The organism is Streptomyces boetiae (assembly GCF_031845405.1).
GTDB classification, from domain to species: Bacteria; Actinomycetota; Actinomycetes; order Streptomycetales; family Streptomycetaceae; genus Streptomyces; species Streptomyces boetiae.
Genome location: NZ_JAVREN010000009.1, coordinates 1 through 176,389, shown reverse-complemented (window position 1 = coordinate 176,389; position 176,389 = coordinate 1). Strand labels below are relative to the sequence as shown.

General features: G+C 74.1%; 160 protein-coding genes, 3 tRNA genes and 5 pseudogenes. 77 read left to right on the top strand and 91 right to left on the bottom strand.

The window, feature by feature from the left end:
• A pseudogene (locus RM780_RS09275) lies at positions 1-629 on the top strand (hypothetical protein); the annotation flags it as partial.
• Between the two features lie 9 nt (positions 630-638).
• The gene (locus tag RM780_RS09270; RefSeq protein WP_311630088.1) at positions 639-1,415 is read left to right on the top strand and encodes an alpha/beta hydrolase family protein; all 777 of its coding nucleotides are present in this window, start codon (positions 639-641) and stop codon (positions 1,413-1,415) included.
• Between the two features lie 28 nt (positions 1,416-1,443).
• Here RM780_RS09270 and RM780_RS09265 read toward each other — a convergent pair whose 3' ends face one another.
• Genes RM780_RS09265 through RM780_RS09250 form a run of 4 tightly spaced genes read right to left on the bottom strand, consistent with a single transcriptional unit; the run spans position 1,444 to position 5,477 of the window.
• Positions 1,444-2,316, bottom strand: a complete 873-nt coding sequence (locus tag RM780_RS09265; RefSeq protein WP_311630087.1) for a tryptophan 2,3-dioxygenase family protein — start codon at positions 2,314-2,316, stop codon at positions 1,444-1,446.
• Positions 2,309-3,262, bottom strand: coding sequence for a diiron oxygenase (locus tag RM780_RS09260; RefSeq protein ID WP_311630086.1), 954 nt, complete (start codon positions 3,260-3,262; stop codon positions 2,309-2,311). Before RM780_RS09260 ends, RM780_RS09265 begins: the two co-directional genes overlap by 8 nt.
• Entirely contained in the window at positions 3,259-4,605 is a 1,347-nt protein-coding gene (locus RM780_RS09255; protein WP_311630085.1) for an aminotransferase class I/II-fold pyridoxal phosphate-dependent enzyme, read from the bottom strand. The genes RM780_RS09260 and RM780_RS09255 overlap by 4 nt, the downstream gene beginning before the upstream one ends.
• The gene (locus tag RM780_RS09250) at positions 4,602-5,477 is read right to left on the bottom strand and encodes an SDR family NAD(P)-dependent oxidoreductase (protein WP_311630084.1); all 876 of its coding nucleotides are present in this window, start codon (positions 5,475-5,477) and stop codon (positions 4,602-4,604) included. The genes RM780_RS09255 and RM780_RS09250 overlap by 4 nt, the downstream gene beginning before the upstream one ends.
• Before the next feature lie 172 nt (positions 5,478-5,649).
• Here RM780_RS09250 and RM780_RS09245 point away from each other — a divergent pair, with 172 nt between their 5' ends.
• The 3 genes from RM780_RS09245 (at position 5,650) to RM780_RS09235 (ending at position 7,419) form a co-directional block, all read left to right on the top strand.
• Positions 5,650-6,015: a PH domain-containing protein gene (locus tag RM780_RS09245; protein ID WP_311630083.1), complete on the top strand. Its 366-nt coding sequence runs from the start codon at positions 5,650-5,652 to the stop codon at positions 6,013-6,015.
• A gap of 188 nt (positions 6,016-6,203) precedes the next feature.
• Positions 6,204-6,812 (top strand): ClpP family protease, encoded by a 609-nt coding sequence (locus RM780_RS09240; protein ID WP_311630082.1) that lies wholly within the window; start codon positions 6,204-6,206, stop codon positions 6,810-6,812.
• 1 nt (position 6,813) lies between these two features.
• Positions 6,814-7,419 (top strand): ClpP family protease, encoded by a 606-nt coding sequence (locus RM780_RS09235; RefSeq protein ID WP_311630081.1) that lies wholly within the window; start codon positions 6,814-6,816, stop codon positions 7,417-7,419.
• A gap of 89 nt (positions 7,420-7,508) precedes the next feature.
• On the opposite strand, the gene RM780_RS09230 is transcribed toward RM780_RS09235, so the two are convergent.
• A complete protein-coding gene (locus RM780_RS09230; protein WP_311630080.1) occupies positions 7,509-7,937 on the bottom strand; it encodes a helix-turn-helix domain-containing protein in 429 nt (142 codons plus the stop codon).
• Positions 7,938-8,044: 107 nt separating this feature from the next.
• On the opposite strand from RM780_RS09230, the pseudogene RM780_RS09225 reads away from it, so the two are divergent.
• From RM780_RS09225 to RM780_RS09210, 4 genes and pseudogenes are all read left to right on the top strand, one after another.
• A pseudogene (locus tag RM780_RS09225) lies at positions 8,045-9,947 on the top strand (NAD-binding protein).
• A 10-nt stretch (positions 9,948-9,957) separates the two neighbouring features.
• Positions 9,958-10,443, top strand: coding sequence for a hypothetical protein (locus RM780_RS09220; protein WP_311630078.1), 486 nt, complete (start codon positions 9,958-9,960; stop codon positions 10,441-10,443).
• Positions 10,444-10,638: 195 nt separating this feature from the next.
• The gene (locus RM780_RS09215; protein WP_311630077.1) at positions 10,639-11,607 is read left to right on the top strand and encodes a glycosyltransferase family 2 protein; all 969 of its coding nucleotides are present in this window, start codon (positions 10,639-10,641) and stop codon (positions 11,605-11,607) included.
• A 2-nt stretch (positions 11,608-11,609) separates the two neighbouring features.
• Positions 11,610-13,115 carry a polysialyltransferase family glycosyltransferase gene (locus RM780_RS09210; RefSeq protein WP_311630076.1) on the top strand — a complete coding sequence of 502 codons (1,506 nt, stop codon included), beginning with the start codon at positions 11,610-11,612 and terminating at the stop codon, positions 13,113-13,115.
• Between the two features lie 79 nt (positions 13,116-13,194).
• On the opposite strand, the gene RM780_RS09205 is transcribed toward RM780_RS09210, so the two are convergent.
• Positions 13,195-14,406 carry an acyltransferase gene (locus RM780_RS09205; RefSeq protein WP_311630075.1) on the bottom strand — a complete coding sequence of 404 codons (1,212 nt, stop codon included), beginning with the start codon at positions 14,404-14,406 and terminating at the stop codon, positions 13,195-13,197.
• Between the two features lie 304 nt (positions 14,407-14,710).
• Positions 14,711-15,418 carry a SanA/YdcF family protein gene (locus tag RM780_RS09200; RefSeq protein WP_311630074.1) on the bottom strand — a complete coding sequence of 236 codons (708 nt, stop codon included), beginning with the start codon at positions 15,416-15,418 and terminating at the stop codon, positions 14,711-14,713.
• 233 nt (positions 15,419-15,651) lie between these two features.
• On the opposite strand from RM780_RS09200, the gene RM780_RS09195 reads away from it, so the two are divergent.
• From RM780_RS09195 to RM780_RS09185, 3 genes are all read left to right on the top strand, one after another.
• Positions 15,652-16,743 carry a L,D-transpeptidase family protein gene (locus RM780_RS09195; RefSeq protein WP_311630073.1) on the top strand — a complete coding sequence of 364 codons (1,092 nt, stop codon included), beginning with the start codon at positions 15,652-15,654 and terminating at the stop codon, positions 16,741-16,743.
• 160 nt (positions 16,744-16,903) lie between these two features.
• Entirely contained in the window at positions 16,904-17,902 is a 999-nt protein-coding gene (locus tag RM780_RS09190; RefSeq protein WP_311630072.1) for a ketopantoate reductase family protein, read from the top strand.
• Between the two features lie 73 nt (positions 17,903-17,975).
• The gene (locus RM780_RS09185; RefSeq protein WP_311630071.1) at positions 17,976-18,236 is read left to right on the top strand and encodes a DUF2277 domain-containing protein; all 261 of its coding nucleotides are present in this window, start codon (positions 17,976-17,978) and stop codon (positions 18,234-18,236) included.
• Here the strand turns inward: RM780_RS09185 and RM780_RS09180 are convergent.
• Entirely contained in the window at positions 18,209-18,748 is a 540-nt protein-coding gene (locus RM780_RS09180; protein WP_311630070.1) for a GNAT family N-acetyltransferase, read from the bottom strand. The two genes, RM780_RS09185 and RM780_RS09180, sit on opposite strands and share 28 nt — an antisense overlap.
• Positions 18,749-18,901: 153 nt before the next feature.
• Between RM780_RS09180 and RM780_RS09175 the strand changes: the two genes are divergently transcribed.
• Positions 18,902-22,273 (top strand): ATP-binding protein, encoded by a 3,372-nt coding sequence (locus RM780_RS09175; RefSeq protein WP_311630069.1) that lies wholly within the window; start codon positions 18,902-18,904, stop codon positions 22,271-22,273.
• Here RM780_RS09175 and RM780_RS09170 read toward each other — a convergent pair.
• The 4 genes from RM780_RS09170 to RM780_RS09155 all read right to left on the bottom strand — a co-directional run bounded on the left by RM780_RS09170 (position 22,258) and on the right by RM780_RS09155 (position 25,934).
• Entirely contained in the window at positions 22,258-23,145 is an 888-nt protein-coding gene (locus tag RM780_RS09170) for an ABC transporter permease (protein WP_311630068.1), read from the bottom strand. The two genes, RM780_RS09175 and RM780_RS09170, sit on opposite strands and share 16 nt — an antisense overlap.
• Positions 23,142-24,143, bottom strand: coding sequence for an ATP-binding cassette domain-containing protein (locus RM780_RS09165; RefSeq protein WP_311630067.1), 1,002 nt, complete (start codon positions 24,141-24,143; stop codon positions 23,142-23,144). The genes RM780_RS09170 and RM780_RS09165 overlap by 4 nt, the downstream gene beginning before the upstream one ends.
• A 136-nt stretch (positions 24,144-24,279) precedes the next feature.
• The gene (locus RM780_RS09160) at positions 24,280-24,846 is read right to left on the bottom strand and encodes an NADPH-dependent FMN reductase (protein WP_311630066.1); all 567 of its coding nucleotides are present in this window, start codon (positions 24,844-24,846) and stop codon (positions 24,280-24,282) included.
• Positions 24,847-25,154: 308 nt separating this feature from the next.
• Positions 25,155-25,934, bottom strand: a complete 780-nt coding sequence (locus RM780_RS09155; protein WP_311630065.1) for a class I SAM-dependent methyltransferase — start codon at positions 25,932-25,934, stop codon at positions 25,155-25,157.
• A 190-nt stretch (positions 25,935-26,124) separates the two neighbouring features.
• Between RM780_RS09155 and RM780_RS09150 the strand changes: the two genes are divergently transcribed.
• The 3 genes from RM780_RS09150 (at position 26,125) to RM780_RS09140 (ending at position 29,862) form a co-directional block, all read left to right on the top strand.
• A complete protein-coding gene (locus RM780_RS09150; protein ID WP_311630064.1) occupies positions 26,125-28,377 on the top strand; it encodes a heavy metal translocating P-type ATPase in 2,253 nt (750 codons plus the stop codon).
• A gap of 237 nt (positions 28,378-28,614) precedes the next feature.
• Positions 28,615-29,154 carry a tellurite resistance TerB family protein gene (locus RM780_RS09145; protein ID WP_311630063.1) on the top strand — a complete coding sequence of 180 codons (540 nt, stop codon included), beginning with the start codon at positions 28,615-28,617 and terminating at the stop codon, positions 29,152-29,154.
• Between the two features lie 156 nt (positions 29,155-29,310).
• The gene (locus RM780_RS09140) at positions 29,311-29,862 is read left to right on the top strand and encodes an SgcJ/EcaC family oxidoreductase (protein WP_311630062.1); all 552 of its coding nucleotides are present in this window, start codon (positions 29,311-29,313) and stop codon (positions 29,860-29,862) included.
• Between the two features lie 27 nt (positions 29,863-29,889).
• Here the strand turns inward: RM780_RS09140 and aspS are convergent, their stop codons facing one another.
• The 3 genes from aspS to RM780_RS09125 all read right to left on the bottom strand — a co-directional run bounded on the left by aspS (position 29,890) and on the right by RM780_RS09125 (position 33,308).
• Positions 29,890-31,662: an aspartate--tRNA ligase gene (aspS, locus tag RM780_RS09135; RefSeq protein WP_311630061.1), complete on the bottom strand. Its 1,773-nt coding sequence runs from the start codon at positions 31,660-31,662 to the stop codon at positions 29,890-29,892.
• A 61-nt stretch (positions 31,663-31,723) separates the two neighbouring features.
• A complete protein-coding gene (locus RM780_RS09130) occupies positions 31,724-32,704 on the bottom strand; it encodes a pirin family protein (protein WP_311630060.1) in 981 nt (326 codons plus the stop codon).
• A gap of 130 nt (positions 32,705-32,834) precedes the next feature.
• Entirely contained in the window at positions 32,835-33,308 is a 474-nt protein-coding gene (locus tag RM780_RS09125) for an SseB family protein (protein ID WP_311630059.1), read from the bottom strand.
• A 132-nt stretch (positions 33,309-33,440) separates the two neighbouring features.
• Between RM780_RS09125 and RM780_RS09120 the strand changes: the two genes are divergently transcribed.
• Complete coding sequence (locus RM780_RS09120; protein WP_311630058.1) at positions 33,441-35,267, top strand: acyl-CoA dehydrogenase; 1,827 nt, start codon at positions 33,441-33,443, stop codon at positions 35,265-35,267.
• An 86-nt stretch (positions 35,268-35,353) separates the two neighbouring features.
• Here the strand turns inward: RM780_RS09120 and RM780_RS09115 are convergent, their stop codons facing one another.
• Complete coding sequence (locus RM780_RS09115; RefSeq protein WP_311630057.1) at positions 35,354-35,623, bottom strand: DUF1905 domain-containing protein; 270 nt, start codon at positions 35,621-35,623, stop codon at positions 35,354-35,356.
• A 367-nt stretch (positions 35,624-35,990) separates the two neighbouring features.
• Between RM780_RS09115 and RM780_RS09110 the strand changes: the two genes are divergently transcribed.
• The 4 genes from RM780_RS09110 to RM780_RS09095 all read left to right on the top strand — a co-directional run bounded on the left by RM780_RS09110 (position 35,991) and on the right by RM780_RS09095 (position 41,420).
• On the top strand, positions 35,991-37,298 hold the full coding sequence (locus tag RM780_RS09110) for a M18 family aminopeptidase (protein WP_311630056.1): 1,308 nt from the start codon (positions 35,991-35,993) through the stop codon (positions 37,296-37,298).
• A 269-nt stretch (positions 37,299-37,567) separates the two neighbouring features.
• Positions 37,568-38,389 carry a maleylpyruvate isomerase family mycothiol-dependent enzyme gene (locus RM780_RS09105; protein WP_311630055.1) on the top strand — a complete coding sequence of 274 codons (822 nt, stop codon included), beginning with the start codon at positions 37,568-37,570 and terminating at the stop codon, positions 38,387-38,389.
• A 352-nt stretch (positions 38,390-38,741) separates the two neighbouring features.
• On the top strand, positions 38,742-40,265 hold the full coding sequence (locus tag RM780_RS09100) for a protein kinase domain-containing protein (protein ID WP_449657197.1): 1,524 nt from the start codon (positions 38,742-38,744) through the stop codon (positions 40,263-40,265).
• Positions 40,266-40,379: 114 nt separating this feature from the next.
• A complete protein-coding gene (locus RM780_RS09095; protein WP_311630054.1) occupies positions 40,380-41,420 on the top strand; it encodes a phosphotransferase in 1,041 nt (346 codons plus the stop codon).
• A 13-nt stretch (positions 41,421-41,433) separates the two neighbouring features.
• On the opposite strand, the gene RM780_RS09090 is transcribed toward RM780_RS09095, so the two are convergent.
• On the bottom strand, positions 41,434-42,111 hold the full coding sequence (locus RM780_RS09090) for a response regulator transcription factor (protein WP_311630053.1): 678 nt from the start codon (positions 42,109-42,111) through the stop codon (positions 41,434-41,436).
• A 361-nt stretch (positions 42,112-42,472) separates the two neighbouring features.
• Here RM780_RS09090 and pdhA point away from each other — a divergent pair, with 361 nt between their 5' ends.
• From pdhA to RM780_RS09075, 3 genes are all read left to right on the top strand, one after another.
• Positions 42,473-43,807, top strand: a complete 1,335-nt coding sequence (gene pdhA, locus RM780_RS09085; protein WP_311630052.1) for a pyruvate dehydrogenase (acetyl-transferring) E1 component subunit alpha — start codon at positions 42,473-42,475, stop codon at positions 43,805-43,807.
• 76 nt (positions 43,808-43,883) lie between these two features.
• Positions 43,884-44,849 (top strand): alpha-ketoacid dehydrogenase subunit beta, encoded by a 966-nt coding sequence (locus tag RM780_RS09080; protein ID WP_311630095.1) that lies wholly within the window; start codon positions 43,884-43,886, stop codon positions 44,847-44,849.
• Positions 44,850-44,873: 24 nt separating this feature from the next.
• A complete protein-coding gene (locus RM780_RS09075) occupies positions 44,874-46,733 on the top strand; it encodes a dihydrolipoamide acetyltransferase family protein (RefSeq protein ID WP_311630051.1) in 1,860 nt (619 codons plus the stop codon).
• A 113-nt stretch (positions 46,734-46,846) separates the two neighbouring features.
• Here the strand turns inward: RM780_RS09075 and RM780_RS09070 are convergent, their stop codons facing one another.
• The 7 genes from RM780_RS09070 to RM780_RS09040 form a co-directional block, all read right to left on the bottom strand.
• A complete protein-coding gene (locus RM780_RS09070) occupies positions 46,847-47,419 on the bottom strand; it encodes a bacterial proteasome activator family protein (RefSeq protein ID WP_311630050.1) in 573 nt (190 codons plus the stop codon).
• 21 nt (positions 47,420-47,440) lie between these two features.
• On the bottom strand, positions 47,441-50,287 hold the full coding sequence (locus RM780_RS09065; protein WP_311630049.1) for an FtsX-like permease family protein: 2,847 nt from the start codon (positions 50,285-50,287) through the stop codon (positions 47,441-47,443).
• Positions 50,288-50,372: 85 nt separating this feature from the next.
• Positions 50,373-51,140: an ABC transporter ATP-binding protein gene (locus RM780_RS09060; protein WP_311630048.1), complete on the bottom strand. Its 768-nt coding sequence runs from the start codon at positions 51,138-51,140 to the stop codon at positions 50,373-50,375.
• Positions 51,137-51,778, bottom strand: a complete 642-nt coding sequence (locus RM780_RS09055) for a PadR family transcriptional regulator (RefSeq protein WP_311630047.1) — start codon at positions 51,776-51,778, stop codon at positions 51,137-51,139. Before RM780_RS09055 ends, RM780_RS09060 begins: the two co-directional genes overlap by 4 nt.
• A 552-nt stretch (positions 51,779-52,330) precedes the next feature.
• The gene (locus RM780_RS09050; protein ID WP_311630046.1) at positions 52,331-52,576 is read right to left on the bottom strand and encodes a hypothetical protein; all 246 of its coding nucleotides are present in this window, start codon (positions 52,574-52,576) and stop codon (positions 52,331-52,333) included.
• 82 nt (positions 52,577-52,658) lie between these two features.
• A complete protein-coding gene (locus RM780_RS09045) occupies positions 52,659-53,621 on the bottom strand; it encodes an NAD(P)H-quinone oxidoreductase (protein WP_311630045.1) in 963 nt (320 codons plus the stop codon).
• 17 nt (positions 53,622-53,638) lie between these two features.
• Positions 53,639-53,953, bottom strand: a complete 315-nt coding sequence (locus tag RM780_RS09040) for a hypothetical protein (RefSeq protein WP_311630044.1) — start codon at positions 53,951-53,953, stop codon at positions 53,639-53,641.
• 215 nt (positions 53,954-54,168) lie between these two features.
• Here RM780_RS09040 and RM780_RS09035 point away from each other — a divergent pair, with 215 nt between their 5' ends.
• Both RM780_RS09035 and RM780_RS09030 read left to right on the top strand, forming a co-directional pair.
• Positions 54,169-54,990 carry a helix-turn-helix domain-containing protein gene (locus RM780_RS09035; protein WP_311630043.1) on the top strand — a complete coding sequence of 274 codons (822 nt, stop codon included), beginning with the start codon at positions 54,169-54,171 and terminating at the stop codon, positions 54,988-54,990.
• Positions 54,990-55,214 carry a DUF397 domain-containing protein gene (locus RM780_RS09030; RefSeq protein WP_311630042.1) on the top strand — a complete coding sequence of 75 codons (225 nt, stop codon included), beginning with the start codon at positions 54,990-54,992 and terminating at the stop codon, positions 55,212-55,214. The genes RM780_RS09035 and RM780_RS09030 overlap by 1 nt, the downstream gene beginning before the upstream one ends.
• 100 nt (positions 55,215-55,314) lie before the next feature.
• Here RM780_RS09030 and RM780_RS09025 read toward each other — a convergent pair whose 3' ends face one another.
• From RM780_RS09025 to RM780_RS09015, 3 genes are read right to left on the bottom strand one after another with little or no spacing between them, the layout of a single operon-like run.
• Positions 55,315-55,611, bottom strand: a complete 297-nt coding sequence (locus RM780_RS09025; protein WP_311630041.1) for a TFIIB-type zinc ribbon-containing protein — start codon at positions 55,609-55,611, stop codon at positions 55,315-55,317.
• Positions 55,612-55,647: 36 nt separating this feature from the next.
• Positions 55,648-56,715, bottom strand: a complete 1,068-nt coding sequence (locus RM780_RS09020; protein WP_394812922.1) for a phosphotransferase family protein — start codon at positions 56,713-56,715, stop codon at positions 55,648-55,650.
• Positions 56,712-57,536: a TetR/AcrR family transcriptional regulator gene (locus RM780_RS09015; RefSeq protein WP_311630040.1), complete on the bottom strand. Its 825-nt coding sequence runs from the start codon at positions 57,534-57,536 to the stop codon at positions 56,712-56,714. The genes RM780_RS09020 and RM780_RS09015 overlap by 4 nt, the downstream gene beginning before the upstream one ends.
• Before the next feature lie 40 nt (positions 57,537-57,576).
• Between RM780_RS09015 and RM780_RS09010 the strand changes: the two genes are divergently transcribed.
• Positions 57,577-58,470, top strand: a complete 894-nt coding sequence (locus RM780_RS09010) for an NAD(P)H-binding protein (protein ID WP_311630038.1) — start codon at positions 57,577-57,579, stop codon at positions 58,468-58,470.
• A 33-nt stretch (positions 58,471-58,503) separates the two neighbouring features.
• Here the strand turns inward: RM780_RS09010 and RM780_RS09005 are convergent, their stop codons facing one another.
• The 7 genes from RM780_RS09005 to RM780_RS08975 all read right to left on the bottom strand — a co-directional run bounded on the left by RM780_RS09005 (position 58,504) and on the right by RM780_RS08975 (position 65,907).
• Positions 58,504-59,625, bottom strand: a complete 1,122-nt coding sequence (locus tag RM780_RS09005; protein ID WP_311630037.1) for a potassium channel family protein — start codon at positions 59,623-59,625, stop codon at positions 58,504-58,506.
• A 27-nt stretch (positions 59,626-59,652) separates the two neighbouring features.
• The gene (locus tag RM780_RS09000) at positions 59,653-61,068 is read right to left on the bottom strand and encodes a molybdopterin molybdotransferase MoeA (RefSeq protein ID WP_311630036.1); all 1,416 of its coding nucleotides are present in this window, start codon (positions 61,066-61,068) and stop codon (positions 59,653-59,655) included.
• Positions 61,065-62,018: an NTP transferase domain-containing protein gene (locus RM780_RS08995; protein WP_311630035.1), complete on the bottom strand. Its 954-nt coding sequence runs from the start codon at positions 62,016-62,018 to the stop codon at positions 61,065-61,067. The genes RM780_RS09000 and RM780_RS08995 overlap by 4 nt, the downstream gene beginning before the upstream one ends.
• Positions 62,019-62,368: 350 nt before the next feature.
• Entirely contained in the window at positions 62,369-62,581 is a 213-nt protein-coding gene (locus RM780_RS08990) for a hypothetical protein (RefSeq protein ID WP_311630034.1), read from the bottom strand.
• Positions 62,582-62,777: 196 nt separating this feature from the next.
• The gene (locus RM780_RS08985) at positions 62,778-63,593 is read right to left on the bottom strand and encodes a TrmH family RNA methyltransferase (RefSeq protein ID WP_394812921.1); all 816 of its coding nucleotides are present in this window, start codon (positions 63,591-63,593) and stop codon (positions 62,778-62,780) included.
• Positions 63,594-63,601: 8 nt separating this feature from the next.
• Positions 63,602-64,948: an HTTM domain-containing protein gene (locus RM780_RS08980; protein WP_311630033.1), complete on the bottom strand. Its 1,347-nt coding sequence runs from the start codon at positions 64,946-64,948 to the stop codon at positions 63,602-63,604.
• Positions 64,945-65,907, bottom strand: coding sequence for a DUF5819 family protein (locus RM780_RS08975; protein ID WP_311630032.1), 963 nt, complete (start codon positions 65,905-65,907; stop codon positions 64,945-64,947). Before RM780_RS08975 ends, RM780_RS08980 begins: the two co-directional genes overlap by 4 nt.
• A 187-nt stretch (positions 65,908-66,094) precedes the next feature.
• Here RM780_RS08975 and RM780_RS08970 point away from each other — a divergent pair, with 187 nt between their 5' ends.
• The gene (locus RM780_RS08970; protein ID WP_311630031.1) at positions 66,095-67,243 is read left to right on the top strand and encodes an aminotransferase class I/II-fold pyridoxal phosphate-dependent enzyme; all 1,149 of its coding nucleotides are present in this window, start codon (positions 66,095-66,097) and stop codon (positions 67,241-67,243) included.
• Between the two features lies 1 nt (position 67,244).
• Here the strand turns inward: RM780_RS08970 and RM780_RS08965 are convergent.
• From RM780_RS08965 to RM780_RS08950, 4 genes and pseudogenes are all read right to left on the bottom strand, one after another.
• Positions 67,245-67,931 (bottom strand): annotated as a pseudogene (locus tag RM780_RS08965) (IS110 family transposase); the annotation flags it as partial.
• A 331-nt stretch (positions 67,932-68,262) separates the two neighbouring features.
• Positions 68,263-68,601 carry a rhodanese-like domain-containing protein gene (locus RM780_RS08960; protein WP_311630030.1) on the bottom strand — a complete coding sequence of 113 codons (339 nt, stop codon included), beginning with the start codon at positions 68,599-68,601 and terminating at the stop codon, positions 68,263-68,265.
• Between the two features lie 21 nt (positions 68,602-68,622).
• The gene (locus RM780_RS08955; RefSeq protein ID WP_311630029.1) at positions 68,623-69,462 is read right to left on the bottom strand and encodes a J domain-containing protein; all 840 of its coding nucleotides are present in this window, start codon (positions 69,460-69,462) and stop codon (positions 68,623-68,625) included.
• A 140-nt stretch (positions 69,463-69,602) separates the two neighbouring features.
• Positions 69,603-69,995 (bottom strand): annotated as a pseudogene (locus RM780_RS08950) (winged helix-turn-helix transcriptional regulator); the annotation flags it as partial.
• 116 nt (positions 69,996-70,111) lie between these two features.
• Here RM780_RS08950 and RM780_RS08945 point away from each other — a divergent pair.
• Entirely contained in the window at positions 70,112-70,765 is a 654-nt protein-coding gene (locus RM780_RS08945; RefSeq protein ID WP_311630028.1) for an FMN-dependent NADH-azoreductase, read from the top strand.
• Between the two features lie 68 nt (positions 70,766-70,833).
• Here RM780_RS08945 and RM780_RS08940 read toward each other — a convergent pair whose 3' ends face one another.
• Both RM780_RS08940 and RM780_RS08935 read right to left on the bottom strand, forming a co-directional pair.
• Positions 70,834-72,186 carry an NAD(P)-binding domain-containing protein gene (locus RM780_RS08940; RefSeq protein ID WP_311630027.1) on the bottom strand — a complete coding sequence of 451 codons (1,353 nt, stop codon included), beginning with the start codon at positions 72,184-72,186 and terminating at the stop codon, positions 70,834-70,836.
• Positions 72,179-73,546: an ATP-grasp domain-containing protein gene (locus RM780_RS08935; protein WP_311630026.1), complete on the bottom strand. Its 1,368-nt coding sequence runs from the start codon at positions 73,544-73,546 to the stop codon at positions 72,179-72,181. Before RM780_RS08935 ends, RM780_RS08940 begins: the two co-directional genes overlap by 8 nt.
• A gap of 120 nt (positions 73,547-73,666) precedes the next feature.
• Here RM780_RS08935 and RM780_RS08930 point away from each other — a divergent pair, with 120 nt between their 5' ends.
• Both RM780_RS08930 and RM780_RS08925 read left to right on the top strand, forming a co-directional pair.
• Positions 73,667-74,797 carry a glycoside hydrolase family 26 protein gene (locus RM780_RS08930; protein WP_311630025.1) on the top strand — a complete coding sequence of 377 codons (1,131 nt, stop codon included), beginning with the start codon at positions 73,667-73,669 and terminating at the stop codon, positions 74,795-74,797.
• Positions 74,794-75,402, top strand: a complete 609-nt coding sequence (locus RM780_RS08925; RefSeq protein WP_311630024.1) for a TIGR03086 family metal-binding protein — start codon at positions 74,794-74,796, stop codon at positions 75,400-75,402. The genes RM780_RS08930 and RM780_RS08925 overlap by 4 nt, the downstream gene beginning before the upstream one ends.
• Positions 75,403-75,515: 113 nt before the next feature.
• Here RM780_RS08925 and thiC read toward each other — a convergent pair whose 3' ends face one another.
• A complete protein-coding gene (thiC, locus tag RM780_RS08920) occupies positions 75,516-77,177 on the bottom strand; it encodes a phosphomethylpyrimidine synthase ThiC (protein ID WP_311630023.1) in 1,662 nt (553 codons plus the stop codon).
• A gap of 195 nt (positions 77,178-77,372) precedes the next feature.
• Between thiC and RM780_RS08915 the strand changes: the two genes are divergently transcribed.
• The gene (locus tag RM780_RS08915; protein ID WP_311630022.1) at positions 77,373-78,677 is read left to right on the top strand and encodes a YibE/F family protein; all 1,305 of its coding nucleotides are present in this window, start codon (positions 77,373-77,375) and stop codon (positions 78,675-78,677) included.
• Here the strand turns inward: RM780_RS08915 and RM780_RS08910 are convergent.
• Both RM780_RS08910 and RM780_RS08905 read right to left on the bottom strand, forming a co-directional pair.
• The gene (locus RM780_RS08910) at positions 78,640-78,855 is read right to left on the bottom strand and encodes a DUF5326 family protein (protein ID WP_311630021.1); all 216 of its coding nucleotides are present in this window, start codon (positions 78,853-78,855) and stop codon (positions 78,640-78,642) included. The genes RM780_RS08915 and RM780_RS08910 overlap by 38 nt on opposite strands.
• 172 nt (positions 78,856-79,027) lie before the next feature.
• A complete protein-coding gene (locus RM780_RS08905) occupies positions 79,028-79,345 on the bottom strand; it encodes a cupin domain-containing protein (RefSeq protein ID WP_311630020.1) in 318 nt (105 codons plus the stop codon).
• A 78-nt stretch (positions 79,346-79,423) separates the two neighbouring features.
• Between RM780_RS08905 and RM780_RS08900 the strand changes: the two genes are divergently transcribed.
• The 4 genes from RM780_RS08900 to RM780_RS08885 are packed head-to-tail and all read left to right on the top strand — an operon-like array spanning position 79,424 to position 82,157.
• The gene (locus RM780_RS08900; protein WP_311630018.1) at positions 79,424-79,795 is read left to right on the top strand and encodes a phage holin family protein; all 372 of its coding nucleotides are present in this window, start codon (positions 79,424-79,426) and stop codon (positions 79,793-79,795) included.
• Positions 79,788-80,306: a low molecular weight protein-tyrosine-phosphatase gene (locus RM780_RS08895; protein WP_311630017.1), complete on the top strand. Its 519-nt coding sequence runs from the start codon at positions 79,788-79,790 to the stop codon at positions 80,304-80,306. Before RM780_RS08900 ends, RM780_RS08895 begins: the two co-directional genes overlap by 8 nt.
• A gap of 34 nt (positions 80,307-80,340) precedes the next feature.
• Positions 80,341-81,597 carry a cystathionine gamma-lyase gene (locus RM780_RS08890; protein WP_311630016.1) on the top strand — a complete coding sequence of 419 codons (1,257 nt, stop codon included), beginning with the start codon at positions 80,341-80,343 and terminating at the stop codon, positions 81,595-81,597.
• Positions 81,598-81,641: 44 nt separating this feature from the next.
• Positions 81,642-82,157 (top strand): NUDIX hydrolase, encoded by a 516-nt coding sequence (locus RM780_RS08885; RefSeq protein ID WP_311630015.1) that lies wholly within the window; start codon positions 81,642-81,644, stop codon positions 82,155-82,157.
• 114 nt (positions 82,158-82,271) lie between these two features.
• Here RM780_RS08885 and RM780_RS08880 read toward each other — a convergent pair whose 3' ends face one another.
• Together RM780_RS08880 and RM780_RS08875 are read right to left on the bottom strand one after the other, a co-directional pair.
• Positions 82,272-83,105, bottom strand: a complete 834-nt coding sequence (locus RM780_RS08880; protein ID WP_311630014.1) for a pyridoxamine 5'-phosphate oxidase family protein — start codon at positions 83,103-83,105, stop codon at positions 82,272-82,274.
• A gap of 142 nt (positions 83,106-83,247) precedes the next feature.
• Complete coding sequence (locus tag RM780_RS08875; RefSeq protein WP_311630013.1) at positions 83,248-84,591, bottom strand: globin domain-containing protein; 1,344 nt, start codon at positions 84,589-84,591, stop codon at positions 83,248-83,250.
• A 254-nt stretch (positions 84,592-84,845) separates the two neighbouring features.
• Here RM780_RS08875 and RM780_RS08870 point away from each other — a divergent pair, with 254 nt between their 5' ends.
• Complete coding sequence (locus RM780_RS08870) at positions 84,846-85,184, top strand: GNAT family N-acetyltransferase (RefSeq protein ID WP_311630092.1); 339 nt, start codon at positions 84,846-84,848, stop codon at positions 85,182-85,184.
• A gap of 82 nt (positions 85,185-85,266) precedes the next feature.
• On the opposite strand, the gene RM780_RS08865 is transcribed toward RM780_RS08870, so the two are convergent.
• On the bottom strand, positions 85,267-86,664 hold the full coding sequence (locus tag RM780_RS08865) for a serine hydrolase domain-containing protein (protein ID WP_311630012.1): 1,398 nt from the start codon (positions 86,662-86,664) through the stop codon (positions 85,267-85,269).
• Positions 86,665-86,799: 135 nt separating this feature from the next.
• On the opposite strand from RM780_RS08865, the gene RM780_RS08860 reads away from it, so the two are divergent.
• Together RM780_RS08860 and RM780_RS08855 are read left to right on the top strand one after the other, a co-directional pair.
• Positions 86,800-87,369: a DUF2269 domain-containing protein gene (locus RM780_RS08860; protein ID WP_311630011.1), complete on the top strand. Its 570-nt coding sequence runs from the start codon at positions 86,800-86,802 to the stop codon at positions 87,367-87,369.
• 5 nt (positions 87,370-87,374) lie between these two features.
• Positions 87,375-88,259 carry a GNAT family N-acetyltransferase gene (locus RM780_RS08855; RefSeq protein ID WP_311630010.1) on the top strand — a complete coding sequence of 295 codons (885 nt, stop codon included), beginning with the start codon at positions 87,375-87,377 and terminating at the stop codon, positions 88,257-88,259.
• Positions 88,260-88,278: 19 nt separating this feature from the next.
• Here the strand turns inward: RM780_RS08855 and RM780_RS08850 are convergent, their stop codons facing one another.
• The gene (locus RM780_RS08850) at positions 88,279-88,794 is read right to left on the bottom strand and encodes a MarR family winged helix-turn-helix transcriptional regulator (protein ID WP_311630009.1); all 516 of its coding nucleotides are present in this window, start codon (positions 88,792-88,794) and stop codon (positions 88,279-88,281) included.
• A 101-nt stretch (positions 88,795-88,895) separates the two neighbouring features.
• On the opposite strand from RM780_RS08850, the gene RM780_RS08845 reads away from it, so the two are divergent.
• The gene (locus RM780_RS08845) at positions 88,896-89,276 is read left to right on the top strand and encodes a cupin domain-containing protein (protein WP_311630008.1); all 381 of its coding nucleotides are present in this window, start codon (positions 88,896-88,898) and stop codon (positions 89,274-89,276) included.
• A 17-nt stretch (positions 89,277-89,293) separates the two neighbouring features.
• Here RM780_RS08845 and RM780_RS08840 read toward each other — a convergent pair whose 3' ends face one another.
• On the bottom strand, positions 89,294-90,544 hold the full coding sequence (locus tag RM780_RS08840; protein ID WP_311630007.1) for an MFS transporter: 1,251 nt from the start codon (positions 90,542-90,544) through the stop codon (positions 89,294-89,296).
• Positions 90,545-90,702: 158 nt separating this feature from the next.
• Here RM780_RS08840 and RM780_RS08835 point away from each other — a divergent pair, with 158 nt between their 5' ends.
• Entirely contained in the window at positions 90,703-91,140 is a 438-nt protein-coding gene (locus tag RM780_RS08835; protein WP_311630006.1) for a MarR family winged helix-turn-helix transcriptional regulator, read from the top strand.
• Positions 91,141-91,244: 104 nt separating this feature from the next.
• Positions 91,245-91,646: a VOC family protein gene (locus RM780_RS08830; protein WP_311630005.1), complete on the top strand. Its 402-nt coding sequence runs from the start codon at positions 91,245-91,247 to the stop codon at positions 91,644-91,646.
• Here the strand turns inward: RM780_RS08830 and RM780_RS08825 are convergent.
• Positions 91,630-92,271, bottom strand: coding sequence for a helix-turn-helix domain-containing protein (locus tag RM780_RS08825; protein WP_394812924.1), 642 nt, complete (start codon positions 92,269-92,271; stop codon positions 91,630-91,632). The two genes, RM780_RS08830 and RM780_RS08825, sit on opposite strands and share 17 nt — an antisense overlap.
• 43 nt (positions 92,272-92,314) lie before the next feature.
• Positions 92,315-96,067: a replicative DNA helicase gene (locus RM780_RS08820; RefSeq protein WP_394812923.1), complete on the bottom strand. Its 3,753-nt coding sequence runs from the start codon at positions 96,065-96,067 to the stop codon at positions 92,315-92,317.
• Positions 96,068-96,654: 587 nt separating this feature from the next.
• Between RM780_RS08820 and RM780_RS08815 the strand changes: the two genes are divergently transcribed.
• On the top strand, positions 96,655-98,016 hold the full coding sequence (locus RM780_RS08815; RefSeq protein ID WP_311630002.1) for an MATE family efflux transporter: 1,362 nt from the start codon (positions 96,655-96,657) through the stop codon (positions 98,014-98,016).
• Positions 98,017-98,045: 29 nt separating this feature from the next.
• Here the strand turns inward: RM780_RS08815 and rplI are convergent, their stop codons facing one another.
• The 4 genes from rplI to rpsF all read right to left on the bottom strand — a co-directional run bounded on the left by rplI (position 98,046) and on the right by rpsF (position 99,788).
• Positions 98,046-98,495: a 50S ribosomal protein L9 gene (gene rplI / locus RM780_RS08810; protein ID WP_311630001.1), complete on the bottom strand. Its 450-nt coding sequence runs from the start codon at positions 98,493-98,495 to the stop codon at positions 98,046-98,048.
• 31 nt (positions 98,496-98,526) lie between these two features.
• On the bottom strand, positions 98,527-98,763 hold the full coding sequence (gene rpsR, locus RM780_RS08805) for a 30S ribosomal protein S18 (RefSeq protein WP_241059930.1): 237 nt from the start codon (positions 98,761-98,763) through the stop codon (positions 98,527-98,529).
• Positions 98,764-98,814: 51 nt separating this feature from the next.
• On the bottom strand, positions 98,815-99,393 hold the full coding sequence (locus tag RM780_RS08800) for a single-stranded DNA-binding protein (RefSeq protein ID WP_311630000.1): 579 nt from the start codon (positions 99,391-99,393) through the stop codon (positions 98,815-98,817).
• Between the two features lie 104 nt (positions 99,394-99,497).
• Positions 99,498-99,788, bottom strand: a complete 291-nt coding sequence (rpsF, locus tag RM780_RS08795) for a 30S ribosomal protein S6 (RefSeq protein ID WP_311629999.1) — start codon at positions 99,786-99,788, stop codon at positions 99,498-99,500.
• 212 nt (positions 99,789-100,000) lie between these two features.
• Here rpsF and RM780_RS08790 point away from each other — a divergent pair, with 212 nt between their 5' ends.
• From RM780_RS08790 to RM780_RS08780, 3 genes are all read left to right on the top strand, one after another.
• On the top strand, positions 100,001-100,306 hold the full coding sequence (locus RM780_RS08790) for a hypothetical protein (protein ID WP_311629998.1): 306 nt from the start codon (positions 100,001-100,003) through the stop codon (positions 100,304-100,306).
• Positions 100,307-100,417: 111 nt separating this feature from the next.
• Positions 100,418-101,536, top strand: a complete 1,119-nt coding sequence (locus tag RM780_RS08785) for a lipid II:glycine glycyltransferase FemX (protein WP_311629997.1) — start codon at positions 100,418-100,420, stop codon at positions 101,534-101,536.
• A gap of 59 nt (positions 101,537-101,595) precedes the next feature.
• Entirely contained in the window at positions 101,596-102,633 is a 1,038-nt protein-coding gene (locus RM780_RS08780) for an alanine racemase (RefSeq protein WP_311629996.1), read from the top strand.
• Between the two features lie 413 nt (positions 102,634-103,046).
• On the opposite strand, the gene RM780_RS08775 is transcribed toward RM780_RS08780, so the two are convergent.
• A complete protein-coding gene (locus tag RM780_RS08775; protein WP_311629995.1) occupies positions 103,047-104,129 on the bottom strand; it encodes an inositol-3-phosphate synthase in 1,083 nt (360 codons plus the stop codon).
• A gap of 79 nt (positions 104,130-104,208) precedes the next feature.
• The gene (locus RM780_RS08770) at positions 104,209-104,847 is read right to left on the bottom strand and encodes a PadR family transcriptional regulator (protein WP_311629994.1); all 639 of its coding nucleotides are present in this window, start codon (positions 104,845-104,847) and stop codon (positions 104,209-104,211) included.
• A gap of 371 nt (positions 104,848-105,218) precedes the next feature.
• Between RM780_RS08770 and RM780_RS08765 the strand changes: the two genes are divergently transcribed.
• The 3 genes from RM780_RS08765 (at position 105,219) to RM780_RS08755 (ending at position 110,921) form a co-directional block, all read left to right on the top strand.
• A complete protein-coding gene (locus RM780_RS08765; RefSeq protein WP_311629993.1) occupies positions 105,219-107,966 on the top strand; it encodes a transglycosylase domain-containing protein in 2,748 nt (915 codons plus the stop codon).
• Positions 107,967-108,088: 122 nt separating this feature from the next.
• Entirely contained in the window at positions 108,089-109,585 is a 1,497-nt protein-coding gene (locus RM780_RS08760) for a glycosyltransferase family 87 protein (RefSeq protein WP_311629992.1), read from the top strand.
• A complete protein-coding gene (locus tag RM780_RS08755; RefSeq protein ID WP_311629991.1) occupies positions 109,575-110,921 on the top strand; it encodes an MFS transporter in 1,347 nt (448 codons plus the stop codon). The genes RM780_RS08760 and RM780_RS08755 overlap by 11 nt, the downstream gene beginning before the upstream one ends.
• Here the strand turns inward: RM780_RS08755 and RM780_RS08750 are convergent.
• Positions 110,893-112,389, bottom strand: a complete 1,497-nt coding sequence (locus tag RM780_RS08750) for a CCA tRNA nucleotidyltransferase (protein ID WP_311629990.1) — start codon at positions 112,387-112,389, stop codon at positions 110,893-110,895. The two genes, RM780_RS08755 and RM780_RS08750, sit on opposite strands and share 29 nt — an antisense overlap.
• A 176-nt stretch (positions 112,390-112,565) precedes the next feature.
• Between RM780_RS08750 and RM780_RS08745 the strand changes: the two genes are divergently transcribed.
• The 7 genes from RM780_RS08745 to trxA all read left to right on the top strand — a co-directional run bounded on the left by RM780_RS08745 (position 112,566) and on the right by trxA (position 122,338).
• The gene (locus RM780_RS08745) at positions 112,566-114,866 is read left to right on the top strand and encodes a DUF6049 family protein (protein WP_311629989.1); all 2,301 of its coding nucleotides are present in this window, start codon (positions 112,566-112,568) and stop codon (positions 114,864-114,866) included.
• 52 nt (positions 114,867-114,918) lie between these two features.
• Positions 114,919-117,459, top strand: a complete 2,541-nt coding sequence (gene murJ, locus RM780_RS08740; protein ID WP_311629988.1) for a murein biosynthesis integral membrane protein MurJ — start codon at positions 114,919-114,921, stop codon at positions 117,457-117,459.
• 162 nt (positions 117,460-117,621) lie between these two features.
• A complete protein-coding gene (locus RM780_RS08735; protein ID WP_311629987.1) occupies positions 117,622-119,259 on the top strand; it encodes a protein kinase family protein in 1,638 nt (545 codons plus the stop codon).
• 66 nt (positions 119,260-119,325) lie between these two features.
• Positions 119,326-120,006, top strand: a complete 681-nt coding sequence (gene sigM, locus RM780_RS08730) for an RNA polymerase sigma factor SigM (RefSeq protein ID WP_311629986.1) — start codon at positions 119,326-119,328, stop codon at positions 120,004-120,006.
• Positions 120,003-120,878, top strand: a complete 876-nt coding sequence (locus RM780_RS08725) for an anti-sigma factor family protein (protein ID WP_311629985.1) — start codon at positions 120,003-120,005, stop codon at positions 120,876-120,878. The genes sigM and RM780_RS08725 overlap by 4 nt, the downstream gene beginning before the upstream one ends.
• A 104-nt stretch (positions 120,879-120,982) precedes the next feature.
• Positions 120,983-121,951, top strand: a complete 969-nt coding sequence (trxB, locus tag RM780_RS08720; protein WP_311629984.1) for a thioredoxin-disulfide reductase — start codon at positions 120,983-120,985, stop codon at positions 121,949-121,951.
• Between the two features lie 57 nt (positions 121,952-122,008).
• Positions 122,009-122,338 carry a thioredoxin gene (trxA, locus tag RM780_RS08715; protein WP_311629983.1) on the top strand — a complete coding sequence of 110 codons (330 nt, stop codon included), beginning with the start codon at positions 122,009-122,011 and terminating at the stop codon, positions 122,336-122,338.
• Positions 122,339-122,449: 111 nt separating this feature from the next.
• On the opposite strand, the gene RM780_RS08710 is transcribed toward trxA, so the two are convergent.
• The 8 genes from RM780_RS08710 to rpmH form a co-directional block, all read right to left on the bottom strand.
• Positions 122,450-123,550: a ParB/RepB/Spo0J family partition protein gene (locus tag RM780_RS08710; RefSeq protein ID WP_311629982.1), complete on the bottom strand. Its 1,101-nt coding sequence runs from the start codon at positions 123,548-123,550 to the stop codon at positions 122,450-122,452.
• Positions 123,547-124,584 carry a ParA family protein gene (locus RM780_RS08705; protein ID WP_311629981.1) on the bottom strand — a complete coding sequence of 346 codons (1,038 nt, stop codon included), beginning with the start codon at positions 124,582-124,584 and terminating at the stop codon, positions 123,547-123,549. Before RM780_RS08705 ends, RM780_RS08710 begins: the two co-directional genes overlap by 4 nt.
• Before the next feature lie 281 nt (positions 124,585-124,865).
• Positions 124,866-125,600 (bottom strand): 16S rRNA (guanine(527)-N(7))-methyltransferase RsmG, encoded by a 735-nt coding sequence (gene rsmG, locus RM780_RS08700; RefSeq protein WP_311629980.1) that lies wholly within the window; start codon positions 125,598-125,600, stop codon positions 124,866-124,868.
• On the bottom strand, positions 125,597-126,103 hold the full coding sequence (locus RM780_RS08695; protein ID WP_311629979.1) for a Jag family protein: 507 nt from the start codon (positions 126,101-126,103) through the stop codon (positions 125,597-125,599). Before RM780_RS08695 ends, rsmG begins: the two co-directional genes overlap by 4 nt.
• A gap of 23 nt (positions 126,104-126,126) precedes the next feature.
• Positions 126,127-127,266 (bottom strand): membrane protein insertase YidC, encoded by a 1,140-nt coding sequence (gene yidC / locus RM780_RS08690; protein ID WP_311630091.1) that lies wholly within the window; start codon positions 127,264-127,266, stop codon positions 126,127-126,129.
• A gap of 12 nt (positions 127,267-127,278) precedes the next feature.
• Entirely contained in the window at positions 127,279-127,587 is a 309-nt protein-coding gene (gene yidD / locus RM780_RS08685; RefSeq protein WP_311629978.1) for a membrane protein insertion efficiency factor YidD, read from the bottom strand.
• Complete coding sequence (gene rnpA / locus RM780_RS08680; RefSeq protein WP_311629977.1) at positions 127,584-127,952, bottom strand: ribonuclease P protein component; 369 nt, start codon at positions 127,950-127,952, stop codon at positions 127,584-127,586. Before rnpA ends, yidD begins: the two co-directional genes overlap by 4 nt.
• Positions 127,953-127,987: 35 nt before the next feature.
• The gene (gene rpmH, locus RM780_RS08675; protein ID WP_016472057.1) at positions 127,988-128,125 is read right to left on the bottom strand and encodes a 50S ribosomal protein L34; all 138 of its coding nucleotides are present in this window, start codon (positions 128,123-128,125) and stop codon (positions 127,988-127,990) included.
• Positions 128,126-128,667: 542 nt separating this feature from the next.
• Between rpmH and dnaA the strand changes: the two are divergent.
• The 9 genes and pseudogenes from dnaA to RM780_RS08630 all read left to right on the top strand — a co-directional run.
• Positions 128,668-130,212, top strand: a pseudogene (gene dnaA, locus RM780_RS08670) (chromosomal replication initiator protein DnaA); the annotation flags it as partial.
• 806 nt (positions 130,213-131,018) lie between these two features.
• Complete coding sequence (dnaN, locus tag RM780_RS08665; protein WP_311629975.1) at positions 131,019-132,149, top strand: DNA polymerase III subunit beta; 1,131 nt, start codon at positions 131,019-131,021, stop codon at positions 132,147-132,149.
• Positions 132,150-132,367: 218 nt separating this feature from the next.
• The gene (gene gnd, locus RM780_RS08660) at positions 132,368-133,246 is read left to right on the top strand and encodes a phosphogluconate dehydrogenase (NAD(+)-dependent, decarboxylating) (protein WP_311629974.1); all 879 of its coding nucleotides are present in this window, start codon (positions 132,368-132,370) and stop codon (positions 133,244-133,246) included.
• Between the two features lie 9 nt (positions 133,247-133,255).
• Positions 133,256-134,464 (top strand): DNA replication/repair protein RecF, encoded by a 1,209-nt coding sequence (recF, locus tag RM780_RS08655; RefSeq protein WP_311629973.1) that lies wholly within the window; start codon positions 133,256-133,258, stop codon positions 134,462-134,464.
• Positions 134,465-134,552: 88 nt separating this feature from the next.
• Entirely contained in the window at positions 134,553-135,050 is a 498-nt protein-coding gene (locus RM780_RS08650) for a DUF721 domain-containing protein (protein ID WP_311630090.1), read from the top strand.
• A 285-nt stretch (positions 135,051-135,335) separates the two neighbouring features.
• On the top strand, positions 135,336-137,393 hold the full coding sequence (gene gyrB, locus RM780_RS08645; protein WP_311629972.1) for a DNA topoisomerase (ATP-hydrolyzing) subunit B: 2,058 nt from the start codon (positions 135,336-135,338) through the stop codon (positions 137,391-137,393).
• A gap of 114 nt (positions 137,394-137,507) precedes the next feature.
• Entirely contained in the window at positions 137,508-140,153 is a 2,646-nt protein-coding gene (gene gyrA / locus RM780_RS08640) for a DNA gyrase subunit A (protein WP_311629971.1), read from the top strand.
• A gap of 225 nt (positions 140,154-140,378) precedes the next feature.
• Positions 140,379-141,017, top strand: coding sequence for a DUF3566 domain-containing protein (locus tag RM780_RS08635; RefSeq protein ID WP_311629970.1), 639 nt, complete (start codon positions 140,379-140,381; stop codon positions 141,015-141,017).
• 82 nt (positions 141,018-141,099) lie between these two features.
• Positions 141,100-141,176: transfer RNA gene (locus tag RM780_RS08630), tRNA-Ile, on the top strand.
• A 55-nt stretch (positions 141,177-141,231) separates the two neighbouring features.
• Here the strand turns inward: RM780_RS08630 and RM780_RS08625 are convergent.
• From RM780_RS08625 to RM780_RS08575, 11 genes are all read right to left on the bottom strand, one after another.
• Positions 141,232-142,392 carry a tyrosine-type recombinase/integrase gene (locus RM780_RS08625; protein WP_311629969.1) on the bottom strand — a complete coding sequence of 387 codons (1,161 nt, stop codon included), beginning with the start codon at positions 142,390-142,392 and terminating at the stop codon, positions 141,232-141,234.
• The gene (locus tag RM780_RS08620) at positions 142,393-142,590 is read right to left on the bottom strand and encodes a helix-turn-helix domain-containing protein (RefSeq protein ID WP_311629968.1); all 198 of its coding nucleotides are present in this window, start codon (positions 142,588-142,590) and stop codon (positions 142,393-142,395) included.
• Positions 142,591-142,749: 159 nt separating this feature from the next.
• On the bottom strand, positions 142,750-143,985 hold the full coding sequence (locus tag RM780_RS08615; protein ID WP_311629967.1) for a DUF3631 domain-containing protein: 1,236 nt from the start codon (positions 143,983-143,985) through the stop codon (positions 142,750-142,752).
• Positions 143,982-144,872, bottom strand: coding sequence for a bifunctional DNA primase/polymerase (locus RM780_RS08610; RefSeq protein ID WP_311629966.1), 891 nt, complete (start codon positions 144,870-144,872; stop codon positions 143,982-143,984). The genes RM780_RS08615 and RM780_RS08610 overlap by 4 nt, the downstream gene beginning before the upstream one ends.
• Positions 144,873-144,961: 89 nt before the next feature.
• Positions 144,962-145,426 carry a hypothetical protein gene (locus RM780_RS08605; RefSeq protein WP_311629965.1) on the bottom strand — a complete coding sequence of 155 codons (465 nt, stop codon included), beginning with the start codon at positions 145,424-145,426 and terminating at the stop codon, positions 144,962-144,964.
• Between the two features lie 206 nt (positions 145,427-145,632).
• Positions 145,633-147,741: an ATP-binding protein gene (locus tag RM780_RS08600; protein WP_311629964.1), complete on the bottom strand. Its 2,109-nt coding sequence runs from the start codon at positions 147,739-147,741 to the stop codon at positions 145,633-145,635.
• Positions 147,742-147,866: 125 nt separating this feature from the next.
• Positions 147,867-148,196: an RRQRL motif-containing zinc-binding protein gene (locus RM780_RS08595; protein ID WP_311629963.1), complete on the bottom strand. Its 330-nt coding sequence runs from the start codon at positions 148,194-148,196 to the stop codon at positions 147,867-147,869.
• The gene (locus tag RM780_RS08590; RefSeq protein ID WP_311629962.1) at positions 148,193-148,870 is read right to left on the bottom strand and encodes a DNA methylase; all 678 of its coding nucleotides are present in this window, start codon (positions 148,868-148,870) and stop codon (positions 148,193-148,195) included. Before RM780_RS08590 ends, RM780_RS08595 begins: the two co-directional genes overlap by 4 nt.
• 62 nt (positions 148,871-148,932) lie before the next feature.
• Entirely contained in the window at positions 148,933-149,769 is an 837-nt protein-coding gene (locus RM780_RS08585; protein ID WP_311630089.1) for a protein spdB, read from the bottom strand.
• 53 nt (positions 149,770-149,822) lie between these two features.
• Entirely contained in the window at positions 149,823-150,296 is a 474-nt protein-coding gene (locus RM780_RS08580) for a Pycsar system effector family protein (protein WP_311629961.1), read from the bottom strand.
• Positions 150,293-150,556, bottom strand: a complete 264-nt coding sequence (locus RM780_RS08575; RefSeq protein WP_311629960.1) for a DUF6284 family protein — start codon at positions 150,554-150,556, stop codon at positions 150,293-150,295. Before RM780_RS08575 ends, RM780_RS08580 begins: the two co-directional genes overlap by 4 nt.
• Positions 150,557-151,128: 572 nt before the next feature.
• Between RM780_RS08575 and RM780_RS08570 the strand changes: the two genes are divergently transcribed.
• From RM780_RS08570 to RM780_RS08560, 3 genes are all read left to right on the top strand, one after another.
• The gene (locus RM780_RS08570; RefSeq protein ID WP_311629959.1) at positions 151,129-151,971 is read left to right on the top strand and encodes a GntR family transcriptional regulator; all 843 of its coding nucleotides are present in this window, start codon (positions 151,129-151,131) and stop codon (positions 151,969-151,971) included.
• Positions 151,968-152,663, top strand: coding sequence for an HAD family hydrolase (locus RM780_RS08565; RefSeq protein ID WP_311629958.1), 696 nt, complete (start codon positions 151,968-151,970; stop codon positions 152,661-152,663). Before RM780_RS08570 ends, RM780_RS08565 begins: the two co-directional genes overlap by 4 nt.
• A 297-nt stretch (positions 152,664-152,960) precedes the next feature.
• On the top strand, positions 152,961-153,098 hold the full coding sequence (locus RM780_RS08560) for a DLW-39 family protein (protein WP_311629957.1): 138 nt from the start codon (positions 152,961-152,963) through the stop codon (positions 153,096-153,098).
• Positions 153,099-153,213: 115 nt separating this feature from the next.
• Here RM780_RS08560 and RM780_RS08555 read toward each other — a convergent pair whose 3' ends face one another.
• A complete protein-coding gene (locus tag RM780_RS08555) occupies positions 153,214-153,774 on the bottom strand; it encodes a helix-turn-helix domain-containing protein (protein ID WP_311629956.1) in 561 nt (186 codons plus the stop codon).
• 143 nt (positions 153,775-153,917) lie between these two features.
• Here RM780_RS08555 and RM780_RS08550 point away from each other — a divergent pair.
• The 3 genes from RM780_RS08550 to RM780_RS08540 all read left to right on the top strand — a co-directional run bounded on the left by RM780_RS08550 (position 153,918) and on the right by RM780_RS08540 (position 156,945).
• Positions 153,918-153,990 (top strand) — tRNA-Ala (locus RM780_RS08550).
• Between the two features lie 126 nt (positions 153,991-154,116).
• Positions 154,117-155,928, top strand: coding sequence for a serine/threonine-protein kinase (locus RM780_RS08545; RefSeq protein ID WP_311629955.1), 1,812 nt, complete (start codon positions 154,117-154,119; stop codon positions 155,926-155,928).
• 240 nt (positions 155,929-156,168) lie between these two features.
• Positions 156,169-156,945 (top strand): FHA domain-containing protein, encoded by a 777-nt coding sequence (locus tag RM780_RS08540; protein ID WP_311629953.1) that lies wholly within the window; start codon positions 156,169-156,171, stop codon positions 156,943-156,945.
• A gap of 7 nt (positions 156,946-156,952) precedes the next feature.
• On the opposite strand, the gene RM780_RS08535 is transcribed toward RM780_RS08540, so the two are convergent.
• The 6 genes from RM780_RS08535 to RM780_RS08510 form a co-directional block, all read right to left on the bottom strand.
• Entirely contained in the window at positions 156,953-157,489 is a 537-nt protein-coding gene (locus tag RM780_RS08535) for a hypothetical protein (RefSeq protein WP_311629952.1), read from the bottom strand.
• A 107-nt stretch (positions 157,490-157,596) separates the two neighbouring features.
• Complete coding sequence (locus RM780_RS08530; protein WP_311629951.1) at positions 157,597-158,673, bottom strand: patatin-like phospholipase family protein; 1,077 nt, start codon at positions 158,671-158,673, stop codon at positions 157,597-157,599.
• 106 nt (positions 158,674-158,779) lie between these two features.
• Positions 158,780-159,580 carry a class E sortase gene (locus RM780_RS08525; protein WP_311629950.1) on the bottom strand — a complete coding sequence of 267 codons (801 nt, stop codon included), beginning with the start codon at positions 159,578-159,580 and terminating at the stop codon, positions 158,780-158,782.
• Positions 159,564-161,480 carry a class E sortase gene (locus RM780_RS08520; RefSeq protein WP_311629949.1) on the bottom strand — a complete coding sequence of 639 codons (1,917 nt, stop codon included), beginning with the start codon at positions 161,478-161,480 and terminating at the stop codon, positions 159,564-159,566. Before RM780_RS08520 ends, RM780_RS08525 begins: the two co-directional genes overlap by 17 nt.
• Positions 161,477-162,133, bottom strand: a complete 657-nt coding sequence (locus RM780_RS08515; RefSeq protein ID WP_311629948.1) for an aminodeoxychorismate/anthranilate synthase component II — start codon at positions 162,131-162,133, stop codon at positions 161,477-161,479. Before RM780_RS08515 ends, RM780_RS08520 begins: the two co-directional genes overlap by 4 nt.
• Positions 162,130-162,309: a hypothetical protein gene (locus tag RM780_RS08510; protein ID WP_311629947.1), complete on the bottom strand. Its 180-nt coding sequence runs from the start codon at positions 162,307-162,309 to the stop codon at positions 162,130-162,132. Before RM780_RS08510 ends, RM780_RS08515 begins: the two co-directional genes overlap by 4 nt.
• Before the next feature lie 193 nt (positions 162,310-162,502).
• On the opposite strand from RM780_RS08510, the gene crgA reads away from it, so the two are divergent.
• The gene (gene crgA / locus RM780_RS08505; protein ID WP_311629946.1) at positions 162,503-162,763 is read left to right on the top strand and encodes a cell division protein CrgA; all 261 of its coding nucleotides are present in this window, start codon (positions 162,503-162,505) and stop codon (positions 162,761-162,763) included.
• 287 nt (positions 162,764-163,050) lie between these two features.
• Here the strand turns inward: crgA and RM780_RS08500 are convergent, their stop codons facing one another.
• Positions 163,051-163,941 carry a rhomboid family intramembrane serine protease gene (locus RM780_RS08500; protein ID WP_311629945.1) on the bottom strand — a complete coding sequence of 297 codons (891 nt, stop codon included), beginning with the start codon at positions 163,939-163,941 and terminating at the stop codon, positions 163,051-163,053.
• Positions 163,942-164,059: 118 nt separating this feature from the next.
• Complete coding sequence (locus RM780_RS08495) at positions 164,060-164,593, bottom strand: peptidylprolyl isomerase (RefSeq protein ID WP_311629944.1); 534 nt, start codon at positions 164,591-164,593, stop codon at positions 164,060-164,062.
• 223 nt (positions 164,594-164,816) lie between these two features.
• On the opposite strand from RM780_RS08495, the gene RM780_RS08490 reads away from it, so the two are divergent.
• Positions 164,817-165,296: a DUF5324 family protein gene (locus tag RM780_RS08490; RefSeq protein ID WP_311629943.1), complete on the top strand. Its 480-nt coding sequence runs from the start codon at positions 164,817-164,819 to the stop codon at positions 165,294-165,296.
• Between the two features lie 264 nt (positions 165,297-165,560).
• On the opposite strand, the gene pknB is transcribed toward RM780_RS08490, so the two are convergent.
• The 6 genes from pknB to RM780_RS08460 form a co-directional block, all read right to left on the bottom strand.
• Positions 165,561-167,606 carry a Stk1 family PASTA domain-containing Ser/Thr kinase gene (gene pknB, locus RM780_RS08485; protein ID WP_311629942.1) on the bottom strand — a complete coding sequence of 682 codons (2,046 nt, stop codon included), beginning with the start codon at positions 167,604-167,606 and terminating at the stop codon, positions 165,561-165,563.
• A 271-nt stretch (positions 167,607-167,877) separates the two neighbouring features.
• Positions 167,878-169,344, bottom strand: a complete 1,467-nt coding sequence (locus tag RM780_RS08480; protein ID WP_311629941.1) for a peptidoglycan D,D-transpeptidase FtsI family protein — start codon at positions 169,342-169,344, stop codon at positions 167,878-167,880.
• Positions 169,341-170,735 carry an FtsW/RodA/SpoVE family cell cycle protein gene (locus RM780_RS08475; protein WP_311629940.1) on the bottom strand — a complete coding sequence of 465 codons (1,395 nt, stop codon included), beginning with the start codon at positions 170,733-170,735 and terminating at the stop codon, positions 169,341-169,343. The genes RM780_RS08480 and RM780_RS08475 overlap by 4 nt, the downstream gene beginning before the upstream one ends.
• A 7-nt stretch (positions 170,736-170,742) precedes the next feature.
• Positions 170,743-172,221: a protein phosphatase 2C domain-containing protein gene (locus RM780_RS08470; protein ID WP_311629939.1), complete on the bottom strand. Its 1,479-nt coding sequence runs from the start codon at positions 172,219-172,221 to the stop codon at positions 170,743-170,745.
• 39 nt (positions 172,222-172,260) lie between these two features.
• Positions 172,261-172,755, bottom strand: a complete 495-nt coding sequence (locus RM780_RS08465) for an FHA domain-containing protein FhaB/FipA (protein WP_311629938.1) — start codon at positions 172,753-172,755, stop codon at positions 172,261-172,263.
• A 10-nt stretch (positions 172,756-172,765) separates the two neighbouring features.
• A complete protein-coding gene (locus tag RM780_RS08460) occupies positions 172,766-173,593 on the bottom strand; it encodes a DUF3662 and FHA domain-containing protein (RefSeq protein WP_311629937.1) in 828 nt (275 codons plus the stop codon).
• A 315-nt stretch (positions 173,594-173,908) separates the two neighbouring features.
• Here RM780_RS08460 and RM780_RS08455 point away from each other — a divergent pair.
• From RM780_RS08455 to RM780_RS08440, 4 genes are all read left to right on the top strand, one after another.
• Positions 173,909-173,995 (top strand) — tRNA-Leu (locus RM780_RS08455).
• An 84-nt stretch (positions 173,996-174,079) separates the two neighbouring features.
• A complete protein-coding gene (locus RM780_RS08450) occupies positions 174,080-174,814 on the top strand; it encodes a vWA domain-containing protein (RefSeq protein ID WP_311629936.1) in 735 nt (244 codons plus the stop codon).
• Positions 174,815-174,962: 148 nt separating this feature from the next.
• Entirely contained in the window at positions 174,963-176,186 is a 1,224-nt protein-coding gene (locus RM780_RS08445; protein WP_311629935.1) for a glycosyltransferase, read from the top strand.
• Positions 176,183-176,389 (top strand): hypothetical protein (locus RM780_RS08440; RefSeq protein ID WP_311629934.1); only part of this gene is annotated, 207 nt, incomplete at its 3' end. The genes RM780_RS08445 and RM780_RS08440, both read left to right, overlap by 4 nt.

Sequence of the window (176,389 nt, the reverse complement as noted above, 5' to 3'; positions counted from 1 at the left end):
AGTTGGAGCCCCCGCTGCGCGAGCTGGCGGTGGCCACGCTGCTGGCCGCGCACGACGCGGAGGAGGCGGAACGCGCCCGGGTGCGCGGCTTCCGGAACGTCCTGGCCGTCGCGGTGCTGGCGACGGCGGTGATCGCGGCGGGGATGGTGCTGTGGGGGTACGCCAGCCCCTCCGGGCTGCCGCCGCACCTGTGCGCGGACGGCCGGTGCCCCTCCGGGGGGAGGCCGGACGGGTCCGACGTGCTGCTGGTGGCCACGCTGGGGCTGGCCGCCGCCGCGCTCGCCGGGGCCGCGTCCCTGCGCTCGGTGGGGGCGGCGTCCGCGCCCTACGCGGTGCCGCTCGCGCTGGTGCTGCTGCGGCTGCCGGTGGGCGCGCTGACCGCGCTGCTCGGAGTCTGCCTGCTGAACGGGCAGTTCGTCCCCGGGCTGACCAGCCTGGACAGCGGGGCCCAAGTCGTCGCCTGGGCCATCGCGTTCGGCTTCCTCCAGGAGTCGGTGACGCGGATGGTGGACCGGCAGGGCGGCCTGGTGCTGGCCGGGGGCGGAGGCGGCGGGGGTGGAACGGCCATGGCGGGCAAGGGCGTTGGGACCGGGGGCGAACGCGGGACGGGAGGGCGGCGGCGTCAGTAGGATCGCCGGGTGGTCGAGGATCGTTCCGTTCTGACGCGTGAGACCCCGCCGCCGCCGCTGACGGTGCGGTACGGGGAGGGCCCGGACCGGGTCGCGGACGCGTGGCCGGGGGGCGCGGCGGCGGCCGGGCGGCCGTTGCTGGTGCTGATCCACGGCGGGTTCTGGCGGCCGGAGTACGACCGCACCCACACGCGGCCGATGGCGCGGGCGCTGGCCGGGGACGGGTGGTCGGTGGCCTCGCTGGAGTACCGGCGAGTGCCGGGCGACCCGGGGGCCACGGGCGAGGACGTGCGGGCGGCGCTGGCGGCCGTTCCCGGGGAGCTGGCGGCGCGCGGGGCGGCGAGCGACGGGTCGATGGTGCTCGTCGGGCACTCGGCGGGCGGGCACCTGGCCCTGTGGGCTGCGGCCGTGGCGCCGGCTCCCGGCCTGAGGGGAACGCTGGGCCTGGCGCCGGTGGCGGACCTGCGGCTCGGCCACCGGCTGGGGCTGGACGGGGGCGCGGTCCGGGACTTCCTGGGCGGCGAGCCGGGGGCCGGTGGAGAGGGCGCGGACGCCTGGGACCCGGCACGGCTGGCGGCGCCCGGCGCGCCGGTGGTGCTGGTGCACGGGATGGAGGACATCCGCGTGCCCCTGGGGCTGTCGGACGCCTACGCGCGGGCGCACCCGGGCGCCCGGGTCGTCCCGGTCCCGGGCGTGGGGCACTTCGAGCTGATCGACCCGCTCAGCGCGGCGTGGCCGGAGGTGACCGGGGCGCTGGCCGGGCTGGCGGGCGAGGCGGGGCGTTAGACGGCCCCGGCCCCGGCGGCCCCGGGGGTCAGCCCGCGTCGGCGAGGAGCCCGGGGTCTCCGGCCTCCCACAGCTCGGGGAAGAAGCGCCGGTGCACGCCGGCGCGCAGGTAGGCCGCGCCGGAGGTGCCGCCGGTGCCGGGGCGGGCGCCGATCTGGCGCTCCACGAGCACCGTGTGGGCGGCGCGCCACTCGGACCAGATGGCGTCGTGGTCGAGGAGGGCCCCGACCAGTTCGGCCAGGTCCGCGGGCTCCTCGGGGCCGGCGGCCAGGCCGGCGAGGGCGGCGAGGCGGGCGGCGTGGCTGCCGGTGTCGTAGCCGGCCTTGGCGAGCACGGCCAACAGGCCGTCCCACAGGCTGGGTTCGGACTGGCGACGGCGCAGCGCCGCGCGTTCGACCTCGGTGAGGCCCTCGGGCGGGGGCGCGCTGCGGGCCCAGTCGGCGCCCGAGAGGGCTTCGATCTCCCGGAATTGGGCCGACTGGGCGCCGCTCGCGGTGCCGAGGCGGGCGCGGAAGAGGTGGAACTCGCGCGGGGACATGGCCCGCAGCGGCTGGAGGCTGGTCACCAGCGTCCGGTCGATGACCAGGCAGCGGGCGAGCCGCAGCCGCGCGAGCCGGGGCTGGCCGTCGACCAACAGGTCCCGGGCGGCTGTCAGTTCGGCGAGCAACTGGGCGAACCACAGCTCCTGCACCTGGTGCACGGTGACGAAGAGCTGCTCGCCGAGGCTGGCGGGCACGGGCGCGGCCGGCGGCTGCCGGAGCGAGAGTAAGGCGGGGACCTGGAGGTAACGCGCGTAGGTGGTCGTCGGGACCGGGGCGGGCGCCTGGGTGGGTGCGGGCGCCTGGGCCGGGGCGGCGGTCGGAGCGGCTGTCGCCGCGGTGGTGGTGGTGTGGTCAGTCATCGGTGTCCTCCGGCTCCTTGAGTCCGTGTGCTGCGAACGCTTCGGCGGCGCCGGGGAGTTCGAACGCCCCGGCCTGGGCGCACAGGCGGACGGTCGCCCGGGAGACGGTCTGGATGCGGGCGGTGACGGCGCTCCCGGCGTAGCAGTCGGCGAGGACGGCCCGCGTCTGCTCCTCGGTGAGTCCGGCCAGGCGCAGGGAGGTGCGGACCGGGCCGAGGTCCCAGTCGAGCGCGGCGCGGATGAGGGCGGGCATCGCGCGGGCGGCGGCGATCCGGCGGGGGCGGTCGAGGCGGGCCCACAGCTGGAGGAAGAAGGCCGAGAAGAAGCGGTGGTGGCGGCCCTCGTCGCGGGCGTGGTCGCGCATCAGGTCGCGGACGGTGCTGACCACGGCCGGGTCCTGGGGGACCTCGTTGAGCACGGCCGTGATCAGCGTCTCGAAGACGACGGCCTGCAACTGCCCTGCGAGCAGTGGGTCTTCCGGCAGCAGGGCGCGGCCGGTCTCGCGCAGCGCGGTGACGAAGCCGCCGTAGTCGAGGGCGGGGACCGGGATGCCGGTGACGGCGGCGATCTGGTCGGCGAGGTCGAGGCTGTAGAGGGCGTGGTAGCCCTCGTCGCAGTAGACCTTGAAGGCGTCCATCCGCAGGGCGGTGGGGAAGTCCATGCCCGCGCGGCCGTTGGCGACGGGCTCGGCGGCGCCGTTGACCACCCGGGTCTCCAGGTGGGTGGTCGCATGCAGGAATTGGTAGAGATGCCGCATGGTCAGCTCGCGTCTCCTGGCGGGTGGGAGGGCGCGCGTCAGGGGGTGGTCGAGGTGCGGGACCAGGGCCTCGGGAAAGAAGACGCGCCCCGCCTCCTCCTCTTCGTGGAAGACGCGCCGCACGCCGCCGCGGACGCCCGCGGCCTCGTACCAGCGGTCCAGCGGGCCGGGTGCCGGGGTGGTGGTCACGGGCGGCCTCCGTTCGGGGGGAGGTCTGCGGGGGCGGGGGTGGCCGGGACGTGCGCGAGTGCGGGCCCCGGCGGTCCGTCGGCGGGGCGGCCCAGCAGGCCGGCGACGCGGCGCACCGCCTCGGCCACGAGCGGCGCGTCGAGCGTGTGGCACAGGCGGAACCACCCGGGCTCCGGCGCCCGGAAGGCCCCGCCGGGCAGGATGCTGACCCGCGCGGTGTCGAACAACGCCCGCCGCAGGCGTTCCTCGGCGGCGAACCCCTCGTCGGGGCCCGGGGAGCCGGGCCCTCGCAGCCAGGCCCGCAGGTCCAGCCACACGGAGAACCCGGCCTCGGCCGGCACGTACGGCAGCCCGTGCGCGTCCAGCAGCCCGGCGGTGTGCCGGTAGCTGGCGGCGAGCCGGCGGCGGCCCTCGGCCAGGAACCCTTCCACCCAGGCCGGTTCGGCCAGCAGCCGGGCGAACAGGTCCTGCGTGGCGGTGGAGACGGGGGCGAAGTAGGCCAACGCCCGGGTGGCGGCGAGGACATGGGGGTTGCGGGTGTGCAGGACGCCCGTCTTCAGGCCCGGGAGGGCGAAGTCCTTGGCGAATCCCCAGACCAGGTGCGTGCGTTCGGCCCAGTCGGGATTCACCGCCGGGTCCAGTGCGCTGGTGAAGGGGCGTTCGCCGAAGACCGCGTGCGCGTAGATCTCGTCGGAGATCAGGTCGACGTCGTACTGGCGTGCCACGCGCAGGAGTTCGGCGAGAACACCGGGCGGGTGGACCTCACCCACGGGGTTGGAGGGGGAGGAGAGGGCCACGGCGCGGACCGTGATGCCCGCGCGGCGGGCGGCGTCCAGCGCGTCGGCCACGGCAGCGGCGGTGAGGCGGAAGCCGGTGGCGGCGGGGAGCGGGGCGGGAAGGAGGCGGGCGCCGGAACGGCCGCCCAGGTCGGTGTCGAACGCCCCGTAGTAGGGGGCCGGGACGACGATCGCCTCGCCCGGGTCGCACAGCGCGGTGGCGAGGGCGTCCAGCGCGCCGGTGGCGCCGCTGATGACGACGAGGTGGCCGGGGTCGAGAGGGGTGCGGCAGGTGGCGGAGAGCAGGGCGGCTATGCGCTCGCGCAGGACGGGCGTCCCGTGGAGGGGGGCGTAGCGCGCGACGTCCTCCGTCCAGGCCGTGAAGGCGCCTAACTCCCCGAGCCTGGCCCGGAGTACGTCCCACAGCAGGCGGTTCTCGGCGGTGCCGAGGTTGAGGTAGCCGCCGGGGCGCTCGCGCGGGTCGTAGGGCTCGGCCTCGGCGCGGAAGTGCGCGTCGGCTATGGCGGGCGTATCGGCGACCAGGCGGGCCGACTGGCGGGAGATCATCTTCGCTCCGCGGGGGCGGTGGGGTGAACGGCGGTGGCGACGGCGGGCGTCGGGGCGGCTGCGGCTTCCGACGCGGGCGGGGCGGGCGGCGCGGTGAGCAGACCGGGGTGCACCCCCAGCCCCATCGAGGCGTCGATGACCGCCCCGTGCAGCGCGGCGGAGTGCTCCCCCGCCAGCCACCACACCAGTTCGGCGATCTCGGACGGCTCGATCAGCCGCCCCTTCGGCAGGCGGGCGGTGAACTCCGCGCGCTCGGCGGGCCCCAGGCGCCCCAGCGTGCTCGCCTCGAACATCGCGGTCTCGACCGCGCCGGGGCAGACCGCGAAGACGTGCACCGGCGCGTGCGCCAGCTCGGCGGCCAGGTGACGCGTGTAGTACGTGAGCGCGGCCTTGCTCATGCCGTCGGCCGGGTGGAACCCGGGGAACTGGCCGATGCCGCCGCCCACGCTGGAGACGTTGACGATCCGGCCGTGGCCGCGTTCGAGCATCCCGGGCAGCACCTGCTCGGTCAGCCACAGCGGGCCCACGGCGTTGATCCTGAAAAACGCGGCGGCGCGGGTGTGTTCGGGCCCCGGCGCGTAGCGTTCGACCGTCTTCGAGCCGACGGCCGCGTTGTTCACGAGCACGTCCACGGGGCCCGGGAGCCGCTCGGCCAGCCGCTGGTGGTCCTCCCACTCGCCCTGGTCGAAGGGGAACGCGGCCACCGCCGCCGGCCCCTCGCGTTCCAGCCGCCCGGCCAGCGCCTCGGCCTCCGCGCGCCGGCTGCGGTAGGTGAACCACACCTCCCAGCCCTCCTCGCGCGCGAACCGCTCCACGCACGCGCGGCCGATCCCGGCCGAACCCCCGGTGATGAGCACGCTTCGCCTCGGCATGGGCCTCCCCCGTGACTGGACTCCGGCGCAACATAGGCGCAGCGCGGCGCGGGGCGCAAGGTGCTTCGGCTTCAGAAGACGAAGGCAACCATCGATGATGCTCCCGGCGTTCCAGTGGGCAGAAGGTGCACGACGGGTGACCCCCCGGGGACGGACGAGGATCGGAGACGCCATGGCGCTGTTCGGCAACGCCCACACCATCGACCCGGCCGCCGCGCAGCAGGAGTACGCGCGGCTGCTGGGCCACGGCGAGCAGGTGCAGGCGGCCTTCCTGCTGATCCGCGACGCCATCCTCTTCACGGACCGGCGGCTGATCCTGGTCGACAAGCAGGGCATCACCGGCCGCAAGATCGAGTACCACTCGGTCCCCTACCGCAGCATCACGCACTTCGCGGTCGAGACCTCGGGCACCTTCGACCTCGACGCCGAGCTCAAGATCTGGATCTCGGGCACCCCGGCCCCGATCGAGAAGACCTTCACGAAGGGCGTCGACATCTACGAGGTCCAGGCCATTCTGACCCAGTACGTGGCGCGCTAGGCGGGAGCGCTCAACGCCGCCGCCCCCCACGCCCCTCCAGGGCCGGCCCCTCAGCGGGCCGGCCCTTCGCTCTGCCGTCGGCGAATCTGCCGGGGGCCGAGGGAGGGGGCGGTCGGGGGGTGCGGTGGTGAGACTCGGGAGGAAGGCAGCCCGTTGGGGGCTGTCGGTGGGGAGTTGGGAGGAGCGGGATGAGGACGGCGGACTCGTGGGCGACGCGGCTGGATGATCATCTGGCGACGGAGTTGCTGAAGCAGCGGATCGTCGTGCTGGGGACCGAGGTGGAGGACGCCTCGGCGAACCGTGTGTGCGCGCAGTTGCTGCTGCTGTCGGCGGAGGACCCGAAGGCGGACATCGCCCTGTACATCAACAGCCCGGGCGGGTCCATCACGGCCGGGCTGGCGATCTACGACACGATGCGGCTGATCCCGAACGACGTGGCCACGCTGGCCGTCGGATTCGCCGCCAGCATGGGCCAGTTCCTGCTGTCGGTCGGCACGCCCGGGAAGCGGTACGCGCTGCCGAACGCGCGGATCATGATGCACCAGCCCTCGGGCGGGATCGGCGGGACCACGGCGGACATCGCGATCCAGGCGGAGAACCTGGAGTTTATCAAGCGGGCCGTCGAGCGGATCACCGCCGAGCACACCGGCCAGGACCCGGAGACGATCGCCCGCGACGGGGACCGCGACCGCTGGTTCACGGCCGAGGAGGCGAAGGAGTACGGGATCGTGGATCACGTGGTGCGGTCGCTGGAGGACGTGCGGCCGGCCGGGGCGACGCGGCGGATGGGGTTCTGAGATGGGGCAGTACACGATCCCGACCGTCGTGGAGCGCACGGCGCGCGGGGAGCGGGCGTTCGACATCTACAGCCAGCTGCTGAACGAGCGGGTGATCTTCCTCGGGACCGAGATCGACGACGGGGTGGCGAACGTCGTCATCGCGCAGCTCCTGCACCTGGAATCGTCCAACCCGGACGCGGAGATCGCGATCTACATCAACTCCCCCGGCGGCTCGTACACCTCGCTGATGGCGATCTACGACACGATGTCGTTCGTCCGCTCGCCCGTCTCGACGATCTGCGTCGGGCAGGCGGCCTCGACGGCGGCCGTGCTGCTGGCCGGCGGGGACCCGGGGCGGCGGCTGGTGCTGGAGCACGCCCGGGTGCTGCTGGGGCAGCCGGCGAGCGGCGGGGCGCGCGGGACGGTGACGGACCTGGCGCTGCAGGCCAAGGAGATGCTGCGCATCCGCGCGCAGGTGGAGGAGGTTCTGGCCCGGCACACGCCGCACGACGCGGCGCGGCTGCGGGCGGACATGGACCGGGACCGGGTGTTCACGGCGCGGGAGGCCGTGGACTACGGGCTGGCGGACCAGGTGATCACCCGGCGGGTGCCGGCGGCGGCCTGAGGGCCGGGGGGCGGCCGGGGCCGGGGGCGTGCGCTTCCGGCCCCGGCCGGCCGCCGGGGCCGTTCGCGGGGCAACGGCCGCCGCGGGCGTTACGCGGCCAGGAGCAGCGCGTCCGTGGTGCCCGAGGGGGGCGTGGCCCGGCGGCGGGGGGTGGAGAGGTCGGAGTGGACCCGCTCCAGCAGGTCGGCCAGGCGCAGGCCGAGGGCGCGGGCGGCGGCGGCCAGGACCTCGGAGGACGCCTCCTTGCGGCCCCGCTCCACCTCGGAGAGATAGGGCATGGAGATCCGGGCGGCCTCGGCCACGTCCTTCAACGTCCGCCGCTGCGCGAGTCGTTCGCGGCGCAGCACGTCGCCGACGAGGTCGCGCCACAGCGGCTCGCGGGGCGCCGGGGCCGGGGCGGGCGCGGGGCCGGTCCCGGGCGGGGCGTGGGGCGCCGGGACCCGGCGCAGCGGGATGACGCGGGCCCCGGCCTCCTGGGGGCCGGTCCGCGCCGGGCGGTTCTGCGCGTGGTCGGTCATTCCCCCAGCGTAGGAGCGGGCCGCGCGGCCGGGGACGGGCGGGCGCTCCGCCCTCCGCGAAATCGCCGCAAGGCCGTGTGGCACAGTGCCCGTGGGAGGTCGGTCCGGTGATTGTGTGCGGGGACGACGCGCTGGCGACGCGGCTGGCGGCGGAGTTGCACGGGGTGTACCGGCAGCGGGTGACGCTGGTGGTGCCGCCGGCGGCGGGGGACGAGGACGGCGCGGCCGGGGGCCGGGGCCGGGTGCGGGCGGGCGCGGGGGCGTTATGGGGCCGGATCGGGCGGATCTCCGCGGCTATCGGGCGGCCGGCGCCGGGCGAGCCGCTGCCGCCGGAGCCGCCCGACCCCTACGCCAGCGGCGAAGTGCTGCTCCCGGTGCGGGAGATCGCGGCGCCGGAGGCCACCGAGGAGGTGCTGCGGGAGGCGGGCGCGGAGCGGGCCGGTGCGCTGGCGCTGGTGTACGAGGACGACGAGGCCAACATCCGGGGCGCGTTGGCGGCCCGGCGCCTCAACCCCCGCCTGCGGCTGGTGATCCGGCTCTACAACCGCAAGCTGGGCGAGCACCTGGCCCAGCTCCTCGACCTGGCCGCGGGCGGCCCGGCGGGCGAGACCACCGTGCTCTCGGACGCGGACACGGCCGCGCCCGCGCTGGCGGCCACGGCGGTGGCCGGGACGAGCAAGGTGGTGGAGGCGGACGGGCTGTTGCTGCGCGCGGTGGAGCGGGCGCCCGCCGACGACGGACGGATCGCCGAAGGCGGCCTGTGCACGCTGGCGTTGCTTTCTTCCACGGTCAACGACCCGGCGGGCACGGAAGGTTCGGACCACAGCGGGCCGCAGGGACCGCAGCTGCTGCCGGACGACGAGACCGTCAAGTCGGCGGCGGGGCGCGGCGCGATGGTGCTGGAGGCGGTCACGCACAGCGGGCCGCGGCGGGTGGGGCGGGCGGCGCCGCTGGGGCGGCTGTTCTCGCGGCAGCTGCGATGGGCGGTCGCGGGCGTGGCGGCGGCAGTGTGCGCGCTGGCGGTGGCGCTGTGGTGGGCCACGGGTGACCAGCCGTTGCACGCCGCGTACCTGACGCTGCTCGACCTGTTCGGGATAGGGGATCCGGCGGTGGGAGAGCCGCTGTCGCGGCAGGTGCTGCAGCTGCTCTCCGGCCTGGCGGGCCTGGCGCTGCTGCCGATCCTGGTGGCCGCGGCGCTGGAGGCGCTGGGGGCGTTCCGCGGCTCGGCGGCGCTGCGCCGGCCGCCGCGGGGGCTGTCGGGGCACGTGGTGCTGCTGGGCCTTGGCAAGATCGGCACGCGCGTCCTGGCGCGGCTGCGGGAGCTGGGCATCCCGGTGGTGTGCGTGGAGGAGGACGTGCAGGCGCGGGGTGTTCCGCTGGCGAGGCGGCTGCGGGTGCCGGTGGTGCTGGGGGACGTGACGCAGGAGGGGGTGCTGGAGGCGGCGAAGATCCACCGGGCGCGGGCCCTGCTCGCGGTGACCAGCTCGGACTCCACCAACCTGGAGGCGGCGCTGTACGCCCGCACGGTGAAGCCCGAACTCCGCGTCTCGCTGCGGCTGTTCGACGACGACTTCGCGACGGCGGTGTACCGCACGCTGCGGGCTGCGCACCCGGAGGCGCTGACGCGCTCGCGCAGCGTGTCCTCGCTGGCGGCGCCCGCGTTCGCCGGGGCCATGATGGGCCGTCAGATCATCGGGGCGCTGCCGGTGGAACGCAAGGTGCTGCTGTTCGCGGCGCTGGAGGCGGCGGGTCGGCCGGAGCTGGAGGGGCGCACGGTGGCGGAGGCGCACCGGCCGGGCGCGTGGCGGGTGCTGGCCATGACGATCGCGGGCGGGACCACGGTGTGGGAGCCGCACCCGGGCTACGTCCTGCGCCCGGCGGACCGGGTGGTGCTCGCGGCGACGCGGCGGGGGCTGGCCCAGCTGTTGCGGTAGGCGTGCCCACGCGCGCCGGCGGGGCACAGGCGCGCGGCCGGCCGTTCCGGAGGCGGCCCCGGCGCGCCGGGCGTAGCGTGAAAGACATGAACGCGACCAGGTCAGGAGCCGGGGGCATGCTGCGGGGGGCCGCGGCCGGCGCCGCCGGGACGACGGCGCTGAACGCCGTCACCTACCTCGACATGGCGCTGCGCGGCAGGCCGGCCAGCTCCACCCCGGAGGAGACCGTGGAGCGGCTGACCGAGGTGGCGGGCGTTCCCGTGCCGGGTGGCTCGGGCCCCGACGGGACGCGGGCGCACCGGGTCTCCGCGCTGGGCGCCCTCACGGGCATGGCCACAGGCGTGGCGGTCGGCGCGGCGCTGGGCGCGGTGGCGGGCGCGGCCGGGCGGCGGCCGGGGCTGCTGGGCGGCGGGCTCGCGGCGGCGCTGGTCGCGATGGCCGGGAGCAGCGGGCCGATGGCCGCGCTGGGGGTGACCGACCCGCGCACCTGGAGCCGGGCGGACTGGGTCAGCGACGCCGTGCCGCACGCCGCGTACGGCGCGGTCACGGCCTGGGTCCTGCGGCGGCTCTGAGGCGGGTCCGCGGCGGGCCCCCGGGGCGCGGAGGCGCCCCGGGACGGTAGCGTCGCGCGTGGCTCAGGGGGCGGAAGACCAGGCGATAACCGAGCGTACGGTCAGCGTTTACCGTCTGGTCACTTGCGCGTATCCTGAGTCGCCGCTCGCGTGTTTACCGTCGCGACTGATCTCCTCACTGCCCCTGGAAGCCTGGTGCCAAAGCTCTCCGTCATCGTCGCCTGCCACAACGTGCAGGACTTCGTCCCGACCACGTTGCGCAGCCTTGCCAGGAACGCCGGCCCCGAGATCGAGTTCATCCTCGTCGACGACCGGTCCACCGACGCCACCGGGGAGATCCTGGGCCGCGCGGAGGGCGAGATCCCCCGCACCAGAGTCATCCGGCACGACACCAACCAGGGCATCTCCCGCGCGCGCAACACCGGCATCGAGGCCGCCAGGGGCGACTACCTCACCTTCCTGGACGGGGACGACTGGTACGCGCCCGGTTACCTGACGGAGCTGGTCGCCGCCGCCGAGCGCCTGGGCTGCGACTACGTGCGCACCGACCACGTGCAGTCCAACGCCCGGCGCCGCACCATCGCCCGCGCCCCCTCGCCGCTGCGGGACGCGGTGATGAGCCCGCGCGAGGCCATCGCCCCGGCCGACCGCAAGACGATGGTCGACTACCCCTTCGTCTGGGCGGGGGTCTACCGGCGTGAGCTGTTCGACGAGGGGCTGCGCTTCGTGCCGGACCTGCGCACGGCGGAGGACCGGGTCTTCTGCTGGCAGCTCGCGCTGCGCGCCAGGACGTTCGCCACGGTCGGGCTCCTCGGCGTCTTCTACCGCCGCGGCGTGACCACCTCGCTGACGCAGATAAAGGACGACCGGCAGCTGGACTTCATCCCGGCTCACGACCTGATCCTGAAGGAGGTCGAGGAGGACGCCGAGTCCGAGCGCTTCCTCCCCAAGATCGTGCGGACCTACTGCGCCATGATCGCGTTCCACGCCGCCAACGCCGGACGCTACGAGGCGGACGCCGCGCGGCGCCTGCGGCAGGAGTCGTCCGCCGCGCTGCGGCGCTTCCCGCCGCAGCTGCTGGAGCGGACCCTGGAGGCGATGGGGGAGGACCGCGAGAGAGTGCTGCGCCGGCTGCTCGGGCGCGTGCGGAAGGCGGTGGCCTGAGCATGGGCGGCACGGGTGGCACTGTCCTCAGCGGCGGCACGGCCGGCCTGGGCGGCACGGCCCGCGCGGGCGAGCGGACGCAGATCTTCGAGGTGTCGACGCTCTACGGGGCGGCGACGCTGGCCGCGGCGCTGGACGCCGGGCAGTTCGGGGCGCGCGGCGAGGCCCGCCGCGCCCTGCTGCTGTCGAACAACGCGGCGGTCCCCGAGACGGCCGCCTCGCTCCGGGAGATGACGGGCTGGGCGCGGATCGCCGCCCGCTTCGACGTCGTTCTGGACTGGAACGACACCATCTACCCGCACCACCCGAGCGACTGGGGCCCGTCCGACCGGGACTCGCCGGTGTGGGAGCGGTTGCTGCGGCACTCCTGGGGCCTGGGCGACGGGCCGGTGGAGCTGATCCTGGAGTCGGTGCACGCCCGGCCGGCCGCCGCGCTCGCCTCCGTCTTCGCCAACGCCGCGATCACCGTGTACGCGGACGGGCTGATGAGCTACGGGCCGACCCGCGACCGCCTGCCGCAGGACACGGCGATCCGCATCCGGCGGCTGCTGCACCTCGACCTGGTGCCGGGGCTGCGCCCGCTGCTGCTCGGGGAGCACGGCGTGGAGCCCGAGGTGGTGCCGGACGCGGCCTTCCGCGCCGTGCTGGACGAGATCAGCGGGCAGCAGGAGCGGCGGCCGGACGCGGCGGACGTGGTCTCGCCCCCGGACGGCGCCAAGGGCACGGACGGCGGGGAGGCCGGCGAGGCCGGGGAGGGCCAACGGCCGGGGGCAACGTCCTCGGTGGCCGTGATCCTCGGGCAGTACCTGGCCGCGCTGGAGATCCTCACCCCCCGCGAGGAGGAGGCGCTGCACGAGCGGATGCTGCGCGGCGCGGCGGCGGCCGGCTTCCGGGCGGTGATCTTCAAGCCGCACCCGACGGCCCCGGCCCAGTACTCGAAGGCGCTGGAGAAGGCCGCGGCGGACGTCGGAGTGCGGCTGACCGTGCTGGACACGCCGATGCTGGCCGAGACCGTCTTCGACCACTACCGGCCGGGCCTGGTCGTGGGCTGCTTCTCGACGGCGATGTTCACCGCCGCCGCGTACTACGGGCTGCCGATCGCGCGGGTGGGCACCGGCCTGCTGCTGGAGCGCATCACCCCGTACCAGAACAGCAACCGCGTGCCGCTGACCATCGTGGACGCGCTGGTGCCGGACCTGGAGGCGGGCGCCGCCGGGGAGGTCGTCACCGAGCGGCCGGACGCGGCCGAGGCGATCGGGCCGCTGGTGCGCACGGTCGGCTTCTGCATGCAGTCCAAGGTGAACCCGGAGCTGCGCGCGGAGGCCGAGGCGTGGCTGGACGCGGAGCTGAACGAGCACACCTGGCGTTACTTCAAGCGGGCCCGGCTCACCGCGCTGGCGCTGCCGGGCGGCTTCGCCTCGGGCCTGGCCCGCCAGCTCCCGGGCGGGGGTCGCGCGCTGCGCATCGCCCGCCGCGTGCGGCGCGCCACGCTCCGGAACAAGACCTAGGACGGGACCCGGGGGCCAACGTGCCGCGCGCCCCGGGGGGGGGCCCGGGGCGCGCGGCGGTGGTGCGGGAGCGGGAGGGTCAGCCGAGCCAGCGGCGCAGGCCCAGCTTCCCCCAGGCGAGGCTGGCGGCGTAGGCCAGGACGACGGTCAGCGCTCCCATGGACAGGAGCGTGCCCAGGGTGACGAATGCCCCGGCGTCCTCGGAGATGGCGCGCGTGACCAGCTCCTCCACGAACAGAATGTGCACCATGTACGCGCCCATCGCGGCGTTGGCGTACCGCGCCAGGGCGGGCCGCCACCGCTCCGGGACGCGGACGCGGGCGACCAGCACCAGCAGGCTGAGCGTGGAGAGGGCCACGAACGGGTGCGCGTTGGGGATCACGTAGTGGACCTGGGTGTCCCACCAGACGATGCCCGCCACGGAGAGCACGAAGACCGGCCCCGCCAGCCGCAGGACGAGGGGCGGCATCCGGCGCGGGTGGGCCAGGACGAGCGCGCCGCCGATGGCGTAGATCACGGAGTACGTCCCGAAGCCCCAGCCGACGGGCGGCGGGTTCCAGCCGGTGATCTCGCCGGCGGTGGCCAGCAGGTGCGGCAGGCCGGCGAGCACGAGCAGCGCGACGCCCAGGCTCCAGGGGCGCTGGTTGCCGCGCATCAGGACGACGAAGCCCAGGGCCATGACGATGGGGATGTACGCGTACATGAACCACAGGTGGTACGCGGGCTGGACCGAGCCGAAGATGCCGTCCACGGCGAGGTCGGTCATGGGCGCGTCGTTCCGGTCGCGCAGCCAGGCCCAGGCGAGGTAGGCGCCGGTCCAGACGAACAGGGGCGTGCCGTTGCGCACGACGCGCTGCCACATCCGGGAGGAGTCCCGGGGCGGGGCGCCCATCAGCACGGCCCATCCGGCTATGGCGAAGAACACGGGGACCGCGAAGGCGAGGGCCGCGTCGCCGATGTGGCCGATCCAGTAGGCGGAGGGGCCGTTCTCCTCGCGCCGGTCGACGGCGGCGATGAAGGAGGCCGAGACGTGCGAGACGATCACCGCGCAGGAGGCGAGCAGCCGCAGCAGGTCGACGTCGTAGCGGCGCTCGTGCTCCGGCGCGGAGCGCGGCACGGGCAGCGGCGTCAGCAGGTCGCCGTCGGTGGGCGGCGGCGCCCCGCGCGGGGCGCTCGCGGGCGCGGGCTCCGGAACGGCCGGCGCGCCGGCGGACTCGGGCCCCGCGGCTCCGGAGGCGGGGGCCGTGCCGGGCGGCGGGGTGGCTGCTGGTGGTGCGGTCTCCGGGGACATGGGATCCGATCGCGATGGTGCGGCTGGGACGGCGGGGACGCCACGGCGGGTGGCGCCGTCGCCGGACCCGGCGGGGCGGCTCCGGAATCCTCGCTCGTGCACTACTAGCTCATCCCGGATAACGCCTCACCGATGGGAGGTGAGCGTGCGGTGAACGAGGATAGTCACCCGAATGGCTGCCCGGTGCCGGGCGGACGAATCCGGCACCGGGGGCGCGGAGCGCGCCCGCGGCGCGCGGGGGCGCGCGCCCGGCGCGGGGACGGGCGGTGCCCGGCGCTCCCGGTCCGGGCCCCTCCGCCCGGCCTCAGCGGGCCGAGAGGATCTCGTCGAGGCTGGTCTCGCGCGGCCCCGCCACGGCGGGGGGCGGGGTGAAACGGGCCTGGTAGGCGGCGGTGAACGCGCCGGCCATCTCGCGCAGCCCGCTGAAGATCTCCAGGCCGCTGACCCGCTCGCCCACGCCGACGCCCCACGCCTCGATGCCCGCCGCCTCGCACAGCGCGAGGGCGCGGCGGATGTGGAAGTCCTGGGAGACCAGCAGCGCGCGCTCGACGCCGAAGACGGAGTGGGCGCGGGCGCAGGAGTTCCACGTGTTGAAGCCGGCGTAGTCCTCGACGATCAGGTCGGCGGGGACGCCGCGCTCGGTGGCGAGGTAGGCGGACATGGCGTCGGGCTCGTTGTACTGCGGGGTGCTGTTGTCGCCGGTGACGAGGACGGCCTCCACGCGGCCGGCGTGGTACAGCTCGGCGGCGGCGTCGAGGCGGTGGGCGAGCCACTGCGTGGGCTCGCCGTCCGGGCGCAGGCCGGCTCCGAAGACGACGGCGACGGGGGCGCGCGGGGTGTCGCCCACGGCCCGCACCCGGTCGTCGGCGGTGAGGTGGACCCAGGCGGAGGGGAGGGTGGCGAGGACGGCCAGCACCATGAACGCCTGCAAAGCACGGCGCTTGCCGCGGACCGTACGGGGAAAACGCGGGCGGAAACGGCCGGGGCGGCGCTGCGGGCGTGCGTCGGTCACGTCTCTCACACGTTCGGGGCGGCGGGCGAGTTCCCTGCCCGGACACCCGTCCGTGTGACACATCCGGAAAACGTCCGAAAAGCGGCGGAACCCGTGCAGTCGGGCGGCGTAAGACAGTTCGGGGTCGGAATCGTGGCTCCTTCGTTATGGCGAACGGCGCAACATACCGCCGGGTTCGCGCATCTTTAGCAATGAGGTCCCAAAGAGGTCTGTTAGCTCCAGGGGGAAGTCTGATGCGCTCCGCGCTACGCCGGTTCCGGCGATGTGCCCTGTCCGCCGCCGCCGGCACCGCCGTCGCCGCGATCGTGCTCACCGGTTGTTCGGGAGAAGGCCAGGCGGCCTCCGACGGCCCGACCGACGAGGCGTCACAGGAGGAGTCCGGCGCCCCGGAGGACGGCGAGGGCGAAGGTGAGGGTGAGGGCGAGGAGGAGGAGCCCGCCGAGCAGGTGGTCTTCGACTACGGCGACGAGTCCGACGACGTGCGGGAGTTGCAGGCCCGGCTGGCCCAGCTCGAGCACTTCGCCGCCCAGCCCACGGGGTACTACGGGGACGTGACCCTGGGCGCGGTCTCGGAGTACCAGCGCGCCTCGGGCATCGAAGTCTCGGGCACGGTCTTCGAGGGCACCTGGGAGGCGCTGACCTCCGAGACCGAGGAGCCCAGCCAGGAGGAGCTGTTCCCCCCGGAGCCCGTCTTCGACTACGGGGACAACTCCGACGAGGTCCGCGAGCTCCAGGCCCGCCTGCGCCAGCTCGACCACTTCGACGAGAACCCCACGGGCTACTACGGCGACGTGACCACCGCCGCCGTGACGGCGTACCAGAACGCCTCCGGCATCGAGGCCACCGGCACCGTGTTCCAGCCGATGTGGGACGCGCTGCGGGCCGAGACCGAGACGCCCACCCAGGAGGAGATGTTCCCGCCGGTCGAGGTGCCCGACGTGGCCCCGGCCCAGGACCTGGACGAGCGGTGCCTCGAGGGCCGCGTGCTGTGCATCTCCAAGACCAGCCGCACGCTGTCCTGGGTAATCGACGGCGAGGTGCAGATGACCGTGGACGTGCGGTTCGGCGCCGAGGAGACGCCCACCCGCGAGGGTGAGTTCGAGGTTTACTGGAAGTCGCGCAACCACCACTCCACGCTGTACGACTCGCCGATGCCCTACGCGATGTTCTTCGACGGCGGCCAGGCGGTGCACTTCTCCCAGGACTTCGCCGCCAACGGCTACAACGGCGCCTCCCACGGCTGCGTCAACGTCCGGGACGAGGCCGCGATAGCGCAGCTCTTCGACGAGGTGAACGAGGGCGACCGGGTCATCGTCTACTGGTGACCGGCCCCCGGCCCCGGCCGGCTGACGGGACGTGACGCGCGGGCCGCCGGGGCCTCTTCCCCGGCGGCCCGCGCGTCTTTTCCGCCACGGGAATCGCGCCGCCCCGGGAATCCGCGTCCCGCCAGGGCCGGACGGGTGAGGTCCGGGCGACAATGGCCCCATGCGTTACATCATCATCGGCGCGGGAGCGGTCGGCGGGGCGATCGGCGGGCGGCTGCACGCGGCCGGACACGACGTGGTGCTGGTGGCGCGCGGGGCGCACGCCGCCGCGGTGCGCGAGGAGGGCCTGCGTCTGCGGACCCCGGACGAGTCGCTGACGCTGCGGGGCATCCCCGTCGCGGAGGGCCCCGAAGCGGTTCAGCTGCGCCGCGACGACGTGCTGCTGCTCGCGGTCAAGACGCAGGACTCGGTGGCGGCGCTGGACGCGTGGGCGGGGCGGCCCGTGGCGCGCGGCGGGACGGCCGGGGAGGTGCTGCCGGTGTTCTGCGCGCAGAACGGGGTGGCCAACGAGGAGCTGGCCCTGCGCCGCTTCCGGCAGGTGTACGGCATGTGCGTGTGGCTGCCCGCCCAGTACCTGGAGCCGGGGGTGATCACGGCCGGCGGCTCGCCGCTGACCGGCATGCTGATCACCGGCGGGTACCCCGGCGGCTCGGACACCACGGCGCGGCGGGTGGCGGCGGACCTGGAGAAGTCGCAGTTCCTGGCCCCGGTGACCCGCGAGGTGATGCGCTGGAAGTACGCCAAGCTGCTGACGAACCTGGTCAACGCCCTGGAGGCGCTGTGCGGCCCGGTGCGCGGCGAGCCGCTGGCCGGGGTCGGGGCGCGCGCCCGGGAGGAGGGCGTCGCGGCGCTGGCGGCGGCCGGCATCCCGCACGCGACGCCGGAGGAGGAGGCCGAGCTGCGCGGGGACCGGGTGCGGCTGCTGCCCGTGGCGGGCGTGGAGCGCGGCGGCGGCTCCTCCTGGCAGAGCCTGCGCCGCGGCGCGGGCTCCATCGAGGCGGACTACCTCAACGGCGAGATCGTCCTCCTCGGCCGCAGGCACGGCGTTCCCACCCCGGTCAACGAGCTGCTCCAGCGCCACGCCAACGACTTCGCCCACCGCGGCCGCCCCCCGGGCTCCCTCCCCGTGGCGGAGCTCCTGGGCGCGCTGAACCCCTGAGGCACGGTCCCGGCTGCCCCGCCCGCCCCGGAAACCCCGGCCGGAACCGCGGGCGGCGCGGGACACTGGGGGTATGTGCCGATCGATCAAGACGCTGCGCGCGCCCGTCACACCCGAGGTCACGGATGCGGATATCCGGGCGGCGGCCCTTCAGTACGTCCGGAAGGTCAGCGGGTTCCGGGCACCCGCGGCCCACAACCGGGAGGTGTTCGACGAGGCGGTGGAGGCCGTCGCGGCGGCCACCCAGCACCTGCTGGACCACCTCCAGGTCCGGGGCGGCGGCGGGCAGGCCCGGGGCGGGGCGGCTCAGAGCTCGTCGAACGGCGCGGCGTAGCGGAACGGGCCGCGCGCCGCCGGGTCGTACGCGCTCAGCGGGCGCGCCTGGAAGTAGTCCCCCCACGCCGGGTCGGGCGACTCGACGCCGTGCGCCGCGGCCGGGCGGAAGCCGAAGCGGCCGTAGAAGCGGGGCTCGCCGAGCAGCACGACCAGCGGCTCCCCCAGCGCGTCGGCCGCGCCGAGCACCGCGTGCATCAGCGCCTGCCCCACCCCACGCCCCTGGCGGTCCGGGGCGACGCTGATCGGGCCCAGGCCCAGGGCGGGCGCTGACCCGGCGGTGCCCCGGGTGCAGACGACGTGGCCGACGACCGCGCCCCCGCCGTCCGGGCCGGGGTCCACATCCGGGTCCACGGCGACCAGGGAGAGGGCGGGCAGCCAGCCCTCGCAGGCGCGCAGGGCGGCCAGCAGGCCGGGCTCCACGGGCTCGCCGCCGCCCGGCCGGGCGAAGGCCGCCGCGGTGACGGCCTGGACCCGGGGTACGTCGGCGCCGGTCTCACGTCGGATGATCATCTGCCCAGTCTCGGCGCGGCCCTTGAGGCCCGCAACGCGATAACGACCGGCCCGGAGCGGCTCCCGGCGCTGTGTCATCCTCGTACCACACCCACCCCAACGGCAGACCCAAGCAGACCCAAGCAGACCCAGCGGAAGAAGCAGAAGGCACAGGTGTTCGAGGACCTGATCGGGCGGGATCACGCCGCCGGCGTCCTGCGCGCCGAGATCGAACGCGCCGTGGCCAGCCACGGCGGCCTGGTGCTGATCGCGGGCGAGCCGGGGATCGGGAAGACGACGCTGGTCACCCGCGCGGCCGGGGAGGCCGCCGGCCGGGGCGCGCTGGTGGTGGGCGGCACCTGCTGGGACACGGGCGAGGCGGGCAACGCCCCCGGGTACTGGCCGTGGGTACAGGTGCTGCGGGCGCTGCGCCGCTCGGCCACGGACGAGGAGTGGGCCGCGGCCCTGGGGGAGCCCTCCGGCGCCCCGGGGGCCGGGCGCGCGGCGGCGGGCGGCGAACTGGCCGCCCTGCTCGGCGAGGCGGGCGCGGAGCGGGCCGGGGCGCCCGAGGAGGACGACGGCGGCTTCGAGCTGTACGACGCGGTGACCAGCGCGCTGGTGGCCGTCTCGCAGCGGCGGCCGGTGATGGTCGTCCTGGACGACCTGCACTGGGCGGACCCGGCCAGCCTGCGGATGCTGCGGTTCGTGGCCCGGCACACCTGGTTCGAGCGGCTGCTGCTGGTGGGGACCTACCGCGACGCCGAGGTCGAGACGGACGGGCACCCGCTGCGCCCGCTGATGATGCCGCTGGTCGCCAAGGCCACCACGCTCACCCTCACCGGCCTGGACCGGGGGGAGGTGGGCGCGCTGATCGAGCGGACGGCGGGCCGCGCGCCGGACGCGGGCCTGCTGGCCGAGGTGCACCGGCGCACCGGCGGCAACCCCTTCTTCGTGGAGCAGACGGCGCGGCTGTGGCACGGCGGGGGCGCGCCCGGCGCGATCCCGCCGGGCGTGCGGGACGCGGTGCGCCGGCGGCTGGCGCTGCTGCCGGAGCGCGTGGTGCGGCTGCTGACGGAGGCGGCCGTGCTGGGGCGGGAGTTCCACCGGCGGGTGCTCAGCGCGGCGGTGGGCGTGCCGCCCGCGGAGGCCGACCGGCTGCTGGAGGGGGCGGTGGCGGCCCGGCTGGTCCTCCAGCGCGGCGGCGGGCGCTTCGCGTTCGCCCACGACCTGGTGCGCGAGACGCTGTACGACGGGCTTCCGCCGGAGGAACGCCGGCGGCTGCACGCCGCCGTCCTGCGCGGCGTGGAGGGCGGAAACGAGGAGGGGCACGAGCGGCGCGCGGGCCACGGCGCGGGCGGCTCCGAGGAGGACGGGCGGCTGCCCCCGGCCGAACTGGCGCGGCACGCGCACCTGGCGGGTGAGGCCGTGGAGCCGGGGCGCGCGGTGGACCTGCTGCGGGCGGCGGCCTCGAACGCCAGCGGCAGGCTCGCGTTCGAGGAGGCGGTCGGGCACCTGCGGCGGGCCTACGAGCTGGCCGCGCGGGTGGACGACCGCCGCCGGGTGGTCGTCGGCCTCGACTACGCGAGCGAGCTGGCCCTCACCGGCGGGCCCCGGGCCGGGGCGCGGCTCCTGCGGGAGGTGGCGGCCCTCGCGCGGGCCTCGCAGGACCCGCAGCTGCTGGCCCGCGTGGCGCTCTCGCTGCACCGGCCCGCGGCGCCGCTGATGCGCCGCCACCTGGGGACGCTGCCGGCCGAGCTGCTCGCGGAGGCGCACCACCGGCTCGGGGCGGGACCCGCCGACGACGGCGCCCCGCCGCCGGTGGACCCCGGGGACCGGGAGGCGCTGGACCGGCTCGCCCGCGAACTGGCCGTGCGCACCGCCGTGCTGGCCCGCCGCGGGCAGGACGACGACGCCCTGGCGTTCAGCCTGTGGGCCCGGCACGACGTGCTGTGGGGGCCGGGCACGGCCGCCGAGCGCGAGGCCCTGACGGACGAGCTGCTCACTCTGGCCCAGCGCGCGGCCGACCCGGACCTGGAACACTTCGCGGCCTCGCTGCGCTGGGTGGCGCTGATCGAGCAGGGGGACCCGCGCTACCTGCGGCAGCTGGCCGAGTTCACCGAGGGCGTCGAGCGCTCCGGGCTGCCGCGCTACCAGCTGTCCTCGGCCGTGGACGAGTGCATCGTGGCCATCGCCCAGGGGCGCTTCGGCGACGCGGCGGAGCGGCTGGCGTTCCTGGAGGGGATGAACCAGGAGCACGAACACGACCAGTACTGGGACGAGTTCGCCCACCACCTGCGCTGGTCGCTGCTGCTCGCGCGGGGCCGCTTCGCCGAGGTGGACGCCCTCCAGCGGTCGCTGCGCGGGCCGTTGCACCCCTACCCCGAGCTGCTGGAGGGCATCACGGCGGCGCAGCGCGGGGACGCCGCGGCGGTGCTGCGGGCGCTGGAGGCCGCCGCCGGGCGGCACTACCCCTCCCACGTGCAGTCGATGTGGCTGCGCTTCCAGGCCCAGGCCGCGGCGCTGACCGGCGACCGGGAGCTGGGCGCGCGGGCCCGGGAGGCCCTGGCGCCGCACGCCGACCAGTGGGCGGTGTCGATGTTCGGCTTCGAGATCAGCGGTCCGGTGGCGCTGTGGCTGGGGGCGCTGGACGCGGCGGAGGAGCGGTGGGACGCGGCCGTTGACGGCTTCACGCGAGCCGCGCGGTCGGCGGACCGGCTGCGGGCCCGCCCCTGGGCGGCCGAGGCCCGAGCCCGGCTGGCCGAGGCGCTGCTCTCCCGCGGCGCGCCCGGCGACGGGGAGGCCGCCGCGGTGCTGCTGGAGGAGGTGTCCGAGGAGGCGGAGCGGCTGGGCCTGGCCCACCTGACCGCCCGCCTGGAGGCCGCCCGCGCCCGAACGGCCGGGGGCGGAAGAAGCGTTGATCAGGGTGCCGGGGCCACGGCGGGAGAACGCCCGCGGCCGGCGCCCGGCGGGGAGGGCGCGCCGCCGGCCGGGGCCGGGGAGGCGGGCGGGGAGTTCCGCTTCGACGGCGCCGTGTGGACGCTGTCCTACGCGGGCCGGACCGTGCACATGCCCGACGCCAAGGGCCTGCGGGACCTGCGGGAGCTGATCGCGAATCCGGGGACGGAGATCCCGGCGGCGCGGCTGCTCAGCCCCGGCGCCGGGGAGGCCGCCCGCCCGGCGGGGAGCGACCCGGTGCTGGACGAGGAGGCCAAGGCCAGGTACCGGCGGCACCTGACCGCGCTGGACGAGGAGATCGACCGGGCCGCCGCCCTGGGGGACGACGAGCGGGCGGCCGGCCTGGACCGGGAGCGGGCCGCGCTGCTGGAGGAGCTGCGTGCCGCCGCCGGTCTGGCCGGCCGCACCCGGCGGCTGGGCGACGAGGCGGAGCGGGCCCGGAAGACGGTGACCGCCCGTATCCGGGACACCCTCCGCCGCCTGGGGGAACGCCACCCCGAACTCGCCGCCCACCTGCGGGAGTCCGTCACCACCGGGACCCTGTGCGCCTACCGGCCGGGCCCCGGCGAAGAGGCTCACTTCCGGTTGTAGATCCGCATCGTCAGGGTGCCGAAGACGGCGATCAGGACCGCGCCTGCCACCAGCGTCCAGACGATCTCGCCGCCGTCCGTGCGCCCGTCCATCATCGAGCGGGCCGCGGCCACCACGTGGGCGACGGGGTTGACGTCCACGAAGCCCTGGAGCCAGCCCGGCATGGTCTCCGGCTCGACCATGACGTTGCTCAGGAAGGTCATCGGGAAGAGGACCATCATGCTGACGCCCATCACCGACTTCTCCGTGCGCAGGAAGAGGCCGAACATCGTCCATATCCAGGAGAAGGCGAAAGAGAAGGCGACCAGCAGCAGGATCGCCCCGGCCACGCCCACGACGCCGCCGTCCGGCCGGTATCCCAGGATCAGGCCGACGGCCAGGATGACCACCGAGGCCACGGTGTACCGGAACATGTCGCCCAGCAGGTACCCCACCATGGCGGCCGGGCGCCAGATCGGGAGGGTCCGGAAGCGGTCGAAGACGCCCTTCTGGATGTCGTTGCTGACCGCGACGCCGGTGTACATCGTCGTCATGACGACGCTCATCACCATGATGCCGGGCAGCAGGTACTGGAGGTACTCCGTGGTCGACCCGGCCAGCGCCCCTCCGAAGAGGTAGGTGAACATCAGCGTCATCATGATCGGAAAGGCCGTCACGTCGAACAGCTGCTCGGGGACGTGCTTGATCTTCAGCATGGCCCGCCAGCCGAAGGTCACGGAGGCGGAGAGGGCGCTCGGGCGCCTGGGCCGCGCCCCCGGCGCGAGCACCGCCTCCAGGGTCTCGGCCGTCGGGACGTAGACGTCCTCGGGGGCGTCCTTGCCCTGGGCCTCCTTGGTGAGGGTCGTGCTCTCGGGGTTGGTCGCGGTGGTCATGCCAGGGCCTCCTGCTTCGCTTCGTTCGTGGCGGTCTTTTCGGTGAGGGCGAGGAAGACCTCGTCCAGGCTGGGCTGGCCCAGGGAGAAGTCGTCCACGGTGATCCCGGCCCTGGTCAGCTCGGCGAGGGCGCGGGAGGCCATCTCGGCCGGGCCGTCCTCGCTGCCGTCGGGCAGGAGCCGCGCGGTGAGCGCGACGGGCTCGGGGTCCAGTTGCACGTGGGTGCGGAAGACCTGGGCCAGCAGGTGCCGGGCGTCCTCGCGCCGGTGGGCGTCGCGCAGCCGGATGTGGACCGAGCCGGAGCCGACGGAGGACTTCAGCTGGCCGGGGGTGCCCTCGGCGATGACCTTGCCGGTGTCGATCACGGCGATCCGGCCGGCGAGCTGGTCGGCCTCCTCCAGGTACTGGGTGGTCAGCAGGACGGTGGTGCCCTGGGCGACCACGGCCCGCACGATGTCCCAGACCTGGTTCCGGCTGCGGGGGTCGAGCCCGGTGGTGGGCTCGTCCAGGAAGAGGAGGTCGGGGACGTTGAGGATGCTCGCGGCTATGTCGAGGCGGCGGCGCATGCCGCCCGAGTAGTTCTTCGCCTGGCGGTCGGCCGCCGCCGTGAGGCCGAAGGCCTCCAGCAGCTGCTCCGCCCTGGCCCGCGCGGCGGGTTTGCGGTGGCCGAGCAGCCGGGCGAGGAGGATGAGGTTCTCCGCGCCGGTGAGGTCCTCGTCCACCGAGGCGTACTGGCCGGTCAGGCTGACCCGGCTGCGGACGGCGTCGGCCTCCCGGACGATGTCGTGCCCGAAGACGCGGGCCTCGCCGCCGTCGGGGCGCAGCAGGGTCGCGAGCATCTTGACGGTGGTGGTCTTGCCCGCGCCGTTGGGGCCGAGCACGCCGTAGACGGTGCCGGCGGGGACGCGCAGGTCCACGCCGTCCACGGCGCGGTTCTCCCCGAAGACCTTGACGAGCCCGCTGGTCTCGATCGCCGGCTCGCCGATGCGCTCACTCATGTCGTTCCTTCCGTGCTGGGGTCTGGTGGTCGGTGCTGGGTCGGTACTGGGTCGGTGGCCGGTGGCGGCCGGATCGGCGCCGCCTCGCGGGCGGTCGAAGGGGTAGACCGGGGGCGCGCCCGGAACTCATCGGTGGTCATGCGATGTACGGCCTCCGGGCTCGGGCCTCGCGCAGGGCCAGGCCCCACCAGGCGAGTTCGTCGAGCATCGCGGTGGCGGCGCGCTGCTGCGGTTCGGTGCCCAGGCCGCCCTCGTCCAGCAGGTCCAGGGCGACGCCGTCCCGGACGGTGACGGTGTGCAGCTCGGTGAAGACGCAGCGCAGGGCCTCCACGGCGTGGATGCCGAGGGAGTGGCTGCCGTAGGAGACGAAGCCCACCGGCTTGGCGCGCCACTCGTCGTAGGCGTAGTCGATGGCCTGCTTCAGCGAGGCGGGGAAGCTGCGGTTGTACTCGGGGGTGACGACGACGTACGCCTCGGCGCGCTCCACGGCGCCGGAGAACCGCCGCATCTGGGGGGTGGCCCGGTCGGGGAAGCGGTCGGGGAAGGCGTAGTCCAGCAGGTCGAGGACATCGAGGTCGATGTCCTGGCGGCGCCGGGCGTGCTCCACGAACCACCCGGCGATGGCCTCGCCGGCCCGGCCCTGGCGGGTGCTCCCGATGATGACGGCAACGCGCAGCGGCCCGCTCCCCGTCTGTCCACCCACGGCGCCCGCCTCCCGTCTCGTTCCCTCGCTGCCTTCACCCGGTAGGCGCGAGACGGGGACTGGCACCCGCGAGACGGGATCCAGCGGGCCGCTGGATGCGCGCTGCCGCATCCAGCGGGAGGCCGGGGCGGGGTCCGGGCCCCGGGCAGGATGAGGCGGGCCGGGGCGGACGCGCGGGGGGCTCGGGCGGGAACGCGGCGGTGGCCCCGGGCGACGGAGCGGGCTCGGCCCGGCCCACCGCCCGAGGGGCGGCGAGCCCGGGCGGAGGCGGGGCTTCGGCGCCCGGTGGACGAGCCGCGGCCCGGGGGTCAGGCCGGGGTGAGGCGGATTTTGGACTGGCCGTGGGGGAGGGATTCCCAGTCGGTCATGAACGTGCCGTGGAGGCCGTGACGGTCGGCCGCCGTGAGGAGGGTCTCGGTGCGGTAGTAGAAGTCCTCGCGCAGGACGTGGTGTTCGCGGCCCTCGGTGCGGTCGAAGGTGAAGTCGAAGAAGCCGCCGGGGGCGAGGATGCGGCCGACGTGGGCGAAGCACTCCTCGATCACGTGCAGCGGCGAGTGCGAGAAGACGCTGTGGGCGTGGACCACGTCGAAGTGCCGGTCGGGCAGGAAGTCGAAGGTGAGGTCCCGGGTCAGCGTGAGGTGGGGAAGCTTGGCCTGGAGCCCGTAGGCGGTGAGGGTCCGCTTCGCGCTGATCAGGATGTCCGGGGAGATGTCGATGCCGTAGTAGTGGCAGGGCTCCAGGTAGTCGATGAAGCGCCAGCCGGCGCGGAGGTTGCCGCAGCCGATGTCCAGCAGGCGGTGCCCCGGCTCCAGGCCGTGGCCCTTGAGGTAGTCGAACTGCATCGCGCCCAGGGCGAGCCAGCGCTCCTGGCTGCGGCTGCCCACCGCGGCGGCCGGGTCCCGGGCGGTGTCCGAGGCCATCACCGCGCGGTAGTACGCCACGTGGTCGCGGTGCACCAGGCGCAGCCAGGCGTCGCGGGCGGTGCGGCGCAGGTGCGGTGCGACCTTGGCGGGATGGCGGGCGGCGTAGCGGATCTTGTGGATCAGGCTGGCCCGATTCACGGACAGTTTGCGGTGGTTGCTGTGCATGGGCGGCAGCCTGACGCACGGGCCCGGCCGTGCCCGGGAGGCGCGCAGCGGGGGCGGCCAAGGTCGCCACGCCCCGGTGACCGCCGCATCGCGCCGGTTGACGCGCCTTGCCGATCGATACCCCTAGGGGGTATACAGGAGGCGGAGGGCAATACCTCCCGCGGGTATCCTGGCCGCAAGGAGCTGAGAGATGACAGTCACCACATCCGCCCCAACCGAGGTCGAGCTGGCGATCGGCGGGATGACCTGCGCCTCCTGCGCCGCCCGGATCGAGAAGAAGCTCAACCGCATGGAGGGCGTCTCCGCCACGGTCAACTACGCCACCGAGAAGGCCCGGGTCTCCTTCGCCGAAGGTGTGACCGTGGACGACCTCGTCGCCACCGTCGAGGCCACCGGCTACACCGCCGCCCCGCCCGCTCCCCCGGCCGGGGACGGCGCGGAGGGCGCGGCGCGGGCCCCGGACGAGACGGAGGAGCTGCGCCACCGCCTGGCCGTCACCGTGGCCCTCGCCCTGCCCGTGATCGTGCTGGCCATGGTCCCGGCCTGGCAGTTCGACTCCTGGCAGTGGCTCTCCCTGACCCTGGCCGCGCCCGCCGTGATCTGGGGCGGCGCGCCCTTCCACCGGGCCGCCTGGACCAACGCCCGGCACGGCGCCGCCACCATGGACACCCTCGTCTCCATGGGCACCCTCGCCGCGCTGGCCTGGTCCGGCTGGGCGCTCTTCTTCGGCGACGCGGGCGTCCCCGGCATGACCCACCCCTTCGAGCTGACCATCGAGCGCAGCGGCGGCACCGACGCCATCTACCTGGAGGCCGCCGCCGGGGTCACGGCCTTCCTGCTGGCCGGCCGGTACTTCGAGGCCCGCGCCAAGCGGCGGGCCGGAGCCGCGCTGCGGGCCCTGCTGGAGCTGGGGGCCAAGGAGGTCACCGTCCTGCGCGACGGGCGCGAGGAGCGCGTGCCGATCGCCCGGCTGGCGGTCGGGGACCGCTTCCTGGTCCGCCCCGGCGAGAAGATCGCCACCGACGGCACCGTCGTCGAGGGCACCTCGGCCATAGACGCCTCGATGCTCACGGGCGAGTCGGTGCCCGTGGAGGTGGGGCCCGGCGACGCCGTCACCGGCGCCACGCTCAACGCCGGAGGCCGCCTGGTCGTGGAGGCCACCCGCGTCGGCGCCGACACCCAGCTGGCACGGATGGCGAAGCTGGTGGAGGACGCGCAGAGCGGCAAGGCCTCGGCGCAGCGCCTGGCCGACCGGATCTCGGCCGTCTTCGTGCCCGTGGTCATCGCGCTGGCGGTCGGCACGCTCGGCTTCTGGCTGGGCAACGGCGCGGGCCTGACCGCCGCCTTCACCGCGGGCGTCGCCGTGCTGATCATCGCCTGCCCGTGCGCCCTGGGCCTGGCCACCCCCACCGCCCTGCTGGTGGGCACCGGCCGCGGCGCGCAGCTGGGCATCCTGATCAAGGGCCCCGAGGTCCTGGAGAACACCCGCCGCGTGGACACCGTCGTCCTGGACAAGACCGGCACCGTGACCACCGGCCGGATGAGCCTGGTCGGCCTGGCCGTCGCGCCGGGCGAGGACGAGGAGGAGGCGCTGCGCCTGGCGGGCGCCCTGGAGCACGCCTCGGAGCACCCCATCGCGCGGGCCGTGGCCGAGGCCGCCGCCGAGCGGACGGGGCCGCTGCCGGCCCCGGAGGGCTTCGAGAACGTCCCGGGCCGGGGCGTGCAGGGCGTGGTGGAAGGGCACGCGGTGCTGGTGGGCCGCGAGCGGCTGCTCGCCGACTGGGCGCTGGAGCTGCCCGAGGAGCTGGCCGCGGCCAAGGCCGCCGCCGAGGAGGCCGGGCGGACGGCCGTGGCCGTCGCCTGGGACGGGCGGGCGCGGGCGGTCCTGGAGGTCGCCGACGCGGTGAAGGAGACCAGCGCCGAGGCGATCCGGCGGCTGCGCGACCTGGGCCTGACGCCGATCCTGCTCACCGGGGACAACGCCGCGGTGGCCCGCGCGGTGGCCGCCGAGGCGGGCATCGACCCGGAGCTGGTCATCGCCGAGGTGCTGCCCGAGGAGAAGGTCGACGCGGTCCGGCGGCTCCAGGCGGAGGGCCGCACGGTGGCCATGGTGGGCGACGGGGTCAACGACGCCGCCGCGCTGGCCACGGCGGACCTGGGCCTGGCCATGGGCACGGGCACGGACGCGGCGATCGAGGCCGGCGACCTGACGCTGGTGCGGGGGGACCTGCGGGCCGCGGCCGACGCCATCCGGCTCTCCCGGCGGACCCTGCGCACGATCCAGGGCAACCTCTTCTGGGCCTTCGGCTACAACGCCGCCGCGCTGCCGCTGGCCGCGGCGGGCCTGCTGAACCCGATGCTGGCGGGCGCGGCGATGGCGTTCTCCTCCGTCTCGGTGGTCGCCAACAGCCTCCGCCTGCGGACCTTCCGCTCCGCAGCCTGACGGCCGCCGCCGGCCCCGGCCCTCCGGCCGGGGCCGGCGGACGAGGGCAGAGGCGGGGGTGACGTAGCGCATCGGGGGCCTCCTGTCCGTGGGGTGTGCCACCATGGGCGATGACCGACAGTGACGATGCTGACACGCGCCACTGACAACGGACGGAACGGGCGGGGGGCCGGGGGCGTTCTCGGAGTGGTACGACGGGGAAGACGCGAAGCACGCGAAAGACGGAGGTTGGCGGACATGCCGATGTGGGACCGGATCAAGGACCAGGCCAAGGCGCGGGTGAGCCAGCGCTCGCCCGGCGGGAGCGGCACGAGCAGGAGCGGTGGCGCGAGCGGGGGCAAGGCGCAACTGGTGAGCGCCCTCAAGGCGCAGCTCGCCTCGGTGAAGACGGAGCTGAAGAGCGGCGCCTTCCGGGACGCCAGCATGGCGGTGTGCGCGCTGGTGGCCGCCGCCGACGGCACGGTCGACGCCGCCGAGCGGCAGCGCGTGGAGTCGCTGATCGTGGGGAACGAGGTGCTGCAGAACTTCCCGGCCGACTCCCTGCGGCAGATCTTCAATAAGCACGTGGACCAGCTGGTGTCGAACTTCTCCTACGGCAAGAACGCCGTGCTCCAGGAGGTCGCGAAGGTGCAGAAGAAGCCGACGGAGGCCCGCGCCGTGATCCAGACCGGCATCGTCATCGCCGGCGCGGACGGGTACTTCGCGCAGGCCGAGGCGCAGGTGCTGCGCGAGGTCTGCTTCGCCCTGGGGGTCCCGCCCGCCGAGTTCGAGCTCTGAGGCCCCGGGGCCGCGGCCCGCGCACGCCCCCAAAACGCCTTTGGTGAGGCGGAGTTGACCCTTCCGTTGACGGGTTGACAGATTTCTTGCCCGGGCCCGTCCCCGGCTTTGCCCGGGCTTGCGCCACGGTTGACCGGCGCGCAGGAGGGTTGCGGCATGCGCATTCACCTCAAGGGCCGCGGCCCCCGTGCCGCGGCGGCCCTCGCCGTCGCCGGCCTGCTGACCCTCGCCGCCTCCGCCGACGTCACCGCCGCCGGCGCGACCCCGGAGGCGGGGCCCGCCGCCGCCAGACCACAGGCTCAGGCGCACCGCGCCCCGACCAGAGCCGAGATACAGGCCCTCTTCGAGGACTGGAACGCGGCCCTGGCCACCGGGGACCCCGAGGCCGTCGCCGACCTCTACGCCCCGGACGCGGCGCTGGAGCCGACGCTCTCCAACGTCATCCGCACCGACCGCGCGGGCATCGTCGACTACTTCGAGCACTTCCTGGCCCAGTCCCCCAGCGGCGAGATCGACCAGTCCTACGTCGAGATCCTGGGCCACGACGCCGCCGTGGACTCCGGCGCGTACACCTTCCACCTCACCGACCCGGCCACCGGCCAGGCCCGGGACGTGGCGGCCCGCTACACGTTCGTCTACGAGCGCGACCGCCACACCGGCGAGTGGCTGATCGTGGACCACCACTCCTCGGCGATGCCCGAGGGCTGACCGGCCCGGAAAGCCGGGAGAAACGGTCTACTGCGGAGGCTTCCGCAGGCTGATGTGCAGCTCCCTCAGCCTGGCCTCGTCCACCGGGCTGGGGGCGCCCATCAGCAGGTCCTGGGCGTTGCCGTTGAGCGGGAAGGCAATCGTCTCGCGGATGTTCGGCTCGTCCGCCAGCAGCATCACGATCCGGTCGATGCCCGGCGCGATCCCGCCGTGCGGCGGGGCGCCGAAGCGGAAGGCCCGCAGCATCCCGCCGAATTCGCGCTCCACGTCCTCGCGGCTGTACCCGGCGATGGCGAAGGCCTTGTACATGATCTCGGGCTCGTGGTTCCGGATCGCGCCCGAGGACAGCTCCACGCCGTTGCACACGATGTCGTACTGCCAGGCCAGGACGTCCAGCGGGTCCTTGCCCTCCAGCGCGGCCAGCCCGCCCTGCGGCATCGAGAAGGGGTTGTGCGAGAACTCGATCGCGCCGGTCTCCTCGTCGCGCTCGAACATCGGGAAGTCCACGATCCAGCAGAAGCGGAAGACGTTCTCCTCGAAGTGCCCGGCCCGGCGCGCGGCCTCCACCCGCACCGCGCCCATGATCCGGGAGACCTCCTCGAACGTTCCCGCGCCGAAGAAGACGGCCGTGCCGGGCCCGGCGTTCAGCCGCCCCAGCAGCGCCTCGGCATCCTGCTCGGTGAGGAACTTGGCGATCGGCCCGGTCAGCGTCCCGTCCTCGCCGACCCGCACCCAGGCCAGGCCCGCGGCGCCCTGGGCCACCGCGAACTCCCCGAGCTGGTCGAAGAAGCGGCGCGGCTGCCCGGCGGTGTCCGGAACGGCCAGGGCGCGCACGTGCTTGCCCGCGAACGCCTTGAAGCCGGAGCCGGCGAAGACGTCCGAGACGTCCGTCAGCTCCAGGCGCGCCCGCAGGTCCGGCTTGTCCGAGCCGTACTTCAGCAGCGCCTCGCGGAAGGGGATGCGCGGGAACGGCGAGGTGACCGGCCGCCCGCCGCCGAACTCCTCGAACAGCTCGGTCATCACCTTCTCGATGACGCGGAAGACGTCCTCCTGCTCGACGAAGCTCATCTCCATGTCGAGCTGGTAGAACTCGCCCGGCGAGCGGTCGGCGCGCGCGTCCTCGTCGCGGAAGCAGGGCGCGATCTGGAAGTACCGGTCGAAGCCGGCGATCATCAGCAGCTGCTTGAACTGCTGCGGCGCCTGCGGCAGCGCGTAGAACTTCCCCGCGTGCAGCCGCGAGGGCACCAGGAAGTCCCGGGCGCCCTCGGGCGAGGTGGCCGAGAGGATCGGGGTGGCCAGCTCGGTGAAGCCCTGGGCGGTCATCTTGCCGCGGATGGCGCTGATGACGGACGAGCGCAGCATGATGTTGCGGTGCATCCGCTCCCGGCGCAGGTCGAGGAAGCGGTACTCCAGGCGGCGCTCCTCGTTGACCCCGTCCTCGGCGTTGATCGTGAAGGGAATCTGGTCAGCGGCGCCCAGGATCTCGACGTCGCTCACCTCGATCTCGATCTCGCCGGTGGGCAGTTCGGGGTTGACGTTCTCCGCGCCGCGGCCCACGACCCGCCCGTCCACCCGGACGACGGTCTCCTTGGGCAACGACCCCAGCCGCTCGTTCACCGCCTGCGCGCCGGGCGCCTCGGGGCGGACGACGAGCTGCACGATGCCGTAGTGGTCACGCAGGTCGACGAAGAGGATGCCGCCCAGGTTCCGGCGATTGTGCAGCCAGCCCGACAGCCTGACATCCGTGCCGATGTCCGCGGAGCGCAGCTCGCCGCAGGTGTGGGACCGGTACCGGTGCATCGTTGTTCGTCCAAGTCGTCGTCGGCCGGGAGGGGCGGAACGCCGGGCGCCCCGCGGTGTCTCAGCGTACCGCCGCGTCCCCGTCCTCCCGCCGCGCGGCCGGGATGCGGCCCAGGCGCCCGGCCTTGAAGTCCTCGAAGGCCTGCGCCAGCTCGGCGTGCGTGTTCATCACGAACGGCCCGTAGTGCGCGACCGGCTCGCGGATCGGCAGGCCGCCGAGCAGCACGATCTCCAGGGACGGGGTGTGCGCGTCCTGCCGCTCGTCGGCCCGGACGGTGACCGTGTCCCCCGCGCCGAAGACGGCCGTCTGCCCGAGGGCGACCGGGCGCTCCTCCGCGCCCGCGCTGCCGCGTCCGGCGAGGACGTAGCCCAGGGCGTTGAACTCGGGCCGCCAGGGCAGGCTGACCCGCGCGCCCGGGGCGACGGTGGCGTGGACGAGGGTGATGGGCGTGTGGGTGATCCCGGGGCCCTCGTGCCCGGCCAGCTCGCCGGCGATCAGCCGCAGGACGGCGCCGCCGTCGGGCGTGGTCAGCAGGCGGACGTTGCCGCCTCCGATGTCCTGGTACCGGGGGGCGGTCATCTTGTCGGCGGACGGGAGGTTCACCCACAGCTGGATGCCGTGGAAGAGGCCGCCGGAGGCGACCAGCGACTCCGGCGGGGCCTCGATGTGCAGCAGGCCGGACCCGGCGGTCATCCACTGGGTGTCGCCGTCGTTGATCACCCCCCCGCCGCCCTCGGAGTCCTGGTGCACGAAGGTGCCGTCGAGCAGGTAGGTCACGGTCTCGAAGCCGCGGTGGGGATGCCAGGGGGTGCCCTTGGGCTCGCCCGGCGCGTACTCCACCTCACCCATCTGGTCCATCATGATGAACGGGTCCAGGTGCCGGTGGTGGATGCCCGCGAACGCCCGGCGCACCGGGAAGCCCTCCCCCTCGAAGCCGCTGGGGGCGGTGGTCACGGCCCGCACGGGGCGGGGAACGGCCGGGGCCTCGGGGGAGGGGACGCGGGGCAGGGTCAGGGGGTTCTCGACGGTGATGGCGGGCATCGTGGCCTCCTCGGGGCGGTCCGCGGCGGGTGCCGCCAGGATAGTTGAACGATGAACAACTGTCGTCGCGACTCTCTTCCCGTCGGCGCCTCCCGCCGGACGCGGACCCGGATCGTCCCGCCGGGCCGGGTCAGCCGTACATCCGCCGCATCGTGTAGTCGACCATCTCCTCCACCGACTTCGCGTCCAGCACGATCCGGTGCTCGCCCTCGAGATCCAGCGCGAAGCCGTACCCCGAGGGCAGCAGGTCGAGCACCTCGCCGCCGGTGACGGTGAAGTAGCGCGACTCCTTCCCGGCGTAGCGGCGCAGCTCCTTGAGGGAGGTGAAAAGCGGGATCACCGGCTGCTGGGTGTTGTGCAGCGCCAGGAAGCCGGGATTCTCGCCGCGGGGGCAGTAGATCTTGGCCCCCAGGAAGATGTCGTGGAATTCCTCGCTGGACATCGCGCCGGAGGTGTACGCCCTCAGCGCGTCGGTGAGCGAGGGGGGCGCGGGCGGCGCCGCGGGCGCCGCCGCCTGCTGCTGCGGCTGCTCCGGGTAGAGCTGCTGGCCCTGAGCGCCGTAGGGCTGCTGGCCCGGGTATCCGGACTGGTCGTAGCCGTACATGTGAGAAAGAGTACTGACCCCCTTCGGGGGAGATGCCCGACGAACGCTTGCGCCTTATTACCCGCGGGTAGCATCATGGGTGCTACCAGTCGGTACCCGCGTCTCAATCTACGGAGCAACGGAGTCGTCGCCATGGGGCACTACAAGTCGAATCTCCGCGACATCGAGTTCAACCTGTTCGAGGTCCTTGGCCGCGACACCGTCTACGGCACCGGGCCGTTCGCGGAGACGGACAGCGACACCGCCAAGACCATGCTCGCGGAGATGGTCAGGCTGGCCGAGAACGAGCTGGCCGAGTCGTACACCGAGTCCGACCGGAACCCCCCGGTCTTCGACCCCGAGACGAACACCGCGCCCCTGCCCGCAGCGTTCAAGAAGAGCTACGAGGCCTACATGAAGGCCGAGTGGTGGCGCCTGAGCATCGGCGAGGAGCTGGGCGGCGTGAACGCCCCGCGCTCCCTGGTGTGGGCCATGGCCGAGAACGTCCTGGGCTCCAACCCGGCCGTCCACATGTACTCCTGCGGCCCGACCTTCGGCCGCGTGCTCTACGACGAGGGCACCGAGGAGCAGCGCAAGATCGCCCAGCTCCTGGTCGACAAGCAGTGGAGCGCCACCATGGTCCTCACCGAGCCGGACGCCGGCTCCGACGTGGGCGCCGGGCGCACCAAGGCCGTCAAGCAGGAGGACGGCAGCTGGCACATCGAGGGCGTCAAGCGCTTCATCACCTCCGGCGAGAACGACCTCGCGGACAACATCATCCACTTCACGCTCGCCCGCCCCGAGGGCCACGGCCCGGGCACCAAGGGCCTGTCGCTCTTCATCGTGCCGAAGTACGACTTCGACTGGGAGACCGGCGAGCTGGGCGAGCGCAACGGCGTCTACGCCACCAACGTCGAGCACAAGATGGGCCTGAAGGTCTCCAACACCTGCGAGATGACCTTCGGCGCCAACCACCCCGCCAAGGGCTGGCTGCTGGGCGAGAAGCACGACGGCATCCGCCAGATGTTCAAGATCATCGAGTTCGCGCGGATGATGGTCGGCACGAAGGCCATCGCCACCCTCTCCACCGGCTACCTCAACGCCCTGGAGTACGCCCGCGAGCGCGTGCAGGGCGCGGACCTGACCCAGTTCATGGACAAGCAGGCCCCGCGCGTCACCATCACGCACCACCCCGACGTGCGCCGCTCGCTGATGACGCAGAAGGCGTACGCCGAGGGCATGCGCACCCTGGCCCTCTACACGGCCACCGTCCAGGACGACATCCAGGTCGCGGAGGCCGCCGGCGAGGACACCTCCACGCTGAACGCCCTGAACGACCTGCTGCTGCCGATCGTCAAGGGCTACGGCTCGGAGAAGTCCTACGAGCAGCTCGCCCAGTCCCTCCAGACCCTGGGCGGCTCCGGGTACCTCCAGGAGTACCCGATCGAGCAGTACATCCGGGACGCCAAGATCGACACCCTCTACGAGGGCACCACGGCGATCCAGGGCCAGGACTTCTTCTTCCGCAAGATCGTGCGCAACGAGGGCAAGGCCCTCTCCGCGCTGGCCGAGGAGATCAAGAAGTTCCTCGCCGAGGCCCCCGGCGGCGAGGAGCTGGCCGGCGCCCGCGAGCACCTCACCGCCGCCCTGGGCGAGCTGGAGGCCACGGTCGGCGTGCTGCTGACGTACCTGGCGGGCACCGAGAAGGACGTGAAGTCCCTCTACAAGGTCGGCCTCAACACCACCGAGTTCCTGCTCGCCTCCGGCGACGTGGTGGTCGGCTACCTCCTGCTGCGCGGCGCGGCCGTGGCCGCCGCCAAGCTGCCGGACGCCTCCGCCAAGGACCGGCCGTTCTACCAGGGCAAGATCGCCGCCGCGAAGCACTTCGCGGCCACGGTGCTGCCCGGCGTCGCCCTCGCGAAGACCATCGCGGAGGCCACGGACCTTTCCCTCATGGATCTGGACGAAGCGGCCTTCTGACACCCACGCCCCGGCCCCTTCACGGATCCCCCCGGGCCCCGGTCCCCGCCCATGGGACCGGGGCCCGGGCCCGTTCCGGGCCGCCGTCAGGCCGTCAGGCGCTCCTCCAGGCGGACGGTGACCGTGTCGCCCTCCTGTTTGCCGATGGCGCGGCGGGTGGCCGCCTTCACCGGGAGCTTGTGGGTGCCGTCGCCCAGGGCCATGAAGGCGCTCCGGAAGGGGTGGCCGTCGATCGTGCCGCGGACCTTCACCAGGCCGCGGGTGCCGAAGAACTCGGCCGACTCGGGCCACACCACGTACGTCCAGCCGCCCTTTTCCGGGCTCTTCCGCAGGGTCGCGGTGAACTGCTTGTCCATTCCTGCCTCCGCTCGCTCGGCGTTCACCGGATAGGACCGGGGCACGCGGCAGAACTCATCGCTCCGGCCGGAAGTCCGCGGTGCCCCTCAGTCCTCCGGCTCGGACGCCGCCGTGCCCTCCTCCTCCGCCGTCTCCTCGGCGGACTCGGCGCCGCGCTCCGGGCGGCACCGGACGGGGTCGCGGAGTTCGGTGCAGGGGCGGTGGCCCTCGGCGCGGATGATGTCGCGGCCGACCTGGTTGGTGAGGTAGCGCAGGATTCACCGCCCGTTGGGCCGCCCGTCGCCCCGGCAGCCCGGGCACCCCGCCCCTGCGGGGCTCCCGCCCGGCCAGGGGCGTCCGGCCCGATCGGTCCTTATGCTGATCCCCATGACTGCGCGCGCACCCGCCTTCGATCGGGCCCACACCGACGACCTGATGGCGTTCCTCGCGGCCTCCCCCTCCCCCTACCACGCGGTGGCGAACGCGGCGGCGCGGCTGGAGAAGGCCGGGTTCCGGCAGGCCGAGGAGACGGCGGCCTGGGACGGCGCGGCGGGCGGGCGTTACGTGCTGCGCGGGGGGGCGCTCATCGCCTGGTACGTGCCGGAGCACGCGACGGCGGCCACCCCGTTCCGCGTGATCGGGGCGCACACCGACTCGCCGAACCTGCGCGTCAAGCCGGTCCCCGACACCGGGCGGCACGGCTGGAAGCAGATCGCCGTCGAAATCTACGGCGGCACGCTGCTGAACACCTGGCTCGACCGCGACCTCGGCCTCTCCGGGCGGCTGAGCCTGCGCGACGGCCGCTCGGTGCTGGTCGACGTCGACCGCCCGCTGCTGCGCGTCCCCCAGCTCGCGATCCACCTCGACCGCGGGGTCAACGACGGGCTGAAGCTGGACCGCCAGCAGCACATGACCCCGCTGTGGGGCATCGGCACCCCCCGCGAGGGCGAGCTGATCGCGTTCCTGGCCGCCGAGGCGGGCCTGGCGCCCGGGGAGGTCGCCGGCTTCGACCTGATGGCGCACAGCGTCGAGCCGCCCGCCTACCTCGGCCGCGACCGCGAGCTGCTGGCCGGCCCCCGGATGGACAACCTCCTGTCCGTGCACGCCGCCACGGCCGCCCTGGCCGCCGTCTCCGCCCACGGCGCGGGCCTGTCGTTCATCCCCGTGCTCGCGGCGTTCGACCACGAGGAGAACGGCAGCACCTCCGACACCGGCGCCGAGGGCCCCCTGCTCGGGACCGTGCTGAAACGATCCGTGCACGCGCGCGGCGGCGGCTACGAGGAGCGCGCCCGCGCCCTGGCCGGCTCCCTGTGCCTCTCCTCCGACACCGGGCACGCCGTCCACCCCAACTACGCGGAGCGGCACGACCCCACGCACCACCCCATGGCCGGCGGCGGCCCCCTCCTGAAGGTGAACGTCAATCAGCGCTACGCCACGGACGGGGCGGGCCGCGCGGGCTTCACCGCCGCCTGCGAGCGCGCCGGGGTGCCCTGGCAGAGCTTCGTCTCGCACAACGCCATGCCCTGCGGCACGACCATCGGCCCGATCACCGCGGCCCGCCACGGCATCGCCACCGTGGACGTGGGCGCGGCCATCCTCTCCATGCACTCCGCCCGCGAGCTGTGCGCCGTGGCCGACCCCTACCTGCTGGCCAACGCCATGACGGCCTTCCTCGACCCGTCCTGGCGGGCCTGACGGCGGACGGACGACGGCCTGACGGCGGCCGGCGGACCGGCGACGGACCGGCGGCGACCCGGCGACGGGCCGTCAGAGAACCCCCGAAACCCGGGCGTCACGGCGGCGACATGGGCAGGTCGCGCGAGCGGGAGCGGTGCTCTCCCGAGGTTCTCCACCGGCAGGGGAGGGCCCTAGGATTCGTCACCAGAAACATTCACCCGCCGCGCCGGCCCGGCGTACGGTGTGAACTTCCAAGCCAGCAGCGCCGAACCGCCACGAGGGGTCCCGTGACCGTGCAGAGCCTTCAGCCGTCCATCGACGCCTGGACCCAGTCCATCGAGGCGATATCCGAGCTCGTCTCCTCCCTCGTGGACGGCGAGTGGAACCGCCCCACGGAGTGCCCCGGCTGGTCCGTGCGCGACGTGGTCTCCCACGTGATCGGCGGCGAGTGCGAGGCGCTGGGCGACCCGCGGCCGATCCACACCCTCCCCCGCGACCTCTACCACGTCACCGACGAGACCACCCGCTACCTGGAGGTCCAGGTGGACGTGCGCCGGCACCACACCGGCCCCGAGATGACCAGCGAGCTGGAGTACACGATCATCCGCCGCTCCCGGCAGCTGCGGAACGAGCGCCGCAAGCCCGAGGACGTGATCAGCTACCCGCTGTACGGCAAGACGACGCTGGCCGATTTCCTGCAGGCGCGCGTCTTCGACGTGTGGACCCACGAGCAGGACGTGCGCCGGGCCCTGCGCCGCCCCGGCAACCTCGACTCCCCCGCCGCCCACATCGCCCGGGACGTGCTGCTGACGCGGCTGGCCAAGGTCATCGCGGAGGACGCGGGCGCCCCGCGCAGGTCGGCGTTCGTCTTCGACGTGCACGGTCCTGTGGAGTTCCTGCGCACGGTCCGGGTGAACGACGAGGGCCAGGGCTCGGTGGACAGCAGCCCGTCGCTGGGGCCGCTCGTCACCTTCACGCTGGACTGGGAGACCTTCGCGCGGCTGGTCAGCGGCCGGGTGCGCGGGCGCCGCGTCGCGGACCGCCTCAAGATCGAGGGCGACGCGGACGTGGCCGAGCGCATCATCACCAGCTTCCCCCTGGCCCACTGACCGGTGCGCCCGGGGGCCGGGCGCACCGAGGACACGGGGAACACCGGGGACGCCGGGAAGCCGCGCCCGCGTAGACACGCCTGCCCCTGGCGTTGCGCTACGCGCGTAGCACCATCGCTGAACGCCTGCGGATCGGCCGGGGAACGGCCGTGGAACACCCCCGCGTCTCCCGTCCTCCCGCCCCGCGCCCCGGCGGGACCCCGCGCGGCCCGTGCGCGTCGGCCGCGCGTGTGCGGCGGGTGTGTGCGCGGTGGGCGCGTGTGTGCAGGTCCCCGCCGTGACCCAACTTGTCAGCGCGGGCCCGGAGCGGGTTTGATGACCGGGGGACAGGGCCGAACAGGGCGAGGAGTCGATGGCACAGGAGCAAGGCGCGGGGGGCTCCGGCGCGGACGAGCCCGAAGCGCCCGACTCGGCCTCGCTGTGGGGCAACAATGGCCTCGTCGGCGAGGGGCGTTACCGCCTGGTGAGCCGGCTGGGCCGGGGCGGCATGGCGGAGGTCTTCGCCGCCGAGGACGTGCGCCTCGGGCGCGCGGTCGCGGTGAAGCTGCTGCGCTCGGACCTCGCCGAGGACCCGGTGTCCAAGGCCCGCTTCACGCGCGAGGCGCAGTCCGTGGCCGGGCTGAACCACCACGCCGTCGTCGCGGTCTACGACTCCGGCGAGGAGCGGGTCGGCCCCAAGCTGGTGCCGTACATCGTGATGGAGCTGATCCACGGCCGCACGATCCGCGAGCTGCTGAGCGAGTCCGACGCGCCGCCCGCCGAGCAGGCCCTGACGATCGTCTCCGGCGTGCTGGAGGCCCTGGCCTACAGCCACCAGCACGGCATCGTGCACCGCGACATCAAGCCGGCCAACGTCATCATCACCGACACCGGCAGCGTCAAGGTGATGGACTTCGGCATCGCCCGCGCCCTGCACGGCGCGGCCCAGACCATGACCCAGACCGGCATGGTGATGGGCACGCCGCAGTACCTCTCCCCCGAGCAGGCGCTGGGCAAGGCCGTGGACACCCGCTCCGACCTGTACGCGGTGGGCTGCCTGCTGTTCGAGCTGCTGACCCGCCGCCCGCCCTTCGTGGGCGAGACCCCGCTGGCCGTGGTCTACCAGCACGTGCAGGACCAGCCGCGGCTGCCCTCGGAGCTGTCGGAGAACGCCCCGCCCGAGCTGGACGGCCTGGTCATGCGGTCGCTGGCGAAGGACCCGGACGACCGGTTCCAGACGGCTGAGGAGATGCGCGGCGTCGTGCAGTACGCGCTGCGGATGCTCCAGGAGCACGGCCCCCGCACCGGCGGCCTGTGGAACACCGGCGCCATCGCCGGCGGCCCGACCCCGCCGATGGGCACCCCGGCCGGGGGCGCGCCCACCGGCCGCCACCCCGGCGCGGACACGCCGACCGGGCAGTACGCGGCCCCGCTGCTGCTGGGCGACCCCAGCGGCGGCGGCGACGGGTACGACGGCTACGACGGCCGGGGCGGGCCCGGGGGCAACGGCCGTCGCGGGCGTCTCATACTGGTCGCCCTGCTGGCGCTGGTGGCCATCGGCACCGGGGTGCTGATCGCGGCCAACCTCGGCGGCGGGGAGGACCCGGGCGGCTCGCCCGGCGAGACGGACACCTCGACCACGGGCAGCACGCAGGACGACGAGACGGCGGACGAGAGCCCGAGCACCGGGGACGAGGAGTCGGCGGACCCGACCGAGGACGACTACGTCCCGCCGACGCAGGACTACCCCACCGAGACCGGGGACGAGACGCCCAGCGCCACCCCCACGGACCCGACGACCGAGCCCGAGACGCCGACCCCGACGGAGCCGACGCCGAGCGAGCCGACGGACACGGGAGGAACCGCCGGACACCGGGGGCACCGACGAGGGTGCTGACGGAGGCGCCGACGAGGGCACCGACCAGGGGGGAGCGATCGGGGATCCCGGGGGCGGCCCCGGCGGCGAGGAGGCCGGAGGCGCCCTGGAAGGTGCCAGCGACCCGAACGGCCAATGAAGGCCGACACGCAGGCCCGGCTCCCCGAGCGCACCCTGACCCACCTGCTGGAACGCTATGGCGCGGGCGAGCCCGTGGCCTGCGAGCGCGTCGCCGAGGGCCTGCTGAACCGCGGCTACCGGCTGGCGACCACCCGCGGGCACTTCTTCCTCAAGCACCACCTCGGCGGGGACCCGGAGACGGTCATATCCCTGGTCAGGCAGCACCGCGCGACCGCGGCCCTGGCCACGCTCGGCCTGCCCGTGGCGCCCCCGCTGGCGGACCGCGACGGCCGCACCGTGGTCGTTCACGGGCACCGCAGGTACGCGCTGCACCCGTGGGTGGAGGGCAGGCACCGGGACGGGCGGGAGCTGAGCCCCGCCCAGAGCCGCCGGCTCGGCGCGCTGCTGGGGGGCGTCCACCGGGCGCTGGAGCACGTCATAGCACGCTCGCCACTGCGGCGGTCCCCGGCGGGGGAGTCCGCCGCGCCCGCCGACACCCAGGCGCTGATCGACCAGTTGCTGGCGCGGGTGCGGGGGAGGGCGCGGCGCACCGGCTTCGACGAGCTGGCCGAGCACCGGCTGCTGGAGCGCCGGTCGATGCTGCGCGCCCACGCGCACCTGCGGCCCGGCAGGGCCGAGGTCCCGGCCGAGGGGTGGGTGCACGGGGACTTCCACCCGCTGAACCTGCTCTACCGGGCCGAGGGGCCCGTGGAGCCGGTGGCCATCGTGGACTGGGACCGCCTGGGGGTGCGACCGCGCGCGGAGGAGGCGGTGCGGGCCGCGGCGATCTTCTACCTGCGCCCGGACGGCAGCCTGGAGCTGCCGAAGGTCCGGGCCTACGCCCGCGCCTACCGCGCCGCGGGCGGCGCCTCCCCGGCCGAACTCGCCGCCGCCGTGCGGCGGGTGTGGTGGGAGCGGCTGAACGACTTCTGGATGCTGCGCTGGCACTACGAGCGCGACGACCACCGCGCGGACCCCCAGTTCCCGGCCGCCGCGGCCCTGGTGGTGTGGTGGACCCGCAACGCCCGCGCCGTGCGCGACGCCTTCTGCGACTGAGGCCGCGGCCGGCTCAGCGGCGCTGTTCGGCCTGGCGGCGGGCCACGTACGCGGCGGCCTGGGAGCGGCGTTCCATGCCGAGCTTGGAGAGCAGGCTGGAGACGTAGTTCTTGATGGTCTTCTCGGCCAGGTGCAGCTCCTCGCCGATGGCGCGGTTGGTCAGGCCGTCGCCGATCAGGTCCAGGATGCGGCGCTCCTGGTCGGTGAGCCGCTCCAGCCGGTCGTCCTCCGCCGCCGCGCCCTCCCCGGGCGCGCCGCCGCCGCGCAGCCGGGCCAGGACCCGCAGGGTGGCGTCGGGGTCGAGCAGGGACTTGCCCGCGGCCACGTCGCGGACGGCGCTCAGCAGCTCCGTTCCCCTGATGGCCTTGAGGACGTAGCCGGAGGCGCCCGCCATGATCGCCTCGAACAGCGCCTCGTCGTCGGCGTAGCTGGTGAGCATGAGGCACTTGACGTGCTCGTCGCGGGAGCGGACCTCGCGGCAGACCTCCACGCCGCTGCCGTCCGGGAGGCGCACGTCGAGCACGGCGACGTCGGGGCGGGCGGCCGGGATCCGGGCCATGGCCTCGGCCGCGGTGCCGGCCTCGCCGATCACCTCGATGTCGGGTTCCATCGCGAGGAGGTCGTGCACGCCGCGCCGGACGACCTCGTGGTCGTCCAGAAGAAAGACGGTAATTTTTCCGTTTTCTGGCACATTGAGCAGTGTCGCACAGGACGTCCGGGCCCGCGTCCCGCCGGATTCCCTTCCCGCGGGCCCGCCTGGCGCGTTAACGTGCAGGTGTCCTCCCGCCCTGTCAGGCTGGGCCCAGTGCCGTCACCCCGCACCGGGAAGTACTTGGATTTCCAGGTAAATCCGCAGGTCAGGGGCGCTTTCGTAGCTTGTGGACCCACTGGATACCGTGCTCTCATGGGGCCGGAGAACGGGACACGACCGGGACACACATCCGCTCGGTTCCGTCCGCGCCGCACATCACCCCCCGTGCGCCGTACGGGACCGGGCTGGCCGTTCCGGCCGCCCGGCAGACCCCGGGGGCCGGACCGACGGAGGAGCACGAGTGACCGTGGATAGCACAGCAGCGCGCGGCACCCCCCGCCGCAGCACCACCCGGAGCACCGGCACGAGCGACAGGACGGCCGCGGCGGCGAAGCCCGCCCGGACCGCGAAGAAGGCCGCGGCGGCGGAGGGCGCGAAGCCCGCCCGGAAGACGGCCGCGAGGGGCGCGGGGAAGACGGCCGCGAAGACGGCCGCGAAGACGGCGGGGAAGGCCGCGGCGAGGCCCGCGGGAGGCGTACGCCCGGCCGCGGCCGGCGGCGGGGCTCCCGAGATGGTGCAGCTGCTCACCCCCGAGGGCGAGCGCGTCACCCACCCGGACTACGCCCTCGAGACCACCCCCGAGCAGCTGCGCGGCCTGTACCGCGACATGGTGCTCACCCGGCGCTTCGACGCCGAGGCCACCGCCCTCCAGCGCCAGGGCGAGCTGGGCCTGTGGCCCTCGCTGCTGGGCCAGGAGGCCGCGCAGATCGGCTCCGGCCGGGCCCTGCGCGACGACGACTACGTCTTCCCGACCTACCGCGAGCACGGCGTGGCCTGGTGCCGCGGCGTGGACCCGACGATCCTGCTGGGGATGTACCGGGGCGTCAACCACGGCGGCTGGGACCCGAATTCGAACAACTTCCACCTCTACACGATCGTCATCGGCTCCCAGACCCTGCACGCGGCCGGGTACGCAATGGGCGTGGCCAAGGACGGCTCGGACGCCGCCGTGATGGCGTACTTCGGGGACGGGGCCTCCAGCCAGGGCGACGTCGCCGAGGCGTTCACGTTCGCCGCCGTCTACCAGGCGCCGGTGGTCTTCTTCTGCCAGAACAACCAGTGGGCGATCTCCGAGCCCACCGAGCGCCAGAGCCGGGTGCCGCTCTACCAGCGGGCCAGCGGCTACGGCTTCCCCGGGGTCCGGGTGGACGGCAACGACGTCCTGGCGGTCCTCGCGGTCACCCGCGCCGCCGCCGAGCACGCCCGCACCGGGCAGGGGCCGACGCTGGTGGAGGCGTACACCTACCGGATGGGCGCGCACACCACCTCCGACGACCCGACGCGCTACCGGCGGGACGAGGATCTGGAGATCTGGGAGGCGCGCGACCCGATCCTGCGGCTGCGGCGCCTGATGGAGCGTGAGGGCGCGGCGGACGAGGGGTACTTCGCGGAGCTTGAGGCCGAGAGCGACGCGCTGGCCCGGCGGGTGCGCGAGGTCATCCGGTCGATGCCCGACCCCGACCCGATGGCGATGTTCGAGCACACCTACGCCGACGGCCACGCGCTGGTCGACGAGGAGCGGGCCCAGTACGCGGCGTACCTCGCGTCCTTCGCCGACCACGAGGGGAGCAACTGACATGGCCGCGGAGACCGTGGAGACGGCGGCGAGAGAGACGGCCGGGCCCGCGTCCGGGAGCCGGGCCGGGGAGCGGATGGCCGTGGCGCGGGCGCTGAACGCGGCGCTGCGCGGAGCGTTGGACAGCGACCCCAAGGTCCTGGTGATGGGCGAGGACGTCGGCAAGCTGGGCGGCGTCTTCCGCGTCACGGACGGGCTGCAGAAGGACTTCGGCGAGGACCGGGTGATCGACACCCCGCTCGCGGAGTCGGGGATCATCGGGACGGCGATCGGGCTGGCGTTGCGCGGGTACCGGCCGGTGGCCGAGATCCAGTTCGACGGGTTCGTCTTCCCCGGGTACGACCAGATCGTCACGCAGCTCGCGAAGATGCACGCCCGCTCGCTGGGCACGGTGAAGCTGCCGGTCGTCGTGCGCATCCCCTACGGGGGCGGCATCGGCGCGGTGGAGCACCACAGCGAGTCGCCGGAGTCGCTGTTCGCGCACGTGGCGGGGCTGAAGGTCGTCTCCCCCTCGACGGCGGGCGACGCGTACTGGATGCTGCGCCAGGCGATCGAGTGCGACGACCCGGTGATCTTCTTCGAGCCGAAGGCCCGGTACTGGGACAAGGGCGAGGTGGACCCGGAGGGCATTCCGGGGCCGCTGCACGCCGCGAAGGTCATCCGGCCGGGGACGGACCTGACGGTGGTCGCGTACGGGCCGACCGTCAAGACGGCGCTGGCCGCGGCCGTGGCCGCTGAGGACGACGGGGTCTCGCTGGAGGTGATCGACCTGCGGTCGGTCTCGCCGCTCGACTTCGACACCGTGCAGGCCTCGGTCGAGCGGACCGGGCGGCTGGTCGTCGTGCACGAGGCGCCGGTCTTCTTCGGCGCGGGGGCCGAGCTGGCGGCGCGGATCACAGAGCGGTGCTTCTACCACCTCCAGGCGCCGGTGCTGCGGGTCGGGGGCTTCCACGCGCCCTATCCGCCGGCGCGGATCGAGGAGGAGTACCTTCCGGGTCTGGACCGGGTGCTGGACAGCGTCGACCGCGCCTTGGCGTACTGACGTGTTGTGGCGAGAGGGAGAGTCATGACCATGACCACACAGCGCTACCGCGAGTTCAGGATGCCGGACGTGGGGGAGGGCCTCACGGAGGCCGAGATCCTGAAGTGGCTGGTGCGGCCGGGTGACGCCGTCTCCGACGGCCAGGTGGTGGTGGAGGTCGAGACGGCGAAGGCCGCGGTCGAGCTGCCGATCCCCTACGACGGCCTGGTGCGCGAGCTGCTCTTCGAGGAGGGCGCCACGGTCGACGTGGGCACGCCGATCATCACCATCGACACGGCGCCCTCCGCGGGCGGCGAGGCCCCCGCGGACTCGGACTCCGGCGACGGGCCTGCGGCCCGCCAGCCCGTTCTGGTCGGCTACGGCGTCTCCCCGCAGCAGACGCGCCGCCGCCCGCGGAAGTCGCCCCCGGGCGCGCCCGCCGACGGCGGCCCTGCGGCCGGGGCCGGATCCCCGGCCCAGCCCGGCTCGCCCGCCGGGGCGGGTGCCCCTGGCGGGGCGGCGCCTGAGGCGAACGCCGGTGCCGCGGGCCCCGGCCGCGCTGCGCAGACCGGCGCGGACGCTGCGCCTGGCGGCGGCCTTCCGGCGGGCTCGCCCTCCGGGGCAAGCGCCCCGCCTCCGGCGAACGCCGGCCCGGGGTCCGGGGCCCCGGGCCCCGGCTACGCCGCGCAGACCGGCGCGGGCGTCGGCGGGGCCGGCCATGGCGCGGCACGTGCCGTGCCTGGCGGCGCGGCCCTCGGTACCGGGCCGGGTGCGAACGCCCCGGGCGACGCGCCGGCGGTGGGTTCGCCCGCTGTCGGGTACGGCCCCGCGCAGGCGGGCGCTCCGGCGGCCGGGGCGGGCCTTGCCCCGGCGGGTGGCCGTGCCGGGGTCGGGAACGGCTCCGCCGTGCAGGCGGGCGTTCCCGGGGTGGCCGGGCGGAACGGCGCGGCCGTGCGTGGAGGCGGGGCCGTGTTGGCCAAGCCGCCCGTGCGGAAGATGGCCAAGGATCTGGGGATCGATCTGGCGACCGTGGCTCCGACCGGAGCCGGGGGCATCGTGACCCGCGAGGACGTGCAGGCCGCCGCCGAGGCGCGGGCCGCCGCCACGGACGTTCCCCCAGCGCCGCAGGTGACGCAGGCCCCCGCCACGGACGTTCCCCCCGTGGCCCCTGCGCCGCAGGCAATGGCGCCGCAGGCAACCGTCCCCGGGGAGCGGCGGGAGCCGGTGAAGGGGGTGCGGAAGGCGACCGCGCAGGCGATGGTGGAGAGTGCGTTCACCGCGCCGCACGTCACCGAGTTCGTCACCGTGGACGTCACCCGCACCGTGCGCCTGGTCGAGCGGCTGCGGAAGGACCCGGACCTGGCCGGGCTCCGCGTCAACCCGCTGCTGATCGTCGCCCGCGCGCTGCTGATCGCGATCCGCCGCAATCCCGGGGTCAACGCCGCCTGGGACGAGGAGAACCAGGAGATCGTCCACAAGGACTACATCAACCTGGGGATCGCCGCGGCCACCCCCCGCGGCCTGATCGTGCCGAACATCAAGGACGCCGGCTCCAAGTCCCTGCCCGAGCTGTCCCGCGCGCTGGCCGACCTGGTCGCCACCGCCAAGGAGGGCAGGACCTCGCTGGCCGACATGCGCGGCGGCACGGTGACCATCACCAACATCGGCGTCTTCGGCATCGACGCCGGCACCCCCATCCTCACCCCCGGGGAGTCGGCCATCCTCGCCTTCGGCGCGATCCGCGAGCAGCCCTGGGTGCACAAGGGCAAGGTCGTGCCCCGGCACGTCACCACCCTCGCCCTCTCCTTCGACCATCGCCTGGTCGACGGGGAGCTGGGCTCCCGCGTGCTCCGGGACGTCGCCGACATCCTGGAACGCCCCCGGCGCCTCCTCACCTGGGGCTGAACGACCGGCTGAACGACCGGCCCAGCGCCGGCCGGCGCGAACGCGAGCCGCCCCCGGCCCCGCCACACGAGGCGGGACCGGGGGCGGCCGTTCGTCCGAAGGAGTAGCCGGAATCAGAGGTAGGGCCCCGAGCGCGCGCCGCCGCGCTTCTCCCCGGGCTCCCCTTCCCCGTCGTCCGGCGGGATCGCGCCGGGCGGCAGGGCCCGCCGCATCTGCTCCAGCTGGGCCCGCGCCGCCATCTGCTGGGCGAACAGCGCCGTCTGGATGCCGTGGAAGAGGCCCTCCAGCCAGCCGACCAGCTGGGCCTGCGCGATCCGCAGCTCCGCGTCGGTCGGCACGGTGCCCTCCGTGAACGGCAGCGAGAGGCGGCTCAGTTCGGCCACCAGCTCCGGCGCCAGGCCCTCCTCCAGCTCCTTGACCGAGCTGGCGTGGATCTCCTTCAGCCGGGCGCGGCTCGCCTCGTCCAGCGGGGCGGCCTTCACCTCCTCCAGGAGCTGCTTGATCATGCTGCCGATCCGCATGACCTTCGCCGGCTGCTCCACCATCTCGGTCACGGGCATCTCGGCGGGCCCCTCGCCGCCCTCCCCGTCCCCCCGGGGCGAGGCGTGGCCGATAGCCATCCCGTCCGGCCCCACGACCAGGATCTGGGAGTTCTCCTGCGGTGGTTCGTTCCTCGGCTGAGTCATACCCCCATCATGCAACGGCCGTCACCCCGCCCGCCGCGCGAGGTGGATGCGGGAGCGGGTCAGCAGGGCCGCGACCAGGCAGGCGACCAGCGGAACCACCACCAGGAGCTGGAGGAAGGTGCCCCAGGGCAGCTCGATGAACAGCGCGGGGCGCGCCCCGTCCGCCCAGCCCTGCGCGACTCCCTGCTCCCAGAACGCCACGTCCGAGCGGTGGTCGGCCAGCCGCAGCCCGAGCGCGGGGATCAGGCCCGAGGCCGCGCCCAGCAGCACGCCCATCGCCGCGATCACCCCGCACTGGAGGCCGGAGAGGGTGCGCCGCACCCGGGGCGTGGCCCCCACCGCCGCGAGGGTGGCGAGGTCGGCCTCGGAGTCGGCCTGCGCCAGCCCGGTGGCGATCCCGGCCGCGCCGAGGGTGATGATCATCGCCGCGACGGAGAGGATCAGCAGCGCGGCGGTCGGGTCGCCGTCGTAGCCGTCCTCCACATAGAGGGAGGGCGGCGTCCCCAGGGCGGCCAGGCCGGCCTCCAGACGCTGCTGCTCCTCGCCCGTGGGCACGCGCTCGGTGGAGTAGTAGACCGTCGTGGGGATGACGGTCAGGCCGGCGTCCCGCGCGGCCTCCGGGGAGATCAGCGGCGGCAGGCCGTAGCTCTCGCCCTCGGCGCGGTGGGCCGGGAAGGCGGCGGTGACGTCCGGCTCCTCGGCGATCTCGCCGTCCTCGCCGTACTCGGGGGCGCCCTCCCACACCCGGGTGGTCACGGTGCCCTCCGCGTCCGTCCAGCGGTCGGAGAAGACGACGGCCTCGCCGGCCTCCAGGGCCGCGGCGGCCTCCCGCACCTCGTTCTCCGGAACGCCGAGCACCCGCAGCAGCTCGGGCCCGCCCACGGCCATGCCCGAGCCGCTGGAGAAGCCGCCCTCGGCCTCGCAGCGCCAGTCCTGGCCGTACTCCAGCCGCTGGGCCTCGGTCAGGTTCTCGGAGCCGGGCGCGTAGAGGGGGCAGACGTGTCGCTCGGGGACGACGACCTCGGCCACCCCGCAGTCCTCGCCCGAGAACACGTCGCAGTCCCGGGCGGGAACGACCTCCCCGCGGTCCGCGCGCTCCGCGACGGGGAGCTGCCGCTCGGCCAGCGCGGCGGCCCGGTCCAGCGCCGCGCGGTCCTGCTCCTCCCAGGCGGTGAGCGAGACGGCGCCCTCCGGCAGCATGGCCTCGTACCGGGCGCGCTGCTCGGCGTCGTCGCTGATCATGTACGTGGCCACGGCGACGGTGCCCGCGACGGCCGCGAGCACGGCGGCGACGGCCGGGGCCGTTCGCCCGCGGTTCCGCGCGGCGTCGCGCAGGGCCAGCCGCCCGGACAGGGGCAGCCGGCGGCCGAGCCGTCCGAAGAGGCCGACCAGGACGGGCGTCATCGCGACCAGGCCCAGCTCGGCCAGGACCGCGCCGACGGCCACCACGGTCGTTCCGTCGAACAGCGCGGCCCCGGCCGTGGCCAGCGCCGCCCCCAGGACGAGGGCCACCGCGCCGGTGACGGGCAGCGCGCGGTTGGCGCGGCGGGTGCCGCGGCGGCCGGTCAGGGACTCCAGCACGGGCGAGCGGGCGGCGTTCAGCGCGGGGACGAGGGCGGCCAGCAGGCCGACCAGCACGGCGAGCCCGGCGATCGCGGCCTGCTCGGCGAGCCGCAGGTCCCAGGCGCCGAAGCGGCTGCCCGCCTGGCGTTCGATGAGCGGGTGGGCGGCCAGCGTGAGCAGCAGGCCGCCGGCCACGCCGACGACGGCGGCGACGGCGCCGAGCACGACGCCGCTGGCGAGCATCACGGCGCGCAGGTGGCGGCGGTCACCGCCGTTGGCGCCCATCAGGCCGAGCTGGCGGCGGGAGCGGCGGGCGCCGACGGCGAACGCGGGCCCGGCCAGCAGGCAGATCTCCAGGATGATCAGCGAGACGACGGTGACCGCGGCGGCCACCACGCGGCCGTCCACCGCGCTGCTCGCGTACGACCGGTCGCCCTCGGCGTACAGCGGGACCTCGGAGTCGGGCGGCGGGTTCGCCACGACCGCCTTGGACTCGGCGGTGAGGCCCTGCTCGTTGGCGGCGACCACCATCTCCCAGGTGACGGCCCCGCCCGCCCGCGCCGGCACGTCCGCGAGGAGGGCGGTCCCGCCGAGGTAGGCGGACCTGCGCTCCTCGGGCAGCGCGGCGAGCAGGGAGCCGGGGAGTCCGGTGACCTCGGTGGCGTCCAGGGAGCCGGGCAGCTCGTAGGCGCCGACGATGCGGAAGGTCCGGTCCCCGTCCCGCAGGCGCAGCTCGGAGCCGACGTGCAGGCCGCTCTCGTCCAGGAAGGACTCGGTGGCCATCACCTCGGCCGGGTCCTCGGGGTAGTGGCCGCGCAGCAGCGTGATCATGCCCTCAGTGACGGGGCCGGCCTCGACCTCGCGCAGAACGCCGGACATCAGGCCGGAGCGGGTGTGGACGACGGCCTCGGTGGACTCGTCGGAGTACACCTCGGTGCCGGGCGGCAGGAGCGCGCGCAGCCGTTCGGCGACCTCGCCGGGGGTCGTGGGCCGCGCGTCGGGGAGGCCCTCCGTCTCCGGGTCGACGTACAGCACCTCGTCGGCCTCGGGCGACTGGAGCACGGGCGTGCCGTCGGTCTCGACGCGGAAGCGCGCCTCGGCCCGGCCCATCTCGCGGGTGAGCTGCTCCTGCGGGGACAGCTCGCTGCTGCGCAGCGCCAGGTCGGCGGCGCTGACGCCCAGGATGGGCAGCGCGATCATGGCCACGACCAGGGCGCTGCGGCCCTTGGCACGCACCGCCTCGCGGCGGGCTATGCGCAACGCCAGGCGCCAGGTGGTCAGCCTGCCGCCGCGGGCTCCGCTCACTGTGCCTCCCTGGTCGCTTCTCCGCCCGCGCGGCACAGCGCGGCTCTCGTCGTCGGCTGCGGCCCGGCAGCCGCACGTGCGACGCTCATGAGGTGACCTCGCCGGTCAGCAGCGACTCGGGGTCGGCGGCGACGGACTGGTCGACGACGGTGCCGTCCCGCAGGAAGACCACCCGGTCCGCCCAGGCCGCGTACCGCGGCTCGTGGGTCACGAGCACAACCGCCGCCCCCTCGTCGCAGCGCTTGCGCAGCAGGGCCAGGACGGCCTCGCCGGTCTCGGAGTCCAGCGCCCCCGTCGGCTCGTCGGCCAGCACGAGGCGGCGTTCGCCGACCAGGGCGCGGGCGATGGCCACCCGCTGCTGCTGGCCGCCGGACATCTCGTCGGGGAAGCGGTCCACGAGCTGCGGCAGGCCGATCTCCTCCAGCGCGGCCAGCGCCTCGCGGCGGGCCCGGCGCGCGGGGACGCCGTCCAGCTCGCGGGGCAGTGCGATGTTCTCGGCGGCGGTGAGGGCGGGGATGAGGTTGTAGTCCTGGAAGACGTAGCCGACGCTGGTACGGCGGACCTTGGCCAGCCGGGCGCGGCTGAGGCGGCCCAGGTCCTGGCCCTCGACGAGCACCTGGCCGCCGCTGGCCCTGTCCAGCCCTCCGGCCAGGGTCAGCAGCGTGGACTTCCCGGAGCCGGAGGGGCCCATCACGGCGACGAACTCCCCCGTGTGGACGGTCAGATCGACCCCGCGCAGGGCCTGCACGGCGGCCACGCCCGCGGCGTACACCCGCGTCAGGCCGACCAGGCGCAGGACGGGCTCGCGGGCGGCGGCGACGGCCTGGGCCGGGGACGCCTCGGTGGTGGTCACGACGCGGCTCCCCTCTCGGCGAAGCTGTCCCGGCTCTCCTGGGCCTCCGCGGGAACGGCCCGGGTGGCGGCCGTCGGCGCCGCGGCCCGGCGTTCGGCGGCGAGGCGCACGAGGCGGGCCTCGCAGTGGTCGAGCCAGCGGGCCTCGGCCTCGGCGTGGAAGATCAACTGCTCCAGCACGAGCAGCCAGGCGATGTCCTGGCCCGCGTCCCCGCCCGGCTCCTGGGCGGCGGCCAGCGCGCGGGCCTTGAGCCGGGTGTAGTCCTGCATGACCTTCAGCGTGTGGCGGCGCTGGCCCTGGATGATGCCGCGCACGTCCACGCCGGGGCTGCCGACGGCCATCGCGAGCTTGATGGCCAGCTCGTCCCGCGACGGCTGCGACCGGTCCACGGGCCGGGCGAACCACGCCCCCAGCTCCCGCCGCCCGGCCTCCGTGATCGCGTACAGCTGCTGCTTGGCGTCCCCGCCCCCCTCGGGCCCGATCAGCCCGTCCCGCTCCAGACGCCCCAGCGTCGTGTACACCTGCCCGATGTTCAGCGGCCAGGTAGCTCCCGTGCGCGACTCGAACTCGGCACGAAGCTGCGAGCCGTACCGCGGCCCGCTCTCCAGCAGGGCCAGTAGCCCGTAACGGATCGACATACCGAGTATGTATACCCAGTATGCTTCTGCGGGGCAAGCCCGCTCGGGGCCGACCGCGGGGCGGGGACCACGGCGGGGGGCCGACCGCCGGACCGGAGACGGGACTTGCCGCGGGAGCCGCGCCTTGCGTTCCCGGGACCGGGACCGAAGCGGCGGCCGGAAGGACGCGAGGGGATCCGTCACCGAAGGACGGGGAGGCAGCCGGCCGACACGATGGGGGCACCCGTCGGCCGGGCGCCCCCGAGGGCCGGCCCGGAGACGGCCGTCGGGCGGACGCGGCCCGGGCCCGAGACCGCACCGGGAGCCGGGACCGGCCCACCGCGAGGCACCGCCGGGCGACGTACCGCGACGCGGCGGGCCGCGGGATCCCGCGCTCCAGCGCCCGCGCGCCGAGCACCGGCCGGCCGTACGCACCGCGGAGCGATTCCCGACCGGCCGGAGGCCGGAAGGCCCTGCGGGCGGCGCCGGGCGTGCGCGCTCGGCGGGGCGACGACGGACCGGCGGGGAGGGCGTCATCCGCGCGCGGCGGGGGCAGGGGCAGCGCGGGAAGCGCTATGCGCGGCGGAGGCGGTAGCCGAGGGTGCCGAGGCCGAGGCCGAGGCAGGTGAGGCCGGCGCCGAGGGGGAGGACCGGGAGGATCTGGCCGGTCGGCTGGGCGGCGTGCGCCGGCCTGCGGGGGGCGGGCTCCGAGCGCTCCGCCGGGCGCGGCTCGTCGTTCGCGACGGCGGCGGCCACGGAGGGCACGAGCACGGCCATCAGGGCCGCCGCGGCGAGCACCACTCCCACCCACACCCGCACTGGTCCGCCCCTTCGCACGTTCCGATGACTGTTATCAGCATCACATGAGCGGAGGAATCGGGCATCTCGGGACAGGGGGACGTCAGCGAGTGAGGACGATCTTTCCCACGTGGTCGCTCGCCTCCATCACGCGGTGCGCCTCGGCCGCCTCGGCCATCGGGACCCGGCGGTCCACCACGGCCCGCACCGACCCCCCGGCCAGCAGCGGCCAGACGTGCTTGCCGACCTCCCCGACGATCTCGGCCTTCTGCTCCGCGGGGCGGGCCCGCAGCGAGGCCGCCGTGACCGAGGCCCGCTTGGCCAGCAGCGCCCGCAGGTCCAGCTCCGCCCGCACCCCGCCCTGGAAGCCGATGATCACCAGCCGCCCGCCCGTGGCCAGCGCCCTGACGTTGCCCGCCAGGTACTTCGCGCCGATGATGTCCAGGATCACGTCGGCCCGCCCCGCCAGCTCCTCGGCGAAGTCCCGCTCGCGGTAGTTGATCAGGACGTCCGCGCCCAGCTCGCGGCAGCGCTCCAGCTTCGCGGCGCTGCCCGCCGTCACCGCCACCCGCGCCCCGGCCGCCTTCGCGAGCTGGATGGCCAGCGTCCCGATGCCGCTGCCGCCGCCGTGCACCAGCAGCGTCTCCCCCGCCTTCAGCCCGGCCATCATGAAGACCGTGGACCAGACGGTGGCGGCCACCTCGGGCAGGGCCCCGGCCGTCGTCAGGTCCACCCCCGCCGGCGGCGGCAGCACCTGCCCGGCGGGCACGGCGACCAGCTCGGCGTACCCGCCGCCCGAGAGCAGCGCGCAGACCTCGTCGCCCGGCCGCCAGTCCGTCACGCCCTCGCCGACCGCCGCCACCCGGCCCGCGCACTCCAGGCCGGGGTAGGGCGAGGCGCCCGGCGGCGGGTCGTAGAAGCCCTGCCGCTGGAGCACGTCCGCGCGGTTGACCCCGCTCGCGGCCACCTCGATCAGCACCTCGCCCGGCCCCGCCACCGCGTCGGGCACCTCCGCCCACACCAGCGCCTCGGGGCCGCCCGGTTCAGGAATCGTGATCGCATGCATGCACCGGACGCTACCCGTCAGAGGTAGATCTGGCGCCCGCAGCCCCGGCAGAACGTTTCTCTGTCCCGCGTCTCCAGCTCCCGGTGGTCGCACCGGTACGGCGCGGCCAGCTCCTCCAGGTCCCGGCGGCGCTCCTCCTCCCGCGCCAGCAGCATCAGTTCGGCGATGCACCGGCCGCAGGCGTACAGGTCGCCCTCCGCGACCGGCGTGCGCAGCGGGCCGATCCACAGCACCCTGACGTTCTCCCGGCGGCAGTAGAGCCAGCAGCGCCCGGTGACCCAGTCGCTCGCGCTGGGGGCGCGCAGACCGATCTGCACCGCGACCCCGCTCATGCCGCAGCCCCCTCCTGTGTGTGACGGCTCGTACTGAGAACCGCACGCCCTCCGCCGCGCTGCCCGCTGCCAGCCATGTGACCACTCCGTCCGACATGGGTACTTACCTTGCGTACTCCCACCATCACCCTCCGGGAACCCGAATGACAGGCTTTCGGGGTTTCCAGCCGGTCCGGAAAGTCAGAACTTCAGAAAGTCAGAAAGAAGACAGACAGGTGAACGTGTGTCCCGGCAGTGAATCCACCGACGGCTACGCCTATTTCGGCCTGGAGGTCAAAGAGGCGCGGCTGCACGCCAAGCTCACCCAGAAGGAACTCGCCGACGAGACGCACTATCAGCCCCCCTACATCAGCAAGGTGGAGAACGGCCTGCTGCTGGCGAGCGAGCAATTCGCCGTCGCCTGCGACCGCGTGTTCAACACCTCGGGTTTCTTCGCGCGCATGCGCGAGCGGATCTCCCGCCACGAACACCCGTCCTGGTTCGAGCCCTACGTGAAGTGGGAAGTGCAGGCCGAGACGATCCTCAACTACAGCGCAAACCTGGTCGCGGGCGTTCTCCAGACCGAGCGCTACGCCTACGCGATCTACCGCCACGCGCACCCCACCGCCTCCGAGCAGTGGGTGAAACGCAAGGTGGAGGCCCGGCTGCGGCGCCACGAGATCCTGGAGCGCCCCAACCCGCCACTCCTCTGGGTGATTCTGGACGAGTGCTGCCTGCGCCGCGTCATCGGCGGCCGGGAGGTCATGCGCGAGCAACTGGGGCGCCTGCTCTCCGAGGCGGAGTCCCCGCAGGTCACCGTTCAGGTGCTGCCGTTTTCCGCGGGAGCCCCGCCGGCCACCGAGAGCTTCATTCTCCTGACCTTCGCGGAGGAGGCGGGAGTGCTCTACGAGGAGTCCTGGACCGGCGGCCGTGTGATTGACTCTGCCGCGCAAGTGGCGGAGGCGTCAGCGGCCTACGATCGACTGCGGGCTGACGCCATGTCACCCGGCGATTCGCTGGCCCTCATCAAAAAGGTGATGTTGGAGGAGTACTCCTGATGAAGAGCACGATCGACCTCTCCGCGGCAGCGTGGGTCAAGTCCAGCTACTGCAGCGGAAACGGCGGCGAGTGCGTGGAATTCGCGCCGGGCGTCGCCGCGGCGTCCGGGGTCGTCCCCGTCCGCGACTCGAAGGACCTGCGCGGCCCGGTGCTCGCCTTCGCCGCCGGCGGCTGGGCCGGCTTCGTCTCCGCCCTCGCGGCGGGGGAGCTGGCCGCCCGCTAGGTCCGCGGCCGTCCGCGCCGCGGACCCTCGGAGGACAACGGTGCCCCGCCGCCCGACCGGGCGGCGGGGCACCGTCACGTCGTCGGGAGTCTCAGGGGGATCAGGAGGAGAAGAACAGGCCGGAGAGGCCGCCCTTGCGGCGGTGGTGGTAGTGGCCGCCGTGTCCGTGCTGGGGGGCGCCCCAGGCGGGTCCCTGCTGGTAGGGCTGCGCGGGCGGCGGAGGCGGCGGCGGGGCCTGGGGGGCGGCGGCCTGGGGCGACCACTGCGCCTCAAGCTGCGTGATGTGCTCCAGCTCGCCGTAGTCGAGGAAGATCCCCCGGCAGCCGCTGCACTGCTCGATCTGGACCCCGCTCCGGGTGTACGTGTGCATCGGGGCGCGGCACTTCGGACATTGCATGCTCGGCTCCATCGTTGATGTGGTGGCGTTCTCACCCTACGACAGGGCGGCGATCCGCAGGCAGGACTCCAGCAGAGCCAGATCCTGCTCCCCGGGCGGGCGGCCGTCGCGGGCGGAGCGGACGAGCGCGAGGGCCGCGTACTGCGCGGTGAGCGCGCGGGCCGGGCCGTCGAGCCAGGCCCACGGGTCCCCGGCGGGGCCGCCGCCCGCGGCCCGGTAGGCGCCCAGCAGCCGCTCCCAGTCGGCGCCGGGCAGCAGCCCGGCGGCGTACCAGGCGGCGGGCCGGGCCAGGTCCCAGGCGGGGTCGCCCACGCCCAGGTCGTCCACGTCGATCAGCCGCCAGTCCCCCTCGGGCGCGGGGTGCCGCACGAGCTGCCCGAGGTGGAAGTCCCCGTGGCAGAGGGCGCCGCCGGGTGCCTCCGGCAGAACGTCCGGGCTGGGGCCGGCGCTGTCCCCGGCCCGGTCCCCGGACCCGGCGTCGGCGGCGGCCTCCGGCAGAACGTCCGGCCGTTCCCCGGACCCCGGCTCGGCGGCCGGGGCGCCGGACGCCGCGGCAGCGCGTGCCTGCCCGGTCGCGGAGGCGGCGACGGTGGTGGCCAGGATCTGTTCCGCGGCCTCGCGGGCCTTCGCGTGGGCGGGGTCGGTGGGGGCGCGGCGGAGGCGGGCGAGGGCGCGCGCGGCGCGGGCGGGGGCACCGGCGGGGGGGCGGGGGCCGAGGGCGGCGAGGTCCGTGGCGTGGAGGCGGGCCAGCAGCGTTCCGGCCGCCTCCCACGGGACGGCGGCCGGGTCGACGGGCGCGCCGTAGGGCCAGCGGGTGACCGGGCGCCCGTCCGGGAGCCGGTCGGGGCGGGCGGGGCGCAGCGGGGGCAGCAGCACGTCCGCGAGCGCGGGCGAGGCGGCGGCCCGCAGCCGGGCGGCCAGCGTCCCAAGGTCCGTCCCGGCCGGGTGCGCCTTGGCCACGGCCTCCCCGACCCGCACCACGGTCACCTCTCCCCGGTCCGCCAGCACTTCCGGCTGCCCCGGCGGCAGCGACCGCGCCAGCGCGACGGGGGCGGAGGGGGCGTTGCCGGAACCGGGGGCGCTGCCCGCGTCCGGGGCGTTCACCGGCTTCCGCCGGGCCCGGCGGGTCCGGCGGGTCCGGCGGGTCCGGCCGCGGAGCGGCGCACGCACGCCTCGATGCCGTCGAGGAGCAGGCCGAGGCCGTGGCACAGCACGGCCGCGCGGGCCTCGGGGGCCTCCCGGTCGAGGCCGCCCGCGCGCCACAGCGCGGCCACGGCCGGGTACCGGGCCTCGTCGAAGTGGTCGCGCCAGAACGCCTGTCGCGCGGCCCACCACGCGTCCTCGGTCTGGCCGCTCTCCCGCTCGGCCTGCCCGGCCGCGGCCTCGGCCGCCGCCGTCGCGCCGACGAACGCGGCGACCGCCCCGGCCGTCGGCGAGACCCGGTCCGGCGGCAGGCCGATCCCGGCGAAGGCGGCGATCAGGAACTCCTCCTCCGCGAACGTGCCCGGCCCCAGCGGTGGCCGCACCGTGGAGACCTGGCCGAGCCAGGGGTGGCGGCGGTGCACCGCGCGCGTGCGCTCGGCGTACAGCTCGACCCGCGCGCGCCAGCCCTCGGGGGCCGGGTCGCCCGGCCCGGGGAGGGCGCGTTCGGCGAGCACCGCGTCGACCATCAGATCCAGCAGCTCGGCCTTGCCGGGGATGTGCGTGTAGAGGGACATGGTCCCGGCGCCCAGCTCCTCGGCGACCCGCTCCATCGACATGGCGGCCAGGCCGTCCCGGTCGGCGACCGCGACGGCCGCGGCCACGATCTGGTCCACCGCGAACCGGGGCCTGCGCCCCCGCGCCGGGCGGGCGGGGGCGGCGGCGCGGTGGCGCCAGAGCAGGTCGAGGGTCCGGGCCGGGTCGCCGGCGCCGCTGCGTTCCATGGCTTGATTCTATTTTCCCGTATGGCATACGGTAATAAGCATGCGCGTACTCATCACAGGAGCGACAGGACACGTGGGACGCCTGGTGGCCGCGGGAGCCGTGGCCGCCGGGGCACAGGTGCGGGCGCTGACCCGCGACCCCGGAGCCGCTGCGGCGCTGCTGCCGCCGGAGGCCGAGCGGGTGGCGGGCGACCTGCGCCGGCCCGAGGGACTGGCGGCGGCGCTGCGCGGGGTGGAGGCGCTGTACCTCTTCGCGGTCCCCGAGACGGCGGCCGAGGTGGTGGACGCGGCGAAACGCGCGGGCGTGCGCCGGGTCGTCACCCTCTCCTCGGGGGCGGTCACCTTCGGGATCGACACGACCTACCACCTGCCGGTGGAGCGGGCCGTGGAGGCCTCGGGGCTGGCGTGGACGCACGTGCGTCCCGGGGAGTTCATGCTGAACCGGCTCTGGACCTGGGGCCCGTCGATCCGCGCGGAGCGGACGGTGCGGGACCCCACGCCCGACGCGGCCTGGGCCCCGGTGCACGAGCGGGACATCGCGGAGGTCGCGCTGGCCGCGCTGCTGGAGGAAGGGCACGAGGGCGCCGCGTACACGCTCAACGGCCCCGGGACCCTCAGCCGCAGGGCCCAGGCGGAGGCCATCGGCGCGGCGCTGGGCGAGGAGGTCCGCTTCGAGCGGGTCACGCCCGAGCAGGCCCGCGAGGAGTACCGGGCGCTGGGCGGCTTCGCCGCGGAGCACGCCGACCTCCTGCTCGGCTTCCGCGACTACGACGGCTCCCCCGCCGACCCCTCCGAGTCCTCGGACTCCTCCGACCCCTCCGCCCAGGACGACCAGCCCTTCGGCGGCCCCCTCCCCACGGCGGCCGACGTCCTGCACCGCCCCGCCCGGACGTTCGCCCAGTGGGCCCACGACCACGCGGAGGACTTCCGCTAGCCCCCGCGGGCGGCCGAGGCCCCCCGGGGAAGGTCAACGGCGGGGAATGCGCCAGGTGCCCGGACCCCGGTCGGGGGGCTTGGGGGCGGGAGTGGCGGCCGTTTCCTCGGCGACGCGCTGGATGACGACGAGGCGGTCGGTGAGTTCGAGGCGGGCCGCGGCCGGGTCGTCGAAGGGGATCAGGCGGTGGCCGCGTATCACCGAGACGACCAGGTCCTCGCACTCCCGCGGCGAACGCCCGGCCTCGGCCCGGGTCACGGGCCGCTCCCGCAGCGACAGCCCCTGGCCGTGCTGGATCAGGTCCTCCATCACCGCGCCGCTGCTCGGGCTGATCATCGAGAGCCCGAGCAGCCGCCCCACCGCGCTCGCGCTGGTGATCACCGAGTCGGCGCCGGACTGCCGCAGCAGCGGGACGTTCTCCTCCTCCCGGACCGAGGCCACGATCCTGACCTTCTTGCTCAACTGCCGGACGGTCAACGCCACCAGCACGGCCGTGTCGTCCCGCTGGGTGGAGATGACCACCTGCCGGGCGCGGTCCGCGCGGGCGCGGACCAGGACGCCGCTGCGGGTGGCGTCGCCGATGACCCCGGCGTAGCCCTCGGCGCCCGCCTGCTCGACGACGGCGGCGCTGGGGTCGACGATGACGATGCGGTCCCGGTCCAGGCCGGCGCTGATCAGCGTCTCGGCCGCCGATCTGCCCTTGGTGCCGAAGCCGACGATGACGGTGTGGTCGCGCACGTTCTTCCTCCAGCGGGCCAGGCGCCACTCGATCCGGGTGCGTTCGGTCAGCACCTCCAGCGTGGTGCCGACCAGGATGATCAGGAACAGGACCCGTAGCGGCGTGATCAGGAAGGTGGTGATCATCCGCGCGCCGTCCGAGGCGGGCACCACGTCGCCGTAGCCGGTGGTGGAGAGCGAGACGGTGACGTAGTAGAGGACGTCCCCGAAGTCCACGTGGCCGTCGTGGTTGTCGGTGTACCCGCCGCGGTCCGCCCACACCAGCAGGACGGCCAGGCCGAGAACGCCCGTGGCCAGGGCGATGCGCTGGATCACCTGGGCGAGCGGGCCGGCCGTGCGGCGGGGGAGCTGGATGCCGTGCGACTGCTCGTCGGGGCGGGAGCGGCCGGGGCGGGGGCGGGGCGCGGGGAGTCTCATCGGGGCGGTGCGGCGGGGAAGGCCCGCTCAGGCGAGCGGGAGGTCGAGGAGGCGGACGCGGTCGCCGGAGGCGGCGCCCCCGGGCGGGATGACGGCCAGGGCCGAGGCGGCGGCGATGCCGCGCAGCATGGCGGGCCCGGCGTAGCTCAGCGGGCGGGCGCGGCCCGGCTCGGGGCAGGCGACCGGGACCAGCCGGGTGTCGCGGGGGTGGCCGCGGACCTCCTCGGTCAGCCGGGCCGGACGGGGCTCGGGCAGCGGCCGGTCCGCCAGGGCGTTCAGCAGCGGCGCGGCCAGCGTGAGCAGGCCGGAGACGGCGGCCAGGGGGTTGCCGGGGAGGCCCACCAGGGGCGTTCCGCCGGGGAGTTCGGCCAGCAGCATGGGGTGCCCGGGGCGGACGGCGACGCCGCTGACCAGGAGCTGGGCGCCCAGGCGCTCCAGGACGCCGCGCAGGTGGTCCACGGGCCCGGCGGCGGTGGAGCCGGTGGTGACGACGAGGTCGGCGCGGCTGCCGGCGACGGCCTCGTGCAGCGCGTCGGCGTCGTCGCCGATCCGGCGGGTGACGAGGACCTGCGCTCCGAGGGCGGTCAGCCAGGGGCCGGTCATGGGGCCGAGGGCGTCGCGGACGCGGCCGTCGTGCGGCAGGCCGCGGAAGAGCAGCTCGTCGCCGAGGATCAGCACCTCGGCGCGGGGCCGGGGGCGGACGGCTAGCTGGTCGTACCCGGCCGCGGCGGCCAGGCCGAGGGCGGCGGGGGTGAGGGCCGAGCGGGCGGGCAGCAGTTCGGCGCCGGTGCGGCACTCCTGGCCGCGCGGGCGGATGTCGGCCCCGGGCTGCGGGGTGGGGCCGCGCAGCTCGCCGTCCGCGGCCGTGCCGTGTTCGCTGCGCAGGACGGCGGTGGCGCCGTGGGGGAGCCGGGCGCCGGTGGCGATGGGAACGGCCTCCCCGTCCGTGAGCGGGGCGGAGGGCGGGGCGCTCCCGGCCAGCAGGCCGGGCCCGGGGGCCAGGCGCCAGGGGCCGGGGCCCGCCACGGCCCAGCCGTCCATGGCCGAGGTGTCGAACGCCGGCAGGTCGGTGAGCGCGGTCAGCGGCGCGGCCAGGGTGTGGCCGAGGGCCAGGTCGAGCGGGAGGCGGCGGGGCGGCAGCGGGCGGACGGCGCGGTGGGCGGTGGCCCGGGCGGTGTCCCAGCCGGGGGTGACCAGGCCGCCGTGGTCCTCGGGAGGCGGGGTGCGGCGCGGGCGGGCGAGGCCGGGCTCGCCGGGGGCCTGGGCGGGCGCCTCGGGGTCCTGACCGGGCGCGGCGCCGGGCGCGGGCGGTGCCGCGGGGGCGTGCGCGGGTGAACGCCCGGGGGCGGGCCGTCCCGGGGCCGAACGCCCGGGGGCGGCCGGGCCGGGCGGGTGCGGGCCGTTGGCCAGCGCGAGGGCGTCCTCGAACGCGTCGCCGCTCACGGGCGCGGCTCCCCGGGCCCCGCGCCGCCGGGCTCGGGCGCGCCGCCGCGCGGCAGGCCCCCGGGCCGCCCGGCGGGAGGCGCGCCCTCGGCGGCCTCCTCGCGCCAGCTCTCGGCCAGGGCCGAGACCTTGCGGGCGGCGTCGGCCGGGACGATGCCGTGCAGGGCCGCGGCGTAGCCGATGAGGAAGGTGGTCAGCGGCGCGGCCGGGCGGGCCACGCCGTGCGCGGCGTCGCGGGCGGCGTCGAGCAGCGCGGCGGTGTCCACGTCGGGATCGATGCCCAGTTCGGCCTTGACGGCGGCCAGCCATTCGTCCAGCACGGTCCCATCGTCCCTGATGCGGGCGCGGGCCGTGGCGATGTCCCCCCAGGTGTCGCAGTCGGGCCCGGCGGCCACCTCGACGCGGCGCAGCGCGAGGCCGCCCAGGACCAGCCGCAGCGGCAGCCCGGCCAGGGTGCCGTACTCGGCGGTGAGCAGGGCGAGTTCGCGGCGCAGCGGCTCGGTGCGGTAGACGGCGGTCAGGGGCTGGTCGCGGCCCTCGGCGTCGTGCGGGACGGCCGCGTCCGCGTCCGGGGGCAGCGCGGCGAGCAGCTCGCGCAGCGTCCCGGCGGCCAGGAACGGCTGGTCGGCGGCGAGCACCGCGACCACGGGCCGGACCACCTGGCGCAGCCCGGCGTCCAGAGCGGCCAGCGGGCCACCGCCCGGCGGGTCCTCGCGCGCCCAGCGGACCGGGTGAACGGTGGGGCGGCGCGGGCCGACCACGACGGGCGCGACGGCGCCCGCGCCGGCGCAGGCGGCGAGGACCCGGTCGAGCAGGGTCCGGCCGCCGACGCGGACGGCGGGCTTGTCCGCGCCGCCGAGCCGGCGGGCGGCGCCGCCGGCCAGCACGACGGCGTCCAGGGGCACGCCGGGAGGTGTCGGGCGTTCGAGCGGTGCCGGTGCCAGGGGCATGTGCGGCACGCTACCGCGCCCGGTGCCCGGACGGCAGGCGGTCTCCGGACGAGTGAGGCCCACAGGTGACCAACGGGGGGCGGGTGGAGGGGGAACGGGAGGCGCGCGGTGTGGCGTGCGGTCGCGGCGCGCACAGGCGGCACACGCCCCACACCGCCCCCCGCTCCGGTCGGCGTATCTTCACGCGGGCGGCAGGGCGTGCGGGCGCCGGGCCGGGGCAACTTTCCCCCGGGCGCGACGCCTTGCGGCGGCGGGGGCCGGACACCGCGGCGGGCGGGGCGGACGTTCCACGTGAAACGTCCCGGGCCGCGGGGCCGCCGTCCCGGCCGGTCCGCTCCGGGCCGACCGCCTCAGGCCGGGCGCCAGAAGCGCCACGTGGCGTCCAGCACGTCGGCGTTGCGCTGCTCGAACTCCGTGGCGGCGCGCACCAGCTCGCGGGGGCAGTCCCACGGGCGGCCCGCGCTCAGCGGGCGCAGCCGCAGGCGGGGTCCCGCCCGCCCGACGACGCGGCCCACCCGGCCGCTCCGCAGGTCCACCACGCACGCCCCGTCTGCCCAGGACATCGCGGCTCCCTTGTGTCCGTACGTCATCCTCGTGCGGGTCCACTGTGCGCGCGTTCCGTATCGGCGAGTTACGAGTTTCCGCCGCTTTGCGCAACAGAAAACTCCTTCGGGGGACGCCCGCCGGGTGAGACCTGCGCAGTCGTTCGAGGGGTGGCCGTGCGCTCCCGCGCGGGCCGGGCCCGGCGGCGGAGAGGCGTCAGCGGCGGGCGTCCTGAGGCGTGGCGAGCCAGTGGTAGAGGGCCATGGCCACGCTGGTGGCGAGGTTGTAGCTGGAGACGCCGGGGCGCATCGGGAGCGCGAGCAGGACGTCGGCGCGCGCCCGCAGCGCGGCGGACAGCCCCGAGCGTTCCGAGCCGAACGCCAGCAGCGCGCCGGGCGCGAGCGAAGCGGCCCGCAGGTCGGTGCCCTCCGGGTCGAGCGCGTACAGCGGGCGGCCGGGCGGCAGCGCGTCGAGGCCGGGGAGGCGGCTGACGGGCGTGGCCCAGTGCAGTCCGGCGGCGGCGCGCAGGACGGCGGGGTGCCAGGGGTCGGTGGTGCCGGTGGTGAGGATCCCGGCGGCCCCGGCCCCGGCGGCGACCCGGACGACGGCGCCGAGGTTGCCCAGGTGGCGCGGATCCTCCAGCAGCACGACGGGCGCGGGGGAGTCCGGCTCCGGGGCGCGCGGCGCGGGCGCGGCCAGGGCGGCGACGCCCGTGGGGTGCGGGCGGGGCACCAGCTCGCGCAGCGTCGCGGCGGAGACCGGGGTGAGCAGGCGGGCCAGCGGCCCGAGCAGGTCGGGGGCCAGGTCCCGCGCGAGCGCCAGCGCGGCCCCGGGGCCGTCCGCGGGCCCGCGGGAGGCCGGGGGAGCGGCGACGGCCAGGTGCACCGCGGCGCCGAAGCGCAGGGCGTGCTTCAGCGCGTGGAAGCCGTCGAGCAGCACCGCGCCGCCCTCCCCCGCCAGCGCGCGCCAGGTCTCCCGGAGGCGCGCCTCGTCCCCGTCCCCCGGGGGGCTCCCGGCCTCCGGGCAGGTCACTTCTCGGGTCACTTCTCGGCCCAGGCCGGCGGCCGTCCGCCGGTGGACGCCGCCGCGGGGGCCGGGCCCGCCTGCGCGGGCACGGCCGCCGCACCGGGGGCGTTCCGGCGCAGCCTCCGGCGGACGGGCTCGGTGGCGCGCTGGGAGCGCGAGCCGAGCCAGAGCAGGAAGGCGGTGGGCAGGAAGACGCTGTCCATGGCGATCATGGCCATGGAGAAGAACGGCAGGCCGAGCAGCACGGCGATGCCGATGTGCTCGCCCATCAGCAGGACGATCAGGACGTTCTTGGCGCGGCGGTTGAGCAGCGTGAAGGGGAAGGCGACCTGCATGAAGACGGTGCCGTAGGTGAGGGCGGTGACGATCAGCCCGCTGCCGGTGAGGATGCCGCTCAGCTCGGGCCAGGCGTTGAAGTAGTCCAGCTCCATCGGGTAGTAGGAGGCGGTGCCGTCCTGCCAGCGGGAGCCCTGGATCTTGTACCAGCCGGCCGTCGAGTAGATGATGCAGACCTCGGCCATGATCACCAGCAGGGCGGCGTTGTGCGTCAGGTTGCCGAGGATGTCGGCGACGATCCGCGGCTCGCCGGGCGCGTGCCGCCGCACCAGCCACCAGAAGCCGTGCACCAGCCACATCCCGGCGAAGAAGGCCGCCCACACCGGGCTGTCCAGCTTCCCCGTCAGCAGGGCGGCGAGGAGCAGCGCGCCGAGCACGGCCCACAGCGCGATGCCGACGGGGTCGTCGGTGGGGTGCCGCCCGGCCTGGGCGCGGCGGGCCCGGCGGCGGGCGTCCAGGGACCAGACCTGGCCGCAGCGGGTGAGGACCAGGTAGAGCGCCATCAGCTTGATGACGTTGTCCCCGCCGTCGCCCATGAAGACGCTGCGGTTCTGGAGGGACAGCACGCCGATCATGAACAGCATCGAGGAGGCGCGGGTGCGCCAGCCCAGCAGCAGCGCGACGCAGGCGGCCATCGTGAGGTGGTAGATCAGCTCGAACCACGGCAGCGCGTCGGACCACAGCAGGATCGTGAAGGCGCCGTTGCTGTCCACGAAGCGGGTGGCGAGGTCGTAGCCCCAGGGGCTGTCGGGGCCGTAGAGCTCGTGCCGGTGCGGCCACTCGCGGACCAGGAAGACCAGCACGGTGACGGCGAAGCCGATGCGGACCACGGCGGTCTGGTGGGCGCCCAGAGCGCGGCGGGTGATGTGGCCGATGCCGCGCAGCAGGGCGGCGTCGAAGCGCTCGCCGAGGTTGCGGAACGGCGAGGGCGGGGGCGCGTCGCCCGGGCGCGGGGCGGTGCGCTGCGGGGCGCCGGCCTGCGGGGCCTGCTGCCCCGAGGGGCGCGGGGCCGGGATCCGGGTCACTTCTCCCCCTCCTCGGCGGCGTCCTCGGCGGCGCTCCCGTCGGCGGCCTCGCCGTCCTCGCCGCGGTCGGTCCCGTCCTGCGCGAGCGTCCCGCGCGGCAGGTCCTCGGTGGTCACGACCCACCAGTTCAGCTCGTCGTACTGCGGCGAGGTGTCGAAGTCCTCGGGCCGCCAGGACGGGGCGGGCACCCGCGTGATCACCGACCTCAGCTGCACGCGTTCCACCGCGTCCAGGTCGTAGCCGCGCTCGCCGAGGCGCAGCAGCGCGATCCGGTGCACGTAGGCGGCCGAGACCTCGCCGCGCAGGCCGATGGGGTCGCCGTCCTCGTCGTGCGAGCCGCTGTAGAAGTCCCAGGCGCGGCGCAGGGTGTTCTGCGCGCTGTGGCTGGGGAGCGGGGTGTGCTGGATCTCCTCGACGTCCATCGCGGTCAGGTCGATCCAGTCGGTGACCCGGCGGACGCCGTCGCCGCCGCGTATCTCCGCGCGGACGTGGACGGCCTCGTTGCGCTGCACGGGGTTCGGGGCGAACAGCCTCCAGTTCTGCTCGAACTCCGGGTAGACGTAGCCGCGGACCGTCTCCTCGTACTCCTCGCTGATGTCGTTGGAGGGCGCGACGAAGAGGAAGACCATCGCCAGGTGCCAGAGGGTGAAGCCGCCCAGGGCGGTCAGCGCGGTGCCGACGATCAGGCGGGCGGGGACGGAGAGCGCGGTCAGGCGCACGGTCTCGGTGTCGGCGTGGGCCAGGTCCTCCGCGCCCTCACCGACAGCGGGTGCAACGGCCGCGGCGGGCGTGGTCGGCGCGGCCGGGGCCGGGTCCGCGGCGGGCGCGGCGGCCTCCTCGGGAGCGCCCGGGGGGCCCGGGGCCTCGCCCGCGGGGTCCGGGGGTGAGGCGTGGGCGTGCTCGGGTCCGGCCTTCTCCGGCCCGTCCGCCTCGGACGGGCCCGGATCGGATGGCAGCATGCTCGGTCCGCTCCCCCAGGGTTCGTCGCGCGGCTCCGCGCGACCGACGCTTGACCCGAGCACCGTACCTGCCCGGCGCCCGCGGTGACACGCCGGTGCGCGGCGGGACGTTTCGCCGCCTCCCGCGGGAACCGCCCGCGCGCCGCCCCGCCTACCCCCGCCGCGCGGGCCGTGGGAATGTTGCCGCATGAGCCGCGCGAGCAGCGAGACCTCGATCTTCACGGAGATGACCGAGCTGGCCCGGCGCACCGGCGCCGTCAACCTCGGCCAGGGCGTTCCCGACCTGGACTCGCCCCCGGCCCTGCTGGCCGGCGTCTCGGCGGCGGTGCTGGCGGGCCGCAACCAGTACCCGCCCGCGGCCGGCCACCCCGCGCTGCGCGCCGCCGTGGCCGCGCACCAGCGGGCGCACTACGGCCTGGACTTCGCGCCTGAGGCCGAGGTGCTGGTGACCACGGGCGCGACGGAGGCGCTGGCCGCGGCCTGCCTGGCGCTGACCGGCCCCGGCGACGAGATCCTCACCCTCGACCCGGCCTACGACGCCTACCCCGCCGACGCCCGGCTCAGCGGCGCCCGCCTCGTCTCCGTCCCCCTGACCCTGGACGGCGACGGCTTCGCGCTGGACGCGGACGCCCTGGCGGCGGCGGTCACCCCCCGCACCCGCCTGCTCCTGCTGAACTCCCCGCACAACCCGGCCGGAAAAGTCCTCGACGACGCCGAGCTGGCCGCCGTCGCGGAGCTGTGCCGCGAGCGCGACCTGACGGTGGTCACCGACGAGGTCTACGAGCACCTGGTCTACGACGGCCGGCACCGGCCGATCGCCACGCTGCCCGGCATGCGGGAGCGGACGCTGACGATCTCCTCGGCCGGGAAGACATTCAACGTCACCGGCTGGAAGGTGGGCTGGATCACCGGCCCGGCGCGGCTGGTGGCGGCCGTGGCCTCGGTCAAGCAGTGGCTGACGTACGCCTCGGGCACGCCGTACCAGGAGGCCATCGCGCTGATGCTGGGCGAGGTCGGCCCGTGGGCGGCGGGGCTGCGCGCGACGCTGCGGGCGCACCGGGACCTGCTGACGGCCGGGCTGGCGGAGGCCGGCCTGCGCCCGCTGCGCGCGGAGGCCGGGTACTTCGTGCAGGCGGACATCCGGGGCTGGGGCGCGGCGGACGGGCTGCGCTTCTGCCGCGAGCTGCCGGAGCGGGCCGGGGTGGTCGCGATCCCGACCTCGGCCTTCCGGCAGGGCGAGGACCCGGCGCCGTGGCTGGTGCGCTTCTCCTTCTGCCGCCGGGCCGAGCCCCTGCGCGAGGCGGTGGAACGCCTGGCCAAGGCGGCTTCCCAATGACGTCGCCGACGACGGCGGTGTGCTGCCGCCCGGCCGCTTCCACCGCGGCCTCGGCCAGGGTGTCGGCGCCGCGGACCTTGCGGTTGCGCAGCCAGTCGGCCAGGCGGTTGGTCCCGGTGCGGCGGATCGCTGCCGGGGCCTGGTAGCCCGTCAGCAGGACCAGCGGGCCGGCTTTGGTGACGTCCAGAGCGCGTTCGAGGGCGGGGAACATGCTGGTCGGCGTCGAGCGGAGTCGGTTGACCGTCCGGGTGCGGTTGGCGACCAGGTCGATGCGGTGGCCGGTCAGCAGCCTCAGCTCGATGGTCGTCTCGTCGCCGGGGCGGATGGGTTGCAGGTCCTTGCGCACGCGGGCCTGGTCGGCGACCACACGGGCGTCGCGGGCGTCGGTCTTGCCCTCGCCCCGGCAGGCGTCACTCGCTCGGTTGACCACTCGTCCGGGGACGTAGAGGAGTTCCTGGCCATGGTTGACCAGCAGAGCGATCAGCAGACCCGGCTCACCGCCGGTCATGTCGATGGCCCAGGTGGCTTTGTCATCAGCGGCCAGGGCGAGCACATCGCCCAGGAGCTGGAGCAGCTCGGGCTCGTCGTTGGCCACGCGGCGGGACAACAGCATGTCGCCCTCGGCGTCGACGACCAGGCAGTGGTGGTGGGTCTTGCCGCTGTCGACCCCGGCCCATATCCGGCTCATCGTGCTCCCGTCGCCCGCTCGTGCAGTGCGTACCACGGACGACCTCGCCGGCATTGCTCTACGCAGCGACCTTCTCGCACTTCCCAATCGGCGGCCGAGTCGTCGGGGGGAGCCGGGCGGCCAAGCCACCTGAGCCACGAACGGCAGCGCCGTGAAAGCCACACCCGACTCCCCAGGGTGAGCCAACCCTACGAATGGCCCGCTCAGCCCGGACAGAAAGGTAGAGCGCCGTGAACGCGCGTGCCGTCGGCCGCGGCGCGCCGTGAACGCCCGGACGGGCGCCCGCCCCGGACGTTGCCCCTCGGAGCGGGCGGCCGTTCGCGGGGAGCCGTCAGAGGACGAACGGCTGCTGCCCGGCGTCGCTGACCAGGGGGCGGCCGGCAGCCTCCCAGGCGTGCAGGCCACCGTCGACGTTGGCCGCGTCCAGGCCCTGCTGCACCAGATACGCGGTGACCTGTGCGGACCGGCCGCCCACCTTGCACAGGACGTACAGCCGCCCCTCACCGGCGTGCTCGGTGATCTCGGGAAGCCGCTCGACCACCTCCCCGATCGGGATGTGCAGCGCGCCCTCGGCGTGCCCGGCAGCCCATTCGGCGGGCTCGCGGACGTCGAGCAGCGGCGCGCCCGCGGGCACGGTGTCGGCCGTGACGGTCGGCAGTGCGAAGCTCATGACCCCGACCCTACTCCCGCGTCACCGCGGGCCCGGAGCCGCGCCTCCGCCGCCCAGCAGGGCGGCCAGCTCGGCCTCCCGGGCGGCGATCCGCTCACGCAGGCCGAGGGCGATCTCGGTGAGCATGGCGTCCGGGTCCTCCCCCGCCATCCGCAGCATCGAGCCGATCGCGCTGCCCTCAAGCGCGGCGGCGGCGTCCGCCAGCAGTTCCTTGCGCCGGGCCAGCCACTCCAGGCGGGCGGCCAGCTCCTCCCCGCGGGTCAGCTCGTCCGGCGGCTCGGGCGGGTGGCCGCCGGTGCGCTCCCACTCCTCGGCCAGGGCGCGCAGCGCCTCGGCATCGCCGTGGGCGTACGCCTGGTTCACGCGGACGAGGAAGGCGTCGCGGCGATCGCGCTCGGCCGGGTCGGCGGCCAGGTCGGGGTGGCAGGTGCGGACCAGCTCGCGGTAGACCGCTCGGGCCTCCTCGCCGGGCCGCACGCGGGGCGGGGGCTGCACGGCCTGCCCGGTGAGCATGGCGTAGCCCTCGGGCGAGTGGCCCTCGGAGTCGAGCCAGCCGTGGAACAGCTCGGACACGCGCGGCATGGGGGCGATCGCGGCCCGGGCCTCGGCCGCGCGGGCCACGTCGGCGGGGTCGCCGGTGCGGGCGGCCACCGCCTCGGCGACGCGGGCGTCCAGCTCCTCCAGGCGGGCGTAGAGGGGGCCGAGGCGCTGCTCGTGCAGCCGGGAGAAGTTCTCCACCTCGATCCGGAAGGTCTCCACGGCGATCTCGAACTCGATCAGCGCCGTCTCGGCGGCCCGCACCGCCTGCTCAAGCCGCCGCGTCGCGTCCCGCGCCCGGTCGTCGTCCGTCGTCTCGGTCACCGGGACAGCGTAGGGCCCGCGCGGGCTGCGTCCGGGGCGTTCCCGGCGGAGGCGGGCCCGGCGGGGGCCGTGCCGGGGGGCTCGGCGGGGGCAACGCCCTCGGCCGGGGCGCTCCCGTCCGCGGCCGTCGGCGGAACCTGGGGGCAGGAACCCTTGGCGCCCTCCAGGTGGGCCTCGGCCCAGCGCGTCAGCTCGATGAGGGCGGTGCGCAGCTCCTCGCCGGCGGTGGTCAGCCGGTAGCTGACGCGCAGCGGCGGGCCGCCGTGGACCTCGCGGCTGACCAGGCCCTCGGCGGCCAGCTCGCTCAGGCGGTCGGAGAGCATGCGCTCGCTGATGCCGGGAACGGCCCGCTTCAGCTCGGTGAAGTGCCCCGGACCGCCCATCAGCGCGGCGATGACCAGGCCGGTCCAGCGCTTGCCCAGCAGCCCGAAGACTCTCTGGACGGCGGAAGCGGGCTCGCTGCACAGCCGCCCGGCTTCCTGGCAGTCGGCGGACGGAACGGTTGTGTCCTGGTTCTGCCGCGCTCCGCTCATGTGTCCACCTTATCCGATCCTTATCGAAAGGTAGCTGGTGCAGAAAAGTAAGTCAGTGTGGTATCACTATCTACGAACGTCCTTGCAGCCGATTATCCGCACACAGGAGGACCACCATGGCCACGCTGCTGCACATCGACTCCTCGCTGAACGGCGACGCCTCGGTCTCGCGCGAGGTCACCCGCACCTTCCGCGAGGCCTGGGAGGAACTGCACCCGGGCGGCACGGTGATCTACCGGGATCTCGCCGCGGACCCGCTGCCGCACCTCTCCGGCCTGGCCTACCACGCGCAGTCCGTGCCGGACGCGGAGCAGACCCCGGAGCAGCGGGCGGCCTTCGCCCCGCGCCTTGAGGTGGCCGCCGAGGTGGAGCGCGCCGACGCGGTGCTGATCGGCGCCCCGCTGTACAACTTCTCGCTGCCCTCCACGCTGAAGACCTGGCTGGACTACCTGATCATGGTCGGCCGCAACGCCTACGTGGAGAACTCCCCGCTGGCCGGCAAGCGGGTCACCGTGGTCACCAGCCGCGGCGGCTCGTACGCCAAGGGCACCCCGCAGGAGGGCAACGACTACCTCCACCCGTACCTGGAGTACCTGCTGGGCGGGGCGCTGGGCATGTCGGTGGAGTTCATCGTCCCCGAGCTGACCCTGGCCCGGATCGTCCCGGCCATGTCGGGGCTCATCGAGCAGGCGGACGCCTCCCGCGCCCAGGCGCACGAGGACGCCAGGTCCCGCGCGAAGGCGCTGCTCGCGGAGCTGGGCGCGGCCTGAGGCCGAGCCCGTCTCCGTCCCCGGTCCCGCCACGGCGCGGCGCGGGCGGGGCCACGCCGTGGCGGCCGTTACGAGTCCACCGCGTGCGCCCGGGGCGCGGAGCCGGCCGGACGCGCCGGGCGGGCCGGGCGGGCCGCCCCCGCCGGACGCGGGGCCGGGGACGGCAGCGGGGCGCGCTGCACTGGCGCGGGGCGGGCGCCGGGGGGCATCCGCAGGCGTCGGCGCAGCCCGCGCACCAGGCGTTCGGCCGTGAACCCGGCCCCGTGCACGAACCGCATCGCCGGCCCGAAGCAGGGCGCGGAGGGCAGCCCGGCCAGGTAGAGCCCCGGCCAAGAGGACTCGAAGCTCGCGGAGAGCAGCGGCGCCCCGGTCCCCGGCACCGTGCGCAGCCCCGCCGTCAGCGCCGGGCCCAGCAGCCCGGCCAGCCGCTCCAGGTCCGGAACGAACCCGGTGGCCGCGATCACGTGGTCCGCCTCGATCACCGCGCCGCGCCCGCCCCCGGCCGTCTCGAACTGCAGCCGCGCCCGCCCGTCCCGGGTCGGCCCGGCCGAGAGCAGCCGGTGCCCCAGCCGCACCGGCACGACGCCCTCCACCCGCTCCCGCAGCCACCACGCGCCGGCCGGGCCGAGGGCGTTCGAGGCGATGTGCGCCCGCGCCCCGGGCGGCAGCCGCCGCACCGCCGCCGGCAGCTCCGACCACACCCAGCTCGGCCAGCCCCGGCCCAGCGCGCTGACGGGCGCGTGCAGCGTGGCGGCGCGCGTCCAGGCGTTGCGGGGCAGAGGGCGCGGCGGGGTGTTCCACCGCAGGGACCCGGCACGGGCCAGGAGGACGGGCCGCGCCCCGCCCTCGGCCAGCAGAGCGGCCGTTTCCAGCGCGGCCTGCCCCGCGCCGAGCACGGCCACGTCGCGGTCCTCGAACGGCGCCAGGTCGCCGTGGGCGCTGCTGTGCCCCGCGAGCCCGGCCTCGCACAGCTCCGCGAGCTGCCGGGGCACGTGGACGAACGGCAGCACGCCGACCGCCAGCGCGACGTTCCGCGCCCGCACGGGGTCGCCCGCCCCGGCGCGCACCAGGAAGCCGTCCGGCTGGCGCACCACCGTGGTGACCTCGCGCTCCTCCACCGGCACCGGCAGTTGCCCGGCGAACCACAGGCCGTAGGCGGTGAAGGTCTCGATGGGCAGGGGTCTGCCGTGGGCGGCGCTCAGGCCCCGCGCGGCGCAGTAGGCGGCCAGCGTGCCGGCGCCCTCCGGGTCCGAGAGGTCGGAGGCCCACGGCTCGGACTTCAGGAACATCCCCGAAGGCATGTGGTCCCGCCAGGAGGCCATCGGGCGGCCGAACACCCGCACGTCCAGCCCCGCCGCGACGGCGTGCGCCGCGATCGACAGCCCGTAGGGGCCGGCTCCCACCACGACCAGGTCATGCATCACGCGTCATCCTTCTTCTTCTCTCGGGTCTTCCCTCTGGGGGTCTGTCGGTCCTCGCGTGCTCCGTCCCGCCCGCTCCCCCGGCCCCGCCGCCGCCCCGCAGCTCCCGCGCCCGCCGGAGGCAGCCGCGCGCCATGGCGAGGAACGGCCGCGGGTCGTCCGCCGCGAACCAGGCCCACTCCACCTCCCGGCCCGGCCCCCGCGAACGGCCGCCGCCGCTGTCGTTGGCGCCGCCCGTCCCGCCGCCGTCCCCGTCCAGGGGCGGGTCCGCGGGGAAGCGCGGGCGCGGCGGCCCGCCCCGCGCCCGGGTCAGCGCGGCCAGCAGCCGGTAGTTCTCGGCGACGAAGACCCGCGGGGCGCTCGGCGGGCTGGCCGCCACCGCCCGCCCGGTCAGGTCCAGGTGGAGCGCGCGGACCACGTCCAGGCCCTCGGCGTCGGTGAGCAGCCGGAACTGCGCGCCCGGGCGCGGGTTGAAGTCGAGAAGGTGGTAGGCGCCGGTCGCCGCGTCCCGGCGGAAGTCCAGGTCGAGCACGCCCCGGTAGGCGAGGCGCTCGGCCAGCAGCAGCGCGGACCGGGTGACCTCGGGGTTCGGCAGGCGGCGGCCCACCGCCGTCAGGCCCGAACCGGCAGGCCAGGACACGTCCTTGCGCCCGGTGCCGCCCAGCAGGCAGGTGCCGCCCGCGCCGAAGCACCCGTGGAAGAACCAGTCGGCGCCCGGCCCCCCGGGCACCAGCCGCTGGAGCAGCAGGCGGCTGCCGGCGCGCGGCGTCTGCTCGTACAGCCGCCCGGCCTGGTCGGCGGTGGTCACCAGCGTGGTGCTGCGCAGCGGGCCGCCGGGCGGCAGGAGCCAGGGGCGGCTCCACTTGGCGATGACCGGCAGGCCCAGGGCGCGGGCCGCGGCGGCGGCCTGCGCGGGCCCCTCGGGGACCACGGTGGGCGGGTGGGGGAGGCTCAGCTCGGCGCACAGGGCGGCCAGCGCGGCCTTGTCGGCGGCGCGTTCGACCAGGCCGTCGGGCTGGTCGGGGAGCAGGAACGGCCCGCGCAGCCGGGCGGCCAGGCGGGCGGCGGTGATGGCCCCGGCGTCGTCCATCGGGATCAGCACGGCCGGGCGGCCGATGCGGGCCGCGGCGGCCAGCAGCGCGCGTTCCACGTCCGCCGCCGAGCCGGCGTCGCCGGGGAAGCGGTGGCCGTGGCGCAGGTAGCGCGAGCGCGCCAGGGGCACGCCCGCGGCCTCGACGAAGGCGTGCACCTCGACGCCGGCCCGGCCGAGGGAGCGGATGGCCCCCAGGGAGCCGTGGTGGAAGGGATTGCGGTCCAGCCGCAGCAGCAGCGCGGGCACCCGGGTGTCGAGCTGAAGCATGGAACGATCTTCAACGGCCGCGCGGGGGCGTTTCCTCAGGAGAGGGGCGGCTTCCTCGATCGGGCGAACGGAAAGCGTTCGCCCGGCGCATTCGGAGGATCGTCTGCTTAGTGTCGGAGCATGCCGGTATCTCACGTATGTGCCGCCTTGGGCGCCGCGCTCCTGCTGACGGCGGCCGGGTACGCCCCGGGGGCGGCGGGGGCGGGCGTCGGGGAGACGTCCGGGGCGGGGGCAACGTCCGGGGCAGGGGCCGCCGGGTCCGCGGCCGTGCCGGGGCCGGGGCCGGTGCCGGGTCCCGGGGGCTCGGCCTTCGGGGCGTTCCTCGGCTCCGGCCCCGAAGGCATCGCGCGCTCGGGCGGCCTCCAGGACTGGCTGGGCGGCGCCGAGATGCTCGTCGGCCACACCTACCTCCCGGGCGACCTGTGGTCCAACATCCGCGGCCGGGACGACTTCCTGCGCCCCTGGGCGGAGTGGCGGCGGGCGGACGAGGACCGGATCTTCGTGCTGAACGTCCCGATGCTGGAGCGCAACGAGGCCGGCCTGCCGGACGCCGAGGTGGCCGAGCTGCTGGACCGGGGCGCGGGAGGGGCGTTCGACCACCACTTCCGCGCGCTGGCCGAGCGCCTGGTCCGGCTGGGCCTGGGGGACGCCGTGCTGGTCCTGGGCTGGGAGATGAACGGCACCACCTACACCCACCGCTGCGCCCCCGACCCCGAGGCGTGGCGGGCGTACTGGCGGCGGATCGTGGGGGCGATGCGGGAGGTGCCGGGGCAGCGGCTGCGCTTCGACTTCGCTCCGAGCCGGGGGCTCGACGCCATCGCCTGGGACCGGTGCTACCCGGGCGACGACGTGGTGGACATCGTCGGGATGGACTCCTACGACCAGCCGCCGGGGGCGTCGTTCGAGGACCAGGTCGAGCAGCCGTACGGGCTGGCCTTCCACGCCTCCTTCGCCGCAGGGCACGGGAAGCCGATCTCCTTCCCCGAGTGGGGGCTGTACCGGCGGGGGGACAACCCCGATTACGTGCGGCGGATGCTGGCCTGGATCGCGGAGCACCGGCCGCTGTACCACACCATCAGCGACTACTGCCCGCACGGCGTGTGGCGCTGTGCGGCGAACCCGGCCTCGGCGGAGGCGTTCCGCGAGGCGCTGGCGGAGGACGGCGGTACGGACGGGGAAACGGCGGACGGCGAAACGCGCGCTCCCGGGAGCGATGAGTCCGCGGCCCCGGCCGGGTCTGCACCGTCATGAGCGAAGAGACGAACGCGATGGCCGACCTGGGCCCGGTGGCGCGCGGCGTGGCGGGGCTGCTCGACGGGGTCGGCGAGGATCGCCTCGACGACCCGACGCCCTGCGAGGAGTACCGGGTGCGGGACCTGCTGCGGCACCTGCTGGGGCTGACGCTGGCCTTCCGTGCCGCGGGGCGCAAGGAGCTGGGCGAGTACACCCGGACCAACCCGGCCGACCCGGAATCGCGCCCGCCCTCCCTGGGCGGGGACTGGCGCGGGCGGCTGAGGGAGCAGCTGGAGGGGATGGCGGAGGCGTGGCGCGACCCGGCGGCCTGGGAGGGCACGACCGAGGCGGGCGGGGTCACGCTCCCGGGCGCGGTGGCCGGGCAGGTGGGGCTGAACGAGCTGCTGGTGCACGGCTGGGACCTGGCCGTCGCCACGGGGCAGCCCTACGCCTGCGACGAGGCGAGCGCGCGGGTGTCGATCGCCCTGCTGTCCCACGAGACGGACGACGCCGACCGCGACACGAGCGGCATCTTCGGCCACGTCGTCCCCGTGCCCCCGGACGCGCCCCTGCTCGACCGGGCCATAGCCCTCTCCGGCCGCCGACCCGACTGGACCCCCTGACCCCGCGCCCCGGTCACGCGCGAGCCGGACCCCCGCGGACGGCGCGCCCCGCCGCCCGCGGGAAGCGGCCGGGACCGGCCTCGGCCGGTCCCGGCCCGCTCAGCCCGTCCCGGTCAGTCGGCCAGGGGGAGGTAGAGCCGGCCGCCGGACTCGGCGAACTCGCGGGACTTGGCCAGCATCCCGGCCTCGACCTCCTCCGGGGTGGCCTCGGCCTCGCCGCCGAACTGCTCGTTGATCGCCCGGCTGATCTTCATCGAGCAGAACTTCGGCCCGCACATCGAGCAGAAGTGCGCCGTCTTGGCGGGCGGCGCCGGCAGGGTCTCGTCGTGGAAGGCGCGCGCGGTGTCGGGGTCGAGGGAGAGGTTGAACTGGTCCTCCCAGCGGAACTCGAAACGCGCGTCCGAGAGCGCGTCGTCCCACACCTGCGCCCCCGGGTGCCCCTTGGCCAGGTCGGCCGCGTGCGCGGCGATCTTGTAGGTGATGACGCCGGTCTTCACGTCGTCGCGGTCGGGCAGTCCCAGGTGCTCCTTCGGCGTGACGTAGCAGAGCATGGCGGTGCCCCACCAGGCGATCATCGCCGCGCCGATGCCGGAGGTGATGTGGTCGTACCCCGGGGCGACGTCCGTGGTCAGCGGGCCGAGCGTGTAGAACGGCGCCTCCTGGCACAGCTCCTGCTGGAGGTCGATGTTCTCCTTGATCTTGTGCATGGGCACGTGCCCGGGGCCCTCGATCATGGTCTGCACGTCGTGCTCCCGGGCGGTCCGGGTCAGCTCGGCCAGCGTGCGCAGCTCGGCGAACTGCGCCTCGTCGTTGGCGTCCGCGATCGAGCCGGGCCGCAGCCCGTCGCCCAGCGAGAACGTCACGTCGTAGGCCCGCAGGATCTCGCACAGCTCCGCGAAGTGCGTGTACAGGAAGTTCTCCTGGTGGTGCGCCAGGCACCAGGCGGCCAGGATCGAGCCGCCGCGCGAGACGATGCCGGTCTTGCGGCGCGCGGTGAGCGGGACGTACCGCAGCAGCACGCCGGCGTGCACCGTCATGTAGTCCACGCCCTGCTCGGCCTGCTCGATCACCGTGTCGCGGTAGACCTCCCAGCTCAGCTCCTCGGCCCGGCCGCCCACCCGCTCCAGGGCCTGGTAGATGGGGACGGTGCCCACGGGGACGGGGGAGTTGCGCAGCACCCACTCGCGGGTGGTGTGGATGTCGCGGCCGGTGGAGAGGTCCATCACCGTGTCGGCGCCCCAGCGGGTGGCCCAGGTCATCTTCTCGACCTCCTCCTCGACGGAGGAGGTGACGGCCGAATTGCCGATGTTGGCGTTGACCTTCACCAGGAAGTTCTTCCCGATGATCATGGGCTCGGCCTCGGGGTGGTTGACGTTCAGCGGCAGAACCGCGCGGCCCGCGGCGATCTCGTCGCGGACGAAGGCCGGGGCGACGTTCTCCCGGAGGGCGACGAACTCCATCTCCGGCGTGATCTCGCCCCGGCGCGCGTACGCGAGCTGCGTGACCAGGCCCGCTTGCCCGTCGGCGCGCCGCTCCTCGATCCACGGGCGGCGCAGCGGGGGCAGGCCGCGGCGGACGTCGGTGACGACCCCGGGGTCGGTGTACGGGCCCGAGGTGTCGTAGAGGGTGACGGAGTTTCCGTCCGTGAGGTGGACCCGCCGGACCGGGACCCGAAGGTCCGGCCGGGATCCGGTGAGGTACGCCTTGTGCGAGCCGATGACGGGCCCGGCGGCCCCGTCGGCAGGCGTGCGTGCGTCGGCATCCTGAATGGTCATCAGACCTGACTCCCTACGCCGGCATTACCCGGTAACAGGTTCGGCGGTCGGCGCGGCCCCAGCGCCCTCTCAGCCCCGTGCCCGGAGCTCCCGCGGTGTGCGATATGCGAGGTGCGAAACGATTCGCGGCTCCACGCTAACGGCACACCGGGCGCCCTGAACAGAGGGCCAGGCCGCTTACGCGATGATCGGACGGTGACCGCACACGGAGAACGCCACGAGGCCACGCCGCACCCCACGCCCCACGCGCACGCCCACGGGCCGGCCACGCCGGTCTCGGCGCACCTGCGGCGGGTGATAGCGGCGGTGCTGATTCCCTTCGCCGCGGTCGTGGGCATCGGCCTGATCGTGCTGTGGCCGGGCGGGGCGCCGGAGCAGGAGGGGCACACCGGCGTCGGCTTCGACCAGCAGCGCGAGCGGGCCGAGGTGACCGAGGTGCGCGAGGTCGCCTGCGAGGACGTGGGGGTGATGGTCCAGCAGGGCGTGACGGGCGCGTGCGAGCAGGCGACGGTCGAGGTGACCTCCGGGCCGCACGCCGGGCGCACCTTCACCGAGATCGTCCCGCCGGACTCCACCCAGCGCTACGACGAGGGACAGGGCGTCATCGTGGCCTACGCGCCGGACGCTCCCGAGGAGTTGCAGTACAGCATCGCGGACGTGGACCGGAAGGCGCCGATGCTGCTGCTGGCCGGCGTCTTCGCGCTGGCGGTGGTCGCGGTCGGGCGGCTGCGCGGGCTGCTCGCGCTGGCCGGCCTCGTGGTGAGCTTCGCGGTGCTGACACTCTTCATCCTCCCGGCGATCCTGCACGGCTCGAATCCGCTGCTCGTCGCCGTGATCGGGGGCAGCGTCATCATGCTGGTGACGATGTACCTCTGCCACGGGGTCAACGGCCGCACCTCCGTGGCCGTCCTGGGCACGCTGGTCTCGCTGCTGCTGATCGGGCTGCTGGGCTCGGCGTTCACCTCCTGGGCCAGGCTGACGGGGAACACGGACGACCAGACCGGGCTGGTGCACACGCTCTACCCGGACATCGAGATCCGCGGGCTGCTGCTGGCGGGCATTCTCATCGGCTCGCTGGGCGTGCTGGACGACGTGACGGTCACCCAGACCTCGGCGGTGTGGGAACTGAAGCTCGCCGAGCCGGGGGCGGGCTGGCGCCGGCTGTACCAGTCGGGGATGCGGATCGGCCGGGACCACATCGCCTCGGTGGTGAACACCCTGGTGCTGGCCTACGCGGGCGCCGCCCTGCCGCTGCTGCTGCTCTTCACGATCGCACAGAGCAGCGTGGGGACGGTGGCCTACAGCGAGCTGGTGGCCGAGGAGATCGTCCGCACCCTGGTGGGCTCGATCGGGCTGGTGGCCTCGGTGCCGGTGACCACCCTGCTGGCGGCGCTGGTGGTCAGCGCGGACCGGGACCCCCACTCCCTCGCGGCTCCCGGCGCGCCCGGCGGGACGGCGGCGCCTACCAGCCGCCGCCACCGGAGGACGAGGAGGAGGTGACCTTCCGGACCACGAAGATCAGCACGGCCACCAGGGCGGCTATCAGCAGCAGCCGGAACAGCAGGTGCAGCAGCCACACCACCAGGCCCCCCAGCAGGGTGCCCAGGACGACCACGGCTATGGCGGGCAGCGCGATCCACCGCACCCACCACGGCAGGGTCATAAAGGCTCGCTTCATCGCCACCGGCTCCTAGCTCCGCACGAAGGACCGCGCGTCCTCGACGCGCCGCCACGTACTCGATGCTAAGCGCGCAGGGCCCGCCCCGGGAGGGCCGCCGCCCCCGGTCTCCCCCTGACCGTTCCCTGATCCCGACCCTGAGCGGCGGGCCGCCCGGCCCTCGGGGGAGGGCTCAGCCCTCGGGGGGAGAGAAGACGACCAGGACCCGCAGGTCCTCGGTGATGTGGTGGAAGCGGGCCGGGACCCCGCCCGGGACGAAAACGACGCTGCCGCGGGCCACGGTCGTCGTCTCTTCCCCGACCGTGATCGAGGCCCGGCCGCTGACGACGAAGTTGAGGACGTCCTGGCGGTGCGGGCGCTGGGTGTCCTGCTCCCCGGCGGCCAGCGCGTAGAGACCGGCCGAGAGATTGCGTTCGCGAAGGAAGCGGAGGTAGGCGCCGTCGTGCGCCAGGCGCTCCGCCTCCAGCTCGTCCAGCCGGAATGCCTTCACCGGGTCCGTCCCCCGCTTTCCCCTGATTCCCGTCGCGATCCCCTTGCGCGGATCGGCTCGTCTGCAACGATCACCTGTATGTCTAGTCTCTTCTTCCGGTTCGTCGCCAACGCGGTGGCCCTCGCGGTCGCCGTGTGGGTGGTGGACGGCATCACCCTCGGCGACGGGGACGCGGACACCGGGGCCCGCGCCGCCACGCTCTGCGTCGTCGCGCTGATCTTCGGCGCGGTCAACGTCGTGGTCAAGCCCATCGTCTCGTTCTTCTCCCTGCCCCTGCTGATCCTGACGCTCGGCCTGTTCACGCTGGTGATCAACGCCGCGATGCTCGGGCTGACCGCCGCCCTGTCGGGCGACGCCTTCAATGTCGACGGATTCGGCGCGGCCTTCTGGGGCGGCCTGATCATCTCGATCGTCTCCTGGGCGGTCAACCTGGTGCTCGACCGTGACTGAGACGGCCGACGCGGACCCCGCCCCGCCGCGGCCCGGCCGCCCCCGGCCCCTGCGCGTCTGCTTCGTCTGCACGGGGAACATCTGCCGTTCCCCCATGGCCGAGGCCGTGCTGCGCGAGCGGCTCGCCGCCGAGGGCCTGGCCGGCCGCGTCCTGGTGGACAGCGCCGGGACCGACGACTGGCACGTCGGCCAGCCCGCCGACCCGCGCGCCGTCGCCGCCCTGCGCGAGGCCGGGTACGCCCCCGGCGCGGAGGGGCACGCCGCGCGCTGCTTCGGCGCCTCCTGGTTCGCACGGTACGACCTGGTCGTCGCGCTGGACCGCTCGCACCTGCGCGCCCTGCGCCGCCTCGCGCCCACCCGCGAGGCGGCCGACAAGGTGCTGCTGCTGCGCCCCGACGGCTCCGACGTCCCCGATCCGTACTACGGGGAAGACGCCGGCTTCGCCGCCTGCCTGGAGATCATCGAGGAGGCCGTGCCCCGGCTGGTCGGAGCCCTGCGCTCCGCCGCGTGACCCGCCCGCGCCGGGCCGGCCGTAGGCTGCCGGCATGAGCACCAGCGCGGCACCGGGCGACGGGAAGGACGGCCGGGACCCGGCCGAGGAACAGGGCGCGGACCGGGGCCGGGGCCAGGCAGAGGCCAGGCCCGCCGCCCGGCTGGGCGAAGGCACCCGGGCCGTCCGCGCGGGCCTGCCCGAGGCGCAGGCGTACGCGCCTCCGCTCCCCGGCCCCGCCCTCACCTCCCACTTCCACCTGCCCGGCGACCCCGCCACCGCCCCCTACACCTACGGCCGCGACACGAACCCCACCTGGACGCTGCTGGAGCGGGCCGTCGCCGAGCTGGAGGCCCCCGGCGACGCCGCCGCGCGCGCCGTCGTCTTCCCCTCCGGGATGGCCGCCATCAGCGCCGTCCTCCTGGGCCTGCTGCGCCCCGGCGAGACCGCCGTCCTCCCCTCGGACGGGTACCAGTCGCTGTCCCGGCTGCGCGAGCGCCTGGAGGCGTTCGGCGTCCTGGTCCGCGCCGCGCCCACCGCCCGCGACGCCCAGCTCGCGGCCCTGGAGGAGGCCGGACGGCCGCGGCTGCTGTGGCTGGAGACTCCGTCCAACCCCGGCCTCGACGTCTGCGACGTCCGCCGCCTGTCCGCGGCGGCGCACGCCCGCGGCGCCCTGGTCGCCGTGGACAACACCCTGGCCACCCCCCTCGGCCAGCGCCCCCTGGAGCTGGGCGCCGACCTCGCCGTGGCCAGCGGCACCAAGGCCCTCAACGGCCACGGCGACGTCCTCCTCGGCTACGCCGTGGCCCGCGACCCGGCGCTCGCCGACCGGATCGCCGACTGGCGCACCGCCGCGGGCGCGATCCTCGGCCCGATGGAGGCATGGCTGGCCCACCGCGGCCTGGCCACGCTCCACCTGCGTGTGGACCGCCAGCAGGAGAACGCCCTTGCGCTGGCCGCCGCGCTGCGCGAGCGCCCCGGCGTGAGCGGCGTGCGCTACCCCGGCCTGCCGGACGACCCCGCGCACCCCGTGGCCGCCGCCCAGATGCGGCGGTTCGGCTGCGTGGTCTCCTTCGTCCTGCCCGGCCGCGAGGAGGCCGAGCGCTTCCTCGCCGCGCTGCGGCTGGTGGACGACGCCACCTCCTTCGGGGGCGTGCGCTCCAGCGCCGAGCGCCGCCGCAGGTGGGGAGGGGACGCCGTGCCCGAGGGCTTCGTCCGCTTCTCGGTGGGCGTGGAGGACCCCGAGGACCTGATCGCTGACGTGCGCCGGGCCCTCGACGGCGCGCTCGGGACGGGCCGGACGGCACCGTAGGGCGCGCAGGTTTCGCCCGCGAGCCCCCGGGCCACATGACTCACATGTTCCAAGCGCACCCCCAGGGAGGCCGGGTGGTCAAGCGCACCGCACGCGCCATCCTCCTCGACACCCGCGAGAGCCCCGACCACCTGATCGTCATCAAGCGCACCAAGCCCGGCCGCGCCCCCTACTGGATCACCCCGGGGGGCGGGGTCGAGCCGGAGGACGCGACCGTGCTGGACGCCCTGCACCGCGAGGTGTTCGAGGAGCTGGGCGCGGAGATCACGGACGTCGTGCCCGCCTTCGTGGACACCGTCCCCTACACCCCCGGGGACGGCGAGGAGGCCAGGCCGGGTCTGAAGGTGCAGCACTTCTTCGCCTGCCGGCTCGCCTCGATGGACCCCGCCCTGCGGCACGGCCCCGAGGTGGAACACCCCTGCGGCACCTACGAGATCGTGCGGCTGCCCTTCACCCCGCAGGCCCTGGCCTCGGTGGACGTGGTGCCCTCCTCGCTGCGCACCTACCTCTCCCGCAACATCGTCGGCATCCGCGCCCTCTTCGCCCCCGACTTCGCCTGAACGCCCGGCGCGAGGCCCGCCGCGGCCACGCCCGGCCACGCCCGCCGCGGACGTTCGCCGCAACGCCCGCCGCCGGCGTTCACGGCAACGCCCGGGGCAACGCCCGGCGCGCGGTCAGCCGAACCAGCCGCTGCCGTGCGCCCCCGCGCCCGCCCGGTCCTCCGCGCCGGAGCCCAGGCGCTCGGCACGTTCCAGGGCCCTGCGCGCCTCCTCGCGCCAGGCTTCCGCGTCCGGGGGCGCGGGCGCCGCGGCGGCAGCCGGGACGACGGGCTCCGGCGCGGCGAGCCCGTCGCGCTCCCGCGTGCGCCGCAGTTGCGCGTCGCGCGCCGCGCCGAAGAAGTCCCCGCCCTTGCGCCGCTGGTCGTCCGTGCCCCAGTCGCGGGGCGTGCCGCGGGGCGCCTTCACCAGGTGCGGGATGTGCTTCGCGCAGTGGATGTAGGCCTCCTCCACCTCCACCACGACCCAGGCCTCGGGCCGGCGGCCCGGCACCGAGTCCACCGGCAGGCCGGGGTGGGCCGCGCGCAGCTCCGCGTCGGGGACCATCCGCGCCCGGCCGTTGACGTGCAGCCCGATGCGGGCGCGCGTGAAGTCCATCAGCAGCAGGCCGGCGTGCGGATTCTCGGAGATGTTGCCCAGCGAGGCGTGCACGCCGTTGCCCCGGTACTCGGGGAACGCCAGCGTGCGCGCGTCGAGCACGTGCAGGAAGCCGGGCGGCCCGGCCCGGAAGCTGTTGTCGCACTCGCCGTGCCGGTCGGCCGTGGCAAGGAAGAACATCTCCTGCCGGGCGACGAACTCCCGCATCCGCTCGTTGAGATGGTCGAGCACCTGCTCGTCGTAGAAGCGGCCGGCCCGCTCCTCGGAGCCGAGCCGGCGCTGGAGGGCGTGCTCGCCGTCGCTGCCCGGGCGGCGGCCGGCGGCGGGGGTGCCTGGGGGTGGGGTCTGTGTCATGCCGTGGGTCGCTTCCGGCCTCGTGGGGGTGGTGGGGGCGGGTCGGGAAGGGGCGGAGGGGGCGGACGGGGGGCGCACGAGAGGGGCGTGCGCCGGCGGCGCATGGGGCGGCGGGCGGGACATCGCGGCATCGCGGCGCGGCTCACCCCCCGGCGGACACCAGGCGGCCGGGGAAGTCGTGCCGTATCCGCTCCGCGGGAACGCCCGCGGTCACCAGCGCCTCGACGCCCTTGCGGATCATCTGCGGCGGCCCGGCCAGGTACCCGTCGCGCTCGCGCCAGGGCCCGAACTGCCGCAGCGCGTCCGGCAGTCGCCCCTCGATCCCGCGCCGGGCGTACTCCGCGACCACCGGCCGCACCGACAGCCACGGGTGGAGCCGCTCCAGCGCGAGCAGGGCGTCCAGGTCGTACAGCTCGGAGTCGCGGTTGGCGCCGAAGAAGACCTCGACGGGCCGCCGCACGCCGTGCTCCGCGACCTCCTCCACCAGCGCCTTGATCGGGGCGATGCCGGTACTGCCGCCCACGCACACCAGGCCGCGCCCGGAGGCGGCGTCCAGCGTCATCGAGCCGCCGGACGGCCCGAGTCTGAGCACGTCGCCGCGCCGGGCCCGGTGCACCAGGGAACGCGAGACCCAGCCCGCCGGGACGGACTTGACGTGAAAGGTGAGCAGGCCGTCGGGGCGCGGCCGGGAGGCGAAGGAGTAGTGCCGCCACACGCGCGGCCACCAGGGGGTCTCCAGCGTGCAGTACTGGCCGGCCCGGTAGGGGTAGGGCTGGTCGGGCCGGACGGTGACCACCGCGACGTGGCTGGTGCGGCGCTCGTGGGCGACGATCTCGGCCTGCCACCATGCGGGGGCGGTGAGTTCGGCCTCGGCGGCGGCGTCGATCATCGTCTGGGAGATCGCGGTGTACGCCCGCACCCAGGCCGCTTCCGCCTCCGGGCCCCACGTCGCGGGTGCGTGGCGTTCCAGCGCGGCCATCAGGCACTCCCCGACTGCCGGATAGTGCTCGGGGCGGGTGCCGTATTTCCGGTGACCCCGGCCGAGATGGGACAGATATTCCGTCAGGGTCACGGTGTCGTCGATATGTTCGGCGGCCGTGAGCAGGGCGCCGAAGAGGCGGTCGCGCTGGGTGTCCATCGCAGCTGGGAACATCTCGCGAAGCCCCGGATTGTGCACGAACAGCAGCGCGTAGAAGTACGAGGTCACCTCGTCCGCGATCGGCTCGATCTCCGCGAGGGTGCCCCGGATCACAACGGCGTCGCGGGAAGGCACGCCATTTCCGGAACGCCCGGCGGGGGCGTGGGGCGGGTGTTCCGCGGGGGTCTCCGCGCCCCGGTCCGCCGCTCCGCCCGCCGGCCCTGCCGCCCGTCCGCGGGGCCGTCCGCCGGGGGTCGCCTGCCCGCGGACGCCCGGAATGCCCTCGTATTCGCCGGGTGTCCCGCTGCCGGTGGTGGTGGCGCCGTCGTCGGCCGATATCGCGGTCATGACCCTGCCTCGCCTCGATCAACTCCCGGTCGCACAGCGTGTCAGCACCCTCACCGGGAGCGCGGGGTTAACCGGAAACCCGGCCCTCGAACCCCTGGCATCCCATAAACTGAACGGCTCTCGGCCGCCCCGGACGCCTAGCCGACCCTACCGTTATGCGGCTGAGACACAAGCCCCTTCCTGGAACGCGAGGTTCGCACGTTTCCTGCGGTTTATCGAAGTTTCCTAGGCTGTGTGACGTGCCCCTTGAGCAAATGACCTTGCGCCCCGCGCGGCGGGAAGAAGTGCCCGGGATCGTCGCGATGCCGGCGGACGACGCGCTGGGCGCGACGCGCGAGAATCCGGCCGAACTCGGGCCTTGTCCGGCGGCTTTCCAGCGGATCGACGCCGACCCCCGGCAGCACCTGCTGGTGGGCGAGTGCGCGGGCCGGGTCGTGGGATCGCTCCAGCTCAGCATCCCGCACGGGCTGTCCCGGCAGGACTGCGCGCTGGTCCGGCTGACCTCGGACAACGCCCGCGCGGACGCGCACCGCTTCTATCAGCGGCTGGGCTTCCGGGCCACACACGTGGGCTTCGAGCTGCCGCTGGCCTGAACCGGGCGGCCGGGAGCGGCCGTTGAACGCCCCTGGCGCGGGCCGGAGCCTGTCCGGCCCGCCGCCCCCGGCGTGAGGAAGCTCACCGCCACCCCTCCGGGTCCGCGCCCCCCGGAAGGGGCGCCCCGGGGTCGTACGGACGGCGCGTGAAGACGAACGTGCCCACGTCCAGCGCCTCCGCCGCGCCGGACGCGCCCCGCACCACGCGCAGCGTCTCGCCCGCGTAGTACCCCTCGATCCCCGTCCACGTGCCGTCCGCGGCGGGCAGGAAGCGGCTGCCGCGCACCCCGCCGCCGGCCGGCTCCAGCAGCAACGCCCGGCCGGGCAGCAGCCGCAGCCCCGCCGGGACCGTCCCCCAGTACCAGGTGCCGGTCAGCGCGGTCAGCTCCGGGTCGGCCCCGGGGCCGGGCCGCCAGACCGGGGGCAGCGGGGGCTCCCGGCGGGCCACCAGCTCCAGCAGCCCGGCCGCCAGCGAGGCGACGGGCGGCCCGGAGGTGGCGTTGGCCAGCGCCACCGCGGCCAGGTCCTCCTCCGGGCTGGTCCACAGGCAGGCCACGAACCCGGGCATCGACCCGCTGTGCCCGGCCAGCACCCGGCCCTCGCGGCGCAGGAGCTGAAGGCCCAGGCCGTAGCAGGACTCCCAGCCGGGCCCCTCGGGCGGCGCGGCCGGCTCGCGCATCGCGGCCAGGGACTTCGCCCCGAGCACCCGGTCGTCGCCGCGCAGCAGGAAGCCGGCGAACGCGGCCAGGTCGCCGAGGGTGGACCACAGTTGCCCGGCCGGGGCCATCCGCCCGGTGTCCACGGCCGGTTCGGGCTGCCGGGCGTCGGCGTGCGGGTGAACGGCCCACCCGGCGGCGTGCGGCGGCGCGGGCAGCGCGGTGGTGCGCTCGAGGCCCAGCGGCTCCAGCACCTCGCGGCGCAGCACGGTGGACCACGGCTCGCCGCGCAGCCGCTCGACCAGGGCGCCCAGCAGGGCGTAGCCGGGGTTGGAGTAGTGGAACCGCAGCCCGTGCGGGTGGAGTTGGGGGGCCTCGCCGAAGACGTCGGTCAGCTCGGGGCGCAGCGCGCCGGGCGTGCGTTCCCACCAGGGGCCGCGGGCCTCGGCGGCGAGCCCGGCGGTGTGCGTGAGCAGTTGCGCGACGGTGGCGCGCGCGCCGTGCGGGGCGGGGAGGTGGTCGCCCAGCCGGTCGTCGAGCGCGAGCAGGCCCTGCTCCCGCAGGCGCAGCACGAGCAGGGCGGTGAAGGTCTTGGTGAGCGAGCCGATGCGGTACTGAACGTCCTCGGGCCGCGCGCCCTCGGGCAGCTCCCCGCGCGCGGCGCTCCACACCGTGCGCCCCCCGCGCACCACAGCGGCGAGGACAGAGGGCGCGCGCCCGGTGGCCTGCGCGGTGGCGAGGCGGTGGTCGAGGGCACGCCGGGTCTCCGGCAGCAGGTCGCCGGGCGTCTCGGGGCTCGTCGGGGTCTCGTCGGTCTGGGTCATAGCGCCACCCCTATCCCACCGCCCCGGCCGGGGCCACTCGGTTCCGCCGCGGCGGGGCGTACTCGGTCGCGAGTAGCGGGGGATACTCCCGCCGTCAGACGACCGGGGGCGGCTCCCGGGGCCACCGTGGGTGGCATGAGACAGCTCGCGCGCCCCGCCCGCCGGGGCCTCCTGGTCCTCCACGTCGTCGTGTCCGTCGGCTGGCTCGGGCTGACCCTGTGCCTGCTGGTGCTGGCCGTGGCCGGCGCCACCACCGGGTCGGCGGCCACCGCCGAGGCCGCCTACCTCTCGATGCGGGTCTTCGGCGACTGGCTGGTGACGCCGCTCGCGCTGCTGACGCTCATCAGCGGCCTGGTCCTCTCACTGGGCACGCCCTGGGGGCTGGTGCGCTACCGGTGGGTGCTGACCAAGTTCGTGCTGACGCTGATCACCGCGGCGGCCTCGGTGTTCGCGCTGCGGGCCGGGATCGACGAGGCGGCCGGGCAGGTGGCGGCGGGGGAGCCCGTTCCCGACCCGGCGGGGCTCGTGGTGCCGCCGAGTGTGGCGCTGGCCACCTACCTGTTCATGACGGCGATCTCGGTGCTCAAGCCGTGGGGCCTGACGCGCTGGGGGCGCGCGGCCCGTCGCGCCGCCGCGCGCCCCGGCGCGGCGGGGGCGCGGACCGGAAAACCGCTCGCCGTCTCCGCGCCGCGTCCGCCACTCTGAGGCCCGTGACGCCCTCCCCGCCGACCTCGCCGCCGCCCGCCGTCCGCCGCCTGACCCTCGCCGACCTGGACGCCTGCGTCGCACTCGCCGCCGACTGCGGCTGGCCGCCCGAGCACCACAAGTGGCGGCTGCTGCTGGCCGCCGGCCGCGGCTACGGCATCGACGCGGCGGCCGGGGACGGGCCCGCGGGCGGGCTGATCGCGGCGGTGGTGGTGACGCCGTACGGACGGGAGGCCGCCTCGGTGGGGATGATGCTCGTCGCCTCCCGGCACCAGCGGCGCGGACTGGGGGAGCGGCTGCTGCGGACGGCGCTGGAGCGGTGCGCGACGGAGGCGGTCTTCCTCACCGCGACCGACCGGGGACGGCCGCTGTACGAGCGGCTGGGCTTCAAGCCGGTGGGCGCGGTCACGACGCTGCGCGGGGCCTTCGCCCCGGCGGGCGGGCAGGCCGCGGGGGGCGTGGCGGTGCGGGCGGCGACGGCCGCCGACCTCCCCGGCGTGCTGGCCTACGACCTGCCGGCCTTCGGCGCCGACCGGACGCCGCTGCTGACCCGGCTCCCGGCGTTCTCCGATCGCTTCCTGGTCGCGGAGCGGCCCGGCGGCGGCCTCGCCGGGTACGCGGCGCGCTGGCCCAACGCCGAAACGGCCGTCGCCGGGCCGGTCCTGGCCGACGACGAGGCGGTGGCGCGGGCGTTGATCACCGCGCTGGCGGCGGGCTCGGACGCGCCGCTGCGCTTCGACGCGGACGACCGCCACCCCCGGCTGGCGGCCTGGCTGCGCGCGTCCGGCCTGGCCGAGACGGCCCGCTGCACCCTGATGGTCCTGGGCGCCCCCGGCCTCCCCGGCGACCCCGCCCGCCGCTTCGCCCCCTACTCCCTCGCCCTGGGCTAGCGAGGCACTCCCGCCGCCCCTACCAGACCGGCCGCAGCGGGGGCGGCGGGTCGCCGCCCAATTCCCTTACCAGGCGTGCCAGTTCATCCCGCAGACCCGCCAGCGCGGCGCCCGGCTCCTTCCCCGCGCCGAGCCGGCCCGCGACCTCGGCCTCCAGCGTGCGCAGCACGTGCCCGGCCGCCTCCAGGTGCCGGTGCGCGGCCTCGGTGAGCACTACCAGGCGCCGCCGCCCGCCCGCCGGGTGCGGCTCGCGGCGCACGTAGCCGCGCCGCTCCAGCTCGTCGACCAGCTGCCCGGCCGCCTGCTTGGTGACCCCCAGCCGCTGCGCCAGCTCGCTGCTCGTGGCCCCGCCGGCGCGCAGCGCCTGGAACGCCAGGCCGTGCGCGGGCCGCAGCCCGCCGTGCCCGGCCCGCTCCAGGCGAGCGGTGAACTCCCCGATGAGCAGCTGAAAGGCCCACCCCAGCAGGAACGTCAGCTCCGCCCCCGCGAGCGGATCGGGGCCGTGCTCGGGGCGGGCGGTGGCGTGGTCGGTCACCCGGCCATGGTGACACAGACGAGTAAAGATGCTTTACTCCAGCGAGCAGCGAGTAAAGCATCTTTACTTACGACTGACGACGAGAACCCCCGGAGCCCGCCATGCGCGTCACCGTCCCCACCGCCGCCGACGTCACCGTCACCCCCAACGCCGAGATGACCAGCCTGGCCACCCCCAGCCGCGGCACCGCCGAGGTCAGCGCCTGGCGGGTGCGGATGGAACCCGGCGCGGCCGGGCCCCCGCACGCGATGGACCGCGAGCAGATCTGGGTGCCGCTGACCGGCGCCCTGCTGATCGCCGCCGGGGACGCGGAGCCGCGCCGGGTGGCGCCCGGCCAGGCCGCGATCCTGGCGGCCGGCGAGGTCCGGCGGATCGCCGTCGACGGGGAGGCCCCGGCCGAGGCCCTGGTCTGCACGGCGAACGGCGGCCGGGCCACCCTCCCCGGGACCGGCGAGGTGCGCGCCGTCCCCTGGGCCGAGTGACCCGGTCCCCCGCCGCCTCAGCCGCGGGCCGCCTCCGCCGCGCCCACGGCCGCGGGCGCCTCCGCGGGGCGCCCGGCCGCCACCGGCGCGCCCCCACCGCGCGGCCCGCGCCGCTCCAGGGCCGCCGCCAGCACGGCGAGCAGCAGGGCGCTGGCGGCCATGCCCGCGCCGACGAGGTTCGGCAGGGTGGGGCCGCCGCCCGCGGACAGGACCAGGCCGCCGAGCCAGGCGGCGAGGGCGTTGCCCAGGTTGAACGCCCCGATGTTCATCGCCGAGGCCAGCGTGGGGGCCTCGGCCGCGTGATCGAGGATGCGCTTTTGCAGCGGCGGAACGGTCGCGAAGCCGAATGCCCCGATCAGCGCCAGCGTCACGGCCGCGCCCACCCGGTCGTTCGCGGTCACGGTGAACGCCGCCAGCGCCACGGCCAGGGCGGCCAGCGACAGGTAGAGCATCGGCATCAGGGCGCGGTCCGCGTACCGGCCGCCGACCAGGTTCCCCGCCACCAGGCCGACGCCGAAGAGCACGAGCAGCCAGGTCACGGAGGACTCCGCGTAGCCGGCCGCCTCCGTCATCATCGGCGCGATGTAGGTGATCGCCGCGAACACGCCGCCGAAGCCGAGCACCGTGATGGCCATGGCCAGCAGCACCTGGGCGTTGCGGAACGCCGCCAGCTCCCGCCGCACGCCCCCCGCCTCCGGGGAACGCCCGCCGCCCCCGGCCCGCCCCTCCCCCGGCACCAGCGCGGCCACGCCCGCGAACGCGGCCACCCCGACCAGGGCGATGGCCACGAACGTCAGCCGCCAGTGCACCTGCTGGCCCAGCAGCGTCCCGGCGGGCACGCCGACGACGTTGGCCACGGTCAGGCCGGTGAACATCAGCGCGATGGCGCCCGCCCGCCGCTGCGGGGCGACCAGCCCGGCCGCGACCACCGCGCCGATGCCGAAGAACGCCCCGTGCGCGAGCGAGGCGACGACCCGGCCCGCGAGCAGCGCGCCGAAGGCGGGGGCCGCGGCGGACAGGGCGTTCCCCGCCACGAAGAGCACCATCGTGAACAGCAGCATCCGCTTGCGCGGCACCCGGGCCCCGGCGATGGCCAGCAGCGGCGCCCCGGCCACCACGCCGAGCGCGTAGCCGGAGGCGGTGAACCCGGCGGTGGGAACCGAGACGCCGTACTCGTCCGAGATCTCCGGCAGCAGGCCGGTGACCACGAACTCGGTGGTCCCGATCCCGAACGCCCCGACGGCCAGCGCGAGCAGCGCGAGAGGCATGGCACGCCTCCTTTCAGCAGACTTCAGCAGACTTCCGGCGAACTTCATGCGGGCAGGCTTTACCCGCACTGACAATAGTTGCAGACGCTTGATATACGCAAGCGCCGACTATTTTGCCGTTGCGTTACCCTGAGGTGACAGGACCCCGAGGAGCCGCCATGACGCGTCCCCAACCCGACCTCGCCCAGGGCTGGTGCGCCCTCTCCGCGCTGCACGACCGCATCGAGGCGCACATCGAACGCGCCCTCCAGGCCGCCCACGGCCTCAGCGTCCGGGAGTACTCCGTCCTCGACGTCCTCAGCGGCCAGCACGGCGGCGACGGCGGCCACCTGCGGATGAACGAACTCGCCGACGCCGTCGTCCTCAGCCAGAGCGCCACCACCCGCCTGGTCAACCGCCTGGAAGAACGCGGCCTGCTCACCCGCTACCTCTGCCCCACCGACCGCCGCGGCATCTACACCGACGTCACCGACGCCGGCCACCAGCTCCTGACCGCTGCCCGCCCCGTCAACGACGCCGCCCTGCGCGAAGCCCTCGACGAGGCCGAACGCCGCCCCGCCCTCGCCCCCCTCGTCGCCGCCGTCCGCGCCCTGTGAACGCCCGCGGCCGAACGCCCGCCCCGCGCGCCGCCCCGCCCCCGCGGCCGACGCGTCCGATTCCTTCAAGCCGGGCGGGCGGGCCCCTCCCTAGGCTGCGGAGCATGACAGCACGACTGGACCTCATCGGACTCGTCACCGACGACATGGCCGCCGCCCTCGCGTTCTACCGGCGCCTCGGCCTCGACATCCCCGCCGGGAGCGAGGCCGAGCCCCACGTCGAGGCCACCCTGCCCGGCGGGCTGCGCATCGCCTGGGACACCGCCGAAACCGTCCGGGCCATGTTCCCCGACTGGACCCCGCCCACCGGCGGCCACCGCATGAGCCTCGCCTTCCTCTGCGACGGCCCCGAGGGCGTGGACCGGCAGTACCAGGAGCTGGTGCAGGCCGGCTACCACGGCGAGCGCGAACCCTGGGACGCCTTCTGGGGACAGCGCTACGCCGTCGTCCTCGACCCCGACGGCAACAGCGTCGACCTCTTCGCCCCGCTCACCGCAACCGGCTGACCGGCTCCCCCGCCAGCTCCCTCACCTCCCGGCTCAGGTGCGCCTGATCGGCAAAGCCCGCCAGCACCGCCACCTCCGCCGGCGGCCGGCCCCGGCGTATCAGGCGCAGCGCCCGCTGAAGGCGCAGCACCCGGGCCAGCGTCTTGGGCCCGTACCCGAACGCGGCCAGGCTGCGTCGCCGCAACTGCCGCTCGCTCAGCCCCAGCCGACGGGCCGTCGCCGCCACCCCGAGCCCCGCCCCCAGCAACTCGGCCGCGACGGCCCGCCACGGCTCCGGCGGCCCACCCCGCCGCAGCCGCCCGGCCGCCACCGCCTCCAGCACGGCCCCCGGCTCCGCCGCCCCCGCCACCCGCTCGGCCAGCCGACGCACCTCCGCCCCCGGCCACAGCGCCTCCAGCGCCACCCGCCGATCCGTCAACTCATCCGCCGGCACCCCCAGCACCGCCGGCCCCACCCCCGGCGGAAACCGCACCCCCGTCCACGGCCCCCCGTCCGCCCCCTCCACCACCTGCGCCCGGGTGTCCGGCCCCGCCACCAGCAACTCCCCGCCGTGCCACATCACATCCATGCACCCATCCGGCACGACCCGGGCCACCCCACCCACCGGAGGCGCATTCCCCCACACCACCACCCCGCCCCCCAACCGGGACGGCCGCTCCCGGTACACCTCAGAAGCCCCCCTCCATGTTGACGAACCGCGAGTAGTGCCCCTGGAAAGCCACGGTGATCGTGGCCGTCGGCCCATTCCGATGCTTCGCCACAATCAAATCCGCCTCCCCGGCCCGCGGCGACTCCTTCTCGTACGCGTCCTCCCGATGCAGCAGGATCACCATGTCGGCATCCTGTTCGATCGAGTTGTGGACGGAGATGCCGTTCGCGACGAAATTGTGCGTGCCGAGCACCGTGGCGTCGTAGACGTCCTGCTCGCCGAGACTCTCGACTGAGACGACTCGATCCCAGAACACATCGCTGGTCGCTAGCAGTTCCAGCCGGGCATTTTCAAGTACTGCAGCAATTGCGGCCAATCGGGAGCGGGCTGGGGCCCTGCTCGCGATGTCCTTACGGACGGAACCAATCCCATGACACAGGCCGCCCATAGAGAGGCGTCGCTCTCTCATCACCTCACGCACGTCGGCCCATACCTGCTGAGGGACCGTGTCCAGGCTAGTGCGCGCTTTCACAGACGCCAGCCGCTCCGCTGCTTCGGTGGCTCGAGCTGACCGCGCGCCGAAAACTCCCACACGCTCCACAAAGGCACGCTCTTCGTCTGCACCTGCCACTTCCAACGACCAGCCCGAGCGCCCTCGCGCGTTCCTGACGGCGTATACGCGTGATCTGATGTCCAGTCGCAGCAGGAGCTGCTGAAGGTCACGCGCGAGGCGTTCGCTCGTCGTCGCGTAGTACACGCGCACCGCGCCGGACTTGGCGACCGTCACGGAACCGTCGGTCGCCCACAGGTGGCGCAGGAAGAGCCGGATCTGCTCGTCCGGCAGGGCGAACAGATCCGGTGGGAGGAACTTCTCGTGGGCGCGCTTGCCGTACAGGCCGAACCGGTCGAGCCACGCGGCGATCGGGTTGCGCCGGCCGCGCGCCAGGCGGAACGGGGCGGGCAGGTACACGTGCTGCCACGCTCCCTGGGGCACGCGCCTCGGCGTGATGCCGAAGTGCGCCGCCGCTGCCTCGACCGCGGCGAGGTTCGCCTCGTCGTTGCTCGTGTAGTGGACCGGCTGGCGCGGGGCGACGCAGCCGTCTCCGAGGAGGTGCGCCAGCATGACCAGCTCCGGCTCGGGCCAGGCGGCCGTCCGCTCCGGCGCCCCGATCCGCCGGGGAACGGCCACCCGCGAGCCGACGCCGAGTTCGCCGAGCGGCGTCCACCCGTCGTAGGTGAGGAACGGGTGATTGGCCGTGGCCTCGATCTCCCGGCCGGAGGCCAGGCGCAGCCTGAAGACCTCTTTCGTGCCGCTGGGGAAGACGTGGGTCATCGTGCGCGGGACGAGGCGCAGGTGCTCGTCCACGGACCAGACGGGGATGTCGCGCTCGCCGCTCGTCAGCAGCTCTCCCATGGTGACCTCGGCGCCCGTGTCGGCCCGCAGCACGCGAGTCCCCGCGGTGACGCAGCCCGATTCGCGGAGGTCGGAGATCATCGGCTTTTTGTCGGTGCGCTGTTCGGGGCCTCGGTTGAGCTGGGAGAGGGCGACCACGGGGACCTCCAGCTCCTTGGCGAGGAGCTTGAGGTTCCGGGACATTTCCGAGACCTCCTGCTGGCGGCTCTCGGGGCGGCGGCTGGCGCCCGTCTGCATCAGCTGGAGGTAGTCGATGACGACGAGCTGGAGGTTGTTGCGCTGCTTGAGGCGGCGGCACTTGGCGCGGATCTCCATCATCGACAGGTTCGGGGAGTCGTCGATGTAGAGCGGCGCCTCGTTGACCTCGGCCATCTGGCGGGCCAGACGATTCCAGTCCTCGTCGGTCATGCTCCCGGACCGCATGTGATGCAGCGCCACCCGCGCCTCGGCCGACAGCAGCCGCATGGCGATCTCGTTCCGCCCCATCTCCAGCGAGAAGATGACACTCGGCAGCTTGTGCTTGATCGAACAGGTCCGCGCGAAATCCAGCGCGAGCGTGGAGTTGTGCGTCGGAATCATCGACCGCGTGGCCAGATAAAGACGGTCGGCGTTGTCCACCTGGACGCACCGGACGGGGACGCTTTCGATCTCGCGGACCTCGGTGATGAACCGCTGCCGCAGCCGCGGCGTCCCGGGGCGCCGCCGGTCCGCGTGCGCGCGCCGCTTCCGCTCCAGCCCGAACACCTCGTCGCCCGGCGTGAAGGTGATGAGGTAGGCGATGGAGGTGTGCGGGTAGCGGCCCTTGACCGGGCGCCTCGTCATGCCGCAGCGATAGCCGAGGCTGACGACCAGCTCGCGGAAACCTTCGGCAAGGGCCTTGCTGGTCACGGCGAACTGCACCGAGCCGGTGTTCGTCACCGTCCCGTCGGTGTCGAGGAGCCCGGCGAGCAACTCCCTGCGCTGGGCCACCGAGCCGCGCAGGTACGCCGGTGGAATGTGCTTATTCCCCAGGAGACCCATCTGCCGCAGCCGCACGAGGAGACTGCCGTGGCTCCGGTGACAGGCGGCGCAGCGGGGCTCGGCGGAGGCCGAGAAGCAGTCCTTGCCGCAGTCCACACACGCGGTGTGAGGGACGGGGGGCGAGAAGAGGCGGGCCCTCCCCCCGCAGGACCGGCCGCAGGTCCGCACGTGGGCGAGCTTGGGGACGAAGGGCTTCCCGCAGACGGCGCAGCCGCGCTCGATGGGCCGGGCGTCGCCGGTGTGGAAGCGCAGGGCGTAGGTGAGCGACGTCCCGCCGACCCTGCGGACGGTGAAGCCCTCCTCCTGGACGCGGCGGAGGATGCCGGGGTCGGCGGAGGTGATCCGGGCGGCGTCGCTGTGCCCGTCGCCGAGCCAGACACCCAGCACGTAAGGCGGGACGGGCAGGTCCTGAGGGGGAAGGTCGAGAGGGGCGGCGGTCTTCACCGTGTGGTTCCTACGACGGTCGGCCGTGGGGCAGTGCAGCGTCTCGGCGATCTCCTTGGTGGTCCTGACCGCTGCGGGGACGGTCCCGGGGGATCTGCGCGAGGCCCGGGTGTCGGTGAGCCACTCGTGATCGGCGTCGGCGATCACGGCGGTGCCGTCGTCGAAGACCAACTCGTAACACGGCCGTCCCGTCAGCACCTCCGTGGCGGCCACGACGCGGGTCGGTCTTCCGGAGGCGTCGAGGAGGAGGTCTCCGGGCCTGACCTCGCCCATGGTCGTCCAGCCGGTGGGGGTGGGCAGGGGGGTGTCCAGGGCCAGGGCCTTGCCCATGGCCGGGCGGGCCGCGATGACGATCATTTGGCCGGGGTGGAGGCCGTTGGTGAGGGAGTCGAGGTCGGTGAAGCCGGTGGGGACGCCGGTCATCTCGCCGCTGCGGTTGCTGATGGCCTCGATCTCGTCGAGGGTGCCCTCCATGATGTCGCCGAGGGGCAGGTAGTCCTCGGCGGTGCGCTGCTCGGTGACGGCGTAGATCTCGGACTGGGCGGCGTTGACGATGTCGTCGACGTCGCCGTCGGCGGCGTATCCCATCTGGGTGATTCGGGTACCGGCCTGGACGAGGCGCCGCAGGACGGCGCGGTCGTGGACGATCTCGGCGTAGTACTCGGCGTTGGCGGCGGTGGGGACACGGTGGACGAGGGAGTGGACGTAGCCGGCGCCGCCGACGCGGGCCAGCTCGCCGCGCTTGGTCAGCTCGGCGGAGATGGTGATGGGGTCGGCGGGCTCGCCCTTGGCGTACAGGTCGAGGATCGCGCTGTAGATCGTCTCGTGGGCGGGCTTGTAGAAGTCGTGGCCCTGGAGGACCTCGACCACGTCGGCGATGGCGTCCTTGGACATGAGCATGCCGCCGAGGACGGACTGCTCGGCCGCCAGGTCCTGCGGGGGGACCCGCTCGAAGGCGGCGCGCTCGGGGTCGCCGTCCGGCTCGGCGCCGGGCTCGCGGCGGGGGCGCGCGACGGGCGGGCCCTGCGGCTCGGCCTCGTCCCACGCAGGCCCCGCGTGCTCAAGGTCGGTCATCGGCCTCGCCTCCTCCCCGGCGCTACATGTCTTTCTTACGGCACAGCTCTGACAGTCGGGCGCCGGAGCAGGGACCACGGTAAGGCCGGGGCCGGGGAGGACCAACCACGTTATCCACAGGCCGGTGTGGATTTCAGATCGCGCCCTGTGGATGACCGCCGGATTCCTGTGGACGAACCGGGGGGCGACAGGGGACGGGGCTGTGGAGAACTTCGGCCGTCCGCGCCGACCAGGGCGTTGACCTGCGATTTCGCCGTCCACCTGCTGTGCGCGGAAAAAAGTCGCGGCGCGTCGGCGGAATCCCGCCATCCGCCGGGCGGCCGTGCCGCGGCGACCCGGCCCGCCCCTCGCCAGGTAATGATCAGAAGCCCCTTGCATCCCTTACCTGTGGATGTTTGGATCAGACCATGTCCCCAGGCTCACCGGAGGCGGCCGGGCGCGCCGTCCGCAGGCGGGCCGTGCGCCGCCACGACCGCGAGATCCTCGTCCTCGCGCTGCCCGCCTTCGGCTCCCTCGTCGCCGAGCCCCTCTTCCTGCTCGCCGACAGCGCCATGGTCGGCCACCTCGGCACGCCCGAGCTGGCCGGGCTCGGCGTGGCCGCCGCGCTGCTGACCACGGCCGTCAACGTCTTCGTCTTCCTCGCCTACGCCACCACCGCGGCCGTGGCCCGCAGCGTCGGCGCCCGCGACCTGCCGGCCGCCATCCGGCGGGGCCTGGACGGGATCTGGCTGGCCCTGCTTCTGGGCCTGGTCCTCCTCGCCGTCGTACTGCCCGCGGCGCCGGCCCTGGTGGACGCCTTCGGCACCTCGGCCACCGCGGCCCCGCACGCGGTGACCTACCTGCGGATCAGCGCGCTGGGCATCCCGCCGATGCTGGTCGTGCTCGCCGCCACCGGCGTGCTGCGCGGCCTCCAGGACACCCGCACTCCGCTGCTCGTCGCGGTCGCCGGGTTCGCGGCCAACATCGCGCTCAACGCCCTCTTCCTCTACGGCCTGGGCACCGGCATCGCCGGCTCCGCCTGGGGCACGGTGCTGGCGCAGTTCGGCATGGCCGCCGTGTACCTGGTCGTGGTGGTGCGCGGGGCCCGGCGCCACGGGGCCTCGCTGCGCCCCGACCCGGCCGGGGTGCTGGCCGGCGCCAGGGCGGGCGTTCCCCTGCTGGTGCGGACGCTGTCGCTGCGCGGGGTGCTGCTGATCGCCACGGCCGTGGCCGCGGGGCTCGGTGACACCGAGGCCGCCGCGCACCAAGTGGCCCTGACGGTCTGGACGCTGATGGCCTTCGCGCTGGACGCGATAGCCATCGCCGGGCAGGCCATCATCGGCCGCTATCTCGGTGCCGGGGACGCGGCCGGGGCGCGGGCCGCGTGCGCGCGGATGGTGTGGTGGGGCGCGGTCGGCGGGGCGGGGCTCGGGCTGCTGCTCGGGCCGGCGGCGCCGCTGCTGGGGGGCCTGTTCAGCGAGGATCCGGCGGTGCGCGAGGCGCTGTTGCCGGTGCTGCTGGTGGTGGCGGTGACCCAGCCGATCGCGGGGGTGGTCTTCGTCCTGGACGGGGTGCTGATGGGTGCGGGCGACGGGCCCTACCTCGCGGGCGCGATGCTGCTGACCGTCGCGGTGTTCGCGCCCGTGGCCTGGCTGATACCGGTGGCCGGGGGCGGGGTGACGGCCCTGTGGTGGGCCGTGGCCGGGCTGATGATGGCGACCCGGCTGGCCACGCTGGCGCTGCGCGCCAGGACCGGGCGCTGGCTGGTGACCGGGGCCGTGCGCGGCTGAGGAAGCGTGCGCACGGCCCGGGCCGGGCGTTACTTCGCCGCGTCGACCTGGACGCCGACGTTGGCGGCCACCTCGGGGTGCAGCCGGACGGAGATCCGGTGCGTGCCGAGGCTCTTGATCGGCGTGGTCAGCTCGATGCGGCGCTTGTCGACATCGGGGCCGCCCGCGGTCTTCACCGCCGTGGCGATGTCGGCCGGGGTGACCGAGCCGAAGAGGCGCCCGCCGGTGCCGGCGCGGACCTTCAGCCGGACGGTCAGGCCCTCCAGCTGCGACTTGACGTCGTTGGCCTGCTCGATCGAGGCGATCTCGCGGATCTTGCGGCCGCGGCGGATCTGCTCGACGTCCTTCTGGCCGCCCTTGGTCCAGCGGATCGCGACGCCGCGGGGCAGGAGGTAGTTCCGGGCGTACCCGTCCTTGACCTCGACCACGTCGCCTGCCGTGCCGAGGCCGGAGACCTCGTGGGTCAGGATGATCTTCATGACGCTCGCTCCCTTCTCGGTGAACGCGGCCTCAGCGGGCCGTCGAGGTGTAGGGCAGCAGCGCCATCTCGCGGCTGTTCTTCACGGCCGTGGCGACGTCACGCTGGTGCTGGGTGCAGTTTCCGGTGACCCGGCGGGCACGGATCTTGCCGCGGTCGGAGATGAACTTCCGCAGCAGGTTCGTGTCCTTGTAGTCGACGTAGGTGATCTTCTCCTTGCAGAACACGCAGACCTTCTTCTTGGGCTTGCGCGCGGGCGGCTTCGCCATGGTGTCTCGTCTTTCCGTGAATCAAAGAAGTGTGTGTGCCGAGCGCGCCCGTCAGAAGGGCGGCTCGTCCGAGTAGCCGCCGCCGGAACCACCGCCGCCCCAGCCGCCCCCGCCGCCGCCCTGCTGGCCGCCGCCGGCCGGCGCGCCGGTCGCCCACGGGTCGCCCGCGGGCGCTCCGCCGCCACCGCCCTGACCGCCGCTGGGGCCACCGGGGCCGCCGCCCCAGCCGCCCCCGCCGCCGCCCTGGCCGCCGCGACCGCCTCCGCCGGCGGCGCGGGTGACCTTCGCGGTGGCGCTGCGCAGGCTGGCGCCGACCTCGTCGACCTCCAGCTCGAAGACCGTGCGCTTGACGCCGTCCCGGTCCTCGTACGACCGCTGCTTGAGGCGGCCCTGCACGATGACGCGGGTGCCCTTGGTCAGGGACTCGGCGACGTTCTCCGCCGCCTGCCGCCAGACCGAGCAGGTGAGGAAGAGACTCTCGCCGTCCCGCCACTCGCTGGTCTGCCGGTCGAAGATCCGCGGCGTGGACGCGACGCGGAACTTCGCGACCGCCGCACCGGATGGGGTGAAGCGCAGCTCGGGGTCGTCGACCAGATTGCCGACCACCGTGATGACGGTCTCGCCTGCCATGGGGGTACCTCTCGGCGCGGGTTATTGCTGTTGGTGCGATGATTACCTATGGCACTGACAGTGCTACTCGTCGTCCCGTTCGTCCCGGCCGGGTGAGACCCGGCTCAGTGGGTCTCGGGACGGAGGACCTTCGTCCGCATGACCGACTCGTTCAGGTTCATCTGCCGGTCGAGCTCCTTGACCACGGCCGGCTCGGCCGTCAGGTCGATGACGGAGTAGATGCCCTCGGGCTTCTTGTTGATCTCGTAGGAGAGACGCCGACGGCCCCAGGTGTCGATCTTCTCGACCTTGCCGTTGCCCTCGCGGACGACGGACATGAAGTTCTCGATCAGGGGGGCGACAGCGCGCTCCTCAAGATCGGGGTCGAGGATCACCATCACCTCGTAGTGACGCATGCGAAAACCCACCTCCTCTGGACTCGGGCGGCCACGGGCGTTCCGTGGCAGGAGGGTCGTGATGCGATCCGCTCCGGGCGGACCCGGGTCGGACAGTACACCGTACCCGTCCCGGCCCCTCCGGTTGAAATTCACCCGGAGGGGCGAGCATCCTGGACTTTTAGAACAGATCCACACATAAGCCACAAAAGCACGCATGGGAGGCGACGCTCATGGCGCAGGCGACCCACGTGACAAGCCTGCTGAACACCGACGGCCGGCCCCACCCGAGGGAGAACTCCCTGGCCACGGTCACGCTCGTGCTGGGCGCGGTGGCGGCGATCGCCGCCGTCTTCCCCGGCCTGCACCTGCTCAGCTCCTGGGCCGGGCTGGCCGGGATCGCGATCGGTGCCCGGGCCCAGCTGATCTCGGTGACGACCGGCCAGCGCTTCGTGACGGTGCTCGGCCTGGGGGCCGCGGCCGTCGGCTTCTACATGGGCGTGGCGCACGGCGGCCCCTTCGGCGGCTGGGTGGGATGAGGACAGGGGGACAACGGCCGGGGCGGCTCCCGGTGCCCCGGCCTCCCGGCGCCCCGCGCGGGGCTAGGCTTCCGGCCAGACCCTGCGATTGACGCCGGAGGAGCCCCCCGAATGAGCCTGACCCTGAGGACCATCAGCCGCGAGCAGCACCTGGCGTACATCCGCTCGCTGCCCTCGGCCAGCCACATGCAGGTTCCGGCCTGGGGCGACGTGAAGGCCGAATGGCGCTCGGAGTCGCTGGGCTGGTTCGACCGGGCCGGCGAGCTGGTGGGCGCGGGTCTGGTGCTCTACCGGCAGATTCCCCGGCTGAAGCGCTATCTGGCGTATCTCCCCGAGGGCCCGGTGATCAACTGGTACGCGCCCAACCTGGAGGACTGGCTGAAGCCGATGCTGGCCCACCTCAAGCAGCAGGGGGCGTTCTCCGTCAAGATGGGCCCGCCCGTGGTGATCCGGCGATGGGACGCGGCGGCGGTCAAGGCCGGCATTCAGAACCCCGAGGTCAAGCGGCTGCGGGACACCGAGGCGACCTTCATCGAGCCCCGGGCGTTCGAGGTGGCGGACCGGCTGCGGCGGATGGGCTGGCAGCAGGGCGAGGACGGCGGCGCGGGCTTCGGCGACGTCCAGCCGCGCTACGTCTTCCAGATCCCGCTGGCCGGCCGCGCGCTGGAGGACGTGCACAAGGGCTTCAACCAGCTGTGGCGGCGGAACATCAAGAAGGCCGAGAAGGCCGGCGTCGAGGTGGTCCGGGGCGGCTACGAGGACCTGGGCACCTGGCAGCGCCTGTACGAGGTGACGGCCGAGCGCGACCGCTTCCGCCCCCGTCCGCAGATGTACTTCGAACGCATGTGGCGGGTCCTCAACGCGGAGGACCCCGACCGCATGCGCCTCTACCTCGCGCTGCACGAGGGCGAGCCCGTGGCGGCGGCGACCATGCTGATCGTGGGCCGCCACGTGTGGTATTCGTACGGAGCATCCGCCAACCACAAGCGCGAGGTGCGGCCCTCCAACGCGATGCAGTGGCGGATGCTCCAGGACGCGCACGCGCTGGGGGCCGACGTGTACGACCTGCGGGGTATCGGTGACGCGCTGGAGGACACCGACCATCTCTTCGGCCTCATCCAGTTCAAGGTGGGGACGGGCGGTGAGGCGGCCGAGTATCTGGGCGAGTGGGATTTCCCGCTCAATAAGCTTCTCCACAGGGCCCTCGACATCTACATGTCGCGGCGCTGACCCCGGGCCCCCGAAGCCCCCCTGAAGAGCACCCCAAGAACGAGAAAGGGTCTCCGGCCATGGCGCTCACCCTCTACGTCGACACCGACCGCTGGCGTGCGCATCAGCGGTCGGTGGTGGCGGACTTCCCCGGCCTGGTGCCCGTCTGCAAGGGCAACGGCTACGGCTTCGGCCACGACCGGCTGTCCGAGGAGGTGTCGCTGCTGGAGCTGGACACCCTGGCGGTGGGCACGACCTACGAGGCGGAGGCCATGAAGGACCGCTTCAGCGGCGACCTGCTGGTGCTCACGCCCTACCGCCGCTCCGAGGAGCCGGTGCCGCTGCCCGACCGGGTGATCCGGACGGCCTCCTCGGTGGACGGGGTGTACGGGCTGGTGGGCTCCCGGGTGGTCGTCGAGGTGATGAGCACCATGCGGCGGCACGGGGTGCAGCCCTCGGACCTGGGAAAGCTGCACGCGGCGCTGGACGACGTGCGCCTCGAGGGCTTCGCGATCCACCTGCCGCTGGACCGGACGGACGGCTCGGACGCGGTGGAGGAGGTCATCGGCTGGATGGACCGGCTGCGCGCCGCCCGCCTGCCGCTGGACACGATGTTCGTCAGCCACCTGACGTCGGAGCAGCTGCTGCGGCTGCGGCAGCAGTTCCCGCAGACGCGGTTCCGGGCGCGGATCGGGACGCGGCTGTGGCTGGGGGACCACGGCGCCACGGAGTACCGGGGGACGGTCCTGGACGTGACGCCGATCGCCAAGGGGGAACGCTTCGGGTACCGCCAGCAGAAGGCGCAGGCCACGGGGTGGCTGGCGGTGGTGGCGGGTGGCACCTCGCACGGCGTGGGCCTGGAGGCGCCCAAGGCGCTGCACGGGATGACCTCGCGGGCCAAGGGGATGGCGCGGGCGAGCCTGGCCTCGGTCAACCGCAATCTCTCGCCGTTCGTGTGGGACGGCAAGCAGCGGTGGTTCGCGGAGCCGCCGCACATGCAGGTGTCGATCCTCTTCGTCCCGGCGGAGTCCAAGGGCCCGAAGGTCGGCGACGAGTTCCGCGCCATCCTCCGCCACACGACGACGATGGTCGACCGCGTGGTCGACCACCGCGGCTGAGCGCACCCCGCGCCCGCGGGAGCCACCCGCCTGCCCGAAGCCGCGCCGAACGCCGGCGGCGGACGTTGCCGTCAACGCCCGCCGCGGACGTTTCGCGCGAACGCCCGCCACGGACGTTTCGACCAACGCGAGCGGCTGATGTTTCCGCGAACGCCGGCGGCGGGCGTTGCCCTGAACGCCCGTGGCGGGCGTTTCCGTGAACGGCGGCGGTGCGCCGCGCCGGGTGGCGGCGGCCCCGCGCGGCAGCGCGGTCCGTGCGCCCGGGGCGCACGCCCGGCGCGTTCCCCGGCAAGCGTGGGGCTTCGCCGGGGCCCCACACACCGCAAGGCGGCAGCCCCGGTCCTCAAGGGACACGGGGCTGCCGCCTGGTCGTCGCCGGGCGCCGGCGCGGGAGCCGGCGCGCGGGTCGCGCGTCAGCGCTCGACTTCGCCTCGGATGAACTTCTCGACGCTCTCGCGGGCCTCGTCGTCGAAGTACTGCACGGGCGGGGACTTCATGAAGTACGAGGACGCGGAGAGGATCGGGCCGCCGATGCCGCGGTCCTTGGCGATCTTCGCGGCCCGGAGCGCGTCGATGATGACGCCCGCGGAGTTGGGGGAGTCCCAGACCTCCAGTTTGTACTCCAGGTTCAGCGGGACGTCGCCGAACGCGCGGCCCTCCAGGCGGACGTAGGCCCACTTGCGGTCGTCCAGCCAGGCCACGTAGTCCGACGGGCCGATGTGAACGTTCTTCTCGCCCAGGTCGCGGTCGGGGATCTGGGAGGTGACGGCCTGGGTCTTGGAGATCTTCTTGGACTCCAGCCGCTCGCGCTCCAGCATGTTCTTGAAGTCCATGTTGCCGCCGACGTTCAACTGCATCGTGCGGTCCAGGATGACGCCGCGGTCCTCGAAGAGCTTGGCCATCACGCGGTGCGTGATCGTCGCGCCCACCTGGGACTTGATGTCGTCGCCCACGATCGGGACGCCGGCCTCGGTGAACTTGTCGGCCCACTCCTTGGTGCCGGCGATGAACACGGGCAGGGCGTTGACGAAGCCGACCTTGGCGTCGATGGCGCACTGCGCGTAGAACTTCGCCGCCTCCTCGGAGCCGACGGGCATGTAGCAGACGAGGACGTCGGCGCGGGTGTCCTTGAGGACCTGGACCACGTCGGCCGGGTCCTGCTCGGACTCGACGATGGTCTCCCGGTAGTACTTGCCGAGGCCGTCGTGGGTCTCGCCGCGCAGGACGGTCACGCCGGTGGGGGGCACGTCGCAGATCTTGATGGTGTTGTTCTCGCTGGCGCCGATGGCGTCCGCCAGGTCGGCGCCCACCTTCTTGGCGTCGACGTCGAAGGCGGCGACGAACTCGATGTCCGAGACGTGGTATTCGCCGAACCGGACGTGCATCAGACCCGGGACCTTGGCGTCCGGGGCTGCGTCCTTGTAGTACTCGACGCCCTGTACCAGCGATGCGGCGCAGTTGCCCACGCCGGCGATGGCTACGCGAACCGAACCCATTCCGGCTGCTCCCTGTGTGTGTTCGACATGATCCCCGCGCCGTCGCGGGGTGGTGGGTGGGGTGATCAAGCGGTGGTGATCACGGGGTGAAGTCGTCGGACGGATCCGGCCCGCGGGGGTCGCCCCCGCCGCCTGCGCCGCGTTGATCGCGTTGATCCCGCCCTTCCCGCTCGCTCTCGATCAGCTCGTTGAGCCAGCGGACTTCGCGCTCGACGGACTCCATGCCGTGGCGCTGAAGCTCAAGGGTGTAGGCGTCCAGCTTCTCGCGGGTGCGCGCCATCGAGGCGCGCATCTTGGCCAGGCGCTCCTCCAGGCGGCTGCGGCGGCCCTCCAGGACGCGCATCCGCACGTCGCGGGAGGTCTGGCCGAAGAAGGCGAAGCGGACGCCGAAGTGCTCGTCCTCCCAGGCGTCGGGCCCGGTCTGGCCCAGGAGCTCCTCGAAGCGCTCCTTGCCCTCGGCGGTGAGCCGGTAGACGATGCGGGCCCTGCGGTTGGTGAGGGGGGCGGCGCGGGGGTCCTCCCGGCCGGTGCCCTGCTCCTCGGCCAGCCATCCCTGCTGGACGAGGGTCTTCAGGCAGGGGTAGAGGGAGCCGTAGCTGAACGCCCGGAAGACGCCGAGCGAGGTGTTGAGCCGCTTGCGCAGCTCGTACCCGTGCATCGGGGACTCGCGCAGCAGGCCGAGGACGGCGAACTCCAGAATGCCCGAGCGCCTGCTCATGCGGGAGGCCACCTCCGTCCTCATCCGATCCTGCCGTGCCTTCCGAAGCGATGTATCAGCTCGATACATCGTCACGATAGAGCGGGCCGGCGGGACGGGCAAGCCGGGCGTAGGTGAACGGGGTCACATTGTGACGTAGGGGGGTGCGAGATGTCCCAATGGACCGTTACTGGAAGAAAGATGGCGTTTTGCCGCTGCGTAGTCTTGGCCCGTGCAGACGACGGCGGCCGGGAACCAAGTGGCGCGAGTGAGCGTCATCGTTCTAGGTGCAGTGCGCCCGGACGCGTGGACGGCCGCACAGAGGGGGACGGGATGCCGTCACGTACCTGCCGACACCAGGCGATTGTGTCTGTCCGAGGAGTAGCTGTCCCATGAGCGAGCACCGTCGCAAGCCGCCGCAGTCCCGCGGTCGCCGGGCCGCAGGGCCCTCCGGTCGCCGCGCGGCTCCCCCGCCCGTGCCCTCCGCACGGGCGGAAGACTCCTCGCCGGGGGAGCGGGAGCGGCCCTACGGCAGCCGCGCCGAGGCCCGCCGGGCCGCCGCGCGGCGCGGAGCCGGAGGCGGGGGGCGCCGCCGCGCGGCCGGGGCCTCCACCGCCAGCGCCTCGGAGGGCATCGGCGGGCGGGCCGCCCGCCGGCGGCGCGCGGGGGCGGCCTCGAAGCGAAGGCTGATCGACTACCCGCGCTCGGGGTACACCGGCCTCCGCCGCTGGGTGCCCTCCTGGAAGCAGGTGCTCGGCTCCTGCCTGGCGTTCATGACGATGATGATCGGCCTGGTCGGCATCGCGTACGCGATGACCGAGATCCCCAGCGCCAACGACATCGCCGTCCGCGAGACGAACGTCTACTACTGGGCGGACGGCTCCCGGATGGTCGTCGCCGGCGAGGGGAACGTCAACCGGCAGAACCTGGAGCTGGAGGACATCCCGCAGGCGATGCAGGACTCGGTGATCTCCGCCGAGAACGCCACCTTCTGGGAGGACCCCGGCATCGACGTGATGGGCATCGGCCGCGCCGTGCTGAACATGGCGCGCGGCGGGGACGTTCAGTCCGGCTCGACCATCACGCAGCAGTACGTGAAGAACATGTACCTCACGCAGGACCAGACGATAGAGAGAAAGGTCCGCGAGCTGCTGCTGTCCGTGAAGGTCGGCGCCGAGGTCGAGAAGGAGGAGATCCTCCAGGGGTATCTCAACACCTCGTACTTCGGCCGCGGCGCCTACGGCATCCAGGCCGCCGCGCAGGCCTACTACGGCGTGGACGCGGTGGAGCTGACGGACAGCCAGTGCGCGTTCCTCACCTCCCTGCTGAACGGCCCCAGCCTCTTCGACCCCTACAGTGGCGGCGACGGCGAGGAGCTGAGCGACGTCAACGAGGCCAACCTGGAGCGGGCCACGGAACGCTGGGCCTGGGTGCTGGAGCGCCGGGTCGAGGTCGGCGAGGGGCTGAGCCAGGCCGAGTACCAGGAGATCATCGCCGAGGAGTTCCCGCTGCCGCAGCCCCCGACCCGGGCGATGGAGCGGGCCGGGCAGATCGGGTACCTGACCGACCTGGCCGACCAGTACCTGCTCGCGAACGGCCACATCACCGAGGACCAGCTTGCCGCCGGCGGCAACCGCATCTACACCACCTTCGACGAGGGCATGGTCAACTCCATGGTCGAGGCCGTGGAGCAGGTGCGCGAGGAGAACCTCGACCCCGAGGAGCGGGACGAGGACCGGCACGTGCAGTTCGGCGGCGCGGCGGTCGTCCCGGGCGACGGGGCGATCCGGGCGATCTACGGCGGCTCGGACTACACCGAGCACTTCGTGAACAACGCCAACAACCCCGGCGTGCAGGTGGGTTCGACGTTCAAGCCCTTCGTGCTGGCCGCGGCCATGCGCGACGGCATCCGGGACCCCGAGGGCGGCCAGGAGCAGGAGGCCGACCAGCGGACCCTGGTCTCCCCGGACAGCGTCTACCACAGCGAGGACGAGATGCTGATCCGGCGCTACAACGGCGAACCCGTCATCGTGGAGGACGAGGACGGCGAGGAGAGTCAGTGGCGCCAGAACAACTTCGAGGGCAATTCGCAGGGTGACATCACCCTGCGGCAGGCCATGGCCGTCTCGGCCAACGCGCCCTTCGTGCAGCTCGGCATGGACATCGGCCCGCTGACGGTCGCGGAGGCGGCCGAGGACGCGGGCCTGCTGGAGGACAGCCTCGGCGCGGTCGGCGAGGACGTTCCGACCTTCGCGCTCGGCGTCTCCACCCCGGGCCCGATCCGGATGGCCTCGGCCTACGCCACCTTCGCCGCCAGCGGCGAGCAGGCCGACCCGTACTCGGTGACCCGCGTGGAGCGGCGGGACGGCAGCAGCTGGGAGCACACGAACAGCACCCGCCAGAGCTTCAGCGCCGACGTGGCCGACAACGTCACGGACGTGCTGGCCGGAGTCGTGGAGAGCGAGGACGGCAGCGGCAGGCGGGCCCAGGAGCTGGGCCGCCCGGTGGCCGGCAAGACCGGCACCACGGACGACAACCGCTCGGCCTGGTTCGTCGGCTACACCACCCGCCTGTCCACCGCCATCGGCATGTGGCGGATGCCGGACTCCGAGGAGAGCCTGGCCGACGGCGAGGAGATGGGCCAGATGTCCATGTACGGCACCGCCGGCCAGGAGCGCATCAACGGCAGCTCGCTCCCGCTCTCGGTGTGGATGGCGTTCATGGAGGAGGCCACTGCGGACGACCCGGTGGAGGAGTTCCCCGAGCCGCGGTCCGTCGGCGAGACCGTCTACGGCGGCGGCTCCGAGGCGCCGCCCGTCACCCCGGTCGACCCCACGCCCCCGGCCCAGACGCAGGAGCCCGAGGAGCCGGAGGAGAGCCCGGACCCGGAGCCGACCACGCAGGAGCCCACGCTCCCCGAGCCGACGACTCCAGAGCCGACCGACCCCTGCGACATCTTCGACCCGTCGTGCTCCACTTCCGGGACCGACCAGGGCACGGACCAGGGCGGCACCAACGAGGGCAGCGTCGGGGGCACGAACGAGGGCAGCGTCGAGGGCGATACCGAGGGCACCGTCGAGGGCGGCGGCCCGAACGGGAACCAGGGCGGTACCGGCTGGTTCGGCGGCGCCGAGCCGTAGCACGCCCCGGGGACTCCCCCCGCTCCGCCGCGGCCCCCCTGGCTCCCGCCCGGGGGGCCGCGGCCGTTTCCGGACGCGCCCTGACCCCCCGCCCGCGGGGCCGTGGGGCAGGATAGGGGGCCATGGTGCATCCCACTCCCCGGCCGGCCGTACGGCCCACCGTCCAGGACGAGGTCGCAGCGGCGGGCAGCGAGCTGATCGGCGGCCCGGCCGGGCGTCGCGCGGTCCCGGCGGGCGGCTGGTGGACCCCGGTACGGGTCATCGCGCTGGTGGCGATCGGGATGTTCGCGCTCGGCATGGCGCAGAAGGCCCCCTGCTACGAGAGCGGCTGGTTCAGCGGCCCCACCGAGCAGTACACCCGGGCCTGCTACTCCGACATCCCGCACCTGTACGCCGGGCGCGGCTTCGCGGACGGCCTGGTGCCCTACGCCGATCGCATCCCGGAGGAGACCTCCGGCGGGATGGAGTACCTCGAATACCCGGTCCTGACGGGCCTGTTCATGCAGATCGCCGCCTGGCTGACGCCGGGCGGCACGGACGGCCCGCAGCCCGCGCAGACCTACTGGATGGTCAACGCCGGGATGCTGATGATCTGCGCCGTGGTCATCGCGGTCTGCGTCACCCGCATGCAGCGCCACCGCCCGTGGGACGGCCTGCTGGTGGCGCTCTCCCCGGCGCTGGCGCTGACCGCGACCATCAACTGGGACCTGCTGGCCGGGGCGCTGACCTGCGCCGCCCTGCTGCTGTGGTCCCGCTCCCGCCCGGCCGCGGCCGGGGTGCTGATCGGCCTGGCCGCCGCGGCGAAGCTCTATCCCGCGCTGCTGCTGGGGCCGCTGCTGCTGCTGTGCTGGCGGGCGGGCCGCCTGCGGGCCTTCTGGGCGGCGGCGGCCGGGGCGGCCGTCTCCTGGCTGGCCGTCAACCTGCCGGTGATGCTGGTGGCGCCGGAGGGCTGGGGGAAGTTCTACTCCTTCAGCCAGGAGCGGCCCGTGGACTTCGGCTCGGTGTGGCTGATCATCTCCCAGCGCGCCGACACCCGGCTGGACTCGGTCAACACCTACGCCGCCGCGCTCGTGGTCCTCGGCGGCCTGGCGCTGGCCTGGCTGGCCCTCAGCGCGCCGCGCCGCCCCCGCCTGGCCCAGCTCGCCTTCCTGGCCGTGGCCCTCTTCGTCCTCACCAACAAGGTCTACTCGCCGCAGTACGTGCTGTGGCTGATCCCGCTGGCCGTCCTGGCCCGGCCGCGCTGGCGGGACTTCCTGGTCTGGCAGACCTGCGAGGTCCTCTACTACCTGGGGATCTGGTACTACCTGGCCGCCATCAACGGCGAGGGCAAGGACGGCCTGTCCACCGGCGGCTATCAACTCGCCATCCTGGTCCATTTGCTGGGAACGCTCTACCTCTGCGCGCTCGTGGTACGGGACGTCCTGCGGCCCGAGCACGACGTGGTCCGCCGGGACGGCTCGGACGACCCGGGCGGCGGCGTGCTCGACGGAGCGGCGGACGTCTTCGCCCCCGGCGCGGCCCGGCGCCGTCCCCCACCGCCCCCGCCCACGGCGTTCGTCGACTGGGGCACCAGCCCCGGCGCGCTGCCGCCCGCCCCCGGCGTTTCACGTGAAACCTGACAGACCGGGCCCGGCGGCCCGGGCCGGCCTGCGCGGGCTGCTGCACCTGCCGGACTTCCGGCGGCTGCTGACGGTGCGGCTGCTCTCCCAGTTCGCGGACGGCGTCTTCCAGGTCGGCCTGGCCACCTGGGTGGTGTTCTCCCCGGAGCAGGAGACCTCGCCCGGGGATATCGCCGCCGCCATGGCGGTGCTGCTGCTGCCCTATTCGCTGCTCGGGCCGTTCGCCGGGGTCCTGCTGGACCGGTGGCGCCGCCGCCAGGTGCTGCTGTACGGGAACCTCCTGCGCAGCGGGCTGGCCGCCGGCACCTGCGTGCTCGTGGCCGCCGACGTGCCGGACTGGGCGTTCTACCTCTCCGCCCTCACCGTCACCGGCGTCAACCGGCTGATCCTGGCGGGCCTTTCGGCCGCGCTGCCCCGGGTCGTGGACGCCGACCGCCTCGTGACGGCCAACGCCCTGTCGCCCACGGCCGGAACGCTGGCCGCGACGGTCGGGGGCGCGGCTGCCTTCGGCGTGCAGCTCCTCGCCCGCGGCCAGGGCGCGGAGGACGCGCTGGCCCTCGGCCTCGCCGGGCTGGTCTACCTGGGCGCGGGCCTGGCGGCGCTGCGGATGGGCCGGGAGCTGCTCGGCCCCGGCCGGGAGGCGATGCTGCCCCTGGGCCCGGCCCTGGCCTCGACCGCGCGGGGGCTCGCCGCCGGCCTGGGGCACCTCAGGGAGCGCCCGCTCGCCGGCTGGACGCTGGGCGCCCTGGGCCTGATCCGCTTCTCCTACGGCGCGCTGCTGGTCGCCGTGCTGATGCTGTGCCGGCACGCCTGGGGCGGCGGGCCGGGCGGCGGGAACGGCATGGCGTGGCTCGGCCTGGCGCTGGCCGCCTCCGGCGTGGGCTTCTTCCTGGCCGCCGTGGTCACCCCGTGGGCGGTGGCCCGGCTGGGCGGGCTGGGCTGGTTCGCGCTGTGCGCGGCGGCGGCGGCGGTGCTGACGCCGGCCCTGGGGCTTCCCTTCCGGCCCGTGCCGGTGGTGGGGGCGGCCTTCGTGCTGGGCCTGGTCTCGCAGAGCACCAAGATCGTGACCGACACCGTGGTGCAGTCGGCGGTGGCCGACGCCTTCCGCGGCCGGGTCTTCTCCCTCTACGACATGCTGTTCAACATCGCCTTCGTCGCGGCGGCCGGCCTCGCGGCCCTCATGGTCCCGCCGGACGGCCGCTCCGCCGCGCTCGTACTCACCGTCTCCGCGCTCTACGCGGCCACGGCCACGGCCGTGGACCGGCTGCGGCGCTCGGAGGTTTCACGTGAAACCCCCGACGAGATGCTCACTGCTGCCCGGCCCACCACTCCCTGAGCCGGGCCTCGGCCTCCTCGGGCCCCATCGGGCCGTGCTCCATCCGCAGGTCGAGCAGGTGCCGGTAGGCGGCGCCGACCTCCGGTCCGGGGCCGATGCCCAGCAGGCGCATGATGTCGTTGCCGTTGAGGTCCGGCCGGATCGCGTCCAGCTCCTCCTGCTCCCGCAGGCGCTCGATCCGCTCCTCCAGGCCGTCGTAGGCGCGGGAGAGGGCCTGCGCCTTGCGCTTGTTCCGGGTCGTGCAGTCCGAGCGGGTCAGCTTGTGGAGCCGGTCCAGCAGCGGCCCGGCGTCCCGCACGTAGCGCCGCACGGCCGAGTCGGTCCACTCCCCGGTCCCGTAGCCGTGGAAGCGCAGGTGCAGCTCGACCAGCCGCGCCACGTCCTTGATCATCTCGTTGGGGTACTTCAGCTTGCCCAGGCGCTGCTTGACCATCTTCGCGCCGACCACCTCGTGGTGGTGGAAGGAGACCCGGCCGTCCTCCTCGAAGCGGCGGGTGCGGGGCTTGCCGATGTCGTGGAGCAGCGCCGCCAGCCGCAGCACGAGGTCACGCTCGCCGCCCTCCAGGTCGATCGCCTGCTCCAGCACGGTCAGGCTGTGCTCGTACACGTCCTTGTGCCGGTGGTGCTCGTCCCGCTCCAGCCGCAGCGCCGGAAGCTCGGGCAGCGCCCGCGCCGCGAGGCCGGTCTCCACGAGCAGGGTGAGGCCCTTGCGCGGATGGTCGCTCAGCAGCAGCTTGTTCAGCTCGTCCCGCACCCGCTCGGCCGAGACGATGTCGATCCGCTCCGCCATGCCGGACATGGCCGCGCGCACCGGCTCGGCCACCGTGAAGTCGAGCTGCGCGGCGAACCGCGCGGCCCGCATCATCCGCAGCGGGTCGTCCGAGAACGAGGACTCCGGCGTCCCCGGGGTGCGCAGCACCCGCTGCGCCAGGTCGGAGAGACCGTTGTGCGGATCGACGAACTCCTTGCGCGGCAGCCCGACGGCCATCGCGTTCACCGTGAAGTCGCGCCGCAGCAGGTCCTCCTCCAGCGAATCCCCGTAGGAGACCTCCGGCTTGCGCGAGGTGCGGTCGTAGGCCTCGGACCGATAGGTGGTGATCTCCAGCTGGAAGTCCTTGGGGCCGCCCTCCCCGGCGTCCCCGGGGGCCGCCTTGCGGCAGCCGACCGTGCCGAAGGCGATGCCGACCTCCCAGACCGCGTCCGCCCAGGGCCGGACGATCCGCAGCACGTCCTCGGGGCGGGCGTCCGTGGTGAAGTCCAGGTCGTTGCCGAGCCGTCCCAGCAGGGCGTCCCGCACCGAGCCGCCGACCAGCGCGAGCTGGAACCCGGCCCGCTCGAAGCGGGCGGCCAGGTCGTCCGCCACGGGGGAGACCCGCAGCAGCTCCTCGACCGCGCGGCGCTGCACCAGGCCGACCCCGGCGGCGGCCCGGGGCGGGCGGGACTGTGTGTCATTCCTGTCGTTCGGCACAGCAGCACAGCGTACGTGCCCCGCGCCGCGCCCCGCGTCCCGCCGGGGCGGGGCCGTTCCGCGGAGCGGCCGGAGGCCGATCATCGTTACCATGAGGGCGGGTTGAGCGATCCCGGAAGCGAGACACCGAGGGAACGGGGCTGACGCGCGTGGCAGGGTCGGGGACACGGGAACGCGTGAGGCTCCGCCGCCGTGCACGGCGGCTCGGGGCCCTGCTGGCCGCCCTCGTGGCGGTCCCCCTCCTCCCGGGCACGCTGCCCGCCTCCGCCGCGCCCGCCGCGGCCCCCGCCGACGACGTCGGCACGGGCCGCCGCAGCGCCACCATCTCCCTCACCGAGCTGAGCCCGGCCGTCCCCGACGCCGACGACGAGACCCTCACCGTGCGCGGCACGGTCACCAACGAGGGCACATCCCCGATCATCGACAGCTCCGTGGCCGCCAGGACAGGCGTGCCGCTGACCACCCGCTCGGCCATCGACCGCGCCATGGACCGCACCGACTTCGACAACGCCCTGGACGGCGGGATCATCCGCGCCTCGGAGCAGCCGATCGGCACCCTCGCGCCGGGCATGTCCGCGACGTTCGCCCTCCAGGTGCCGATCGAGGACCTGCGCCTGGGCGAGGCCGGGGCCTACCAGGTGGCGGTGGGGCTGACCGGGCAACGCGAGGACGCCCGCTGGACGCAGATCCTGGGCACGGGCCGCACCGTGGTGCCCTGGCAGCCCGAGCCGGCCTCGCCCGACGCGGAGCGGACCCGGCTGAGCGTGCTGTGGCCCCTGGTCTCCGACACCCACATGACGGCCCAGACCGGGGCCGACGAGGAGCAGACCCCGACCTTCCTCGACGACACGCTCCTCACCGAGATCTCCCCCGGCGGCCGGCTGGACCGGCTGGTCTCCCTGGGCGCGGGGCTCCCCGTGACCTGGGTGATCGACCCCGACCTGCTGGCCTCCGTGGACGCGATGACCGATCCCTATCAGGTCTACGAGGACGGCCGACTGACCGAGGGCGACGGCCAGGACGAGGCGCGAGCCTGGCTGCTGGACCTGGAGCGGGCGATCGGGCAGCGCGAGGTGGTCGCCCTCCCCTTCGGGGACCCCGACGTCGCCTCGCTCGCCCACCAGGGCATGGACGTCCCCGGCGCGCTGGGCCACTTCGCCGACGCCACCGAGGTCGCGGCCACCACCGTGGAGACCGTGCTGCCGGGCGTGCGGGCCTCCACCGCCTACGCCTGGCCCGTGGAGGGCGCCATCGACCCCGAGATCGTCTCGGCGGCCACCTCGGCCGGGGCGGACCGGGTCATCACCCGCAGCGACAGCCTGCGGCCCGGCGACTCCCTCGGCCACACGCCCGGCGCCGCCCGCCCCCTCGGCGGCGGCACCACGGCCGTTGTCGCCGACGCCCGGCTCTCCACCCTCTTCGAGGAGGAACTGACCGGCGCGGGCGCGGCCACCCTCGCCCAGCAGGAGCTGCTCGGGCAGACGCTGGCCATCGCCGGGGAGTCCGCGGAGCAGGACCGCAGCATCGTCCTGGCCCCCCAGCGGGTGCTGACCGGGCCGCAGGCCGAGGCGATGGCGAGCGCCCTGACCACGCTGCGGGACGAGGCCGACTGGATTTCGTTCACCGACCTGGGCACCGCCGCGACGGAGGAGCCCGACCCGGCCGCGAACCGCGAGGTGCCCTCCGCGAACGCCTACCCCGAGGGGCTGCGTGCGCAGGAGCTGCCCACCAGCGCCTTCCAGGCTATGCGGGAGACGCAGCGCACGCTGGAGGACTTCGTCGTCATCCTGACCGAGCCCGACCGTGTCGAGGCCCCCTTCGGCAACGCCATCCGCCGCGAGATGTCGGCCTCCTGGCGCGGAAGGCCGGAGGAGGCCGAGGACTACCGCTCCACCGTGCAGTCCGGCCTGGTCAGCCTCACCGAGCGGGTCTACCTGATCCAGAAGACCCCGATCACCCTCTCCGGCCGCAGCGCGGTCATCCCGGTCACCGTGCAGAACGACCTGATCCAGGACGTTCGCAACCTGGAGCTGCGGCTTCTCTCCAGCCGGCAGTTGGGCCTCCGGGTCAGCGAGGCCCAGGAGATCACCATCCCCGGCGGGCAGAACATGTCCGTGCGCTTCGAGGCCGACGCCCGCGCCAACGGCCAGGTGACGCTGGAGGCGCAGCTCTTCACCGCCAGCAACACCGAGCCGTACGGCGAGCGGATGCAGTTCAGCGTGCAGGTCACCTCCATCACGCCGACGGTGCTGGTGGTCATCGCCTGCGGCCTGCTGCTGGTGGTGCTGGCCGGCGTCCGGATGTACAGCCAGCGCAAGCGCGCCGCCCGCGCGGCGGGCGCGGACGGGACCGCGGAGGCGGAAGCGGCGGACGCGCGGGGCCCCGCCACGGCGGGGGAGGGTGGAAGCGGCGCCGACACCGGCGGAGGAACGCCCGGCGGGCCCTCCGGGAGTGAGAGGGTGGGTCCCCGAGAGTGAGCCGCCGGCCAGGGCCGTCACCGCCGGCCCGTGAATCCGAGGTGGGGTAGCGATGCAAGCGCCGTTCGACCCTGAAGGCGGCGACGTGGGCGGCGACCCGTCCGGCTGGACCGGGGACCAGCCCGGCGACCCGCGCCGGCGCCCGTACGACCCCGACGGGCCCACGCCCCACGACCCGGCGGGCCAGACCCCCCACCCCTACGCCCCGGGCCCGCAGGACCCGGCGGCGTACGACGCCGGCGCCTACGGCCGCCCCGATTACCCGGCTCACGACTACCCCGGGTCCGGCTACGGTGCCCCCGGCCTCCCGGCGGGCGGCTACCCTCCCCCGGGACACGGCGGCCCGGCCGGGGAGCCCGGCCCGTACCAGCCCCCGGCCTATCAGCCGCCCGCCTACGGCGACCCGGGCAACGCCCCCGGCTACGACCCGAACCTCGCGGACAGCTACGGCCACGACCCGTACGCCGGGCGCGACCCCTTGGCCCAGGACCCCGTAGGCGAGGCGCTCTACGACCGCGCCGCCCACCCGCCGCCCCCGCCGGGCAGCGTTCCCGACCCCACCGCCCTCTACGGGCAGCCGCCGCCCCCGCCCGAGGGCCCCGACCCCCGGCGCAGGGCCCCCACCCCGGCCCCCGAGCCGGACGGCCTCAGCCGTCGACTGCCGCGCGGCGACCAGCCGGGCCGCACCGAGTACACCGGCATCGACGGTCTGATGACCGGGCACGGCGGCGCGGGTGCCGGCCCCCAGGACCCCCGGCACGCCCCCGGGCGCGACCCCCGCGAGGGCCTGGACGACGCGTTCGCCCACCTCTTCCGGGACCAGCAGGCGGACCCGCGCCCGCAGCAGCAGGGAGCGCCGGCGCCGCCGCCCCGGCAGCCGCCCCCGCCCGGCCCCCCGGCGGAGCAGCAGGTCCCGCCCCCCGAGGAGCCCGCGCCCGCCGCCCCCTCGCGCGGCGGCCGGGCCGCGAGCCTGCTGCGCTCCAGCGCCGTCATGGCCGCCGGCACCCTGGTCTCCCGCATCACCGGCTTCGTCCGCCAGCTCGTCCTGGTCGCCGCCCTGGGCACCACCATGCTCGGCGACACCTACACGGTCGCCTGGGCGCTGCCCTCGATGATCTACTTCCTGATCATCGGCGGCGGCCTGAACTCCGTCTTCGTCCCCCAGCTCGTCCGCGCGATGAAGAACGAGCCGGACGGTGGCGACGCCTACGCCAACCGCCTGCTGACCCTGGTGATGGTCGCCCTCGCCGCACTGGTGATCGTGGGGATGGTCGCGGCTCCCCTGCTGATCCGCGTCCAGTCCGCCACCCTGGCCGACGACCCGGACGGCAGCGCCGTCGCGGTGACCTTCGCCCGCTACTTCCTGCCGACGATCTTCTTCACCGGCTTCTACACGGTGGTCGGCCAGATCCTCAACGCCCGCGACCGGTTCGGCCCGATGATGTGGACCCCGGTGCTGAACAACGTCGTGGTCATCTTCTCCTTCGGCCTCTTCCTGTGGGTCTACGGGACCCAGCGCACCTCCGGCGTCAGCGTCTCGACCATCACGCCCGAGGGCCTGCGGCTGCTGGGCGTCGGCACGCTGCTGGGCATCGTCGTCCAGGGCCTGGCGATGCTGCCCTACCTGAAGGCGACCGGCTTCCGCATCCGCCTCCGCTTCGACTGGCGCGGCCACGGCATGGGCAAGGCCGCCCGGCTGGCCAAGTGGGCGGTGCTCTTCGTCCTGGCCAATCAGGTCTCCCTGATCGTCATCACCCAGTTCGCCACCGGGGCCGGCCAGAGCGCCGAGGAGCAGGGGTATCCGGGCGCGGGCTTCATCGCCTACAACAGCGCCCTGCTGATCTGGCAGATGCCGCAGGCCATCATCACCGTCTCGGTGATGGCGGCGCTGCTGCCCCGCCTCTCCCGCTCGGCCGCCGACGGCGACACGGCCGCCGTCCGCGACGACCTCTCCCACGGCCTGCGCACATCCGCCGTGGCGATCGTCCCGCTGGCCTTCGCCTTCGTCGCCCTGGGCGTGCCCATGTGCACCCTGCTCTTCGGCACCGGTGGCGAAGAGGGCGCACGCTCCTTCGGCTATGTCCTGATGGCCTTCGGTCTGGGCCTGATCCCCTACTCCGCCCAGTACGTCGTGCTGCGCGCCTTCCACGCCTACGAGGACACGCGGACGCCGTTCTACAACACCGTCTTCGTCTCGCTCGCGTGGATCGTGCTCTCGGCCGCGGGCTTCCTGTTCCTGCCCGACCGGTGGGTCGTCGCGGGCATCGGCTTCAGCTACGGCCTGGCCTACGCCCTGGGCGTCGGGCTCGCCTGGCGCCGCCTGCGCCGCCGGATGCGGGCCGACCTGGACGGCCCCCGGGTCGTGCGCACCTATATCCGGCTGGCCGGGGCGAGCGTTCCCGCCGCGCTGCTCGGCGGCGCCGTCGGCTTCGCCCTCCTGGGGGCGCTGGGCGAGGGCCTGCTGGGCTCCCTGGCCGCGCTCACGGCGGGCGGCGTGCTCCTCCTGGGGGTCTTCTACGTCGCGGCCCGCCGGATGCGGATCGAGGAACTCACCACCCTGGTCGGCATGGTCCGCTCCCGCCTGGGCCGCTGATCCGGCGATCCTCCCGGGAGAAGCGCACCGGGGACACTCCGGCGCCATACGCCGTACAACCTCGGGCCGTACTCACATGTCGTGCAGGGTGACGGAGTACCGGCACAATGAGTCTGGCAGTGTCAGTATCCGGCAGCCAAGATCGGGGAGGCGGGAACCACGGTGGCGGAACGGAGCACGGCGACGAGCTCTGAGCAGCGTCCGGCGAGCGCGCAGCACGCCACGGGGGACGGGAGCGCCGAGCCGCGGACCGACGAGGCCCCCGAGGCCCCGTCCGCCGCCGAGCTGCACAGCGGTCACCGGCTGGGCAAGCGGTACCGGCTGGAGGAGTGCATCACCCGGCTGGACGGCTTCAGCAGCTGGCGCGCGATGGACGAGAAGCTGCGCCGTGCCGTCGGCATCCACGTCCTGCCGGCCGGCCACGAGCGCGCCCCCGCGGTGCTCGCCGCGGCCCGCTCCACGGCCCTGCTGGGCGACCTCCGCTTCGTGCAGGTCCTCGACGCGGTCGAGGAGAACGACCTGGTGCACGTCATCCAGGAGTGGCTGCCCGACGCCGCCCCGCTGAGCACCGTCCTGCACACCGGCCCCCTCGACGCGCACGAGGCGTACGCCCTCGTCAACCAGGTCTCCTCGGCGATGGCGGCGGCCCACCGAAAGGACCTCGCGCACCTGCGGCTGACCCCGGCGACCGTACTGCGCACCGGCCCCTGCCAATTCCGCATCCGCGGCCTGGCCGTGGACGCCGCCCTGCGAGGCATCACCGCGCCGGACCCGCGGCGCGCCGACACCGAGGCCATCGGCGCCCTGCTGTACGCCTCGCTCACCCAGCTCTGGCCGTACGGGGACGGGGCCTACGGCCTGCGGGGCGTGCGCGGGCTCACCAAGGGGTCCCGGGAGCCGCTGGCCGCCCCGGAGCAGGTGCGGGCCGGCATCCACCGCGGCCTGTCCGACCTGGCGATGCGCGCCCTGGTGAACAACGGCGCCACGGCCGCCAGCCAGGATCCGCCGTGCACCACCCCCGAGGAGCTGGGCCAGGCCCTCGCGGAGCTGCCGCGGATCCCGCCGCCCGATCCCGCGCCCACCGCTCTGCCCTCGTACCAGCGCACCACCTTCCAGCGCGGGACGCTCGCCGCCGGCGGGCCGCCGCCGGCCCTCCCGCCCACCGCGGCGGGGTCGCCGCCCGCCCTGCCGGGCCGGACGGGCACCGTCCTGAAGTGGGGCGTGTCCGCGCTGCTGATCGCCGCGCTCGGCCTGGGCAGCTGGCAGCTCGCCGACGCGCTCCTGCGGGGCGACGCGCAGCCGGAGGCCGCGGCCCCCAGCGGTCCCCCGGCGGCCGAGGCGCCGCCCGAGGACGGCCCCCTCACCGTCGAGTCGGTCACCGACTTCGACCCCCACGGCCGCGACGGCGAGGAGAATCCCGAGAACACCGGCCTGGCCGTGGACGGCGACCCCGAGACGTCCTGGTACACCGACAACTACTTCGGCCCCGACTTCGGCAACCTGAAGCCGGGCCTCGGCCTGATCCTCGACCTCGGCGAGCCCCGCCGCCTCTCCTCGCTGACGGTCGACACCGTGGGGGACACCCGCGTCGAGCTGCGCGCCGCCCCGGCCGACGCCGGGGACGCGCCCGGGGACCCCGACGACTACGCGCTGCTGGACGAGGGCACGGGCGAGTCCGTGACCCTCACCGCGGAGGAGCCCTTCGAGACCCGCTTCGTGCTCGTCTGGCTCACCGAGCTGCCCCAGGGCGCGGATGGCAACTACCGTGGCCGCATTACCGATATCACCGTCAGGCCGTAGCCCGGCCGCCGTCCGGCCCGAGGGGCGCGGAGGGCGCTTCGCCCGGAGAACGTGAGGAGAGCCGCCGTGGGCAGATCCGCGCCACGCGACCCCGCCGCCGACTCCGACAAGGAGCTGCTCACCCGCCACGCCGCCGGCGACCCCGACGCCTTCTCGGAGCTGGTCCGCCGGCACCGCGACCGGCTGTGGGCCGTGGCCCTGCGCACCCTCGGCGACCGCGAGGAGGCCGCGGACGCCCTCCAGGACGCCTTGGTCTCCGCCTACCGGGCCGCCCACACCTTCCGCGGCCAGTCGGCCGTCACCACCTGGCTGCACCGCATCACGGTCAACGCCTGCCTGGACCGCGCCCGCAAGGCCAGGACCCGGCGCACCTACCCGATGCCCGAGCAGGAGCGGCTGGAGACGCTGCTGGAGCCGCACGAGTCCGCCGAGGTCCCAGCCGAACGCATGGAACTGCGCCGCGAACTGCGCGACGCGCTCGACCAGCTGCCCGCCGAGCAGCGCGCCGCCCTGGTCCTGGTCGACATGCAGGGGTACCCCGTCGCCGAGGCCGCCGAGATCCTGCAGACGCCGGTGGGCACCATCAAGAGCCGCTGCGCCCGCGCGCGGGCCAGGCTCCTGCCGCTGCTGCGCCACCTCGGCCCCCGGACGCCTGAGCAGAGGAACCGCGCGGCGGGCGTATCCGTCCCACCACCGAGGGATTCCGGAGAGGCCGGCGCCGTGCGGGGAGGGGGAACGCGTCCATGAACTTCGCGCACGAGGCCCACCCGGACCCGGCCGAGATCGCCGAGCTGGACGAGGACATGATGCCCCCCGCCGGGGCGGCCCGCCTCCGCGAGCACCTGGCCGCCTGCCCGGACTGCGCTGCCGTCCGGGCCGAGCTGGCCGCCCTGCGCCGCGAGCTCCGCGAGCTGCCCGGCCCCGGCCCCATGCCGGAGGACGTCGCCGCGCGCATCGACGCCGCGATCCTCGCTGTTTCACGTGAAACGGCCGACGCCCCCGAGAAGGGGCAGCGCGGCATGGCGGCTCCGGCCGGGCATCCGCGTCGATACCGTCGGGCTACCTTCGCGCTGGCCGCCGCGGCGGCCGTGGCCGTGCTGGGCGTGGGTGGGGCGCTGCTCGGCGCGCTGAACGGGGATGGCGGACCGCAGCCGTCGGGGCTCTCCGCCGGGGCCACCGACGAGGCGCCGGCCGAACGCGAGGCGGCTGCCCAGGACCTCAGCGCCCCAGCGGAGGAGGCGCTGGAGGCCCAGGTGCGTCAGCTCCTCGCGGGGAGCACCGAGGCGAGCACGCTCGCCGCCGAGGGCCCCGGCGGCACCGGCGAGCCCGGCGAGGGGGAAGCCCCGCCGAGCTCCGAACAGCAGGAGAGCACCGCGGAGATGCCGCCGGGCCCCGTCGTCGTCCCCTCCTGCGTGGAGCAGGCCATCGGCCGCCCCGAGGAGCCGCTCGCCGCGGGCCCCGAGGACTTCGAGGGGGAGGAGGCGTACCTCGTGGTGCTGCCCCACGCGGCCGACCCCGAGCGGGTGGATGCCTACGTCGTGGCAGCCGCCTGCGTCAGCTCCTCGCCCGTTCCGTCCCCCGGCCGGATTCTCGTGCAGGAGAGCTACCCGCGCGACTGACCGCGCCGCGGGCCCGGGAATGTCTGGGACCCTAGGATCCGTTACTGGACTGTGGGTCCCCGCCGGGGCCCCGGGTGTCAGATCCCGAGACAAGGAAGAATCCCGTGAGCGACGTCCGCAACGTGATCATCATCGGCTCCGGACCCGCGGGCTACACCGCCGCGCTCTACACGGCACGTGCCTCGCTCAACCCACTCGTCTTCGAGGGCGCTGTCACCGCGGGCGGCGCGCTGATGAACACCACCGAGGTGGAGAACTTCCCCGGTTTCAAGGACGGAATCATGGGTCCCGACCTGATGGACGGCATGCGCGCCCAGGCGGAGCGCTTCGGCGCCGAGCTGGTCCCGGACGACATCGTCTCGGTCGATCTGAGCGGCGAGATCAAGAAGGTCACCGACAGCGCGGGCACGGTCCACGCCGCCAAGGCCATCATCGTGGCCACCGGCTCCCAGCACCGCAGGCTCGGCCTGCCGAACGAGGACGAGCTCTCCGGCCGCGGCGTCTCCTACTGCGCCACCTGCGACGGCTTCTTCTTCCGGGAGCAGGACATCGCGGTGATCGGCGGCGGCGACACCGCGCTGGAGGAGGCCACCTTCCTCACCCGCTTCGCGCGCTCGGTGACCATCGTGCACCGCCGGGACACCCTGCGGGCCTCCAAGGCGATGCAGGAGCGGGCCTTCGCCGACCCGAAGATCACCTTCGTCTGGGACAGCGAGGTCGCGGAGATCCACGGCAAGGAGGGCAAGCTCGCCTCCCTGACGCTGCGGAACCGGCTGACGGGCGAGACCTCCCCGCTGGAGGTGGCCGGCCTCTTCGTCGCCATCGGGCACGACCCGCGCGTGGAGCTGTTCGCGGGTCAGCTCGACCTGGACGCCGAGGGCTACCTCCGTGTCGAGTCCCCCACCACCCGGACCAGCCTCCCGGGCGTCTTCGCCGCGGGCGACGTGGTCGACCACAGCTACCGCCAGGCCATCACGGCGGCCGGCACGGGCTGCGCCGCCGCCCTGGACGCCGAGCGCTACCTGGCCGCTCTGGCGGACACCGAGTCCATCACCTCGGACCTCCAGGTCTGATCCGTTCCCACCTCACGCAAGTCACGCACGAACCCACGAAAGACAAGGAGAAGCACCATGGCCGGTGCCACCGTGACCGCCACTGACGCCGACTTCGAGGAGAAGGTCCTCCGGAGCGACAAGCCGGTGCTGGTCGACTTCTGGGCCGAGTGGTGCGGTCCGTGCCGCCAGGTCGCTCCCGCCCTGGAGGCCATCGCGGCCGAGCACGCCGACAAGATCACGGTCGTCAAGCTCAACATCGACGAGAACCCCAAGACGGCCGCCACCTACGGGATCCTCTCCATCCCGACGATGAACGTCTACCAGGGCGGCGACGTCGTGAAGACCATCGTCGGCGCCAAGCCCAAGGCGGCCATCGAGCGGGACCTCAACGAGTTCCTCGCCTGACCGCCCGCCGGGGCGCCCGGCGCGCTGCGCACCGGGCAGGCATCACGACAGGGCGAGGGGCCCGGGGCGTTCCTTGGAGAACGCCACGGGCCCCTCGCGTCGCCCGGAGGCTCAGTCCTCCTCCGGAGCGGGCCGCTCCCCGCGCGCCGGATCGAGCACCGGCCCTTCGCCCGGGGCGAGTTGGCCCAGGATCCGCTCCAGATCCTCTATCGACGCGAACTCGACGACGATCTTGCCCTTCTTCTGCCCCAGATCGACCTTCACCCGGGTCTCGAAGCGGTCGGACAGGCGCCCGGCCAGGCCGTCCAGGGCGGGCGAGATCAGCCGGCCGGCGCGGGGTCCGCGACCCCGGCGGGTCCGCTTCCCCTCCGAGCCCAGGAGGCGGACGATCTCCTCCACCGACCGCACCGACAGCCCCTCGGCCACGATCCGGTGCGCGAGCCGATCCTGCTCCGCCGCGTCCTCCACCCCGAGCAACGCCCGCGCGTGCCCGGCCGACAGAACCCCGGCCGCGACCCGCTTCTGCACCTCGGGGGAGAGCTGGAGCAGCCGGAGAGTGTTGGTGACCTGCGGCCGGGAGCGGCCGATCCGGTCGGCCAGCTCGTCGTGGGTGCAGTTGAAGTCCCGCAGCAGCTGGTCGTAGGCGTTGGCCTCCTCCAGCGGGTTGAGCTGGGCCCGGTGCAGGTTCTCCAGGAGGGCGTCCAGGAGCATCCTGTCATCCTCGGTGGCCCGCACGATGGCCGGGATGGCCTCCAGCCCCGCGTCCTTGCAGGCCCTCCAGCGGCGCTCGCCCATGATGAGCTCGTACCGCTCCCGCCCGAGCTGCCGGACCACGACCGGCTGGAGCAGGCCCACCTCCTTGACGGAGGCGACCAGCTCCGCGAGCGCGTCCTCGTCGAAGTACTCGCGCGGCTGGTCCGGGTTGGGCGTGATGGCGTCCAGCGGAAGCTCGGCGAAATACGCCCCGCCCACCTCGGCCGGCAGCTCCGGCTCCGCCGTTTCACGTGAAACAGCCTCCGGCTCCGCGGGAACGGGAACCGTCGGGCCCGTGGGCACCGGGACGCCCCGGTCGGGGGAGAGCACCGGCAGCGCCGAGGGCGAGACGGGCGCGGGCGCCGGGCGTTCGGCCCCCTCCGGCTCGTCGACGCTCGTCGGCGCCGGCGGGATCAGCGCGGCCAACCCACGCCCGAGACCCCTGCGTCGTTCACTCATTGGTTACCCTCCTGCCTGGCGGGGGCCCCGCGCAGCGCGATCTCCCGGGCCGCCTCCAGGTAGGAGAGCGAGCCGCTCGACCCCGGGTCGTAGGTCAGCACCGTCTGTCCGTAGCTCGGCGCCTCCGAAATCCGCACCGAGCGGGGGATGTTGGTCCGCAGCACCTCGTTCCCGAAGTGGCTGCGGACCTCCTCGGCGACCTGCGAGGCGAGCCGGGTCCGCCCGTCGTACATGGTGAGCAGGATCGTGGACACGTGAAGGCGGGAGTTGAGGTGGCCCCGGACCAGCTCCACGTTCCGCAGCAGCTGGCCCAGGCCCTCCAGCGCGTAGTACTCGCACTGGATCGGGATGACGACCTCGGCGCCGGCCACCATCGCGTTCACCGTGAGCAGCCCCAGGGAGGGCGGGCAGTCGATGAAGACGTAGTCCAGCGGCTGCTCGTAGGAGGCGATGGCCCGCTGGAGGCGGCTCTCCCGGGCGACCACGGAGACCAGCTCGATCTCCGCGCCGGCCAGGTCGATCGTGGCCGGCGCGCAGAAGAGGCCCTCGACGTCACGGACGGGCTGGACCACTTCGGAGAGCGGCTTGCTCTCCACCAGCACGTCGTAGATGGAGGGGACCTCGGCGTGGTGGTCGATGCCCAGCGCCGTGGAGGCGTTGCCCTGGGGATCGAGGTCGATCACCAGGACGCGGGCGCCGTGCAGCGCGAGGGAGGCGGCGAGGTTGACCGTGGTGGTGGTCTTGCCGACGCCGCCCTTCTGGTTGGCGACGATCATGACCCGGGTCTCGGAGGGACGCGGAAGCCTTCCCCCGGCCCGGTACATCGCCTCCACCGCCTGCTGCGCCGCCCGGCTCGGAGAGCCGTCCGGCGGGGGTGCGGTGGTGCCGATGTCGACCGCCCCGCCGGGTGCGTCCACCGGCTCCGACCGGGGGGCGGGCACCGGATCGGCCGTCCGGCCGGCGAGATTGGCGTCGGACCGCAATGGTTCACTCTCCTCGACGCGTGCAGGCTGTGTGCTGTGCAAGCCTGCCATGTCACGGGGGTCACGAACCAGCGAGGACGACGTACTTGTGGACGAGGGGCCGCCTGTGGACAACGGCGCCACACGTGTGGGTGAGGAACGGCGGTCGCGCGGCTCCGCGGCGGCGCGGCCCCGGCTGATGATTCCCTGAAGCAGCGAGCGGCGTTTCACGTGAAACACGATGCCGACGGCCGCCACGGGTCAACCGCCGACACTCCGCAGCGGGGATATATTCGGCTCTTTTGCCGTCGCTTCGGGCGAATCGGCGGGAACGGCCGGGCCGTTCCCGCCGCTCACTGTGCCCGGCGTCCGGCGCGACCCCCGCGCCGCGCGGCCTTGGCGCGCTTGGCGGCGAAGCGCACGCCGCCCGGGCTCTCCCCGACCTCGACCCGCACGACCGTGGACGGCGGGTCCACCACCCCGGCGCCCACGTGCAGCACCGAGCTGCCGACCACGCCCAGCTTCCCCAGCGCGGCCCGCGCCCCGCGCAGCTCCTGCTCGGCGGTGTCCCCCTTGATGGCCAGCATCTCGCCGTAGGGGCGCAGCAGCGGCACGCCCCAGCCGGCCAGCCGGTCCAGCGGCGCGACGGCCCGCGCGGTCACCACGTGGACCGGCGGGAAGCCGTTCATCACCTCTTCGGCCCGCCCGCGCACGACGGTCACCTGCTCCTCCAGGCCCAGCAGCTCCACGACCTCGGAGAGGAAGTTGGTGCGGCGCAGCAGCGGCTCCAGCAGTGTGATCCGCAAATCGGGGCGGACCAGGGCCAGCGGGATGCCCGGCAGGCCGGCGCCGGAGCCCACGTCGCAGACGGTGACCCGCTCGGGAACGACCTCGGCGACCACCGCGCAGTTCAGCAGGTGGCGCTCCCACAGCCGCGGCACCTCGCGCGGACCGATGAGCCCGCGCCGGACGGCGACGTCGGCCAGCAGCTCGGCGTACCGCACGGCCTCCGGCAGCCGGTCCCCGAAGACATCCGCCGCCTCGGGCGGCGGCCCGGGAGGGCCGTCCCGGTCGTCGGCGGGTGTCACGGCAGGACGACCACGCGGCGCTGCGGCTCCTCGCCCTCGGACTCGCTGCGCAGGCCGGCCGCCGCCACGGCGTCGTGGACGACCTTGCGCTCGAAGGGCGTCATGGGCTTGAGCTTCACCGGCTCGCCCGTCTCCTTGGCCTGCTGCGCGGCCTGCTCGCCCAGGGCGGTCAGCTTCTCCCGCTTCCGGGCGCGGTGCCCGGCGATGTCCAGCATCAGCCGGCTGCGCTCGCCGGTCTCGCGCAGCACCGCGAGCCGGGTCAGCTCCTGGAGGGCCTCCAGCACCTCGCCGTCCCGGCCGACCAGCTTCTGGAGGTCACGGGCCGGCCCCTCGGAGATGATGGACACCGCCGCCCGGTCGGTTTCGACGTCCATGTCGATGTCGCCGTCGAGGTCCGCGATGTCCAGCAGCCCCTCAAGGTAGTCGGCCGCGATCTCGCCCTCCTGCTCCAGGCGGGAGAGGACGTCGGTGTCCTCGGTGGCGGTCGAGGTGGTGTCCGTCACGGGTGGGATCCCTTCACGCGTTGCTACTTCTTGGTCTTCGCGGACGACCTGGGCTTGCCCGGCTGCGCCTTCTTCTGCTGCTGCTTCTTGCCCTGCTGGCGCTGGGGCTGCTGGCGCTGCGGCCGGGGAGCGGACTCCTTGGCCGCCGGCGCGGCCCCGCCGCCCCCGGTCTCCTCCGCGGACTCTTCCTCCGCCTGGCTCGCGGCCGTCCCCTGCCCGCCCGCCTGGGCGCCGCCGGACTGGCGCTGGGCCTTCGTCTGCCGCTTCGGCTGCGTGCGGACGGGGCGCGCGGCGTCGCCCTGCTTCTTCAGGTCGGCCTTGGCCGGCTCCTCGGTGAGCTTGCCCTTCTTCCGCAGGCGCTCCTGGCGGTTGCGGTAGGCGATGCTGCCCGGGGTGGGGTTGCGCTGGATCACGAACATCTGCTGGCCCATGGACCAGATGTTGGTGGTCAGCCAGTAGATCAGGACGCCGACGGGGAAGTTGATGCCGAAGACGGCGAACATGATGGGGAAGACGTACATCAGCATCTTCTGCTGATTCATGAACGGCGTCTTCACCGAGAGGTCGACGTTCTTCGTCATCAGCTGGCGCTGGGTGAAGAACTGCGAGGCCGACATCAGCACGATCATGATGACGGTGACGACCCGGACCTGGGTCAGCGAGGCCCCCAAGGCCGCGATCTCGCTCGCGCTGTCCATGAAGCGGGTGGCGATCGGCGCCCCGAAGACGGTGGCCTCGCGGGCGCTGTCCACCTGCTCGGCGCTCAGCGCGCCGACCTCGTCGTTGTTGGCGATGTGGTTCAGCACCTGGAAAAGCGCGATGAAGAACGGCGACTGCGCGAGGATCGGCAGGCAGCTGGACAACGGGTTGGTGCCCGTCTCCCGGTACAGCTTCATCATCTCTTCGGACTGACGCTGCCGGTCGTTCTTGTACCGCTCCTGGATCTTCTTCATCCGCGGCTGGAGCGCCTGGAGGTTCCGCGTGGCCTTGATCTGCCGCACGAAGAGGGGGATCAGCGCGATGCGGATCACGATCACGAGCGAGACGATCGACAGTCCCCACGCCCAGCCGCTGTCTTCGTCGAAGACGAAGCTGTACAGCTCGTGGAAGAGGATGATGATCTGGGTGACTACCCAGTACAGCGGACTGAGGATCGAATTGATCGTGTCCACGGGTCAGGCTCCTTGGGCATTGTTGGGGGCACCCCCGGGCGAGGCGTGGCTCGCGGCCCGCCGGCGGCCGGGAAGACGCTGATGCCACACCGGGCGTTTCCGCGGCGGGACGTGGTCGACCCCGCCGGGCGACCAGGGGTTGCAACGCAGGATGCGCCAAGCGGTCAGCGCGGTGCCCTTGACGGCACCGTGCCGGTCAATGGCGCCATACCCGTAGTGGGAGCACGACGGGTAGTAACGGCAGACCGGGCCGAGCAGCGGGCTGATGGTCCACTGATACAGCTTGATCAGCAGCAGCAGCGGGTACTTCACGACCGTACCCCTCCCAGCAGGCGCTCCAGCGCGGCGTCCAGGTCCCTGGCCAGCCGGCCGGCAGGAGCCTCGCCCGCGCCGGGCAGGGCCCGCACCACGACCAGGCTACCGGCGGGCAGCTCGGACAGGCGTTCCCGCACCAGGTGCCGCAGGCGCCGCTGGACGCGATTGCGCACCACCGCGTTCCCCACGGCCTTGCTGACGACGAAACCCGCACGCGGCGGAGAGACATCCTCTCCCGCCTCGTGCGGGTCCGTTCGGCCGCTCAGATGGACGACGAGGTGCGGGCGCCCGGCCCTGCGCCCCCGGCGCATCGCGGTCGCGAAGTCCTCGCGCCGCCTCAGCCGGTTCTCGGGGGGCAGCACCGCATGACCTGCTCTGACCTGCGCGGACCTGAGCCTTAGGCCGACAGGCGGGCGCGGCCCTTGCTGCGGCGGTTGGCGATGATGGCGCGGCCGGCCCGGGTCCGCATCCGCAGCCGGAAGCCGTGCGTCTTGGCCCGGCGCCGGTTGTTCGGCTGGAAGGTGCGCTTGCTCACGTCGGGGGCTCCAGTGATCTTCGGTCCGGCCGCTGGGCTGCCGGGACGGGGGCGTGGGAGGTGCCGACGGCTGTCACCGTGCGCCCACGAGGAACTCGCGGCACCGGCCGGGCCGGGGCCCGCGGGCCTTTCGAAAGGCAGGCGGCAGCAGCCGTCGACGACTCGACCTCGCAACGGTACGCGCGAGGCGTCCCACGGGTCAAACCCGGACGGCCCACCCCCGTACACACCCTGTGGACAATGACTTGATGCGGGGCAGGCGCGCTGACTACCGTTGCTGAACTCGGAATCATTTCCCGACCCCTGCGCCGTCACACCACCGGGCGGCCTACGACGCCGGCACCACCTTCCCCCGCACGGGGCACCCCGGGCGGAGCCAGGGCAGGGAGGTACCCCCAGCGAGTGAGAGAGCGTGCCGCGTGGCTGACCTACCCGCAGACCTTGCCGCGGTCTGGCCACGGGCTCTGACCTCCATGCTCGCCGACGGCCGCCGCCTGGAGGCCAAGGACCACCGCTGGCTGGAGGACTGCCAGCCACTGGCCCTCGTCTCCGGGACGGCCCTGCTCGGCGTATCGAACGAATACGCGAAGAGTGTGCTGGAGGGCCGCCTCGCGCCCCTGATCAGCGACGTCCTCAGCCAGGAGTGCGGCCAGCCCATCCGGCTGGCGATCACCGTCACCGCGCCGCCCCCCGAGCCCGCGCCGCCCGCCCGGCAGGCTCCGCCGCCGATGCAGCGCCAGCCCCAGGTCCCGCCGCCGCGCGAGGAGCCGCACGGGCCGTACGCCGGGGACCCCTATCACGGGCACGAGCTGCCCGCCGCGCGCCCGGCGTACCCCGACCACCCGGACGCGCCCCGGCCGGGCGCCCGGGTCATGGGCGGCTGGCAGCCGCCGCGCGACGACTACGCCGCGTACGGCCGCCCCGACCCCTACGAGCAGCACGCGCCGTACGAGCAGCGGTACGCGCCCGGCCCCAACGGCGGCCACGGCACCGGCCGCCCCCCGGGCCCGCCCGCCTCCGACCGGCAGCAGCCGGCCCCCGGGCCGGGCGAGCCCACGGCGCGCCTGAACCCGAAGTACCTCTTCGACACCTTCGTCATCGGCGCGTCCAACCGCTTCGCGCACGCGGCGGCGGTGGCCGTGGCCGAGGCGCCAGCCAAGGCGTACAACCCCCTGTTCATCTACGGGGAGTCGGGCCTGGGCAAGACGCACCTCCTGCACGCCATCGGGCACTACGCCCGCAGCCTCTACCCGGGCACGCGCGTGCGGTACGTCAGCTCCGAGGAGTTCACCAACGAGTTCATCAACTCCATCCGGGACGGCAAGGCGGACGCGTTCCGCAAGCGGTACCGGGACATGGACATCCTGCTGGTGGACGACGTGCAGTTCCTGGCGAGCAAGGAGTCCACGCAGGAGGAGTTCTTCCACACCTTCAACACCCTGCACAACGCCAATAAGCAGATCGTCCTGTCCTCCGACCGGCCGCCGAAGCAGCTGATCACCCTGGAGGACCGGCTGCGGAACCGTTTCGAGTGGGGCCTGATCACCGACGTCCAGCCGCCCGAGCTGGAGACGCGTATCGCCATCCTGCGCAAGAAGGCGGTGCAGGAGCAGCTCAACGCCCCTCCCGAGGTGCTGGAGTTCATCGCCTCGCGGATCTCGCGCAACATCCGCGAGCTGGAGGGCGCGCTGATCCGGGTCACCGCCTTCGCCAGCCTCAACCGGCAGCCGGTGGACCTCGGCCTCACCGAGATCGTGCTGAAGGACCTCATCCCCGGCGGCGAGGACGCCACCCCGGAGATCACCTCGGACGCCATCTCCTCGGCCGTCGCGGACTACTTCGGGCTGACCGTCGAGGACCTCCAGGGCTCCTCGCGCAGCCGCATCCTCGTGACGGCCCGGCAGATCGCGATGTACCTGTGCCGGGAGCTGACCGACCTCTCGCTGCCCAAGATCGGCCAGCACTTCGGAGGCCGCGACCACACGACGGTGATGCACGCGGACCGCAAGATCCGGGCCCTGATGGCCGAGCGGCGCTCCATCTACAACCAGGTCACCGAGCTGACCAACCGCATCAAGAACGGCTGACGCCCTCCCTGCGGCGCGCCTTTGCCGCCCCTCCTCGCACCCACACCCCCAGCCCCCGGCCGGAGTTCCGGCCGGGGGCTGTTCGATTCCGCGCCGCGGGAGGGGAGTTCTCCACAGGAACGGCGCCGGGCGGCCGTCCACACCCTGTGGGGAGCGCGTGTCGTCCAGAATTCCGTCCACAGCCCGCGGCCCGGAACAACGTCCCCGCAGGTCAGGTGCCTGTGGAAGTGTGGAAAGCGACGGTCCACAGACTGTGGACGGAGCGGGTCGTCCCCAAGGGACCCGAGGCGTTGTCCACCGCCCGCCCACAGGAAAAGGGCGGTTGTGCACAGTCAATCCACAGCTCTGTCCACTGTTCGGCAACGCAACGCGCGCCCTCACCGCTCGGGGTGAACTAGCTCACACCGGGTCGACGCGCGGCCTGTTGAGAACCGCTCCGGATCTGGGGACAGAGCTGTTGAGAAACCGGGCCGGCCTGGGGACGGCCTGTGCACAACCGCGCGGCGTCCACAGCACCCCCCTGTTCATCCACCGCCCCGCCCACAGGCCCTGTGCACAAAAAACGGTGGGTGACCTGCGCGAACGGACTTATCCACGGTTTCCACAGGCCCTACTACTACGACTAGGGATATAAGCCGGGAGACTCGATTCGAAGTGGGGGCTGTGCACAACCGCGCCCCGCCCGGGTCTACCCAGCCGGAGGCGATTTGACTCCAGCGGCCACGCGCTGTCGGTGCCGTGCGTCAGACTGGAGCCCCGGCGGACGCCGGCGGACGACAGCACGGCACGAGCAGGAGGCGGCTGAAGTGAAGATCCGGGTGGAACGCGACGTGCTCGCGGAGGCGGTGGCGTGGGCCGCCCGCAGCCTGCCGGCCCGGCCCCCGGTGCCGGTGCTGGCGGGTCTGCTGCTGAGGGCCGAGGAGGGGTCCCTGAGCCTCTCCGGCTTCGACTACGAGGTCTCGGCCCGCGTCTCCGTCGAGGTGGACGTCGAGGAGGGCGGCACGGTCCTCGTCTCCGGCCGGCTGCTCGCCGACATCTGCCGCGCGCTGCCGAACCGGCCGGTGGAGATCACCTCCGACGGCGTGCGCGTGACCGTGGTCTGCGGCTCCTCGCGATTCACACTCCACACCCTGCCTGTGGAGGAGTACCCGGCCCTGCCCGAGATGCCGACCGCCACCGGCACCGTCTCCGCCGAGGTGTTCGCGGGCGCCGTCTCCCAGGTGGCCATCGCCGCCGGGCGGGACGACACGCTGCCGGTGCTCACCGGCGTGCGGATCGAGATCGAGGGCGACCGGGTGACGCTGGCCTCCACCGACCGGTACCGCTTCGCGGTCCGGGAGTTCTTGTGGAAGCCCGAGTCCTCCGACGTCTCCGCCGTCGCCCTGGTCCCGGCCAAGACCCTGCTGGACACGGCAAAGTCCCTCAGCGGCGGCGACACTGTCGCGCTGGCCCTCTCCGGGTCCGGCGCGGGCGAGGGCCTGATCGGCTTCGAGGGCGCCGGCCGCCGCACGACCACGCGGCTGCTGGAGGGCGACCTCCCCAAGTACCGCACGCTCTTCCCCACCGAGTTCAACTCCGTGGCCGTCATCGAGACCGCGCCCTTCGTGGAGGCGGTCAAGCGCGTGGCCCTCGTCGCCGAGCGGAACACCCCGGTCCGGCTCACCTTCGAGCAGGGCGTGCTGATCCTGGAGGCGGGCTCCAGCGACGACGCACAGGCCGTGGAGCGCGTGGACGCGCGGCTGGAGGGCGACGACATCTCGATCGCCTTCAACCCCGGCTTCCTGCTGGAGGGCCTGAGCGCGATCGACTCCCCCGTGGCGCAGCTGTCGTTCACGACCTCGACGAAGCCGGCCCTCCTCAGCGGCCGCCCGGCGGTGGACGCGGAGGCCGACGAGACCTACAAGTACCTGATCATGCCCGTCCGCCTCAGCGGCTGAGCGCGCGCCGGGCGCGGCCCCCGTCCCCGGGGCGCCCGGCGGGAGCGCGAGGGCCGCCCCTCGTGCGGCTCAGCATGCCCGTCCGCCTCGGCGGCTGGGGCGCACGCGGGCGCGGTGCGCGGGCGAACGGCCGGGGCGCGGGACGGCGGTTCGGCCGGGGCGCGGGGGTGCGGGCGTAGGCTCGGGCCGAGGTCATGTCGGAGGTAAGGAGTAGCTCGATGGAGCTGGGTCTGGTCGGTCTCGGCAAGATGGGCGGAAGCATGCGGGAGCGCATCCGCCGGGCGGGCCACACCGTCGTGGGGTACGCCCCGGACACGCCCGACGCCGATGTCCACAGCCTTCGCGCCCTTGTGGACGCGCTCGCCGCCCCCCGCGTCGTGTGGCTGATGGTCCCGGCCGGAGCCGTCACCCAGTCGGTCATCGACGAGCTGTCCGAGCTGCTGGACCCGGGCGACCTCATCGTGGACGGGGGCAACTCCCGCTGGTCCGACGACGCCCGGCACGCCGCCCAGCTCGGCGAGCGCGGCATCGGCTTCGTCGACTGCGGCGTCTCCGGCGGCGTCTGGGGCCTGGAGAACGGCTACGCCCTGATGTACGGCGGCGCCGCCGAGCACGTGGCCCGCGTGCAGCCCGTCTTCGACGCCCTGAAGCCCCCCGGCGAGTTCGGCGCCGTGCACGCGGGCAAGGTCGGCGCGGGCCACTTCGCGAAGATGGTCCACAACGGCATCGAGTACGCCATGATGCAGGCGTACGCCGAGGGCTGGGAGCTGCTTGAGGCGGCCGAGGAGGTCACGGACGTCCGCGAGGTCTTCCGCTCCTGGCAGGAGGGCACGGTCATCCGCTCCTGGCTGCTCGACCTGGCCGTCCGCGCGCTGGACGAGGACGAGCACCTGCACAAGCTGCGCGGCTACGCCGAGGACTCGGGCGAGGGCCGCTGGACCGTGGAGGCCGCGATCACCAACGCCGTGCCGCTGCCCGCGATCACCGCCTCGCTCTTCGCCCGCTTCTCGTCCCGGCAGGAGGACTCCCCCCAGATGAAGATGATCGCGGCCCTGCGCAACCAGTTCGGCGGGCACGCGGTCGAGGGCCCGAAGTAGGGGCCCCGCTTGCACGTCACGCATCTCTCCCTCGCCGACTTCCGCTCCTACGCCCGGGCCGAGGTCGAACTCACGCCCGGCGTCTCGTCGTTCATCGGGCCCAACGGTCAGGGCAAGACGAACCTCGTGGAGGCCGTCGGCTATCTGGCGACCCTGGCCAGCCACCGGGTCTCCTCCGACGCCCCGCTGGTGCGGATGGGCGCCGACCGGGCCGTGATCAGGGCCGCGGTCCGCGAGGGCGAGCGCTCCCAGCTGGTGGAGCTGGAGCTGAACCCCGGCCGGGCCAACCGCGCCCGGCTCAACCGCTCCACCTCCGTCCGCCCGCGCGACCTGCTGGGCGTGGTGCGCACCGTGCTCTTCGCGCCCGAGGACCTGCACCTGGTCAAGGGCGACCCGGGGGAGCGCCGCCGCTTCCTGGACGAGCTGGTCACGGCCAGGGCCCCGCGCCTCGCGGGCGTCCGCGCCGACTACGACCGGGTCCTCAAGCAGCGCAACTCCCTGCTGAAGTCCGCGGCGATGGCCCGCAGGCACGGCGGGCGCGGCGCCGACCTGTCCACCCTGGACGTGTGGGACCAGCACCTGGCGCGGGCCGGGGCCGACCTGCTGGCGCAGCGCCTGGCGCTGCTGGCCGCGCTGGCCCCGCTGGCCGACAAGTCCTACGAGCGGGTCGCCCCCGGCGGCGGCCCGGTGACCCTGGAGTACCGCAGCTCGGTGACCGGCGTGGCCGGCGCGGCGGAGGGCCCCGCGCCGGCCCCGGCCGACACCGAGCCCGGCCCCGCCGAGACCGCCCCGGCGGCCGAAGCCCCCGCGGCCGGGGCCCGCGCCGAGCTGGAGGCGCTGCTGCTGGCCGCCCTGCGGGAGATACGCCCGCAGGAGATCGAGCGCGGCGTGACCCTGGCCGGCCCGCACCGCGACGATCTGCTGCTGCGGCTCGGGGAGTTGCCCGCGCGGGGCTACGCGAGCCACGGGGAGTCCTGGTCGCTGGCCCTGGCGCTGCGGCTGGCCTCCTACGAGCTGCTGAAGGAGGAGGGCCCCGAGCCGGTGCTGGTGCTGGACGACGTCTTCGCGGAGCTGGACGGCCGGCGCCGGGAGCGCCTGGCGGAACTGGTGGCGGCCGGCGAGCAGGTGCTGGTGACCGCGGCGGTGGCCGAGGACGTTCCCCCGGTGCTGGCCGGGGCGCGGTTCGCCGTCGCGGAGGGGCGGGTGACCCGTGAGTGACCGGAGGCCCGCGGCCGGAGGCGCCGCGGCGAACGGCCCGGACGGCGCCGGCGGGACGAGCGGGGTCAACGGCGGGGCAACGCCCGAGCTGTCCGGCGTGGATCTGGCGCGGGTGGCGCTGCGCGCGGCCAAGGAGCAGGCGCGCGCCCGGGGCGCCATGGCCCAGCAGCGGCGCCAGGCCCGGCGCGGGGGCGGCCTGCGCTCCGGCGCGCGCGCCGGGGGGCGCGACCCGCTGCCGCTGGGGGCGGCCGTGGAGCGGCTGACCGTGGAGCGCGGCTGGGAGATGCCGCTCGCGGTGGGGGGCGTGCTCGGCCGGTGGCCCGAGCTGGTGGGCCCCGAGGTGGCCCAGCACTGCGTGCCCGAGGGGTACGACGAGGGGGAGCGGATCCTGACCGTCCGGTGCGACGCCACGGCCTGGGCGACGCAGCTGCGCCTGCTGGCCCCGCAGCTCCTGGCCCGGCTGAACGCCGATCTCGGCTCCGGCACCGTCACGTTGATCAAGGTCCTCGGCCCGGCGGGCCCGGCCCGCGCGCCCGGCCGCCTGCGCGCCCCAGGCAGCCGCGGCCCCGGGGACACGTACGGCTAGACCGCGCGCGCCCGCCCCTGTCGTTCTCCTGTGCGGCGTGTGCCCTGAGTGACGCCGGTCACGTCTGTGGAGGTTGACAGTCCGAAGCGCTGAGGGCCGTCGTGAACGGATCAGGGACCCCGGTCGCATATAGGGAGTCACCGGATGCCAGTTCAGGGCGGCACATGCGGACTGGGGGCCCGGCAAACCGCCGTTACGCTTGGCGCTAGCGGTAGACTGGAGTGACCCGCCCCGTTGCGGACCATGTCGAACGTCGCAGCCGCTCCCGCCAGCCGGAGTCGGCTCGTGCTGTGCCAGAAAGGGCGCTTCGTGGCCGATTCCGGCGATGCCAACAAGAACATTCCGCAGCCCGCCGCGCCCGCGGACGGGGGCCCCTCGTACGACGCCAGCGCCATCACGGTGCTGGAGGGGCTGGACGCCGTCCGCAAACGCCCGGGCATGTACATCGGATCGACCGGCGAGCGCGGCCTGCACCACCTCGTCTACGAGGTCGTGGACAACTCCGTGGACGAGGCGCTGGCCGGCCACGCCGACCGCATCGACGTGACGCTGCTGGCCGACGGCGGGGTCCGCGTGGTCGACAACGGCCGCGGCATCCCCGTCGGCATCGTGCCCTCCGAGGGCAAGCCGGCCGTCGAGGTCGTGCTCACCGTGCTGCACGCCGGCGGCAAGTTCGGCGGCGGCGGGTACGCGGTCTCCGGCGGCCTGCACGGCGTGGGCGTCTCGGTGGTCAACGCCCTGTCCACCGAGGTCGCGGTGGAGGTCCGCACCGACGGGTACCGCTGGACCCAGGAGTACCGGCAGGGCGTCCCCACCGCCCCCCTCGCGCGGAACGAGGCGACCGAGGAGACCGGCACCACGGTCTCGTTCTGGGCCGACCCCTCCATCTTCGAGACCACCGACTACTCCTTCGAGACCCTCTCGCGCCGTTTCCAGGAGATGGCCTTCCTCAACAAGGGCCTGACCATCTCGCTGACCGACGAGCGGGCCGCCGCCAAGCAGACCTCGGGCGCGGACTCGGCGGGCGACGACGGCGAGGACAAGCCCCGCGCGGTGACGTACCACTACGAGGGCGGCATCTCCGACTTCGTGCGCCACCTCAACTCCCGCAAGGGCGAGCCGGTGCACCCCACCGTGATCGAGATCGACGCCGAGGACACCGAGCGCCGCATCTCCGTGGAGATCGCGATGCAGTGGAACAGCCAGTACAGCGAGGGCGTCTACAGCTTCGCCAACACCATCCACACCCACGAGGGCGGCACCCACGAGGAGGGCTTCCGGGCCGCGATGACCCAACTGGTCAACAAGTACGCCCGGGAGAAGAAGCTGCTGCGCGAGAAGGACGACAACCTCGCCGGCGAGGACATCCGCGAGGGCCTGACGGCGATCATCTCCGTGAAGCTCGGCGAGCCGCAGTTCGAGGGCCAGACCAAGACCAAGCTGGGGAACACCGAGGCCAAGACCTTCGTCCAGAAGATCGTCTACGAGCACTTCTCGGACTGGCTCGACCGCAATCCCAACGAGGCGGCCGACATCATCCGCAAGAGCATCCAGGCGGCCACCGCCCGCGTCGCCGCCCGCAAGGCCCGCGACCTCACCCGCCGCAAGGGCCTGCTGGAGACCGCCTCCCTGCCCGGCAAGCTCAGCGACTGCCAGTCCAACGACGCCACCAAGTCCGAGATCTTCATCGTGGAGGGCGACTCGGCCGGCGGCAGCGCCAAGGCCGGCCGCGACCCGCAGTACCAGGCGATCCTCCCCATCCGCGGCAAGATCCTCAACGTCGAGAAGGCCCGCATCGACAAGGTCCTCCAGAACACCGAGGTCCAGGCGCTGATCTCCGCCTTCGGCACCGGCATCCACGAGGACTTCGACATCGCGAAGCTGCGGTACCACAAGATCATCCTCATGGCGGACGCGGACGTCGACGGCCAGCACATCAACACCCTGCTGCTGACCCTGCTGTTCCGCTTCATGCGCCCGCTGGTCGAGGCCGGGCACGTCTTCCTCTCCCAGCCCCCGCTGTACAAGATCAAGTGGGGCCGGGACGAGTTCGAGTACGCCTATTCCGACCGCGAGCGCGACAGCCTCATCCGGCTGGGCCGGGAGCGCGGCAAGCGCATCCGCGAGGACTCCATCCAGCGCTTCAAGGGCCTGGGCGAGATGAACGCCGAGGAGCTGCGCGTGACCACGATGGACGTGGCCCACCGCGTGCTGCGCCAGGTGACCCTCGACGACGCGGCAGCGGCGGACGACCTGTTCTCGATCCTCATGGGCGAGGACGTGGAGGCCCGCCGGTCGTTCATCCAGCGGAACGCCAAGGACGTGCGCTTCCTCGACATCTGAGGACCCCGGGCGCCCGGCACCCCGCCGGGCGCCGGGAGAACGCCCGCACGCCCCCGCCCGCCGCCACCCCCACGGCCGTCCCACGGCCGTTCGAAAGGAATCGGATCCACGGTCATGGCCGACGACACCACCACCCCCGCGCCCGGCGAGCCCCTGCCCGTGCCGCCGCAGCAGGAGGGCGCGCTGCGCATCGAGCCGGTCACGCTCGAAACCGAGATGCAGCGCTCCTACCTCGACTACGCGATGAGCGTGATCGTCTCCCGCGCCCTGCCCGACGTGCGCGACGGGCTCAAGCCCGTGCACCGCCGCGTGCTGTACGCCATGTACGACGGCGGGTACCGCCCGGAGCGCGGGTACTACAAGTGCGCGCGCGTCGTCGGCGACGTCATGGGCACCTACCACCCCCACGGCGACACCTCGATCTACGACGCCCTGGTGCGCCTGGCCCAGCCGTGGGCGATGCGGATGCCGCTGGTCGACTCCAACGGCAACTTCGGCTCCCCGGGCAACGACCCCGCCGCGGCCATGCGGTACACCGAGTGCCGGATGGCGCCGCTGGCCATGGAGATGCTGCGGGAGATCGACGAGGACACCGTCGACCTCCAGGACAACTACGACGGCCGCAACCAGGAGCCGACGGTCCTGCCCGCCCGCTTCCCGAACCTGCTGATCAACGGCTCGGCGGGCATCGCGGTCGGCATGGCCACCAACATCCCCCCGCACAACCTCCGCGAGGTCGCCGCCGGCGCCCAGTGGTACCTGGAGCACCCGGAGGCCGGCAGCGATGAGCTGCTGGAGGCCCTGATCGAGCGGATCAAGGGCCCCGACTTCCCCACCGGCGCGCTGATCGTCGGCCGCCGCGGCATCGAGGAGGCGTACCGCACCGGCCGCGGCTCGATCACCATGCGCGCGGTCGTGGAGGTCGAGGAGATCCAGGGCCGCCAGTGCCTGGTGGTCACCGAGCTGCCCTACCAGGTCAACCCCGACAACCTCGCGCAGAAGATCGCCGAGCTGGTCAAGGACGGCCGGATCAGCGGCGTCGCCGACGTCCGCGACGAGACCTCCTCGCGCACCGGCCAGCGCCTGGTGATCGTGCTGAAGCGGGACGCGGTCGCCAAGGTCGTTCTCAACAACCTCTATAAGCACACCGACCTGCAGACGAACTTCGGCGCCAACATGCTGGCCCTGGTCGACGGCGTCCCCCGGACCCTGTCGCTGGACGCCTTCATCCGCAACTGGGTCACCCACCAGATCGACGTCATCGTCCGCCGCACCCGGTACCGGCTGCGCAAGGCCGAGGAGCGCGCCCACATCCTGCGCGGCCTGCTCGCCGCGCTGGACGCGATCGACGAGGTCATCGCCCTGATCCGCCGCAGCGCCACCGTGGACGTGGCCCGCCAGGGCCTGATGGGCCTGCTGTCCATCGACGAGATCCAGGCCAACGCCATCCTGGAGATGCAGCTGCGCCGCCTGGCCGCCCTGGAGCGGCAGAAGATCACCGCCGAGCACGACGAGCTCCAGGCGAAGATCACCGAGTACAACGCCATCCTGGCCTCGCCCGAGCGGCAGCGCGCGATCATCGGCGAGGAGCTGGCCGCGATCGTCGAGAAGTTCGCCGAGGACCGCCGCACCGCGCTGATCCCCTTCGAGGGCGACATGTCCATCGAGGACCTGATCGCCGAGGAGGACATCGTCGTCACGATCACCCGCGGCGGCTACGTGAAGCGGACCAAGACCGACGACTACCGGGCGCAGAAGCGCGGCGGCAAGGGCGTGCGCGGCACCAAGCTGCGCGAGGACGACATCGTCGACCACTTCTTCGTCTCCACCACGCACCACTGGCTGCTGTTCTTCACGAACAAGGGCCGGGTCTACCGCGCCAAGGCCTACGAGCTGCCCGACGCCGGCCGCGAGGCCCGCGGCCAGCACGTGGCCAACCTCCTGGCCTTCCAGCCCGACGAGCGGATCGCGCGGATCCTGGCCATCCGCGACTACGAGGCCGCCCCCTACCTCGTGCTGGCCACCAAGTCCGGCCTGGTGAAGAAGACCGCGCTGAAGGACTACGACTCCCCTCGCTCCGGCGGCGTCATCGCGATCAACCTCCGGGAGATGGACGACGGCCGCGACGACGAGCTGATCGGCGCCGAGCTGGTCTCCCCCGACGACGACCTGCTGCTGATCAGCCGCAAGGCCCAGTCGATCCGCTTCACGGCCACCGACGACGTGCTGCGCCCGATGGGCCGGGCCACCTCGGGCGTGAAGGGCATGAGCTTCCGGGAGGGCGACGAGCTGCTGTCGATGAACGTCGTCCGCGCCGGGACGTTCGTCTTCACGGCCACCGACGGCGGGTACGCCAAGCGCACCCCCGTGGACGAGTACCGCGTGCAGGGCCGCGGCGGTCTGGGGATCAAGGCGGCCAAGATCGTGGAGGACCGCGGCTCCCTGGTGGGCGCCCTGGTGGTCGAGGACACCGACGAGATCCTGGCCATCACGCTGGGCGGCGGGGTGATCCGCACGCGGGTCAACGAGGTGCGCGAGACCGGCCGTGACACCATGGGCGTGTCGCTGATCAGCCTGGGGAAGCGGGACGCCGTCGTCGGCATCGCCCGCAACGCCGAGGCGGGCCGGGAGGCCGAGGAGGTCGACGGCACCGGCGACGCCGGGGACGCCGAGGAGGGCGCCGCCGGCCCCGGCGAGGCGCCCGGCGATGCCGCTGCCTCGGAGACGACCCCGGCTGACCTGCCGGGAGATGAGGAGTGAGACGGGCGTGAGCCGTTTCGAGGGGCGCCGCCGACGGCCCGCGAGCGGTGCGGGATGCTCCGCGCCGCTCGGGCGCCGCCGCCGGCCCGCGCGGGAACGCCGGGCCGCCCCCGGGACGTTCTCTGCCCATCCAGCCGGGCGGCACGGGTGTGCCTGGCATCCGATCCGGGGACACCGGTCCCCGGGGACTTGTCCCCAGCAGCCACGACTCGTGGGGGAACCACGATGACCAGTGCCAGACCCGTAGATCCCTATCCCCAGGGGGGCCGCGCCTCCCGGGAGGGCCAGAGCTACCACCCGCCGCAGGCGTACCCCGCGCCGCCCGGCGCCGCCCCGACCGTGGGGCAGCAGAGCCCGCAGCAGACTCAGCGGAGTCAGCAGCAGGGCACGCAGACCGGCAGCCGGGGCGCGCAGCAGCGCTCCGGGCAGACCCAGGGCGGGGGCGTGCGCGTCTCGCGCACCGGCGCGCGCACCGTGCCGCGCACCCGGAAGGCGCGGCTGCGGATCTCCAAGGCCGACCCGTGGTCGGTGATGAAGGTCGCCTTCCTGCTGTCCATCGCGCTCGGCATCTGCACGATCATCGCCGTGGGCGTGCTGTGGATGGTCATGGACGCGATGGGCGTCTTCTCCACGGTGGGCGAGACCATCCGCGAGGCGACGGCGGCGGACGCCGAGTCGGACGCCGACAGCGGCTTCGACCTCCAGGCCTTCCTGTCGCTGCCGCGGGTGCTCGGCTTCACGACGCTGATCGCGATCATCGACGTCGTGCTGGCCACCGCCCTGGCCACCCTGGGCGCCTTCATGTACAACCTGTCGGCCGGCTTCGTCGGCGGCATCGAGGTGACCCTGGCGGAGGACGAGTAACGGCCTCCGCCCCCGCGAGGGCCGCCCGCCCCCAACCGATTTGGGCGGCGGGGTACGGATGCGCTAGCCTTTCCGTGCACCCGGGGCTATAGCTCAGATGGTTAGAGCGCATCCCTGATAAGGATGAGGCCACAGGTTCAAGTCCTGTTAGCCCCACCAGCCAAAACGCCCCCGGCCAGGGATGGCCGGGGGCGTTTGACATCTACGGCCGACATCAGCCGGGCTGATTTCCCCCTCTCAGAAGGTCCGCGAGCAGCGTGGCGGCGGCCCGCTGGTCGTCATCCACAACGTGTGTGTAGATGTCGAGCGTCATGCTGATCTGGCTGTGCCGGAGGATCGCCTGCGCCGCCTTCGGGTGCACCTTCAGGAAGGCCAGCAGGGTCCCGCACGTGTGCCGGGCCAGCCGGACCGTGATCCGGCGGACCGGCGCCCGTCCGACGAGGGTGTCGAACGTCCGCGAGAAGCCGCGCGGCTCGATCGGCCCGCCGTGCCGCTCGGTGAAGATCAGGTCTTCCCCCGGCTCCTGGTGCCAGTGCTCGCCGGCCGCTTCCCGCTCCGTCCGCTGCACCTTCTCGCGCTCGCGCAGGGCCTCGGCGACGAACGGCGGGAGGGGCAGCGCGGCGTGCGAAGAGTTGGTCTTCAGCAGCTTCTTGACGACCAGCTTGCCCTTTTCCCGCTGTACCTGCCGGGTCGGGGTGAACTGCTCGTTGTCGAAGTCGATGTCCGACCAGCGCATCCCGAGCAGTTCGCCCCGGCGCAGGCCCAGCGTCAGCAGCACGACGAACGCGGCGTAGAGGCGGTGCCGCCGGGCCGTTCCGAGAAAGGTGATGGCCTCCTTCGCGGACCAGGGCTTCCGCTCCTGCTTATCCGTCGTCGGCATGTCCACCAGCTCCGCGACGTTGCGTGTCACCAGTTCCTCCCGCCGGGCCCGGTTGAGTGCGTTCCGGAGAACGCGCAGGGTCTCGGCCCGCGTCGGGGCAGGAACGCCGTCCTTCTTCATTCGCGCCAGGGCATCGCGTACCTGGTGCGGGGTGAGCCTGGGAAGGGCCTTTTTCCCGAGGTAGGGAATCAGGTAGAGCCGTACCTTCCCCTCGTACTTGGCGTACGTGTTGAACGCGGTGGACGGCTGCACGATCTGAGCGAGCCAGTACGTCAGCCAGTCCCCGACCGTCCAGGCCCGAGAGGGGACGGGGACGCCGTTCCGCTCCTGGTCCTGAAGCTTGGCCAGCTTCTCGGCAACCTCGTTGTACGTCCGGCCGTACCGGTAGACCCGCACTCGGATGCCGTCCGAGTTGGTGACGTAGGCGGCGCCCTGGTAACGGCCGTCTTTCCGCTTGGTGATCGTTCCCCCACCGTTGGGGCGGCGCTTGGCCATTCAGTCGTTCTCCTCGATCTGCCGGCGGATGAACGCGGGGATCTCATCGGCCGGGATGCGGCGGGCACGGCCGATGGTCAGGCTCCGGAGTTGGCCGGAGCGGATGAGGTCGTAGACCTTGGATCGGCTGAGCCGCAGAGCGGCCATGACTTCCGGGACGGTGAGTGCTTCGTGCGGGGTGGGCACGGCGGTGCTCACGCTGGTGCCTCCTTGGCGCGCGGTCTCTCCCCTCGGGCGTCCGCAACATCCGCCACGCCGCAACACCGCAGGTCAGCGGCTTGGATCTGTGGCGGATTCCCGTGGTGTGGCGGATGGGGTCCGCCACACCACGGGCGTTTCTCGCGAGGGGTCGGGTGCTCAGGCGGGGACGCCGAAGGGGGCGGCGTCGCTCTGGCTGTGGCGGGGCGTATCCGCAACAGGCGGCTCTCCCGCCACGGCGGCACCCCTGGTGACCTGGGGTGTGGCGGATGTTGCGGGTGTGGCGGTTCCCTGAGCCGGGGGGCAGTAGCGGGTCCACGCGTCGGCCAGATCCTCGGCGTAGTAGCCCTTGGGCGTGCCGGAGGCCGTGCGGATGCCGCGCGGCCGGATGGGGCGGTTGGCCGCCGTGACGTACTCGCTGAGCATCCGGGACAGGCCACGGGAAGTGAGGGGCTTGCCGCCCATGTCGCCCCAGGGGGCGTCTTCCATGGCGTTGAGCATGTCGAGAATGACGGCGGTAGGCATCCGGTCCGCGCCGCAGAACACCGTGTCTCGCAGATCGGTCAGCAGCCGGATACCAAGGGACGCCTTGTCGTCGTCCTTGGCGGCGGTGACCAGCTCGACGCAGGCAGCGCGGGCCCGTCGCGGCCAGTCGCCGCCGGCGGCGTCCGCGACGGCGAGCAGCGGTTCCCACACGTCCGCCGGGCGGTCGGTGACGCCCTCCGGCATCGCGGGCCAGACCCCTTCGACCTGCTTGCGGACGCTCTCGGCCCAGCGCGCGAGCCGGTCCCGCAGCGCGTTGCCCTCCTTCTCGTGGACGCGCTGCCGGTAGGGCTGGACCTTCTCGTTGGGGGCCCGGCGCCGCATGCGGATGATGACGCTGCGGGTGAGGATGGTGTCGGGCAGGCTGCCGAGCCCGGCCATGGCCACGGCGCAGTACGACGGGAAGGCCACGACGCTCTGTGCGCCGCCGTCGCCCACGCACCGGTACGTCACGCCGGAGCGGCGGTGACCGGCATTGAGGAAGCCGCGCAGCTCCTCGTTGTCCCCCGCCTTGGGGCCGAACACGGTATCGATCTCGTCAAACAGGATGGTGGGCCGCCCGTCCGTGCCGGAGACGGCGCGGAAGAGGGCCGCCGCGCTGGCGTTGACGGCGACCATGGGGCGGGGAACGAGGGTTTCCACGATCTCCAGGGCGCGGGACTTCCCCGAGCCCGGTTCGGGGGAGAGGAACGCCAGCCGGGGCGTGGAGTCGAAGCAGTCGAGTAGATGGGCGTGCGCGTCCCACAGCACGACGGCCACGTAAGCGGCTTCGGAGGGGAAGGCGTTGAACCGGCGGTGGAACCGCTCCACCTCGTTGAACAGGGCGGCACCGTCCACAGGCTGTGTGTTCATGCGGCTCCCGCCGTCCGTCCGAGTCCGTTGGTGACGGCGCGGGCCGCGTACGCCTCGGGCACGCCGACCATGACGGCGGCCTCGATGACGGCCTGCCCGAGTGCGTCCAGACCGCACGGCCCGGGGCACGCGGCGTGCTGTCCGGCGAGGAAGCGCGCGACGCCGAACGCCTGGCTGCCGGCGCCCTGTTCGGTCCGTGCGCGGACGAGGGCCAGGCCACGTTCGAGGCCGGTGCGGACGTAGCGTTCGGTGTGGCGGCAGCCGGTGGCAACCGACCTATCCCACCCCGCGCGGGGGGTTGAAGAGACCACCGGCCCGCTTCCGCGCGGGGTGGTCTCTTCCTTCCTCGCCAGCTCCGGGACGGCGGGCGGCAGCGCGGTCATGGTGCCGGTGCCGGGCCCGAGCCAACGGGCGTAGGACATCGTGGACTTGATGTCCACGCCGGGGCGTACGGCGTTGGCGGAGCGGGTGGCGCCCCGGTAGATCCAGTGCTCGCCCCGGGTGGTGGGCACGGTCCGGGTGGGGGGCAGCGTCGCGCGGGCCCAGGCGACGGCGGCGGGGTTGTCCAGGTCCACCACGGTGACTCCGGCGCCGCCGGGGTGGTAGGCGACCGCCCCGGCCGTCTGCCAGGCCCGTGCCCACGCGGGGGAGGTGAGGACGGCGGGGTCGGTGGTGGCGGCGGCCCAGCCGTGGCACGGCGCCGGGCAGCAGCAGGGCCCGGCGGCGAGCATGGTCGGCCGTCCACCGCACGCGCCGGGCGTCGGCCCGGCGCAGGCGGGACAGTTGGGTACGGGCCGCTTGCCCGCGCTGAGCGGCAGCACGGGCACCCCGCCTGCCGCCAGGTCTACCGCAGCGCGCAGCAGCGCGGAGCGGGAGGCATACGTCATGCTGGAGGTCTCCAGTTCTCTTCGATGGGGCTGGTGACCGGGGCGGGCCGCGTGTCTTTGGCGAGATGGGGCGGCCCGCTCCGGCGTGTTCAGGTGTGGAAGTGGTTGCGCTTGATGACGGCCTTGCGGATGTGGACGGTGGTTCCGGGGCTGTGGGGGCGGTGCCCGAGGATCTGCGCTGCGATGAGACCGCCGAAGATGACGGCGGCGAGGATGACGAGCTGGGTGAGGAGCGCGGTCAGCGCGGCGATGAAGGTGGTGAGCAGGAGCAGGCCGCCGCAGACGCCGGCGAACCCGACGCCCGCGAGGGCGAGGTTGAGGGCCGTGCGGGAGACGGCCGGGACCTGCTCGGGGACGGCGGCGGGTGCCGGGGTGGTGGGGGTGAGGGTGTAGCCGGTGACGATGCGGCCGTCCGGGAGCTGGACCGTGTGCAGCACGGGGGCCGCGTGCGGCTGGTAGGGCACCAGCGGCGGCGCCGGGGTGGGGATGGGGGTGGGGTAGTGGACGGCTTCGGCCGGTCCGGGGGTCGGGTGGCCGGGGGGTTCGGGGAGCATGGCGGGAGTCCTCTCAGGCAGTAGTGCAGGGAGGTGGGGGCACCCCCTGCCGGGGGCGCGTGGAGGGGGTTTTCGCAGGTGTGCGGGGGGTGCCTCCCTGCCTCCCTGAACGATCATTTGTGCAGGTCAGGGGGAGGGAGGCGGGCCAGGGAGGGGGTGAGGGAGTTCTCCCTGCCTCCCTGGCCCGCGTGGGGTGTGGCTCCCTGCTATCCGGCGGCCGTTCCGGCGTCGCCTTCGGGCCGGTTGGTCAGCGCGTGGGCGATGCGGTCGCGGCCGATGACCATGCGGCCGTCCGACTTGTAGGGCTCGGCGCCGGTGCCTTCCAGCACGCGGGTGAGGTCCCCGAAGGACCAGTGGCCGTATGCCTTCGCGTTCCGCGCGGCAAGGCGCTTGAGCACGTCCTGGGTCAGCAGCCGCGGGGCGGTGCCGATGACGGCGGCGATGTCGGCCAGCGGGTCGTGCTGCTGGCCGGTGTCGAGGACGTGCACGGTGGTGACGCCGTCGCGCATGGCCTTGGCCCGGGTGGCGACTTCGCCGGCGTCGTCGGTGGAGATGTAGTGGGTGCGCACGGTGAGGGATGCCTGCCCGGCGGGGACTTCGATGCCGTCCGAGGCGACGACGAGGGTGCCCTTGTCGAGCCCTTGGCGCAGCAGGTGGGGGGCAGCTCCGCCGTCCACCGCCTTGTCCCCCAGCGCCATGCGTGCCTGGGACTCGGTGCCCAGGGCGAGGGAGGCGCGGGTGTGGGCGCCTTCGCGCACGAGCTTGGGGAGGTTCTGGTCGGTGGGGTCCTGGGTGCCCTGCCAGAGCATGACGTTGACGGCCCGCCCCTGGTTGTGGATCTTCCGCGCGGCCATGAAGTACCGGCTGGTGGCCTTCGAGCCGCCGTAGGGCCGCTTCTCCCCGTCCAGCGCGGGGCACATAAACGCCATCTGCGCCTCATCCACGACCAGGATCAGCGGCGGGTGCACGGTGCCGGGCGGTGCCTGAAGGCGGCGCTCCATCTCCGCAACGCCACCCTCGACCATCTCGGTCGCCTCGATCACGTGGTCATCCGTGGGCCCTTGGATGAGCACCGAGGCCAGGCCGTCGAACATGCCCCAGTCCCCGACGCCCTTGAGGTCCGCGATGCGGAACTCCACGGACGGGTCGAGCGCCAGCCACAACGCGAGCGCGCGCAGGGCGGCGGTCTTACCCTGGTTGGACAGACCGGTCACCAGAAGGTGGCGCTGGTAGAGGCTGAGGGCGGCGGCGTCCCCGCGCAGGTCCTGGCCCCAGGGGGCGCGGCCGGTCTTGTAGTTCGCCTTCAGGTCGGGGTCGGTGACCAGCGGGGACGGCCCGATCGGCTCATCCAGCGCCCCGGAGTCCGCGATCCACAACCTGACGGTCCGGGCGGCGGTGGGGATGGTGATGAACACCTCGTGCTCGTGGCGGCCCAGGTTCTCCGCGAGCTTCCGGCGGCGGTTCTGCACCTCGATGGTGGAGACGCCGGAGGGCAGCGTGGCGTCCACCTCGACGCCGCACCCGGCGAGCACGATGGGCGAGAGCATCGCCGCGCCGGCGTCACCCATCTCCTTGATGGCCTTCCGCAGCGTCGGGATGCCCAGGTCCCGCAGGGCGGTCACCACGACGGAGGGGGTGATGGGGGCGCCGGCGTCATCGCGCTCCCGCGCGGGGAGGGTCCAGTTGGGGGCGGCCTGGCGCCGCCGCCCGACTGCCCACAGCCCGGCCACGGCCGCCCACGGCCCGATCAGCACGCCGATGCCCCACACGATCGAGGCGACGAACAGCAGGCCGTTGACCAGCTCGATCGCCGCCATCAGGGGCGTGCCCAGCTCGGTGAAGTCCTCACTCGCCAGCGCCATGACGACCCCCAGCAGCAGCAGCGCGCCCACCGTGGCCCCCGCCCCGGCGGCGGCGCTCTTCGCGGCCTGAACAGGCGCGGTCAGCAGGTCCATGCGGCGCCGGTGCCGGGCCGCGCGGAACCGCGCCCCCCGCTCCTCCCACGCCACGGCCGCGTCGTGGTTCCCGGCTGCCTCCGCAGCGCGGAGCATCCGCTCATACCGGGCGGCGGTGCGGCTGTCCCACACCCGTCGCACCACGATCCGGCCCCCGCCGATCACGTACATGCCGTGCCGGACCACCGCCCGGCCCGCACCCATCGCGCGCTCGTGCCCCACCACCGTGCGGACCACACGGCCGGAACGCACCCACAGCCGCTCCGGCCGCGACGGGACACCGGCGGCCGGGGCCGCCTGCTCCGGCGGCGGGTCCTTGAACAGATGGACGATGTTGCCGCCCGTGCCGTTCGTGGTCATGCTGAAATCTCCTGACTGCCCCCGCAGCGCGGGAGCGGGATGAAGGAGCCCGTGGGGTGGCCTGCTTCCTTGGCCGGGTGTCGGCCACCCCACGGGTGAAGGGAGTTGAAGTGCTCCGCCGCCTTTCAGGCGGCGGGGTAGGCGCAGGGGACGCAGCAGCCCAGGGAGCGGGGGATGCAGTACCCGGCGTCTCGTTGGCAGGCGGGGCAGGTTCGGCGGGCGAGCATCGCTCGTGCGAGTGCGGCGCGTCGCGCGGCCGTCATGGGCCGCACCGGTGCGGCGTGGTCGATGCGGTAGAGGAAGGCCACCAGTGGTGGGCGGCCCCGGCGCCGGGGCCGTTCGAGAACGGCCACGGGGTCATGCCCGCCGGGCCGCAGGCCGCGTGCCCGGAGCTGGCGGCGGGTCGCAAGCCCCTCAGGAGCGCACCGCCACGGGTACGTGGGAACGGTGCTCATGCCGCGCTCACCTCCGCCTCGCGTGCGACGGCGGCGAGTCGTGCGGCGGGGTCGGGTTCGTAGTGGGCGGCCCATTCGCCGGTGGTGATGAACTCCCGCCCGATGTGGGCGGTGTAGGCGGGTGGGATGGCCTCGGTCAGCTCGCGGTGATCGCTGGTCCAGTGGATGCCCATGGCCTGCTGCATCTCCGCGACGGTGCCCTTGCCGCCGCCGTTGCCGTAGGCCGCGATGTACGGGCCGTCGCGGTAGACGCCGTGGCGCCAGCCGCGCACCGGGCCCCGGTGGGGGCGGTGCGGGCGGGGAAGGGCGGGCCAGAACCCGATCTCGAAGTGCCGGTGCCGCAGTACCGCCAGGCCGAACATCTCCCCGCACAGGGTGATGTCCTTGCGCAGCGCGGCGCCGGAGACGTTTTCGATCACGTACGGCACGCCGTACCAGTCCAGGACTTCCCGCATCGCGGGGATGAGGTCGGTGTGCGTGCGCTGGCCACGGTTGGTGCCCTTGGTCAGCGCGCAGGAGAACTGACACGGCGGGGAGGCGTGCACGAGGTGGAAGTCCCCGGACATCTCCCGGCAGGCGTCCAACGCGTCCCCCTCGACGAACGGGAAGGGGTAGTTGGGGCGGGGGGTGATGTCCACCCCGACCACCTCGAACCCCGCCAGCCAGTAACCCATCCCCGCCCCGCCAGCCCCGCAGAACAGGTCCAGCACCCGAGGCCGACGCGACGCACGTCCCATCACGCCGCCCCCGCCTGCGTCGTCACGCGCCGCCAGGCGGCCCGCAGCCGGGTCTCCCCGGCGCTGTGACCGGCCGCCCGGAAGCGGGCGGATAGCTCCCGGTATGAGGGCGGCGGGGTCTCGCTGGCGAAGAGGTCCCGGACGATCCGGTCAAGGTCGTCATCGCTCAGCACGGGCGCCGCCTCCAGCACGGCGGCCGACTCGACCGGCCCCCAGACGGGTAGGTCCCACCGGGGCTGTGACGCGGGTGTGACGCGCTCTGTCACGCAGGTCAGCGCCTCTGCGGTGCCGTCGCCTCGACGGGCCGCCTCCAGCGCCGACCACGCCCCGGAGAGCCGTTCAGCGGTCTTGGCCTGGACACGTGCGACACGCGCCCCGGCCTCCGTCACGGCCACGAGTCGGGTTTCCTCCGTGACCGCTTCGGCCCTCAGCCGGGCGCGGGCAACGGCCGCCCCGTCCCGGGCTTCCTGCTGGATGCTGCGGATCGCGTCCAGCGCGGCGGGGGTGAGCGCCGTGCGCTCCCACATGCCGTGCACGAGCCACAACGCCTTCGCCGCGAGCGGCAGCCAGGCCACCGCCAGCCACGCGCCGGGCGACTCCTCCCCGAGCGCGTGGGCGATCAGCACACAGGTCGCGACAATGCCGAAGGACCAGCCGACCGCCGTCACGACGGTCGAGTGGTCCCCCTGAGCGGCCAGCCGCCGCTCGTAGGCCAGAGTCGCGAGCCACCCGCCGTCGAGGCCGATGCCGACCACCAGGGCCACCTGCCACGGCATCGAGGCGCCCAGCCACATCACGACCACGGCCAGGGTTAAGACCATGGACACGACCGTCATGGCGACGGCCGGACCGACCGTCAGGAGCCGATTGAACCTCACCGCGAAGCGGTTCACCACGCACCCCCGGCCGCGATCAGGGCCGCGATGGCGAGCAGCACGCCGGCGGCGCGGATGAGGTCCACGGCGCGCTGAAGGCGCTTGTGCTTGGCGACCGCCTGGCGGGCCAGGACGGTGACGGCCTCGGGGCGGTGGTCGGTGGTGATCTCCTGCCGCAGCCGCTCGGGGGTCAGGCTCGCCCAGTCGAGGAGCCAGCCCTTCGCGACGGGGGTCAGGCGGGGGCGGACCACCGACAGCAGCGCCTCACCCGCCCCGGCCAGCACCACCGCGCCCAGCGCACCGGGGATCAGCGCGGCGGCCGACAGGTCCAGCGAGCCGCCCACGGCCAGCACGCCCGCGAACACCGCGCCGACCAGCGCCAGTAGCATCGACGCCTTGGTGTCCGTCCGGGCGATCTGCGCCCGCGTCTCTTCCAGCGCCTCCGACAACGCCGCATCCCGGCTACGCACCGGCAGAGGGGTGCTCACGCGCCCACCTCCGGGATACCGGCGGTGCGGTTGGCCAGGGCGCGGCGGGCCGCGAGAACCTTGCGGCGGGCGCGGCGGGTGCGCCGTTCGTCCACCTCGGTGGGGGTGCGGTCCAGGGTGATGATCTGCGCGTCCAGCAGCTCGACTTCCGCCAGGATCAGCGGCATCTCCTGCTCGATCGCCTCCAGTTCCGCGTTCGACGGCCCGGCGTCGAACGGGTCGGCGGTAACGGCCGCCTGAAGTGCAACGATGGTGCTCATGGGTCGTGGGTTCCTCTCACGGACGGAACGGCCCAGACAGCGGCACCCGGGTGGCCCCCCGGGTGCCGCGCGCCGTTGGAGTCGGCTTCCGGCTCCCCCCGCCCCGCCCGTCCGGGGCCGCGCGATGCGCGGGCCAGAACGGGCGGAGAGAGGCAACCGGCCGCAGCCTTGCTGCGATGCCAGGAAGAAGCGGACCGTGCTACCGCACTGGCGCCGCCGGCCGGTCCAACACGGCGGCGCCCAACGGGGTCGGAGCATCACGACTCCTGTCGGTCGAAGAGAACGGGACGGTGCTGCAAGGGGGACTCGCGGTCCCCACCCTCCGGCCGTTGCTCGCGGTCACCGGGCCACCTCGCCAGTCGGGCCGAAGCCCTGTCCCCTGGCCTTCAGCGGGATTGCAGCGTCCCCGCCTTGCGCGTTGTGGAGGCAGCCCGAAGAAGGCCCTCCGGTCGTCCCTGCCTTCCGGCCGGTGCGACATGACCAACATACGCAGCCTGGCTAGGCAGGTCAACCCACATGGGGAGGATGGCCTTCCTGCGCTTCCTGGGGAAGCGCACCCTAAAATAGGGTGCATGAGCCTCGACCCTGACGACACGCGTCCGGCATTTCAGCAGGTCAGCAGCGCATTGCGGGCCGACATCCTCACGGGTAAGTACCAGCCGGGAGATCAGATCCCCTCCGGCCCGGAGCTGGTGCAGCGGTACGGGGTCGCCAAGGCCACCGTCGCCAAGGCGCTCGACCTGCTGCGCGACGAGGGGCTGATCGTGACGCGGAAGGGCAAGGGGTCGTTCGTCCGGCACCGGACGGAACGGCCGGTCGGGCTGCGGCCCCACCTCGAAGCGGCCTTCGAGGAACCGCAGGTGACCATCGATTTCGCGGGGTTTTCCAGCGAGACGCTGCACAACGCGATTCAGGAGCCGCTGGACAAGGTTCGGTCGGGGCGGCTCACTCCGCAGTCCATTGCCGTCCGGCTGCTGCTCCCGGACAGCACGGAACCGATGGCCGTACCGGTCCTGGTGGACGGCCTGAGCGACGACAGGGCCCTCAGGCAGCGGGCGGGGCAGATCGCGACCATGAACGCCGGCGGCATCAAGCACTCGGTCGAGGTGCTCGCTGAGCTGGGCCTTGTCCAGTCGGCGTCCGTGGAGATCCGGTTCTACAAGGCGTCGGCCCTTTTCAAGCTCTACATCATCAACGGCGGCGAAGCGTTCTTCGGCTTCTATCCGCTCCGTCAGCGCACGATGACCGTGGAGGACGACTCGAAGACGTTCTTCGACATCACCGGCAAGGACACTACGCTTTTCCACCACTCGGTAGGCCCGGACGAAGCGGCGCTCGGGTCCCAGTACGTTCGGCAGTCCCAAATGTGGTTCGACAGTGCATGGAGCACCATTGCCTATGAACGGAGCACATGATGCAGCCGAAAGGTGCCCTCGCGGACTCGCTCAGCGGTGTTCGGTTGGTGCTGGTGGACTTCGACGGACCGTTCTGCTCGGTCTTCGCGGGCATCCCGGCCGATGAGGTCTCGGCAAGGCTGCGGCAGCAGCTCTCCGGGGCGGGGCATCCGCTGTCCCCGGCGTGGGAGGCGGAGCCGGACCCGCTCGCGCTGCTCAGCCGCATCGCGGGTGACGCCCCCGCCCTCGTGCCCGAGGCGGACAAGCTCTTGACCGAACTGGAGACCGAGGCGGCTGGTCTCGCCAGGCCGAACGAGGACGTGGAGCGCGTGCTCGAAGCGTGTGCCCATACGGGCCGGTCCGTGGCCGTGGTCAGCAACAACTCCGGGGCGTCCATCCGTGCCTACCTGGCTCAGCACGCGCTGACCTCGCGCGTCGCACAGGTCTACGGCCGGGTGCCGGGCGATCCGGCGTCGATGAAGCCGAGTCCGCGGCTTCTGCTTGACGCTATGGGGGACGTGCCGCCGGCGGCGTGCGTCTTCCTCGGGGACGCGGTGCGGGACGTGGAGGCGGGCCACGCTGCCGGAGTCGCCACGATCGGGTACGCGAACAAGGAGAGGAAGAAGCGGTCCCTTGCTGACGCCGGAGCCGTGGCGGTCGTCACGTCGCTGCTGCCGGTGGCCGATGCCTTGTACGGCAAGGATGTCGGCTGACATCACCTGACATCGCTTCCTGACATCAACAGCCCTGCACGAGCACGGACACCCGGGGATGTCTGTGGACTCGGGACTTTCGGCCCCGATTTGGAAGATCGTGGTCACGGAGGGCTATACTCGCCGCTGGATCGACCTGATAAGGATGAGGCCACAGGTTCAAGTCCTGTTAGCCCCACGCACGGCCCGGTCCGCCGGAATCCTCCGGCCGACCGGGCTTCTTCGTGCCAGGACACGGTTCGGTATCATCGGGCGCCATACGGTCCGATCACGTTTGAAGAAGGACGAGGTAGCGCGGTGAAGAAGCTCCTCCTGTTCGCCCTGGCGGTCGTCGGCGGTCTCCTCGTGTACCGGCAGATCCAGGCCGACCGCGCCGAGCAGGACCTGTGGACGGAGGCGACGGACTCCGTGCCGTCGGGCTCCTCCGGGTCCTGACCGGACACGCCGGGACCGGCACGCCATCACGCCCCCGGACCCACTCGGGTCCGAGGGCGTTGACGTGTGCGGGCTGTGCGCGAGCAAACGTTCCGGAGAGCGGTTCCGGGGTACGTCAGCCCTGGTGGCGCTCGTAGTGCTCGACGGCCTCGCGGGTTCGGGCCACGCCGTACACGCGGAGGAATTCCGCGAGTTCAGGATGGCTGTCGGACAATAGCCGCGAGGCGGCCTGGATCTCGCCCGCGTCGGAGACCGAGCGCAGCAGCGCCTGGATCTCGCGTACCACGCGCTTGGTCGGGTTCGCGGGAACACCCAGCGAACTGGAGCGGGTTGCCCCCGAGGCCGTGCTGAGGACGTTGCCCCCGGCGGTCCGACGGATCTCCTCCATCGACGCCGTCGCCTCCGCGGCGCTGACGCGCCCCGCGCGCACCTCGGTCGCCAGCTCCTGGAGCGAACGCACCCGCTGGACCACCGCGGGATTGCCGATCTTGGCGCGCTGGCCACTCATCAACTGCGACAGCATCGGTGCGGAAAGCCCCAGCACCACCGCCAGCCGGGCCTGGTTGAGCCCCAGGTCCGCGATAAGCCGGCGGAAGAGCGTCCCCAGGGGCTCCCCGTACCAGGTCGTCTGCTGCTCTCTTGCCTTTTCCGCAGACTCCTGTTGTGCTGCGTCCATCGTGTCTCCCCTGTTCTCCCCTGATCGCTTCACCTGAGCGAAGTTGCGCGTCATCCTACGGAGGGACCCGAGCCCGGGGCGATACCCGGTCAGTATCCGGCCGGAAGATTGGGTAACCTTGGCCGTGGCCTGTTCATGGCCCCGGGCCCTTAGCTCAGTTGGTAGAGCGCCGTCTTTGCATGGCGGATGTCAGGAGTTCGACTCTCCTAGGGTCCACCGCGTTGTACACGGTTGGAGCCGTTGTGATGGTTCCGTGAACCTCTCGCCCCGGCCCCCGTAGCCGCTGGTAGGACGGGGGCGCCGGCCGCTTCCGCGCCGTCGCCGGCGGAGAGGGAGGCCGGGTTGACCCGGGACGAGGGCGAACTGCTGGGCGGGCGGTACCGGTTGCTGCGGGCGTTACCCGGGGGCGCCATGGGCGAGGTCTGGCTGGCCCAGGACGAACGCCTCGCCCGCCGCGTGGTCGTCAAGCGCACCGACGCCCCCGACGAGGGCCGCATCCTCGCCCGGATGCACCACCCGCACGTCGTCGCGCTCCACGAGGTGCTGGCCGAACCCGGGCCGGAGGCCGAGGAGTTCTGGCTGATCATGGAGCACCTGCCGCTCACCTCCCTGGCCGCCGTGCTGGCCGGCACCTCCGAGGGGCGGCTGCCCGAGGAGGAGGGCGCCCCGGCCTGGCGGCGGGCCGCCGAGATCGGCCTCCAGCTCGCCCGCGCCCTCCAGGCCGTGCACGCCCGGGGCATCGTCCACGGGGACCTCAAGCCCGGCAACGTCCTCGTCGGCGAGGACTGGTTCGTCAAGCTGGGCGACTTCGGGATCTCCGGCGCGGGCGGCGACCCCGAGGAGACCCTGGAGGACGGCGACCGCACGCCCTGCACCCCCGCCTACGCCGCGCCCGAGGTGCAGCGCGGCGCCCGGCCTTCCCGCGCCGCCGACGTCTTCTCCCTGGGCGCCACGCTCTTCGCCCTCACCGAGGGCCGCTCGGTCTACGGCCCGCTGACCGCCCCGCCGCACGAGCTGGTCGCCCGCGCCCGTGTCGGCCGGGTGGCGGCCCCCGGGCGGGCCGGGCCGCTGGCGCCGGTCCTGGCCCGGCTGCTGGACCCCGAGGACCCCGCCGCGCGGCCCGACGCGGCCCAGGCCAGGCGGCTGCTGGAGGGCGTCCTGCGCAGCCGCCGGCGCCGGTGGGCCCCCGTGGCCGCCGCGGCGGCCGGGGCGGCGGCCCTCGCCGTGACGGGCGGCCTGCTGTGGCTGCCCGGGGTCGGCGGAGGGAGGGCGGCCGGCGCGGGGGAGGAGACGGAGGCGCCGGGGGGCGCCGCGGGGCGGGAGGCCGACCCCTGCGCGCTGGCCGCGACGGCCGAGCTGCGGGCGTTCGGCGACACCCTGCTGGACACCGACTACGGCAACTTCGACCGCTGCGACGTCATCCTCACCACCCCCCGGGGCGAGGAGGTGGACGTGATGGTCGACCTCAACTCCGCGCCCGCGCCCGAACCCGCCTCCCCCACCGAACGGTTGGGCGGGGTGCGGCTGGTGAGCGAGCCCCCGGGCGACGAGGAGTGCACCCGGCTGCTGCTCCTGCCCGACACCACCTGGATCACCGTCCGGGCCGCCCACTGGGACGGCGGCTCCCCCGGCCTGTGCGCCGTCGCCGACCGGGCCGCCGAGCACGCGGCCGGGGTGGTGGACGAGGCGGGCGGGGTCCCGGCCCGGCGCGCCGCCTTCCCCGAGGGCTCGCTGGCCGCCGAGAACGCCTGTGCCCTGCTGCCCGTCTCCGTGCTGGCCGAGGTGGTGCCGGGCACGGGCGCGGACGACACGGACGTCGGCTTCGGGGACTGGAGCTGCGAGTGGTACAGCACCGTCACGGAGACGGAGGTGGAGCTGGTCTTCGACCGGGCCGACCCGATCACGGCGGAGGACGGCGTCCCGGCCCGGTTCTCCGGCTTCGACGCGGCCGTCGGGGCGGGCGCCGACGGGCCGGGGACCTGCGTGGCGCTGCTGGAGTACCGCTCCTACCCGTCCGAGGACGGCGGGACCGGGCACGAGAAGCTGGCGCTGACCGTCTCCGGGCCCGGCGAGGGGGAGGCAGAGACGGAGGAACGCTGCGCCGCCGCACGGGAGTTGATGGCCGTGGCGGCGGCCGGGCTGCCGCGGGCATGAGACCCGGCCCGGCCCGCGGGAGGCCGCCCCGGCGTGCGCCCCGGGGGCGGAGCGCCGCGTCGAACCCCGGGGGCGCACGCCCCGGCGCCCCGGGGACCCCTCCCGGGCCGCGCGGCGAGGATGGCGGCACGCCTCCTCGCCACACCCTCCCCCGCCCGCGCGGGAGGACCCCTCGGCGCCCCGCGCGCCGCCCCCGGCGGGGAGTTCGCGACCACGCCGCAGAAAGGCCGGTGACCCACCGTGGACCCGCTCCCCCGCGACCATCCGAGCCTGGCCCTGGGCGCCCCGCCCGGGCCTCCGGGAACGCTCTGTGCCCGCGCCCTGGGCGGCGGCCTCACGCTGCGCCCCGGCGAGGGCCGCGAGGTGCTCTTCGGGCGCAACCGCGACCACGTGCACGTCTGCGTCGGCGGCGACGACTGGCGCGTCAGCCGCCTCCAGGGCGTGGTCACCCACCGGGAACGCCAGTGGTGGCTGCGCAACACCGGGCGCCTGCCGCTGCGGCTGCCGGGCTCGCTGCTGCTGTTCACCCAGGAGGAGCCGGTGCCGCTTGCCGAGGGCTACACGCCGCTGTTCGTGCGCGGCTCGGCCGGGCGCGAGCACCTGCTGGAGCTGTACGTGACCGGGCCCGAGGGCCGCCGCGCCGTCCCGCACCCGGGCGACCCTACGCAGCCGCCGCGCACCTGGCCGCTGGCCGACGACGAGCGGCTGGCGCTGATCGTCCTCGGCCAGCGCTACCTGCTGCACGAGGCCAGCCCCCAGCCGCTGACGTGGAAGGAGGCCGCCGCGCAACTGGAGGCGCTGCGGCCGGGCGAGGGCTGGTCGGCCAAGAAGCTGGCCCACAAGGTGGCCCGGGTGCGCGAGCGGCTCTCCCGGGGCGGCGTGGCCGGGCTGACCGAGGCGGAGGTGCCGCAGCCGGTGGGCAACGCGCTCAACGACAACCTGCTGCGCGAGCTGCTGCTGACCACCACCCTGGTCCCCCCGGATCTCGCGGTGCTCGACGGCGGCACGCAGGACTGAGCCCGCGTCAGCTCGAGAAGCTCAGCACCGCCGCGCCCTCCTCCACCGCCGTGACGACCATCAGCACGCCGTTGTGGCCCACGACCACGCCCGTGGTCGCGCTGCTCGTGCCGCTCCTGCCGGGGCCGTTCCACTCCAGGGAGACCGTGCCGCCGGTCACGCCCGTCACGGTGGCCACCTCGTCGAGCGCGTCGAAGGGGATCTCGGTGCCGGGCTCCACCCGGACCTCGCAGGTGCCGTCGCGGCAGGCGTCCGTGTCCGAGCCGTCCGCCGCCGGAGGCAGGGCCGGAGTCGGCTCGGGGGCCGGGTCCGGGGCCGGCTGCGTGGTCGGCCCCGGGGCCGGTTCGGCGGCCGGCTCGGAGGGGGACTCGGCGTCGGTGGCGGCCGGCTCGGAGGGGGACTCGGCGTCGGCGGCGGACGGCCCGGTGGACGGCCGGTCATCCGCGCGCCCGGGGTCATCCTCGTCGGAGCCGCAGCCGGTGGCGGCGGCTCCCGCCAGCAGGACGGCGGCGACGGCCGCGAGGACGGCGGTGGGGGCCTTCATCACTGGTCTCCCGTGGGGACGGTGGACGAACGGGCGGGTGCCCGCCCGCCGTTGTAGTCCCCCTTGCCCGGGAGGGGTCCCGGGCGCACCCGCGCCCGGCGGCTCCCTCAGGCGGGGGCGCGGCCCGCGTCCCGGCCGGAACGCCCGCGGCCGGCCGGACCGTGCTCCTTGGCGACGATGGTCAGCTGGGGAACGGCCCGCAGGAGGCCGTTGCGGATCAGCGCCGGGTCGTGGCCCTCGATCGCGCAGTACATCACCTCGTAGGCGCCCCGGGCCCCGGCCATGATGCGCCCGGGGTCCAGCTCGTGCCGCTTGACCATCGGCATCCAGGACAGCGGCGCCAGGTCCAGCACGTACGGCGCCTCGCCGGGCTCGGTCATCCGCCGCTGGAGCGTGCGCCGCTCGCCGCGGTACCGGGCGGCGGCCTCGGCGTAGCCGTCGCCCAGGCCGGGGCGGATGCGGTTGAGGTGGCGCACGCCGTACCGCTGGGAGAGGCCAAGACGCTCGGCCGGGGGCTGGATCGGGCGGGTGGACAGGGAGAGCACGTGGGTGCAGCCGTCGTCCAGCGCCAGGCGGTAGGGATGCTGGGTCAGCACGCCGCCGTCCACCGCGCGCCGGCCCCGGAACTCGGCGGTGCCGCGCAGCGCGACGGGCAGCCAGGCACTGGCGATCAGCGCGGAGCGCAGGTCCTCGCGGGAGGTGAAGTCCGTGGCCGCCTCGGTGCGCAGCTCGTCGACCAGGGTCACGGCCACGTGCAGGGCCGTGGGGGAGGTGATGACGGCGTCGTAGTCCAGCGGCTTGCCGTTGTCGATGACCTCGAAGGCGTAGTCCAGGTCGAGGATCTGGCCGCGGAAGAGCCGCCGGAGGTCGACGAACCGGCGGGTGGCCAGGTCGTCGTAGTAGATGGACAGCGGGTACCAGGTGTCGCCGTTGAGGAAGTAGGCGCTGTTGATCGCGCCGGAGGAGGCCGCGTACACGCCGTCGAACGCCGTGATCAGCTCCGTGTCCTCCAGCGCGCAGAGCATGGCGGCGGAGATGACGCCGCGGATGCCGCCGCCCTCGACGGCCAGGCCGATCTTCAGGTCGTCGGCGGGCGCGTCCGGCCGGTGGCCCTTGGCGCGGCGGTTCCTGAGCGCTTCGAGCACCGGGTGGTCCGGGGCCCAGGGCGGTCCGCTGGTGGTCATGAGTGTGGTCCCTGACGGTGTGCGTGGTCCTTGGGCTGAACGGTGGGGGCTGAACGGTGGGGGCTGAACGATGGGGCTGAACGATGGGGGCCGGGCCCGCCCGGATTCACCCGCCGGCGGCGAGCAGCTCCTCGGGCGGGGTGCGCTGGTCGTCCACCGGCTCGGTGCGCACCAGCTCGCCCCAGACGATGTACCGGTCCCGGGAGGTGTAGATGGGCGTGCAGGTGGTGAGGGTGATGTACTGCCCGGCCTCGGTGCGGCCGGAGTCGCCGGGGATCGCCTCGATGACCGAGGTGTTGTAGCGGGAGGTCTCCGGGAGGACCGCGAACGCCTCGTAGACGTACCAGGTGTTCTCGGTCTCGAAGACGATCGGGTCGCCCTGCTCGATGCGGTGGATGTTGTGGAACCGCGCGCCGTGGCCGTCGCGGTGGGCGGCGAGGGTGAAGTTCCCCTCCTCGTCCCAGGGCATCGCGGACTCGACGGGGGTCTCGTAGTACCCCGCGACGCCGCCGTTGAGGACGTCGAGGCCGGTGCCCTCCTTGACCAGGATGTCGTGGTCGGACATCGAGGGGACGTGGAGGAAGCCGATGCCGTCGGCGGGGTCGAACTCCGGGGGCGGGGTGGCGTCGTCGCCGTCGTCGTCGGAGCGGGCCCAGCTCTCCCGGACGGTGGTGCTGTCGCGCTCGGCCTCGCGGTTGGCCACGACGTTCGTCCACCACAGGGAGTAGGCGACGAAGAGGCCGAGCAGCACGCCGCCGGTGATCAGCAGCTCGCCGATCACGCCCAGGACGGCGGCGACACGGCGGCGGGCGCGTCCGGCGGGCTTCGGCGCGCGGTGGCTGCGCCGGGGCGCGGCCTCGGGGCCGGCGGTCACCTCAGGGATGTCTTCCTCAGTTGACGAGGGCATCCGGCCTCCCTTCGCTCCGCGGACGCTCTTCCATCATCTGCCCCCAGACGATCAGGCGGTAGGTCGACGTGAATTCCGGCGTGCAGGTGGTGAGTGTGAGGTACCGGCCGGGCTCGGTGAACCCGCTCTGCTCGGGCACCGGGTCGAGCACCGAGGTGTTGGACGGCGGGGTCTGGTCCAGGCGGCTGGTCATCTCGTAGGTGTAGAAGGTGTCCTGGGTCTCGATGACGATCGGGTCGCCGGGCTGGAGCCGGTTGATGTACCGGAAGGGCTCGCCGTGGGTGTTGCGGTGCCCGGCCAGGCCGACGTTGCCCTCCTCGTCCCAGGGCATCGCGGTGGGCAGGCGGTCGGACTCGGTGTAGTGGCCGACCATGCCGTTGTCCAGCACGCTTCCGGGGTCCACGGTCTCGGCGATGGGGACGACGACGTCCAGGGTGGGCAGGTAGAGGACGGCGAAGCCCTGGCCCGGCTGGAAGGTTCCCGGGTCGCGGGCGGGGTCGTCGGCGCCCTCCTCGTCCTGCCAGCTTTCCTGGAGGCGGTCCACCTCGCCGTTGGCGTGGGCGCGGGCCTCCACGTTGGTCCACCAGAGCTGGTAGACGACGAAGAGGAGCAGCAGGGCGCCGGTGGTGATGAACAGCTCGCCGATGACGTTGCTGATGGCGGTGCCGGTCTGCTTGGCCGCCTTGGCGGCGGCCTTCGCCGCGCGGCGGCGGGCGGCGCGGCCGCCGGTCTCCTGGGGCTCGTCGGCGGCTGCCTCGCGGGCGGCGCGGCGGCGGGCCAGCGCGGCGGGGTCGACGGTGGCCAGCGGGGTCGTCGGCTCGTCGCGGTCCTCCCCGGCGGGGGCCCTGGGGGCGCCGTTCGCCCGCCGCCGTCCGGTCCCGGCGGCCGGCCGCAGCCGCGCCCCCTGCCCGGCGGCGGCCCGCCGCCGCGCGGCCCGCCCGCCCGCGCCGGGGGGCGCGGCCGCGGTGGCGGCCGCGGCGGCGCGGCGGCCGCCCGGGCCGGGGGGGGGCCAGGCGCGGGTGGGGGCGGCGGCGGGGGCCGCGCGGCGGCGGCCCGGCCCGGCCCCGGGCGCGCCCGGGTCGGGCGGCGCGCCCCCGCCCGCCCGGCGACGCCCCCCGCCGGGGGCCTCGTTGCCCGCGCGGCGGCGGCCCGTGCCGGTGGTGGGCATGGCGAGGGTGGGGTCGGCGGCGGTCTCCGCCGCGCGGCGGCGGCCCATGCGGGCTGGAGCGCCCGTGTCGCCGGCGGCCGGGTTCGCGGAGTATCCCACTGCCGCGGTGCCCTCCGAAGCCCGGCGGCGGCCCGGGCCCGCGGCGTTGCCCACGGCGGGTACGGCGACGGTCGCATCGGCGTTGCCGCTCGCGCGGCGGCGGCCCGTGCCGGGGGCGGCGATGTCGTTGCCCGCGTCGCGGCGAACCCCGGGCGCGGGCCCCCCGGCGTAGCCGCTCGTGCGGCGGCGGCCTGCGCCGGGCGCGGCGATGTCGTTGCCGTGCGCTCCGGGCGGCACACCCGCGCCCGCGGGTTCTGCGGCGTAGCCGCTCGCACCGAGGGCCGGCACCGCGACCGTGGGGTCGGCGTGGCCGGGAACGCCCGGGGCCGGGGGGTAGCCGCCCGCGTCGCGGTGGCCCGCGCCGAGGGCCGGCATCGCGACCGTGGGGTCCGCATAGCCGCCGGCGCCCGGGGCCGGGGCGTAGCCGTCCGGGCCCGTGACGGGGATGGCGACCGTGGGCTCCGCGTACCCCGCCGTGGCGGGCGGGTAGCCCCCGCCGGGGTGGGGGGCCGTGTAGGGGGACCAGTCGTTCTCGGGGGGGAGGGGGTCGGTCAGGGGGTCTGGTATGGGGACATATGCGCCCGGGTCGTGATACGGCTCGTCCCACGAGCCGTCCGGGCGCCGGGTGGTCACGCCGCGGGCTCCAGGCGGCCGGTGCGGCCCACCACGGGGGCCAGGCCGTGGGAACGGCCGACCGCGCCCGCGTCGCCGCAGACCGCCAGCCAGTTGGCCAGCATCCGGTGGCCGCCCCGGGTGAGCACCGACTCGGGGTGGAACTGCACGCCCTCCACCGGCAGCTCGCGGTGGCGCAGGGCCATCACCACCTCCCCGGCGCGGGCCGTCACCTCCAGCTCCCGCGGCAGCGTCGTCTCCTCGGCGGCCAGCGAGTGGTACCGCGTGACGGTCAGCGGCGAGGGGAGCCCGTCGAAGACGCCGGCGCCGGTGTGCTCGATGTCCGAGGTCTTGCCGTGCAGCAGCTCGGGCGCGCGGCCGACCGTCCCGCCGAAGGCGACGGCCATGGCCTGCATGCCGAGGCAGACGCCGAAGACCGGCGTGCGGGTCTCCGCGCACTGCTGGACCACCTCGATGCTGAGGCCCGCGCCCTGGGGGGTGCCGGGGCCGGGGGAGATCAGCACCCCGTCGAACTCGCGGTCGTCCACCCGGCCCACGTCCACCGCGTCGTTGCGCTCGACCTCGCACTCGGCGCCGAGCTGGTAGAGGTACTGGACCAGGTTGTAGACAAAGCTGTCGTAGTTGTCGACGACCAGGATGCGGGGACGCGTCATGAGCCGGCTCCTTCTCCGTTGTCGTCGACCGTCACGTTGTTGAACGGCAGCAGGGGCTCGGCCCAGGGGAAGACGTACTCGAAGAGCAGGTAGACCGCGCCGACGACCAGCGCCAGTGAGATCAGCGCCCGCACCGGCCAGTTCCCCGGAAGGTGCCGCCAGATCCACCCGTACATGGCTTCGGTCTACCCCCTTGTGTGATGCCGTGTGTCCCAAGCGTACGACGCGGGTGTGACGGGCCCCAGGGGACGCGTGTGATTCCGCCCCTGGTCTCCTTTCCCGGCGGCTGACGGACTACGCTAACCGACGAGTCCCCTAGGCAACGCGCTGTGCGGCGCGATCAGGCAGCGCACCGACAGGAGAATCTCCGTGCCGAAGTCCCGCATCAGGAAGAAGAAGGACGACACCTACACGCCGCCCTCCCGGCAGGCCACCAAGATCGACATGAGTGGCGGCCGGCGCTGGGTGGCGCCGGTGATGCTGGCGCTGTTCGCCATCGGGCTGGCCTGGATCGTCCTGTACTACATCACGCAGACCGAGATGCCCGTGGAGTCCCTCGGCGCGTGGAACATTCTGGTCGGCTTCGGCTTCATCGGCGCGGGGTTCGTCGTCTCCACCCAGTGGAAGTAGCGCGCGCGGCCCGTCCCGCGCGCCCCGGACGAGTTATCCACAGCTCGCCGGAACATCACAAGATCTGTGGATAACCGGCCGGAGACCGGGGCACCCGCACCGGCGTTCCCCGCCCCCGCACCCCTGTTCGCCTGCGGAAAGGCGCTCGCGGCGGTCCCGCGCGGGCCGTTCACCCCGCGCACGGGCCCCCGCACGGGCTGTGGATGGCCGGCCCGTCCTGTGGATAACTGTGCGGTCCCCCGCATGGCGCCCGCCGTCCCCCGGGGGCTTCCGCGGCCCGGGAGCGCTCAGCCCAGCAGCTCGGCGGTCCGCACCGCGCAGGCGATGACGATGGCCAGCGCCACGGCCGCGCAGGTCCCGGCCTGCACCGCCACCCGCCCCCGGCGCGGGGCGTTCACCATGGCCAGGGCGATCACGCCGCCCGCCACGAGGCCGCCTATGTGGGCCTGCCAGGCGATGTCCGGCCACACGAAGGTGATCACCAGGTTGACCGCGAGGAGCACCAGGATCGGCCGCATGTCCTGCCGGCTGCGGCGCATCAGCACGGCGGTCGCCCCGAAGAGGCCGAAGATCGCCCCCGAGGCGCCGAGCGAGAGGACGTTGGGCTCGGCCAGCACGTAGGACAGCGCGCTGCCGGCCAGCGCCGAGAGCAGGTAGAGCGCCAGGAAACGCACCCGGCCGAGCGCCGCCTCCAGGGGCGGGCCGAGGAACCACAGCCCCAGCATGTTGAACGCCAGGTGCCACGGCTGCTGGTGCAGGAAGGCCGAGGTGAGCATCCGGTACCACTCGCCCTCGGCCACGCCGACGATTGCGTAGGTCCGGGTGTCGAGGGAGCGGCCGAGCATCCCCAGGTCGGTGACCAGGCGGTCGCCGACCACGAGCACGGCCAGGAAGACCGCGAGGTTCAGACCCAGCAGGATGCCGGTCACCATCCGGGGGTCGGCCGCGACCACGCCGCCGGCCAGGGTACGCGGCCGGGCCGCGCGCGCCGGGGGGCCGCCGCCCGGGCCCCCGCCCGCCACGCAGGAGGGGCACTGATAACCCACGGGTGCCGCGATCATGCAGGCGGGGCAGATGGGCCGCTCGCAGCGCGTGCAGCGGATGCCCGTCTCGCGGTCCGGGTGCCGGTAGCAGCGGGCCAGCCCCTGCGGGGGCGGCTGTCCGTGCGGCTGCGCCATGCGTTCCTTCGCGTCCCTTCGCGTCCTCCCGGGCTTTCTCCGGCCCTTGGTCCTACGGTCCTACGGACAGCGGGCCGGAATGGTTCCCCGGCGGGAGCCGCCGGGGAACCGGGCGGGGTCAGCCCTCGCGCTTCTCGATGGTGACCGACTCGATCACCACGTCCTCCACCGGCCGGTCGGTGCGGCCGTCGGTCGCGGTGGTGGCGATGGCGTCCACCACCTGCTGCCCGGCGGGCGAGGCCACCTCGCCGAAGATGGTGTGCTTACCCGTCAGCCAGGTGGTCGGGGCCACCGTGATGAAGAACTGCGAGCCGTTCGTCCCCGGGCCCGCGTTGGCCATCGCCAGCAGGTAGGGGCGGGTGAAGGCGAGGTCCGGGTGGATCTCGTCCTCGAACTTGTACCCCGGACCGCCGGTGCCGTTCCCCAGGGGGTCGCCGCCCTGGATCATGAAGCCGCTGATGACCCGGTGGAAGACCGTGCCGTCGTACAGCTTGGCGGCGGAACGCTCGCCCGTCTCCGGGTGGGTCCACTCGCGGGAGCCCTCCGCGAGCTCGACGAAGTTCTTGACCGTCTTGGGCGCGTGGTTCGGGAAGAGCCGGACCTCGATGTCCCCGCGGTTGGTCTTCAGGGTGGCGTAGAGCTGCTCGGCCACGATCTACCTTCCGTCTGCGTCTGTGACGGTCCCCGATCCTGCCACGACCGGAGGAGCGGCCGTGCCCCCGGTTGGCCGTTTCGCGCGCCCCCGGACGCGGGACTCGGCGAGACGAAGGGGCGCGACAGCAGGATGATGACACCAATACAGGCCCCAAAGTCCCATAAAAGGGACGAGTCATAGGTATCAGCAAGGTATCCAACAACGTACGAAGGAGCGGTCCGTGAGCCACAACGGGAAGTCGGGGGTGCGGCACGCGACGGACGTCATGGTGCCGTACGCCGTGTCGGCCAAGGAGAACGCCGAGCGCTACGCGCACCAGGCGCAGTCCTACCTCGCGCCCCGCGCCCGCCGGGCGGCGGTGCGGGCGCGCGAGGGATACGTCAGCCAGGTCGCGCCGCGCGTGGAGCGCGCGCGGGCGGCGGCCGGGCCCGCCGGACAGGAGGCGGCCGTCCGCTCGCAGGCGGCGCTGGCCGCGCTGCGCGGCGACGTCACCCCCGGGGATATCCGCACGGCGGTCAAGCGCCGGAGGCGCCGGGAGCGGGGCGGGCGGAAGGCCAAGCGCCTGATGCTCTTCGGGATCGTCGCGGGCGGGGCGTTCGCCGCCTGGCGGTGGTGGAACGCCCAGAGCGGGCCGGAGTGGCTGATGGAGCCCGCCCCGGCCGGCGCCACCGAGGCGGCGGAGGAGGGCGTCCTGGACTGACAGCCGCCGGGCCCTCGACCGGGCCCGGCGGGGAGTCTTCCGCACCGGGGCGGGCCGCACGGCGGCTCGCCCCGCGCGCTGCCGCGGCGACTCGGCGGGCCGGGGCCGGGAGAGCGCCGCCCGCGACGATCCCGCTCGCGGCCCAGCGAAGCCGCCCCCGCGGACCGTTGGGCCGCGGGGGCGGGGGTGTGCGACATGCCCGCGGGGAGAGCGCCGCCCGGCCACCGGCGACGGGGCGCCGCCGGTGGCCGGGCCCCTCAGGCCCTAGCCGAAGATGCCGCCGAAGCCTCCGCCGTCGTCGTTCCCTCCGTTGCCGCCGCCGTTGTCCCCGCCGCCGTTGTTGCCACCCCCGGCGTCGGCGCCGCCGTCGCCGCCGCCGATGATGCCGCCCAGCTCCTGGGTGCTGACGGTGACGGGCGTGTCGGTGGTCACCTGGGAGCCGCCGGCCGGGTTGACACCGCTGACGATGGCCGTCGGGGTGTCGGGGCCGCTGACCGTGACGGTCAGGCCCAGGCCCTCCAGGCGCTGCCGGGCGCTGGAGAGCGGCTGGCCGATCAGGTCGTTGGGGATGGTGACCTGCTGCGGCTCGGGCGAGACCGCCACCGTCAGCTCGATCACGCTGTTGGGCTCGACGCGCTCCCCGGCGCCCGGGGACTGCCGGATGACCTCGTTCGCGGGGCGGGAGGCATCCGTCTGATTCACCACGGTGACCGCGAACCCGGCGCCCTCCAGCTCGGCGCGCGCCTGCTCCAGCTGGTCGCCGACCACGTCGGGCACCTCCTCGCCCTCGGGCTCCTCGGCGACCGTCAGGGTCACCGTCTCGCCCCGGGCCAGCGAGGTGCCGCCCTCGGGGTCCTGGTCCAGCACGGTGCCGGGGTCCTCCTCCGAGGTGGCCTCGGTCTCCCGGTCGACCTCGAAGCCCGCCTCCTCCAGCTCCCGCTCGGCGTCCTCGTAGTCGTCGCCGACGACGTCCGGGACCTCCGTCTCCTCGGGCCCGGTGGAGAGGAAGAGCGTGACCGTGGCGCCGCGCTCCACGTCGCTGCCCGGCTCCGGGTCGGTGGTGCAGACGGTGCCCTCCTCCTCCTCGCAGGAGCGCGGGTCGCCCACGGCGGGGTTGAAGCCCGCGTTGCGCAGCGTCCGGGTGGCCTCTTCCTCGGTCTGGCCGACGATGTCCTCGGGCACGGTCAGCGGATCGCTCGGCGGGTCGCTGGCGAACAGGGCGCGGCCGATGAAGATCGCGCCGATGAGCACCAGCACGCCGGCGATCACCAGCAGCACGGTGGAGGTGTTGCGGTTGCGCCGGCCGCGGTCGGGTCCGTAGTCGTCGTACCCGTCGTCGTAGCCGTTGCGGTCGGGGTCGGTGACCGGCGGGAGCATCGCGGTCGCCGGGTCGGCGGCGCGCAGGGCCGTGGTCGGCCGGTCGTCGTAGGCGTAGGCCGCGGCGCCCAGCCCGGCCGCGGCGGAGACCGGGCGGCCGTCGAGGGCGGCCTCGATGTCGGCCCGCATCTCGTCGGCGCTCTGGTACCGGTAGTCCGGGTCCTTGACCAGGGCCTTCAGCACGATGGCGTCGGTGTCCGGGCTGATCTCCGGGTCGTAGACGCTCGGCGGCTGCGGCTCCTCGCGGACGTGCTGGTACGCCACGGCGACCGGCGAGTCGCCCACGAAGGGCGGGCGCACGGTCAGCAGCTCGTACAGCAGGCAGCCGGTGGAGTACAGGTCGGAGCGGGAGTCCACCGCCTCGCCCTTGGCCTGCTCCGGGGAGAGGTACTGGGCGGTGCCGATCACGGCGGCCGTCTGCGTCATGGTCATGCCGGAGTCGCCCATGGCGCGGGCGATGCCGAAGTCCATCACCTTGACCTGGCCGGTCCGGGTCAGCATGACGTTGGCCGGCTTGATGTCGCGGTGGACGATGCCGTTGCGGTGCGAGTACTCCAGGGCCTGGAGGATGCCGATGCACATCTCCATCGCCCGCTCGGGCAGCAGCTTGCGGCCGGAGTGCAGCAGCTCGCGGAGGGTGGAGCCGTCGACGTACTCCATCACGATGTAGGGGATGGAGATGCCGTCGACGTAGTCCTCGCCGGTGTCGTAGACGGCGACGATGGCCGGGTGGTTCAGGGACGCCGCGGACTGGGCCTCGCGGCGGAAGCGGGCCTGGAACGTGGGGTCGCGGGCCAGGTCGGCGCGGAGGGTCTTGACGGCCACGGTGCGCCCGAGCCGGGTGTCGTGGGCGAGATAGACCTCGGCCATGCCGCCGCGGCCGAGCACCTGGCCGAGTTCGTACCGCCCGCCGAGGCGACGCGGCTCTTCCATGTTTCCAGCCCTCTCCGTTCGGTCCCGGACCCTGGCCCCCGTGACCACGGTGGGCGGACGGGGCCGGGCCCTGGCTTACCGTACCCGCCGCGGGCGGGCCGCCGGGCGGCGGTGGTCGGACGATATCCAACCGGTATCCCCTGCCGGGGAGCGGCGCGATGCCGCTTCGGAAAGGGACGCAGGGGCGGGCCGGGCCGGTTGCCGGGGGCGCGGCACGGGACGTGGCTGTGGCGGGTTCCACAGCGCTCGGCCCGGTGCGCCCGCGCCGGCGTCAGTCGGTGCTCTCGCTGTCGAGCACGGCCTGCATGACGTCGTGCGCGATGGGTGCCGCCAGGTTGCTGCCGGAGATCTCGTCGCGCTCCACCCCGGCGTCCTCGATGACCACGGCCACGGCCACGGGCGAGCCCTCGTCGGTCAGGGCGTAGGAGATGAACCACGCGAAGGGGTTCTCCGAGTTCTCCTCGCCGCGCTGGGCGGTGCCGGTCTTGCCGCCGACCCGGACGCCGTCGATCTGGGCCGCCTGCGGCGGGCCCTCCTCCACGACCGTCTCCATCGCGTCCTGGAGGAGCTGGGCGTTCTCCGGGGAGAGCGGGCGGCCCAGCTCCTCGGGCTCGTGCTGCTCGATGACGTTGAGGTTCGGCGCGACGAGCTGGTCCACCATGTACGGGCGCATCAGGCGGCCGTCGTTCGCCACCGCGGCGGCGACCATCGCCATCTGGAGGGGGGTGGCCCGGTTGGAGGCCTGGCCGATGCCGGCCTGGGCGTTCTGCGGGCGGTTGTCCTCGGGGTAGACGCTGGCCTCGACGCGGACGGGGGTGAAGTGCTCCTCGTTGAAGCCGAAGGACTCCGCCACGTCGATCATCGTCTCGTTGCCCAGGTCGTTGCTGATGCCGGCGAAGACGCTGTTGCACGAGTACCGCAGGGCGTCGCGGAGGGTGGCGTCCTCGCAGACGTTGGGGACCTGGTTGGTCAGCTCGCGGCCGGCGGTGTCCGGGAGGATGTAGGGGTCGTCGTAGTCGGTCCGCTCGTCCACGTCGTCCACCAGGTCGTTCTCCAGGGCCGCGGCCGCGGTGACCACCTTGAACGTCGAGCCGGGGGGGTACGTCTCGCGCAGCGCCCGGTTGATCATCGGGCGGTCGGGGTCCTCCAGCAGAGCCGCGCGGGCCTCCGCGTCGTCCTGGCTGTTGCCCGCGAAGGAGTTGGGGTCGTAGGAGGGGGTGGAGACCAGGGCCAGGATCGCGCCGGTGCGCGGGTCGATCGCGGCCACCGCGCCCTGGGCGTCGCCCAGGCCCTCGAAGGCGGCGCGCTGGGCCGCGGAGTTGAGGGTGGTGACGACGTTCCCGCCGCGCTGGTCCTCGCCGGTGAACATGTCGATGGTGTTGTTGAAGAACAGGCGGTCGTCGTCGCCGCTGAGGATGTCGTTCTCCACGCCCTCCAGCATGCTGGTTCCGAACGCCTGCGAGGAGAAGCCGGTGACGGGGGCCCACAGCTCCCCGTCGGTGAACGTCCGGCGGTAGCGGAAGTCCGAACCCTCGGTCTCCTCGGAGCCGGTGATGGCCTCGCCCTCGACGATGATGTCGCCGCGCGGGTGCGCGAACCGCTCGATGGCCACCCGGCGGTTGTTCGTGTCGGCCTGGAGTTCGTCGGCCTGCACGAACTGGACCCAGTTGACGCGGATCAGCAGGGCGAGGATGAGCAGGCCGCAGAACACGGCCACCCTGCGCATGGGCTTGTTCACGCTCGGACCACCTGAGTCATCTCTGCGTCGGGGGAGGGCGCCGGGGCCGGCGCGGGCCTGCGCGCAGTGTCGCTGATCCGCAGTAGGAGCGCGATAAGCGCCCAGTTGGCGATGACGGAGGAGCCGCCCTGGGCGAGGAACGGCATGGTCATGCCGGTCAGCGGGATCAGGCCGGTGACGCCGCCGGCCACCACGAAGACCTGGATCGCGAAGATGCCGGTCAGGCCGACCGCCAGCAGCTTGCCGAAGGGGTCCCGCGCGGCCAGCGCCGTCCGCATCCCGCGCTCGATCAGCAGGGCGTACAGCAGCAGAACGGCCATGATCCCGGCCAGGCCCAGCTCCTCGCCGACGGTGGCGAGAATGTAGTCGCTCTTGGCGCCGATGCCGCCGATCAGCCGGGAGAAGCCCTGGCCGAGCCCGGAGCCGAACAGGCCGCCCGAGCCGAAGGCGTACATCACCTGCGCGGACTCGGTGACGTTGCCGTCCTGGGTGGCCAGCGGGTCGAGCCAGTTGTCCACGCGGGTGCCGACGTGGGCGTTGGTGGAGGCGACGAACACCGCGCCGGAGGCGGACAGCAGCAGGCCGAAGACGATCCAGCTGGTCCGCTCGGTGGCCACGTAGAGCATCACCACGAAGACGCCGAAGAACAGCAGCGAGGTGCCCAGGTCGGTCTCGAAGATCAGGATGAGCAGGCTGACCGCCCAGATCACCAGGATCGGGCCCAGGTCCCGGCCGCGCGGCAGGTACAGGCCCATCACGCGGCGGCTGGCCAGCGCGAGGGCGTCGCGCTTGACCATCAGGTACCCGGCGAAGAAGACCGCGATGATCAGCTTGGCGAACTCGGCCGGCTGGACCGAGCCCAGGCCCGGCAGCCGCACCCAGATCCGCGCGCCGTTGATCTCGGTGCCCACGAAGATCGGCAGGGCCAGCAGGATCAGCGCGACCACCATGGAGATATAGGTGTAGCGCTGGAGGATGCGGTGGTCCTTCAGGAAGATCAGCACGGCCAGGCACAGCACCACGCCGCCGGCCGAGAAGATCAGCTGGTCGTCGGCCAGCGCCCCGCCGAGGCGGTCCGTGGTGATGGTGGGCTCCTGGTCAAGGCGCCAGATGAGCACCAGGCCCAGGCCGTTGAGCAGGGTGGCGATGGGCAGCAGCAGCGGGTCGGCGTAGGGCGCCCACCGGCGCACCACCAGGTGCGTGACCCCGGCCAGCGCGCCCAGGCCCAGGCCGTAGCCGAGCATCCCGGCGGGCAGCTCCTCCTCGCGCGCCAGGCCGACGTTGGCGTAGGCCAGCACCGGGATGAGGACGGCGAAGACGAGCATCGCCAGCTCGGTGTTCCGGCGGCTGGGCGGGCCGACGGTCGAGACGGTCGTGTTGGGGCTGCTCATCGGCGGGTCATCCCTGGGGGCAACGGGCGGCGAGTTCGCGCTGGCGTTCCGTCATCGTCGGCGCCTCGGCGGCCTCGTCTCCGGCTCCGGGGTTCTCGCCGCCCTTGTCGTCCTCGCCTTCGGGGGCGTTCGGCTGGTTCGGCTGGTTGGGCTCGCCCTGCTCGGGCTGCTCGGGCTGCCCGCCCCGCGCGTCCTCGGCCTCCTGGGCCTCGCGCAGCCGGCACGCCTCGGCCTGCTCGGCCAGCTCGGCCACGCGGCGCTCGGCCTCGCCCAGGCTCCCGGCGGCGATGGAGTCGCGCACCTCGTTGCGCTGGTGCTCGGGGAGGAGGTTCAGCAGGATGTCGGGGTGGTCGGCCTCCAGGCTGCTGAGGCCGACGGGGCCGAGGTCCTGGCTGATGCCCCGGTAGAGCGCGACGTGGTCGCCGTTGGCGGCGACGAAGTACTGGGTCTGGGTCCAGCGGTACCCCGCGTAGAGGCCGCCGCCGAGGACGGCCAGCGAGAGCGCGATCAGCAGGGTGCGGCGCAGGGCGCGGCGGCGCCGGGGGACCTCGGGCGGCAGGTAGTCGTCCTCGTCGAACGTCCGGAAGACGCCGGTGGTGGGCCCGGAGGCGGCCGGGTCGCCGGGCGGGCGGCCCAGCTCGGCGGCGCGCGAGGCGGGCGTTGCCTGGGCGGGGCTGCCGGAGCGCTGGATCTGGTTCTCCGCGACGGCGCCGACGATCTGCGGATTGTCGGACTGGAGGGCCAGGGCGCCGCTCTCCTGCGAGTCCACGTCGAGGACGTCCGCGACGATGCAGGTGATGTTGTCCGGGCCGCCGCCGCGCAGGGCCAGCTCGATGAGCTGGGCGACGGTCTCCTCGGGGGAGGCGAAGGCGCCCAGGGTCTCGCGCAGGGTGTCCTGGCTGACGACGCCGGAGAGCCCGTCGGAGCACAGCAGGTACCGGTCACCGGGGCGGACCTCGCGGATGGACCGGTCGGTCTCGATGTGGTCGGCGCTGCCCAGGGCCCGCATCAGCAGCGAGCGCTGCGGGTGGGTGGTGGCCTCCTCCTCGGTGATCCGGCCCTCGTCCACCAGCCGCTGGACCCAGGTGTGATCCTGGGTGATCTGCACCAGCTCGCCGCCGCGCAGCAGGTAGGCGCGGGAGTCCCCGACGTGGACCAGGCCGAGGCGCTGGCCGGTCCACAGCAGGGCGGTCAGGGTGGTGCCCATGCCGTCCAGGCGCGGGTCCTCGGAGACCATCAGGCGCAGCTTCTCGTTGGCCCGCTGCACGTACTGGTCGAGGGAGGTCAGGATGTCCGAGCCGGGAATGTCGTCGTCGAGCTGCACGAGGGTGGAGATCACCTCGGAGCTGGCGACCTCGCCGGCGGCCTGGCCGCCCATGCCGTCGGCGACGGCGAGCAGGCGCGGGCCGGCGTAGCCGGAGTCCTCGTTGTGGTCGCGCACATTGCCGGTGTGGGATCCGGCGGCGAATCTCAGTGTCAGGCTCATGCTCGCCTGTCCCACCCTCCGGTCGTCATGGTGTCGGGCCTACTTCCGCAACTCGATGACCGTCTTGCCGATGCGGATCGGCGTGCCGGGCGGGATGGGCACCGGGGCGGTCAGGCGGCCCCGGTCCAGGTAGGTGCCGTTGGTCGACCCGAGGTCCTCGACGATCCACTGGCCGTCCCGGTCGGGGTAGATCCGGGCGTGGCGGCCGGAGGCGTAGTCGTCGTCCAGCACGATGGTCGAGTCGTGCGCCCGGCCGAGCGTAATGGTCTGGCCCTGGAGTGCGACAGTGGTTCCGGCGAGCGAACCCTCGGTGATCACGAGCTTGGTGGGGCCGCCGCGGCGCTGGCGCCCGCGCGGCGGGGGCTGCTGCGGGCGGCGCTGCTGGGCGCCCGGCTCGGGGCGGCGGGCGGCGGCGCGCTGGGTGACCCGGGTGCCGAAGAGGTCGCTGCGGATCACCTGGACGGCCACGATGACGAACAGCCACAGCACGGCCAGGAACCCCAGTCTCATGACCGTCAGGGTCAGTTCTGACATTGCCCCCCGCTTACCCTTCGGCTTGCCGGTAGATGACGGTGGTGCTGCCCACGATGATCCGTGAGCCGTCGCGGAGCGTAGCGCGTTTGGTGTGCTGCCCGTCCACCACGATCCCGTTGGTGGAGCCGAGGTCCCTGACGGTGGCGGGCTCGGTCGCCTGGATCTCGCAGTGCCTGCGGGAGACCCCGGGGTCGTCGATCCGCACGTCGGCCTCGGTGCTGCGGCCGATGACCATGCTCGGCCGCGAGATCTGGTGCCGGGTGCCGTTGATCTCCACCCAGCGGCGGGTGCGGCCGTAGCCGGCGCCGGGGCGGCCGTACCCTCCGGCGGCCGGCTCGGGGCGGCGGGCGGGCGCGCCCGGCGGGGGGCCGGCGGGGCGCGCGGGGTACCCGGCGGGGGGCTGGGGGGCGCCCGGCGGCGGTCCGGCCGGGGGGGCGGCGGACGCGGACGTCGAGGCGGATGTCGAGGCGGAAAGAGTGCGGCTGCGCACGCGGTACAGGCCGGTGTCGAGGGACTCGGCCTTCTCCAGGTGGACCCGGATGTCGCCGAGGAAGGTGTAACGCTGCTGCTTGGCGTATTCGCGCACCATGCCGGCCAGCTCCTCGCCGAGCTGCTCGGCGTAGGGGGACAGGCGCTGGAAGTCGTTGCCGCTCAGCTCGACGATGAAGTCGTTGGGCACGACGGTGCGGTCGCGGTTCCAGATGGTGGCGTTGTTGTCGCACTCGCGCTGGAGAGCGCCGGCGATCTCCACCGGCTGGACCTCGGACTTGAAGACCTTGGCGAAGGTGCCGTTGACGAGGCCCTCCAGCCGCTGCTCGAAGCGCTTCAGTACTCCCATGTGCACCTCCTTCTCCGTGTTGCGGGTGCGTATCGCGGTGCGCGGCCGAAGTGGTACTGCTCACTGATCGTATCCACGTACGGGACGATCAGGTGGTTCCCCTCAGGGCGCCCTTCCTCCCCCGGATGGTAGGGGGGGCTTGGAACAGTGTCGCGCATGTGGGGAGGGAATGCGGAGGGACTGCGGGGACGGGGCGAGGGCCCCCGCCGGAAGGCGGATGAGGGCACCCTCCGGGCCGTGTTAGCCTTCTCGGTGTCGGCAGCACCCCGCCGGACCGGCCGGTCCAAGGTCGGGGGGCTCTCCGGCGACACCCATGCGCGGGTGGCGGAATAGGCAGACGCGCTGGATTCAGGTTCCAGTGCCCGAAAGGGCGTGGGGGTTCAACTCCCCCCTCGCGCACCAGACAAGACCCCTGTTGAGACAGGGGTCTTTCTTGTTGTCGGGCTGTGAAAGGGCTCACAGAGGGGGCCGGGAGGGCGGGGCGGGATGGGCGGCGCGATCAGCTTCGAGAAGGTGCGGGCCGTGGCGGGGGAGGCCGTGGCCGGGTCCTACGAGTCGGCGCGGGTGTCGCTGGAGAAGCGGGGGCTGGCCGGGGAGCGGGCGGCCGTGTACCTGGTGCTGGACCGGTCGGGCTCGATGCGGCCGTTCTACCGGGACGGGACCGTGCAGCGGCTCGCGGAGAGGGTGCTGGCGCTGTCGGCGCACCTGGACGACGACGGGGTGGTGCCGGTGGTCTTCTTCTCCACCGGTGTGGACGGGGTCGCCGAGCTGTCGCTGGAGCGGCACGAGGGGCGGATCGAGGAGCTGCACGCCTCGCTGGGGCACATGGGCCGCACCAACTACCACCTGGCGATGGAGGCGGTGCTGACGCACATCGCCGACTCCGCGCCGGAGGGGCCGGCGTTCGTGGTCTTCCAGACGGACGGCGGGCCGACCTCGCGGGCGGCGGCGGAGCGGGTGCTGTGCGAGGCGGCCGGGCTGCCGGTGTTCTGGCAGTTCATCGGGTTCGGGGACCCGGAGGACCGGCAGTTCTCCTTTCTGCGGCGGCTGGACGAGCTGCCGGTGCCGGAGCGGCGGGTGGTGGACAACGCGGGCTTCTTCGCGGCCGGGCTCGTGCCGGGGGAGATGAGCGACCGGGAGCTGTACGACCGGCTGACGGCCGAATTCCCGCAGTGGCTGGCGGCGGCCCGGGCGGCGGGCGTCCTGCGCGACGGTCGTTGATTCGATGAGCTGATCGTCGGGAAATCGCAAGATCGGGAGATCATAGGATTTCGCCGGTGCGGTGCGGTCTGCGGGTTTACGTGATTTCGGATTTGGTTTCTGTCATGGTTTTCAGCGCCTGCCCCTGAGGTGGCCTGGAGGCTGAGTCATGCCCTGTGACCTGCGGCGACGCGTCCCGGAATCCGTTGTGCACCTGGTTCAGCCGGTGGACGGCGGGGTGGCCAGGGTGGTCATCGATCTCGTGCGCGCCCAGACGCGCGCCGGAATGCGCGTGGTGATCGCGTGCCCGCCCGGCGGTGAGCTCCCCCGGGCCGCCGCGGCGGCCGGGGCCGAGGTGCGCGTCTGGCTCGCGGAGCGCGGCCCGGGGCCGAACCTGCCCTGGGAGGCCGCCTACGCCGGCCGCCTCCTGCGCCGGGCCGGCCCCGAGGTCGTTCATCTGCACAGCTCCAAAGCCGGGCTGGCCGGGCGGCTGGCCCTGCGCGGGCGGATGCCCACCGTGTTCCAGCCGCACGCCTGGTCGTTCGAGGCCCTCACCGGCCCCGCCGCCCGCCTCGCCGCCGCCTGGGAGCGCCGCGCCGCCCGCTGGGCGGGCCGCGTCCTGTGCGTCAGCGAAGCCGAGCGGGCCCGCGGCGAGGCCGCCGGCCTGTCCGCCCGCTGGTCCGTCATCCCCAACGGCGTGGACCTGGAGCGCTACCCCGAGGCCGACGGCGTCGCCCGCCGCGGCGCCCGCGCCGCCCTGGCCACCGTGCACGGCCTCCCCCAGCGCGCCCCCCTCGTCGTCTGCGTCGGCCGCCTCACCCGCCAGAAGGGCCAGGACGTGCTGCTGCGCGCCTGGCCCCGGGTGGCCGCCCGCGTCCCCGGCGCCCGCCTGGCGCTGGTCGGCGACGGTCCCGAACGCCCCGGGCTGGGCGCCGTCGCGGGCCCCGACGTGCTGCTGGCCGGGCACACCGAGGACGCCGGCCCCTGGTACGCCGCCGCCGACGCCGTCGTCCTCCCCTCCCGCTGGGAGGGGATGGCCCTGGCCCCGCTGGAGGCCATGGCCGTGGGCCGCCCCGTCGTCCTCACCGACGTCGGCGGCGCCCGCGAGACCCTGCCCGAGGGCCAGGCCCCGCACTGCCTGGTCCCGCCCGGCGACCCCGACGCGCTGGCCGACGCCCTCGCGGCCCTGCTGCTGGACCCCGCCCGCCGCGCCGCCCTGGGCCGCGCCGCCGCCGCCCATGCCCGCCGCTCCCACGACGTGCGGCGCACGGCCGCCGCCTGCCTCGGCCTGTACGCCGAGATGCTGGCCGGGCGCGGCGGGGAAGAGGCGGGTCCGCGGAGACCCGGGGGACCCGAACCCGTCCCGGACGCGAGGGAGTTCAGCCGGCCATGACCACCGAAGGCCGCACCGCCGCCCCGCCGGGGACGGCCCGCACCCTCCCCCGCGCCCGGCCCGCCGCCCGCCCCGCCCCCCGGCAGGCCCCGGCCCGCGCCCGCCGCGCTCCTCGCCGCCCGGGCCCCGCCGCCCGCCCCGCCTTCCGCCTGGCCGCCGCCGACGGCCCCGGCGGCCGCGTCCGGCCCGAGCGCGTCGGCGCG

Excerpts from the sequence above, each read along its gene's own strand:
- RM780_RS08860 (WP_311630011.1), top strand. The coding sequence starts at position 86,800 with ATGAGACAGCTCGCGCGCCCCGCCCGCCGGGGCCTCCTGGTCCTCCAC.
- RM780_RS08885 (WP_311630015.1), top strand. The coding sequence starts at position 81,642 with ATGTTCCAAGCGCACCCCCAGGGAGGCCGGGTGGTCAAGCGCACCGCA.
- RM780_RS09145 (WP_311630063.1), top strand. The coding sequence starts at position 28,615 with ATGCCGATGTGGGACCGGATCAAGGACCAGGCCAAGGCGCGGGTGAGC.
- RM780_RS09015 (WP_311630040.1), bottom strand. The coding sequence starts at position 57,536 with ATGGAACGCAGCGGCGCCGGCGACCCGGCCCGGACCCTCGACCTGCTC.
- rpsF (WP_311629999.1), bottom strand. The coding sequence starts at position 99,788 with ATGCGTCACTACGAGGTGATGGTGATCCTCGACCCCGATCTTGAGGAG.
- RM780_RS08875 (WP_311630013.1), bottom strand. The coding sequence starts at position 84,591 with ATGACCGCGATATCGGCCGACGACGGCGCCACCACCACCGGCAGCGGG.
- RM780_RS08800 (WP_311630000.1), bottom strand. The coding sequence starts at position 99,393 with ATGGCAGGCGAGACCGTCATCACGGTGGTCGGCAATCTGGTCGACGAC.
- RM780_RS09095 (WP_311630054.1), top strand. The coding sequence starts at position 40,380 with ATGAAGGCCGACACGCAGGCCCGGCTCCCCGAGCGCACCCTGACCCAC.
- rplI (WP_311630001.1), bottom strand. The coding sequence starts at position 98,495 with ATGAAGATCATCCTGACCCACGAGGTCTCCGGCCTCGGCACGGCAGGC.
- RM780_RS09240 (WP_311630082.1), top strand. The coding sequence starts at position 6,204 with ATGAGGACGGCGGACTCGTGGGCGACGCGGCTGGATGATCATCTGGCG.
- RM780_RS08830 (WP_311630005.1), top strand. The coding sequence starts at position 91,245 with ATGACAGCACGACTGGACCTCATCGGACTCGTCACCGACGACATGGCC.
- RM780_RS08500 (WP_311629945.1), bottom strand. The coding sequence starts at position 163,941 with ATGGCGCAGCCGCACGGACAGCCGCCCCCGCAGGGGCTGGCCCGCTGC.
- RM780_RS08790 (WP_311629998.1), top strand. The coding sequence starts at position 100,001 with ATGGCGCAGGCGACCCACGTGACAAGCCTGCTGAACACCGACGGCCGG.
- RM780_RS09140 (WP_311630062.1), top strand. The coding sequence starts at position 29,311 with ATGCGCATTCACCTCAAGGGCCGCGGCCCCCGTGCCGCGGCGGCCCTC.
- RM780_RS08930 (WP_311630025.1), top strand. The coding sequence starts at position 73,667 with ATGCCGGTATCTCACGTATGTGCCGCCTTGGGCGCCGCGCTCCTGCTG.
- RM780_RS08815 (WP_311630002.1), top strand. The coding sequence starts at position 96,655 with ATGTCCCCAGGCTCACCGGAGGCGGCCGGGCGCGCCGTCCGCAGGCGG.
- gyrA (WP_311629971.1), top strand. The coding sequence starts at position 137,508 with ATGGCCGACGACACCACCACCCCCGCGCCCGGCGAGCCCCTGCCCGTG.
- RM780_RS08605 (WP_311629965.1), bottom strand. The coding sequence starts at position 145,426 with ATGCTCCCCGAACCCCCCGGCCACCCGACCCCCGGACCGGCCGAAGCC.
- RM780_RS08845 (WP_311630008.1), top strand. The coding sequence starts at position 88,896 with ATGCGCGTCACCGTCCCCACCGCCGCCGACGTCACCGTCACCCCCAAC.
- RM780_RS09055 (WP_311630047.1), bottom strand. The coding sequence starts at position 51,778 with ATGTCGATCCGTTACGGGCTACTGGCCCTGCTGGAGAGCGGGCCGCGG.
- RM780_RS09110 (WP_311630056.1), top strand. The coding sequence starts at position 35,991 with ATGACTGCGCGCGCACCCGCCTTCGATCGGGCCCACACCGACGACCTG.
- RM780_RS08445 (WP_311629935.1), top strand. The coding sequence starts at position 174,963 with ATGCCCTGTGACCTGCGGCGACGCGTCCCGGAATCCGTTGTGCACCTG.
- RM780_RS09245 (WP_311630083.1), top strand. The coding sequence starts at position 5,650 with ATGGCGCTGTTCGGCAACGCCCACACCATCGACCCGGCCGCCGCGCAG.
- RM780_RS08865 (WP_311630012.1), bottom strand. The coding sequence starts at position 86,664 with ATGACCCAGACCGACGAGACCCCGACGAGCCCCGAGACGCCCGGCGAC.
- RM780_RS08595 (WP_311629963.1), bottom strand. The coding sequence starts at position 148,196 with ATGAGCACCGTTCCCACGTACCCGTGGCGGTGCGCTCCTGAGGGGCTT.
- RM780_RS08900 (WP_311630018.1), top strand. The coding sequence starts at position 79,424 with ATGTCTAGTCTCTTCTTCCGGTTCGTCGCCAACGCGGTGGCCCTCGCG.
- RM780_RS09010 (WP_311630038.1), top strand. The coding sequence starts at position 57,577 with ATGCGCGTACTCATCACAGGAGCGACAGGACACGTGGGACGCCTGGTG.
- RM780_RS08600 (WP_311629964.1), bottom strand. The coding sequence starts at position 147,741 with ATGACCACGAACGGCACGGGCGGCAACATCGTCCATCTGTTCAAGGAC.
- RM780_RS09195 (WP_311630073.1), top strand. The coding sequence starts at position 15,652 with ATGCGCTCCGCGCTACGCCGGTTCCGGCGATGTGCCCTGTCCGCCGCC.
- RM780_RS09180 (WP_311630070.1), bottom strand. The coding sequence starts at position 18,748 with ATGATCATCCGACGTGAGACCGGCGCCGACGTACCCCGGGTCCAGGCC.
- RM780_RS08565 (WP_311629958.1), top strand. The coding sequence starts at position 151,968 with ATGATGCAGCCGAAAGGTGCCCTCGCGGACTCGCTCAGCGGTGTTCGG.
- RM780_RS08450 (WP_311629936.1), top strand. The coding sequence starts at position 174,080 with ATGGGCGGCGCGATCAGCTTCGAGAAGGTGCGGGCCGTGGCGGGGGAG.
- RM780_RS09155 (WP_311630065.1), bottom strand. The coding sequence starts at position 25,934 with ATGCACAGCAACCACCGCAAACTGTCCGTGAATCGGGCCAGCCTGATC.
- RM780_RS08765 (WP_311629993.1), top strand. The coding sequence starts at position 105,219 with ATGAGCGAGCACCGTCGCAAGCCGCCGCAGTCCCGCGGTCGCCGGGCC.
- RM780_RS08925 (WP_311630024.1), top strand. The coding sequence starts at position 74,794 with ATGAGCGAAGAGACGAACGCGATGGCCGACCTGGGCCCGGTGGCGCGC.
- RM780_RS08465 (WP_311629938.1), bottom strand. The coding sequence starts at position 172,755 with ATGTCAGAACTGACCCTGACGGTCATGAGACTGGGGTTCCTGGCCGTG.
- RM780_RS09190 (WP_311630072.1), top strand. The coding sequence starts at position 16,904 with ATGCGTTACATCATCATCGGCGCGGGAGCGGTCGGCGGGGCGATCGGC.
- RM780_RS09170 (WP_311630068.1), bottom strand. The coding sequence starts at position 23,145 with ATGACCACCGCGACCAACCCCGAGAGCACGACCCTCACCAAGGAGGCC.
- RM780_RS09150 (WP_311630064.1), top strand. The coding sequence starts at position 26,125 with ATGACAGTCACCACATCCGCCCCAACCGAGGTCGAGCTGGCGATCGGC.
- RM780_RS09045 (WP_311630045.1), bottom strand. The coding sequence starts at position 53,621 with ATGCATGCGATCACGATTCCTGAACCGGGCGGCCCCGAGGCGCTGGTG.
- RM780_RS08945 (WP_311630028.1), top strand. The coding sequence starts at position 70,112 with ATGGCCACGCTGCTGCACATCGACTCCTCGCTGAACGGCGACGCCTCG.
- RM780_RS08510 (WP_311629947.1), bottom strand. The coding sequence starts at position 162,309 with ATGTACGGGTGGATCTGGCGGCACCTTCCGGGGAACTGGCCGGTGCGG.
- RM780_RS09040 (WP_311630044.1), bottom strand. The coding sequence starts at position 53,953 with ATGAGCGGGGTCGCGGTGCAGATCGGTCTGCGCGCCCCCAGCGCGAGC.
- pknB (WP_311629942.1), bottom strand. The coding sequence starts at position 167,606 with ATGGAAGAGCCGCGTCGCCTCGGCGGGCGGTACGAACTCGGCCAGGTG.
- RM780_RS08475 (WP_311629940.1), bottom strand. The coding sequence starts at position 170,735 with ATGAGCAGCCCCAACACGACCGTCTCGACCGTCGGCCCGCCCAGCCGC.
- thiC (WP_311630023.1), bottom strand. The coding sequence starts at position 77,177 with ATGACCATTCAGGATGCCGACGCACGCACGCCTGCCGACGGGGCCGCC.
- gnd (WP_311629974.1), top strand. The coding sequence starts at position 132,368 with ATGGAGCTGGGTCTGGTCGGTCTCGGCAAGATGGGCGGAAGCATGCGG.
- RM780_RS08840 (WP_311630007.1), bottom strand. The coding sequence starts at position 90,544 with ATGCCTCTCGCGCTGCTCGCGCTGGCCGTCGGGGCGTTCGGGATCGGG.
- aspS (WP_311630061.1), bottom strand. The coding sequence starts at position 31,662 with ATGCACCGGTACCGGTCCCACACCTGCGGCGAGCTGCGCTCCGCGGAC.
- RM780_RS09125 (WP_311630059.1), bottom strand. The coding sequence starts at position 33,308 with ATGTACGGCTACGACCAGTCCGGATACCCGGGCCAGCAGCCCTACGGC.
- RM780_RS09005 (WP_311630037.1), bottom strand. The coding sequence starts at position 59,625 with ATGAGACTCCCCGCGCCCCGCCCCCGCCCCGGCCGCTCCCGCCCCGAC.
- RM780_RS08705 (WP_311629981.1), bottom strand. The coding sequence starts at position 124,584 with ATGGCAGGCTTGCACAGCACACAGCCTGCACGCGTCGAGGAGAGTGAA.
- RM780_RS08975 (WP_311630032.1), bottom strand. The coding sequence starts at position 65,907 with ATGCTGCCATCCGATCCGGGCCCGTCCGAGGCGGACGGGCCGGAGAAG.
- trxA (WP_311629983.1), top strand. The coding sequence starts at position 122,009 with ATGGCCGGTGCCACCGTGACCGCCACTGACGCCGACTTCGAGGAGAAG.
- RM780_RS09025 (WP_311630041.1), bottom strand. The coding sequence starts at position 55,611 with ATGCAATGTCCGAAGTGCCGCGCCCCGATGCACACGTACACCCGGAGC.
- RM780_RS08710 (WP_311629982.1), bottom strand. The coding sequence starts at position 123,550 with ATGAGTGAACGACGCAGGGGTCTCGGGCGTGGGTTGGCCGCGCTGATC.
- RM780_RS09120 (WP_311630058.1), top strand. The coding sequence starts at position 33,441 with ATGGGGCACTACAAGTCGAATCTCCGCGACATCGAGTTCAACCTGTTC.
- RM780_RS08585 (WP_311630089.1), bottom strand. The coding sequence starts at position 149,769 with ATGACGGTCGTGTCCATGGTCTTAACCCTGGCCGTGGTCGTGATGTGG.
- RM780_RS08940 (WP_311630027.1), bottom strand. The coding sequence starts at position 72,186 with ATGCATGACCTGGTCGTGGTGGGAGCCGGCCCCTACGGGCTGTCGATC.
- RM780_RS08470 (WP_311629939.1), bottom strand. The coding sequence starts at position 172,221 with ATGAGCCTGACACTGAGATTCGCCGCCGGATCCCACACCGGCAATGTG.
- RM780_RS08775 (WP_311629995.1), bottom strand. The coding sequence starts at position 104,129 with ATGGGTTCGGTTCGCGTAGCCATCGCCGGCGTGGGCAACTGCGCCGCA.
- RM780_RS08835 (WP_311630006.1), top strand. The coding sequence starts at position 90,703 with ATGACGCGTCCCCAACCCGACCTCGCCCAGGGCTGGTGCGCCCTCTCC.
- RM780_RS08725 (WP_311629985.1), top strand. The coding sequence starts at position 120,003 with ATGAACTTCGCGCACGAGGCCCACCCGGACCCGGCCGAGATCGCCGAG.
- RM780_RS09070 (WP_311630050.1), bottom strand. The coding sequence starts at position 47,419 with ATGACTCAGCCGAGGAACGAACCACCGCAGGAGAACTCCCAGATCCTG.
- RM780_RS08960 (WP_311630030.1), bottom strand. The coding sequence starts at position 68,601 with ATGAGCTTCGCACTGCCGACCGTCACGGCCGACACCGTGCCCGCGGGC.
- RM780_RS08525 (WP_311629950.1), bottom strand. The coding sequence starts at position 159,580 with ATGCCCTCGTCAACTGAGGAAGACATCCCTGAGGTGACCGCCGGCCCC.
- RM780_RS09165 (WP_311630067.1), bottom strand. The coding sequence starts at position 24,143 with ATGAGTGAGCGCATCGGCGAGCCGGCGATCGAGACCAGCGGGCTCGTC.
- rpsR (WP_241059930.1), bottom strand. The coding sequence starts at position 98,763 with ATGGCGAAGCCGCCCGCGCGCAAGCCCAAGAAGAAGGTCTGCGTGTTC.
- RM780_RS08760 (WP_311629992.1), top strand. The coding sequence starts at position 108,089 with ATGGTGCATCCCACTCCCCGGCCGGCCGTACGGCCCACCGTCCAGGAC.
- RM780_RS08625 (WP_311629969.1), bottom strand. The coding sequence starts at position 142,392 with ATGGCCAAGCGCCGCCCCAACGGTGGGGGAACGATCACCAAGCGGAAA.
- RM780_RS08575 (WP_311629960.1), bottom strand. The coding sequence starts at position 150,556 with ATGAGCACCATCGTTGCACTTCAGGCGGCCGTTACCGCCGACCCGTTC.
- RM780_RS08785 (WP_311629997.1), top strand. The coding sequence starts at position 100,418 with ATGAGCCTGACCCTGAGGACCATCAGCCGCGAGCAGCACCTGGCGTAC.
- RM780_RS08615 (WP_311629967.1), bottom strand. The coding sequence starts at position 143,985 with ATGAACACACAGCCTGTGGACGGTGCCGCCCTGTTCAACGAGGTGGAG.
- RM780_RS09220 (WP_311630078.1), top strand. The coding sequence starts at position 9,958 with ATGAACGCGACCAGGTCAGGAGCCGGGGGCATGCTGCGGGGGGCCGCG.
- RM780_RS08515 (WP_311629948.1), bottom strand. The coding sequence starts at position 162,133 with ATGACGCGTCCCCGCATCCTGGTCGTCGACAACTACGACAGCTTTGTC.
- RM780_RS08635 (WP_311629970.1), top strand. The coding sequence starts at position 140,379 with ATGACCAGTGCCAGACCCGTAGATCCCTATCCCCAGGGGGGCCGCGCC.
- RM780_RS09080 (WP_311630095.1), top strand. The coding sequence starts at position 43,884 with ATGGCCGTGGCGCGGGCGCTGAACGCGGCGCTGCGCGGAGCGTTGGAC.
- RM780_RS08555 (WP_311629956.1), bottom strand. The coding sequence starts at position 153,774 with ATGGACGCAGCACAACAGGAGTCTGCGGAAAAGGCAAGAGAGCAGCAG.
- RM780_RS08535 (WP_311629952.1), bottom strand. The coding sequence starts at position 157,489 with ATGAAGGCCCCCACCGCCGTCCTCGCGGCCGTCGCCGCCGTCCTGCTG.
- RM780_RS09130 (WP_311630060.1), bottom strand. The coding sequence starts at position 32,704 with ATGCCCGCCATCACCGTCGAGAACCCCCTGACCCTGCCCCGCGTCCCC.
- RM780_RS08970 (WP_311630031.1), top strand. The coding sequence starts at position 66,095 with ATGAGCCGCGCGAGCAGCGAGACCTCGATCTTCACGGAGATGACCGAG.
- RM780_RS08935 (WP_311630026.1), bottom strand. The coding sequence starts at position 73,546 with ATGCTTCAGCTCGACACCCGGGTGCCCGCGCTGCTGCTGCGGCTGGAC.
- RM780_RS08995 (WP_311630035.1), bottom strand. The coding sequence starts at position 62,018 with ATGCCCCTGGCACCGGCACCGCTCGAACGCCCGACACCTCCCGGCGTG.
- RM780_RS08770 (WP_311629994.1), bottom strand. The coding sequence starts at position 104,847 with ATGAGCAGGCGCTCGGGCATTCTGGAGTTCGCCGTCCTCGGCCTGCTG.
- RM780_RS09255 (WP_311630085.1), bottom strand. The coding sequence starts at position 4,605 with ATGATCTCCCGCCAGTCGGCCCGCCTGGTCGCCGATACGCCCGCCATA.
- RM780_RS09030 (WP_311630042.1), top strand. The coding sequence starts at position 54,990 with ATGAAGAGCACGATCGACCTCTCCGCGGCAGCGTGGGTCAAGTCCAGC.
- RM780_RS09100 (WP_449657197.1), top strand. The coding sequence starts at position 38,742 with ATGGCACAGGAGCAAGGCGCGGGGGGCTCCGGCGCGGACGAGCCCGAA.
- murJ (WP_311629988.1), top strand. The coding sequence starts at position 114,919 with ATGCAAGCGCCGTTCGACCCTGAAGGCGGCGACGTGGGCGGCGACCCG.
- RM780_RS09210 (WP_311630076.1), top strand. The coding sequence starts at position 11,610 with ATGGGCGGCACGGGTGGCACTGTCCTCAGCGGCGGCACGGCCGGCCTG.
- RM780_RS09235 (WP_311630081.1), top strand. The coding sequence starts at position 6,814 with ATGGGGCAGTACACGATCCCGACCGTCGTGGAGCGCACGGCGCGCGGG.
- RM780_RS09265 (WP_311630087.1), bottom strand. The coding sequence starts at position 2,316 with ATGACTGACCACACCACCACCACCGCGGCGACAGCCGCTCCGACCGCC.
- RM780_RS09230 (WP_311630080.1), bottom strand. The coding sequence starts at position 7,937 with ATGACCGACCACGCGCAGAACCGCCCGGCGCGGACCGGCCCCCAGGAG.
- RM780_RS08910 (WP_311630021.1), bottom strand. The coding sequence starts at position 78,855 with ATGAAGCGAGCCTTTATGACCCTGCCGTGGTGGGTGCGGTGGATCGCG.
- RM780_RS09205 (WP_311630075.1), bottom strand. The coding sequence starts at position 14,406 with ATGTCCCCGGAGACCGCACCACCAGCAGCCACCCCGCCGCCCGGCACG.
- RM780_RS08460 (WP_311629937.1), bottom strand. The coding sequence starts at position 173,593 with ATGGGAGTACTGAAGCGCTTCGAGCAGCGGCTGGAGGGCCTCGTCAAC.
- RM780_RS09115 (WP_311630057.1), bottom strand. The coding sequence starts at position 35,623 with ATGGACAAGCAGTTCACCGCGACCCTGCGGAAGAGCCCGGAAAAGGGC.
- RM780_RS08530 (WP_311629951.1), bottom strand. The coding sequence starts at position 158,673 with ATGACCACCAGCGGACCGCCCTGGGCCCCGGACCACCCGGTGCTCGAA.
- RM780_RS08990 (WP_311630034.1), bottom strand. The coding sequence starts at position 62,581 with ATGTCCTGGGCAGACGGGGCGTGCGTGGTGGACCTGCGGAGCGGCCGG.
- RM780_RS08610 (WP_311629966.1), bottom strand. The coding sequence starts at position 144,872 with ATGACGTATGCCTCCCGCTCCGCGCTGCTGCGCGCTGCGGTAGACCTG.
- RM780_RS08570 (WP_311629959.1), top strand. The coding sequence starts at position 151,129 with ATGAGCCTCGACCCTGACGACACGCGTCCGGCATTTCAGCAGGTCAGC.
- RM780_RS09075 (WP_311630051.1), top strand. The coding sequence starts at position 44,874 with ATGACCATGACCACACAGCGCTACCGCGAGTTCAGGATGCCGGACGTG.
- RM780_RS08870 (WP_311630092.1), top strand. The coding sequence starts at position 84,846 with ATGACCTTGCGCCCCGCGCGGCGGGAAGAAGTGCCCGGGATCGTCGCG.
- RM780_RS08590 (WP_311629962.1), bottom strand. The coding sequence starts at position 148,870 with ATGGGTTACTGGCTGGCGGGGTTCGAGGTGGTCGGGGTGGACATCACC.
- RM780_RS08780 (WP_311629996.1), top strand. The coding sequence starts at position 101,596 with ATGGCGCTCACCCTCTACGTCGACACCGACCGCTGGCGTGCGCATCAG.
- RM780_RS08820 (WP_394812923.1), bottom strand. The coding sequence starts at position 96,067 with ATGTCCAAGGACGCCATCGCCGACGTGGTCGAGGTCCTCCAGGGCCAC.
- RM780_RS09185 (WP_311630071.1), top strand. The coding sequence starts at position 17,976 with ATGTGCCGATCGATCAAGACGCTGCGCGCGCCCGTCACACCCGAGGTC.
- RM780_RS09250 (WP_311630084.1), bottom strand. The coding sequence starts at position 5,477 with ATGCCGAGGCGAAGCGTGCTCATCACCGGGGGTTCGGCCGGGATCGGC.
- RM780_RS08890 (WP_311630016.1), top strand. The coding sequence starts at position 80,341 with ATGAGCACCAGCGCGGCACCGGGCGACGGGAAGGACGGCCGGGACCCG.
- RM780_RS08880 (WP_311630014.1), bottom strand. The coding sequence starts at position 83,105 with ATGACACAGACCCCACCCCCAGGCACCCCCGCCGCCGGCCGCCGCCCG.